General features: G+C 63.0%; 233 protein-coding genes, 2 tRNA genes and 3 pseudogenes (2 of these 238 running past the window's edge). 88 read left to right on the top strand and 150 right to left on the bottom strand.

The window, feature by feature from the left end:
* The 5 genes from HGQ17_RS04365 to HGQ17_RS04345 form a co-directional block, all read right to left on the bottom strand.
* Positions 1-21: the 5' portion of a LysR family transcriptional regulator gene (locus HGQ17_RS04365; protein ID WP_168886732.1), read on the bottom strand. The gene continues 879 nt to the left of window position 1, outside the view; only the first 21 of its 900 coding nucleotides appear in the window; it begins with the start codon at positions 19-21; its stop codon lies off the left edge, out of view.
* Between the two features lie 4 nt (positions 22-25).
* Positions 26-1282 carry an NAD(P)/FAD-dependent oxidoreductase gene (locus tag HGQ17_RS04360; RefSeq protein WP_168886731.1) on the bottom strand — a complete coding sequence of 419 codons (1257 nt, stop codon included), beginning with the start codon at positions 1280-1282 and terminating at the stop codon, positions 26-28.
* Between the two features lie 3 nt (positions 1283-1285).
* Complete coding sequence (locus HGQ17_RS04355) at positions 1286-1612, bottom strand: 2Fe-2S iron-sulfur cluster-binding protein (RefSeq protein ID WP_168886730.1); 327 nt, start codon at positions 1610-1612, stop codon at positions 1286-1288.
* A 31-nt stretch (positions 1613-1643) separates the two neighbouring features.
* Positions 1644-2876 (bottom strand): cytochrome P450, encoded by a 1233-nt coding sequence (locus tag HGQ17_RS04350; protein WP_168886729.1) that lies wholly within the window; start codon positions 2874-2876, stop codon positions 1644-1646.
* Between the two features lie 80 nt (positions 2877-2956).
* Positions 2957-3472 (bottom strand): gamma carbonic anhydrase family protein, encoded by a 516-nt coding sequence (locus HGQ17_RS04345; RefSeq protein ID WP_168886728.1) that lies wholly within the window; start codon positions 3470-3472, stop codon positions 2957-2959.
* 185 nt (positions 3473-3657) lie between these two features.
* Here HGQ17_RS04345 and HGQ17_RS04340 point away from each other — a divergent pair, with 185 nt between their 5' ends.
* Both HGQ17_RS04340 and HGQ17_RS04335 read left to right on the top strand, forming a co-directional pair.
* Positions 3658-4383, top strand: coding sequence for an SDR family NAD(P)-dependent oxidoreductase (locus HGQ17_RS04340; RefSeq protein ID WP_168886727.1), 726 nt, complete (start codon positions 3658-3660; stop codon positions 4381-4383).
* A 15-nt stretch (positions 4384-4398) separates the two neighbouring features.
* Complete coding sequence (locus HGQ17_RS04335; protein WP_168886726.1) at positions 4399-5286, top strand: NAD(P)-dependent oxidoreductase; 888 nt, start codon at positions 4399-4401, stop codon at positions 5284-5286.
* Here the strand turns inward: HGQ17_RS04335 and HGQ17_RS04330 are convergent.
* On the bottom strand, positions 5280-6191 hold the full coding sequence (locus tag HGQ17_RS04330; protein ID WP_168886725.1) for an NAD(P)-dependent oxidoreductase: 912 nt from the start codon (positions 6189-6191) through the stop codon (positions 5280-5282). The two genes, HGQ17_RS04335 and HGQ17_RS04330, sit on opposite strands and share 7 nt — an antisense overlap.
* A gap of 186 nt (positions 6192-6377) precedes the next feature.
* Between HGQ17_RS04330 and HGQ17_RS04325 the strand changes: the two genes are divergently transcribed.
* Genes HGQ17_RS04325 through HGQ17_RS04300 form a run of 6 tightly spaced genes read left to right on the top strand, consistent with a single transcriptional unit; the run spans position 6378 to position 11860 of the window.
* Complete coding sequence (locus tag HGQ17_RS04325; RefSeq protein ID WP_168886724.1) at positions 6378-8090, top strand: dihydroxy-acid dehydratase; 1713 nt, start codon at positions 6378-6380, stop codon at positions 8088-8090.
* A gap of 6 nt (positions 8091-8096) precedes the next feature.
* A complete protein-coding gene (locus tag HGQ17_RS04320; RefSeq protein ID WP_168886723.1) occupies positions 8097-8870 on the top strand; it encodes an amino acid ABC transporter ATP-binding protein in 774 nt (257 codons plus the stop codon).
* Positions 8870-9517 carry an amino acid ABC transporter permease gene (locus HGQ17_RS04315; protein WP_168886722.1) on the top strand — a complete coding sequence of 216 codons (648 nt, stop codon included), beginning with the start codon at positions 8870-8872 and terminating at the stop codon, positions 9515-9517. The genes HGQ17_RS04320 and HGQ17_RS04315 overlap by 1 nt, the downstream gene beginning before the upstream one ends.
* Positions 9517-10251, top strand: coding sequence for an amino acid ABC transporter permease (locus HGQ17_RS04310; RefSeq protein WP_168886721.1), 735 nt, complete (start codon positions 9517-9519; stop codon positions 10249-10251). The genes HGQ17_RS04315 and HGQ17_RS04310 overlap by 1 nt, the downstream gene beginning before the upstream one ends.
* Positions 10252-10280: 29 nt before the next feature.
* Positions 10281-11165, top strand: a complete 885-nt coding sequence (locus HGQ17_RS04305) for a substrate-binding periplasmic protein (RefSeq protein WP_168886720.1) — start codon at positions 10281-10283, stop codon at positions 11163-11165.
* Between the two features lie 5 nt (positions 11166-11170).
* A complete protein-coding gene (locus tag HGQ17_RS04300; protein WP_168886719.1) occupies positions 11171-11860 on the top strand; it encodes a GntR family transcriptional regulator in 690 nt (229 codons plus the stop codon).
* Positions 11861-11932: 72 nt separating this feature from the next.
* On the opposite strand, the gene HGQ17_RS04295 is transcribed toward HGQ17_RS04300, so the two are convergent.
* From HGQ17_RS04295 to hxlB, 3 genes are all read right to left on the bottom strand, one after another.
* Positions 11933-13303, bottom strand: coding sequence for an MFS transporter (locus HGQ17_RS04295; protein ID WP_168886718.1), 1371 nt, complete (start codon positions 13301-13303; stop codon positions 11933-11935).
* A gap of 201 nt (positions 13304-13504) precedes the next feature.
* Entirely contained in the window at positions 13505-14128 is a 624-nt protein-coding gene (gene hxlA, locus HGQ17_RS04290; protein WP_168886717.1) for a 3-hexulose-6-phosphate synthase, read from the bottom strand.
* A gap of 57 nt (positions 14129-14185) precedes the next feature.
* Positions 14186-14731, bottom strand: a complete 546-nt coding sequence (hxlB, locus tag HGQ17_RS04285; RefSeq protein WP_211090413.1) for a 6-phospho-3-hexuloisomerase — start codon at positions 14729-14731, stop codon at positions 14186-14188.
* A 144-nt stretch (positions 14732-14875) separates the two neighbouring features.
* Here hxlB and HGQ17_RS04280 point away from each other — a divergent pair, with 144 nt between their 5' ends.
* Together HGQ17_RS04280 and HGQ17_RS04275 are read left to right on the top strand one after the other, a co-directional pair.
* Positions 14876-15700 (top strand): LuxR C-terminal-related transcriptional regulator, encoded by an 825-nt coding sequence (locus HGQ17_RS04280; RefSeq protein ID WP_168886715.1) that lies wholly within the window; start codon positions 14876-14878, stop codon positions 15698-15700.
* Positions 15701-15713: 13 nt separating this feature from the next.
* The gene (locus HGQ17_RS04275) at positions 15714-17108 is read left to right on the top strand and encodes an FAD-binding oxidoreductase (protein WP_168886714.1); all 1395 of its coding nucleotides are present in this window, start codon (positions 15714-15716) and stop codon (positions 17106-17108) included.
* Here the strand turns inward: HGQ17_RS04275 and HGQ17_RS04270 are convergent.
* Positions 17083-18846: an FAD/NAD(P)-binding protein gene (locus HGQ17_RS04270; RefSeq protein WP_324615183.1), complete on the bottom strand. Its 1764-nt coding sequence runs from the start codon at positions 18844-18846 to the stop codon at positions 17083-17085. The two genes, HGQ17_RS04275 and HGQ17_RS04270, sit on opposite strands and share 26 nt — an antisense overlap.
* 151 nt (positions 18847-18997) lie before the next feature.
* Between HGQ17_RS04270 and HGQ17_RS04265 the strand changes: the two genes are divergently transcribed.
* The 3 genes from HGQ17_RS04265 (at position 18998) to HGQ17_RS04255 (ending at position 21386) form a co-directional block, all read left to right on the top strand.
* Positions 18998-19089, top strand: a tRNA-Ser gene (locus HGQ17_RS04265).
* Positions 19090-19505: 416 nt separating this feature from the next.
* Positions 19506-19832 (top strand): hypothetical protein, encoded by a 327-nt coding sequence (locus HGQ17_RS04260; protein ID WP_168886712.1) that lies wholly within the window; start codon positions 19506-19508, stop codon positions 19830-19832.
* Between the two features lie 213 nt (positions 19833-20045).
* Positions 20046-21386, top strand: coding sequence for an HNH endonuclease signature motif containing protein (locus HGQ17_RS04255; RefSeq protein ID WP_168886711.1), 1341 nt, complete (start codon positions 20046-20048; stop codon positions 21384-21386).
* A gap of 26 nt (positions 21387-21412) precedes the next feature.
* Here HGQ17_RS04255 and HGQ17_RS04250 read toward each other — a convergent pair whose 3' ends face one another.
* The gene (locus HGQ17_RS04250) at positions 21413-21892 is read right to left on the bottom strand and encodes an NUDIX domain-containing protein (protein WP_168886710.1); all 480 of its coding nucleotides are present in this window, start codon (positions 21890-21892) and stop codon (positions 21413-21415) included.
* A gap of 95 nt (positions 21893-21987) precedes the next feature.
* Between HGQ17_RS04250 and HGQ17_RS15480 the strand changes: the two genes are divergently transcribed.
* Positions 21988-24210, top strand: coding sequence for a DNA polymerase III subunit gamma and tau (locus tag HGQ17_RS15480; protein WP_168886709.1), 2223 nt, complete (start codon positions 21988-21990; stop codon positions 24208-24210).
* Positions 24211-24221: 11 nt separating this feature from the next.
* Complete coding sequence (recR, locus tag HGQ17_RS04240; RefSeq protein ID WP_168886708.1) at positions 24222-24818, top strand: recombination mediator RecR; 597 nt, start codon at positions 24222-24224, stop codon at positions 24816-24818.
* On the opposite strand, the gene HGQ17_RS04235 is transcribed toward recR, so the two are convergent.
* Positions 24807-25760: a phosphoglycerate dehydrogenase gene (locus tag HGQ17_RS04235; protein WP_168886707.1), complete on the bottom strand. Its 954-nt coding sequence runs from the start codon at positions 25758-25760 to the stop codon at positions 24807-24809. The genes recR and HGQ17_RS04235 overlap by 12 nt on opposite strands.
* A gap of 375 nt (positions 25761-26135) precedes the next feature.
* Here HGQ17_RS04235 and HGQ17_RS04230 point away from each other — a divergent pair, with 375 nt between their 5' ends.
* The 6 genes from HGQ17_RS04230 (at position 26136) to HGQ17_RS04205 (ending at position 32021) form a co-directional block, all read left to right on the top strand.
* Positions 26136-27062: a transporter substrate-binding domain-containing protein gene (locus HGQ17_RS04230; RefSeq protein ID WP_168886706.1), complete on the top strand. Its 927-nt coding sequence runs from the start codon at positions 26136-26138 to the stop codon at positions 27060-27062.
* 96 nt (positions 27063-27158) lie between these two features.
* Complete coding sequence (locus tag HGQ17_RS04225) at positions 27159-27974, top strand: amino acid ABC transporter permease (RefSeq protein WP_168886705.1); 816 nt, start codon at positions 27159-27161, stop codon at positions 27972-27974.
* A gap of 117 nt (positions 27975-28091) precedes the next feature.
* Entirely contained in the window at positions 28092-28700 is a 609-nt protein-coding gene (locus HGQ17_RS04220) for an amino acid ABC transporter permease (RefSeq protein ID WP_407670745.1), read from the top strand.
* The gene (gene ehuA, locus HGQ17_RS04215; RefSeq protein ID WP_168886704.1) at positions 28684-29520 is read left to right on the top strand and encodes an ectoine/hydroxyectoine ABC transporter ATP-binding protein EhuA; all 837 of its coding nucleotides are present in this window, start codon (positions 28684-28686) and stop codon (positions 29518-29520) included. The genes HGQ17_RS04220 and ehuA overlap by 17 nt, the downstream gene beginning before the upstream one ends.
* A gap of 111 nt (positions 29521-29631) precedes the next feature.
* On the top strand, positions 29632-30915 hold the full coding sequence (locus HGQ17_RS04210; RefSeq protein ID WP_168886703.1) for an aspartate kinase: 1284 nt from the start codon (positions 29632-29634) through the stop codon (positions 30913-30915).
* Positions 30916-31112: 197 nt separating this feature from the next.
* Positions 31113-32021 carry a 3-methyladenine DNA glycosylase gene (locus HGQ17_RS04205; RefSeq protein WP_324615177.1) on the top strand — a complete coding sequence of 303 codons (909 nt, stop codon included), beginning with the start codon at positions 31113-31115 and terminating at the stop codon, positions 32019-32021.
* Between the two features lie 415 nt (positions 32022-32436).
* On the opposite strand, the gene HGQ17_RS04200 is transcribed toward HGQ17_RS04205, so the two are convergent.
* Both HGQ17_RS04200 and HGQ17_RS04195 read right to left on the bottom strand, forming a co-directional pair.
* Positions 32437-33090, bottom strand: a complete 654-nt coding sequence (locus HGQ17_RS04200; RefSeq protein ID WP_168886702.1) for an NADPH-dependent F420 reductase — start codon at positions 33088-33090, stop codon at positions 32437-32439.
* Between the two features lie 313 nt (positions 33091-33403).
* Entirely contained in the window at positions 33404-33841 is a 438-nt protein-coding gene (locus tag HGQ17_RS04195) for a LysE family translocator (protein WP_168886701.1), read from the bottom strand.
* 147 nt (positions 33842-33988) lie between these two features.
* Here HGQ17_RS04195 and purS point away from each other — a divergent pair, with 147 nt between their 5' ends.
* Genes purS through purL form a run of 3 tightly spaced genes read left to right on the top strand, consistent with a single transcriptional unit; the run spans position 33989 to position 37386 of the window.
* Complete coding sequence (gene purS, locus HGQ17_RS04190) at positions 33989-34243, top strand: phosphoribosylformylglycinamidine synthase subunit PurS (RefSeq protein ID WP_168886700.1); 255 nt, start codon at positions 33989-33991, stop codon at positions 34241-34243.
* Positions 34244-34249: 6 nt separating this feature from the next.
* Positions 34250-35032 (top strand): phosphoribosylformylglycinamidine synthase subunit PurQ, encoded by a 783-nt coding sequence (gene purQ, locus HGQ17_RS04185; protein WP_168886699.1) that lies wholly within the window; start codon positions 34250-34252, stop codon positions 35030-35032.
* Positions 35029-37386: a phosphoribosylformylglycinamidine synthase subunit PurL gene (gene purL / locus HGQ17_RS04180; protein ID WP_168886698.1), complete on the top strand. Its 2358-nt coding sequence runs from the start codon at positions 35029-35031 to the stop codon at positions 37384-37386. Before purQ ends, purL begins: the two co-directional genes overlap by 4 nt.
* Here purL and HGQ17_RS04175 read toward each other — a convergent pair.
* A complete protein-coding gene (locus HGQ17_RS04175; RefSeq protein WP_168886697.1) occupies positions 37370-37933 on the bottom strand; it encodes a P-loop NTPase family protein in 564 nt (187 codons plus the stop codon). The genes purL and HGQ17_RS04175 overlap by 17 nt on opposite strands.
* A gap of 38 nt (positions 37934-37971) precedes the next feature.
* On the opposite strand from HGQ17_RS04175, the gene HGQ17_RS04170 reads away from it, so the two are divergent.
* Complete coding sequence (locus HGQ17_RS04170) at positions 37972-38520, top strand: DUF1697 domain-containing protein (RefSeq protein ID WP_168886696.1); 549 nt, start codon at positions 37972-37974, stop codon at positions 38518-38520.
* Positions 38521-38524: 4 nt separating this feature from the next.
* Here the strand turns inward: HGQ17_RS04170 and HGQ17_RS04165 are convergent, their stop codons facing one another.
* From HGQ17_RS04165 to HGQ17_RS04155, 3 genes are all read right to left on the bottom strand, one after another.
* Complete coding sequence (locus tag HGQ17_RS04165) at positions 38525-38917, bottom strand: type II toxin-antitoxin system VapC family toxin (protein ID WP_168886695.1); 393 nt, start codon at positions 38915-38917, stop codon at positions 38525-38527.
* Positions 38914-39159 (bottom strand): type II toxin-antitoxin system VapB family antitoxin, encoded by a 246-nt coding sequence (locus HGQ17_RS04160; protein WP_168886694.1) that lies wholly within the window; start codon positions 39157-39159, stop codon positions 38914-38916. The genes HGQ17_RS04165 and HGQ17_RS04160 overlap by 4 nt, the downstream gene beginning before the upstream one ends.
* 66 nt (positions 39160-39225) lie before the next feature.
* Complete coding sequence (locus tag HGQ17_RS04155; RefSeq protein WP_229503287.1) at positions 39226-39603, bottom strand: VOC family protein; 378 nt, start codon at positions 39601-39603, stop codon at positions 39226-39228.
* A 68-nt stretch (positions 39604-39671) separates the two neighbouring features.
* On the opposite strand from HGQ17_RS04155, the gene HGQ17_RS04150 reads away from it, so the two are divergent.
* Complete coding sequence (locus HGQ17_RS04150; protein WP_168886693.1) at positions 39672-41834, top strand: MMPL family transporter; 2163 nt, start codon at positions 39672-39674, stop codon at positions 41832-41834.
* Here the strand turns inward: HGQ17_RS04150 and HGQ17_RS04145 are convergent.
* Positions 41774-42979: a cysteine desulfurase-like protein gene (locus HGQ17_RS04145; protein ID WP_168886692.1), complete on the bottom strand. Its 1206-nt coding sequence runs from the start codon at positions 42977-42979 to the stop codon at positions 41774-41776. The genes HGQ17_RS04150 and HGQ17_RS04145 overlap by 61 nt on opposite strands.
* 157 nt (positions 42980-43136) lie before the next feature.
* On the opposite strand from HGQ17_RS04145, the gene HGQ17_RS04140 reads away from it, so the two are divergent.
* Positions 43137-43670, top strand: a complete 534-nt coding sequence (locus tag HGQ17_RS04140) for a dicarboxylate/amino acid:cation symporter (protein WP_168886691.1) — start codon at positions 43137-43139, stop codon at positions 43668-43670.
* Here the strand turns inward: HGQ17_RS04140 and HGQ17_RS04135 are convergent.
* A complete protein-coding gene (locus HGQ17_RS04135; protein WP_168886690.1) occupies positions 43663-44139 on the bottom strand; it encodes a flavodoxin domain-containing protein in 477 nt (158 codons plus the stop codon). The genes HGQ17_RS04140 and HGQ17_RS04135 overlap by 8 nt on opposite strands.
* 221 nt (positions 44140-44360) lie before the next feature.
* On the opposite strand from HGQ17_RS04135, the gene HGQ17_RS04130 reads away from it, so the two are divergent.
* The 5 genes from HGQ17_RS04130 to ctlX all read left to right on the top strand — a co-directional run bounded on the left by HGQ17_RS04130 (position 44361) and on the right by ctlX (position 48990).
* A complete protein-coding gene (locus HGQ17_RS04130; protein ID WP_168886689.1) occupies positions 44361-45269 on the top strand; it encodes an ABC transporter ATP-binding protein in 909 nt (302 codons plus the stop codon).
* Entirely contained in the window at positions 45266-46396 is a 1131-nt protein-coding gene (locus HGQ17_RS04125) for an ABC transporter permease (protein ID WP_168886688.1), read from the top strand. The genes HGQ17_RS04130 and HGQ17_RS04125 overlap by 4 nt, the downstream gene beginning before the upstream one ends.
* A gap of 28 nt (positions 46397-46424) precedes the next feature.
* Complete coding sequence (locus tag HGQ17_RS04120; protein ID WP_168886687.1) at positions 46425-46856, top strand: Lrp/AsnC family transcriptional regulator; 432 nt, start codon at positions 46425-46427, stop codon at positions 46854-46856.
* A gap of 148 nt (positions 46857-47004) precedes the next feature.
* Complete coding sequence (locus HGQ17_RS04115; RefSeq protein WP_168886686.1) at positions 47005-48033, top strand: ornithine cyclodeaminase; 1029 nt, start codon at positions 47005-47007, stop codon at positions 48031-48033.
* Between the two features lie 3 nt (positions 48034-48036).
* A complete protein-coding gene (gene ctlX / locus HGQ17_RS04110) occupies positions 48037-48990 on the top strand; it encodes a citrulline utilization hydrolase CtlX (protein ID WP_211090411.1) in 954 nt (317 codons plus the stop codon).
* Positions 48991-48994: 4 nt separating this feature from the next.
* On the opposite strand, the gene HGQ17_RS04105 is transcribed toward ctlX, so the two are convergent.
* The 7 genes from HGQ17_RS04105 to rpmB all read right to left on the bottom strand — a co-directional run bounded on the left by HGQ17_RS04105 (position 48995) and on the right by rpmB (position 54667).
* On the bottom strand, positions 48995-50941 hold the full coding sequence (locus tag HGQ17_RS04105) for an NHL domain-containing thioredoxin family protein (RefSeq protein WP_168886685.1): 1947 nt from the start codon (positions 50939-50941) through the stop codon (positions 48995-48997).
* A 16-nt stretch (positions 50942-50957) separates the two neighbouring features.
* On the bottom strand, positions 50958-53105 hold the full coding sequence (locus HGQ17_RS04100; RefSeq protein WP_168886684.1) for a cytochrome c oxidase assembly protein: 2148 nt from the start codon (positions 53103-53105) through the stop codon (positions 50958-50960).
* Positions 53083-53283, bottom strand: coding sequence for a hypothetical protein (locus tag HGQ17_RS04095; RefSeq protein WP_168886683.1), 201 nt, complete (start codon positions 53281-53283; stop codon positions 53083-53085). Before HGQ17_RS04095 ends, HGQ17_RS04100 begins: the two co-directional genes overlap by 23 nt.
* Before the next feature lie 122 nt (positions 53284-53405).
* Positions 53406-53690: an HU family DNA-binding protein gene (locus HGQ17_RS04090; protein ID WP_044493282.1), complete on the bottom strand. Its 285-nt coding sequence runs from the start codon at positions 53688-53690 to the stop codon at positions 53406-53408.
* Positions 53691-53955: 265 nt separating this feature from the next.
* On the bottom strand, positions 53956-54261 hold the full coding sequence (rpsN, locus tag HGQ17_RS04085; protein WP_168886682.1) for a 30S ribosomal protein S14: 306 nt from the start codon (positions 54259-54261) through the stop codon (positions 53956-53958).
* Between the two features lie 2 nt (positions 54262-54263).
* Positions 54264-54431, bottom strand: coding sequence for a 50S ribosomal protein L33 (gene rpmG, locus HGQ17_RS04080; RefSeq protein WP_022872124.1), 168 nt, complete (start codon positions 54429-54431; stop codon positions 54264-54266).
* A complete protein-coding gene (gene rpmB / locus HGQ17_RS04075) occupies positions 54431-54667 on the bottom strand; it encodes a 50S ribosomal protein L28 (protein WP_168886681.1) in 237 nt (78 codons plus the stop codon). Before rpmB ends, rpmG begins: the two co-directional genes overlap by 1 nt.
* A 315-nt stretch (positions 54668-54982) precedes the next feature.
* On the opposite strand from rpmB, the gene HGQ17_RS04070 reads away from it, so the two are divergent.
* Positions 54983-56212, top strand: coding sequence for an MFS transporter (locus tag HGQ17_RS04070; RefSeq protein ID WP_168886680.1), 1230 nt, complete (start codon positions 54983-54985; stop codon positions 56210-56212).
* Complete coding sequence (locus tag HGQ17_RS04065; RefSeq protein ID WP_168886679.1) at positions 56193-56390, top strand: hypothetical protein; 198 nt, start codon at positions 56193-56195, stop codon at positions 56388-56390. Before HGQ17_RS04070 ends, HGQ17_RS04065 begins: the two co-directional genes overlap by 20 nt.
* Here HGQ17_RS04065 and HGQ17_RS04060 read toward each other — a convergent pair.
* The 3 genes from HGQ17_RS04060 to HGQ17_RS04050 are packed head-to-tail and all read right to left on the bottom strand — an operon-like array spanning position 56378 to position 59905.
* A complete protein-coding gene (locus tag HGQ17_RS04060; protein ID WP_324615176.1) occupies positions 56378-57433 on the bottom strand; it encodes a YdcF family protein in 1056 nt (351 codons plus the stop codon). The genes HGQ17_RS04065 and HGQ17_RS04060 overlap by 13 nt on opposite strands.
* A gap of 18 nt (positions 57434-57451) precedes the next feature.
* Positions 57452-58864: an amidase gene (locus HGQ17_RS04055; RefSeq protein WP_168886678.1), complete on the bottom strand. Its 1413-nt coding sequence runs from the start codon at positions 58862-58864 to the stop codon at positions 57452-57454.
* Positions 58865-58915: 51 nt separating this feature from the next.
* Positions 58916-59905, bottom strand: coding sequence for a D-2-hydroxyacid dehydrogenase (locus tag HGQ17_RS04050; RefSeq protein WP_168886677.1), 990 nt, complete (start codon positions 59903-59905; stop codon positions 58916-58918).
* Between the two features lie 69 nt (positions 59906-59974).
* Here HGQ17_RS04050 and HGQ17_RS04045 point away from each other — a divergent pair, with 69 nt between their 5' ends.
* The 4 genes from HGQ17_RS04045 (at position 59975) to HGQ17_RS04030 (ending at position 64142) form a co-directional block, all read left to right on the top strand.
* Positions 59975-60658 (top strand): GntR family transcriptional regulator, encoded by a 684-nt coding sequence (locus HGQ17_RS04045; protein ID WP_168886676.1) that lies wholly within the window; start codon positions 59975-59977, stop codon positions 60656-60658.
* A gap of 118 nt (positions 60659-60776) precedes the next feature.
* Positions 60777-61514: a TetR/AcrR family transcriptional regulator gene (locus tag HGQ17_RS04040; RefSeq protein ID WP_168886675.1), complete on the top strand. Its 738-nt coding sequence runs from the start codon at positions 60777-60779 to the stop codon at positions 61512-61514.
* 17 nt (positions 61515-61531) lie between these two features.
* A complete protein-coding gene (locus HGQ17_RS04035) occupies positions 61532-62485 on the top strand; it encodes an ABC transporter ATP-binding protein (RefSeq protein WP_168886674.1) in 954 nt (317 codons plus the stop codon).
* Position 62486: 1 nt separating this feature from the next.
* Entirely contained in the window at positions 62487-64142 is a 1656-nt protein-coding gene (locus tag HGQ17_RS04030) for an ABC transporter permease (RefSeq protein WP_168886673.1), read from the top strand.
* Between the two features lie 69 nt (positions 64143-64211).
* On the opposite strand, the gene HGQ17_RS04025 is transcribed toward HGQ17_RS04030, so the two are convergent.
* Positions 64212-64415 (bottom strand): DoxX family protein, encoded by a 204-nt coding sequence (locus HGQ17_RS04025; RefSeq protein ID WP_229503308.1) that lies wholly within the window; start codon positions 64413-64415, stop codon positions 64212-64214.
* 47 nt (positions 64416-64462) lie between these two features.
* Here HGQ17_RS04025 and HGQ17_RS15475 point away from each other — a divergent pair, with 47 nt between their 5' ends.
* The 3 genes from HGQ17_RS15475 to HGQ17_RS04015 are packed head-to-tail and all read left to right on the top strand — an operon-like array spanning position 64463 to position 66600.
* Positions 64463-64585 (top strand): hypothetical protein, encoded by a 123-nt coding sequence (locus HGQ17_RS15475; RefSeq protein WP_267873136.1) that lies wholly within the window; start codon positions 64463-64465, stop codon positions 64583-64585.
* A 26-nt stretch (positions 64586-64611) separates the two neighbouring features.
* Complete coding sequence (locus HGQ17_RS04020) at positions 64612-65403, top strand: MOSC domain-containing protein (RefSeq protein WP_168886672.1); 792 nt, start codon at positions 64612-64614, stop codon at positions 65401-65403.
* 9 nt (positions 65404-65412) lie between these two features.
* Entirely contained in the window at positions 65413-66600 is a 1188-nt protein-coding gene (locus tag HGQ17_RS04015; RefSeq protein WP_211090410.1) for a GDSL-type esterase/lipase family protein, read from the top strand.
* Here the strand turns inward: HGQ17_RS04015 and HGQ17_RS04010 are convergent.
* Positions 66521-67078 (bottom strand): thioesterase family protein, encoded by a 558-nt coding sequence (locus tag HGQ17_RS04010; protein ID WP_168886671.1) that lies wholly within the window; start codon positions 67076-67078, stop codon positions 66521-66523. The genes HGQ17_RS04015 and HGQ17_RS04010 overlap by 80 nt on opposite strands.
* Before the next feature lie 74 nt (positions 67079-67152).
* Between HGQ17_RS04010 and HGQ17_RS04005 the strand changes: the two genes are divergently transcribed.
* Positions 67153-68247: a serine hydrolase domain-containing protein gene (locus HGQ17_RS04005; RefSeq protein ID WP_168886670.1), complete on the top strand. Its 1095-nt coding sequence runs from the start codon at positions 67153-67155 to the stop codon at positions 68245-68247.
* Between the two features lie 18 nt (positions 68248-68265).
* Positions 68266-68655, top strand: a pseudogene (locus HGQ17_RS04000) (SRPBCC family protein); the annotation flags it as partial.
* Between the two features lie 117 nt (positions 68656-68772).
* Here HGQ17_RS04000 and HGQ17_RS03995 read toward each other — a convergent pair.
* Positions 68773-69633 carry an ABC transporter permease gene (locus tag HGQ17_RS03995; RefSeq protein ID WP_168886669.1) on the bottom strand — a complete coding sequence of 287 codons (861 nt, stop codon included), beginning with the start codon at positions 69631-69633 and terminating at the stop codon, positions 68773-68775.
* Entirely contained in the window at positions 69630-70589 is a 960-nt protein-coding gene (locus HGQ17_RS03990) for an ATP-binding cassette domain-containing protein (protein ID WP_168886668.1), read from the bottom strand. The genes HGQ17_RS03995 and HGQ17_RS03990 overlap by 4 nt, the downstream gene beginning before the upstream one ends.
* Before the next feature lie 104 nt (positions 70590-70693).
* Here HGQ17_RS03990 and HGQ17_RS03985 point away from each other — a divergent pair, with 104 nt between their 5' ends.
* Positions 70694-71437, top strand: coding sequence for a TetR/AcrR family transcriptional regulator (locus HGQ17_RS03985; protein WP_168886667.1), 744 nt, complete (start codon positions 70694-70696; stop codon positions 71435-71437).
* Here HGQ17_RS03985 and HGQ17_RS03980 read toward each other — a convergent pair.
* The 7 genes from HGQ17_RS03980 to HGQ17_RS03950 form a co-directional block, all read right to left on the bottom strand.
* Entirely contained in the window at positions 71415-72032 is a 618-nt protein-coding gene (locus HGQ17_RS03980; RefSeq protein WP_324615175.1) for a DNA-3-methyladenine glycosylase I, read from the bottom strand. The two genes, HGQ17_RS03985 and HGQ17_RS03980, sit on opposite strands and share 23 nt — an antisense overlap.
* Positions 71996-72952 carry a DUF4031 domain-containing protein gene (locus HGQ17_RS03975; protein ID WP_168886666.1) on the bottom strand — a complete coding sequence of 319 codons (957 nt, stop codon included), beginning with the start codon at positions 72950-72952 and terminating at the stop codon, positions 71996-71998. The genes HGQ17_RS03980 and HGQ17_RS03975 overlap by 37 nt, the downstream gene beginning before the upstream one ends.
* Positions 72949-73983, bottom strand: coding sequence for a hemolysin family protein (locus HGQ17_RS03970; protein ID WP_168886665.1), 1035 nt, complete (start codon positions 73981-73983; stop codon positions 72949-72951). Before HGQ17_RS03970 ends, HGQ17_RS03975 begins: the two co-directional genes overlap by 4 nt.
* A complete protein-coding gene (locus HGQ17_RS03965) occupies positions 73980-75344 on the bottom strand; it encodes a hemolysin family protein (protein WP_168886664.1) in 1365 nt (454 codons plus the stop codon). The genes HGQ17_RS03970 and HGQ17_RS03965 overlap by 4 nt, the downstream gene beginning before the upstream one ends.
* A 302-nt stretch (positions 75345-75646) precedes the next feature.
* Positions 75647-76081, bottom strand: a complete 435-nt coding sequence (locus HGQ17_RS03960; RefSeq protein ID WP_168886663.1) for a VOC family protein — start codon at positions 76079-76081, stop codon at positions 75647-75649.
* 87 nt (positions 76082-76168) lie between these two features.
* A complete protein-coding gene (locus HGQ17_RS03955) occupies positions 76169-76516 on the bottom strand; it encodes a type II toxin-antitoxin system PemK/MazF family toxin (RefSeq protein ID WP_168886662.1) in 348 nt (115 codons plus the stop codon).
* Positions 76517-76519: 3 nt separating this feature from the next.
* On the bottom strand, positions 76520-76750 hold the full coding sequence (locus HGQ17_RS03950) for a CopG family ribbon-helix-helix protein (RefSeq protein ID WP_168886661.1): 231 nt from the start codon (positions 76748-76750) through the stop codon (positions 76520-76522).
* Between the two features lie 96 nt (positions 76751-76846).
* On the opposite strand from HGQ17_RS03950, the gene HGQ17_RS03945 reads away from it, so the two are divergent.
* From HGQ17_RS03945 to HGQ17_RS03920, 6 genes are all read left to right on the top strand, one after another.
* On the top strand, positions 76847-77269 hold the full coding sequence (locus tag HGQ17_RS03945; protein ID WP_168886660.1) for a helix-turn-helix domain-containing protein: 423 nt from the start codon (positions 76847-76849) through the stop codon (positions 77267-77269).
* Positions 77270-77273: 4 nt separating this feature from the next.
* On the top strand, positions 77274-77696 hold the full coding sequence (locus HGQ17_RS03940) for a VOC family protein (RefSeq protein WP_168886659.1): 423 nt from the start codon (positions 77274-77276) through the stop codon (positions 77694-77696).
* Positions 77697-77775: 79 nt separating this feature from the next.
* On the top strand, positions 77776-78444 hold the full coding sequence (locus tag HGQ17_RS03935) for an alpha/beta fold hydrolase (protein ID WP_211090409.1): 669 nt from the start codon (positions 77776-77778) through the stop codon (positions 78442-78444).
* Between the two features lie 12 nt (positions 78445-78456).
* Positions 78457-79020 carry a dihydrofolate reductase family protein gene (locus HGQ17_RS03930; RefSeq protein WP_168886658.1) on the top strand — a complete coding sequence of 188 codons (564 nt, stop codon included), beginning with the start codon at positions 78457-78459 and terminating at the stop codon, positions 79018-79020.
* A gap of 131 nt (positions 79021-79151) precedes the next feature.
* Positions 79152-79796 (top strand): NADPH-dependent FMN reductase, encoded by a 645-nt coding sequence (locus HGQ17_RS03925; RefSeq protein ID WP_168886657.1) that lies wholly within the window; start codon positions 79152-79154, stop codon positions 79794-79796.
* Between the two features lie 16 nt (positions 79797-79812).
* Positions 79813-80055: a MerR family DNA-binding protein gene (locus tag HGQ17_RS03920; RefSeq protein WP_168886656.1), complete on the top strand. Its 243-nt coding sequence runs from the start codon at positions 79813-79815 to the stop codon at positions 80053-80055.
* 8 nt (positions 80056-80063) lie between these two features.
* Here the strand turns inward: HGQ17_RS03920 and HGQ17_RS03915 are convergent, their stop codons facing one another.
* Positions 80064-80609 carry a Rossmann-fold NAD(P)-binding domain-containing protein gene (locus HGQ17_RS03915; protein WP_168886655.1) on the bottom strand — a complete coding sequence of 182 codons (546 nt, stop codon included), beginning with the start codon at positions 80607-80609 and terminating at the stop codon, positions 80064-80066.
* 104 nt (positions 80610-80713) lie between these two features.
* Here HGQ17_RS03915 and HGQ17_RS03910 point away from each other — a divergent pair, with 104 nt between their 5' ends.
* The gene (locus HGQ17_RS03910; RefSeq protein WP_168886654.1) at positions 80714-81448 is read left to right on the top strand and encodes an NAD(P)-dependent oxidoreductase; all 735 of its coding nucleotides are present in this window, start codon (positions 80714-80716) and stop codon (positions 81446-81448) included.
* Between the two features lie 98 nt (positions 81449-81546).
* On the opposite strand, the pseudogene HGQ17_RS03905 reads toward HGQ17_RS03910, so the two are convergent.
* Together HGQ17_RS03905 and HGQ17_RS03900 are read right to left on the bottom strand one after the other, a co-directional pair.
* Positions 81547-81784, bottom strand: a pseudogene (locus HGQ17_RS03905) (IS3 family transposase); the annotation flags it as partial.
* 90 nt (positions 81785-81874) lie between these two features.
* The gene (locus HGQ17_RS03900) at positions 81875-82150 is read right to left on the bottom strand and encodes a hypothetical protein (RefSeq protein WP_211090408.1); all 276 of its coding nucleotides are present in this window, start codon (positions 82148-82150) and stop codon (positions 81875-81877) included.
* Positions 82151-82281: 131 nt separating this feature from the next.
* Between HGQ17_RS03900 and HGQ17_RS03895 the strand changes: the two genes are divergently transcribed.
* Complete coding sequence (locus tag HGQ17_RS03895; RefSeq protein WP_168886653.1) at positions 82282-83829, top strand: MFS transporter; 1548 nt, start codon at positions 82282-82284, stop codon at positions 83827-83829.
* Here the strand turns inward: HGQ17_RS03895 and HGQ17_RS03890 are convergent.
* The gene (locus HGQ17_RS03890) at positions 83826-86861 is read right to left on the bottom strand and encodes an AfsR/SARP family transcriptional regulator (protein WP_168886652.1); all 3036 of its coding nucleotides are present in this window, start codon (positions 86859-86861) and stop codon (positions 83826-83828) included. The genes HGQ17_RS03895 and HGQ17_RS03890 overlap by 4 nt on opposite strands.
* A gap of 134 nt (positions 86862-86995) precedes the next feature.
* On the opposite strand from HGQ17_RS03890, the gene HGQ17_RS03885 reads away from it, so the two are divergent.
* Complete coding sequence (locus HGQ17_RS03885) at positions 86996-87997, top strand: aldo/keto reductase family protein (protein WP_168886651.1); 1002 nt, start codon at positions 86996-86998, stop codon at positions 87995-87997.
* A 43-nt stretch (positions 87998-88040) separates the two neighbouring features.
* Positions 88041-89138, top strand: a complete 1098-nt coding sequence (locus tag HGQ17_RS03880) for a hypothetical protein (protein ID WP_168886650.1) — start codon at positions 88041-88043, stop codon at positions 89136-89138.
* On the opposite strand, the gene HGQ17_RS03875 is transcribed toward HGQ17_RS03880, so the two are convergent.
* The 3 genes from HGQ17_RS03875 to HGQ17_RS03865 all read right to left on the bottom strand — a co-directional run bounded on the left by HGQ17_RS03875 (position 89135) and on the right by HGQ17_RS03865 (position 92099).
* On the bottom strand, positions 89135-89938 hold the full coding sequence (locus HGQ17_RS03875) for a winged helix-turn-helix transcriptional regulator (protein WP_168886649.1): 804 nt from the start codon (positions 89936-89938) through the stop codon (positions 89135-89137). The genes HGQ17_RS03880 and HGQ17_RS03875 overlap by 4 nt on opposite strands.
* A gap of 145 nt (positions 89939-90083) precedes the next feature.
* Entirely contained in the window at positions 90084-91187 is a 1104-nt protein-coding gene (locus tag HGQ17_RS03870; protein ID WP_168886648.1) for an enoyl-CoA hydratase/isomerase family protein, read from the bottom strand.
* Between the two features lie 66 nt (positions 91188-91253).
* Positions 91254-92099 (bottom strand): HpcH/HpaI aldolase/citrate lyase family protein, encoded by an 846-nt coding sequence (locus HGQ17_RS03865; protein ID WP_168886647.1) that lies wholly within the window; start codon positions 92097-92099, stop codon positions 91254-91256.
* Between the two features lie 364 nt (positions 92100-92463).
* Here HGQ17_RS03865 and HGQ17_RS03860 point away from each other — a divergent pair, with 364 nt between their 5' ends.
* Complete coding sequence (locus HGQ17_RS03860; protein WP_168886646.1) at positions 92464-93177, top strand: GerMN domain-containing protein; 714 nt, start codon at positions 92464-92466, stop codon at positions 93175-93177.
* A gap of 4 nt (positions 93178-93181) precedes the next feature.
* On the opposite strand, the gene HGQ17_RS03855 is transcribed toward HGQ17_RS03860, so the two are convergent.
* The 4 genes from HGQ17_RS03855 to HGQ17_RS03840 are packed head-to-tail and all read right to left on the bottom strand — an operon-like array spanning position 93182 to position 97929.
* On the bottom strand, positions 93182-94630 hold the full coding sequence (locus HGQ17_RS03855) for a dihydrolipoamide acetyltransferase family protein (protein ID WP_168886645.1): 1449 nt from the start codon (positions 94628-94630) through the stop codon (positions 93182-93184).
* A gap of 14 nt (positions 94631-94644) precedes the next feature.
* A complete protein-coding gene (locus HGQ17_RS03850) occupies positions 94645-95679 on the bottom strand; it encodes an alpha-ketoacid dehydrogenase subunit beta (protein WP_168886644.1) in 1035 nt (344 codons plus the stop codon).
* Entirely contained in the window at positions 95679-96809 is a 1131-nt protein-coding gene (locus tag HGQ17_RS03845; RefSeq protein WP_229503286.1) for a thiamine pyrophosphate-dependent enzyme, read from the bottom strand. The genes HGQ17_RS03850 and HGQ17_RS03845 overlap by 1 nt, the downstream gene beginning before the upstream one ends.
* Before the next feature lie 13 nt (positions 96810-96822).
* Complete coding sequence (locus tag HGQ17_RS03840; protein WP_168886642.1) at positions 96823-97929, bottom strand: histidinol-phosphate transaminase; 1107 nt, start codon at positions 97927-97929, stop codon at positions 96823-96825.
* A gap of 59 nt (positions 97930-97988) precedes the next feature.
* On the opposite strand from HGQ17_RS03840, the gene HGQ17_RS03835 reads away from it, so the two are divergent.
* Positions 97989-98378, top strand: coding sequence for a phage holin family protein (locus tag HGQ17_RS03835; RefSeq protein WP_324615173.1), 390 nt, complete (start codon positions 97989-97991; stop codon positions 98376-98378).
* An 18-nt stretch (positions 98379-98396) separates the two neighbouring features.
* Here HGQ17_RS03835 and HGQ17_RS03830 read toward each other — a convergent pair whose 3' ends face one another.
* Positions 98397-99884, bottom strand: coding sequence for an alpha/beta family hydrolase (locus HGQ17_RS03830; RefSeq protein WP_168886640.1), 1488 nt, complete (start codon positions 99882-99884; stop codon positions 98397-98399).
* 18 nt (positions 99885-99902) lie between these two features.
* Complete coding sequence (locus HGQ17_RS03825; protein ID WP_168886639.1) at positions 99903-100406, bottom strand: hypothetical protein; 504 nt, start codon at positions 100404-100406, stop codon at positions 99903-99905.
* Between the two features lie 156 nt (positions 100407-100562).
* Between HGQ17_RS03825 and purB the strand changes: the two genes are divergently transcribed.
* The 6 genes from purB to HGQ17_RS03795 all read left to right on the top strand — a co-directional run bounded on the left by purB (position 100563) and on the right by HGQ17_RS03795 (position 106356).
* Positions 100563-101990 carry an adenylosuccinate lyase gene (gene purB / locus HGQ17_RS03820; protein ID WP_211090407.1) on the top strand — a complete coding sequence of 476 codons (1428 nt, stop codon included), beginning with the start codon at positions 100563-100565 and terminating at the stop codon, positions 101988-101990.
* A gap of 78 nt (positions 101991-102068) precedes the next feature.
* Positions 102069-103019 carry a GIY-YIG nuclease family protein gene (locus HGQ17_RS03815; protein WP_168886638.1) on the top strand — a complete coding sequence of 317 codons (951 nt, stop codon included), beginning with the start codon at positions 102069-102071 and terminating at the stop codon, positions 103017-103019.
* Positions 103019-103810: a HipA family kinase gene (locus HGQ17_RS03810; RefSeq protein ID WP_168886637.1), complete on the top strand. Its 792-nt coding sequence runs from the start codon at positions 103019-103021 to the stop codon at positions 103808-103810. Before HGQ17_RS03815 ends, HGQ17_RS03810 begins: the two co-directional genes overlap by 1 nt.
* Positions 103811-103844: 34 nt before the next feature.
* Complete coding sequence (locus tag HGQ17_RS03805) at positions 103845-104135, top strand: hypothetical protein (RefSeq protein WP_168886636.1); 291 nt, start codon at positions 103845-103847, stop codon at positions 104133-104135.
* A 93-nt stretch (positions 104136-104228) separates the two neighbouring features.
* Positions 104229-104813 carry a sugar O-acetyltransferase gene (locus tag HGQ17_RS03800; protein WP_229503304.1) on the top strand — a complete coding sequence of 195 codons (585 nt, stop codon included), beginning with the start codon at positions 104229-104231 and terminating at the stop codon, positions 104811-104813.
* Between the two features lie 73 nt (positions 104814-104886).
* Positions 104887-106356 carry an outer membrane protein assembly factor BamB family protein gene (locus HGQ17_RS03795; protein ID WP_168886635.1) on the top strand — a complete coding sequence of 490 codons (1470 nt, stop codon included), beginning with the start codon at positions 104887-104889 and terminating at the stop codon, positions 106354-106356.
* Between the two features lie 243 nt (positions 106357-106599).
* Here the strand turns inward: HGQ17_RS03795 and HGQ17_RS15155 are convergent.
* The 3 genes and pseudogenes from HGQ17_RS15155 to HGQ17_RS03775 form a co-directional block, all read right to left on the bottom strand.
* A pseudogene (locus HGQ17_RS15155) lies at positions 106600-107100 on the bottom strand (Pr6Pr family membrane protein).
* 197 nt (positions 107101-107297) lie between these two features.
* Positions 107298-108152, bottom strand: a complete 855-nt coding sequence (locus HGQ17_RS03780; protein ID WP_168886632.1) for a SurA N-terminal domain-containing protein — start codon at positions 108150-108152, stop codon at positions 107298-107300.
* 72 nt (positions 108153-108224) lie between these two features.
* Positions 108225-109394, bottom strand: a complete 1170-nt coding sequence (locus tag HGQ17_RS03775; RefSeq protein ID WP_168886631.1) for a pyridoxal phosphate-dependent aminotransferase — start codon at positions 109392-109394, stop codon at positions 108225-108227.
* A gap of 51 nt (positions 109395-109445) precedes the next feature.
* Between HGQ17_RS03775 and modA the strand changes: the two genes are divergently transcribed.
* Together modA and HGQ17_RS03765 are read left to right on the top strand one after the other, a co-directional pair.
* Positions 109446-110198, top strand: coding sequence for a molybdate ABC transporter substrate-binding protein (modA, locus tag HGQ17_RS03770; RefSeq protein ID WP_168886630.1), 753 nt, complete (start codon positions 109446-109448; stop codon positions 110196-110198).
* Positions 110195-111004: an ABC transporter permease gene (locus HGQ17_RS03765; RefSeq protein ID WP_168886629.1), complete on the top strand. Its 810-nt coding sequence runs from the start codon at positions 110195-110197 to the stop codon at positions 111002-111004. The genes modA and HGQ17_RS03765 overlap by 4 nt, the downstream gene beginning before the upstream one ends.
* Before the next feature lie 7 nt (positions 111005-111011).
* Here HGQ17_RS03765 and HGQ17_RS03760 read toward each other — a convergent pair whose 3' ends face one another.
* Complete coding sequence (locus tag HGQ17_RS03760; RefSeq protein ID WP_168886628.1) at positions 111012-111281, bottom strand: hypothetical protein; 270 nt, start codon at positions 111279-111281, stop codon at positions 111012-111014.
* 15 nt (positions 111282-111296) lie between these two features.
* On the opposite strand from HGQ17_RS03760, the gene HGQ17_RS03755 reads away from it, so the two are divergent.
* Both HGQ17_RS03755 and HGQ17_RS03750 read left to right on the top strand, forming a co-directional pair.
* Positions 111297-111440, top strand: a complete 144-nt coding sequence (locus HGQ17_RS03755; RefSeq protein ID WP_168886627.1) for a hypothetical protein — start codon at positions 111297-111299, stop codon at positions 111438-111440.
* Between the two features lie 123 nt (positions 111441-111563).
* Positions 111564-111857, top strand: coding sequence for a hypothetical protein (locus tag HGQ17_RS03750; protein WP_211090406.1), 294 nt, complete (start codon positions 111564-111566; stop codon positions 111855-111857).
* A gap of 3 nt (positions 111858-111860) precedes the next feature.
* On the opposite strand, the gene HGQ17_RS03745 is transcribed toward HGQ17_RS03750, so the two are convergent.
* From HGQ17_RS03745 to HGQ17_RS03735, 3 genes are all read right to left on the bottom strand, one after another.
* Positions 111861-112277 (bottom strand): DUF3817 domain-containing protein, encoded by a 417-nt coding sequence (locus HGQ17_RS03745; RefSeq protein WP_211090405.1) that lies wholly within the window; start codon positions 112275-112277, stop codon positions 111861-111863.
* A 152-nt stretch (positions 112278-112429) separates the two neighbouring features.
* A complete protein-coding gene (gene rlmN, locus HGQ17_RS03740; RefSeq protein WP_168886625.1) occupies positions 112430-113764 on the bottom strand; it encodes a 23S rRNA (adenine(2503)-C(2))-methyltransferase RlmN in 1335 nt (444 codons plus the stop codon).
* Between the two features lie 60 nt (positions 113765-113824).
* Positions 113825-114682 carry an SDR family oxidoreductase gene (locus HGQ17_RS03735; protein ID WP_168886624.1) on the bottom strand — a complete coding sequence of 286 codons (858 nt, stop codon included), beginning with the start codon at positions 114680-114682 and terminating at the stop codon, positions 113825-113827.
* A 150-nt stretch (positions 114683-114832) separates the two neighbouring features.
* On the opposite strand from HGQ17_RS03735, the gene HGQ17_RS03730 reads away from it, so the two are divergent.
* The 4 genes from HGQ17_RS03730 to HGQ17_RS03715 are packed head-to-tail and all read left to right on the top strand — an operon-like array spanning position 114833 to position 119185.
* Positions 114833-116455, top strand: a complete 1623-nt coding sequence (locus tag HGQ17_RS03730; protein WP_168886623.1) for an acyl-CoA carboxylase subunit beta — start codon at positions 114833-114835, stop codon at positions 116453-116455.
* Entirely contained in the window at positions 116452-116685 is a 234-nt protein-coding gene (locus HGQ17_RS03725; protein WP_168886622.1) for a hypothetical protein, read from the top strand. Before HGQ17_RS03730 ends, HGQ17_RS03725 begins: the two co-directional genes overlap by 4 nt.
* A complete protein-coding gene (locus tag HGQ17_RS03720) occupies positions 116682-117383 on the top strand; it encodes a Maf family protein (RefSeq protein WP_168886621.1) in 702 nt (233 codons plus the stop codon). The genes HGQ17_RS03725 and HGQ17_RS03720 overlap by 4 nt, the downstream gene beginning before the upstream one ends.
* Positions 117384-117397: 14 nt before the next feature.
* Entirely contained in the window at positions 117398-119185 is a 1788-nt protein-coding gene (locus tag HGQ17_RS03715; RefSeq protein ID WP_168886620.1) for an acetyl/propionyl/methylcrotonyl-CoA carboxylase subunit alpha, read from the top strand.
* Between the two features lie 80 nt (positions 119186-119265).
* On the opposite strand, the gene HGQ17_RS03710 is transcribed toward HGQ17_RS03715, so the two are convergent.
* Positions 119266-120732, bottom strand: coding sequence for an MFS transporter (locus HGQ17_RS03710; protein ID WP_168886619.1), 1467 nt, complete (start codon positions 120730-120732; stop codon positions 119266-119268).
* Between the two features lie 150 nt (positions 120733-120882).
* Entirely contained in the window at positions 120883-121566 is a 684-nt protein-coding gene (locus HGQ17_RS03705; RefSeq protein WP_168886618.1) for a TVP38/TMEM64 family protein, read from the bottom strand.
* A 77-nt stretch (positions 121567-121643) separates the two neighbouring features.
* Here HGQ17_RS03705 and thpR point away from each other — a divergent pair, with 77 nt between their 5' ends.
* Positions 121644-122255 carry an RNA 2',3'-cyclic phosphodiesterase gene (gene thpR, locus HGQ17_RS03700; protein WP_168886617.1) on the top strand — a complete coding sequence of 204 codons (612 nt, stop codon included), beginning with the start codon at positions 121644-121646 and terminating at the stop codon, positions 122253-122255.
* 9 nt (positions 122256-122264) lie between these two features.
* Here the strand turns inward: thpR and HGQ17_RS03695 are convergent, their stop codons facing one another.
* The 4 genes from HGQ17_RS03695 to HGQ17_RS03680 all read right to left on the bottom strand — a co-directional run bounded on the left by HGQ17_RS03695 (position 122265) and on the right by HGQ17_RS03680 (position 126269).
* Positions 122265-123023, bottom strand: a complete 759-nt coding sequence (locus HGQ17_RS03695) for an iron ABC transporter ATP-binding protein (RefSeq protein WP_407670741.1) — start codon at positions 123021-123023, stop codon at positions 122265-122267.
* Positions 123020-124051 (bottom strand): iron chelate uptake ABC transporter family permease subunit, encoded by a 1032-nt coding sequence (locus HGQ17_RS03690; protein ID WP_168886616.1) that lies wholly within the window; start codon positions 124049-124051, stop codon positions 123020-123022. The genes HGQ17_RS03695 and HGQ17_RS03690 overlap by 4 nt, the downstream gene beginning before the upstream one ends.
* Entirely contained in the window at positions 124052-125095 is a 1044-nt protein-coding gene (locus HGQ17_RS03685) for an ABC transporter permease (RefSeq protein WP_168886615.1), read from the bottom strand. It lies immediately after the preceding gene.
* Between the two features lie 136 nt (positions 125096-125231).
* On the bottom strand, positions 125232-126269 hold the full coding sequence (locus tag HGQ17_RS03680) for a siderophore ABC transporter substrate-binding protein (RefSeq protein WP_168886614.1): 1038 nt from the start codon (positions 126267-126269) through the stop codon (positions 125232-125234).
* A gap of 152 nt (positions 126270-126421) precedes the next feature.
* Between HGQ17_RS03680 and HGQ17_RS03675 the strand changes: the two genes are divergently transcribed.
* Positions 126422-127735, top strand: a complete 1314-nt coding sequence (locus tag HGQ17_RS03675) for a class I SAM-dependent methyltransferase (protein ID WP_168886613.1) — start codon at positions 126422-126424, stop codon at positions 127733-127735.
* A gap of 12 nt (positions 127736-127747) precedes the next feature.
* Here the strand turns inward: HGQ17_RS03675 and HGQ17_RS15150 are convergent, their stop codons facing one another.
* Both HGQ17_RS15150 and HGQ17_RS03665 read right to left on the bottom strand, forming a co-directional pair.
* Positions 127748-128545 (bottom strand): copper resistance CopC family protein, encoded by a 798-nt coding sequence (locus HGQ17_RS15150; RefSeq protein WP_229503285.1) that lies wholly within the window; start codon positions 128543-128545, stop codon positions 127748-127750.
* A gap of 71 nt (positions 128546-128616) precedes the next feature.
* Entirely contained in the window at positions 128617-129255 is a 639-nt protein-coding gene (locus HGQ17_RS03665; protein WP_168886612.1) for a hypothetical protein, read from the bottom strand.
* 253 nt (positions 129256-129508) lie between these two features.
* On the opposite strand from HGQ17_RS03665, the gene HGQ17_RS03660 reads away from it, so the two are divergent.
* Complete coding sequence (locus HGQ17_RS03660) at positions 129509-130099, top strand: class I SAM-dependent methyltransferase (protein WP_324615180.1); 591 nt, start codon at positions 129509-129511, stop codon at positions 130097-130099.
* Here HGQ17_RS03660 and HGQ17_RS03655 read toward each other — a convergent pair.
* Entirely contained in the window at positions 130079-130696 is a 618-nt protein-coding gene (locus HGQ17_RS03655) for a biotin transporter BioY (protein ID WP_229503284.1), read from the bottom strand. The genes HGQ17_RS03660 and HGQ17_RS03655 overlap by 21 nt on opposite strands.
* Positions 130689-131759 carry a biotin synthase BioB gene (gene bioB, locus HGQ17_RS03650; RefSeq protein WP_168886609.1) on the bottom strand — a complete coding sequence of 357 codons (1071 nt, stop codon included), beginning with the start codon at positions 131757-131759 and terminating at the stop codon, positions 130689-130691. Before bioB ends, HGQ17_RS03655 begins: the two co-directional genes overlap by 8 nt.
* A 138-nt stretch (positions 131760-131897) precedes the next feature.
* On the opposite strand from bioB, the gene HGQ17_RS03645 reads away from it, so the two are divergent.
* Positions 131898-132413, top strand: coding sequence for a TetR/AcrR family transcriptional regulator (locus tag HGQ17_RS03645; RefSeq protein WP_168886608.1), 516 nt, complete (start codon positions 131898-131900; stop codon positions 132411-132413).
* 81 nt (positions 132414-132494) lie between these two features.
* Here HGQ17_RS03645 and HGQ17_RS03640 read toward each other — a convergent pair whose 3' ends face one another.
* Positions 132495-132878: a hypothetical protein gene (locus HGQ17_RS03640; RefSeq protein WP_168886482.1), complete on the bottom strand. Its 384-nt coding sequence runs from the start codon at positions 132876-132878 to the stop codon at positions 132495-132497.
* Between HGQ17_RS03640 and HGQ17_RS03635 the strand changes: the two genes are divergently transcribed.
* Positions 132879-133556 carry an AraC family transcriptional regulator gene (locus tag HGQ17_RS03635; protein ID WP_211090404.1) on the top strand — a complete coding sequence of 226 codons (678 nt, stop codon included), beginning with the start codon at positions 132879-132881 and terminating at the stop codon, positions 133554-133556.
* Between the two features lie 11 nt (positions 133557-133567).
* On the opposite strand, the gene HGQ17_RS03630 is transcribed toward HGQ17_RS03635, so the two are convergent.
* Positions 133568-135361: a glycoside hydrolase family 3 protein gene (locus HGQ17_RS03630; RefSeq protein ID WP_229503283.1), complete on the bottom strand. Its 1794-nt coding sequence runs from the start codon at positions 135359-135361 to the stop codon at positions 133568-133570.
* Positions 135362-135544: 183 nt separating this feature from the next.
* Here HGQ17_RS03630 and HGQ17_RS03625 point away from each other — a divergent pair, with 183 nt between their 5' ends.
* Complete coding sequence (locus tag HGQ17_RS03625; RefSeq protein ID WP_168886606.1) at positions 135545-136696, top strand: glutamate--cysteine ligase; 1152 nt, start codon at positions 135545-135547, stop codon at positions 136694-136696.
* Here HGQ17_RS03625 and tsaD read toward each other — a convergent pair.
* The 12 genes from tsaD to HGQ17_RS03565 all read right to left on the bottom strand — a co-directional run bounded on the left by tsaD (position 136686) and on the right by HGQ17_RS03565 (position 149088).
* The gene (gene tsaD, locus HGQ17_RS03620) at positions 136686-137843 is read right to left on the bottom strand and encodes a tRNA (adenosine(37)-N6)-threonylcarbamoyltransferase complex transferase subunit TsaD (protein WP_229503282.1); all 1158 of its coding nucleotides are present in this window, start codon (positions 137841-137843) and stop codon (positions 136686-136688) included. The genes HGQ17_RS03625 and tsaD overlap by 11 nt on opposite strands.
* A 23-nt stretch (positions 137844-137866) precedes the next feature.
* The gene (rimI, locus tag HGQ17_RS03615; RefSeq protein ID WP_168886604.1) at positions 137867-138385 is read right to left on the bottom strand and encodes a ribosomal protein S18-alanine N-acetyltransferase; all 519 of its coding nucleotides are present in this window, start codon (positions 138383-138385) and stop codon (positions 137867-137869) included.
* Between the two features lie 6 nt (positions 138386-138391).
* On the bottom strand, positions 138392-139084 hold the full coding sequence (gene tsaB / locus HGQ17_RS03610) for a tRNA (adenosine(37)-N6)-threonylcarbamoyltransferase complex dimerization subunit type 1 TsaB (protein WP_168886603.1): 693 nt from the start codon (positions 139082-139084) through the stop codon (positions 138392-138394).
* Positions 139085-139169: 85 nt separating this feature from the next.
* Positions 139170-140933, bottom strand: coding sequence for a phosphonate ABC transporter, permease protein PhnE (gene phnE, locus HGQ17_RS03605; RefSeq protein WP_211090403.1), 1764 nt, complete (start codon positions 140931-140933; stop codon positions 139170-139172).
* Positions 140930-141754: a phosphonate ABC transporter ATP-binding protein gene (gene phnC, locus HGQ17_RS03600; RefSeq protein ID WP_168886602.1), complete on the bottom strand. Its 825-nt coding sequence runs from the start codon at positions 141752-141754 to the stop codon at positions 140930-140932. The genes phnE and phnC overlap by 4 nt, the downstream gene beginning before the upstream one ends.
* The gene (locus HGQ17_RS03595) at positions 141754-142797 is read right to left on the bottom strand and encodes a phosphate/phosphite/phosphonate ABC transporter substrate-binding protein (protein WP_168886601.1); all 1044 of its coding nucleotides are present in this window, start codon (positions 142795-142797) and stop codon (positions 141754-141756) included. The genes phnC and HGQ17_RS03595 overlap by 1 nt, the downstream gene beginning before the upstream one ends.
* 129 nt (positions 142798-142926) lie before the next feature.
* Positions 142927-143571: a tRNA (adenosine(37)-N6)-threonylcarbamoyltransferase complex ATPase subunit type 1 TsaE gene (gene tsaE / locus HGQ17_RS03590; protein ID WP_168886600.1), complete on the bottom strand. Its 645-nt coding sequence runs from the start codon at positions 143569-143571 to the stop codon at positions 142927-142929.
* A complete protein-coding gene (alr, locus tag HGQ17_RS03585; RefSeq protein ID WP_229503281.1) occupies positions 143568-144716 on the bottom strand; it encodes an alanine racemase in 1149 nt (382 codons plus the stop codon). The genes tsaE and alr overlap by 4 nt, the downstream gene beginning before the upstream one ends.
* A gap of 32 nt (positions 144717-144748) precedes the next feature.
* The gene (locus HGQ17_RS03580) at positions 144749-146284 is read right to left on the bottom strand and encodes an NAD(P)H-hydrate dehydratase (RefSeq protein ID WP_168886598.1); all 1536 of its coding nucleotides are present in this window, start codon (positions 146282-146284) and stop codon (positions 144749-144751) included.
* 79 nt (positions 146285-146363) lie between these two features.
* Complete coding sequence (locus HGQ17_RS03575; RefSeq protein WP_168886597.1) at positions 146364-146714, bottom strand: holo-ACP synthase; 351 nt, start codon at positions 146712-146714, stop codon at positions 146364-146366.
* Between the two features lie 9 nt (positions 146715-146723).
* Positions 146724-148589, bottom strand: a complete 1866-nt coding sequence (gene glmS, locus HGQ17_RS03570) for a glutamine--fructose-6-phosphate transaminase (isomerizing) (protein ID WP_168886596.1) — start codon at positions 148587-148589, stop codon at positions 146724-146726.
* A 19-nt stretch (positions 148590-148608) separates the two neighbouring features.
* On the bottom strand, positions 148609-149088 hold the full coding sequence (locus HGQ17_RS03565; RefSeq protein WP_168886595.1) for an Lrp/AsnC family transcriptional regulator: 480 nt from the start codon (positions 149086-149088) through the stop codon (positions 148609-148611).
* A gap of 166 nt (positions 149089-149254) precedes the next feature.
* On the opposite strand from HGQ17_RS03565, the gene HGQ17_RS03560 reads away from it, so the two are divergent.
* From HGQ17_RS03560 to mscL, 3 genes are all read left to right on the top strand, one after another.
* A complete protein-coding gene (locus tag HGQ17_RS03560) occupies positions 149255-152779 on the top strand; it encodes an indolepyruvate ferredoxin oxidoreductase family protein (RefSeq protein ID WP_168886594.1) in 3525 nt (1174 codons plus the stop codon).
* Positions 152780-152854: 75 nt separating this feature from the next.
* Entirely contained in the window at positions 152855-153838 is a 984-nt protein-coding gene (gene coaA, locus HGQ17_RS03555; RefSeq protein WP_168886593.1) for a type I pantothenate kinase, read from the top strand.
* Positions 153839-153898: 60 nt separating this feature from the next.
* Positions 153899-154441: a large conductance mechanosensitive channel protein MscL gene (mscL, locus tag HGQ17_RS03550; RefSeq protein ID WP_168886592.1), complete on the top strand. Its 543-nt coding sequence runs from the start codon at positions 153899-153901 to the stop codon at positions 154439-154441.
* Positions 154442-154480: 39 nt separating this feature from the next.
* Here mscL and HGQ17_RS03545 read toward each other — a convergent pair whose 3' ends face one another.
* Entirely contained in the window at positions 154481-155845 is a 1365-nt protein-coding gene (locus HGQ17_RS03545; RefSeq protein ID WP_168886591.1) for a CapA family protein, read from the bottom strand.
* A 184-nt stretch (positions 155846-156029) separates the two neighbouring features.
* Between HGQ17_RS03545 and HGQ17_RS03540 the strand changes: the two genes are divergently transcribed.
* Positions 156030-156821 carry a M15 family metallopeptidase gene (locus HGQ17_RS03540; RefSeq protein WP_168886590.1) on the top strand — a complete coding sequence of 264 codons (792 nt, stop codon included), beginning with the start codon at positions 156030-156032 and terminating at the stop codon, positions 156819-156821.
* Positions 156822-156825: 4 nt separating this feature from the next.
* On the opposite strand, the gene glmM is transcribed toward HGQ17_RS03540, so the two are convergent.
* The 41 genes from glmM to HGQ17_RS03335 all read right to left on the bottom strand — a co-directional run bounded on the left by glmM (position 156826) and on the right by HGQ17_RS03335 (position 191742).
* Positions 156826-158178 carry a phosphoglucosamine mutase gene (glmM, locus tag HGQ17_RS03535; RefSeq protein ID WP_168886589.1) on the bottom strand — a complete coding sequence of 451 codons (1353 nt, stop codon included), beginning with the start codon at positions 158176-158178 and terminating at the stop codon, positions 156826-156828.
* A gap of 392 nt (positions 158179-158570) precedes the next feature.
* On the bottom strand, positions 158571-159068 hold the full coding sequence (gene rpsI, locus HGQ17_RS03530; protein WP_168886588.1) for a 30S ribosomal protein S9: 498 nt from the start codon (positions 159066-159068) through the stop codon (positions 158571-158573).
* 36 nt (positions 159069-159104) lie between these two features.
* The gene (gene rplM / locus HGQ17_RS03525; RefSeq protein ID WP_168886587.1) at positions 159105-159548 is read right to left on the bottom strand and encodes a 50S ribosomal protein L13; all 444 of its coding nucleotides are present in this window, start codon (positions 159546-159548) and stop codon (positions 159105-159107) included.
* 321 nt (positions 159549-159869) lie between these two features.
* Positions 159870-160760 carry a DNA-methyltransferase gene (locus tag HGQ17_RS03520; protein ID WP_168886586.1) on the bottom strand — a complete coding sequence of 297 codons (891 nt, stop codon included), beginning with the start codon at positions 160758-160760 and terminating at the stop codon, positions 159870-159872.
* The gene (gene truA, locus HGQ17_RS03515; RefSeq protein WP_168886585.1) at positions 160757-161605 is read right to left on the bottom strand and encodes a tRNA pseudouridine(38-40) synthase TruA; all 849 of its coding nucleotides are present in this window, start codon (positions 161603-161605) and stop codon (positions 160757-160759) included. The genes HGQ17_RS03520 and truA overlap by 4 nt, the downstream gene beginning before the upstream one ends.
* A gap of 248 nt (positions 161606-161853) precedes the next feature.
* Positions 161854-162447, bottom strand: a complete 594-nt coding sequence (gene rplQ / locus HGQ17_RS03510; RefSeq protein ID WP_168886584.1) for a 50S ribosomal protein L17 — start codon at positions 162445-162447, stop codon at positions 161854-161856.
* 68 nt (positions 162448-162515) lie between these two features.
* On the bottom strand, positions 162516-163529 hold the full coding sequence (locus HGQ17_RS03505; RefSeq protein WP_168886583.1) for a DNA-directed RNA polymerase subunit alpha: 1014 nt from the start codon (positions 163527-163529) through the stop codon (positions 162516-162518).
* A gap of 128 nt (positions 163530-163657) precedes the next feature.
* Positions 163658-164059 carry a 30S ribosomal protein S11 gene (gene rpsK, locus HGQ17_RS03500; protein ID WP_168886582.1) on the bottom strand — a complete coding sequence of 134 codons (402 nt, stop codon included), beginning with the start codon at positions 164057-164059 and terminating at the stop codon, positions 163658-163660.
* A gap of 12 nt (positions 164060-164071) precedes the next feature.
* Positions 164072-164440, bottom strand: coding sequence for a 30S ribosomal protein S13 (gene rpsM / locus HGQ17_RS03495; RefSeq protein ID WP_168886581.1), 369 nt, complete (start codon positions 164438-164440; stop codon positions 164072-164074).
* A 214-nt stretch (positions 164441-164654) separates the two neighbouring features.
* Complete coding sequence (rpmJ, locus tag HGQ17_RS03490) at positions 164655-164768, bottom strand: 50S ribosomal protein L36 (protein ID WP_044493916.1); 114 nt, start codon at positions 164766-164768, stop codon at positions 164655-164657.
* Between the two features lie 22 nt (positions 164769-164790).
* Positions 164791-165015, bottom strand: coding sequence for a translation initiation factor IF-1 (gene infA, locus HGQ17_RS03485; RefSeq protein WP_168886580.1), 225 nt, complete (start codon positions 165013-165015; stop codon positions 164791-164793).
* A gap of 205 nt (positions 165016-165220) precedes the next feature.
* Entirely contained in the window at positions 165221-166057 is an 837-nt protein-coding gene (gene map / locus HGQ17_RS03480; protein ID WP_211090402.1) for a type I methionyl aminopeptidase, read from the bottom strand.
* A gap of 15 nt (positions 166058-166072) precedes the next feature.
* A complete protein-coding gene (locus HGQ17_RS03475; RefSeq protein WP_168886578.1) occupies positions 166073-166642 on the bottom strand; it encodes an adenylate kinase in 570 nt (189 codons plus the stop codon).
* Entirely contained in the window at positions 166639-167946 is a 1308-nt protein-coding gene (gene secY, locus HGQ17_RS03470) for a preprotein translocase subunit SecY (protein ID WP_168886577.1), read from the bottom strand. The genes HGQ17_RS03475 and secY overlap by 4 nt, the downstream gene beginning before the upstream one ends.
* A 152-nt stretch (positions 167947-168098) precedes the next feature.
* Positions 168099-168593, bottom strand: coding sequence for a 50S ribosomal protein L15 (rplO, locus tag HGQ17_RS03465; protein WP_168886576.1), 495 nt, complete (start codon positions 168591-168593; stop codon positions 168099-168101).
* Positions 168593-168823 (bottom strand): 50S ribosomal protein L30, encoded by a 231-nt coding sequence (gene rpmD, locus HGQ17_RS03460; protein ID WP_168886575.1) that lies wholly within the window; start codon positions 168821-168823, stop codon positions 168593-168595. Before rpmD ends, rplO begins: the two co-directional genes overlap by 1 nt.
* A gap of 2 nt (positions 168824-168825) precedes the next feature.
* The gene (gene rpsE / locus HGQ17_RS03455; RefSeq protein ID WP_168886574.1) at positions 168826-169566 is read right to left on the bottom strand and encodes a 30S ribosomal protein S5; all 741 of its coding nucleotides are present in this window, start codon (positions 169564-169566) and stop codon (positions 168826-168828) included.
* Entirely contained in the window at positions 169563-169934 is a 372-nt protein-coding gene (gene rplR, locus HGQ17_RS03450) for a 50S ribosomal protein L18 (RefSeq protein WP_168886573.1), read from the bottom strand. The genes rpsE and rplR overlap by 4 nt, the downstream gene beginning before the upstream one ends.
* A gap of 3 nt (positions 169935-169937) precedes the next feature.
* A complete protein-coding gene (gene rplF, locus HGQ17_RS03445; RefSeq protein ID WP_168886572.1) occupies positions 169938-170474 on the bottom strand; it encodes a 50S ribosomal protein L6 in 537 nt (178 codons plus the stop codon).
* A gap of 22 nt (positions 170475-170496) precedes the next feature.
* Positions 170497-170895: a 30S ribosomal protein S8 gene (gene rpsH / locus HGQ17_RS03440; protein ID WP_168886571.1), complete on the bottom strand. Its 399-nt coding sequence runs from the start codon at positions 170893-170895 to the stop codon at positions 170497-170499.
* Positions 170896-170987: 92 nt separating this feature from the next.
* On the bottom strand, positions 170988-171557 hold the full coding sequence (rplE, locus tag HGQ17_RS03435; RefSeq protein WP_168886570.1) for a 50S ribosomal protein L5: 570 nt from the start codon (positions 171555-171557) through the stop codon (positions 170988-170990).
* On the bottom strand, positions 171554-171880 hold the full coding sequence (gene rplX / locus HGQ17_RS03430; protein ID WP_168886569.1) for a 50S ribosomal protein L24: 327 nt from the start codon (positions 171878-171880) through the stop codon (positions 171554-171556). Before rplX ends, rplE begins: the two co-directional genes overlap by 4 nt.
* 2 nt (positions 171881-171882) lie before the next feature.
* Positions 171883-172254, bottom strand: coding sequence for a 50S ribosomal protein L14 (rplN, locus tag HGQ17_RS03425; protein ID WP_168886568.1), 372 nt, complete (start codon positions 172252-172254; stop codon positions 171883-171885).
* Between the two features lie 286 nt (positions 172255-172540).
* Positions 172541-172843, bottom strand: a complete 303-nt coding sequence (gene rpsQ / locus HGQ17_RS03420; protein WP_168886567.1) for a 30S ribosomal protein S17 — start codon at positions 172841-172843, stop codon at positions 172541-172543.
* Positions 172840-173109 (bottom strand): 50S ribosomal protein L29, encoded by a 270-nt coding sequence (gene rpmC / locus HGQ17_RS15665; protein WP_168886566.1) that lies wholly within the window; start codon positions 173107-173109, stop codon positions 172840-172842. Before rpmC ends, rpsQ begins: the two co-directional genes overlap by 4 nt.
* Before the next feature lie 2 nt (positions 173110-173111).
* Positions 173112-173528, bottom strand: a complete 417-nt coding sequence (gene rplP / locus HGQ17_RS03410; RefSeq protein WP_168886565.1) for a 50S ribosomal protein L16 — start codon at positions 173526-173528, stop codon at positions 173112-173114.
* Complete coding sequence (gene rpsC, locus HGQ17_RS03405; protein WP_168886564.1) at positions 173528-174340, bottom strand: 30S ribosomal protein S3; 813 nt, start codon at positions 174338-174340, stop codon at positions 173528-173530. Before rpsC ends, rplP begins: the two co-directional genes overlap by 1 nt.
* The gene (rplV, locus tag HGQ17_RS03400; protein WP_168886563.1) at positions 174340-174705 is read right to left on the bottom strand and encodes a 50S ribosomal protein L22; all 366 of its coding nucleotides are present in this window, start codon (positions 174703-174705) and stop codon (positions 174340-174342) included. The genes rpsC and rplV overlap by 1 nt, the downstream gene beginning before the upstream one ends.
* A 57-nt stretch (positions 174706-174762) precedes the next feature.
* On the bottom strand, positions 174763-175044 hold the full coding sequence (rpsS, locus tag HGQ17_RS03395; RefSeq protein ID WP_168886562.1) for a 30S ribosomal protein S19: 282 nt from the start codon (positions 175042-175044) through the stop codon (positions 174763-174765).
* A 12-nt stretch (positions 175045-175056) separates the two neighbouring features.
* Positions 175057-175896 (bottom strand): 50S ribosomal protein L2, encoded by an 840-nt coding sequence (rplB, locus tag HGQ17_RS03390; protein WP_168886561.1) that lies wholly within the window; start codon positions 175894-175896, stop codon positions 175057-175059.
* Positions 175897-175933: 37 nt separating this feature from the next.
* Positions 175934-176242, bottom strand: coding sequence for a 50S ribosomal protein L23 (rplW, locus tag HGQ17_RS03385; protein WP_168886560.1), 309 nt, complete (start codon positions 176240-176242; stop codon positions 175934-175936).
* Positions 176239-176859 (bottom strand): 50S ribosomal protein L4, encoded by a 621-nt coding sequence (gene rplD / locus HGQ17_RS03380; RefSeq protein ID WP_168886559.1) that lies wholly within the window; start codon positions 176857-176859, stop codon positions 176239-176241. The genes rplW and rplD overlap by 4 nt, the downstream gene beginning before the upstream one ends.
* Positions 176860-176863: 4 nt before the next feature.
* Complete coding sequence (gene rplC / locus HGQ17_RS03375; protein ID WP_168886558.1) at positions 176864-177526, bottom strand: 50S ribosomal protein L3; 663 nt, start codon at positions 177524-177526, stop codon at positions 176864-176866.
* Between the two features lie 20 nt (positions 177527-177546).
* The gene (rpsJ, locus tag HGQ17_RS03370; protein WP_119902480.1) at positions 177547-177855 is read right to left on the bottom strand and encodes a 30S ribosomal protein S10; all 309 of its coding nucleotides are present in this window, start codon (positions 177853-177855) and stop codon (positions 177547-177549) included.
* Positions 177856-178224: 369 nt separating this feature from the next.
* Entirely contained in the window at positions 178225-179415 is a 1191-nt protein-coding gene (gene tuf, locus HGQ17_RS03365) for an elongation factor Tu (RefSeq protein WP_168886557.1), read from the bottom strand.
* 124 nt (positions 179416-179539) lie between these two features.
* Complete coding sequence (gene fusA / locus HGQ17_RS03360; protein WP_168886556.1) at positions 179540-181657, bottom strand: elongation factor G; 2118 nt, start codon at positions 181655-181657, stop codon at positions 179540-179542.
* Positions 181658-181699: 42 nt separating this feature from the next.
* Positions 181700-182170: a 30S ribosomal protein S7 gene (gene rpsG, locus HGQ17_RS03355; protein ID WP_168886555.1), complete on the bottom strand. Its 471-nt coding sequence runs from the start codon at positions 182168-182170 to the stop codon at positions 181700-181702.
* A complete protein-coding gene (gene rpsL, locus HGQ17_RS03350) occupies positions 182170-182544 on the bottom strand; it encodes a 30S ribosomal protein S12 (protein ID WP_168886554.1) in 375 nt (124 codons plus the stop codon). Before rpsL ends, rpsG begins: the two co-directional genes overlap by 1 nt.
* Before the next feature lie 384 nt (positions 182545-182928).
* On the bottom strand, positions 182929-186915 hold the full coding sequence (rpoC, locus tag HGQ17_RS03345) for a DNA-directed RNA polymerase subunit beta' (protein ID WP_168886553.1): 3987 nt from the start codon (positions 186913-186915) through the stop codon (positions 182929-182931).
* 64 nt (positions 186916-186979) lie between these two features.
* Positions 186980-190507, bottom strand: a complete 3528-nt coding sequence (rpoB, locus tag HGQ17_RS03340; RefSeq protein WP_168886552.1) for a DNA-directed RNA polymerase subunit beta — start codon at positions 190505-190507, stop codon at positions 186980-186982.
* A 335-nt stretch (positions 190508-190842) separates the two neighbouring features.
* On the bottom strand, positions 190843-191742 hold the full coding sequence (locus HGQ17_RS03335) for a LysR family transcriptional regulator (RefSeq protein WP_168886551.1): 900 nt from the start codon (positions 191740-191742) through the stop codon (positions 190843-190845).
* Between the two features lie 90 nt (positions 191743-191832).
* Here HGQ17_RS03335 and HGQ17_RS03330 point away from each other — a divergent pair, with 90 nt between their 5' ends.
* The 3 genes from HGQ17_RS03330 to HGQ17_RS03320 are packed head-to-tail and all read left to right on the top strand — an operon-like array spanning position 191833 to position 194893.
* Entirely contained in the window at positions 191833-193227 is a 1395-nt protein-coding gene (locus HGQ17_RS03330) for a CitMHS family transporter (protein ID WP_168886550.1), read from the top strand.
* A complete protein-coding gene (locus HGQ17_RS03325) occupies positions 193224-194585 on the top strand; it encodes an acyclic terpene utilization AtuA family protein (RefSeq protein WP_168886549.1) in 1362 nt (453 codons plus the stop codon). Before HGQ17_RS03330 ends, HGQ17_RS03325 begins: the two co-directional genes overlap by 4 nt.
* On the top strand, positions 194582-194893 hold the full coding sequence (locus tag HGQ17_RS03320) for an AtuA-related protein (protein WP_168886548.1): 312 nt from the start codon (positions 194582-194584) through the stop codon (positions 194891-194893). The genes HGQ17_RS03325 and HGQ17_RS03320 overlap by 4 nt, the downstream gene beginning before the upstream one ends.
* Positions 194894-194904: 11 nt before the next feature.
* Here the strand turns inward: HGQ17_RS03320 and HGQ17_RS03315 are convergent, their stop codons facing one another.
* From HGQ17_RS03315 to HGQ17_RS03265, 12 genes are all read right to left on the bottom strand, one after another.
* Positions 194905-195435 (bottom strand): hypothetical protein, encoded by a 531-nt coding sequence (locus HGQ17_RS03315; RefSeq protein WP_168886547.1) that lies wholly within the window; start codon positions 195433-195435, stop codon positions 194905-194907.
* Positions 195435-196775 carry a DUF58 domain-containing protein gene (locus HGQ17_RS03310; RefSeq protein ID WP_168886546.1) on the bottom strand — a complete coding sequence of 447 codons (1341 nt, stop codon included), beginning with the start codon at positions 196773-196775 and terminating at the stop codon, positions 195435-195437. The genes HGQ17_RS03315 and HGQ17_RS03310 overlap by 1 nt, the downstream gene beginning before the upstream one ends.
* Positions 196772-197899 (bottom strand): AAA family ATPase, encoded by a 1128-nt coding sequence (locus HGQ17_RS03305; RefSeq protein ID WP_324615170.1) that lies wholly within the window; start codon positions 197897-197899, stop codon positions 196772-196774. Before HGQ17_RS03305 ends, HGQ17_RS03310 begins: the two co-directional genes overlap by 4 nt.
* The gene (locus tag HGQ17_RS15140; protein ID WP_229503280.1) at positions 197896-198408 is read right to left on the bottom strand and encodes a hypothetical protein; all 513 of its coding nucleotides are present in this window, start codon (positions 198406-198408) and stop codon (positions 197896-197898) included. The genes HGQ17_RS03305 and HGQ17_RS15140 overlap by 4 nt, the downstream gene beginning before the upstream one ends.
* On the bottom strand, positions 198405-199148 hold the full coding sequence (locus HGQ17_RS03300) for a DUF4129 domain-containing protein (protein ID WP_168886544.1): 744 nt from the start codon (positions 199146-199148) through the stop codon (positions 198405-198407). Before HGQ17_RS03300 ends, HGQ17_RS15140 begins: the two co-directional genes overlap by 4 nt.
* 122 nt (positions 199149-199270) lie before the next feature.
* Positions 199271-201388, bottom strand: a complete 2118-nt coding sequence (locus HGQ17_RS03295) for an ABC transporter substrate-binding protein (RefSeq protein WP_168886543.1) — start codon at positions 201386-201388, stop codon at positions 199271-199273.
* 160 nt (positions 201389-201548) lie between these two features.
* Complete coding sequence (locus HGQ17_RS03290; RefSeq protein WP_168886542.1) at positions 201549-202802, bottom strand: MFS transporter; 1254 nt, start codon at positions 202800-202802, stop codon at positions 201549-201551.
* A gap of 41 nt (positions 202803-202843) precedes the next feature.
* Entirely contained in the window at positions 202844-204808 is a 1965-nt protein-coding gene (locus HGQ17_RS03285; protein WP_211090401.1) for an ABC transporter ATP-binding protein, read from the bottom strand.
* 55 nt (positions 204809-204863) lie between these two features.
* Positions 204864-206042: an ABC transporter permease gene (locus HGQ17_RS03280; RefSeq protein ID WP_168886541.1), complete on the bottom strand. Its 1179-nt coding sequence runs from the start codon at positions 206040-206042 to the stop codon at positions 204864-204866.
* Positions 206039-207043: an ABC transporter permease gene (locus tag HGQ17_RS03275; RefSeq protein ID WP_168886540.1), complete on the bottom strand. Its 1005-nt coding sequence runs from the start codon at positions 207041-207043 to the stop codon at positions 206039-206041. The genes HGQ17_RS03280 and HGQ17_RS03275 overlap by 4 nt, the downstream gene beginning before the upstream one ends.
* 7 nt (positions 207044-207050) lie before the next feature.
* Positions 207051-209174: an ABC transporter substrate-binding protein gene (locus tag HGQ17_RS03270; protein ID WP_168886539.1), complete on the bottom strand. Its 2124-nt coding sequence runs from the start codon at positions 209172-209174 to the stop codon at positions 207051-207053.
* 181 nt (positions 209175-209355) lie between these two features.
* Complete coding sequence (locus HGQ17_RS03265) at positions 209356-211002, bottom strand: HAD family hydrolase (RefSeq protein WP_168886538.1); 1647 nt, start codon at positions 211000-211002, stop codon at positions 209356-209358.
* A gap of 235 nt (positions 211003-211237) precedes the next feature.
* Between HGQ17_RS03265 and HGQ17_RS03260 the strand changes: the two genes are divergently transcribed.
* Positions 211238-212296, top strand: coding sequence for a LacI family DNA-binding transcriptional regulator (locus HGQ17_RS03260; protein WP_168886537.1), 1059 nt, complete (start codon positions 211238-211240; stop codon positions 212294-212296).
* 23 nt (positions 212297-212319) lie between these two features.
* Here HGQ17_RS03260 and HGQ17_RS03255 read toward each other — a convergent pair whose 3' ends face one another.
* Both HGQ17_RS03255 and HGQ17_RS03250 read right to left on the bottom strand, forming a co-directional pair.
* Positions 212320-213006 carry a LuxR C-terminal-related transcriptional regulator gene (locus HGQ17_RS03255; protein ID WP_168886536.1) on the bottom strand — a complete coding sequence of 229 codons (687 nt, stop codon included), beginning with the start codon at positions 213004-213006 and terminating at the stop codon, positions 212320-212322.
* 85 nt (positions 213007-213091) lie between these two features.
* The gene (locus tag HGQ17_RS03250) at positions 213092-214489 is read right to left on the bottom strand and encodes an ATP-binding protein (protein WP_168886535.1); all 1398 of its coding nucleotides are present in this window, start codon (positions 214487-214489) and stop codon (positions 213092-213094) included.
* Positions 214490-214616: 127 nt separating this feature from the next.
* Between HGQ17_RS03250 and HGQ17_RS03245 the strand changes: the two genes are divergently transcribed.
* Both HGQ17_RS03245 and HGQ17_RS03240 read left to right on the top strand, forming a co-directional pair.
* Entirely contained in the window at positions 214617-216092 is a 1476-nt protein-coding gene (locus HGQ17_RS03245; protein ID WP_168886534.1) for a PspC domain-containing protein, read from the top strand.
* Positions 216089-216490, top strand: a complete 402-nt coding sequence (locus tag HGQ17_RS03240) for a hypothetical protein (RefSeq protein ID WP_168886533.1) — start codon at positions 216089-216091, stop codon at positions 216488-216490. The genes HGQ17_RS03245 and HGQ17_RS03240 overlap by 4 nt, the downstream gene beginning before the upstream one ends.
* Before the next feature lie 176 nt (positions 216491-216666).
* On the opposite strand, the gene rplL is transcribed toward HGQ17_RS03240, so the two are convergent.
* The 3 genes from rplL to HGQ17_RS03225 all read right to left on the bottom strand — a co-directional run bounded on the left by rplL (position 216667) and on the right by HGQ17_RS03225 (position 218311).
* The gene (rplL, locus tag HGQ17_RS03235; RefSeq protein WP_168886532.1) at positions 216667-217056 is read right to left on the bottom strand and encodes a 50S ribosomal protein L7/L12; all 390 of its coding nucleotides are present in this window, start codon (positions 217054-217056) and stop codon (positions 216667-216669) included.
* A 98-nt stretch (positions 217057-217154) separates the two neighbouring features.
* Positions 217155-217676 (bottom strand): 50S ribosomal protein L10, encoded by a 522-nt coding sequence (gene rplJ / locus HGQ17_RS03230; RefSeq protein ID WP_168886531.1) that lies wholly within the window; start codon positions 217674-217676, stop codon positions 217155-217157.
* Positions 217677-217981: 305 nt separating this feature from the next.
* Positions 217982-218311: a hypothetical protein gene (locus HGQ17_RS03225; protein WP_168886530.1), complete on the bottom strand. Its 330-nt coding sequence runs from the start codon at positions 218309-218311 to the stop codon at positions 217982-217984.
* A 150-nt stretch (positions 218312-218461) separates the two neighbouring features.
* On the opposite strand from HGQ17_RS03225, the gene HGQ17_RS03220 reads away from it, so the two are divergent.
* Positions 218462-218623: a hypothetical protein gene (locus HGQ17_RS03220; protein WP_168886529.1), complete on the top strand. Its 162-nt coding sequence runs from the start codon at positions 218462-218464 to the stop codon at positions 218621-218623.
* Between the two features lie 231 nt (positions 218624-218854).
* Here HGQ17_RS03220 and rplA read toward each other — a convergent pair whose 3' ends face one another.
* From rplA to HGQ17_RS03190, 6 genes are all read right to left on the bottom strand, one after another.
* Complete coding sequence (rplA, locus tag HGQ17_RS03215) at positions 218855-219562, bottom strand: 50S ribosomal protein L1 (RefSeq protein WP_168886528.1); 708 nt, start codon at positions 219560-219562, stop codon at positions 218855-218857.
* 102 nt (positions 219563-219664) lie between these two features.
* Positions 219665-220093, bottom strand: a complete 429-nt coding sequence (gene rplK / locus HGQ17_RS03210; protein WP_168886527.1) for a 50S ribosomal protein L11 — start codon at positions 220091-220093, stop codon at positions 219665-219667.
* 152 nt (positions 220094-220245) lie between these two features.
* Positions 220246-220953, bottom strand: coding sequence for a transcription termination/antitermination protein NusG (gene nusG, locus HGQ17_RS03205; RefSeq protein ID WP_324615168.1), 708 nt, complete (start codon positions 220951-220953; stop codon positions 220246-220248).
* 56 nt (positions 220954-221009) lie between these two features.
* Positions 221010-221276 (bottom strand): preprotein translocase subunit SecE, encoded by a 267-nt coding sequence (gene secE, locus HGQ17_RS03200; RefSeq protein ID WP_407670739.1) that lies wholly within the window; start codon positions 221274-221276, stop codon positions 221010-221012.
* A 77-nt stretch (positions 221277-221353) separates the two neighbouring features.
* Positions 221354-221426: transfer RNA gene (locus tag HGQ17_RS03195), tRNA-Trp, on the bottom strand.
* Positions 221427-221493: 67 nt separating this feature from the next.
* Positions 221494-222054, bottom strand: coding sequence for an enterochelin esterase domain-containing protein (locus tag HGQ17_RS03190; RefSeq protein ID WP_168886525.1), 561 nt, complete (start codon positions 222052-222054; stop codon positions 221494-221496).
* A gap of 131 nt (positions 222055-222185) precedes the next feature.
* Here HGQ17_RS03190 and HGQ17_RS03185 point away from each other — a divergent pair, with 131 nt between their 5' ends.
* On the top strand, positions 222186-222867 hold the 5' portion of the coding sequence (locus tag HGQ17_RS03185; RefSeq protein ID WP_168886524.1) for a pyridoxal phosphate-dependent aminotransferase. 527 nt of this gene lie beyond the right edge of the window; 682 of the gene's 1209 nt are visible here — the first part of the coding sequence; its start codon is at positions 222186-222188; its stop codon lies beyond the right edge, outside the window.

Genomic DNA, 222867 nt, shown 5'->3' with positions numbered 1-222867 from the left:
CTGCCGAAGGGTGAAGGACACTGTCTTATCTTATGGATTTCGCGAGTTTGCGGAGGTCGGTCTCTGGGTCGCTGAGCTCTTCTCGGCTCAGCGATGAGGTATCGCCGACCAGGAGTTTGCGAGCGGCCATATGGTCCTTGGGCGCATTGATCGACTCCACAGCAGCCAGTGCCCCATCGCGGAAGCACAGGACGGAGAACTTGCCTGTCTCGGGGTCACCGCGCAGTACAGCCTCATCACCGGGGGCTGAGATACCGGCGATCTGAATGCGCACACCCCCCTGGTTGGACCAGAACCACGGCAGTTCCCGGTAGCCGGCGTCGTCGTCGTTTCCTTGGACCAGCAAGGCACCGAGGTAACGTGCCTGATCAGTGGCGTTCTGCACGGACTCCAGACGCGTGGGTCCACCGGTGAAGTGATTGGGGAAGGTCGTGCAGTCCCCGACAGCGTAAATATGGGGATCTGAGGTGCACAGCTGGGTATCGACGGCGATGCCATTGGAGATCTTCAGGCCGGCATTCTCTGCCAGCTCAGTATTGGGAACGACGCCGACGCCGATGAGCACCAGATCCGCTGGATACTGTTCTCCGGAGCTTCCCACCGCGGTGGTGACCTTGCCGTGCTGCCCCTGAAGGCTGGCGATCCCCTCCCCCAGTTTGAGGTTGATGCCGGTTTCGGTATGAGCTGCGGCCACATAATGGCTGGCGCTGGAGGTCAGTGCCCGTGCCATGGGCCGGTCGGCGAATTCCAGAACGGTGACCTCTTTGCCGAGCTTATTCGCGCAAGCGGCGACTTCGAGACCGATGAATCCGGCACCAACGATGACCACCCGCCAGGCTTCACTCAGGGCAGTGTGCAGGTTCTCGGCGTCGTCGAGGGTTCTGAGCCCATGGACCCCTTGAAGGTCCGCACCCTCGATGGGCAGGTCTCGGTTCCGGGCGCCGGTGGCCAAGACCAGGCGGTTATAGCTCAGCCTGCCGCCGTCGGAGAGTTTCAGCTCTTTGGCCTGCGGGTCGAGGTCGGTGACCTCCACACCAAGCAGGGCTTGGGTCTCGGCCTGGTCGAAGAAACCCTCCGGGCGCAGGGGCAGGGGGACGATGCTCGAACTGCCGGCCAGCTCCTTGGACAGTGGGGGCCTCTGGTAGGGCGTATGGGGTTCATCACCGACTACGGTGATCGGGCCGGTGAAGCCATTCTGCCGCAGGGAGTCGACCATCTGCACCCCGGCCTGGCCGGTGCCGATGATCACCACATGCTCATGTGGCTGCAGGGGTTGGGTCATCGCTCAGACCTGGCTTTCGGGCACATCGACCTCGATCTCCTCGAGGTCCTCTCCGATGGTGATCTGACAGCCCAGGCGGGAGCGGCGCTCATCGAACGGCGAGGCAACCTCTTCGAGCATCTCCTCCTCATCCTCGGACTTCTCCGGCAACTGGTCTAGGTAGTCCTCGCGGACGTAGACATGACAGGTGGCACACATGGCCTGGCCGCCGCATTCGCCCACGATGCCGGGGACGCCATTGCGCAGGGCGGTCTGCATGAGGGGGGCCGGTTCATCGAGTTCGATGGTCTGCTGGGAGCCCTGGGGCTGGTGGTAGGTGATGCGAGGCATCGGTTCTCCTTGGTTCTGCGAAAAGTAGGGATCAGTTGCACTGCCAGGTGACCGGCACGCTGAGCATGCCGCGGAAGACCCATCCACCAGCGCGGGGCTCGCGTTCGGGGTCCCGTGCCAATCCTGGCAGCTGGGCATCGATCTGGGGCAGCCCGACTCTGGCAACCTGAGCTCGGGCCACCCAGGCTCCGGCGCAGTAGTGGGTGCCTGCCCCGAAGCCCAGATGAGGCTTCTGCTCCCGGTTGATATCGAATTCCTCGGGATTCTCGAACTGGGCGGGGTCTCGGTTGGCAGCTCCGACGTTGACCCCGAGTTTTGCCCCAGCGGGCAGGCGGATCCCCTCAAGCACGGTCTCCTTGGTGGTCTGGCGAGAGTACATGCCGATCGGTGCCACCCAGCGCACGGATTCGTCGAAGGCTCGCTCCCAGCCTTTGGCGCCGGTCTGGCGGACCTGGGCTAGTTGGTCCGGTCGCTCCAGCAGCGCCCAAAGTGTGGTGCCCATGGCATCGCGGGGTTCGTTGAACCCACCTCCGATAGTCATCTTGATATTGGCTCGCACGGAGTGGATGGGCATCCCGGCGCTGATCATATGGGCCAGCAGGGTGTTTTCGTCCAGGCTCGGGATGACCTCGTCGATGGCGTCGTCGACCTCATCGAAAGCCTTCTTGCCGAGGTCCCAGATTTCGGGGTCATCGGCGTAGTTTCCGGTGGCGTTGATCATGTCCTGACTCCATCGGCGGATGTCCTGCCAGGTGGCGTTTTTGAATCCGATGATCTCCCGGAGGTTCTCTGCGGCATAGGGTTCGGCGAAGCCAGTGTGGAAATCGGCGCGCAGAACCTTCTGCCCATCAACAGTGTCTGGCTCGGCCTCCGCGATGAAGTCCTTGAGGTAACGCTCGTAATTGCACTGGAAGACTTCGTTCCACACAGTTTTTATGGCCTTAGGCTTCAGGACGCTACCGAGGGCTTTGCGTTCCTCGGCGTGCTCGGGGTCATCCTTGCGCAGCATGGAATGTCCCATGGCACGGATCATCAGGGAGCCTTCCTCATTGGCGGTGAAGGTTTCCGGGTCGTGGTCGATGGTGTGGATGGCGCTGAACCCGACCACCAGATAGCGGCCGATGGCCGGGACCCAGTGCACCGGGGCCGTTTCACGCAGCCGGCGGTAGATGGGGAAAGGGTCGTTGTAGAGGTCTGAGATGACGCCGTCGTCAGCTACTGGTGCCTCTACTGTGGGTTCCGCTTCGAGGGTTTCAGCATTCATACCCTCAGTATGATCCTGGTCACAAGCTCGGGTAAAGCGCCTATATTCGTCAAACTTCCTCGATTCAGTCGAAGAAGTGGCTATTCGGCGTCGATATGGGCCTCTTTGAGCTCGAGGTAGACCTCGGCGTTGCGCTGCAGGCCGGCGACTTCCTCCTCGGTGAGCTCCCGGCGCACTTTGGCCGGCACTCCGGCCACCAGCGAGCGCGGCGGAATTTCGGTGCCTTCGAGAACCAGCGCACCTGCTGCCACGAGACTCTCCTCCCCCACGGTGGCGCCGTTCATCACGGTCGCCGACATTCCGATCAGACAGTTATCGCCAATGCTGGCACCATGCACCACGGCTGAATGGCCGACCGAGACGCCTTTGCCCAGAGTGCAGGGGATCCCTGCGTCGGCATGGAGAACAGCGTTGTCCTGGAGGTTAGTTCCTTCGCCGACGGTGATGGTGTCGGAGTCACCGCGGACGGAGGCTCCATAGAAGACCGAGGCGTCGTCGTGGATGATCACATCACCGGTGACCGCTGCAGTGGGGGCCAGAAAGACCCGCTCCCCCACTTTCGGCGTCTTCCCTTTGACAGTGAGCACATGTGCCATGAGTTTCCTCCTTGGTTGGCCTTCGACATTCACATCCTAGGCGGAGCCCATCTCCCCATCCGGAAGTGTCACACATCGCTTCACTAGGTGATTGAGGTCACTTCACCTGTTATACAGTTCCTGAAGATACTGCGACTAGACCGCAATCAGGGAACTGCCCCGCGGAGAGAAGAGGCCTGTTCATCATGTCGGGAGACCCCGTAGCCATCATCACCGGAGCCACTGGTGGCATCGGGCAAGAGCTCTCCCGCACGTTGAGCGCACGGGGATACCGCTTGGTTCTGCATGGCTACCAGACCACTGAAATCGGACGGGCCCTAGCAGCTGAACTGGGCAACAGCGTCTATGTGGACTCCGATATTTCCGACCCACAGGGCGCAACTGAGATTGCCGAGCAGGCTGTTGAGAACTTCGGCCGCATCGATGTGGTGATCAATAACGCGGGCCTTGGCATTCCCCGGGATCACCGCGACCTGCAGGCCCTGGAGCCTGAATTCTTCAATCAGATACTCGGGGTGAATCTCGCGGGCCCCTGGCATCTGATCCGCGCCAGTGCCACCGAGCTCAAAAAGGCACGGGGCGCTGTAATCAACATGAGCTCCGTCGCGGCGACAACTGTCAGCGGCAGCTCCATTCCCTACGCCGTCAGTAAAGCGGGCCTAGAGCATCTAACCCGCATGCTGGCTGTGGCCATGGGACCAGAGGTCAGAGTCAATGCGGTGGCCCCCGGCCTTGTCGAAACTGAGCGCACCAAGGATTGGCACGAGATTCGTGCGGCCGTACAGGAGACCACCCCCCTGCGCCGATCGGGCACCCCCAGCGATGTCACCCAGGCCTGCCTCAACTTGTTGGAACACGACTTCATCACAGGGGCGATACTGCCCGTCGACGGCGGACAGCGACTGGTTTAGGAACAGGAGATGACGATGACAACTGTAGGGTTTATCGGCCTTGGCGCCATGGGCGCTCCCATGGCCCGACGAGCGTTGAAGGCTGGTTACCGACTGAAAGTCTGGAACCGCACACCGGCTCGCTCCGCCCCACTGGTGGAGGCAGGGGCCGAAGAGGCCGCTTCCCCGACGGAGCTGGCAGCCTCCTGCGATATTGTGCTCAGTTGCCTGCTCAACACCGAAGTTATTCGGAAGATGTACAGCGGCGAAGAGGGGCTCCTCGCTGCAGCGGCCGAGGGGACCATTCTGATTGAGCATGGCACCTTTGATCCTGAAGCTGCCGAAGAACTGGCCGCCGAGGCAGAGACCCACGGAGTGCATTTCGTAGATGCCCCGATCAGCGGGGGTGCAGTTGCTGCCGAATCCGGATCACTGGTCGTTATGGCTGGTGGACCCTCGGAGGCCGAGAGCGCTCTGCGTGAAGTTGCCGCAACCTATGCCTCAACTGTGGAATGGCTTGGCTCAGCCGGCAGCGGGTTGAGACTGAAATTGATCAACCAGATGCTGGTGAGTACTCATGTGGCAGTCGCTGCTGAGGCTGCCCAACTGATCCAGGCCCTCGGCATAGATCACGCTGCTGCCACTCGAGCCCTATCCAATGGCTGGGCCCAGAGCACCATGTTGGAACGTTGCCTGCCCATCGCCTTCACTGAGGATCTCAGCCAGGATTCTAATGCGCCCATCGGTGGTCTGAAAGAGGCGCAGAGGCTATTGATTCGTAGCTCAGATGCCACAGGCGTGAAGTTGGACGTCTTCAGGCAGGCTGCTGCCCAATTCACCGAGGCCCGCGATCGCGGCTGGAGTCCCCGGGACCTCGCGGCACTGGCCACCCTGAGCGACCAGTGGGCGAGGGGGACTCAGTAACCGGCTTCAGCGTCGACGACGCCAATAAGCTCCTCTACGGCGATGACACGGCGGAGGTTCTCGGACACCCGCTGGGCAAACAGGGGCTGGATCATTTCCAGGGTGTCAGCTGCATGTGGCGTGATGAGGGCTCGAGGCTCCTCCCACAGGGGATGGCCATCCGGCAGCGGCTCGGGGTCTGTGACATCCAGAGCTGCGCCAGCCAGCTGCTCTCGCTGGAGGGCATTGACCAGAGCCTCGGTGTCCACCAATCCACCGCGGCCGATGTTGACCAGGATTGCCTCATCGGGCAGGGCCTCAAGGGCAGCGGCATCGACCATATGGTGGGTATGCGGAGTCAGGGCAGCGGCCAAGACGAGGACATCCGTCTTGGGCAGGTGATCCCGCATCTCATCGAGGCTGATCGTGGCATCGGCGCTCGGCACCGGTTTCGGCAGTCGGCGCACCATCGTGACATGGGTGTCGAAACACTGCATAAGTCGAGCAGTCTCCAGCCCCACTCCACCTGCTCCGACCACCATGACGCGCAGCCCGTGCAGGGAAGTGCCAGTGGCAGGGGCCCAGCTGCGGGCACGCACACGGGTGGGCAGCTCCCGCAACAGCGCCAGGGTCAGAGCCAATGCATGCTCGGCAACCGGTGCGGCATAGGCCCCTTTAGCGCTTGTCCATGCCAGGTCGGGACGAGCGCGGAGCGAATCGTTGAACCTCTCAATACCAGCACTGGGCAACTGGGCCCATCGGATCGCCGGGTTCGAAGTCAGCACCTCCAACAGTTCCGCAGGGCTTCCCCCAACGCTGACCACCACGCCCTGGGCCCTGCTCGAGTCGGCAGTGATACTCCCACCTGCTGCAGCAATCCCCTGTTCCAGCTGGGGGTAGACACTGCCAATGACATAGACGTCCATATTTATCCTCTGACTCCTCAATCGAGTGTGATCCAGATCACCAAGATCATGTTAGTGTGGCTTACATCACTTCCATGCTTAGACTAGCGGCTCTCCTGATATATCACTCGAATACCTTTCGAGTACGCAATGAGATATTCAGCCTGAGCCCCCGGTCACAGCAACCGCATCACACTGAGGGGTTATATGTCGCAACGCGACGTCAGCAGTGCCGGAGGTCGGCTCTTCACCGCAGAAGGGCAGGATGGGCTGCTGCACCGGGCATTCCTCCGTGGCGGAGGATTCAGCTATGACGATGTCCGCCGCACTCCCGTTATCGGCATCGCCAACAGCACCTCGGATCTGAACCCCTGCAATAAGGGACTCTCCGACCTCATTGACCATGTCAAACGAGGCGTCCGGGACGCCGGTGGTCTCGCTCTTGAGTTCCCCACGATCTCGATCTCAGAGCCCTACACCCGGCCCACCTCCATGTATCTGCGGAACTTGATGTCCATGGATATTGAGGAAGCAGTGACCACCGCGCCCATTGATGGCGTGGTCTTAATGGGCGGCTGCGATAAGACAGTGCCGGCCCAGATCATGGGAGCGGTGAGCGCTAATAAGCCCTCCCTGATGGTTACAGCTGGCCCCAGGCCAGTCTCCTGCCACCGAGGACAGGAGCCCTTCACCGTTGACGATGCCTGGGACTTCTTCGACCGCCACCGGGCAGGCGAGGTAGATGACCAGGAATGGGAGGAATTCGAAGGGAACCTCAACACGGGGGTCGGCACTTGCAATGTCATGGGCACGGCCAGCTCCATGGCTGCCGTGGCTGAGGTTCTCGGCTTCGCCCTCCCTGGCAGTGCCTTAGCGGAGGCCGCGGCGCAGAAACGTCGCGATATCGCCTACCGAACCGGCTTTGAAGCCGTCCACGCTGTTCAGCGCAACCAGTCTCCCCAGGCGCTGATTTCCATGGCCTCGCTGGAGAACGCCTTCCGAACCGTCACGGCCCTGGGCGGCTCGACCAATACCGTGATCCATCTAGAGGCAATTGCCGGCCGGGCGGGCCTACAGATCGGGGTCGAGAATTTCCGTCGCTGGTCCGCGCAGACTCCGCATCTGGCTAATGTGCGCCCGGGTGGGGTGTGCACACTCCCAGAGTTGGATGCGGCCGGAGGGGTGGCCGCTGTGCTGCACCGTATCCAAGACCTCCTTCACTTGGAAACACTCACTGCCCAGGGCGGGACCTTAGGCGATGTACTTGCTGAGACACTTCCTGCTGCGAATCCGGCTATTGCCGAACGCGACCACCCTCTGAGCCCCCGGGGGCCGTTGGTCATGCTGCAGGGAAACCTGGCTCCCGGAGGCGCAGTTCTCAAGACTGCTGGAGTCGGCGATCCTACGCTGTTCAAACACCGCGGAAAAGCTGTGGTCTTCAACGGCTTGGAAGACCTCAATGCCCGCATTGATGACCCAGATCTCGAGGTGACCCCGGACAGCATCCTCGTGCTGCGGGGCCTCGGACCTGTAGGCGCCCCGGGTATGCCTGAGGTGGGGCATATTCCGATTCCCACCAAATTGCATAAACAGGGCGTCAGGGACATGGTCCGCATCTCTGATGCCCGGATGAGCGGCACCTCCACTGGAGCAGTGGTCCTCCACACCTCCCCCGAGGCTGCCGTCGGCGGCCCTTTGGCGTATCTGCGCGATGGCGATGAAATCACCCTCGACGCTGAGAACGGGCGCATTGACCACGGAGTCGACCCCGAGGAATTTGCCGCCCGCGCTCCCTACGCACCACCGCCGAAACCCATTCGGGGATTCGCGAAACTCCATGCCGAACATGTCCTGCAGGCCGAGCACGGCTGCGATTTCGATTTTCTCCGCCATGCCCTTCCAGTCGAAGACAGGAATTGATGTCCCATGACAGTCCCAACACATAGCGGTATCGCCCTCTCCGCTCGTGAGATCCACAAGAGCTTCGGCGGTAAGGAAGTTCTCAAAGGGATCAGTGCCGATGTGCATAAGGGCGAGCACATCGCCATCATCGGCCCCAGCGGCTCCGGGAAAAGCACATTCATTCGTTGCCTCAATCTCTTGGAGCTCCCCGACGCTGGAACCCTGGACCTACAGGGTGAGCGCGTTTTCGACGCCGACAGACGCACCTCCGCATCCTCTGTCAGGGCGCTGCGGCGCCGGGTGGGGATGGTCTTCCAGTCCTTCAACCTCTTCGCCACCCACACCGCGCTGGAGAATGTCGCCCTGGCCCAGAAACTCGTCCTCGGTCGCGACAAGAACGCCGCCAGGAAGCGCGCCGAGGAACAACTAGAGCGGGTCGGTCTGCAAGACCATATGCAGAAACATCCCAGTCAGCTCTCCGGCGGCCAGCAGCAACGGGTGGCCATTGCACGGTCCTTGGCGATGGACCCCGAAGTCATTCTCTTCGACGAACCCACCAGCGCCATCGACCCCGAAATGCGGGTGGAGGTGCTGAAGGTGATGAAGGAACTGGCTGAAGCGGGAATGACCATGCTGATGGTCACTCACGAGATTCAGTTCGCCCAGCAGGCGGCCGATCGAGTGATGTTCATCGCCGACGGTGAGGCCCTGGCCACCGGCACACCACAGGAGATGCTCGTTGATCCACCCCATGAGCGGATCCACCGCTTCGTCAAGGCAGTATCCGGGGTCGTCTGATGCTTGACTCAAGCTATGTCATCGAGGGGTTGATGATCACCCTGCAGATCTGGGTTGGGGCCTTTCTGCTCTCCGTCATCCTGGCCGTTCCGGTGGCCATCCTGCGGCGCTCAGACAACCTGCTGCTGCGCTTTATCGGAGGCATCTGGGCATGGATCGCCCGAGGGATTCCTCCTGTGGCCTGGCTGATCATCATCTATTTCGGCCTCTCCCTGGGGATCATCTCCGAGGTTCCGGTCTATGCAGCCATCGTCGGCCTGGGAGTCGTGAACTCCGCCTATATCGGAGACAGCATCCGCGCCGGCCTGGATGCAGTTCCCACCGGCCAGTGGGAAGGCGCCGCCTCCGTTGGCATGAACCTGCGTGACACTCTGTTCCGGGTGATCCTGCCTCAGGCATTACCTGTGATGCTAGCTTCCACCGCTGCCTACTCCATCACCCTGCTGAAGAACACCGCCATTGCCTCCATCATCGGGGCCAATGAAATGGTCTTCTACGCATATAACGCCTCACAGGTCGGCGTGAACCCCCTGGTGGCCTTCCTGACCATCGGCATCGTGTACCTTCTGTTCACTATTCCGGTGGGACTCTTTGCCCGCTGGCTGGACGCCCGAGTCATGCGCAGCACCACGGGGGTGGCCAGCTGATGGAGAACTACCTCGACCTCGCAGTGGACCTCCTGCCGGGACTGCGCACCAGTATCTACATGGCCCTAGCCTGTCTGGCGGTAGGCCTGCCCCTGGGCTTCCTGGCCGGTATGGCCTTGAACTCTCAACAGCGCTGGCTGCGCATCGTCGTCGTCATCTTTGTTGAGATCTTCCGCGGATTCCCCGCCCTGCTGACGCTTTACCTGGTCTATTTTGGCCTGACCAACTTCCTGGTCGTAGGCAGGTTCACCTCCGTGGTGATCGCCTTCGGACTGACCAGTGCTGCCTACGCTGCCGAGATTTTCAGGGCCGCAATCGCCTCTGTGCCCAAAGGCCAGCTGGAAGCGGCCCAGTCATTGGCATTCACCCGTGTACAGATCACCACCCGGGTGATCATTCCGCATGTGCTCAACGTGGTGGTCCCGCCGATTATCGGCATTGCCATCATCACCTTCCAGGGAACAGCCCTGGCCTATGCCATCGGCGCCAGGGAGCTGTTGGGCTCAGCCTATTCAATCGGCATGACCGATTTCCGAGTCCTGGAGCCCCTGATGGTCGCCGCGGCCCTCTACCTGGTGGTGACCTCGCTGCTGTCCTGGATGGAAATTCTGGCCGACCGGCGGGTTCAACGCATCACCGGCAAGGCCTCACGCCGCCGATCCGGCTCCGCCCGCAAACGCCTGAAGGGCAAGACCGATGACAAAACTTCCAAAAGCCCTGCACTCGCACGATAAGCACCAATCCTGATTCAAAGGAGAAAACAATGGATATCCGATCAAATTTCCGTAAGCGCGGAATCGCCACAATCGCCAGTCTTGGCGCTGCGGCACTGGTGATCACCAGCTGCGGTGGTGACAACGGCGCCGTCGAGGCCCCTGAGATCGACGAGGACTGCGAACCCCTCCACGAGTTCCCCACTCTTGAAGAGGGCGTCTTGGAAGTTGCGGCGATGAATGCCCCGCCGAAGTTCCACGCGCTCTCAGACAGCGGTCCCTTCGAGGGCATCGACGCGATCCTGATCACCGAGTTCGCGGCAGAGAACTGCCTGGAGGTGAACTTCAAACCCATGACCGGGGCTGCCGCCCAACTAGATCTCAGTGAAGGTAATTCGGATCTCTTCGGCGGCCTCATCCTCAAGACCGAGGAGCGCGGAGAGGTCTTCGGTCAGGCAGAGGGTTACATCATCTATGAGACAGTCGGCTTCACCTCCCATGTGGATGACTCTTTTGAATCAGTCGATGAGATGGAAGGCATCCGAGTGGGCACGCTCTCCGGCTCCACGTATGTGGAACCGCTGCGGGAGGCCTTCGGAGCAGACATGGTTGAGGAGTACCAGTCCGATACCAATGCCTTCGAAGATCTGCGAGCCGGCCGGATCGATGCCATCGGATGGCAGTCCATGCAGGGATTCAACTTCAGCGAACAGGACGAGGACTACGTCACCATAATTCCCGATGAAGACCCCGACCACCCCGAGCTGACGCAGCTCTTCGAGAACAACTGGCCCCACACCAAGGATGTTCCGGAACTCACTGAAGCCATTGATGACTACTATGAGCGCGCCCATGAGGATGGGACCATCGAAGAAGCTCTCGCCGAGAACGACATCGACGGCGAACTGGCTGACTTCTACCTGAATGGTCGGTGATCCCAGTGCCGGCTGAATCATCCGTGGACCCGCCCCACGGAGTCTCAGCTGAAGCGTTCTTACCGGTTTCGGCCACCCAACGCGTGCTGAGTCAGCTGCGACGGGAGGTCATCACCGCAGAACTGGAACCGGGTGGCGTTATCCGCGAGTCGGAGATCGCTGCCCGGTTCGGGGTGTCCAAGACCCCGGTCAGGGAGGCTCTGCAGACGCTGTTGATCGAAGATTTCGTCACGGTGTTTCCGCGCCGCGGTTATATGGTGCGACCGGTGGGGATCAACGATATTGGGCATATGATGGCGCTGCGCAGTTATATCGAACCCCAGCTGACCGGAATAGCCGCACTCGAGCGCAACCAACTGCTCATCGAAGATCTGGAGGCTGCCCTGCAACGTCAGCATGAGGCCACACATGATTTTCAGGAGCGCCTGGCCGGAGCCACTGAATTCCACTGGCTGATCGCCCGGGTCTCGAAGAACGACCGCGCTCTACGTCTGCTGCGCAACTACTTCGACGAGACCACGCGGTTGCACTATGTGTTCAAACCTGTCCGGGAGCATGTGGTCTCCCATGTCGAGTTGAATGCCCACCGGAAGATCCTCGATGCCATCATCGCCGGTGACCCTGACCGGGCCCGCCAGGGGATGCAGTCACATCTCAATGAGGCCAAAGAGACCCTGCTGCGTTCTTTCTACTGACAGAAATAACGACGGCGGCGGGAGCCTGCCTGCAAGAGGCGGCCCCCGCCGCCGTCGTTATTTCAGGCGCTTTTAGGCCATTTCTTTGACCTTGGGCTTCGAGAGCTCGGTGCGCTCAGAGTCGTCGTGCAGGTTGATGCCCTGCAGGTTCTTCGGAACCATCGACACGGCGATGAAGGAGATGATCGCCAGGCCGCCGATGTACACACCGATCAGCCAGGACTGACCCGTAGTGTCCAGGATGGCCTGGGCGATAGTTGCGGCGAAGGCACCACCGATGATCGAGCCCAGGGCGTAGCCGATGGAGACGCCGGAGAACCGGATGGAGACCGGGAACATCTCCGCGTACAGCGCCGACTGCGGACCATAGGAGGGACCCAGACCGATGGTGAGGATGAAGATCGCCAGGGCGAACAGCGGCAGCGAAGCTGTGTCGAGCATGAACCACATCGGCACTGCCCAGACGATGATGATCGCGTAACCGATCTGGAAGGTCCGCACACGTCCGATCCGGTCGGAGACCCAACCGCCGAACATGGTGAAGATGAACCAGCCGACACCGCCGATCAGCGAGGCGATCAGCGTCTCGGTGCGGGACATGCCCAGCTCCGCGGCACCGTAGGAGGCGAAGAAGGCGATCACGAGGTAACCGGCAGCGTTATTGGCCGCGAAGATCAGAGCTGCCAGGAAGGTGTACTTCTTATGCGTGGTGACCAGTTCCTTCAGCGGAGCCGAGGATTCCTTCTTCCGGTCCTTCATCTCGGTGAAGACCGGAGACTCCTCGACCTTCAGACGGATGAGGTAACCGACGACGATCAGCACGAAGGAGAACAGGAACGGCACACGCCAGCCCCACTCCAGGAACTGCTCCTCGGTGAGGATCGCGTTGAGACCGAACATGAACCCGGTGGCCAGCAGCATGCCCAGGGGCACACCGATCTGCGGGTACATACCGAACAGACCGCGCTTATGGCGGGGAGCATGCTCCACCGACAGCAGGGCAGCGCCGCCCCACTCACCACCAGCGGAGAGCCCCTGGAGGATGCGCAGGACGATCAGCAGGATCGGTGCGGCCAGGCCCCAGGTGGCGTAGGTGGGCAGCAGACCGATCAGCACTGTCGCACCACCCATACCCATCAGAGTGATGACTAGGACAAGTTTTCGGCCGAATTTATCGCCCAGGAAACCGGCAATGATCGCCCCGAGCGGACGGAACAGGAAGGAGATACCGATGGAGGCCCATGCCACGATCTGGGCCAGGGCAGCGTTCTCCTCCCCCAGGGGCTCGAAGTACAGCACTGCCAGGACGAACCCGGCAGCCTGGGCGTAGATGAAGAAGTCGTACCACTCGATAGTGGTTCCCACGAGGGTACCGGCGAGGACTTTCTTCTCCTCGCGGGTCAACTCATGGCCCTCTTTACTGAGGTAGGCCTGCTGGCTCATTGTGCCTCCATTGACACGTGGTATGGGATGCGAATCACAACTATGGGTGACTGGGCACACAAGAGTGTGTGACTCAGGCCACCGCATGAGGGACTGTAGCAGACTTACCGACCGATCGGTAGGTAACCCCATTCCGCAAGCACACAGGGGTTCTGGCCATGACCAGGGAGAAGCGCTTCGCTTCCGCGCCCCGGAGAGTTTTCAAGCGATGGCTTCACGCAACTTCTTGGCTGCGCTTCCAACATCGTTAGCGGAATAGATAAAGCCTCCGGCTACCGCAATCTGAGCCCCGGCATCCTTCACTGCACCAATTGAGGAATCCTTCACCCCACCCGCTACAGAGAACGGAACCTGGGCAGTTCTGCCCGCCTCCAGAAGGCCATCCAGGGAGTACCCCTCTTGAGCCTGCTCATCCAGACCGGCGTGCATCTCCACAAATTCTGCGCCGAGTTTCACCACCTCCCTTGCCCTAGCGGCCTTATCCCTCACACCGATGAGGTCGACCACAATCCCTTTGCTGTGAGCCCGGGCAGCTTGAACAGCACCAACGATGGTGGAGTCATCCGCGGTGCCCAGAATTGTCACTAAATCTGCACCTGCTTTGAATGCGATATCCGCCTCAAGCTCCCCAGCATCCATAGTTTTCATATCCGCAAAGACAGTTTTATCCGGATGAGCTTTCTTGACCGCGGTCACCGCGGAAAGCCCCGCACTTTTAATCAGCGGGGTACCGAGCTCAAGGATGTCTACATGCGGGGCAGCCTGACTTGCCCACTCCAGAGCCTGCTCGGTGGTCAAAGTGTCCATGGCAAATTGAATCTTCATTGTTGATGATTCCTTACGATCGATTCCTACTGGGGCTAGGGAAAACTCTGGGAAGTGTTACTCGATATTGGCGTGGCGAGGCCACAGCTCGTCGGCGCTGCGCCCGCTGCGCTGCCACAGGGCATGGAACAAGGCGTCCCCGGCAATCACCACGGCCTGCTCGAAGAGGCTGCCGGCATACTGGGCTGACGCAGCCCCAGAACGGTCCAGCTTCTCAGCCGCGGGGATCAGCACGGCGGCAGCAGCGAGCTCCCCCAAGGGAGAATGCTGCCGGGCTGTGAAACAGACGACAGTTGCCCCGGCACCCCGGGCTTGCTCCGCCGCACGGACCACACTCCCGGTCGTGCCGGAGCCAGAGGCGGTGAGGAGCACATCCCCTCCCCGAATGGCCGGTGTGGTGGTTTCCCCAACGACATAAGCCTCCTTTCCCAGGTGCATGAGCCGCATCGCTGTCATTTGGAGAGCTAAGCCCGAGCGCCCGGCGCCGAGCACGAAGATGCGTTCAGCACCGCCGATCATCTCGGCCATCTGCTCTAAAGCTTCTTGTTGGTCCTGACAGATAGTGGCCAGTGTTCGGGAGAGTTCGTCACGAATCTGGCTCAACGAGGAGTGGAAACTATGCTTTTCAATCACCCTTCGATCATCTTCCGCACAGTGATGCACGTCACTACCCGGAATGGGTAGGTGGGCTAGCCGTTCGTATAGGGCTATACCTTCGGGTAGTACTTTGCGGTTACTCTGACGACTATGACTCCCCCTGAGCCAGCTCCACAGGATGCGCGAATCCAGCTCTCAGCCCATGCTCGGGCGCTGTCCGAACAGTCAGACCGTTACGCGGTCACCCTGGAGTCCCTGCTTGCAACACTGCGCTCCAACCGTCTTGAGGACCGCGCGGCCCGGGAAACGGCCATTCACATTGCAGCTACCGCGTTAGTGCAACTGCGAACTGATTCCGATGAGCGCCGAGACGACCTCTTAGAGCCTGTGGTGGGGGCCTTCGCCCGGCTGAAGAACGACTTGAAACCCCTGGTGCGCTTTGGACAGCTCGAGGTTGAATTTGTCGAACCCCCCGAGAACGGCCGCGCACTGCCCGGTGATGTCGCCCAAGCTGCCCGCGCGATTGTGCGCAATGCAGTTCTCTCATTTACCAATACGGCTGAGGCTCAACGGGTACGGATTCATTGGGATTGCGATGGCCTCAATCTGCTGATCGGCATCCGCGACGACGGCAAGGGTGAGCTGCGCGCCCATGACGATACCCTCCGGCCGATTGCCGAACATGTATCCGCCTTAGGGGGAAAACTGGAGGTGGATTCCACCCCAGGATGGGGCACCGAACTGGGGATCACCATCCCGTTGGATCCACCCCCGACCCCTACGCCGCTGCATGAACTCACTAACCTCTCCGACCGCGAGAAGCAGGTACTCGACTGCCTAAGAGAGGGTCTGCGCAATGCCCAAATCGCCCAGCACCTCGACATCTCGGAACATACTGTGAAGTTCCATATCTCCAAGCTGCTGCGGAAAACGGGGACCACTAATCGTGCTCAACTGATCTCGCAGTTGCGGTGATAATTTGAAGTGGATGGCGACTTCTTCTGAAACCCCTGAAACCCGCGACGACGGCGTCGTACAAGCCCTGATCTCCGCCCTGGGAGACAAAGTTCTCACTGCGGCCGAGGACCTCGAGCCACTGTCCCATGACCGCTCCCACCACGGCTGGGAGCTGCCTCAGGCGGCGGTGAGGGCTACCAGCACCGAGGATGTCGCCACCGCGGTGCGCATCTGCCATGAGCATCAGACACCCGTGGTCCCCCGCGGCTCAGGCACGGGCCTGGAAGGCGGGGCCAACACCACCGCCGGGAGCATCTGCATCGATGTCTCCGGGATGCGCCAGGTGGTGGATATCGCCGCCGATGACATGTACGCCACTGCAGAGGCGGGGGTGCTGAAGTCCGAGCTCAACGCCGCAGTGGAGCCCCATGGTCTGCAGTTCGCCGCGGGGCCGGCCATCGATCCCAGCATCGGGGGTATGGCCTCAACTTCAGCCAGCGGCACCACCGCGGTCCGCTACGGGACATTGAAGGAGAACGTGCTGGCACTGACCGTGGTGCTGGCCGACGGCTCGGTGATCCGCACCGGTTCCACCACGAAGAAGACCTCAGCCGGCTATGACCTCACGCATCTTTTCGTGGGCTCCGAGGGAACCCTCGGGATCATCACCGAGGTCACTGTGAACCTGCACCCCCTTCCGGCCTGCACCGCAGTTGGTGTCTGGTCCCTACCCGACCTCGAAACCGCTGCCCAGCTGGTTGTTGCAGCCCTGCGCGCCTCACTGCCACTGACCCGCGTAGAACTTCTCGATGCGCCGACCATCCGCGCGCTGAAGGAGTACAACGGCTACACCGCCAAACCTGCCGACACCATCATCGTGGAGTTCACCGGTAACGAGGCGGAGACTCCGGTTCACTACGCGCAGTTCGCCCAGTTGGCGCGCAGTTTCAACGCTGAGGAGTTCAGCTCCACCACTGAACCGGAGGAAGTCCGGGGCACCTGGCAGGCCAGGGCGGACGTCCTGCCGGCCTCACAGCACCTGGTGCCGAATGCGAAGGTGCTGCCCACCGATGTCTGTGTGCCGATCTCGCGGCTGCCCGAGTGCATTCTGGAGACCAAGAAGGACCTCGAAACCACCGATCTCATCGCCCCCATCGCCGGCCACGTAGGTGATGGCAACTTCCACCTGGCCATCCTGCTGCCACCAGGTGATGAGCAGGCCTATGCCCAGGCCAAGCAGATCAATGAACGCCTGGTGGATCGCGCCCTGGCCATGGGCGGGACCTGCACCGGTGAGCACGGTGTGGGGGTCGGCAAAGTGGCTTCGATGGCCAAAGAGCACCGTTCAGCTGTCCCGGCGATGCTGGCGGTCAAGCAGGCCCTGGATCCGCTGGGGATCCTCAACCCCGGGAAGGTGCTCGGCTGAGAATATCGACGACGACGGCATCGGCATCTGCCAGGCTCCGCGCCGTCGTCGTGATCTGACCTCCGGCTTCAGCGGCGATGGCCGTTCCCCACTGGGCTGAGGAGAGCTGCAGTCCCAGCACGTAGATACCCTCGACGACGCTGTCCCTACTGGTCAGCAGACGGTGGGGGGAGTCAGTTACGGCGAAGCCCTTATGCACATGGCTCTCCCCGCCGGCTCGGAAAGTTGCTGGCCGGGCCGTTCCTGCCTCGAGGAGGCTGCGCACCAGTGGGGCGCTGGACTGGGTTATGCGATTCGGCGGCATCATGGCTTCGATCATGTACCGGGCGGTATAGCGGGCTCCGCTGACCGCCGAGGAGTCAGCGATGAAGAGCCCCTCGTCATGCTCAACACCGTAGACCGGGGACGGCCCCAGGAATTGGACGATCCCGGCCCGAGCGAGGGCGGCGAGCTCCTCGATGCGCTGCAGAGGCGGGCCACTGGTCAGTCCCTCCACGGTGGCTTCGAACCAGCCTTCAACGTCGCGCAGGAGGGATGTCTGGGTGATCCGGCGTTCGGTGACCAAGTGTTTGACCTTCAGCCGGGCGGCATGCAGGGCATTTACGGCCATCTTTTGGGGGTTCTGGGCCCCTTCTGCGGCAGTGGCCGCGTCCTCGGTTAGCCAGGTAGCCATGGCCTGCTGGTACTCCTGGGCGGAGCCGAAGAACTGGTGGTCGAAGGGCCTGGTGAATTCCTCCAGCTTGAACTCAGCCTGGGGGTCGCCGCCGATGCGCCGGTAGGTCTGCTGCATATCGGCCTCGATGAGCGGCCAGAGGTGGGCGGCGAAGTCCAACTGCTGATGTTCGCGGATGAGCTCCTCGATGACCTCATCGGTGAGTTGGGTGAGCTCGACACCTTCGGGCACGAAGCCCGGTGCCACCGTTTTCGCGCGGTAGGGGGTGCCTCGGCGGGATCCTGCGATGAGGATCGGCTCCTGGCCTGAGGGCTGGTAGTCCAACCGGTGGCCGGGATCCCCGGAGAGGTGTTGTTTGAAGCGCCCACCACGTCCGGCGGTGACCTCGATCATGAGGTCGAAGAAGTTCAGGCCCATGCCACGGACCAGGACGTTCTCACCGGCTTCGAACCGGTTGTAGTCCACATCTGTGGGGATGGCGGGCACCTGATAGTGCAGTCCGAGTTTCTGGGCCTGGCTGCTCAGCCGAGCGGCGGGGCCAGCAGGTTCTGCCGGGACATGCCCCAGGGCTAGAATGACGGCGTTGGCTTCGCGGGCCGGGCCTTGGGCCATGAGCAGGCCGTACCAGTTCTTCCCGGCGCTGATGGATGTGACTTCGTCAGGGATCTCTTCGACCGAGACCCCGTTGGCTCGCAGCCCGGAGACTGCTTCCTGATGGAGCCAGCGCAGATAGGCGCCGTAGTCAGCACGGCGGGGGAAGTCGCCGTCGTTATATGCGAGCCCCTGCTTTTTGGCCCACTGGAGAAAGCTCGTGGAGCAGGAGGATGGTGTGAGTTCCTCCTGGGTGGCACCGGCAGGTGCTGCTGTGGGGAAGCTTGCGGGGGTGTTCATGAGGTACCGCGGCGACTGCTCGGGATCCCAGATCTTGCCGGAGCCATGGCGCGCGGGGTCAATAACCAAGACTCGCAGTGGGGGAAGTTCTGACTGGGTACGAATTGCCTGCTGCTCCACATGGGCCAGGAGTCGTTCGAGAAAGGAAGTCCCCCTCGGACCCGCTCCAATCACTGCTATGACGTGCTCTTGATTACTCACCCCAGACACATTACCGGCCCGCCGAAGGTGATTCGCTTTGATCTGCGGGACTGTGACCGCTACCCTGGATAGGCGCGTTGCGGGCGGTTCCCGCCTGCAGGGTGCATCGGGTCTCTGATCCGATGGAGGCGTGCCGGAGCGGCCGAACGGACTTCACTGCTAATGAAGGATCCTCTTAACCGGGGATCGGGGGTTCAAATCCCCCCGCCTCCGCCAACAGGCCCCCACCTGACCTGGAGTTATTCCGGTCGAGTGGGGGCCTTTCTGTGCTCAGGCACCCCTAGGCTTCAGTGGTTATGGTCTATACATGGTTATTCGGGCGATTGTGTTGTGGATAGGACGGGCTTTGTTCCGGCGTTGGCGCCGCGGTCGCAGGGGCCGCCAACGGCGACGACGCCGACAACGAAGACACGGCCTCTGATGAGGAGGAGATCGAAGAAGCTGAAGACGCAGATGAGGAAGCCGAAGCAGCCGCTGCTGAGATCTCGGAAGATGATGTAGAGGAAGCTGACGAAGGAGATGCTTCCGGCGACGCCGGTACTCGCGATAATCCCCTGAGCCTGGGCGAGACCATCGTCGCCGAGGAATGGGAGCTCACCGTTAATGACGTTACTTTCGACGCCGATGATGCCGTGGCTGAGGCGAACGAGTTCAATGATGAGGCCGAAGAAGGCAACGCCTACATCCTGGTCAATGTCACAGCCACTTACACCGGAGAGGAATCCGAGATGCCTAGTCTCGGTACTGAGATCGCCTGGGTGACAGGCAGTGGTGAGACCATTCAGGCATTCGACAGCCTTGCAGTCGCTCCCGATGAGTTCGACGGACTCAATGAGCTCTACAACGGCGGCACCGAAGAGGGCAATATCGCCCTGGCTGTGCCGGAGGATTACGACGGTCTCGTACGGGTACGGCTGGGTATGTTCGATCGTGAAGAGGCATTCGTCTCCGCCGAATAGATTCCCACGACCCGACACTTTGCCTCGTCCGGAGTGCCCTGGCCCATTCTTGGGGCAGGGCACTCTTTGGTTTTCACTGCGAGTCCGAACCCTTGGAACATCGCCATGTCCGCACCCCTTCGTACAGTGGGTGTATGGAGATCAACAGCAGCCACTTAGACAGGTGCCACCTGGTATCTGGGCATGTCCGGTGCCAGGGGTAGCGTGGGTTTCATGAAGGATGAACAGCAGTTTCCTCGCCCGGAGATTCCGGAGCGTGCCTCTCACTTCATGTGTGAAGAGGGAATGGAAGCTGCCTGGGAATCCATCATTGATGCCAATCGCGCCACCGCCACCTCTATTGAGCATTTCCTCACCCATCGTGCGGCGCGGCAGAAAGCCGTCACTGGTGAGAGTCCCTTCATCCGAGCTGCTGATGCCCGGCAGGCCAACCGGCAGGCCGGAGTCCTGTTGGGGATGAGTGACCAGCAGGCCACCGCCGTACTCAATGACGCTGAATACGTGCGTGAGCACCTGCCGAAGTTCTGGAAAACCTTCCGCACCGGTGCCATCAACCTCACCACACTCCGCAAGGCCGCTGTAGAGACCAGCCCCATCATCCACCGCGAGGACCTGCTGGAGATCCTCGATGCCGAACTAGCCGAGATAGCTCCGGGGAAGACCCCATCCGAGTTGAAGAACTGGGTGATCCGCCGTATCCCCGAACTAGACGTGGAGCTGTTCAACGCAGCAGCCGAGGAAGCCAAGGAACACCGGTATGCCAGCTTCTACCACGGTGAAAACGGCATGAGCTTCTTGGAGCTCTACATCCCGACTGTTGAGGCTAAGGCGATCGAGAAGAAGGTCCACGCCGCAGCACGAGGAATGAACCGGGCACAACCAAAGGATTCCGACCAGCCGCTCATCGACGGATCTCATCCAGCCGCAGTGGGAGTGGACGAGAACACTCCGATCGACTTCGATGCCCGGCATCAGGACTACGACCCCGAGACCGCTGCTGCCGATGTGGATGATCGGACCATCCGTCAGCGGGAGGCAGACCTCCTCAGCGCCTGTCTGCGCGATGGCCATTGCTACAGCACACCCATCTCCGCCAAGATCTGCGTGATGGTCCCCGAAGAGACGCTGACCGGGGGATCAGACGAACCCGCCATCAGCTCCGACCGGGCCAGCGTCATCCCCGCCGCGGATATCCGGAAACTGGCTGCTGATCCCGAGGCGGAGCATGAGTGGTACACCGCTGGTACTCAAAAGAACAAGAAACAGGCAGACCGGGACATTCTCAGCGTGGTTTACAACGGCCGGTTCGCACCCGAACGACTACGGGATGCGATTATCTTCCGTGACGGGGTCTGCCAGGCACCAGGCTGCACCATCACAGCCGAACGCAGCGATCTCGATCATCAGATCCCCCACGAAAGAGCCGGACCCACCACCGGGGCCAACCTCTGGGCACTCTGTAGACGCCATCACCGACTCAAATCCCACGGATACCTACCCCCACCCAACGCCGACCTACCCTCAGACAGCCGCGCACACCGCAAAGCCGCCTGAGCAGATATCAGCCGGCACAGACGATCTCAGGACCAGCTGGTGAAACCGTAGGCCTCAATCGGTTTCAGTGTGCCCCTGAGCCATTGGTCCAGTACGTAGGACTCATGCGGAACGAGGGGCTGGGGTAGGGCCGCGGGTTCGGCCCAGATGAGGTCCACGGCCTTATCCGGCTCCTGGATCTGCGGTAGGCCCTGCCACTGTCTGACAGTAAAGAAGAAGTCCACGCGCTCATCGATGGCCTGTCCATTTCCGCGGGTGCGGTGCATAACGGTCAGGGGCTCGAGGTCCTCTTCGCTGATGACGACGCCTAACTCCTCCTGAGCCTCCCGGACTGCGGCTTGGCACACGGACTCATCCGCCTCGACATGTCCCGCGGCCCCGAAAGCCCAGTGCTCATCCATATACCCGGTTCCTCGCCGGAAGGTCAGCAGCACCCGGCCACTCTCATCAACCAGCAGCACATACGCTGCCGGAATAACCTGAAACCGATCTACCACCTGGCTCATCCTGTCAGCCTAATGGGGACGCCCTCCCTCGAGATCGTCTCCCCGTAAATCTTCTCGGTTCCGCCCGCGTCGGGTGACCGCGATAAGGTCTAAGGGTGAGCACCGCCCTGTACCGCCGCTACCGGCCAGATACCTTCGCCGATGTCATCGGCCAGGAGCATGTCACTACGCCGTTGATGACGGCTCTGAGCAAGGATGCCGTCTCACATGCTTACCTGTTCTCTGGGCCGCGCGGCTGCGGTAAGACCACCTCGGCACGGATCCTGGCCCGTTGCCTGAACTGCTCAGCCGGGCCGACCGGAACTCCCTGCGGCGAATGCGAATCCTGCCGGGATCTGGCCACCGGCGGCCCGGGCTCGCTGGATGTCATTGAGATCGACGCCGCCTCTCACGGTGGTGTCGACGACGCACGTGACCTGCGCGAACGGGCCACATTCGCTCCGGTACGGGACCGCTACAAGATCTTCATCATCGATGAGGCGCATATGGTCACCGCGGCCGGATTCAATGCGCTGCTGAAGATCGTCGAGGAGCCCCCGGCTCATATCAAGTTCATCTTCGCCACCACAGAGCCGGATAAGGTCATCGGCACCATCCGCTCGCGTACTCACCACTATCCCTTCCGGCTGGTTCCGCCTGAGCCCCTGTTGGACTACCTCGAGCGGCTATGCACTCAGGAGGGGGTCGCCACCGCTCCGGGTGTGCTGCAGCTGGTGCTGCGGGCTGGCGGCGGTTCGGTCCGAGACACTCTTTCGGTGCTGGATCAGCTGATTGCCGGTGCCGGCACCGAGGGCCTGGATTATGACCGGGCGGTCGCGCTGCTGGGCTTCACTCATGCCACCCTGCTGGATGAAGTCGTCGATGCGGTCTCCGCTCTCGACGGAGCCAAAGCCTTCCATGTGGTGGATCGGGTCGTGCAGTCCGGGCAGGATCCACGCCGGTTCGTTGAGGATCTCCTGGAACGACTGCGGGATCTCATCATTGTGAAGTCCACCCCCGAGAACCCGCAGGCAATCCTGCGCGGGGTCCCGGAGGACCAGATCCGGACCATGCAGAACCAGACTCAGCAGATTGGGTCTGCCGAGTTGTCCCGTGCTGCCGATATCACCGCCAATGCCCTGACTGAGATGGTCGGAGCCACCTCTCCCCGGCTGCACTTGGAACTGCTGATGGCTCGACTGCTGCTGCCTCATGCAGAACAGGGACAGGCCAGTCTCGCTGCCCGGCTGGAGCGGCTTGAGCGGCGCATGGACTTCACCGCAGGTGCAGGCAGCACTCCGGCTGATGAGGCACCCAGTGAGGTCACCTCCCAGCCGCCCGCACCGAAGCCTGCGGTCCAGCCTGCGCCGGAAAGCCAGCCCACACCCGAGCCTGATCCTGAGCCCGGTTGGGCAGCCCCCGGGGTCTCGGGACCTCCAGCGGCCAAACCGGAACCGGAGCCAGAGCCAACTCCCGAACCGGACCGGGCACCTCAGCAGCCGCAGCAACCCCAACAGCCTCATACTCAGCAACCCCAACCACCTCAGCCTGCGCCAGCAAAACCCGCGCCCTCGCAATCTCCCCCCGGCGGCGGGAACACCGCGCGTATGCAGCAGGCCTGGCCGGACATCGTCGAGGCGATGAAGACCCGCTCCCGCATGCTGTGGATGCTGGTCAAAGGCAATGTGCAGGTCTCCGGATTCGACGGACAGTCCCTTTCGCTGGCCTTCACCAATGAAGGTGCCCGCAATACCTTCACCAACCGTGGTGGGGAGCAGGCCCTCACCGAGGCCATCCAGGAGGTCGTCGGGATTCAGGTTCGGCTTGATCTCACTGGCCAGGGGCCGCCCCCAAAAGCTGAAGGCCGGGCTGAGCCTTCAGCTCCGGCCGAACCCCAGCAGCCGCAGCCTGAGCCTCCTCAAGAGTGGGGAAGCTGGGATTCTGAGCCCGAACCGGCCCCTGAGGAACCCACACCGGATTCTCCCTCGGAACCAGTGCGGAAGAAACCGCCGGAGAAACCAGTGGTGCCGGCCTTCGCCCGCCGTGGACCTGCTCAGCCTCCGGCTGCGCCGTCGTCGCCCTCCTCCCCCTCCCCCGCTGAGGCAGCGCGGGCAGCTATGCCCAGTTGGGATACCCCAGAGGAGCCCAATGAGGACTATGACGCCACACCTCCGCCGGATTGGGCGGAGCAGCCCCCGCCGGCTGATGAGATGGAGGACATTCCGAGCGACGACGACGCCGACCTCGAGCATTCAGGAGTCTTCGGCCGTCGCGCGATTGAGAAAATCCTCGATGGCGTGCTGATCGAAGAGCGGCGTCTGGACGATTCTGGGCCGTAAACTGGTCCATTGTGTATGAAGGCGCAGTCCAAGACCTGATCGACGAGCTCGGCAGGCTTCCCGGTATCGGCCCGAAGTCAGCTCAGCGTGTGGCCTTCCATATCCTGGAGGCCGACGCCGAGGATATGCGCCGGCTGGCTGATGCGATCCGCACGGTCAAGGACAAGGTCCAGTTCTGCGAGATCTGCTTCAACGTCTCCGAGGAGTCGAAGTGCCGGATCTGTCTGGACACTCGCAGGGATGCCTCGGTGATCTGCGTGGTCGAGGAGTCCAAGGACGTTATGGCCATCGAGCGCACCCGGTCGTTCCGGGGCCGGTATCACGTCCTCGGCGGGGCCATTAACCCCATCGCAGGCATTGGACCTGATCAGCTGCATATCCGGGAGCTGCTGAACCGACTTTCCGATGACGCGATCCAAGAGGTCATCATCGCCACCGACCCCAATCTGGAAGGTGAAGCCACCTCCACCTATCTGGTGCGGATGCTGGGGTCGATCGGCATCAAGATCACCCGCCTGGCCTCAGGCCTACCCGTGGGCGGGGATCTGGAATACGCCGATGACGTGACCCTGGGCCGGGCCTTCGAAGGCCGTACCTCACTCAGCTGAGGTCACCGGATACTCGGGGGTGCCGTTGAGGGATGCCAGGAGCTCGCGGGCGCCCTTTAAGCCCGCGGCGGCCCGCGCCTGAGCTGTCTGACCGGCAAGATGAGAATAGACGACGATGTTCTCGTGCGCTCTCAGTGGTGAATCCGCAGGCAGGGGCTCTTCGGAGGCGACATCGAGGGCTGCACCGCGGATCTGCCCCTGCTGAACTGCGTGGCTGAGGGCGTTTTCGTCAACGATTGGGCCCCGGGCGGTGTTGATCAGGATCGCTTGAGGTTTCATCAGCTGAAGCTGCTCCGCACCGATCATCCCGCGGGTACGTTCATTCAGGGCCGTGTGGATGGAGACGTAATCGGATGCAGCAAGCAGCGTGTTGAGGTCCGTGAACTCGACTCCATCCAGTGGCTCAGGCTCGAGGTTTCCTGTTGAGCAGAGGACCCGCATCCCAAATGCCCTGGCCAGTGGAACAACCGCTTTGGCGATCGCCCCATAGCCGATCAGACCCAGGGTGGCCCCGCGCAGCTCCTGTCCATCCTCCCGCGGCCAGCCGCCTGCTTGAACCCCGATGGCTGACTGCACCAGACGACGGGCCGCGGCGATGATGAGCCCGAGGGTGTACTCAGCTACCGCATTCGCGTTGACGCCCGGGAGGTTGCTGACGGTAATCCCATACCGAGCAGCTGCCTCGATATCCACTGAGTCATACCCCACCCCGGTGCGGACAATGGCCCGCAACTGCGGAGTCTGAGACAGTACCTCATCGGTAAGTGGGTCATTGGCGACCAAGGCGCCGATCACATCCTGCAGCGCCTCGATCAGTTCTTGTGCGGTGGCCCCTCCCATCGGCCGGTAGATGGGCTCATAACTCTGGTCACGTAGGAACTGGTCAACCTCATCCCCAGGTTTGAGATAGTCAGTCGTGATCAGAATTCTCTTGCCGCTCATGGGACCTCTTTCTTGACGTAGTGGCACCGTCTCCGGGAAGGATGCACGGCATATCCACGCATCCGAAGAAAAGTTTATCGACTTGTGATGCAGAGAAACTGCAGCTGAATTGTCAGAGATATCCAACCCCCCGAACTCCGTGGATATCCTGCGGATCCCCGCCCCTAGGTACTAAATTTCCCCAGAATTTCCTGAAGTCATCCCAGGGGTCGAATCTGCGTCTCCATCAGGAGATTCAGTTTGTAAATCCTGGCTTTATCCATAGCGTAGGGGTAGATACGCGTGCTTACCGGGCGTAAGATCATCGTCAGTCTTACCACCGGTAAAGGTATCCACTCGCATAACCGACCATGAGGAAACTGAGGTAAGTACCAGATGAGTTTCAAAACTTCCGCGCTGCGTGTCGGCGCACTCTCCAGTGCTGCTCTGCTGGCACTGACCGCCTGCGGCGGAGACAACGGTGACGACAACGGCGATGCGGTATCCGACGAGGATGCCAACGTCGAACAGGGTGAAGAACTCACCATTGAAGAGGGCGAGACCCTCACCGTGGCGATCGCTGGCGAGGAGCCCTACTCCTGGCTGGACGATGACGGTGAAGCCACCGGTGCAGCTCTTGCGCTGACGGAGGAGATCCTGGGCGAGCAGCTCGGCTACGACGTTGAAGCTGAACTCACCGACTGGGACAGCCTCATCCCCGGCCTGAACTCCGGCCAGTGGGACGTGGTGGCAGCAGGCATGTCCATTACTCCGGACCGCTGTGAGCAGGCCTCCTTCTCCGAGCCAGAGATCATGTACACCACCGCGTTCCTGGTCGAAGAGGGCAACCCCTATGATGTCCACGACTTCGAGGACCTCGCTGAGGCCCAGGAGGAACACGGCATCGAGGTTGTCACTCTGACTGCAGGCGTTGAGGCCGGATATGCCGAAGAGGTCGGCGTAGACGCTGAAGGTGTGGGTAGTGCCGAAGACGGTGTTGACTTCGTTGAAGGCGGACGCGCTGATGTGTTCGCTCTGACCGCGATCTCCCTGGAAGCTATGGCTGGCGAAATGGACGGCCTGGAGGTCACCGAGAACTTCGCCCATGAAGTCTCGGCCGGTTCCACTGTCTTCCGCTTTGCTGACGATGAGCTGCTCGGTGAGTACAACGATGTCCTGGCTGATCTGAAGGACAGCGGCGAGCTGCTCGACATCATCGGCGAGTACGGCTTCACCGACGAGGAGATTCCTCCGGCTGAGCTGACTACCGAAGAGCTCTGCGAGGGCGATATCGAGGCACTGAACGAGCAGTACCTCGACTGATCCCTTCATCGCGCTGACGAAGATGCGGCCGATCCCCACGGGGGTCGGCCGCTTCGTCCGCCAACACACTGAGGCTCAAGGAGCGGCAAAGAATCCATGGACTGGTTTGAGGACTGGCCACAGTACTTCGAGGCGTTGAACAACTTCTCGGAGCGTCTGATCGACGGCCTGCTGACCACAATTCAACTCACCCTGCTCGGCGGTGCTCTGGCCTTCGTCGTCGCAGTCGTCTTAGGCCTCATGGCCGGCTCACCCAGCCTGTGGGTTCGCGGGCCGGCCCGCGTAATCATTGAGTTCTTCCGCGGTATCTCCCTGCTGGTGCTGCTGTTCTGGATGGTCTACGTCCTGCCCCTATTCTGGATGGCCAATCCGGGACTGCCTGGCGAGGACTTCGTTCGCAATAACTTCCTGATCGGCATCACTGCCCTGGGTATCAACTACGGGGCCTACGGGGCCGAAGCAGTCCGAGCATCACTGACCACGGTTTCGAAAGGTCAGTGGGAGGCCACCACCGCCTTGTCCATGTCTTGGCCGCATAAGATGCGGCGCATCATCTTCCCCCAGGCCTGGGCGCTGATGATTCCTTCACTGACCAATCTGTGGGTCCATCTGCTCAAAGGCAGCGCCATCGTCTACATCCTGCCGGGAATCAATGACCTCACCTTTGAGCTGGATAATCTGCGCCGACCCACCGATATCTGGTTCTCCCACGCCTTTGTGGGATTGGTCAGCTACTTCATCCTCGCCCTGATTCTGACCCTGTTCATGCAGATTCTTGAGGCGCGAGCCAAGCACAAACTGGGCCGGGGCCCCTCCCTGAGAGAAATCCTCTCCCCCGATCCGAAGGCGGCACCACCAGATGCTGCCGTACCGGTTCAGCAGGATGCAGCACAGGCGAAGGAGGGGAAGTAAATGAGCAACATGACCTCGCCTCATCAGCTACTGGCTGGCGAAATTGATGCCCCCTCGGAGGAGCCGCCCGGAGCCACCTTCTGGGATTGGGAGTTCGCCTGGGAGATCCTGCCGGATATGCTCATGGCCTTCCTGCAGGTCACGCTCCTGGTGACAGTCATGGGCACGATCATCGCTGCAGTATTGGGTCTGATCATCGCCATCCTGATCATGGTCCTCCCCAAGCCCTTGGCCTGGATCGTCCGGTGGACCGCGAATTTCATCCGCATGACCCCGATCGTGGTGCAGCTGCTGCTGCTCTTCTGGGCCTTCCTGTGGATGGACGCAATCACCATCGGCGTCATCGTCTTCGGTGTCCACTACGCCACCTATATGTCTGAGGTCTACCGGGCGGGTATCGAATCCGTGCCCAAGGGCCAGTGGGAGGCCACCACCGCCCTGTCGATGTCGGCAGTGCGGACTTGGCGAAAGGTCGTCATCCCCCAGGCACTGCGTTCGACTATCCCGTCCCTGGGTAACTACGCGATCTCGATGTTCAAGGACACCCCTTTCCTCTATGCCATCGGTGCTGCGGAAATGGTGACCCTGGCAGTTTCCGATATCGGCGGAAACACCTTCCGGTACAACGAACCGGTCACCATCGCCGGGTTGATCTTCCTGGCCGCCAGCTACCCCACTGCCCTTCTGGTCAATCGATTGGAGAAGCGTCTTGCCTACGCCCACTGACCCCACTGTTCCAGCACCCAGGGAGGCCGCGCCGTCGTCGTCGGCTGAGACACCGGTCATCGAGTTCACCGATGTTGAGAAGCGCTTCGGTGACAATGTGGTGCTCAAGGACCTCAACTTCACGGTCAGCCGCGGTGAGCGCGTCACACTGATCGGCCCCTCAGGCTCCGGTAAGACCACGATTCTGCGCCTGGTGATGACCCTGGAGGAGCTCACCGGTGGGTATATCTTCATCGACGGCGAGCCGTTGACCCACGAGGAGCGCAATGGCAAACGTGTGCCGGTCTCCAAGAAGCGTCAGAAGGCGCTGCGCACCCGGATCGGCATGGTCTTCCAGCAGTTCAACCTCTTCCCCAATATGACCGTGCTGGAAAACATCATCGAGGCACCCATCCACGTGCTGGGTCGGCCGAAGAAGGACGCGATCGAACACGCCCACTCCCTGCTGGAACAGGTGGGCCTGCCGGATAAGGCCGATGCCCATCCCACCAGCCTCTCCGGTGGTCAGCAGCAGCGTGTGGCCATCGCCCGCGCGCTGGCTATGGATCCGGAGATCCTGCTGCTGGATGAGGTCACCTCTGCCCTGGACCCCGAGGTGGTCGGTGATGTGCTTAATATTCTGCGTGAGGTTGCTGACACAACGAATGTGACCATGCTGATCGTCACCCATGAGATGGGCTTCGCCCGCGATGTCAGCCATAAGGTCATGATGTTCGACGGCGGCCGCGTGGTCGAGGAGGGCCACCCGGATAAGATCTTCACCAATCCCGAGCATGAGCGGACCCAGAAGTTCCTCGGTGCTGTACTGGGTCATAACTGAGTGCAGCTCACAGTCTGAGACTGAGGATGGTACCCCGCGGCTGAATCCCCCACACCTAATAGACTGATACCAATATCCCCAACCTCTCACCGGGAGTGAGCAGATACCCCTATGAGCCTTATTGTCCAGAAGTACGGCGGATCCTCGGTTCAGGACGCCGAATCCATCAAACGTGTGGCTCGGCGGATCGTCGAGACGAAGAAGGCCGGCAACCAGGTTGTGGTTGTGGTCTCTGCGATGGGTGATACCACCGATGATCTCCTAGACCTCGCCGATGACATCACGGAGAACCCGCCTCTGCGGGAGATGGATATTCTCCTCTCCTCCGGCGAGCGCATGTCCATGGCCCTGTTGGCGATGGCCATCCATGAACACGGTGAGACTGCCCAGTCCTTCACCGGTTCCCAGGCCGGGATGATCACTGACGCCATCCACGGCAAGGCCCGAATTATCGAGGTCTCCCCCAAACGGGTGCAGGAAGCCCTCGACGACGGACACATCAGTATTGTGGCCGGGTTCCAGGGCATGAGCCGGGAATCCAAAGACATCACCACTATGGGCCGTGGCGGCTCCGACACCACCGCCGTGGCCCTGGCGGCTGCGCTGAATGCCGATGTCTGCGAGATCTACACCGATGTGGACGGGGTCTTCACCGCCGATCCGCGTGTGGTGAAGAATGCGCAGAAGATCGACACCATCTCCAGTGAGGACATGTTGGAGATGGCAGCGGCCGGCACCAAGGTGCTGCACCTGCGCAGTGTGGAATACGCCCGGCGGTTCGGCGTGAAGCTGCATGTTCGCTCCAGCTTCACCGATAAAGAAGGCACCTGGGTTATCCCCGAAGAGACCGATCAAGTCCCCATCAAGGAAGGCGATCCCTTGGAACAGCCCATCATCTCCGGCGTCGCCCACGACGCCTCTGAAGGCAAGCTCACCATCACCGGCGTCCCGGACGCCCCCGGGAAGGCCGCCGCGGTCTTCAACCCGATCGCTGAGGCCGGGATCAACATCGACATGATCGTCCAGGACATCTCGGTGGCCACCGGCAAGACCAATATCAGCTTCACCCTCTCTGGCTCCGATGGGGATAAGGCTCAGCGCCTGCTGTTGGAGCGGAAGGAAGAGATCGGTTTCGACAACCTGGACTTCGCCGAGCAGGTGGCCAAGGTCTCCCTGGTCGGCGGCGGTATGCGTAACCACCCCGGAGTCTCGGCCCGGTTCTTCTCCGCGCTCTCCGATGCCGGTATCAACATCATGCTGATCTCCACCTCGGAGATCCGCGTCTCGGTGATCACCGATATCGAGGATATGGATAAGGCCGTACAGGCCATCCACACCGCTTTCGACCTGGACTCCGATGAGGAGGCCAAGGTCTACGCCGGCACCGGCCGGTAAAACCGCACGTTAACGGCTTGTGGGCGACAGGTTTCCCGTTCGGGATCCTGTCGCCCACAAGTTTCAGGTGCGAGATACGATTCCCAGTGTAGCGATTCTCCAGGCCCAGTCCAGCCCTCTGCAGGTTTCCGTGTCGAATCTGGAAGAACGCTGAAAACTTTGCTGGGTCCTTTGACTCTCTGGTAGGGAGGAACACTGTGCCTGCCCTCTCCCCCACCGCGACGGTTATCCCCACCGAGGAGCACCGTGAGCGCGCCGCTGCCCACCATCAGAAGGTCCAGCGCTACACCGAAGACTTCCTGGCCCGCCGCCATGCCGGCAAGAAACATCCGGTGGAGGATTTCCTCTTCACCTACTACTCCTTCAAACCCGGCCAGCTCGCGCGCTGGCATCCCGGTGCGGGCCAGATATTGGAGGGCGCCGGCACCGGTGAGCAGGCCAGCTGGAAGTTCTACGCTACAGTTCCGGATGGCACCGATAGCGGCGGTGCCACTGTCGACGTCGCCGCCTTCTGCACCGAGCGGGCCTCCATCATCGACTTCGCCCAAAGGCTGCTCAGTCAGACCGCGGCACGGCCTGCCCAACTGGGCTGTTTCGGCCTGCATGAGTGGGCCATGGTCTACCGGTCTGCTCAGCACGGTCAGCGTCATGACCAGGTCTCCCTTCGGCTCGGCGCCGAGGGTACCGATGAGGTGGTGGAGTCACTGAATATCCGCTGCACCCACTTTGATGCCTTCCGCTTTTACACCCCTTCGGCCAAACCGTTGAATACCCTGCAGCCCAGCAGGGAAACCCAGATTCAGATGGAGCAGCCGGGCTGTCTGCACGCGAATATGGACCTTTATAAATGGGCCTATAAGCTCATCCCCGCCGTCAGCAGTGATCTTCTGCTGGACTGTTTCGACTTAGCCTGGCGAATCCGTGAGCTGGATATGCGCGCCTCTCCCTATGACCTGCAGGACTGGGGCTATGAGCCGGTGCGCATCGAGGAACCAGCAGGTCGCGCTGAATACACCCGGAGGCAGAAGGCCTTCTCCGAGGAGGCACAGGCGCTGCGCTCCCGAATTTTGAGTGTCGTTGAGAATCTGGAGGGTCAATCACTGTGAACCGCCCGAAGCTGCCGACTGCTGCCACCGCAATAGCCGGCACTGGCCTCTTAATGGCAACCACTGCCTGCAATGAACCCAGCGACGCCCTAGAGATTGAGGAGCGCTCGGAAAGTGCAACGAGGATGACGGCAGTGTGCGCATCACCCTGCGTGACCAGGCGGAGATCTATACACGAATCCTGGGGAACTCGAGCAATGGCAGGAGCATGAGGCCCCCGCGGGGGTTGATCAGTTCGAAGGCGCGGTCTATGCCGGCACCATCGAGCGCCCCAAGGAGATCGAGGTCACGGAGTTCACCATGGGTCTCTCCGGCTCACCTCAGGTCGTGATGGCCTTCCTCGATGACCGGGCGCAGAGCTCAAACGAGGACAGCCCCACGCTTTATCCGCCTGAGGAGATCGACGCCGAGTGAGTCAGACCTCAGCCAGCACGTTCTGGCACTGATCCAGCAGGGCGCGCATCTGCTCGGCACTGTGCCGGCCGTTGAAGATTTCGGTGCCGTTCTCGAAGGTCTTTCCGGCAGCCAGCGGCCCGGCATCCACTGCGTCATAGCCCAGGGTGTCCACAAATGCGGCCACCAGCTGTTTGGCATCCTCATGATCGGAGGCCACCGCCAGTGCACGGCGCTGGGGGTCGCCGGCGGGGTGGGAATCGACTTCGAGGTCGCCGTATCCGATGTGGTTCAGCGTCTTGACCAGCTCGACGTCACCGAGGAACTCATTGATGACCTCAGAGGTTGAGCTCCCGGTTTCAAACTCCTCCATGACTCCATCTACCGGAGCCCAGTAATTCATCGTGTCGATCACGGGGTGGCCCTGCAGCACGGAGGTGTCGATGCTGCGGTATTTATGCAGCGGCACCGCGAGGACGATGATGTCGGAGCCGCGCAGGTCTTCCTTGTTTACTGCCTGTGCCCCGGGCACGATGACCTCGGTGAGCAGTTTGATGTCCTCCGCCGGTTTACCGGTGGCGATCCGCACAGTGTGGCCTGCGCGCACGGCCTGACGGCCCACGGCGGTACCTACCCGCCCGGCCCCGAGAATGCCGATGTTCAGCTGCTGAGTCATGGACCCTCCCCTCCACGGAGTGCTTCAAATTTGAACAACCACGTACTCCAACAGCGAATACACCCACTCTCTTCCCGCCGGGGGCTGACTGTGCCCAACACCACCCAGAGACACAAAGGTGATTGCACCTTGTTACTAATTTCGAGAACATCCTGGCCGACTACATCGAGACTGCCGAGCGGGAGGAGAGGAGTGGGTTTCAGTCAATAATGGCATCCAGGTTGTCGAGAGGCACCTCGCACCTGACCGGCCACCTTCGTCTCGAACAGTTCGAATCTTCCGAACAGTTGCCGCGTTCACAACTATCTTGGAACTACGCAGCCTCTTGGACGGCGTCAGCCGCTACTCGAATCCCCAAGCCACCGAGGATAGGTCCCGTCAGAGCATCGAGGCTCCGGCGTACGCTACGCCTCTCCAACCAACGGGACACCCTACCCATCAGCAGAACTACGATGAGCAATAGCGCTGTTCCGATCACAGGCAGGGTCATGGCCCACAGCAGCAAATACCCCATCCCTGTATCCGCAGAGACGAACTGGGGCAGCAGCGCCAGATAGAACAATAGAATCTGCGGACTCGTCGCATTGGTGATGAACCCTTGGGCAAAGCCCCGCCGGACCAGCACCGCCTGCAGTGCGGAGGCAGAAAATACTCCTGAGGCAGAGGCAAGACCTCCGCGCCGCCCGCCGGTAACCACGTTCTTCAGCACCACCGCTGTGTCGGCTCCGGGTGTAAGAGCAATGACCAGCACTACCGCTAGAAACCTCAGATAGAGACCCCATTCCTTGGGCTGAGTCTGTCATATAAGCCATTAGGTGCGACCGGCGTCGTGAACTGTCTCATCCCCGGTAGACTGGTTCAGCAGTTTCGCGCCGCCTAGTTCATGCAGGAGACTTCTGTGCCTACGATCGTCGTCGAGGTCATGCCCAAGCCCGAGATCCTCGACCCGCAGGGCAAAGCCATCGCCAATGCACTCCCCCACCTCGGTTTCACTTCCTTCGCCGGAGTGCGCCAAGGCAAACGGTTCGAGCTGACAGTGGAGGGCGAGGTCACCGATGAGGTCCTCGAATCCGCCCGCACAGCAGCCGCTGAGATGCTCTCCAACCCGGTGATCGAAGACGTGGTCTCCGTCAGCGTCAAAGAGGACATCTAAGAAACGATGATCAGCGAGACTCCCCTCATCGGCGACTTCAACGTCTCACCCTCCGGGCCTCTCGACGGCGCCCGGATCGGCGTGATCACTTTCCCCGGCACCCTGGATGACCGCGATGCGGCCCGGGCAGTCCGGCTCGGCGGCGGAACTGCCGTCCCCCTCTGGCACGCTGACCAGTCCCTGCACGGTGTCGACGCCGTGATTCTGCCCGGCGGCTTCTCCTATGGCGACTACCTGCGGGCTGGGGCCATCGCCCGCTTCGCCCCCGTGATGGAAACTGTGGTGAAAGAGGCAGGCGCGAGCGCGACGTCGTCGTCCCCTCTGCCGGTGCTCGGTATCTGCAATGGCTTCCAGGTCCTCACCGAGGCCCACCTGCTGCCGGGATCCATGATCAAAAACGACCACCTGAAGTTCATCTGCAAGGACCAGGTGCTGCGGGTGGAGAACACCTCAACCCCCTGGACCTCCCAGTTCACTCCCGATGAGCTCATCGCCGTTCCGATGAAGAACCAGGACGGCCAATACGTGGTCTCCGCTGAAGAGCTGGAGCAGATCGAGGCCGAGGGCCGGGTCGTCTTCCGCTATATCGGCGAGAACCCCAATGGTTCCCGGAACAACATTGCTGGTGTCACCAATGAACGCGGCAATGTGGTGGGCCTGATGCCGCACCCCGAACATGCCGTGGAAGCCGGCTACGGCCCCGATGACACCACCGGAATGCGCGAAGGCACCGACGGGCTGACCATCTTCACCTCCGTGGTCTCGTCCCTGGCAGGAGGCAATAAGTGAGCGAACAGACGTTCAACATCGACACTGTGGCCAACGCCGCCACAACACCGGATACCGACCTGCCCTGGGCTGAGCTGGGTCTGAAGGAAGACGAGTACGACCGGATCGTTGAGATCCTGGGCCGACGCCCCACCGCCGCAGAGCTGGCCATGTACTCGGTGATGTGGTCCGAGCACTGCAGCTATAAGTCCTCCAAGGTCCACCTGCGCCAGTTCGGTGAGAAAGTCACCGAGGAGATGAAGAAGGACCTCATGGTCGGCATCGGCGAGAACGCCGGTGTCACCGACCTCGGCGAGGGCTGGGCCGTGACCTTCAAAATCGAGTCCCATAACCACCCCTCCTATGTGGAGCCCTACCAGGGTGCAGCCACCGGCATCGGCGGCATCGTGCGCGACATCATCTCCATGGGCGCCCGCCCAGTTGCGGTGATGGATCCCCTGCGTTTCGGCGATATCGACCACCCCGACACCAAGCGCGTGCTGCCCGGGGTTGTCTCCGGCATTGGCGGCTACGGCAACTCCTTAGGGCTTCCGAATATCGGCGGCGAGGTCGTCTTCGACTCCGTCTACCAGCAGAACCCCCTGGTCAATGCCCTGGCCGTGGGCGTGATGCGGCATGAGGACCTCCGGCTGGCCAATGCCTCCGGTGTGGGCAATAAGGTCGTGCTCTTCGGCGCACGCACCGGTGGCGACGGCATCGGTGGCGCCTCGGTGCTGGCCTCCGAATCCTTTGACGACTCCAAACCTTCCAAGCGCCCGGCCGTGCAGGTCGGTGACCCCTTCAGCGAGAAGGTGCTCATCGAATGCTGCCTGGAGCTGTTCCACAACGAACTGGTCGAGGGCATCCAGGACCTCGGTGCCGCCGGCATCAGCTGCGCCACCAGTGAGCTGGCCTCCAATGGTGAGGGCGGCATGCATGTGGAACTGACCAATGTACTGCTGCGCGATCCCACCCTGACCCCCGGCGAGATCCTGATGTCGGAGTCCCAGGAGCGGATGATGGCCGTGGTCACCCCGGAGAACGCCGAGGCCTTCGAGGCTGTAATGGGCAAATGGGGCGTGGAGTACTCCTGGCTCGGTGAGGTCACCGATACCGGACGGCTGATCATCGAATGGGACGGCGAGACCATCGTCGACGTCGACCCCCGCACCGTCGCCCATGACGGCCCGGTCTACGAGCGCCCTTACCACCGCCCCCAATGGCAGGACCAGGTGCAGGCTGATACCTTCAGCGCCTCGGAGGCCGGTCAGAACCTGCCCGCCACCGCAGAGGAACTGGGCGAGGCCGTCGTCGAGCTGATGAGCTCACCGAATATGGCCGATGTCTCCTGGATCACCGACCAGTACGACCGGTTCGTCGGCGGCAACACCGCCTTGAGCCAGCCCGACGACGCCGGTGTCATCCGCGTGGATGAGGAGACCGGACTCGGTGTCGGCCTGGCCACTGACTGCAACGGCCGCTACGCCTACCTCGATCCCTACACCGGCGCCCAGCTGGCCCTGGCCGAGGCCTACCGGAACGTGGCCACCTCAGGTGCTGTACCGATGGCTGTCTCCGACTGCCTGAACTTCGGCTCCCCCGAGGACCCCGAGATCATGTGGCAGTTCGCAGAGACCGTCCGCGGTCTCGCCGATGGCTGCCAGGAGCTGGGGATCCCGGTCACCGGCGGCAATGTCTCGCTGTACAACCAGACCGCTGGCCGGGCCATCCACCCCACCCCGGTGGTGGGCGTGATGGGTAAGTTCGACGACGTCGGACGTCGCACCCCCTCTGGGTTCCAGCGTTGGGCTGATGGTCAGGCGATCTACCTGCTCGGTGTCACCCGTGATGAACTCGACGGCTCCGAGTTCGCCCGCGGCCGTGGGCACCTCGGCGGAAAGCCCCCGCAGGTGGACCTCGCTGTCGAGCAGACCCTGGGTGAGATCCTGATCAACGCTTCCCGGGACGGCATGATCGACGCCGCCCATGACCTCTCCGAAGGTGGCCTGGCTGCCGCTCTGGCCGAGATGAGCCTGCGCTTTGGTGTGGGTTCCCGGACTGCACTGGATGAGCTGTGCGAACGCGATGGTGTGGATCCCTTCACCGCCCTGTTCAGCGAGTCCCAGGGCCGCGCCCTGGTGGCCCTGCCACGGTCTGAGGAACTGCGTTTCACCGATATGACCAGCGCCCGGGGCTTCCCCGCCCTGCGCCTGGGTGTTGTGGATGCCGAATCCGGCGGCATCGAGGTTGCTGGCCCCTTCGAGGGTGGCAGCTTCGGCATCAGCCTCGATGAGCTCAAGGAAGCCTGGAGCTCGGTGATCCCCAGCCGCTTCGGCGCGATCACCGAAGCTGAGATCGCTACCCGCGAGCAGTAACCGCCAGTTCCTGAAGCCACATTCGGGCGGCTTTGGGGCTGGACAGGCGCACCACTGTGAGGTTGGCGAACCGCTCCTCTAAGGTCGGCACCACCGGCTTCAGCGCATTGCGGGTATCCCAGCCCCACCGGATGATGTGCTCTTTGCGGGTGAAGATCGTCCACAGTGGGGGCTCGGTATTGCCGTTCCACAGTTCCTGCCGGCCGAACCTGCGGCGAAGAGTGCGCCGGATCAGCCGCTGCATCTTCACCGGGGTGGAGTAGTCCAACCACAGCAGCGTATCGGCGCGCTCGGTGATCATGGGCCGCACCTGTCGGTACTGCAGCTCAATGATCCAATGCTGCTGGGCGGTAAACTTGTCGACGTCGTCGATGAAACTCTCCCGCGGTGTCCAGTCCGGGCCCCAGTGCAGACTGTCGATCTCCACCTGCGGATAGCCGGTGAGCTCAGCCAACTGGGTGCACAGGGTGGTTTTTCCCGCACCGCTGGTCCCGGCTACGGCAATTCGTTGTGGGTTCCATGAGATCGGGTCATCAGCGCTGCGCACCCTTCCGATCCTATGTCCCGGAGGCTTAGCCTGTACCCGTGACCTCTTATTGTGCTCTGCTGCGCGGCATCTCACCGGGCAAACCGGGTAACGACAAACTCCGCGAAACCTTCACCGGCCTGGGATTCGAAGAGGTTTGCACGCTGCTCTCCAGCGGCAATGTCCTCTTCACCACCAGCTCGGCGAAACCGGCACGTGAGTTAGAGAACCGCATCCAGCAGGCTCTGCAGCAGCAGACCGGTATCGGCTGCGGCACCATTCTGCGCAGCCGGCAGGAACTTCAGGCGCTGGTGGAGCAGCAACCCTTCGGGGATCTCTCCCATGGCAAGACCAGCTACCTCACAGTCACCTTCCTCAAGGAACCCCAGGACCACTCAGGAACGCAGTTCCCCGCGGAGCCGCTGCCCCATGTACAGATTCTAAAGTACGACGACGCCGCCCGCGCCCTACTGGCAGTAGTCGACCAAACTCGGGGCAAGACCCCCGACTACATGTCCTGGTTGCAGCGCAACTACGGCAAGGAGATCACCACGCGCACCTGGAGGACAGTCACCAAGGTTCTGACCAAACTGCCGGATCCAAATTAGGCCATCAAACAGCTGGGCGGATATCTGTATGAGAGAAGTCCGTGCCTTTAAAGAGCAGAGTCTCCCCTTGCACCTTTGCAAGTGCGTAAGAGAAGGTGTCGCCGTAGTTCAGCTGCGCTCGGGTCCCCATTCCCTTGCCGAAGTCGCGGAAAGCGGCGCGAGCCACTAGGGCCTGTTCGGCATCGACCTCAATCAGCCCAATACCTAGGAGTTCGAGCAACTCGTCAAGCTGCCTGGAGAGTACTGGGTTGCCATGACGCTCAACCACGATCCCTAACTCGACGTAGGTAGCGACGGACATCTTCGGCGACGGCGACTGCAGGATAGCTTCTCTGAATTTTGCGCCCTCGGGCTCCTTATTGAGGATTGCGATGATCGCCGAGGTATCTACAATCACACTGGCAGCCCATCTTCGCCGTAGAGGTCCTCGGTGCTCAGCGGCCCGGGGCCCTTGGCTATAGCCACGCTCATCTCATCAATCAACGCATCGACCCGGGCAGCCCGTTCAGCATCATTCTGCAGGGATTCCAGGTACTGCTCAAGGGCCCGTTCCATGGCACCTGTCTGTGTGGTCCCACCTCGACGCGCGGCTTCCCGGGCTAAAGCATGAACTCGAGGATTCTTTATGTTCAGGCTCATAGGTGCACCTTTCTACCAACTACACCTATAATTCTACCCCTAGTTAGGCCGAAGCACAGCTACCGCTCACCAGCAGAGGCAGAACGGATGCCCTGAGGGGTCAGCGTAGACATTGAAGTTCTGCTCTCCCTCGGCCAACTGGATGATCTCAGCACCGAGGCCCAAGACTTTGGCGTGGGCGGCACGGATATCAGTGACCCAGAGGTCCATATGACTGCGTACCGGGTTATCCGGCCAGTTCACCGGCTTATGATCCGGGGCAAACTGGACTCCAACCGGGATGCTTCCATCAGAGCACCGGACCACCTGCCAGTGATGGTCACCTTCGGCCCGTCCGTTGAAAACCCCAGACCAGAAGTCGGCCTCGGCGTCGATATCGGCTGCGTCGAAGACAATGGTCTGTCGCGTTATCTCCATGGCTTCGAAACGTACAGTCTGTTTCATGGCTAGGGGAATCCCCTCATCAGCCCGGAACCGGCTAGTCTGGCTGTCTACAGCAAGGACACCCCTCAATGAACTCAACCAAGCAGGACACTCGCCGCCGAGTCCGCCGCGGACGGATCCTCATCCCAGCAGTTCTGGTTCTGCTCTGGCTGGCCTGGACCTCCTGGGGAGGCCAGACCTTCGGCAACCTCTCCGAGGTCACCACCAGTGATCAGGCCGCATTCCTGCCGGTGGAGGCTGAATCCACCCGTGCCATGGAACTGCAGGAACAGTTCACCGAGGAGGACGCGGTCCCGGCCACTATCGTTGCCGCAACCTCCGATGGCGAGGAACTTCCTTCAGCCGGAATGGCAGAGGCGGAGGAGCTCGCCGAGGAAGTCTCCGGACTCTCGGGGGTCGTTGAAGTCATCCCGCCGCAGCCTGCAGAGGACGGTGCAGCCCTCCAGATTCTGGTTCTCCTGGAGGAGGAGAGCACTGAGAACGGCGCCCTCGATGAGCTGCGCAGCCTGGTTGCTGAGAGCTTCGATGATCAGCAGTGGCTGGCCTATGTGACCGGACCGGCGGCCCTGTCGGGGGATTTCGCCGAAGCTTTCGCAGGGATCGACGGGGTCCTGTTGTTGGTCGCCGTCGTCGCGGTCTTCCTGATCCTGATCGCGGTCTACCGATCTGTGCTGCTGCCGGTGCTGGTTCTACTTTCGGCCATCGGCGCCCTGTGCGCGGCCATCACTGTCATCTGGGCCATGGCTCAGCAAGGCTGGATCGTGCTGGATGATCAGACCCAGGGCATTCTCTCCATTCTGGTCATCGGAGCGGCCACCGACTATTCACTGTTGTTGGTGGCCCGGTATCGCGAGGAACTGGCCCATACCCAGAGCCGTCACACAGCGCTGTTCACCGCAGTGCGCCGGTCTACCCCACCCATCCTCGCCTCCGGTGGCACCGTGGCCGCAGCCATGCTGTGTCTGCTGTTCTCCGATCTCAGCTCCAATCAGGCGCTGGGCCCGGTGGCCAGCACCGGCATCGTCTTCGCAATGTTGGCCACCCTGACCTTCCTGCCAGCGCTGCTGGCCCTGATCGGTCGCCCCGCCTTCTGGCCGAAGGTCCCCCAGGCCAATACCGATACCTCCAGCTCCCAGTTCCGGCTCTGGCGAGGTATCGCCGGGGTGGTCCGGCGCCGCCCCCGCCAGGTATGGCTGGTGGTCACCCTCCTGCTGCTGGTGGCCGCAGCCGGTGTCACGCAGCTGAAGGCCCATGGTGTCCCGCAGACCGATCTGGTTCTGGCCGAGACTGAGACTCAGTCCGGCCAGGCGTTGCTGGAAGAACACTTCGACGCCGGCACCGGTGCGCCCAGCAGTGTCTTCATCGAGGCTGAGGAGGCCTCCCAGGCGCTGGAGACGGTCAGTGGAACAGAGGGGGTGGCCAATGCTTATCTGGTCGATGAGAATAATGCCCCCGCCGCCGAGCCGCAGGATGCCCATCAGCTCGATGGGTGGATGCAGATCTCGGTGACCTTGGACCATGCCGGTGACTCCCTGGAGGCCGAGGAGACTGTTCGGGATCTGCGCGCCGAACTTGCCGATCTCAATGGGGAGACCCTGGTCGGAGGCACCACCGCCACCCAGTTGGACACCAATGACACCGCACAGCGGGATCTGATGGTGATCGTGCCCCTGGTACTGCTGGTGATCACTGCGATCCTGGTGATGCTGCTGCGATCGGTGGTGACACCGCTGATCCTGGTGGCCACCACGGTTCTGTCCTATCTGGCAGCCCTGGGCATCTCAGCGCTGGTTTTCAACCACCTCTTCGACTTCCCCGGGGCCGATCCCTCGGTGCCGCTCTATGGGTTCATGTTCCTGGTGGCCCTGGGCGTGGACTACAACATCTTCCTGATGACCCGGGCGAGAGAGGAGACCCCGAAACATGGGGCTACCGAGGGCACACTGCGCTCCCTGGTGGTCACCGGTGGGGTGATCACCTCAGCCGGTGTTGTGCTGGCTGCGACCTTCGCCGCCCTGGCGGTGCTGCCCATTATGTTCATGGTGCAGCTGGCCTTCCTGGTCGCCGTCGGCATCCTGATCGATACCTTCATCGTGCGCACACTGCAGGTTCCAGCCCTCTGTGCTGATATCGGCCAGAAGATCTGGTGGCCCTCCCGGATGAGCCGGGCTCAGGCCAGCGCTTCGGATAATGCCGAAAGCAGCCGGTCGACGTCCTCGTCGTTGGTATAGGGTGCCACCCCGATCCGCAGGCCACCCTCGTCCTCAACGTTGAGCCGTTGGAAGGATTCATAGGCGTAGAAGCTGCCTGCGGGCACATGCACGCCCTTCTCATACAGAGCCCGGGACACTTCAGCGCTGCTGCGCCCGGGGAAGGTCAGCAGCAAGGTGGGAGTACGCCGAGCGGCCCGTGAGTGGATGACGACTCTATCGCCGAAGTCGCGCCGGAGAGTGGATTCGATCCGTTCAGCCAGGGCCCGCTCATGCTCAGCGATCGCTGCATGGGAGGCCATAAGTCGCTCCCGACGGCTGCCCTGGGCACCTGCGGCATCGGCGATGAAATCCACTGCCGCGGTGGCTCCAGCCATGATCTCATAGGGTAGGGTGCCGAATTCGAATCGCTCCGGGACATCATTGGTCGAGGGCACCAGCTTATCCGGCTGGATACTCCCCAACAGTTCCGGGGCTGCGGCCAGCACCGCGCAGTGCGGGCCCAAAAATTTATACGGGGAGCAGACGTAGAAATCAGCGCCGAGCTCAGCCATATCCACCAGGTGGTGGGCGGTGTAGTGGACCCCGTCAACGTAGACCAGCGCGCCGTGCTGATGGGCCGCTGCGGCAAGGGAAGGAATATCAGGCATAGTGCCGATGAGGTTCGATGCGGCGGTCACCGCCAGCAGGCGGGTCCGCTCGGTGATGAGATCATCCAGCGCGGAGGTCTCCAGCTCCCCGGTATTGGGATCGAGGTCGATCCACTTCAGGGTCGCTCCACTGTGTTCTGCCGCCTGAACCCAGGGCCGAACATTGGAATCGTGATCCAGCCGGGTGACCACCACTTCATCCTCTGGCCCCCAGTTCTTGACCAGATGTCGGGAGAAGTCATAGGCCAGTTGAGTCGCGCTGCGGCCATAGACGACTCCGCGGGGGTCGGCACCGAGGAGATCGGCATAGGCGCTGCGGAAATCTGCGACAGCACCTTCGGCATTGCGCTCGGAAATTGACTGTACGCCCCGGTTGGACAGCGGCCCGGTCAGGGTCGAGGCGATCGCCTCACCGACAACACGTGGGGTCTGGGTGCCACCTGGGGCATCGAAGAAGGCGACCCCGGACTCCAGGGCGGGGAAATGACTGCGGAAACTCTCGACGTCGAAGCTCACCCTGCCATCGTAGCCCCGCGACAGTTAGCGGCTGAGCAAATGTTTCATCGGGGTAAAGAATGACCTCGAAGGTATGGCCTGAAAAGAATGTTCTGGATACGGTGGAGCACATTACTCGCACAACTGAACACACTTCGCGTGTGCCGTTAAAAAAGAGATGACGCCAGAGGAAACAGAGACAAAGAAGTCGCTGTGGCGCAGATACCTTGAAGTCTCGCTGATTTGGAAGATGGCCGTGGCCCTGGTCGTAGGGGTGGTCGCTGGTTTGATCTTCGGCGAGGACATTGCGGTGGTCCAGCCCCTGGGCGCGAATATGAATATGGACGGCACCGCGATCTATGTGGGGGCCGCCACGGTTTTCGTCGCCAATGTCGACGGCATGGAACTCTCCATGGCCCAGATCGCCACGATTGCCCTAGTGGGAGTGCTGGCCTCCATCGGCACTGCCGGTGTGCCAGGTGCCGGCATGATCATGGTGACCATGTCCGTCACCGCACTCGGACTTCCCATGGCTCCGGTCGCCCTGATCGCCGGAATTGATGCCCTACTGGATATGGGCCGGACTATGGTCAACGTAACCGGTGATCTCACCTGCACCCGAGTCGTCGCTAAGACAGAGCCCGGAATGCTCGACGACGGGGATTCCGACTCCGATTCACCGCCACCGGAGCGGCCAGCGGCGGTCAGCTGATGCCGTAGGCCAGCAGCCCGTGAGCCCAGTGCTCGATGGCGGGCCAGTCACGGAAGTCAGCGTCCTTGGGAGCCTTGGCGACCTTCAGCTGGAGCTTCTCGAGGAAGCTGAGCTTCTCAGCGTCCATGGCGCCGCGGAAATAGGCCAGCTCTCGGTGAGGGAAGCGGCGGAGTTCATCCACCAGCTTCTGATCCAGGCTGGGCCCACCGCCGACGGCGAAGAGGAACAGGGGTTTACCGCTGAGCTCAGTGCGGTGGCTCTCCAGGAACAGAGGCCCCTCGCCCAGCAGCTTCTGCCGGTAGACGGGCATTCCGACCACTACGTTGTCGGTCTCGTAGAGCCAGTCACCGGCTTCGTCGACTTCCTTGACGTGGGCCTTGACCCCGCGCGCCGAGAGAGTGGAGGCGATCCGCTCGCCGATTTCCCTGGTTGAACCGTGCTTACTCGCGACGACGACCATGGTGGTCATAGGTTCACACGCCTTTCGCCTGTGCCTTGGGTGTACATGACTATTGGTATGAGCCTATCGAATTGTGCCGCTGTTGGCGCACTGCCACAGGCACTCCTTAGGGATGACATACCGAATACACCCTGAGGATGATGTCATCGACTTTTCCATACCGGTAAAGTTTTCACGGATACAGAACAGAAGGCTGAAACAGCTTCCCTATACGGAGGGGCGACCACCACATGCTTCAACTGCACGACATCTGCCGGTCATTCTCCGGCAAGCAGGTATTGCACGATGTCTCATTCTCCGCCCGCCCCGGCCAGCTCACCGGCTTCGTCGGCGGTAACGGTGCCGGTAAGACAACCACCATGCGGATCATCCTCGGTGTTCTCGCCAGCGATTCCGGAACGATCACCCTCGATGGTTCCCCGCTGACCGCCACCTCCCGCTCCCGATTCGGCTACATGCCGGCAGAGCGCGGACTCTATCCGAAGATGAAGATCGCCGAACAGATCACCTATTTGGCCCGGCTGCACGGCTTCAGCAAGGAGGATGCCACCCAGCGGGCTGAGAACCTCCTGGTCAGCCTGGGGCTGAAGGATCGGCTGACGGATGCCCTGGAGACCCTCTCCACCGGTAACCAGCAGCGGGTGCAGATTGCTGCTGCCCTGGTCCATGAGCCGGACGTGCTGATTCTGGATGAGCCCTTCTCCGGTCTTGACCCCCATGCGGTGGATCAGGTGCTCCAGGTGCTCACTGAACGGGCCGATGCAGGTGCCACCGTACTGTTCAGCTCCCACCAGCTGGATGTGGTGGAACGGCTCTGCAATGAGCTGGTGATCATCGGTGACGGCAAGATTCTGGACGCCGGTGGACGCGAGGACCTCCGACGCCGTCACGGCTCCCTGCGCTATGAGCTCACCTCCGATGCGGATCTCAGCTGGGTGCAGACTCAGCCGGGTGTTCTGATCGATGAGATCACTCCCGAGCGGGTGCTCTTTCAGTCCGAGGAGTCCCAGGCCCATGCTGTGCTGACCGAGGCGGTCAAGCGCGGGACCGTGAAGAGCTTCTCTCCGATCCTGCCGAATCTCAGTGAGATTTTCCGTGAGTTCACCGCCGATAAGACTGATGAGGAGGCTGCCGCGTGAGCGTCGAGAGCCAGGAAACTAACGCCCCCCAATCGCCGCTGAGTACCACGGCAGCAGCCCGCCTCGTTGCCGGCCGGGAAATCCACACTCAGGTGAGGTCGAAGCCGTTTGTGATCTCCACTTTGGTTACGGTGGTGCTGATCATCGGCGGTTTCATCGCCCTGGGCTTCATGGGTGGTGATGACGAGGACGAGGTACCGGTGGCTGCCGTGGAACTGCCGGCTGAGCACCAGCAGATGCTGGAGGAGACCAACTTCGAGGTCACCCAGGCCGGATCGATGGATGAGGCTGAGCAGCTGCTTCAGGATGGCGATGTGGACGTCATCGCCGCTTTCGATGAAGAGTCCTATATCCAAATCCAGCTCATCGGTCTGGACGAGCTCCCGATGACCGAGGCGCAGAACCTCTCGGTGATGCCAACTATGGATGTCCTCGACGGCGACGCCGAGGACAGTGACATCCTGTACTTCGTCGCCATGGCATTCGGCCTGATCTATATGCTCGTGGCCATGGGGTCGGGCATGATCATCATGCAGAACACCATCCAGGAGAAGCAGAACCGGATTGTTGAGATCCTGCTCTCGGCCATTTCCGCCAAGGCGCTGCTGGCTGGGAAGATCCTCGGCAACTCCATCGTGGCCCTGGGGCAGTTCCTCACAATGGCAGTTGCTTCAGTGGTCGGCATGGCGGTCTCCGGCCAACTGGAATACCTGGAGATGCTCACCTGGCCCATGGCCTGGTTCCTGGTGTTCTTCATCCCCGGGTTCCTGCTGGTGGCCTCGGTCTTCGCAGCCACGGCCTCCCTGGTTTCTCGTCAGGAGGACTCCGGCTCAGTGATGACCCCGGCGATGATGCTGGTGATGGCCCCCTATATTGTGGCTCTCTTTGGCCTCAATAATGATCTCGTGATGACCGTAGCCTCCTATGTGCCCTTCACTTCGCCTGTGGCCATGTCGGTACGGCTCTTCGACGGCAGCACAGCCTGGTTCGAACCACTGCTGTCCATGGGAATCCTGGTGATAACCACCGTGCTGGTGATGGCTCTGGCCGCCCGGATCTACTCCGGTGCGCTGCTGCACACCGGTCAGCGGGTCAAGCTCAGCCAGGCCCTGAAGTCGGAGAACTGAGCCGACTAGCCCCGGCTAGCATGGGGTTATGGCTCGCATCACTGATCTGGATCGGCAGCTGATCGCTGCCCTGCGGAAGGACGGCAGGACTCCCATTGCGACCCTGGCCGAGCAGCTGGGGGTCTCGCGGACCACGGTCTCTGCACGCCTGGAGAAGCTCACCGCCTCCGGGGTGATCATGGGCTTCACCGTCAAGATCCGTAAGGATGCCGATACTGCTCAGGTGCGGGCGATCTCCTTCATCGAGGTGGCCGGCACCAGCACCGATCAGGCCATCGCCCAACTACGTGGATTCCCAGAACTGCATGCCCTGCACACCACCAACGGGGCCTGGGACCTCGTAGTGGAGATCGCCTGTGAGGACCTCCCGGCATTGGACCAGGTGCTGCGCAGAATCCGCAGCGTCAAAGGGGTTCTGAACTCCGAAACCTCGGTTCTGCTGAGCTCGGTCATCGCCTAGGTGCCCCTGAGGTTGCAGTTTGACCACAGGGGCACATCAAACTGTCAAGCTTCTGCGCAACATTGCACAGTTTTCCTCTTTTGCCTGATCACCGCTGTTTCTAGGCTGACTGCCAGATATCCAGCAGATACAGAGCAAAGGAGGCCCGATGACGCAGTTCGTCGATGTCGGCAGTATGGCCCAGTGGATTCAGCGCCGGGGCGTGGAGAACATCATGACCGGGATGGTCGACTACCTCGAGCAGGACTTCGCCCGGTGGGAACAGTTCGATAAGACACCGCGGGTGGCCAGCCACACTCCCTTCGGCGTCATCGAGCTGATGCCCACCTCGGACCACGAGACCTACTCCTTCAAATACGTCAACGGGCATCCCTTCAACCCGGCCCGTGGTTTCCAGACCGTCACCGCATTCGGAGTGCTGGCCGATGTCGACAACGGCTACCCCACCTTTCTGGCGGAGATGACCCTGCTGACTGCCCTGCGCACCGCAGCAACCTCCGCCCTGACCGCAAAGCACCTCGCCCGAGCTGATTCGACCACAATGGCGATGATCGGCGCCGGCTCCCAGGCCGAGTTCCAGGCCCTGGCCTTCCGGGCTGTACTGGGCATCGAGGAGCTGCGGGTCTTCGATGTGGACCCCAAAGCGGTCGAAAAACTACGCCGAAACCTGGAGCCACTGGGCTTCCGCATCCAGCAGGCCACGGATACCGCCGAGGCTGTGGCCGGTGCCGATATCATCACCACCTGCACTGCCGATAAGGCGCAGAACAAGGTGCTGGGCACCGAACATGTCTCCCCCGGGGTACATCTCAATGCCGTCGGTGGGGACTGCCCCGGTAAGACCGAGCTGGAGGCAGAGATCCTCAACCGCAGCCGGGTCTTCGTCGAATTCCCCGAACAGACCCGCATTGAGGGTGAGATCCAGCAGATGGCCCCTGACTTCCCGGTTGTCGAATTCTGGAAAGTGCTCACCGGCCAGGAGCAGGGACGGCAGTCGCCTGAGCAGATCACGCTCTTCGACTCCGTGGGATTTGCGATCGCCGATTTCTCCGCCCTGCGTTATCTGCGCGATGACACCGTCGGCAGCGATCTGCAGAGCTTCATCGACCTTATCGCTGATCCCGAAGATCCCAAGGATCTCTTCTCCCTGGTGACCGCTCCGGCTCCGGTGGCATAACCGATGACACTGACCCTGCCGAATCATCAACTGGCCACCGCCGCCCAGTCGGCCTCCCGGGTGGTGATGATCCGACCGCATCGGTTCTCCCCCAACCGGATGACCACTGCCGATAACGCCTTCCAATCCGCGGTGGACCATCAGCTTCCTGCCCAGCGGATCGCCGATGCCGCCCACCGTGAGGTCACCGGCCTGGCCCAGCAGTTGGAGTCCGCGGGGGTGGGTGTGGACCTCTTTGAGGATCACAGCACCTCCACTCCGGACAGTGTCTTCCCCAATAACTGGTTCACCACCCACAGTGATGGCCGCCTGGTGCTCTACCCCATGTACGCGCAGAACCGGCGTGGTGAGCGACGGGCCGACATCGTCGAGCATCTGAAGCGGCACTACCGAGTCTGGGAGGTCCGCGACTACTCCCCCGCCGAGGAGATCGGCGGGTACCTGGAGGGCACCGGGGCGATGGTGCTGGACCATCTCCAGCGCCGGGCCTACGCCTGCTATTCCAACCGGCTGACCCCGACCCTGTTCTTCCGGTGGTGCCGGGAGTTCGGCTATGAGCCGGTGCTCTTCCACGCCGCCGACAGCTCCGGCACCCCGGTGTATCACACCAATGTGCTGATGAGCGTGGGCACCTCAGTGGCGCTGGTCGGCGCTGAGCTGATCGCCGAGCACCACCGGCAGGATGTCCTGGATCAGCTGCAGGCAGGCGGCCGGGAGGTCATCGAGCTCACCGAGGATCAGATCCGCAAGTTTGCCGGAAACACCTTGGAGCTTGCCGGCTCCTCCGGACCGGTGATGGCGATGTCGACCACCTCCCTGGCCAGCCTGCGGAGTGAGCAGCGTGAGACCCTGCAGCGGCACTGTGAGATCCTCGCAGCCGAGGTTCCCACAATTGAAAGCGGCGGGGGCTCAGTGCGCTGCATGCTCGCAGGCATCCACCTGGAACCCAGTCTCTGAGCGGCTACTTCACGCCCCGGAGGTCCAGCTGCAGGGCTGTCTCCCCGCCCTCAGCCAGGACCACCGGGATACCCCAGTCCTGCTGGTAGAGGTGGCAGGCAGCATGCATAGGGATCTCCTCCCCCTCTGCACCGTCACAGGCGGCAGCCCGGGCGGTGATATGCAGAACCCCTTCGGTGATCTCGGGGTCCAGCTGAAGGGTTCGGTTCAGGCCCTCGGTGGTTCCAGCGCCCTCGGTGATCAGCTCCGGCGGGGTGGATGAGACCTGCAGCTGGGTGGGATCGCCCCAACGGTCGTCGAGTTTCTGACCGGTAGGCGCACTGAAGCTCACTGTCAGACCGAACTCGCCGGCAGTCACCGGAGTGCTGGGCCGCTGGGTCTGGGTGGCGCCCTCATCCACGGTGAGGTATTTCTCCGGAACGCTGATGCGCACCAGCTGGTGGGCGTTGGTCTCGACCACCAGCAGGGTCTTCCCATCGGCGTCGAGGAACACATCGGAGGGTTCCTTCAGTCCGCGGGCCACTGTGGAGACCGCTGCGGCCACAGTTGTGCCGTCGGCTGCGGTGTGCTCGCCTTTGTACCGGCGGATGGCCCCGTTATAGGTATCTGCCACCAGCACCGAGCCATCAGGCAGGGCGGTAACCCCCAGGGGGTGCTGCAGACGCGCCTGGCCGGGATCGCCGTCGCGGAAGCCGAAGTCGAAGAGGCCCTCACCGATCAGGGTCTGCACCTCAGGGGCGGAGGCGTTCTGCCCGGTGCGCAGCACGCGGAGGGCAGAGGTTTCGGAATCGGCGATCCAGATATCACCGGCGGCATCCTCGGCCAGCCCGGAGGACTGGGCGTACCAGGCCTCATCGGGTCCGCCGTCGGTCAGTCCCTCCAGACCGGTGCCGGAGTAGACGGCCAGCTCGCCGGTGGCGGGGTCGAAGCTGAAGACCTGGTGGGTTCCGGCCATAGCGATGACCACCGCACCAACAGTCTCGGACCAGAGCACATCCCAGGGTGAGGACAGGGAGACATTCAGCGGTTCGGTGCCGAGGCTGCCGACCACGGTCTCCGACCGGGTGCGTTCGGCATCCAACAGTCGCTGGATCCCGTTGCCGGCCAGGGTGGTGACCGCACCGGTGGTGGTGTTGATTCCGCGCAGCCGGTGGTTGACAGTATCGGCGACGACGACGTCGTAGCCGATCTTCTGGGCCAGCTCCTCGGGCAGGATCGTCACACCCTGGGGTTCGTTGAACTGGGCGGTGTCGGCATCGCCGTCGCGGTAGCCCTTCTCGCCGGTGCCCCAGCTGCGCAGCACGGTCTCGAGGTCCGCGCCCAGCTGCAGGATCCGGTGGTGTCCGGTATCGGCGACGAGGTAGCCCTCATCGGATCCGCCGAGTTCACGGGTGATCGGTACGGCCTTGCCGGGGAAACGCAGTGTGCGGCTGACCGGCTCCGGGGGAACATAGGGGCCATCGCCGCGGTTCAGGGTGCCTTTGGCCTCGTGTTCTGCCACCAGTTCCTCAACCAAGGAGGTCATACCGGCCACATGTCCCTCACCGGAGAGTGAGGCGGCGATGTACCCCTCGGGGTCGATGACCACCAGGGTCGGCCAGGCGCGGGCGGAGTAGGCCTGCCAGGTGACCAGTTCGGGGTCGTCGAGAACCGGGTGTTCGATCTCGTAGCGCTCCACTGCCGCGGCCAGGGCCTCGGGGTCAGCCTCATGCTCGAACTTCGGTGAGTGCACGCCCACGGTGACCAGGATGTCGTCGTACTTCTCCTCCAGGGGGCGAAGCTCGTCGAGCACATGTAGACAGTTGATGCAGCAGAAGGTCCAGAAGTCCAGGATCACGATCTTGCCGCGCAGATCCTCCAGGCTTACCTGCTTGCCGCCGGTGTTGAGCCAGCCGCGGCCGATGAGCTCGGAGGCCCGGACACGGCTCTGGCGCTGAATAGTCTCGGTCATACTCATTCCCAACAGGTCAGCGGGCGGATCTGTTCCGGTCCGCCATATCTTCGAACATTCGGTTATAGGCTTGCAGTTCGGCGTCCCCGGTCCGGTCGGCCTCACGGTCGATGCGTTTCATCTCGCGTTTGTCGTCTTTGGCCCACTGGATGCAGGCGATCACGCCCAGCACCACCGCGGGGACCTCGCCCAGGCCCCACATGAGTTCTCCACCGTTGCGCTGATCGTCGATGGCGGGGAACCACCCATGACCCATATTGCCGAACCAGTCAGGCTGGATGAGGGTCTCGGCTGACATCAGTGCCACCGCAAAGAACGCGTGGAAGACCATGGTGGCCAGCAGGATGATCACCCGCAGGAAATGCGGAGGTCGGGAGGGCAGGGGGTCGCGGCCGATGAGCACCAGGGCGAAGATATAGCCGGTAAGCAGGAAGTGCACCGTCATCAGGATGTGGCCCAGGTGGTATTCCAGGGCCCAGCCGAAGATCGGCGTGTAGTAGAAGAGCACGATGGAGCCGGCAAAGTTCACCGCGGCCACAATGGGGTTCGTCACGATCTTCGACCAGGTCGAATGCACCAGCCAGAGGATCCACTCGCGGGCTCCGCGGGTGCCGTCGCGGCGGATGGGCATCGCCCGCATGGCCAGGGTGACCGGGGAGCCCATGACCAGGAAGATCGGGGCAACCATGGTCAGGGTCATATGTTGGATCATGTGCCCGGAGAAGGTCACCATGCCATAGACTGCCGGCCCGCCGGAGGTGATCCACAGCAGGACCGCGAGCCCGAACAGCCAGGAGACTGCTCGCATCACGGGCCAGGCGATACCGCGGGAGCGGACTCGGATCATTGAGCGCAGGTACCAGATGGCGAGGAAGGCGATGACTGCGATCCAGAGCCAATCAGGACGCCAGAGGGTGAAGAAGTTGCCCAGGCTGGGCTCGGGCGGCAGGTCGTAGCCGGTCAGCTGCCGGGCGGGTGTTGCATCCGGGGGCAGTTCCTCGGGTACTGGTGGGGCGGTGCGGCCCAGCACTGAGCTGATGCCGATGACGGCTGCCATGATCGCGATCTCAACAATGATCAGCCGCCAGAGGAGATTTCCAACACTCGACGACGACGTCGAGGTCTTCTCTGCCGCGGTGGGTTCGGCTGCTGTGCCCAGTGCGGATCCGGACAGGCGTGGGATGAGCCAGCTGCGGTGGGCAAAGCCGATGGCGGCCAGGGCCAGGGTGGCCACCGTTTTGGCCACCAGCATGAGGCCGTAGTCGGTGCCGAGCAGTTGGTTGAGCCCGGCTACGCGCAGATCGGCGTTGATCACCCCGGATGCGGCTACGGTGACCAGGGCGAGTCCGGCCAGGACGGAGTATCGGCGCAGCAGGGTGCCCAGGATCTGCTCTCCGCCCTGATCGGCGGTGGACAGTGTGCGGGCGGTGCGGGCGATCTCGGGGCCGAGCAGGGCAAGGACTGTCAGTCCCCCGACCCAGACCACCACGCCCAGCAGATGCAGGCCCAGTGAGTTCACCGCGGCGGTGTGGTCGTCCCCGGAGGATGAGTGACCGACCATGGCCATGGGCACGATGGCGCAGAGCCCGAAGACGGCGAGGAAGCCGACACCTGCGGGATTGCGGATAGCGGCGATCAGCGTGGCGAAGATCCCGGCGATCAGCACGATGGCCAGCCAGGCTTGGCCGGTGGCGATGTTCAGGGCGTAGTCGAAGAAGCCCTCGGAGAAGGCCTGGTCGCTGGAGACCGGGAGGCCGGCCAGGGAGGAGAAGGTCAGCACTAGCACGGCGATGGCGGCCACGGTCCAGACCACGGAGGCAGCCATGGCGATCTGCAGTGACCGGGTGTAGAGCGGGTGTTCGGTGCGGCCGGCCTTCTCGTGTTTGGGCCGCTGCCGGGGGCCGGTGTAGCGGGGCAGAGCGATAGCGACCAGGATCGCTGCGGCCACGGCGGTCGCCATGGCGATGTGGTGGATATAGCGGGCTACCGGCAGTCCCCAGCGGGTGACTGCTCCGGGGTCGCTGATCTGGCCGACCTCGCCCATGCCGGTGGCGGCTCCGGCGATGATCAGTGCGATGAGGCCGGTGCACAGTGCGGCTGTAGTCAGCGGCAGGGGTGCGGACCAGGTCCGGCTGCGCGGCTCAGTGGGAGTTGTTGTTGTCATGGGGTTCGTCGTCGTCCCTGCGCCATTGCTCGGATTGTTTGAGCTTCTTCCACATCATCACCAGTGCCGAAACCACCACTAGGAAGGCCCCGGCCGCGAAGGCAATCGGGGCCCAGGTGGGGGTGTCGACCTCCAGCTCGGGCTGCGCCAGCAGGGAGTTGATCAGGAACCAGGACATAGTGAAGATTCTACGCGTTGTCTTCTACACGGTGTCGAAAAAGTGACGGCCCCGCTTCCCTCTGGACCGAGGTGGGCGGGGCCGTCAATTCAGCACGGCTGATATCAGCCGTGGATAGGGTCTTACTTGCCGGAGGCAGCAGCCTTCAGCTTGGAGCCGGCGGAGAGCTTCACGGAGTAGCCAGCGGGGATCTGAATGGTCTCGCCGGTCTGGGGGTTACGACCTGTGCGAGCAGCACGCTCAGTGCGCTCAACGGAGAGCCAGCCGGGGATGGAGACCTTCTCGCCCTTGGAGACCTGCTCGGTGAAGACCTCGAAGACGGCATCCAGCACGCCGTTGACGGCTGCCTGGGAGTTGCCGGACTTCTCTGCGACTGCTGCGACGAGTTCGCTGCGGTTCAGTGCCATGTGTTTGTCCTCCTGGACTGATTCATTGCTGTCCCATAGGGCCGAACTTCCGCGTCATTCCGCGGCTCGGCGGCTCATTTGGGCTTCCAGTCTGGCAACTTACCACGCAGTTGGGCCGATACCGGCATAAAACCGCCTATTTGGTGTGATTTCCCAGCTGTTTCAGCGCTCAGCGCACGCATTTGGGGCTCCCGCACCGGTGACTGCGCATACAAAACGGGCCCCACCCAAAGGTGAGGCCCGTTTCTAAGCGGTAGTTACCGGATTACCAAGAGGACTTGGTGATACCGGGCAGCTCGCCGCGGTGTGCCATGTCCCGGAAGCGGATACGGCTGATGCCGAACTTCTGGAAGGTACCGCGGGGACGGCCGTCGATGCTGTCGCGGTTGCGAACACGCACCGGGGATGCGTCGCGGGGCAGCTTCTGCAGGCCCACGCGTGCGGCCTCGCGCTCTTCGTCGCTGGCGTTGGGGTCAACGAGGGTCTTCTTCAGCTGGGCGCGCTTCTCGGCGTAACGCTCAACGATGACCTTGCGCTGCTCGTTCTTTGCGATCTTGGACTTCTTAGCCATGATCAGCGCTCCTCTCGGAAGTCGACGTGCTTGCGGACGACCGGGTCGTACTTCTTCAGCACGATGCGGTCGGGGTTGTTGCGGCGGTTCTTACGGGTCACGTAAGTGAAGCCCGTGCCAGCGGTCGACTTCAGCTTGATGATGGGACGTACGTCCTTATCTTTTGCCATTAGAGCTTCTCACCCCGCTTGATGAGATCCTGCACCACGGACTCGATGCCGCGGGCGTCAATGGTCTTGATGCCCTTTACCGAGAGGTTCAGGGTGACCTTACGGCCCAAGGAGGGGACGTAGTAGGTCTTCTTCTGGATGTTTGGGTCGAACCGGCGCTTGGTGCGGCGGTGCGAGTGGGAGATCTGGTTGCCGAACTGCGGCCCCACTCCCGTCACCTGGCAACGTGCTGCCATGATCACTCCTCGTTAGTTTCTTCAGTGTACGTAGATGCTGTTTTCGGGTCGGTCGGCTTGGGACCGACCTTCAATACGCGCACCGGTACGGAGGACGACCAGGCTGGGTGAGATCCAACCGAAGCTGCCTACGGACACGCGGGGACCGCGTGGACGGTGCAAAATTGTGAGCCTCTTGCTGTTTTCCGGCGCTGGATCCCTTGATCAGGACACAGCACAGCCGAGGCAGACAAAGATCTATCATACGCGGCAGTGCTGCTCAGTTGCAACGTCACACCAACCGCAACCGGGGCTCAATACTAGAGAATAAGAAGAATGCGCCCCACTCTGCCGACGATCCTCACTGGGCTGTGCATCACCCAGATCACAGCATGGGGCGTTCTCTACTACGCGTTCCCTGTTCTCTCTGCCCGTATCGCAGAGTCCACCGGTTGGTCGGTGGCGGCCACCACCGTGGGCTATTCGGCCGGACTGGTGGTCTCGGCACTCTTGGGGATCCCGGTGGGCAGAGTCTTGGACCGGCGGGGTCCGAGGCTGGTGATGACTGTCGGTTCGGTGGCCGGCGTCGTGGCTCTTCTGCTGATCGCCTGGGCGCCGAATTATTGGTTCTTCCTGCTGGGCTGGCTCTTGGCCGGGGTGGGGATGACCGGGACTCTCTATCCGCCGGCTTTTGCGGCAGTGACCCGCTGGTACGGTCCGCGACGGGTCTTCGCCCTGACGGTGATCACTTTGATCGGCGGATTGGCCAGTACTGTCTTTGCCCCGGTGACCGAGGCACTGGCTGAGGCATTCAGCTGGCGTGAGGTCTACGCAATTCTGGCAGTGGTCTTCGGGGCTATCACTCTGCCCCTGCATCTTGTGGTGCTACGCAGGCCCTGGCCGGTGCATAAGTCCGCCGGCCAGGAGGCTGATGCCCGGGCCGCGGAGCAGGAGACGGTCTATGCCCGGTCGGTGATGCGCTCAAGCCCGTATCTGTTTCTGACTATTGGGCTGACCCTGGGTTCTTTCGCGATGTTCGCCTCGATGATCAATCTGGTGCCGATGCTCACCGAGCGTGGGGTCTCCTCCACGCTGGCAGCCTGGGTGCTCGGTCTGGGCGGCCTGGGGCAGGTTCTGGGTCGACTCTTCTACTGGGCTATGGAGCGAGGGATGAGCGTCCGGACCCGGACTGTGCTGATCTACAGTCTCATTGCAGTCACTGCTGCGGCCCTGGCCCTGGACTCCACCAATGCGATCTGGTTGATCGCCATCTCCATGGGTGCTGGAGTAGGCCGCGGAATCTCCACCCTTTTGAAGGCCACTGCGGTGACTGATCGTTGGGGCACTCGGGCCTATGGTCGGCTCTCCGGGGTGTTCAATGCCCCGGTGATGTTGGCCATCGCGGTCTCCCCTGCTGCCGGCGCTTGGTTGGCGGAGCTGCTGGGCAGCTGGGAGGCCATGTATCTGTTGTTGGCGGCTGTCGGGATGCTCGGCGTCGTCGCACTGTTTTTCAGCATTCCGCAGCGACCTGCAGATGGGAGGGCCGATGGGCAGGATTTGGAATAACGATGCCACGTTCCAGAGGTGGAAGAAGATCACCGAGTGGCCGATGGTTGTGGTGGCCCTGATGATCTGTGGCCTGGGTCTGCTGGGTACTATCACCGCCACCTTGGCCAGCTGGTTCGTGGAGAAGGTGGAGGAGACCGCCGGGGAGAAGAAGAACGACGACGCTCAGGTGTCGTAGAGGACCCAGAGGCCGAAGATGCCCGCGGCCAGCAGCAGGAAGGGCGCGAAGAGCACTGCATGCAGGATTTTGTGGCCGACCATCACCGCAATGTACTCGCGGAGGAAAGCACTGGGCACATAGTAGAAGGCGGTCTTGGCGCCTACCGCCTCGGCGTCGAGCTTCAGTCGACGCGCCAGTAGGGCCGCCCGCAGAGCGTGGTAGTTATTGGTCACGATCACCGCCGGACCGGTCCGTTCAGTCTCCTGCTGCAGGGCAACTGAGAACTTCAGGTTCTGTTCTGTGTTGACCGCCTGCATCTCGGCAACTACATCTTCGGCGGGAATCCCCTGGGACTGCAGGTATTCGGCCATGGCCTCCCCCTCGGGCCGGGACTCATCGGGACCCTGCCCTCCAGAGGGGATCATCAGCGGCGCGGGGTGTCCAGCCTCGACTGTCTGCCGGTAAACCCCAATGGCTTTGTCCAACCGCGAGCGCAGCAGTGGGGGCACCTGTCCCTCGATGATCTGGGCCCCGAGGATGATGATCGCCTGAGGCACCTGTTTGGCCGCAGCCCGGCCGTAGACCCATGCGTAGACCAGGATCACGACGAAACATGCCGAGAGGTATCCCAGACCGAAGAACACCAGTACTGCCAGGGAGACCCCGACGGCAGTATCTGAGATGAACAGCCAGATAAAGACCACCGGCGCCAACAGCAGGGCCACTCCGACCACCAGCGAGAGGAGGTTAGCGGGGCTTCGGCCCTCGCGCCGGAGCATGGTGACCCCGTTGATCAGCAGAAACACCACCAGGGCAATGAACCCCACCGGCAGCACGACCAGCCCTGCCAGTACCGCCAATGCCAATGGTGAGGTATAGCCGGTCACCCAGGCGGTGGCCTCCACCTCCCCCAGCAGATGCCAGAGCAGTTCGACGACGCCGACCAGGCTGAAGGCCACACCGGCCAGCAGCAGGACCCCGTTGCGTAGCATGCGCCGGTCCTGGCGCTGGAAGAACCAGTACAGCCCCAGGCAGAGGGCACCGATGAGGAGTGAGATCACCCCTCCAGCCTATGCAGGTCAGGCGGACTTCGGCGGCACCGGCCGCGCGAAGGGCTCGCCCGATGCCTTCTCGTAGGCGCGGGCACCGCGCAGCACCAGGCGGTCCTGGGTGCGTGCTCCCACAAACTGCAGGCCCACCGGCAGGCCATCGGTCTTCGAGACACCGCAGGGCACAGAGGCCGCCGGCTGCTGGGTCATATTGAAGGGATAGGTATACGGAGTCCAGGAGGTCCAGATATCTCCGTCCCACCCCTCAGGGACCTGACGCTTGCAGTCGAAGGCTGTGATCGGCATGGTCGGGGTGACCAGCAGATCGTACTTCTCGTGGAAAGCACCCATGATCAGGCCCATATCCATCCGCACAGCGTTGGCGCTGAGATAGTCCAGGGCGGAGGCGTCCTGGTACTTCTCGATTCCTTTGCGCAGACCGGGGTCGATGTTCTCCAGGGCGTTGTCCCCGTAGGCTTCCAGAACTTTCGCGGCACCGGTGAACCACAGCACGTGAAAGGCCTCGATGGGATCACTGATCTGCGGGTCGACCTGTTCGACAATCGCCCCCTGGTCCTCGAGGACCTTCACGGCCTCATCGACCAGTCGCTGCACCTCGGGGTCGTTCTTACCGAAGCCCAGGTTCGGGGAGTAGGCGATCCGCAGCCCCTCGATACCGTCCTCGATCCCTTCAGTGAAAGAGCGCGTCTGGGTCGGCAGAGCCGACCAGTCGCGGGAGTCGAAGCCGGCGATGATATCCAGCAGCAGGGCAGTGTCCTTAACCGTGCGGGTCATCGGGCCACCATGGGCCAGGGTCCCGAAGGGTGAGGAGGGATAGAGGGGCACGGTGCCGTAGGTCGGCTTCAGCGCCACAGTCCCGGTGAAGGAGGCCGGGATACGCACCGAACCGCCGCCATCGGTACCCACTGACCAGGGGCCCATACCCGAGCCCACAGCAGCTGCAGCACCGCCGGAGGATCCCCCGGCATGGCGGCTGGAGTTCCAGGGATTGGTGGTCTCCCCATGGCGCAGGCAGTCGGTGACACCCTTCCAGGCGAACTCCGGAGTGGTGGTCTTCCCCAGGAAGACCGCACCGGTCTCGCGCAGCCGCGCCACCGCGGGGGCGTCATCGGGCCAGGGCCCGGTCTCCTCGATGAGCTTGCTGCCACGCAGGGTCGGCCAGTCCTTGGTCAGCAGGAGGTCTTTGATCGAGGTGGGCACACCGTCACCGGGGCCCAGGGTCTCGCCGTTCTTCCACCGTTTGGCGGATTCCTCCGCCATGGACAGAGCGACCTTCCGGTCCACCAGTACGAAGGCATTGAGGTCGCCGTCGCGCTGTTCAATCCGGTCCAGAGCGGCCTCGGTGGCATCCACCGGGGTGAAGCTGCCCTCCGAGTAGCCTTCCAGCAGCTCAACGGCTGTCAGTTCGGCGAGATCGGTCATATCCCCTCCTGTTTCTTCTTCAAACCGGTGAGCCGGCGTCGTCGTCGTTTCCTACTTTCCCGGCACGTAGCCGGCGGTCTTATCCACTACATTGCGCAGGGGCTCATCGGCCAGCCAGCGCTCGGCGTTGTCGAGGAACAGTTCGGCCAGCGCGTCCCGCCAGCCCTCGACGTCGCCGGACATATGGGATGCGATCATCACGTTCTCCAGCTCCCAGAGCTCGGAGGCCTGCGGCAGGGGTTCCTCGGCGAAGACATCCAGTGAGGCAAAGCCCAGGGGCCCCTCGCGCAGGGCCTCGATAAGCGCGGGTTCATCCACGCTGGGACCGCGGCCGATATTGACGAAGTGCGCACCGGGCTTCACAGCGTTGAGCACCTCTTCGCTGATCATGCCGGTGGTGGCTGGGGTCAGTGGTGCGGCGTTGACGATCACATCGAATGCGCCGGCGTGCTGAGCCAGGTCTTCGGAGAGCACGACGACGCCGAAGTCCTCATCCTGCTCGCGGGCCCGCCGTCCGGCTCCGGTCACCTCCAGTCCGGCGGCTTTGAGCACTCGGGCGATCTCCCGTCCGATCGCGCCTGTGCCGATGACCAGGGCCTTAGCCCCCTGGACGCGTTTGGTCTCCCGGTGTTTCCACTGTTTGGCGGTCTTGAGCCGGTAGTTGCCGGCAAAGTCCTTGGCCTCGGCGATGACCGCACCCAGAACCCATTCGGCGATGGGCCGGTCGAAGATTCCCTGGGCGTTGGTGACAGTGACCTCGGAGTCGCGCAGCTCGTCAAAGAGCAGCTTGTCCACACCGGCTGCGGCCACGTGGATCCACTGCAGCTCATCGGCGGCATGCCAGGCGTTTTTGACGGTATCGGAGAAGAAGTCCCACAGCAGCAGCCCCTGGGAGCCGGGGAGTTTCTCCGGCAGCTGCTCAGCGGTGGCCAGCCGGATCTCTGTCCGATCTTCGATCCGCTCGAGCCCAGGAGGGGTCGGACGCGGATTGTCCGGGTCGGAGGGAATGAGGACAGTAATGACCGGACGAGACTCTGACATGGGTGCTACATTAGAAACTCAATATGCAGATTGTCAACAATCCTGGCATCTACCGATCGGAGTTCCGAAATGTCCGCCGCTGAGCCGTTCAAACGGGTGCATCGCGAGTCCACCGCTGGGCTGATCACCCGGCAGCTTCGCGAAGGCATCATGTACGGCCATATCGCCCCTGGGTCCCAGCTCTCTGAGGCCGCCCTGGCCTCTCAGTTCGGCGTCAGCAGGGGCCCACTGCGCGAGGCGATGCAGCGGCTGGTGCAGGAGGGACTGGTGCGCGCCGAACCCAACCGCGGGCTCTTTGTTAAGGAGCTCGACGCTGAGGAGATCCGTGATCTCTACGTGGCCCGGATCGCGATCGAATCCGCGGCCGGGCGAGCCATCATCAAAAACGACGACGGCGAGGCGGTCGCCGCCCTGCGGGATGCCTATGACGCGATGCAGGCAGCGGCTGAGGCCGGGGATCTGGACAAACTCTCCGACGCCGACCTTCACTTCCACGAGATGCTGGTCGGCGCTGCCGGCAGCCCGCGCCTGCAGCGGATGCACGAGACTCTGATGGTCGAGACCCGGATGTGCCTCACCGCCCTGCAGGGTACCTATCAGGATCCCGAGGATCAGGTGGCCGAACACCGACGGATCGCCGAGGCCATTGCCGCCGGAGACGCCGCCGAGCTGGTGGAGGCCATTGAGTCCCATATGGAGGAAGCTTTGGACCGGCTGGTGCATGATGAAGCGGCTGTAGAGGGTTCTCACTGAACGCCGAGCGCCTCTTGTTCAGCACTCTTGTGGGCTGAACAGCCATTCAGCTACCGTCTTTCACATCAGGACTGAACACCAGTTCAGCCCCCGAATGATGTGAAGGGAGGTGGCGGTGATGGCCTATCAATACGGGGCCTCTAAGGCACGCGCGGGGCATAATCCCCTGGGCGCGGCAAGCACACATAACATCACCGGCACCGGCAATACCTCTCCTCCCGCACAGGAGGCATCAGCCAAGGAACGCATCCGGGATGCGGCAATCGAGCTCTTCGGTGAACTCGGTTTCAATGATGTGAGCCTGAAGACTATTGGCCGTCGGGCCGGAGTGTCGGCTCCTTTGGTGGTCCACCATTTCGGCTCCAAGACGGAACTGCGCAGGGCCTGCGACAGGTATGTCACTGAACGGTTTCATGCGGCGAAATTGGATGCGGTCCATCGCGAAGGCCATATGCCGCAGAACTACATCTTCCAGGTCATGCAGGAGTCCCGCCATCTGGTCCAATACATGGTCCGGGCCTTCACCGAAGGCGGGGAGGAAATCGACAATCTGTTGGATCAGCTTGTCGAAGATTCCCTGGTCTATACCGCCGAAGCTGAAGAACTGGGGCAGGTTCGCCCCAGTCAGAACAGGCGCCATCGTGCCGCTCTCCTGCTGCTGACAACTTTCGGCTCCATGATTCTGCATAAACAGATGAAACGCCTCCTGGGAGTCTCCCCAGTGGATGATCCCCCTGAGCAATGGGGCCCCTATATCGCCGCCGTCTCCGAGATCTATCTCAACGGCGTGCTCATTCCTGAGGCCTATCCGGACCTCGTGGACTTTGTTGAAGCTTTCTCCTCTCGAGAGGACTGAACACAGGAAGACACACTATGAACGAGAACTCTCCGGTCATCTATGCCGAAAACCTGGTCAAGGAATTCGGGCCCGTCCGAGCTCTGGATGACCTCAATCTGAATATCGCCCCCGGCGAGGTACACGGCTACCTGGGCCCCAATGGGGCTGGGAAGTCCACCACGATGCGTGTGCTGCTGGGCCTGCTGCGCCCGGATGCTGGGCGGATCCAGCTCTTCGGGCGCGATCCCTGGCGTGATGCGGTGACCCTGCACGAGCGCCTGGCCTATGTCCCCGGTGATGTGGAGTTGTGGCCGAATCTCACCGGCGGTGAGGTCATCGATATGTTCCTGCGTCTGCGCGGTTCCTATAACAAGGCCCGGCGCGATGAACTGATCGAACGGTTTGACCTCGATCCTCGGAAGAAGACCCGCACCTATTCCAAGGGGAACCGGCAGAAGGTCGCGTTGATCTCGGCCCTGGCCGCCGATGTCGACCTCCTGCTGTTGGATGAGCCCACAGCCGGCCTTGACCCCCTGATGGAGGCGGTTTTCCAGGAGGTCATCCACGAGGCCAAGGGGCAGGGACGCTCGGTACTGCTCTCCAGCCATATTCTGGCTCAGGTAGAGGCACTCTCGGATCGGATCTCGATCATTCGGGCCGGACATATTGTTGAGTCCGGGACCTTGTCGGAGTTGCGGCATATGACTCGTACGACCATCGAAGTGGAGACAACCCACTCGGCGGAGTCCCTAGCCAATCTGAGCTTTGTGCATGATTTCCGCACTGAGTCGGTGACTTCAGCCGGTGACCGCACAGTATTCGAGGTCGACGGCGATCATGTCCAGGAGGTCATGAACACCCTCACTCCTTTGGGGATCCGTTCGATCGTGGCCCACCCGCCGACTCTGGAGCAGCTGCTGATGCGCCACTACGGAGATGATCTCTCCGCCCGCGGGGTCAGCAATGGGACCACTAAGAAGGTGTCCTGAGATGAGCATGAAAGTAACTGAGGCACAGCATGCCCCAAGCCCCGCGGCAGGCCAGGCGACCCTATCCGGTACCGCCACCCTGCTGCGGTTCATGCTGCGTCGAGACCGAATCCGTACCAGCGCATGGGTTCTGGGTATCGGCCTTCTGGGCTTCTACTTCGCCAATGCCATCCAGCTCATCGCCGAGACCGAGGATGAACTGCGGGCAGTGACCGCTATGTTCGCCGATCCCATCGGGCGAATGATGACCGGACCCGGTTTCGGGATGGAGAACCCCACCCATGAGGCCCTGTTCTCCGCCGGCTATGTGCTCTACCTGTATATCCTCATTGCGCTGTTCAGTGTCTTCACTGTCATTCGGCATACCCGGGTGGAGGAGCAGACCGGCAGGGCGGAGCTGATTCGGGCAAACGTCGTCGGGCGTCATGCCACACTGACCGCGGCACTGATCCTGACCGTTGTGGCCAACCTCGTTGCTGCCGTGCTTATCTACGCAGCTGGCCTGGTTGGTGATTTCCCGGCCGAGGGCTCAGCCCTGGTGGCCATCGGTGGATTCGCCGTGGGTCTCTTCTTCGCAGGGACAGCTGCGGTGACGGCACAGCTCAGTGAGTCTTCCCGGGGTGCTTCAGGGATGGCTGGTGCAGTCATCGGCCTCGCATTCCTGATTCGGATGGGAGGCGACGCCGCCGAGGTCGGTGGCAATGCGCTGTCCTGGTTCTCTCCGCTGGCCTGGTCCCAGCAGACCGCCCCGTATGTTGAGGACCGTTGGTGGCCCCTGGTGCTGCCGGTGGCGTTCGCCGCGGTCTTGGTGTGGCTGGGCTATGCGCTGTCCACAAAGCGCGATGTCGGCGCCAGTCTCTTGCCGACCCGGTTGGGCAGGGCTTCGGCGAAGCCTTCTCTGGGCACTCCCCTGGGCTTGGCCACCCATACGCTGAAGGGCGGTCTGCGCGGTTGGGGCATTGCCCTGCTGCTGACCGGGTTGATGTTCGGCAGTTTCGCCCAGACCATGGTCGACGCTGCCGATGACCTCCCTGCGGAGATGGCGCAGATCATGCCCGGCGAGAACATGATGCTGGGTTACTTGGCCTATATGGCAGTGTTCATGGCGGTATTCATCGGTGCTGCTGGGGTCAGTGGACTGCAGCAGCTGCGCGGCGAGGAGAACCGCGGGCGGGCCGAATACGCGATGTCCGCTCCGGTGGGGCGTACCGCCTGGATGGGCGCACACCTGACTGTGCTGGTACTCGGAGTCCTGCTGATTCTGGTGCTGGTCGGCCTGGGGATGGGTCTTGGCGCGGTGGCCTCACTGGAGGAGGACGGCGGACAGTACTTCAGTGAACTGCTGCTGGCCGGAATCATGCAGGCCCCCGCTGTTCTGGCCCTGATCGGGATTGTCACATCCCTACTGGGCTGGTTGCCGAAGCTCGCCGGTGCCGTGGGCTGGGTCTTCGTCGGTTTCGGCGGTGTGATGTCCACCTTCGGTCAGTTGCTCGAACTTCCCGAGGCGGTATTGAACCTCAATATCTTCGGTCACCTCGCTGAGTATCCGGTGGAGGATATCGATTGGACTCCAGTTGGAGTGCTCATTGCCATCGGCGCTGTGGGTATCGCCATCGGACTGGTCGGCTTCAATCGCCGCGAGGTCAACCGGGTATAAAGCACCCCTGGTGAGTTTTTTGATGGGCTGGGCCTGCCGTTTCGGCACCCGGCCCATCAAACGCTCAGCTCACCCCAATGCCAGAAATGCCTCGGAACTGAAAGCCCGCCCCCAGGCGACAAACCCGGCCATGGCGATGAAGAACATATCCCCCAGCACACTGCCCCACTCCCGGCGAACCACCCGGACTGCCACGGCCCCGGTCATGAACATCATGAGCCCCAGCGCAGCCAAGGGCACTAACCAGATGGCAGTGTCGATCAGCGCAGGCAGAATTAAGCCAACTCCTGCAGCCAGCTTGATCAGCCCCAGGACTTTCAGTGCCCAGGTGCACCCACGGTGCCATCGAGCTGACCCTCACCGGACATCTGGGAAAACGCGAGGAGAACCGCACCCCCGGCCAGATCGTCGCCGACTACCTAAACCTCCTGAACCCCTCCTGAGCTCGCACTGTGGAAGGATGAGAGGCATGGCTGAGGTCTCTGCCCTATACCGTTATCCGGTCAAGGGGTTCACCCCGGAACCGCACCAAGAGCTGACTGTCCAGGCGGATGGTCGCATTACTGGCGACCGGGTGTTGGCCTTCCGGTTCGCCAGCGCCACTGAGCCGGAGGAGCGCGATGGCCTCGACTACTGGCCCAAGCGCCGTGGTCTTGCCCTGATGACGTTCCCCTCAATCGCTCGACTGCGCCTGCGGCTGGAAGATAACCAGCTGCAGATCCGCGATGCCGCCGGTGACTTCTCCATCACCGAGGAACTCGACGACGCCGGGCGCACCAGGATCTGCGAGGAAGTAACCTCCTGGCTGCGGACCACAGATGATGCCAAACAGCTCGACCGCGAGGACGTGCTTCCTCTGAAGTTGGTAGGCGATACCGAAACCTCACGGTTCCAGGACCGAGGACGCGGGTTCATCTCCCTCCATGGGGAGGCCTCGGCTGCTGATCTCGGGCGGGTGATCCCCGGCGCTGAGGATAACCGCCGATACCGGTCCAATATTGTGATCTCCGGAACCGGCCCCTGGGAGGAGCTGGACTGGCAGGGAAGACTGCGGATCGGCGAGGTTGAGTTCACCGTGGAGGCCCCGATTGTCCGCTGTCTGGCCACCCACGCCAATCCCGATACTGGGGACCGGGATGCTCCGGTGATGCCCACCCTGGTCAAGGAGTTCAATCAGAACGACCCCACCCTGGGCATTCTGCTGCTGCCCGATGGTGAGGGTGGACCGATTTGCGTCGGTGATCCTGTCCAACCGGTATGAGGTCATACTGTGCTGCGCACTGAGATCTCCGCCGAGATGGTCCATGGGGCTGTCGAATTGGAGCGGACTGCGCAGGGGCTGCTCCCCCACCGGTTGACATCGGCCTCACGGGCTCAGTTGGGCGGACCCGTGGAGCCCAAAGTCTTCAGCGATCCTTCCGGGGTGCGACTGCGTCTGCACACGGAGGCCACCGAGCTTCAGCTGATCGTCTGGCCGCAGCGGGAGGCCCCAGAGGCTCACGGGGCCGAAGGCGTCCCCTTTGTTTACGATATTTGGTGCGATAACACCCTGGTGGCTCAACAGGAGGTTGAGCTGGGAGAAGACGGCCGCGGCGTCGTCGTAGTTCCCCGGTTGCAAGCAGGGGCGAAGACCGTGGAGATCTGGCTGCCCTACCAGGAGTGGACAGTCCTCGGCGCGGTTCTCTCCGAGGCTCCGGTTCAGCCGGCTCCGGTCGACACTGGGGCAGTGCAGTGGGTGCACTACGGCTCCTCCATCAGCCATGGGTACGACGCCGTGGGCTCCAGTCACGCCTGGCCGGCTGTCGCTGCCCGGGGCGCGACTCACCAGGGCGTGGATGTGGCGCTGACGAACCTCGGGTTCGCCGGGAACGCCAAACTGGACCCCTTCGCTGCACGGACAATCCGTCAGCTGCCTGCCGATGTCATCTCCCTGAAGATCGGCATCAATGTGGTCAACGGGGATTCCCATACCCTTCGGGCCTTCACCCCCGCCCTGCATGGTTTCTTGGACACACTGCGCGAGGGTCGGCATGAGCAGACACCCATTGTGGTGATCTCACCGCTGTGGTGCGGGATCCACGAAACCACCCCCGGACCGGTGGAGTCCTATGAACAGCCCGATGACAGCGGGAGGCTGCGGAAGTACTTCCGCGCCACTGGCGATCCGCAGGACCCCAATCGGCCTACCCTTGAGCAGATCCGGGCAGAGGTGGAGCGGGTGGTTCGACTGCGAGCGCAGACTGATCCGCGCCTGCTCTTCCTCAACGGTTTGGAGCTCTATGGAGCCCAGGACGCTCAGCGCCTACCCCTGCCTGATCTGTTGCACCCCAGCCATGAGGCGCATCAACTGATCGGCAGTCGATTTGCTGCCGAGTTGGTCAGAATTTTCCGTGCGGAGCTGGCTTCCGGGAGGCCGGCAGGGCAAACTCGCGACGCCAGGCCTTCAGTTCCTCGCTGACCTCGAAGTTCTCCGGTGCGGGGTGGCCGTTCTCGGCGGCCATCTCCAGGATCTCCTCGATGGTGACGGGGCCGTTGTCACCCACCAGCCGGCCAGCAACATAGGCCCGCACATAGATCTCACCGTCGACCACTACCCGGTGCTCAATGTAGAAGCAGCGATCGTCGACGCCGATGAGCTTGGTGTAGATCTGGAATTTGGTCCAGAAGTTCACTGACTTCCGGAAGGTGATCTGCTCGGCCTGGACCACTGGGTGCCAGCCGCGTTTCCGCGCTCCAGCCCACAGCCCGGAGCGGACCATCATGTCGAAACGTCCCAGGTCGAACAGGGAGAAGTACTGCCCGTTGTTGATATGCATCAGGAAGTCCACATCAGTGGGCAGAGCCCGCAGGGTGATCTCCGTGGATTCCCAGGGCGAGGTGCGGGGCCGGCGTCGTGCTTTGAGCAGAATCAGCAGGGTACGGAAGATCACATGCATACCCTCAGGTTACTACGCAGTAAGTTCACCGGGAATTCATTGCTGAGCAGGCACTGAGGGGTAATGTTCATCACATGACCTCACCGCAGAAGCACTCCCCCGGATTACTGGCCGCTGAGGAGAACTCAGTGCCCCCGGAGGTGGATGCGAAGCTGCGCACTGTGCTTCGGCGTCTGGTCAAACGGGGTGCTGTCCAGCATGCCAGCCTCGCCCTGGCCAGTGGAGACGGCAGGCGTCACTGGGCTGCGGCAGTGGGACCGGCTGATGAGTCGGGAACAGCCATGCGACCACAGACTCCATTTTTCATCGCCTCAGTGACCAAACGATTCACCGCCGCCCTTCTGCTGCAGGCCGTCGAACGGCAGGAAGTGGACCTCAGCGCTCCCCTGACCCAGTACCTTCCGGTGGAGATCACCCAGGGCCTGCACACCTACCGAGGCAAGGACTACATCTCCCAGATCACCTTGGGCCATCTGGCCACCCATACCTCAGGGCTGCCAGATCATTTCGAGAAGCGCCAGGGCGCCAAGAGCCTCTATGACCATATGGCTGCCGGGGAGGATATCGGCTGGGACTTCACCCAGATGTTGGAGATCACCAGGGATCAGCAGAAACCGCATTTTGCCCCACAGGACCTCAGTACCAAGCGCCAGAAGGCCCGGTATTCCGATACTGGGTTCCAACTACTGATCCGCGTGCTGGAGACTGTCACCGCTGAGAGTTACGCCGATCTACTGACCCAGCGCATCACCGGACCACTGGGTCTGTGGAATACTCAGCGACCCGGCACACTGCGCAGTGCCCAGTTGAGCCGGAAGGGGAAGTGGATCCGGGTCCCGGAGCTGATCAGCTCCAGTAACGACCTCATAAGCACCCCCGGAGAACTCATCACGTTTCAGCGAGCACTGCTGAATGGAGAAATCTTCGACGACGCCGCTACCGCGGGCCTGCTGACCCGGCGCAGGAACCGGCTGCGGAACATTCCTATTCTCAGATATGGGCTGGGGACGATGTACTACCGCGGGCTGATCGGTCATTCGGGGGCCACTGGCACCTGGCTGTTCTACTCCCCTGAGCGGGATCTCCATCTGGCTGGCACGGTGGATCTCACCACCGGCCAGTCGCTGCCTTTCCGGCTGCTGCCAACTCTGCTGCGAGCCTGGGAGTGAGACCGCTGGGCCTCTACTATGGACCCCATGCCGCAGGTGACTGCTGAAGTCTGGGTCCCGGTGCCTCCGTCGGTGGCATTTGATGTCTCGCAGACCACCGGGGAACTTCGCCTGCGCTGGGACCCCTTTATCCGGCACCAGCATTTCTTGGATGAGGCGAAGCTCCCGGACAAAGGGATACGGACCTACACCAAAGCCCGGCTTGGTCCCAGGATGATCAGCGAGTACGTCTCCTACCGGCCGCCCACCTCAGTGGGCATGGTGATGAATCAGGGACCGTGGTTCTTCCGCAGTTTCGCCGGCGGCTGGCGGTTCAACCCCGAGGAGCGTGACGGCACTGCCGGGACCCTGGCACGGTGGAAGTACACCTTCACCACCCAGCCGGCCTGGTTGCGGCCCCTTGGTGACCGGCTGGGGAAGGTGATTCTGACCCGGGAGATCAATCAACGCATCTCTGCCTTCGCGAAGCCTGTCAGGACCCCGAGATCCTGGCCGCTGTGGGCTATTCGGCCTAGGCAGATACCCTTATCGGCTGAGCAGCCGGTACTGACGCACTGCCAGCGGCAGGAAGATCAGGATGATCACTGCCGGCCAGATGATCGCGGCGCCGATGGCATGCCCATCGATCCAGTAGGAAGGCTCCAGGGCTTGGATGCCGGGGGTCTCAAAGAGCTCACGGATTGCCGTAGCTGTTGAGGAGACTGGGTTCCATGCCGCGATGGCGCCCAGCCAGCCGGGCATCATCTCCGGTGGGGTGAATACCGAGGAGATGAACCCCAGGGGGAAGGCCACTGCAAAGAGCATGCCTGCGGTTTCGGTGTTCTTGATGCACAGTCCCAGATAGATTCCGACCAGGATCAGGGCCAGGCGCAGCCACAGCAGCAGCACGAAGGCCAGCAGTGTGGCGGTGAGGCTTCCGCCGGAACGCCAGCCGATCAGCAGTGCAACACCGGCGATGACCACCAGGTCAATGGCTGCGCGGATGACATCGGAGACGGCACGGCCGGTCACTGGGGCCGATGAGGACATCGGCATCGACCGAAACCGGTCCATGAAGCCTTTCTCCTTGTTGTGGGTGACCGCATAGGCGGTGTCCATGAAACCCAGGGCCATAGTCATGGCGAACATTCCGGGCATGGCGAAGTCCACGTATCCTTCACCGGCGCCCTGGCCGGTGACATCCATGGCGGAGCCGAAGACGTAGACGAACATCAGCACCATCACCACTGGAAAGCCGATCTGCCAGGCGAAGGTGGAGGGCTGACGCAGCAGGTGGGTGAACTCCTGGACCACAATGGTCCAGCAGTCACGGATGGACCAGATGAACCGGGATCCGCTGGTCTCGGGGGCGGTGCTGACCGCGGGTGCAGACTGGGTGGTGGTCATGAGGTCTCCTGGGGTGCAGTTTTGGCGGTCAGATGCAGGAAGGCTTCGTCCAGGGTGGGGCGGCGCAGCCCGATATCAGCGATCTCGATTCCCTCAGCACTGATCGCTGCGGCTGCCGAGGTCAGGGCCGAGACTCCATCGGTGACCAGCAGACTGAATTTTGTGCCCTGGTCCTCTTCGGCTGGCTCGGCTGAAAGTACCTGCTGCAGCAGAGCTTTAAGTCTCAACCCCTCGGCGGGATCGGCGACGGCGACTTCCAAGCGTTCCTGGCCGATGCGCTGTTTGAGTCCGGCAGGAGTGTCTTCGACGAAGTTCATACCGTGGTCGATGACGCTGATCCGGTCGCAGAGCTTATCCGCCTCGTCCAGGTAATGGGTGGTCAGCAGGACTGTGGTGCCTTCGGCGGCCAGGTTCTGCACCGCCTCCCAGACTTCGCGGCGACCAGCGGGGTCTAATCCCGTGGTGGGCTCATCGAGGTAGAGCACTTCGGGAGCAAGGATCATCGAGGCCGCAAGATCCAAGCGGCGCCGCATACCGCCGGAGAATTTCTTCGGCGTCCGACTGGCAGCCTCAGTGAGTCCGAAGACCTCCAGCAGTTGATCGGCCCGCTTTTGGGCTGCTGATTTGTCCAGCCGGAAGAGCCTGCCGAACATGGTCAGGTTCTGCCGGGCACTGAGGAGGTCATCGACTGCGGTCTGTTGGCCGGTCAGTCCGATTCTGCGCCGTACTTCCCGTGGCTGGGCGGCGACGTCATAGCCGGCGACCTCAGCCTGCCCGCCGTCGGGTGTGGTCAGGGTGGAGAGGATGCGCACTGTGGTGGTCTTACCAGCACCATTGGGCCCCAGCAGGCCATGCACGGTCCCGCGGGGCACCTGGAGGTCCACACCATCCAGGGCCCTCTTCTCCCCGTAGCGTTTGACCAGGCCACTGGCCTGGATCACGAATTCTGGAGGCATATCTCTCAACTTTCAGATTATGCGTACATAGTACGCTGTACGTTGCACGCAGAACTGTAGCGTACACTGTCCGCAATAAGCAAGTAATGTCATCAGGAGGTGCTGTGGCCGAGCAGAACCCGTTGGAGAAGAGCCTGCAACTGTTGTGGGAGGGACTGCCAGAACCGGAGAAGGGTCCCAAGCCGAAACTGACGCTGGAGCAGATCGTCGCAGCCGGTATTGAGCTGGCCGATAACGAGGGCATCGAGGCTCTGTCCATGCGGAAACTGGCTCAGCAGTTGGATGTGGGCACGATGTCGCTCTACCGTTACGTCCCCTCCAAGGACGATCTGCTCAACCTCATGCTCGACGCCGCCGTGACCCCCTCAGAGCGCCGGATGGCTGCTCCGGACCAGGGGTGGCGAGAATTCCTGCGGGTTGCTGCCTATGATGCCCGCCAGATGTACATGAGGCACCCCTGGATCCTGCAGACAAACTGGAGCCGCCCGGTGATCGGCCCCAACAGTATGCGGGATCTGGACCTCTTCCTCACCGGCACGAAGTCTCTGCCGATGACTGATCAGGAGAGAATGAACCTGGCCAGTGTCTTCGACGCCTTTGTCCTGGGTTGTGCCCGTCAGGAGCTGTTGTGGGTCACTGCCGCGGCCGAGTCAGAGATGACCGACGAGGAGTTCTGGACCTACCAGTTGCCCTGGCTGACAGGCGCTATGGAATCAGGGAATTACCCGGCGATGGCCGAACTGGCAGACGACACCTTCGACGGCGGCTGGGAAGAGACCTTTGAGCTGGGTCTACAACTGTTCTTGGACGGTATCCAGCGGCGGGTCAGCCAGATTCAGGACGGGTGAACTCCGCCCGTGCCCGATCCACCTCGGCCCAGGTGGGGCAGCCGGTGAGGTGGTCATTGAACAGTCCCATGGACTGCATAAAGGCAAAGACTGTGGTGGGCCCCAAGAATTTCCACCCTCGAGACTTGAGCTCCTTGGCCATAGCCTTCGAGGTCGGTGAGGTGGTCAGTGTCTGCGGGTCTCCCAGCTCACTGGGATCGGGCTCATAACTCCAGATGAAGGCTGCCAGCGAGCCCTCAGTCTCGCGCAGTTCCAGGGCACGCTGGGCATTGTTGATCACCGCCTCGATCTTGCTGCGGTTACGCACAATCCCCTGGTCCTGCAGCAGACGCTGGGTATCAGCGTCGCCGAATTCAGCGACCTTCTCCACCTCGAAGTTCGCGAAGGCAGTCCGGAAGTTCTCTCGCTTATTCAGGATGGTCCGCCAGCTGAGCCCCGATTGGAAGCTCTCCAGACAGAGCTTCTCGAACAACCGGCGGTCATCGGAGACCGGGAAACCCCATTCGGCGTCATGGTAGGCGGTCAGTTCAGGTGCCTGCTGTGCCCATTCGCAGCGCATCAGCGCCTCCCCGTCATCGTCAGTTCTTCCAGCCACGGCCTGCGCCCGGCCTGGAGGTCGGCCAGCTCAGTTTCCAGGTTCTGCCGGGCAACTTCCTCCCACCGAGCGTAGCCGGTGGCTGAGTGGAACAGTCGTGGCGCCTGCAGCAGCCTCTGCAGAACTTGGGACCGCCCGCGAGCGAAATCGTCATCGGGAACATGGGCGTAGTCGGCGCGGACCTGCCGGAGGTAGCGCTGATAGGCATGAGGGTCACGACCGAGGACTTCGAGATCGGCATCGACTAAAACTGCCCCGGTTTCGTCGTCGTTCTCTGGAATGTGGGTAGCTGTCAGACGCACCAGCCTGGCGATTTCGGCGACCTCTGGATCCGGCAGCATCCCGTCGAGCTCCTGCTCAGCCAGACAAGCGGAGTCCTCCTCGTCCTGACCTGCGGTGCCGGCGTAGACGGCATCGTGGTACCAACCGGCCAAAAGCACCGCGGCTTTCGACGGAGCCGCCAGCTCCCCTGCCCGGGTTAGGGTCCCGGTATTGCGGGTGACCGCGGCCAGGTGTGGCAGCCCGTGATAGTTCCGGTGGGGTTCGGCCCAGCGTGCCAGCAGCCCCTCCCCGATCTGCTGCCAGCGCTGAGCATCAAGGCCCTGCTGATGGCCCAGGCGCTGCCAGCTGCGCTGCAGATGGGGGCGGACTTTCTCCGGGCGTTCCCAGGTCTGGACGCGCAACCCCGAGGCCGTCAGGATCCGGACTAGCTCGTGACCACTGACCGGCTGGGCACCGAGGCTGACCAGCCGGTCGTGCTCATGGGCGGGGACATCGTAGTGGTCGAGGTCGAAGGCCCGGGGTGAGAGCTCTGCTGTCTCGGCGAAGGCATGCAGTTCCTCCAGCGAGGTATCCGAGATCAGATGGGAGAAGACGGTCCCGTGGGCGGGCCAGACTGGTGGGTCGATGAAGACGCTCACGAGCTGCTCCACTGATGTTCCACATTCGGCCAGACCCTGGTGAGGATGTCCTCCCAGGTGACTGCTCCGATGAGGCCCTCCTCGGCCTGGATGACGGCCAGCTGTTCGCCTTCCTGGCGCAGCCTCTGGAATGCCCGGTACACCGAGGTGCCAGCCGGCAGCAGCAGGGCCGGTCGGGCCAGCTCGGCTGCTGGGGATTCGGCCGCCACCGGAAGGGTGTCGCGGACGTGGACCACCTGGGGCGCGGTCTCCTCCGGCCCGGTGAGCAGCACCCGCATATGCCGTGCCTGCAGGGCTGCCTGCTGGACCTCCTTGACGGAGGCAGTGCGGGACGCCTCCGGGACGGCGGCGGCAGTACGGCCGGTGATCACATCATCGACGGTCAGAGTCTCCAGCTCCATAATGCTGGAGATCTGGGATCCTGATGCCTCATCGAGCACCCCGGACTGCGTGGAGTGTTCGACCAGCTGACGGATGGTGTCGGAGTCGTAGCCGCCAGCTGCTGCACGGTCCACCGGTTGCACACCGGTGGCGGACACCAGCCGGTTGGCGATCCCGTTGACCCACCACAGCAGGGGCCGGAAGATCCAGATGAATCCTCGCGAGGCCACAGCAACCAGTTTCGCGGAGCGTTCCGGCTGGGCGATAGCCCAGGATTTCGGCGCCATCTCACCGATGACCAGGTGCAGGAAAGTCATCACCAGCAGGGCGGTGACCAGCGCGACGGCATCGGCGGTCCATCCGGGCATTCCCCAGTCGGCAAGGATCGGGGCCAGTGCGTATTGCACCGCGGGTTTGGACACTGCACCCAGGGCGAAGGTACAGGCGGTGATACCCAGCTGGGCTCCGGCGAGCATCACGGTGAGCTCGTTGAGGCTGCGCAGGGCAGCCCGGGAGCTGCGGCTGGATTCGGCGGTTTCCTCCAGCCGGTGCCGTCGGGCAGCCAGCAGGGAGAACTCGATGATCACGAAGAACGCGGAGAGCGCGATGATCGCGATAGTAGCGATCACAGGGATGAGCCAGTCAGTCATCGGGCCTCCTCCTGCATCTCTTCGATCAGCCGCAGCTGAATGGAGGAGGGCACCCGGTGGGCGACCTCCAGGACGGTGAGGTCCAGCCAGCGCTGGGGCGGATCATCCTCCACGTAGTCGGCTGGGTCGGCCGGCAGTTCCACCCGGACCTCTTCACCGGGTTCGAGTAGGCGGCCCTCCTGGGCGATCAGCAGTCCGGAGAGTGTTTCGTAGTCCCCCTGCGGGACCTGGTGACCGATGGCGCGTTCGACCTCATCGAGGTGCACATCGCCGTCCATACGCCAGTTGTCCTCACCCTGGGCATCGATTCCGGAGTCCTCGTCGAGGTCATGCTCATCAGTGACCTCGCCGAGGATTTCCTCGGTGAGGTCTTCGAGGGTGACCACTCCGGTGAATCCGCCGTATTCATCGATCACGCAGGCCAGACGGGCCTCGTATTTGCGCAGTTCGCGCAGTACATCCGGTAAGGGCATCAGCCCGGGGACGATAACCGGTTGGCGCATCAATTCGGTGATCGGTGCGTCATCGGCGAGATCAGTGCCCAGGAGGTCCAGGAGTTCGGCCACGCCGACGGGTTCGTCGTCGTCGTTGATGACCGGGTATCGGCTGTGCTCAGCGGCCATGAGGTCACGGACCTCGGCCAGAGTGGTCTCCGGTCGGACGTATCCGGCACGGGAGCGCGGAATCATCGCGTGTTCGGCATCGTGGTCTGGGAAGTCCAGGATGCGGTCCAGGGTCAGGAACAGTTCCTGCGGAAGGTCCCCGGAGTCATGGGAGCTGGAGACGATCCGCTCGAGATCCTCCGCGGTGGCGGTGGAGTCGACGTCGTGGACTGGTTCGATCCGCAGCAGACGCAGCATGGCGTTGGCTGCGTGGTCGAAGATGGAGATCAGCCAGCCGAAGACTGCGAGGTAGATCTGGGTGGAGCGAGCCATGCCGCGGGCCAGCGGTGTGGGGTTGGCGATGGCGTAGTTCTTGGGGAACAGCTCACCGAAGATCATCTGCACCACAGTGGCGACGATCAGCGCCAGCACGGTGCCGACGGTGATGCTGACCCCTGCGGGCACGCCGGCAATGCCGAGGAGTTCACCCAGGGCGGTTCCGACTAAGGGTTCGGCCACGTAGCCGACTAAGAGGCCGGTGACGGTGATTCCCAGCTGTGCGCCGGAGAGCATGAAGGATGTTCGCTTGGTGACCGCCAGTGCCCGTTGGGCGGCTTTATCCCCGTTTTCTGCCAGGGCGCGGAGCTTATTGCGCTCCACTGACATGTATGCGAACTCTTGGGCGACGAAGTAACCGTTCGCCGCGATGATCAGAAGGATCAGAAGGCTGCCGAGCAGCAGTGATAGTGCGATGGTCACCGCAGCGTGCCCCCATTCGGGGTCTGCTTGCGATGGTCTGTATTCAAGGATGAGTCAGCGGTTCCGGAGCAACATCGTCGACGTCGTCGGACCGCGTGGTCTATGTCATCCACCTGGGGTCAGGCACCTCTTTCATTCATTAGGGGATCCTCGTGCCGTGAGGATGTATTACCGATTATAGGGCCAGAAACAGGGAATGCCCTTCAGGATTTGCCACCCTAAACTCGGGCCACTAGCCGGCAATTTCCACGACGACGACGCCGCGCGGTTCTCAGCTCAGCGCCGCCCTAGGCGCCACCGGATCAATCCAGGCAGAACTCGTTGCCTTCGATGTCTTGCATCACCTGGCAGGATTCGTTGACGCCGTCGGCCTTGAGTAGTTGGAGTCGGCGAGCGCCGAGGGCTTCTAGTCGGCGGGCTTCGGCTTCGAGGGCGGCGAGCTTTTTATCGCCGGTGAGCCCGGTGCCGGTGCGGATGTCGAGGTGGACGCGGTTCTTGGTGGCCTTTTTCTCGGGCACCCGCTGGAAGTACATGCGCGGCCCGACGCCGTCAGGATCTTGAGCTACCCAGGCGCTGCCTTGTTGCTCCGGCGACAGGGCCGCGTTAAACGCATCCCAGGAGTCGAAACCTTCGGGAACTGGCGGATCCTGGTAGCCCAATGCGGCTTGCCAGAATTTGGCGACAGCACGCGGATCCTCGCAGTCGAAAGTGATCTGCACCGTTTTTGCCTGTGACATGGGCTCAGGCTACAGCCGTACAGACCTGCTGACTAGAGCTGCTCTACGAGGTGCCGAAGGTCCACTTCGAGGCGGTCGCTGTGTCCCTCACAGACTGAGATGCAAGCGGATCGCATCGTCGATACGCCCCATAAGTCCATCCCCTACTGTTCCGAGATACGTGCCAAAACGGTCAACACTTACTGCTCGTATGTACTCCGCCTGCGCCTTGGAGTCTTTCGGCAATCCGGTATCGGCTTTCGGCAGCAAAACATGGAATGGCAGAACATGCTCAATATTGGAGGTAACGGGGAGAACAGTCAGGATTCCCCGCTGGTTGAGTGCGGCTCGGCTATTAGCGCCCTCATTCGTCACGATTATGGCGGGGCGGCGCTTATTCGCTTCTGACCCCCCGGCTGGCTCAAGATCGACTAGATAGATATCGCCTCGGCGCAACCCTCACCTCGACTCCTCGGTAATGCCGCCTCCCACGGTCGCAGCCCAGAACTCCGCATCACCCGACTCATCCCACTCTTTCCACGCCTGTTCATAGGCGTCGCCAAGCTGGAGCTCCCGGTAAATTTGCAGCGCCTTCGCGACGGCTGCCGAACGCGACGCCAAACCCTGCTGCTCCGCGATGTCATCAAGCAGTTGCACGGCATTTTCGGGAAGACTCACGCTGATCTTCATACCTTAATGCTACTAAGGTGCTACCCCGGTAGCAATGGACCACCTCACTGACCCACGCCCCTATCCTTACGACTGCGGGACTTCTAAGCTGAGCTTATGCAGGCTGAAAGTGAGACCCGCAGGCTGCTGCGGGCTCGGGATGCCATGGACAGGCGGTTCGCTGAACCGTTGAATGTGCCTGCCGTGGCGCAGGTGGCGTGGATGTCGCCGGCCCATTTCACCCGTCGGTTCCGAGCGGTATTCGGTCAGACTCCCCATCAGTATCTGTACCGGCGCAGAATTGAGCGCGCCCAGTGGTTGCTGCGCACCACCCCGATACCGGTGACAGAGATTGCTCGGGCAGTTGGTTATGAAAGCCTGGGCACCTTCACCCGCACTTTCCGCCGGCTGGTAGGCACGACGCCGACCCAGTTCCGAGATGAGGCACCGGCGCCTGGAGTCCCGAGCTGCTTTGCCAGGGCATGGCGGGAATCGAGCAGTTTTGGAGAAGCCGAACCTGCTGAGGCCTCCATAGGCTGAAGTCATGTTTACAGGAATCACTATTACCCCCATGTACGTCACCGATCAGGACCAGGCCCTGGAGTTCTACACAGAGAAACTGGGATTCGAGGTGGAGGCCGATGTCGATTTCGGCCCCATGCGCTGGTTGACCGTCTACCTTCGGCAGGATCCGGCCCGCCAGGTGCTGTTACAGCGCATCGGGGACACCACCCCGACGGCAGGCCCCGAGACGGCCGATATGCTGCGCGAACTGACCGAACGCGGCGGATCCAGCTGGATGATCCTCAGCACTGATGATTGCCGAACCACCCATCAGCAATTAGCTGAGCGCGGTGTGGAGATCGTTGAGGAGCCGACTGAGCGCCCCTATGGCGTTGATATGGCTATCCGGGACCCCTTCGGCAATCAGATCCGCATCACCGAACGCAATGATTGGACCGGCTGAGCAGAGTTGGTGAGCCGGCGATACCCAGGTTGGGTCTACCGGTCGGCCGTATGGCCCCGTAGCCTCCCCCACTTTGGGCGTGAATATCCCGCCGCTACTTGAGATCGGGGATGTCTACAGCCTCGATCTGCTGGGCGAACCGGGCATGAGCGTTCAAGAACATCCCATCGACGACGACGCCGAACAGGCCCGCTGGCTCCATCAGGTACTCAAACAACTCCCAGCAGACCAGATTCACCTCATGGGAGTCTCGATCGGCGGATGGACCGCGGCTAATCTCGCCCGGCATCAGCCGGAGACGATCCGCGCGCTGACCCTGGTGGACCCCGTCTTTGTCTTCGACAATATTCCGCCGAAAACTATCCTGCGATCGATTCCAACCTCGGTCCCGCTGATGCCGCAATCCTGGCGGGACAGCTTCAACTCCTATATCGCCAATGGGGCACCGGCCGGCGACTCCCCTGAGGCACGGATGTTGGAGGTCGGTCAGCGCACCTTCAAGCTGCGGCTTCCGGCTCCGCATCGGATCAGTGAGGCTCAACTGAGAGACCTGACCATGCCGGTGCTGGCCGTCATCGCTGAGCATTCGGTCATGTTGGACCCCCAGGCGGCCTCCGATGTCGCCGGTCGAGCCCTCCCCCAGGGGAGGGTGCGGATCTATCCCGGGGCATCACATGTGGTCAATGCTGGAGCGCCGGCGACAATCGCCGACGACGTCGGCAGCTTCCTGCGCCCTCTTATGTCCTGATTGGAGCTGTTCATGCGTGAACTCATCTACTACGTGGCCGTCAGTCTGGACGGGTATATCGCCGACCCGCAGGGCGGGTATGAGGCATTTCCCACCGAGGGTGACCATATGTCGGTGGTGATCGAGGAATTCGCCGATGCCCTGCCGACCCATGCGCATACAGCCCTGGGAACCACTCCTCCGCGGACTCGGTTAGACACTGTGGTGATGGGCTGGAATACCCTCACCCCTGCGCTGGAGGCCGGGATCACCAGCCCCTACTCTCATCTGCGGCAGATCGTGGCCAGCCGAAAACCGCGCAAGACACACTCAGACATCACTCTGACCTCGGAGCCGCTGAGGACCGTCCGGGAGCTGAAACAGGAAGATGGCTTGGATATCTGGCTCTGTGGTGGCGGTGAGTTGGCGGGATTGCTGCTGCCCGAGATCGACCGCTTGGTGCTCAAACGTAATCCGGTGGTCTTCGGTTCGGGTATCCCGCTGTTCGGCAACGCTGCATATACAGCTCGGCCGTTCACCCATATGGGCACGCGCACCTTCGCCTCCGGAGTCGCGGTGGAAGAGTACGCCTCTTGACTTCAGCATATGTTCAACCCTCAGCGTGGGGTGCAGCCACTGATGAGCGGAAGGTTCCCGGAGCATTCTCGGAACGCCGCGCTTCCACACTGGCAGTGCAAGGTTCACCACCCTGACTGGAGGAACAGATCATGACAACCCCCAAACCGAAACTTGCCATCATTATCGGCAGCATCCGTCCAGACCGATTCGGCCCGACCCCAGCTGCCTGGTTTGCGCAGGAGGCGGAGCGTCACGAGGCCTTCGACGTCGACCTCATCGATCTGGCTGAGTACGAACTGCCCATGGAGCTTGCTGGCAACGATCCCGACGCCGAATTACCCGACGACGTCGCCAAGCTCGGTAAGCGACTGTCCAAAGCAGACGCCTTCGTCCTGGTCACCCCGGTCTATAACCGGAGCTACTCCGCGGTTCTCAAAACCGCTATCGACTGGTTCTACGGCGAGTGGGCCCTACGGCCGATTTCCTTCATTTCCTATGGAGGCATCACCGGCGGACTCACCTCGATTGAGCACCTGCGCGGGGTTTTCCCTGAGTTTCCCGCGGTGACGGTGAAGAACTTCATCTCTTTGCCTGACTTCTGGAAGTTGTTCGACCACGATGGCAAACCCGTGAACAGTGAGGGCCTCCGTGTTCCTGCGGTGGCCGTACTCGATGAGCTGGTCTGGTGGGCTCCGATGCTGCGGGAGGCCCGAGCCAACCGACCCTACCCAGGGTTGGACTTCGCGCTGGCCGCCGACGATAAGCCGTCAACCCTTGAGCCGGCAACTGTCTGAGCGTAGCGTGAGCCTCATGTCACTGACTGCCCCCTGCCGCATTCACGTGGCCAAGTTGGCCCAGCGGGTGGGCCTGACAGTCCGGGAAATTGCCGAACTGTTCGGGGGCCTTCCTGCGGACCCGAAGCCGGAGGATTGGGCGAAGATGTCCGATCATCTGGTGCAGCAGGCTGAACAGCGGGTGGCTGATCTGAAACGACATCTGGCTGCCCTGGGGACTGAGGCCAAACTCTGTGAGCTCGGGGCCGAACTGCGCTGAGCTCTGGCTCAGGGCCGCTCTGACCAAGGCTCGAGTTGGCCGATGGTGATATCGGCATCCTGCTGGATTGCCGCGACCACGCCCTCGGATATCTCTTCATCTGTGAGCCACCGGGAACCCTTCTCGGTGCGCTGATACCCCAACAGCACCTCACGGTATTGGCAGTTGTCTGCAGTTTCAGGGCGAGCGCGGATAGCGGCGTCGTCGTTGGCACTGCCTTTGATGTGAATAAGGTGCCACTGCTGCGAAGTCTGTGAGAACTCCGAGACGATGGTCGGCAAAGCTTCAGGTGCGGTGCTGTGGATCCAGCTGAGGACCAGATCGACCGGACCATGCCGATTGACCGTGGAGCTCAGCAGTGACTTCAGAGCCTCCGTGTCGCGGTAATCCAACGGGTGGAAGCTGGCCCGCTCCCCTGGGTCGCCTTCCTGCAGTCGCTTGAGCCGGTGTTCACTCCGGCCAGTAACTGTGGTGTGACGGGCTCGCCGCATCACCCACTGGGTGGCACCAGAGAGCATCCCGGTTCCACCGAAGACCAACACATTTTCCAACATAATCAACCACCTTCTACACACTGTACGGCCCGATGCCCCTGTGGGCTTGCTCCGGATTTGCTCCGGCCCCAGAGGGCCTCGGCCCCCTGAGAGGGCGATTCGTTATGCATATCGTTGTTGTTGGCGCATTTGGAGGAACCGGCCGCCATGTGGCGCTGCAGGCAGCAGCCGCTGGCCACCGAGTGACCGCATTGGTGCGCAATCCCGCGAAGTACCAGCCCCCTGCTGGGGTTGAGGTGATCCAAGGCAATGTTGTCACTGACCCCCGGCTAGAAATCCCCGACGACGCCGATGCGGTGATCTCTGCCCTGGGGCGGGGTGATTCCCGCCAGGGTCCGGAATCCACCTGCCTTCTGGGGGTGGTGCACGTACTGGCAGCGATGTACCCCCGTGGTATCCGGCGACTGGTGGTGATCTCTGCTGCTCCTGTACTGAAGACCTGGGAGGGTGCGGGCTTCTTCGAAAAACGCCTGCTTGTGCCAATGGTGACGTACTGGGGCAAGCACATTTACCCGGATCTCCAACGTATGGAGACCTATCTCAAAGACCGGAGCGAGGACTGGGATTGGACCGTTGTCCGCCCCGGATATTTGGTGGATGCCGATGAGGTGGGCCCCTACCAGATGGCGTTGGACACCAACGTCTCAGGGCCGAGCCGGCGACCTGATCTGGCCGCTGGATTGCTGGAGGTTCTGGAGGATACCAGCACCTATCACCGGGCCTATGGGTTCGGTAGCAAGAGGGCTCAGACTATGGACGACGCCGCTTGGCATGGACCAAGATTGGTCCATGGTGCAGATCAGTTAGCGCACCGCAGCCAAGCGAGAACTGCTGGCTGATTTCTTTGATTCCCTCGATGACCGTCAACTCTCCACCCAGAGCCTCTGCTCTGCTTGGGGGGCTGATGCAGGAACGGGTGACAGGTGGGGTTTCTTGGTCAGGCCGCTAGAGTCAGGGCCTGGGTCAGCAGTTTCTCCTTGAATGCCACAGGGGTCAATGTCCCCCAGTTCCTTCTGCTTCCTCCTTCGGTGATAAGTCCTCTCGATCCACCGCACTATAGAGGTCCGAAGCTCCTGGCGGGTGGCCCAGGGCTTCGCGTCGAGGACGTTGTTCTGCAGCAGGCTGAAGAAGCTCTCCATCGCGGCATTGTCCCCAGCCGCGCCGACTCGCCCCACCCAGAGCGGCACGAGCCGCGATCAGCATCTCCGGACTTGTGGAGTAGGCGGCCACCACCGAGAGCACTCCAAACGCGGCGGCCCCAATCATCAGCAGCTTCCGGGGCCGATCCTGTCCCCCACCCGCCCGGCGGTGACTAAGAACCCTGCGATCAAGAAGCCATAGACATGGGTGATCCACAGGGTCTGTGTGGCGCTTGATTCCAGATCAGCGCTGAGCGTGGGCAATGCGAAGAACAGGGCGGTGAGGTCGGTGGACAGCGCCATCATCGGTAGGGCCAGCAGCACCAATCCGGCCCATTCCTTGGCCGTGGCTTTCGGCGGCACCTCCGGGGCTGCCGCTTGGGTTCTCTGCGGTATCTCCATGGCTTCCTCTCATCGGGGGCCTATATCCCGATAGTTCCCGCCATATGTTCCGGTTCTGCTCTGGCGATGTTCCGGCGGACGGCTTTGGGGCCCGGAACAGAACCGGAGTGCCCCGCACACACTCTGGGGTCATGACGACACACACAAAGAACGACGACGACGCCGTCGACCTGGCCCCACCGAAGGCCACCCTCAAACAGTGGATGGGACTGACCATCATGGTGGTCCCACTGTTCATGCTGGCCACGGATGTCACCGTGCTGTTCCTGGCGATGCCCTCGATCGCGGCCGACCTTCTGCCGGTGGGCTCCCAGCAGCTGTGGATCCTGCACATTGGGGAGTTCCTCAGCGCCGCGACAATGATCACTTTCGGACTATTGGCCGGCCGAATCGGAGCCCGCAAACTCCTGCTCGGTGCGGTAGCAGTCTATGGGGCAGCCTCGCTGATCGCTGCCTACGCGGTAAACGCCGAGATGCTCATCGGAGGCCGTGCCCTGCTGGGGATAGCCGCGGCTGCCTTCACACCGGCCGGGATGGTGCTAGTGCGAAGAGCATTCCGTGACCCCAAGCAGTACAGCATCGCGTTCGCCATTTTCATGGCCGCCTTCACCGGAGGAATGGCCGCTGGTCCCCCATTGGGTGGGTTCATCCTGGAGCACTTCTGGTGGGGTGCGGTCTTCCTCATCAATGTACCCATAGCCGCTATACTGCTGATCGGTGGCCCCTTCCTGCTGGAATGCAATCATGCTGACCGCAGCGTAAGGATTGATGGGCTTTCGGTGGTGCTTTCCATTGCGGCAATTCTGGCCCTGGTTTTCGGATTGCAGGAGCTCTCCGCCGCCGGGTTCACCTGGCTGCCGTTGGTCTCAACGGGTGTGGGATTGGGGCTCCTGTGGTTATTCCTGCACCGACAGAGCAAGACTGCCCACCCGCTGTTGGATCTGCAGCTATTCCGCATCCGGACGATCCGCATCATGCTGGTGGTGCTGTTCGTTGGGTCCTTCGCCATGGCTTTGCCAGACATGCTTCTTCCCCAGTATCTCCAGCTGGTCCGCGAACTCAGCCCCCTGGAGGCGGGCCTTGTGCTACTCGCCCCGGCACTGGGCAGCACCGTGGGCTCACTGCTCAGCCCACTACTGGCGGCAGTGAAGAACCGGGGCCTCGCTATCGCCATCCCGCTGTTCATCTCGGGCATAGCCATTGGCATGGTGGTACTGATGTTGGGCCAGGCCAGTCTGGTGAACCTGGTCATCGCCCTGACTGTGATGACCTTCGTAGGGTCCCCCTTCATGATCCTGGTCTCTCAACTGATGATCAGTGCGGCCCCGGAGGAGAAAACCGGTCCGGCGACCGCAGTACAGGATGTCACCGCGAGTTTGAGTATGGGGGCATCTATCGCCCTGCTGGGCGCCGGTGCTTTGGCTCTGTACCGCCGCATTCTGGACGACTGGGCTGGCGGCAATGTACCCGCTGAAGCCGTCGAGACCTCTGGTGAGAGTTTCGGCGCCTCCGCCGCGGTGCTCGCCGAGCTCCCTGCTGCCGAGGCCCAATCGCTTATCGAGGCGGTGGAAGGCGCCTTCACCCGCACACTGCAGGCCGGTTACGGATTATTCGCCATCGCCTCAATTGTCCTGGGCGTGGTCGTGATCTTCCTGCTACGCCGCAGTAAAACCAGTTAGGCCGAGGGGGCACCTACAGTCCGTAGTTCTTCAGGAATCTGCTCTGGGCTCAGGTACCGCTGCAGCAGGCGCACACTGCTGTCCCTATCCTCCGGGCTAAGCCCATCCAGTAACTGGTTGGACCGAGCCGCATCACCCCGCTTAGCGGCTAGGATCGCGGCAGTGGCATCATGCAGGGTCACGCAGTACACATAGGCCGCCCGGTGGGCTAACCGGAGGCTGCGGGCAAGCAGCTGCTCGGCGGCGTCGTCGTTGTCTTCTCGCAGTGCCAGTACGGCCTCCACAATCAGCCAGAACGACAACTCCCCGTCCAACTGCAGGTCGGCGCAGAGATCGATCACCTCATCGAGCAGACGACGTGCCTCGGCCCTGCGCCCGTGGGTCTCGGCCCAGAGGTGCTGTACCCCCAGCGCCTGGGTGAGCCCATAGGAATCGCCGTGATCACGCAGAATCTGTTCCACATCAAGAGCCCCGGGCAACCCCTGCGGCGGTTCAGCCCAGACCTCCAGCAGGAACCAATCCCGTTGGGTGCTGGCGAATGCGGCCGCGCGAAGATCCCCGGCCTGGATCAGATAGTCAATGGCCTCCCGGAACAATTCCAACCCCTGCTCCAGATGTGCGGCATCACCAAACATCACCGTGGCGCCGAACCATTGGACCTCCATTCGGGCCAGCTGGCTCTGCTCATCAGAACCGAAAGACTCAAGGGCTTCCAGCACTGGCTCGACCTTTAACCGCGTAGGTTGATCGGCCACGGTACGCGCCAACACAGTGACCTGGGCGTGTGCCCGCTTTTCCTCGGGGGACTCACTAGGGTTCGGGCAGGCTGCGGCGGCCGAGAGCTCCTCCAACAGCGCATCGGCCCGTCCGGTCATCCACCGGAACCAGAAGGTGGCCAACACGAGGCTCACCGCACTGGCCCCGTCCTGCCGACGCAGAGCCTCGGTGATGGCCAGAGCAATCTGCGGCCGGGCCTCATCAATGGTGACCACCCACTCCCGGGCCTGCGGGCCGAAGAGGTACAGCGAGGCGCAGTCGACCAGGTTGCGGTAGTAGTCGATGTGTTTGAGCGCCAGCGGATCCCGCTCGCCGGCGTCGTCGAGCTTTTCTGCGGCATAGGTGCCGACAGTCTCCAGTAACCGGTACCGGGTTTCACCCCCGACGGTGATTGTTGAAACCAGACTGCGTTCCACGAGGTTCGCCAAAACAGGCAACACACGACGACGCGACAGCAGCACCTGCCCATCGACAGAGATATTGAGCTCGCGCGCCTCTGGGCAGGACTCACCCCCGAGGGTCGGCCACTGGCCGGAATCGGCGCAGACCTGTTCGATCACATCCAATCGCCAGATCACTGGGTGCACCGCCAGGCGGCGCAACAACGCCTGCTCCTCGGCCTCAAGCAGGGACCAGCTCCAGTCCAGCATGCCGCGAAGGGTCTGTTGGCGCCGGGGTGCAGCCCGGCCTGGGCGGGCCAGCAGATCCAGCCGGTCGGTGATCCGATCCAGTAGATCAGGAACTGAAAGAACTGAGGTACGGGCAGCAGCCAGCTCCAATGCCAAGGGAAGGCCGTCTAGATGACGGCAGAGCTCAGAGGCTGCGGTCACTGTTTGCTCATCCCTGGCAATAGCGGAGTTCACCGCTTGGGCCCGGGTCAGGAAGAACTCAACCGCGGGGCTGGTCTCTCCGTTGACCTGCAGTTGGGGAACGACGAACCGCTGTTCCTCGGCCAGACCCATCGGTTCACGGCTGGTAGCCAGCACGCGAACCCCCTGGGCGCTGCGCAGCAGTTCGTCGGTGAAGGTGGCGACTTCATCAATGACATGCTCACAGTTATCCAGGACCAGAAGTGCCTCACGAGCCTGCAGGGCCGATTGGATACGTGAGGCGATCGAATCGTTGCTGGACAGGTGGGCAGTCAGCTGCAGGGTTTCGGCGGTAATCCGGTAGATCCGCTCAACCCGGCAGGCAATATAGTCATCAGGCCTGGGCTGTAATTCGCTGAGATCCAGAAACCAGACCTCTGTCTGAGTGTGCTCGGTGAATTCTGCCGCGGTCCGCACAGCCAACCGAGTCTTGCCGATACCTCCGATCCCCAGCAGGGTCACCAGGCGGTGATGGCTCAGCAGGTCCTGAATCTCGGCTAGCTCCTGCTCGCGACCGAAGAACGCCGAGGCATAGGAGGGCAGCCACCGCCCAGCACTGGTCACCCCATTGCCTTCTGGGGACACCTGGTCAGGTGAATGGGTCCCCGGGCCTGCTGGCGCTCGTGTCTCCACAACAGGTGCCAGCTCCGGGTCCTGTCGCAGGATTTTCAGGTGCAGGTCCTGTAATTCGGCACTGGGCTCCACCCCGAGTTCATCGGCTAGGTGAGCGCGCAGTCGTTCATAGGCGGCTAGAGCCTCAGGCTGCCGACGGCTGCGGTAATAGCCCAGCAGCAGCGGGGCGGCCAGGCCTTCCCGGGTGGGATGTTGCGCAAAATACGGGGCAGCTAGTGAAACTGCCTCCTCGGCCGCTCCGGTTTCGATCAGGGATTCGGCTGCGATTTCCACCGCGGTCAGTCGCTCCTGCTGCAGTTGGCTGACCTCGGGCATCAACCACAGCTCATCGGCGAACTCCGCATAGGCGGCCCCGCGCCAGAGCCCCAGTGCATCCTTCAGGTGTTCTGCGCGCTGGGCTCCCGAGAGCTGGGAGGCGGTCTGCACGGCCTCCCGGAACGCGGCGGCGTCGGATGCCCCTGCGCTCACCTGCAGGCTGTAACCCCCCGGTGAGCGGACCAGCATGTCCTTAGCCCCAGGTGCTGCCTGCTCCAGCAGGGACCTCAGTTGGGAGAGCTTGGCCTGCAGGACCCGTGAGGGGTTGCTGGGCAGGTCCTCACCCCAGACCCGGTCGATCAGGGTCTCGGCCGATATTGTCTCCCCGGCCGCGGCGATCAGGGCCGCCAGCAGGGCTCGGACTTTCCGCTCTGGGACGTCAACCACCTCGGCCTCGTCGTCTCGGAGCTGGATGGGCCCCAATACTTCGACCCTCATGATTGACTCGCTTTCCGGCCATGACGGGAGATCGACCTCACGGCCGATTCTATGGTCCCTGTCACCATCGGGCGATAGGGTGAAGGGTGAAGGGTGAAGGCACCCTGGACGATTCCGACAGGAAGTGAGCAGACGTGGAGTTTCGATACCTCGGCAATAGCGGTCTGAAGATCTCTGAGATCACCTATGGCAACTGGCTGACCCATGGTTCCCAGGTGGAGAACGACGTCGCCACCACCTGTGTGCATGCAGCACTGGATGCAGGGATCACCACTTTCGACACTGCTGACGTCTACGCCAATACGGTTGCCGAGCAGGTGCTCGGCGATGCTCTGGTCGGCCAGCGGCGCGAATCCCTGGAGATCTTCACCAAGGTCTACTTCCCCACCGGCCCCAAGGGCCCCAATGACACCGGGCTGTCTCGTAAGCACATCATGGAGTCCATCAATGGGTCGCTGAAGCGTCTGGGCACCGATTACGTGGACCTCTACCAGGCCCACCGCTATGACTACGAGACTCCCCTGGAAGAGACCATGCAGGCCTTCGCCGATGTGGTCCGCCAGGGTAAGGCACTGTATATCGGGGTCAGTGAGTGGACCGCCGATGAGCTGCGCGCCGGGGCCGCCCTGGCCAAGGAGCTGGGCATCCAGCTGATCTCCAACCAGCCGCAGTACAACATGCTCTGGCGGGTTATTGAACCCGAGGTGGTGCCGGCATCTGAGGAGCTGGGCATCAGCCAGATTGTCTGGTCCCCCATTGCTCAGGGTGCTCTGACCGGTAAGTACCTGCCCGGCCAGCCGCTGCCGGAGGGCTCCCGGGCAACTCATGAGGAGACATCTAAGTTCATCCAGCAGTACCTCACCGATGAGATTCTGCAGGCGGTGCAGAAGCTGAAACCGATTGCCGATGATTACGGGCTGACCCTGGCCCAGCTGGCGATTGCTTGGACCCTGCAGAATCCGAATGTGGCATCGGCCCTGGTCGGCGCTTCCCGGCCGGAGCAGATCGCGTCCAATGTGGCTGCCGCCGGTGTGACACTGGACTCCTCCACTATGGAATCCATCGATGCAGTGATCGGCCATCTGGCCCAGGATGACCCCGCTCTGACGAAGTCACCGCCGGAGCGACTGACCTAAAAACAGGGCGTGGCAACTTGCGCCAATGCCCTAGGCTGTTGGTGTGGTTTCGGGAACGGCCGAGCGAACCATCTCTTTTTCGCTGCGTACACTCACAGCCCTAGCACTTGCTGCCGGGCTGGTGTTCGCCTATGCCTCGGCAGCTTCTGCGAGCCAGACTCAAGAGCCTGAAGGCATCGAAGTACCTGAGTCCCCATCCCCCGCTGAGGAGACTGAGGAGGAGGAAGAGGGACGTGCCCCGACTCCCACTCAGGAACCGGATGAGGCGGAGGACGAGGACACCACATACACCCCGGATCCCGGCAGAAGCCCCACAGATGAAGATGCTGCGGGCGGGGACGAGACTCTGACCCATCATGTCGATTGCCAGAACCGCAGTGTGATGCCGGGCCAGACGGCCACCTCCACCTGCACGACCAGCATTGATGGTGCCTCGTTCAGCATGGGTGGTCCACCGCAGCTGGTGGGTGCCTCTGCGGATCTCTCCGGCAATCAGCTGATCTATACGGCTCCGGAAGAGGCCAATTCCCGGCCACAGGACACCCTGACAGTCAAGGCCAGGGATTCCGACGGCCAGGAGGCCACCACTCAGGTTGTCATCACTGTCGAGGCTGGCACTTCCCCGACGCCGTCACCGTCTCCAACTTCGGATGAGACAGCCACTGGCACTCCGACGGAGACTCCCACAGACCCCGAGACCGGCGAGTTCACCGCACCCGGGGCCCCGGAGACCACTCAGTCACCCAGCCCGGATTCCACTCCGGATGCAACAGAGGGCTCCTCTAACCCTGCCTCAAGCAGCAGTTCACTGAACCTGCCCTCTGGGATGCCCGGTATTCCCACGGACACATTCGCCCTGCCGCTGCCCCAGCTGCCGATGCCCGGTATGCCCGGGGCCGTCACCGCAGGTGAGCTCAGCGGCGATGGCGCTAATAATCCTGCAGGCGGCCCCGAGGGCTCCAGCCATAACTCCGCGCCCACTGCTGAGGACGTTGCCGAGCATGAGCAGCAGCCCGGCGAGGAGAGCGGACACCTTGCCCAGACCGGCGGCTCAACGGCAGCTGTCACCGCCAGCTTCCTGGGCCTGCTGACCATTGCATTGGGCTCCAGTGCAGTGATGATGTCCCGCCGCAGCAGCTAGCCTGCCGCAGAGGTTTCGGACTGCTCCGATTCCGTCTGCTCTTCTGCACCCTGGTCTGCCCCGGACTGCTCGGCTCCTCGAGCCGGGCGCAGCACATAGCCTGCTCCCCGGACAGTGTGGATCATCCGCGGCCAGTCAGCTTCGATCTTCTTGCGGACATAACTGATGTACAGCTGGACGATATTGGCCTGCCCGGCGAATTCATACTCCCAAACTTCTTGAAGGATCTGGGACTTCGGCAGGACGGTACGAGCATGGCGCATCAACAGCCGCAGCAGGCGGAACTCGGTATCCGAGAGGTCGATGTCCACTCCTGCTCGGGTTACGGTTCGGGTTGAGGTGTCCATCTCGAGGTCGCCGACGATCAGGCGTTCGCCGCTTCGCTGTTCGGGCAGCCGTCCGGTGAGGAAATGCAGACGGCGCAGGGACTCCTCTACGGCGATCCCGCCGGCCATATGGTCATCCCAGGCCCGGCAGAGGCTGAGGATGTCTTCCAGGGGCACATCGGCGTCGAACCATGCCAGCAGCGCAGTCTCCTCCTCCCCGGAGCGGATATCGTCGACTGCGTCTTCGAGTTGGGGAATCCGGCGGGCTAACCGTGCATCGACTACCAGGAGGTTCGGCGACTCATCGGCAGTGACCTGGCGGGCCTCAGTGATACTGGCCGCCTGCAGAACTTTCACATCCAGGCTGCGCAGCCGCTGGGTAAGTTCATTGGTTGCCGGGGAGGGTCCGGCAAGAATCATCACTGGGGAGGCAATGCGCAACTGCGGCGCAGTCTCCCCTGTGCCCTCCTCCATGCCATTCCTTTCGGGTTAATCGTGCTCGCCGGCGCCAGCAGTACAGCAGATGTCCAGATGATATACAGCCCACCAGGGTCTGGGCTTCAACGAAACTCGAAGGCTCAACTGCTGCTTGACTGCTGGGACGCGGCTTCGGCCCGCTCTACAGGGTGAGAACCCGTCCTGGCACCGGGGTGAAATAGTGGGCGATGAGCTCCTCATCGACCTGTTCCACCGAGGGCGGGTTCCACTGCGGGTTGCGGTCCTTGTCCACCACCTGGGCCCGGATGCCCTCACGGAAATCCTGGGAGCGCAGCGAGTGCATGGCGATGGTGTACTCCTGGCTGAGCGCACCGGCGAGGCTGAGTTCGGCGGCATTGCCGACGGCGCGGAAAACGACCTGGAGCATCGTGGGGGACTTCTTACGAAGCTCCTCGGCAGCGGCTACAGCCTCCGGGTACTGCTGACCGAGCTGGTCCAAGCGCTCCAGGATCTCACTGACCTCATCGGCTGCATATGCCTGGTCAATCCATTCCTGTGCTGACTGCAGGGCTGAGTCCCCCGGAGAGGTGCTGAACTTCGGCAGCACCTCTTCAACGGGCTGCGCGGTCAGCTCAGTCACCAACTCTTCCAGCCGTTCGGTGGGCACATGGGTATCGGCCAGTCCGGCATAGATGGCATCAGCCGCACTGAGATGGGCGCCGGTGAGCCCGGCATGAAGACCCAGTTTCCCCGGAGCCCGGGCCAGCAGCCAGCTGCCGCCGACATCTGGTGAGAAACCGATAGTTGTCTCGGGCATACCCACTCGGCTGCGTTCGGTGACGATCCGGTGCGAGCCATGGGCAGAGACCCCTACTCCCCCGCCGAGGACCACACCGTCCATCAGCGCGATATACGGCTTGGGGTACTCGGAGATCAGCAGGTTCATCGCGTACTCCACGGCCCAGAACGCTTCGGTCTCGAAGTCTGCTCGGTATCCGGGGGTGCCCTCGGGCAGCAGCGGCCCACCGTCCTGCCCCTGGTGTTCGACCATGTCCTGGTACACACCCACGATGTCCCCGCCTGCGCAGAGGCCACGTTCTCCGGCGCCGCGGATCAGCACCTGAGCCACCGCGTCGTCGTCGGCCCAGTCCTCGAGCTGGATGCGGATGGACTCACACATCAGCTGGGTCAGGGAGTTCAGCGCATTCGGACGGTTCAGGGTGATCAGGCCCAGATGGCCACGCACCTCAAAGGCGACATCTCCGGTATAGGTCTCTTTGCCCATCTGAACCTCCTCGTTCTGGCGCTGACCAGGATCACTTTTATGTGATCGAGGCTACAGGGTCAAGCACTAGGCATTCCACAGCCCGTAAGAGTCACCCAGGCTGGCGATCTTCTGGGCACGGGCCAGACGTGGCAGATAGGAACCGTCACCGATGGCGGCACCGGACTCGTGGGCCTCGATCACCTCACGGGCCCAGCTGAGCTCCTCCTCGGAGGGGCTCAGTCCTTGGTTGACCAGTTCCACCTGTGCCCGGTTGAGCGAGAGCTTGCCGGTCATACCCATCTCTGCGGTGACCCGGCAGGCTTCTGCGATGGCCTCCTCGCTGGCATTTGCCTCGGTGGGGCCGTCGATAGCACCGGGCAGGCCGCCGACGCGGGAGGCGATGACCAGGCGGGAGCGGGCATAGGCAAGAGCCATGGGATCGGCCGAGACACCCACATCCTTGCGGAAGTCATTGGTGCCGAAGGCCAGGCGGAAGGTTCCTGGTGCCGAGGCGATCTGGGTGGCGTTCTCCACGCCGAGCGCGGATTCGATCAGGGCGATCACCGGTGTACCGGCGCGCAGACGCATCGCGGTGTAGGTGACCTGGTCCGGACGCTCAGTCTCGGCCAGCATGACTCCGCGCAGACCCTCGGCTCCGGCCAGGGCTGCCACGTCATCCTCCCAATGGGGGCTGGTGGTCGGACTGATCCGCACCCAGGCGGTCATACCGCCGTTGAGCGCCTCCATAACGGACTGGCGGGCTGTTGCCTTGGCGTCGTCGGGCACGGAGGCTTCGAGGTCGAAGATGACCGAGTCTGCCTCACTGGCTAAGCCAGGGGCGTAATCCTCCTGCCGGGCAGCATTGATCAGCAGCCAGGATCGGGACAGTTTGGCGGGAAGAGCGGCCGCGCGGCGGTTCCGGATAGGCATAGTCCCAGCCTATCGCCAGCGGAGAGTTTGCACTGCCAGGCAGCGCCGGTTCAGCGTCTTGACACAGCGGGTTGAATCGTCGCACCATAGCTATACGTTGGTTGTACAGATTTGAAACATCAATCTGTGCAGCCGGATGGAATGGCCCGCTGTCCATTCCAGACATCTCCATAGATGAGACATCAGAGTTTCCGTTCCCTCTGTATGTCATCGGATATGAAGTGAGAAGCATAGGGCCGGGTGCGAATCATCCCACCCCCTCCGTGCAGCACCCAGGCCGCTTCTCAGCAGATGGCCGGGAGACCGCCCCCGTTCACGGTCTCCCGGCCATCATTCATTTAAGAATCCGCGTTATCCTGATCCAATGATTTTTCTGCGTCGTCGGAGCCTTCGGCTCCCGGCATTGACCATCAGCGTAGGCCTGCTGCTGACCGGCTGCACCTCTGACCCTGAGGATGAAGAGGATCAGGACAACGGTGCCGAAAGTGCTGAGGAACAACAGCTGGCTGAGAACCCGATTCCAGAGCCGGAGTACGACGACGATGACAGTGTCCGGCTGCCGGTGGCGCTGATCAGCCCGGCAGGAGTCGATGCGACCGCTCCCATCGATGAGGAGGGCAACGTCCAGGAGCAGCCCCCGGCTGAGCCTGGCGGCCTGGAACCGCATCGGACTGAGCGTGCCCGCTCTGAACTCTTCGGCTGCGATAACCGGGTCTCTGTGGTCCAGACGGTCCCTGTGGTCACCGAGGACCCCGCTCATGATGCCATCGAGTATCTGGCGAACCTGGAGAGCTATGAGCTGGGCCGGCCGGCCTTCGCCAATGCTCTGGGGGTCGCCAGCGGTATTGAGGTGGATTCGGTGGACTACGCCAATGACGTGGTGACGGTAAACCTCAATGGGCAGCCCCAAGCGCGCAACTACTGTGAATCCTGGCAGGCGCTGAAGCAGATCGAGATCACCGCCCGCTCAGCCACCGGCGCCGGTGCGGCCGAGATTCTGGTCGACGGCACTCCGCTGGCCGAGCTGTGGGGGCTGACTGAGGATGTGCCGCTGGAACTGATGGAGATCCAGCGCTGAGGCTTCAGTCCAGCAGCAGGCCGGGCTGTTCCAGCACGGCTGCGATATCTGAAACGAATGCTCCTGCGAGATCACCATCGATCAGCCGGTGGTCGAAGGAACCGCCGACGACCATCACACCCCGTGGGACGACCTGACCGTCGACCACCCAGGGCTTCTTCCGCACCGCACCCAGAGCGATGATCGCAGCCTGCCCCGGGGGCAGGATGGGTGTGCCGAAGTCCAGGCCCAGGGGGCCGATATTGGTGATCGAGATGGTCCCGCCCTGCATTTCACCCGGAGTGGTTCGGCCTTCCCGGGCATCGTCGGTCAGCTGCGTAATGGCCGCGGCAAGGCCCTGGGTGCTGTAGGTATGGGCTTCATGGACCACCGGGACCACCAGTCCCCGCGGGGTAGCGGCGGCGATGCCGAGGTTCACGTAGTTCCGCAGCGTGTAATGCGTGTCATGCCAGGTGGCGTTGACCTGAGGGTTCCGCCGGGCGGCCCAGATGATGGCCTTGGCGGCGAAGAGCATCGGAGAAACGCTCAACCCCTGATAGGCCGGGTCGTTCTTCAGCGCCTGCCGCAGTTCCATGGTGCGGGTGATGTCCACCTCTTTGAACACCGAGACATGCGGGATATTGCTGGCCGAGGCGGAGACGTTCAGGGCGGTGGCCTTACGTACCCCGCGGACCTGGACGTTCTCTTCCCGGGGGCCGTCATAGAGCAGTCCCACATCTCCTGGTGACTGCTGCCGGCCAGGCACTGGCACTCCGCCCTTGGGCTGTTTGCCCGATTCGCGCAGGGCCTTCTTCTCCCGGGCCTGACGTTCGACGTCGTCGCGGGTGATCTGACCGTTTCGTCCGGAGCCGACCAGCTCCCAGACTGCTACTCCGAGCCGCTTGGCCAGGGCACGCACTGGTGGAGATGCTTTGGCGACGATATCGGCGATATCCCCGGTGTGGAATCCGGTACGGGCTGCCGGAGTCTCCTCGGGGAGGTGCACCGTCTCCACCAGATCGGGGACTGTGTGGCGGGTCCGCGGCCGGGCTTTGGCGGTATCAGCTTTGGGGCCTGATCCGACTAGCGCTTGGTTCTGGTCCTCGCTGGTCTGGGCGGCTCGAGCTGTGCCGTTCTTCTCAGCACCGGTCTTCTTCTCGCCGGATTTCTTCTCGGAGGCTTCCTGCTTCTTGCCCCGCTGGGGTTTTTCCTCGGCCTGCTCGGCGTCGTCGTCATCTGCTCCGGAGATCCGGATCAGTGGCTGACCAACTTCGATGGTCTCGCCCTCCTCGGCCACCAGTTCACCGACGGTGCCGGCATAGGGAATGGGCAGCTCAACCAGTGATTTGGCGGTTTCGATCTCGCAGACGATGTCATTGACCTCGACAATGTCCCCGACGGCGACCCGCCAGGAGACAATTTCCGCCTCGGTGAGGCCTTCGCCCACATCGGGCAGGTTGAAGGTCTGGCTCATCGGGTCAGGACTCCTTAGACGCTGGCGCGCTGGTAGGCGAAGCTGCGCTCGACTGCTTCCAGCATACGGTCAATATCGGGCAGGTAGCGGTGCTCCTGGGCCGAGGGCGGATAGGGCATATGGAACCCGCCCACGCGCAGCACCGGGGCCTGCAGCCGGGGATATGCCCGCTCTGTCACCCGGGCGGCGATCTCAGCTCCGAAGCCGCCGAAGGTCGGTGCCTCATGGGCGACGACGAGGTGCTGGGTCTTAGCTGCCGAGCGGGCGATGGTCTCATCATCCAGTGGGCTGATCGAGCGCACATCGATGACCTCGAGGCTACGACCGTTCTCAGCGGCGACCTCGGCGGCCGCCAGTGCCACCGGCACCAGGGGGCCGTAGGTGGCGATAGTGGCGTCAGTGCCTTCGCGCAGCACCTGGGCGGTGAAGGCATCGGGGGCGGGATTGGCGGTGTCCACCTCGCCTTTGAGCCAGTAGCGGCGTTTGGGTTCCAGGATGATCACAGGGTCGTCGCTGACGATGGCCTGGCGGGTCATCCAATAGGCGTCATGCGGGTTCGAGGGGGTGATGATCCGCAGGCCGGCAGTGTGGGCGAAGAGCGCCTCGGGTGATTCGGAGTGGTGCTCAATGGATCCGATATGCCCGCCATAGGGGATCCGGATGGTCACTGGTACGGTGACTGCGCCATCGGTGCGGTTGTGGATCTTGGCCAGCTGGGTGGTGATCTGGTTGTAGCTGGGGAAGACGAAGCCGTCGAACTGGATCTCTGCCACCGGCCGGTAGCCGCGCATGGCCATCCCGATACTGGTGCCGATGATCCCGGATTCGGCCAATGGGGAGTCGATGACCCGGTCGGTGCCGAATTCCGACTGCAGCCCGTCGGTGACTCGGAAGACTCCGCCGAGGGCTCCGATGTCCTCACCGATCAGCAGGGTTTTGGCATCTGCGGCCAGTTCATCGCGCAGGGCAGCGTTGATGGCTTTGGCCAGCGGCATGGTGGTGACAGTGGAGCTGTCCTGTGCTGGGGCCGTGGTGGTCTCTGCGGTCATCAGGAGGTCTCCTCCTCGGCGAAGCCGGCCTCGTAGTCCTTCAGCCAGGCCTTCTCCGCCTGAACCTGTCGGTGGGGTTCGGTGTAGACGGTGTCGAAGACCCGCTCGATATCGATGGGTTCCATGGTCTGGACGGCCTCACGCAATTCGGCGGCCAGTTCGGCAGCTTCCTGCTCGACCTGCTCGAAGAACTCCTCGGTGGCTTTGGATTCGTTCTCCAGCCAAGTCTTGTACCGGGTCAGGGGGTCACGGTCTGCCCAGTGCTCGACCTCCTCGGAGGGTCGGTATTTGGTGGGGTCATCGGCGGTGGTATGCGCACCCATCCGGTAGGTGACCGATTCGATGAGCTTGGGACCCTGACCATTGCGCAGCTGTTCGGCTGTATGTTTGGCCACCGCGTAGCTGGCCAGTACGTCATTGCCGTCGACCCGCAGTCCTTCGAATCCGTAGCCGGTGGCTCGGTTGGCCAGCGGTGACGGGGACTGGGTGGAGGTCGGCACCGAGATGGCCCAGTGGTTGTTTTGGATGAAGTAGAGCATCGGCAGCTGATAGCTGGCGGCGAAGACCATGGATTCGTGGACATCGCCCTGGCTGGAGGCGCCATCGCCCAGGCAGGCCAGAACGATCTCATCGGCTGCCTTGTCCCGGGGCAGGTTGCCCGAGCGCAGATCCTGGTTGATACCCATTGCCCAGCCGGCTGCGTGCAGGGTCTGGGAGGCCAGAACGATGGCGTAGTTGTTGAAGTTATAGGCGTTGGGGTCCCAGCCGGTGTGCCGGACGGCACGGAAGGTGGCCATCAGTTCCTCGGCGCTGATGCCCCGGTAGAGGGCCATGGCGTGTTCCCGGTAGGTGGGGAAGACCCGGTCGGTGGGTTTCAGGGCGGCGATGGTGCCCACCTGCGCTGCTTCCTGTCCCTGTGCCGGTGCCCAGAGGGCAAGCTGCCCCTGCCGCTGCAGACTGGTGGCCTCGGCATCGAACCGGCGCTCCAAGGCCATATGTCGATAGAGATCACGCAGCGCGGCGTCGTCGAGCTGTTCGATATAGGTGCTGTAGACCGGATGGTGGCTCAGCTTCCCATCCGCATCGAGCAGCTGAATAGGTGCCGGTTGCTCTGCATGCGCCTCTGCCATGGCCCTCATTCTGTCAGTCGGTCCCGGGTGTGCTCCTGTAGGTTCTGCACAACTGGATGAAACGGTCGTTGGCCTCCGGTTCACCGATAGTAACTCGGACGCCTTCACCGGCGAAGGCCCGCACGGCCAGGGCCTGTTCGCCTGCCAGCTGGGCGAAGTCCAGTGATTCAGCCCCCAGCGGAAGCCAGACGAAGTTCCCTTCGGTGGTGGGGATCTGCCAGCCGGCCTCAGCCAGGGCCGCAGCTACCCGTTGTCGCTCTTCCACAATTTCCTCGACCCGCTGGTGGACCTCGTGGAGGTTCTGCAGGGAGGCCACGGCTGCTGCTTCGGCCACGGCGCTGACGCCGAAGGGCACCGCTGCTTTGCGCAGATGTTCGGTGATTGCTGCCTGGGAGATGGAGTAGCCCACGCGCAGACCGGCCAGACCGTGGGCTTTGGAGAAGGTCCGCAGCAGCACCACATTGGGGTACTTGCGGTAGAGGGCCAGACCGTCCACGGGATCCTCACTGCGGACGAATTCCAGATATGCCTCATCGACGACGACGACGATATCGGAGGGCACCTTGGTCAGGAACTCCTCGACAGCCTGGTGCCGCAGGGCGGGGCCGGTGGGGTTGTTGGGGGTGCACAGCATGATCACCCGGGTGCGCTCGGTGATGGCCTGAGCCATTGCCTCGAGGTCGTGCTCCCCTGTCTCAGTGACGGCGACGGTGACGTCTTTGGCACCGGCGGTACGCACCACAATCGGGTATGCCTCGAAGGATCGCCAAGGGTAGATGACCTCATCGGCTGTGCCATCTGCGCTGGTTCCGGCGAAGGTGTTGATGATCTGGGTCAGGGCACCGAGGCTGCCGGTTCCGGTAACGATGTCCTCCACCGGCACCTGCAGGTGCCGGGCCAGTTCGGCCCGCAGGACCTCGGCCCCGGGGTTGGGGTACCGGTGCAGGGCCTGTGCTTCGGCGGCTGCTGCGGCGGCTGCAGGCACTGGACCCAGGGGGTTCTCATTGGAGGAGAGCTTATAGGGGGTCAGTCCCTCGGCGGGCACCGGGGGCTTTCCAGCCGCATAGGTCGGCAACGCTGCGATGGCCTCCCTGGGCCGGATGGGGGATGTGCTGTTCATTGAGAGGTCCTCATTGTCCTTAAATGTTTTGTCCAGCTCTGCGTGAGATGATCACACTTGTGAGAATCCTACTTGCGATAGCTCTCAATGCCCTCGCTCTGGCCGCCGCTACTCTGCTGCCGGGCCTGTCCATCTCAGGTTTCAGTCAGGAGCCTGGCGCGGTGATCCTCGCCTACCTCTTTGTGGGCGCAGTCTTCGGTGTCATCAATGTGACCCTGAAGCCGATCATCCAGATCCTGTCCTTACCGATCACATGCCTGACCCTGGGTCTTTTCGCCATCGTGATCAATGCAGCGATGCTGTCTCTGACCAGCTGGTTGGTCTCTCCCTTCCCCGGGGTGGAGTTTGAGATCCGTCAGTTCTTCTTCGACGCGATTCTGGGGGCGATCATCATCTCGATTGTCTCGGGACTGCTGAACCGGTTCGTCATCGGGGCCGCCCGGGCCTGATCCGGCTCCGCTTCCGCTCTAGTCCGTGTTGGTGACATAGGAGTTGCGGTTGAGGTTCAGCGCCCCATCCCTGAGGGCCTCCTGAAGGTGGTCGAGACTGCTGAAATCCTCCAGAGTTCTGTCGTCACCGGCCCCGGGATTAGTCTCCCAGCTGCTGTCGAAGACATAGGTCTCCACCTCCCCCTGGTAGAAGATGCGAAATTCATCGAGGTGGTTGACCTCCTGGATGTCCAACCAATCCTCCTCATGCTCTTCCATCTGACGGATCCCTTCGATGTTGTGCTCCCAGTCATGGGCTGAACCGGAGATGTTCTGCACTGGGTTCTCGGGGTCTTGGTGGTTGAGTTCGATCAGGATCCGGTCCGAGGAGAGCTGCGGGCGGTCCCCCGTGAGGTGGACCACCGGGTCTCGGGCGTCTTCAAAATGGGTGACCTTTGTCCCGGTCTCGATCTGCTCGTTCTTCAGCGGGCTGCCGATCGTGGTGACAGTCCGGATGTTGTATTTGCTGCCGAAGTCTTTGTTCTTGGCGATATTGGCCGCATGCATCCCACCCATACTGAACCCGGTCAGATGCACGATGGCGCCCTCCGGGACCTCTGCGGCCTCCATCGCATCACTGACCGCTTGGGTCATGTGCTCGGAGTCGTTGGTGAAGGCATCGACCACACTGGCGGGGCTGCGGCCGTGTTCGAGGTTGACCCCGTCGAATTCCACCCCAGGCAGATGCACCATATAGACAGGATCGTGGAACTCGGAGGTGGCCTTCGATACGGAGATATCGCCGTGATCTGCAGCTTCGGTCATATGGTCGAAGTATCCGCTCAGGCTCCCGTCGGCGTCATGGGTGAAGGTATGGGCGGGGTCGGGGTCAATGACCTGGTGGTTACTGCGCATGAGGTCCCCGGTGAACCCGAAGTCGTTCTCGATGGCCGCCACAGTGGAGGCGATGGTGGCGATCTGGGGGTATTTGCTGAAGAACAGGTTGATCGCCTCCCCGCCTCCGAGCACGCCCATGGTGACCATCCAGTCGTAGGCGTAGCTGCGGTCGCCCTGGGGGTGGATGAAGTTCTCAACCACTGAGTCGAGCTCTCCCCCACGCAGCAGCATCTGCCAGATTCGCAGGATCCTGGCCTCGGCGCCCCGGTAGCCCTGGTGGGCAGAGTCCACCCCGGATACTGACTGCTGAAGGAGGAACTCTTTGGCTCTGATTCCGCCGATCAGAGCGCCCACACGGACGTGGAAACCGGGGATCCGCCAGTGCAGATGCCCGATCAGAGAGGCATCGAATTCCCCATATATCCCGGTGAGCTCAGTGCGCATGTCTGTGTATAGGTCAGCTGCGGCCTGGATATGTTGGAAGGCATCGATCAGCGACTGCCATTCGAAGTTGATCCAGGTGGGCCCGCCGAAGGTGCGGACTTCGAAATCCAGGGGCGCCGGGGCAGTAGGCTTGGCGGTGTCATCGCCGAGTCCCGGTATGGAACCTTCGTAGATATCCAGTGGCATCGTGATCTCCTCCCTCAATCACCACGGGCTCATAGCCTGTTTGCTCAGACGGATGATGAGGTCCCCGTCCAACATGCTGATGTATTCGGCACCATTGCCCTCCAGCGCCTGCTCTATGCGGCGAAATCCGTGATCGAGCCCCAGCTCCACCATTCGTTCCTGAGGCATAGTCGCCCCACCGCTGAAGATGGAGATCAGCCAGCTGCCGACACTGCGGGCCCGTGCAGCATTGGCTCGGAGGCCATCGGCGATCTGTTGGGCGTCTGAGGCCAGGCCGACCGATTCGGTCTGGATCAGCACTCCCACCGGCCGCAGCAGCTCAACGAGGTCCCGAAACGCGGTGGCCGCAGGCGAGGTCCAGTCCGTGCCCTGCGCCTTGTCCAAATACGCTTTGAACTGCTCGCCTTTCTGCGCGATGTTGACCAACCGCTGTGAGGCTCTGTCATAGCCCTGGGCGGCGGCCTCAAGTTCAGCCGGCAGTCCCACAGTGGCCTTCCAGAGGGCCTCGGGGTCGAAAATCATGGTTCTCCTCACCGGTGGCATCAGTGGTGTTTTCTGAGATTAGGCAGCCCCGGCGTCGTCGTCGGTTCTCTGCCGTGGTGGTGTGGAGGAGGCGGCGCGTCGCAATATCTAGGGCTGGAAGTGGGGAAAACACCGGTGATGCGAGAGAATCTGACTATGACCAACCACTCCCCCGAGAACCACGATCGCGTCAATCTCTCCGCTGCTGAGCCGGCAATCGCCCTCGGCGCCTTGGACGGCCGGTACCGTTCGACCATTGCCCCGCTGGTCGATCACCTCTCCGAGGCGGCGCTAAACCGCAATCGGATCCATGTGGAGGTGGAGTGGTTCATTCATCTGTGCCAGTCCCAGGTGCTGCCCGGGCTGCCGGAGCTCAGCGATGAGCAGGTGGCGGGTCTGCGCGGGATTGTGGAGAGTTTCGGTTCGGAGGAGATCGCGGAGCTGGGTGCCATCGAGGCCGAGACCGTACATGACGTCAAGGCCGTGGAGTACTTCATTGTCCGGCGGCTGGAGGGCTTGGGGCTGGCCGAGCTGGCTCCGCTGGTGCATTTTGCCTGCACCTCCGAGGACATCAATAACCTCGCCTATGCGGTGGGCATCCGCGACGCCGTCCAGCAGGTATGGCTGCCGGCAGCTGAGCAGATGCTGCAGAGGCTGCAGGGCCTGGCTGCTGAGGCGGCGGAGACTCCGATGCTGTCCCGGACCCATGGCCAGCCGGCGACGCCCACCACCCTGGGCAAGGAGATCGCGGTATTCGTCCATCGGCTCTCCCGGCAGGTGTCCCGCGTGCAGGCCCAGGAGTTCCTGGGCAAGATCAATGGGGCCACCGGCACCTATGCCGCGCACCGGTGTGCCGCCCCGGATGCTGATTGGCCGGTGATCGCCCGCGAGTTCGTGGAGAAGCTGGGTCTGACGTTCAACCCGCTGACCACCCAGATCGAGTCCCATGACTTCCAGGCTGAGCTGTATGCGGATATCGCCCGATTCAACCGGATCCTGCATGGGCTGTGCGTGGATATCTGGAGCTATATCTCTATTGGGTTCTTCAAGCAGATCCCGGTGGCCGGGGCGACTGGTTCCTCGACCATGCCGCATAAGGTCAACCCCATCCGGTTTGAGAATGCCGAGGCGAATCTGGAGATCTCCAACGCTCTGCTGGATACTCTCGGGGCGACCCTGGTGGAGTCCCGCTGGCAGCGCGACCTGACTGATTCCTCGGGCCAGCGGAATATCGGCACCGCCCTGGGGCATTCGGTGCTGGCCCTGTCGAATGTGACCAAGGGGTTGAAGCAGCTGGATGTGGCCGCTGATGTGATTGCTGCTGATCTCGATGCCAACTGGGAGGTCCTCGGTGAGGCGATCCAGACGGTGATGCGTGCTGAGGCTATTGCCGGTGTTGAGGGGATGGAGAACTCCTATGAGCGGCTGAAGGAGTTGACCCGCGGCCGTCGTGTGGATGCTGAGAAGCTCAAGGAGTTTGTCTCGGGTCTCGGCCTAAGCCCTGCGGCTGAGGAGCGGTTGAAGAACCTCACCCCGGATACCTACACCGGCCTCGCCTCCGAACTGGCCAAACAGTTCAGCTGACGACGACGCCCACGGACCATGTCCTTACCCAGAGGTAAGGTGAATTCCAGCATCCGATTACCGGACTGAGGGGGTCACATGGCAGGAAAACAAGTACGGCTGTTTCTCGTCGACGGAACTGCCGGTGGACTAATGACCGCCGAGATTATGAATTGGACTGGTCATCTCCTCATGGGGAAACGCGCAGAGTTATCCCGAATCAAACGGCGCCCTGAGGCGCGACGGACCGGGGTTTATATCCTGCTGGGCGAGCACCCTAAGACTGGTGGAAAGCTCGCATACATCGGACAGAGCGATGACGTTGCAAAACGGCTTGCGAACCATGACGCTAAGAAGGATTTCTGGACCGACGTCGCAATTATCACCTCGAAAGACACCAACCTCACAAGCGCTCACGTTCGGTTTATCGAGTCTCAGTTAATTCAACTTGCGCAAACCATCGGAAGAATCCCACTAGAGAACGGCAACAGTCCTTCCGGTGGCGCTGACCTTCCTGAAGCCGACGAGTCTGACATGAACTACTTCATAGAACAGGTCAAGATAGTTCTTCCTGTTCTTGGCGTAGATATCTTCCGCGGCAGGACCACTCAAGGACCTCGCACTTCGGAGTCAGCTCTCAGGCCCATTGAGGTCGTTCCTGATTCGCCCGTTTTCCATTTGGACCGCCCCAAACTTGGAGTCCAGGCAAAAGCCCAGGTCATCGACGGCGAATTCACGATGCTCAGAGGTTCCCGAATCCGGTCGACGATGCGCCAACAACGCGAAAAGCTCAGTCCAAGTACGCAAAGCGCGTTCGACCTGCGGCAAGCAACGCTGAAACAACTTAACGAGGACGGATCACTATCCCCAGCGGGAGAACTCGGAGAACTTACCCGAGATGTCGTATTCACCTCGCCTTCGGCGGCTGGTGCAACTGCCCTTGGACAAGCTTCCCTCAATGGGCGCACTGACTGGACATCATCTGACGGTAAAACGTTTGACCACTGGGAAAACCCACCTGATTCAGATCCCCTGAGTACGGTGCGATAATGACTTCGCCCCACGAAAGGCAATGGTGGTCGGGGAGAATTACCCAACAAGCCCTGCCTGCAACGAGCCCTCGCGTCACCTCGATTGTGCACCAGAGTGCCTCCGGCAGCTGTGCCTTTCTAGCTGAGGCCACCGACGGCCATCATTACTGGGTCAAGGCTCGGGGGAACCCACAGGGTGATCAGACCCTCCTCACGGAATATGTCTGCTCAAAAGTAGGACAGCTCATCAGTGCGGAAGTCGTTTCTTCCAGGCTTGTACAACTTCCAGAAGAATTCGATAACAGGAACTTCCAGGATCCCCAAGGGCACTTAATGCGCAGCGGACCAGCCTACGGGAGCCTGCACATCCGTTATGCCTGGGAAGGCTATGAAAGCTTTCGCGAAGCTGCGCCAAGGGAGACACTGCCTGGACTATTCGCCATGTGGGACCTCTTGCTGGGCAACGATGAACAGTGGTTGTGGGCGCCGTTCGACCAACGCACAGTCCTCAGTTTCGACCACAGCTTGTGGCTAGACCGTGGAGAGTCAGATTGGGACTCCCACATTTTGAAGCGCCTAGTCGATCAACCATGGCCGATGGATCCTCAACCTGATTATCTCCACCCAGAGAGCGCCCAGCCCATCGCGGACAACCTATGGCACCTAGGCAGTGGACAGATCCTCGACCTCCTCTGTTCCGTGCCGCTAGAGTGGAATGTGATGGTGGAGGAGCTTGAGACGCTTGGTTGGTTCCTCTACCGAAGGAAAGATGGGACCGCACGCCGTTTGGAGGAGCTCGCTGATGGTTGACCTCCCATTAGAACGCGTATGGCCTCTTTATGTTGTGCCTGATATAACATCAGGACAGCAACTCCCCATTGGGCAGATCTCTTTCGACGGCCAGTGGCGACTTGACCACCAGAGCCTCGATACCGTCCAGGAACTAGACGATGACAAGGCTCTTCTCACTGTGATCGAACGAGCCCTGCATGATCTTGCCGATGAAATCGATGCCGCCAATGGACGCGAGAACCGGGCTACTCCCCTTTCCGTCGCACGCCTAGAACGCCGCCGGGCCCTCCACAACAACCACCTCCGCATCGGTCCTTCCCAGCAGTCTCACCTAGCGGCCTGAATGTCACTTTTGCACGTGCAATCTGGCATCAAGATCACTGGATAGAGACCGCACCACATTCGGTTGCAGAAAGGCGAGCTTGAAGTGTCGGATCTGAGGGACCTGGAATTCGCACCAGATGGGCGGAGCAACTGGGAGCGGATGCTGGCCGGGGACTGGTATCAGGCCGATGATGAGCATGGGCGTCGTAACCAGGCGGCACAGGAGCTGGCTGGACAGTTCAACATACTCAGCCAACAGGGCCAGGCGCAGCAGGCTGCGGCCATACTCCCCCAGCTGATCGGTGAGCTCGGCCAGGAGGTTGAGATCCGGCCACCGCTGACCGTCGACTACGGCGCACATCTACGCATCGGAGACCGGACATTCATCAACGCTGGCCTGGTCGCCCTGGACGTCGCGCCGATCACCATCGGGGCCGACTGCCAGCTGGGCCCTAATGTTCAGCTGCTGACCCCCATCCACCCCCTGGAACCAGGACCCCGGCGGGAGAAATGGGAAGCTGCCCGGGCTATCACTCTCCAGGACAATGTGTGGTTAGGAGGCGGCGTCGTCGTCTGTCCTGGGGTCACTATTGGTGAGAATTCAGTGATCGGTGCGGGGTCTGTAGTGACCCGGGACATCCCTGCCAATGTGCTGGCGGTGGGTAATCCGGCACGGGTAATCAGAGAGCTGGGCTGAGGCTCGGGGCGTGGCCTGCGCTCCCGTGTAAAGTGAGGCGGCGCATCAACCAGCACTTTGGAGTCGATAGAGCATGTCTGAATCCGTCACCGCAGAGAACACCCCGTCTAAGGGGCCGTCCAAGAAGCTCATCATTTCGCTGAGCATCGGCGCCGCAGTCCTAATCGCTGCCGTAGTCGCAGCGATCCTGATCTTCGGCAGGTCCGGCGGAGACGATGACGAAGGGCTCGCCCTGATTGAAGACCTCGACGAGGCCCCCGAAGTGGCCTGGACCTATCAAGGGGACACAGACGAGGGCGTCTGGTCATTCGTGATGCTGCCCGTGGTCGATGACGACAAGGCACTTCTCAACGCCTACTACGACGACTCCGCACTTCTGGAAAGCCCCACCCTGCCCCTCTTGGACCTCAAGAGCGGGGAACCCATCTGGGAGGTTGATGCTGAGGTTCTTCCTGAGGTCACCGCCGAGGACACTGTCCCCGTCCGCGGCCAGTACTTCGAGGACAATGACTTCATTCTCGTCTCACCCTGGGACAGTCTGGACTCCACGACCCCCATCGCACTTCTTGACCCCGCAGATGGATCCGTGCTGTCCACAGCGACCCTGGAGGGTGAACTGACCGGGGCTTTTGAACACGATGGCGATGCAATCCTGACTCTGGCGGGAGACCCCTCGGGCATCGATCGGCTCGAGCGGGTGGATGCGGAGAATTTCGAGGAGGTTCAGTGGAGTGCCGAGCTGCCCGATTCCGATGTCTTCGGCGATGGGATCATTGAAGGTGGCCAGGGACTCGGCGGCGGCCAGGAGTACTATGCGTTCTCCTGGCAGGGCAGCGCCTCGCCAATCGCCTACTACGTGGACCTGGACTCCGGCGAGGTCCACAGCGCCGAAGAGTTCCATCCCCTGCTCGGTGAGCTGGAGGAGCCCGCCGATGAGGAGACCTCTTACGATGCCGCGGCTGGCACTGTTTTCCGTTACCAAGCGACCGAGGAGGGCGCCGAGGTCATGGCCCTGGATGACAACCAGGGCGAACTGTGGGACGAACCATTGCCGGTAGACCCCGAACTCCAGCACATCGCATCGGCGCTCAAGGAGGAAGCAGCGCTGTTCCGCCTCCCCGACGGGAGCCTGGACCGTGTCGACCCCGAGACCGGGGAATCGATGTGGGATGCGCCAATCGATGCTGGCGAGAGCTCTCAGGTCACCATCGCCGCCTCAAGCGACCTTGAACGCACCATTGTGCGCGGCGATGACAGCATTCTGATCCTTGATACAGATACCGGGGAGACTGTGTGCGAGATTCCCCGCGTTGAACCAGAAGACGGCGGCTACAGCTCCGGCGGTCAGACCTTCCGTGGTCAGGACAATATCTACCACGACGACGACCAGGGAACTCTCACAGCCTACGATGAACAGGGCGAGGAGCTCTGGCAGTACGAGTACCAGGATTCTGACAACGGCGGTTACTCACGCATCCAGCAGGTCGGCGATCGCCTGGCGGTCTTCAGCCCCGAGGAGAAAACCCTCCAGCTGCTGGAGTAGGCACCCCTACGGTGAGGTTGAGCCCTACACCTTGGCCTCGATCTTCAGCGCGGCCACCAGGTCCCGGTAGAGCTCCCTGCTCTGCAGCAGTTCCTGGTGGGTACCGCTCTTTGGGGTAGGGCTTAGGCATGATGACAATCCTTCCAGGCCCGGGATAGCCGAGCCCGATCAGTTGTCACCCATCCCTGCATCAGCCCCCCGTCCAAACTCAACGCCGTGATCGCACGGTCCTAGCCGTACCCATCAGGACCCTCCCAATTTCCTGTCCACCAGCCACAGCGCGGTGGCGATCCCCAGGAATGCCACCAGGATGGAGCCGATATAGACAGCCACGCCCGCATAGCCCATCCCGGGCACATCGAGGATGTTGTAGGGATACCAGTCCAGTCCCGGGCCTCGGATCAAGGTCACCGCCAGCTAGGCCAGCGGGATCACCATGGACCCGAAAACCACCGCGGGACTGAGCCTCCCATGGGGCCCAATGATCAGCCACACCAGCGGTGCCGCAATGGGCACGATGACGTGTAAGACCAGATCGTTGAACAGCCAGACGCCTTCCAGCTGGTCCTCCGTGCGCAGCAGGATGTTGAACACCAGTCCGGTAATGATCACCTGCACCACACCGGCCAGCCGCACACAGTGGAAGATCCGAGACTCCCGCTGCGGGTTCAGGGCAAGCACGCCTGAGGTGATGAACACCAGCAGGCCCGATAGGAAGGTGAAATAGGCAGGCTGGTTGAGCATATGCTGCCAGCCCGCGGAGAACCCTCCGGCATACCCCACCCCGGCTGGCAGTTGGGATCCATTGGTCCAACCGAGGTAGAGCGAGGTGGCCAGGCCTGCTGCGCACAGCAGGGCGATAACACTGTGAACCGCTCTCGCTGGGATCGAATACTGCCAGCTCAGCGGCCTGTGTTGAGTTCTCACATGGGCATTATGCCTCAGATGTGAACTTCAACATCAGCCTCTCCGCGCAGCTGCTCCATATGGGCGGTAATGGCCTCGTTCTGCTTCTGTTCGGTCAGCTGTTCCTCCAGCTGGGGCCGCATCTCTTCAAGATCGGGGACCTCGGGAGCTTCGGCATCTTCCTCGCCTTCCCCCTCGGCCTCCTGCATCTCCTGCATGGCCTCCTGCTCAGCGATCTGCTGCTCGTAGGTCTCCTCGATCTCCTCATCAGTGGGCTCTTCGACGTCGAGCCCTTCAGCCAAGGCGTCGATCCGCACCTGCTGGGCAACATCCTCGCGAAGCTGCTCCTCGCTGGCGCCCTGCTCCTCGGCCATATCCATCAGCTCGTCAACGGATTCCATCTGATTCATCTCCGCCAGCTCGTCCAGCTCAGCGTCAATATCTTCCTCAGATGCCTCAATACCCTCGGCCTCAGCCTCCTGGTTGAGCAGTTCCACACCGATCATGCCGTCGAGGGTCTGCTCCTGAAGCTCTTCCTCATCAACCTCTTCGCCGGTCATCTGAGCCTGCATGGCCATCTCCATGAACTGAGACTCATAGGCGGTGGCGAACTCCTCTCCGGTGATCTCTTCGCCATTGACCTCGGCGACGACGTCGGGCACGTCCTCCAGATCGGGTTCAGGCATATCCTGCATGGGGTCTTCCATCTCCCCCTCACCCTCAGGTGCGGCCTCGCCCTCCTCGGCGCCCTCTGGCACCTCGGCTTCCTGGGCGTTGGCTTCCTCATCCGAGGTCTCTGCATCATCTGCCTGCTCATCGCAGGCAGCCAGACCGAACAGCAGCGCGGCTGCGGCCACAGATGTCACCAGTTTCTTCTGGGTGTTATGCATGCCCTGTACCTCCTTATTGCGGGCGGGCCCGCAGGTTAACAGGTCAGGCACAACAGCCTTACCAGGCTCTGTTCAGCCGTGGAACAGGCGGATACGCTCCAGCCCTCCACGGACGGCATCCGAGCCCGGGGCCAGGGAGAGACGAATCCACTCGTGACCGTTGACCGGGTCGAAATCACTACCGGGCACGACGGCGACTCCGGCCTCATGCAGCAGTGCCTTGGCATAGCTTGTGGCATCCCCATGACGCTTCAGATGGTCCCCGAGATGGGCGTAGACGTAGAAGGCACCATCGGCAGGTGCGGCATTGCCCCAGCCCAGCTCCTCCAGGGAGTTCAGCACCAGTTCCCGGGCTGCGGCGTAGTCGGCCAGCTGCTCTTCGGCGAAGGCCATGGACTCCGCGCTGAAGGCTTTCACTGCGGCGATCTGTGAACCGTGGGGTGGGCATAGGGCCACGTTGCCGGCCAGGCGCGCCACCGGGTCCACGAGGTATTCGGGCAGCACTGTCCAGCCCAGGCGCCAGCCGGGCATCCCCCAGTACTTGGAGAAGGAGGAGATGATCACCGCCTGCTCGTCCACCTCGGCAGCACTGACCCCGGGCTGTTCGAAAGTGATGCCGTGGTAGATCTCGTCACTGATCAGTTGGACCTCATTGCTCCGGCACCACTGGGCCAGTTCGGTGAGCTGCTGGCGGCTGACCATCGTTCCGGTGGGGTTGGCCGGGGAGGCAACCATCAGTCCCTTCAGGGGGCCATTGGCTGCGACCTCTGCCTCCAGTTGCTCGGCAGTGGGCTGGAACCTGACCTCAGGTCCACAGTCGAGTTCGACCACCTCTATTCCGAGGCTGGTGAGGATATTGCGGTAGGCGGGGTATCCGGGCCGGGCAAGGGCTACCCGGTCCCCTGGGTCGAAGGCGGCCAGGAAGCTGAGCACGAAGGCTCCCGAGGAGCCGGTGGTGACTGCGATCCGCTCCACCGGGATGTCGACGTCGTGCCAATTGCTGTAGTGCTCGGCCAGGGCCTGGCGCAGTGGGGCGATGCCGAAGGACGGCGAGTAGTTCAGCACGGTGTTCTGTCCGTGCACCTCCGCGGCGGCCGCATTGACCGCCGGTGGAGCGCCGGAGCCGGGTTCCCCGGCGGTCAGGGAGATGATGTCCCGGCCTGCTGCGCGAAGCTTCTCGATCTCGGCCAGGATGCTCATCACTTCGAATCCGGGCACATCTGAACGCCGTGAGGGTTTCATGGCTCCAGCCTATCGGCGTCAATTGGGAGACACGCCTTAAGCTTGGGGACAATGCGACGCTCCTCTGCCCTGATCAGCACAATCTGCGCCCCAGCGCTGGTGTTGGGGTGTGCAGATGACGACGACGCCGAACTTCAGGTTTTCGCCGCTGCGAGCCTGCACAGTGTCTTGGCGGAGATCGCCGAGATCTACACCGAGGAGACTGGCACTGAGGTGCAGATCAATGCTGCCGGCTCCTCAACTCTGGTGGAGCAGCTCAGCCACGGGGCCGCTGCCGATGTATTGGCCACTGCTGATGAGACCACTATGGAACAGGCGGTGGAGTCCGGGCTGACCAGCGGTGACCCTGAAGTCTTTGCTGCCAATCATCTGGTGCTGATCACTCCGCCCGGCAATCCAGCCGAGGTCCAGGGGCTCTCCGACCTGCAAGATTCGGCGGTGGACACTGTGGTCTGTACTCCTCAGGTGCCCTGTGGTGCTGCCACTGCGCGGTTGGCAGACAGCGCCGAGGTCGGTATCCAGGCGGTATCCGAAGAAACCTCTGTCACCGATGTTCTGGGCCGGGTGCGCAGTCAGGAGGCTGATGCGGGACTGGTCTATGCCACAGATGCCCTCCAGGCCGTCGGGGAGGTGGAGGCCCTGGAGTTACCGGGTGCAGCCGAGGATCCCAATTACTATCCGGTGGCCCTGCTTGAGGGGGCGTCCTCTGCTGAGGCCGGCATGGAGTTCATCGATTTCCTGCTCACCAATGAGCAGGCGCAGCAGATCCTGCAGGAGGCTGGGTTCACCGAGGTGGACCGATGAGGAGTTCCTGGACTCGCCCACCCGGTTGGGTTCTGCTCCCGGCACTGCTGGGGGCTGCTGTGGTGCTGCTGCCGGTTATCGGGATGCTCAGCCGTTTGGATTGGGCGGCAATTCCGGAATTATTGACCTCGGAGTCCTCCCTGGCGGCCCTGCGGCTGTCCCTGTGGGCCTCCGCTGCTGCCACAGTGCTCTGCCTGCTCCTGGGGGTTCCTCTGGCCCTGCTGCTGGCCGCAGCTGCCGCCAACCCCAACCGTTTTCGGGCTGCGGGCCTACTGCGCTCCCTAGTTCTCTTACCGCTGGTCCTACCTCCGGTGGTCGGAGGCTTAGCCCTGCTCTACACCTTCGGCAGTCAGGGCCTGCTCTCGGGGGCTCTGGAATTCTTCGGGATCCGGATCGCCTATACCTCGGTGGCGGTGGTGTTAGCGATGACCTTTGTCTCCATGCCGTTCTTGGTGATCAGTGTCGAGACGGCCCTGCGGGGTCTGGACCGCCATCTTCTCGAGGCGGCCACCGTCGATGGTGCCTCCCGCACTCAGGTGCTGCGGTATATGGTGCTGCCCCTGCTGAGCCCCGCCCTGATCTCTGGGGCGGTCTTGGCCTTCGCCCGCAGCCTCGGGGAGTTCGGAGCCACCCTTGCCTTCGCCGGAAGCATGCAGGGGGTGACCCGGACCCTGCCATTGGAGATCTATCTGCAGCGGGAGACCGACCCCGATGCCGCTATGGCTCTGTCGCTGCTGCTGATTATGGTGGCGGTCCTGGTGATCTCACTGGCCTACAGCCGCAGCCGGTCTACCTGGCAGCAGTAGTTGGTCATCAGAGGCAGAGGCCAACCTCGCTGACTCCGCGCAGACACAGCTGAGTGCTTTCGACCTGGGCGAGCTCATAGCCGTCTGCAGCCTCTTCCACTGTGACGAAGAGCCGCTGCCCGCCCACGGAGTCATCCATCATGCCCAGCACATCCAAACGGTAGAACTCCTCCTCGTAGTCCTCGGGCGTGCTGATCAGGGTCCAGTCCGGTCCCATGGATTCGCCTTCGTCATCGGTCATCTGGGAGTCCTCACCCAGCGGCACAACGGAATCCACTCAGGGAGCAGACAGATGATCAGCACTAAGACTTCACGAATCGACCGGGCGGCGGAGCATCTGATCGAAAGCCGCGCCGATGCTCAGTGGGATGAACGCGAACGCGCCGTCTACACCGAGGCGGCGACCTTCGGACTGATTCTCGGCATGATCATTTGATGGGCCCTGGCCGCCTTGTTGGCGACATTAGGACAGGCTTTCGCCTCGGCCGTCCTTCTCTTTGGTGCGGGAATCACCTTAGCGCTGGCCCTCTGGTATGCCTCCCGGCGAGGCGTCCCGGGTGTGGAGCTCTACGCCGGGCAGTCAGCGGCACGAAATCTGACCGTCACTGCAGTACTGCTCACCTTGGCGCTGGCCTGGTTCTATGCCTTCATGCATGCCGTACTGAATGGGCGCGGACTCCTGCAGGTGGAAATCGTCAACGATCTTCCGGAGGCAGGCGGGGCCTCACCGGTCTTCCTGTGGACAGCCACCGGAGCGCTGGCAGTGGTCAGCGCAGCCACCCTGCTGAGCCTTATCTGGTGGGGACGGCGGCAGAGGCGACGAGCCGAGGCCGAGCTGGAAGAAGCGGACTGATCCTTATTTAGCGGGTGCCGCTGCCGGTCGCGATGGCTTGAGCTTTCCGGTGCGGGAGTACCAGATCTCCAGGGGGATGGTGGTCAGTGGGGGCACAGCCGCGGCCAGGGCGATGAGGTATTCGCGGATCCGCCAGCGGAAGGTCCAGCCGGCAACGACAACGACCCCGCAGAAGACGATGAAGGCGATACCGTGCAGCATGCCCCAGAGCGGGACGGGGTCATCGGCCTCACTGACGCCGACGATATAGCGCATCCACATTCCGTAGAGCAGCCCGGTCCAGGTGATGGCCTCGGTGATGGCCACTACGTGGAAGGCGATCCGCATGAACTTCTGCCAGCCGGTGTTACCGCGGGCGGGTTTACGCCCCGGCGCATTCTGAGCGGCTTGCTCGGCATCGGTGACGGTCTTCTCGGTCATTCGTTTCCTCTCAACACATGGGTCCCTACGCACCCCGGCACAGTTTTCCCAGAGATATTGCGATCTCCCCATGACTTTTCGCGGGGATCATGCAATAACGCTGGGAAGAACTCGGACTCCGTGGTTGCTGGGTTCGCAGCCAGTCCGGTGGCTCAGTCTTCGGCGGCAGCCAGCTGGCCGCAGGCCCCATCGATCTCTTTGCCGCGGGTATCCCGCAGCGTGGTCGGCACCCCGGCGTCATTGAGCCGGTCGATGAACTCCTGCATCACCGCAGGCTCGGAGGACGTCCAGACCGAGTTCGGCGTGGGGTTCAGCGGAATCGGGTTCACATGCACCCAGCCGCGGCCGCGGGCATTGAGCTTCTCGGCCAGCAGGTCTGCCCGCCAGGGATGATCGTTCATGTCTTTGATCAGCGCGTACTCGATGCTGACCCGCCGCCCGGTGGTCTCGTAGTAGTAGCGGGCGGCGTCGATGGCCTCATCGGCCTTCCACCGTGAGTTGACCGGGATGAGCTCATCGCGCAGTTCGTCATCGGGGGCATGCAGGCTCAATGCGAAAGTGATCGGCAGGTTCTCATCAGCCAGCTTCTTGATCGCCGGCACCAGGCCCACTGTGGAGACGGTGATTCCGCGGGCGGACATGCCCAGTCCCTCAGGTGCCGGGTCGATCATCCGGCGCACCGCGTTCATCACGCGCTTGTAGTTCGCCAGGGGCTCACCCATCCCCATGAAGACGATATTGCCGACCCTCTGGGGACCTGCCTTCTCACCGGAGACAGATGACGACGACGCCTGACCTTGCTTGACTGCCGAGATCTCGGAGTCTGCGTAGTCCGTCTCTTCGCCGAGCCCTGCGTGATCGGCTTCCTCGGCGATTTCCTCGGCCGAGGGGGTATCGAGCTCGCCGGCGGCGATCACCCGGTTGGCCTGCACAATCTGGTCCACGATCTCGGCGGTGGACATATTGCGGGTCAGCCCGTTCTGGCCAGTGGCGCAGAAGGGGCAGTTCATACCGCAGCCGCATTGGCTGGAGATGCACAGGGTGATGCGATTCTTGTATCGCATCAGCACTGACTCCACCAGGGCTCCGTCGAAGAGCCGCCAGAGGAATTTGATGGTTGCGCCGTCGTCGGTCTTCAGCCGCCGGACCTCCGTCAGCAGCGGGGGCAGGAACTCCTCCACCAGCTTCTCCCGATCGGCTGCCGGCAGATCAGTCATCTGCGCGGGATCCGAGGTGTAGTGCTGGAAGTAGTGCACTGAGAGCTGCTTGGCCCGGAAACCGGGCAGCCCGGCCTCCTTGGCCTTGGCGATGCGCTCATCGAGGGTGAGATCGGCCAGATGTGTCGGTGGCTGCTTGACCCGTTTGGACTGGGCGAACTGCAGCTTAGGCCGACCCTCGGCATCGACAGCCTGGGTCCAGCCCTCGGTGCGTGGCTTGACCTGAGGGCGGGATGAGGGCGAGGACGAGGCGGCAGTGTTCTCAGACATCGGCACTATTGTCCCACGTCTAGCAATGCCCCTGCCGATCGCCCGGGGTCTGTGCTCGGCTCAGAGGAAGATATCGGGGATCAGTTCGGCACCGGGTTCCACTGCGTAGTCGCTGAAATCGGTGACACCGGCCTCTGTGAGCACCTGCTCGTCAGTGAGGAAGCCTCCACTGCCCAGCCGAGCCGTACCGCTGATCAGGGCATAGGCGGCGTCGGCGACGATCTGGGGTTTCCGCGCCCCGCGGGCCAGCTTCTCACCACCGGGGATATTGCGCAGGGCGGCGGTCTCGATCAGGGTCACCGGCCACAGGGAGTTGACCTCGACTCCGGCATCAGCCATTTCTGCGGCCAGTCCGATAGTGGTCATCGACATCGCGTACTTACTCATGGTGTAACCGAGATGTTTGGCGAACCATTTGGGGTCGAGGTTGACCGGCGGGGACAGTGTCACAACCTTCGGCGTCCACCCCTGCTGCTGGGCGCTGGCCCGCAGATGCGGAATGGCCGCTGCCGAGAGCGCGAAGGAGCCACGGGCGTTGATGTCCTGCATGAGGTCATAGCGCTTCATATCCTGCTGCTCGGCAGGGCTGAGATCGATGGCCGAGGCGTTGTTGACCACCACATCGATACCGCCGAACCGCTCCACGGCGGCTTCAACGGCAGCGGCGACGTCGTCGTCGTTGCGGATATCGCCCACTACGGCCAGACCGGCCCCACCTGCGGCTTCAATGTCTTCAACGGCAGTATGCACTGTCCCGGGCAGGCTCGGATGCGGCTGATCAGTCTTGGCGATCAGCACCACATTCGCCCCGGCCTCGCCCAGCCGCACGGCGATGGAATGCCCGATCCCACGGGAGCCGCCGGAGATCAGAACGGTCTTACCGGTCAGGGTCGCAGCAGTGGATGAGTTCTCAGTCATACACCTACCCTACTGGCCAGTAGCTAGATTGCGACAGAACACCCCCTAGGTTTGTAGGTTTTCTACACCGAAGCATCCCTTTTGCCTGATTAGACTGGCCCCCAGTTTGTGGATTCTGTACAGGACAACGGCAAAGGCTTCTCATCACCAATGACCTCGAGCAATAACGATGCTGCGCCATCGGAGAGTTCCTACCCCTCCCTGAAGACCACCGAGGGAAAACTGGCCGAATTCCGGCGCCGCCGCGATCAGACCCTGGCGCCGGCCGGTGAAGAAGCAATCGCCAAGCAGCACAATCGGGGCAAGCACACAGCCCGGGAGCGGATCGAGATGCTCCTGGATGAGGACTCCTTTGTGGAGTTCGATGCCCTGGCGGTTCACCGCACCCATGCCTTCGGGATGGAGAAGAAGAAGCTGCTCGGTGATGGCTTGGTCTCCGGCTACGGCACTATCGACGGTCGCCTGGTGGCCGTCTATGCTCAGGACTTCACGGTCTTCGGCGGTTCCCTCTCCGCGGTCAACGGCGAGAAGATCGTCAAGGTCCAGGAGTTCGCCGCCCGTAACGGCTGCCCGGTGATCGGCATCAACGACGGTGGCGGGGCCCGCATCCAGGAGGGTGTGGCCTCACTAGCGATGTTCGCCGATATCTTCCGCAATAACGTACATGCCTCAGGAGTGGTCCCGCAGATCACCCTGATCATGGGCCCGGCAGCCGGCGGTGCCGCCTACTCCCCCGCCCTGACCGACTTCGTGATCATGGTCGATAAGACCAGCCATATGTTCATCACCGGCCCCGATGTCATCAAATCGGTCACCGGCGAGGATGTGCAGATGGAGGAACTCGGTGGGGCCCGGACCCATAACACCACCACCGGTACTGCCACCTATATGGCCGCCGATGAGCAGGACGCCATCGAGTTCGCCAAGGAGCTGCTGGAGTTCCTGCCGCTGAACAACCTGGCTGAGGCTCCGGTGGAACCGGCCGAGGAGCGCCCCAAGATCGAGGCCGAGGATGAGGCGCTGAACCAGCTGATCCCGGATTCGGCCTCAGCCCCCTATGACATGACCGAGCTGGTCGAACAGCTCCTCGACGACGGCTACTTCCTGCAGCTGCAGGCGATGTACGCCCCGAATGTGATCATCGGCTTCGGCCGGGTCGAGGGCCGCAGCGTGGGCGTGGTGGCCAATCAGCCCAGCCAGTTCGCTGGCACCCTGGATATCGCCGCCAGTGAGAAGGCAGCCCGCTTCGTCCGCTTCTGCGATGCCTTCAATATCCCGATCATCACCCTGGTGGATGTCCCCGGCTTCCTGCCCGGCACCGACCAGGAATGGGGTGGGATCATCCGCCGCGGGGCCAAACTGCTCTACGCCTACGCCGAGGCCACGGTCCCGAAGATCACTGTGATCACCCGCAAGGCCTTCGGTGGTGCCTATATTGTGATGGGCTCCAAGAAGCTCGGCGCCGATATCAACCTCGCCTGGCCCACCGCGCAGATCGGCGTGATGGGCGCCCAGGGTGCGGTCAATATTCTCTACCGCCGTGATCTGGCGTCAGTGGAGAAGGAAGGCGGCGACGTCGAGGCCAAGCGCCAGGAGCTCATCGATGACTATGAGGACGCCCTGCTCAACCCCTACCAGGCGGCTGAGCTGGGGTATATCGATGCGGTGATCGAACCGGCTGAGACTCGGTGGCAGATCTCCAAGGCCCTGCGCGCGACCTATCACAAGCGTGAGTCCCTGCCAGCGAAGAAGCACGGAAACATCCCGCTATGAGCCATGACCTGCAAATCCGCGGCCCGGAGCTGAGCCCCGAGGAGACCGCTGCGGTAGTGGCGGTACTGGGCCGACTGGCTGCTACGGAGCCGGTGCACACCGATGCCGGAGGCACCGGACCACTGAACCGAGCGCTGCAGCGCAAACACCGGTTGGACAATGACCAGCACGGACTCTGGGGCCGTCCCGGGTCCTCATCCTGGAACCAAGCCAGTGGAGGTCGACTATGAGCAGCAAGGAATCCACACCGCGGCTGATCCTGGCCTCGAAATCACCCAGCCGCCGCAAAATCCTCGAACAGGCCGGAATCACCTTCGACGTGGTGGTCTCCGATGTCGATGAGACTGCTGTGGTGGAGCAGGCCGGTGAGCTCAGCCCCGCTGAGACCGCCCAACTGCTGGCCCGCACCAAAGCTGAGGCAGTGGCTGCACTGCCGGAATCCCGCGGCGCGGTGGTCCTGGGCTGCGACTCGGTCTTCGAACTCGAGGGCCAGGCCTATGGCAAGCCCTATGAAGTCGAGACCGCGGTGGCCCGCTGGCAGCAGATGCGGGGCAAGACCGGAACTCTGCACACCGGTCACTGGCTGGTAGATGCCGCCTCGGCCATCGGCACCGTCAAGCACTCCTGGCTGGGCATGGGTGCCATTGCCTCCGGTCAGTTGGGAGTGCCGGAGAATACTTTGAACTCAGCCGGGGAGACAGTCTCCTCCCAGGTGAGCTTCGGTGAGCCCACTGATGAGCAGATCCGCGCCTATGCCGAATCCGGTGAGCCGCTGCACTGCGCGGGGGCCTTCACCCTGGAAGGTCGGGCAGGGGTATTCATCAACGAGATCGCCGGGGACCCCAATGCAGTCATCGGGCTGTCCCCTGCGGCTGTGACCCGACTGCTGGCAGAGCTGAACATCGACGTGATTGAACTGTGGAAGTAAGGACAAAACTAAGCATGACCACCGAGTTTTCGAAGGTGCTGATCGCCAACCGCGGGGAGATCGCGGTTCGGGTCATCCGGGCTGCCCGGGATGAGGGCCTGTCCACTGTGGCGGTCTACGCCGAGCCTGACCGTGAGTCGGTCCATGTTCGGCTCGCCGATGAGGCCTATGCCCTGGGCGGGGAGACCGCAGCTGATTCCTATCTGGTGATCGACAAGATCCTGGAGGCCGCCTCGGCCACCGGGGCTGATGCCATTCACCCCGGATACGGCTTCCTCTCCGAGAACGCGGAGTTCGCCCGGGCTGTCTTCGACGCCGGTCTGGTCTGGATCGGCCCCCCGCCGAAGGCCATCGAGACCCTGGGTGACAAGGTCTCGGCCCGGCAGCTGGCCGAACGGGTCGGCGCTCCCCTGGCCCCCGGGACTAAGGCTCCGGTCAGCTCAGCCAAAGAGGTGCTGCGCTTCGCGGAGAAGCAGGGGCTGCCGATCGCCATCAAGGCCGCCCATGGTGGTGGCGGCCGCGGCATCAAGGTGGTCCGTGAGCATGATGAGATCGTCGAGCTCTATGAATCCGCCGTCCGGGAGGCCACGGCCGCCTTCGGCCGCGGTGAGTGCTTCATCGAGAAGTTCCTCGACACTCCCCGTCATGTGGAGACCCAGTGCCTGGCAGATGCCCATGGCCACGTCGTCGTCGTCTCTACCCGCGACTGCTCCCTGCAGCGCCGCAACCAGAAACTGGTCGAGGAGGCACCTGCCCCCTTCCTGACCCGCCAGCAGACCCGTCAGCTCTACCGGGCTTCGAAGGCCATCCTGAAGGAGGCCGGTTACACCGGTGCCGGTACCTGTGAGTTCCTCATCGGCGCCGATGGCACCATCAGCTTCCTGGAGGTCAACACTCGTCTGCAGGTTGAGCATCCGGTCACCGAGGAAGTCACCGGTATCGACCTGGTCCGCGAGCAGTTCCGGATCGCCCGCGGTGAGAAACTCGGCTATGACGACCCCCAGGTACGCGGTCACAGCCTGGAGTTCCGCATCAATGGTGAGGATCCGGGCCGGAACTTCATGCCGGCCCCTGGTCGTCTGGACCGTTTCGACACCCCCAGTGGTCCCGGTGTGCGGGTGGACTCTGGTGTCCGTGCCGGCGAGAGCATCTCCGGTGCTTTCGACTCCATGGTGGCCAAGCTCATCGTCACCGGCGCTGACCGCCGAGAGGCCCTGCAGCGGGCATCCCGCGCCCTGGCCGAGATGCAGGTTGAGGGAATGCCCACTGTGCTGCCCTTCCACCGCAAAGTGGTCACCGATTCGGCCTTCGCCCCTGAGCTGGAGGATCCACGGGCCAATAAGTTCTCAGTCCACACCCGGTGGATCGAGACCGAATTCGTCAATGACATCGCCCCGTTCAACGCATTGGCCGCCCAGCCTGCGGCTGCCGAGGACACCGGGCGCGAGGACGTCGTCGTCGAGGTCAATGGCAAGCGGGTCACGGTCAATGTGCCCAGCTCGCTCTCGGCTGGCAAGCTCACCGGCAATGGTCAGGCAGCCACCAAGAAGAAGCGGCGCAAGCGCACCACTGCAGCCGCGGCGGTCTCCGGTGATGCGCTGACCTCCCCGATGCAGGGCACTGTGGTGAAGGTGGCTGTCAAGGATGGCGCCAAGGTTGCCGAGGGTGATCTCGTGGTGGTTCTGGAGGCGATGAAGATGGAACAGCCCATCACCGCGCATAAGGCCGGTAAGGTCAAGGGCCTCAAGGTGGAGCCCGGCACCAGCGTCAAAGCGGGGCAGGCTCTGGCCAATATCGAATAAGGGCTTACCCCTACCCCAATGCAGAAAGCGGTGGCACCCTTCAGTGGGTGCCACCGCTTTCTGCTGTCTGCGAGGGAGGATTAGGCGGTCTTGTCCTCGTAGAGGGACTTCTTGGAGGTCTCCGGGGAGAGGATGAGGCTGATCATGGTCAGCACTGCCAGGAACACCAGGTAGCCGCCCACGGCCCAGACTCCGTAGGTCTGCACCAGCCAGACCGCCACGAAGGGGGTCAGGGCTGCACCGAGGATGGAGGAGACGTTGTAGGCGACACCGGATCCGGTGTACCGGGTGTTGGTGGGGAACAGCTCGGGCAGGTAGGCCGACATCGGCCCGAAGGTCAGACCCATGAGGCTCATACCCACGCAGAGGAAGAGCAGCATCTGCCAGACGTTCATATCCTCACCGGAGCCGATGCTCTCGGCATTGAGCCAGTAACCGAAGCTCAGGCCGAAGAGGATGATGCCGCCGGTGACGGCCATCAGCATGCGGCGGCGGCCGAATTTATCGGCCAGTCGCCCGGCAATGGGCACGAAGATCGCGAAGAAGACGATGGCGACCACCTGCAGGACCAGGAAGTTCATGTAGTTATAGCCCAGTCCGCCGGTGCCGTCCTCCCCTGGTGCAGCGATCGCATAGGAGAGGATCCAGGTGGTCATGAGGTAGAACAGGCCGTAGGTGGCCAGCATGATGAAGGTACCGAGGATGATCTCCCACCAGTTCTTCTTGAAGACCTCACCGACGGGCACCTTGGACTGCGCCTTGTTCTCCAGGGCCTTGGCGAAGACCGGGGTCTCCTCGATCCGCAGGCGGACATAGAGCCCGACGGCGACCATCACGATGGACAGCAGGAAGGGAATGCGCCAGCCCCAGACCAGGAAGGGATCTGCCAGTGCGGCGTCGATATCGTCAGCGGCCAGCTCGCGGATGGCGATGGAGTCGTAGCTGTAGATCCAGGCTAGGATCAGGAAGAGGCCGTTGGCGAGGATGAAGCCGAAGGGTGCACCCAGCTGGGGCCACATGGCCGCCTGGGCGCGTTTGCCGGGCCGGGCGGTTTCGGAGGCCAGCAGGGCGGCACCGGACCACTCGCCGCCGAGGCCGAGGCCCTGGCAGAAGCGGAAGATGGTCAGCATGATCGGCGCCCAGAGACCGATGGTGTAGATCGTGGGCAGCAGACCGATCAGGAAGGTTGCTATACCCATGGTGAGCAGCGCGCCCACCAGGGTGGCTTTTCGTCCGATAATGTCGCCGAAGTGGCCGAAGATCACCGCGCCCAGGGGGCGGGCGACGAAGGCTGCACCGAAGGTGGCCATCGAGGCCAGCAGTGCTGCGCCGTCGTCCTCTGCGATGAAGAATAGGATCGGGAAGACCGATACCGCCGCAGTGGCGTAGATATAGAAGTCGTAGAACTCAATGGTGGTCCCGATCAGCGAGGCGATGATGATGCGTCGTCGCGGAACCGTGAGGTTCTTATCTGCAATATCGTCGTTCTTATTGGGATCATCGGGATCAGGCTGGCTGCCCGGGGCCGAATCAAGTGTTGTTGTCATAAGTTATCTCGGTATCTCTTTGTGCGAGGAAGCGGACAGAATAATGCCCCGCGCCGTACAGCACGGAGCACAGGCACCCGCTTGCGAGGTGTGATTTATGTTACACAGCATTAACTGAATGCTCAATACGTTTTTATCGAACGCTCAATCCTATCGCCGCCGGGCTGTTCTCCACCGGCGGTACGCAATAATCATGAGACAGATAACGACAGCCCAGGCGATGAGCACCTGGGCACCGGCGATAATGCCGGGTTCTGCGATGAAATTCCCGACCGCGACCAGGGAGACCTGACCGGGGATGATCGACATCAGACTCGCCGGTACATAGACGCTGCTGCGCACCCCGAGGACCCCGGAGCCGTAGTTGACCGGCCAATAAGGCACCCCCGGCATCAGCCGGAGGATGCAGACTGCCTCGAAGCCTGCCCTGGTGAGATGTTCTTCCACCCGCTCGCGATGCCGGCCCAGCAGCCGCAGGACAGTTTTCTTACCCAGCCCGCGGGCCAGCCAATAGGCTCCCCAGGCTCCGAGGAACACTCCGGCCACGGCGAGCACACTGCCGATGACCACCCCAAAGAGAAAGCCTCCGGCCACGGCCACAATGGTCACCGGGATCGGTGTGATGGCCACGATGGCGCAGAGGATCACGAAGACGATCCAGCCAGCCCAGCCGAGATCGGCGATCATGGCCTGCAGCTCCCGCACCGGGGGCAGGTCCACGTTGAAGACCACCCAGGCCATGCCGAGAATCGCCGCGATGAGTGCGGCATTTCGCAGGCCGGTCTGCCAGGGGGACTCCCCGGAGGCAGGTGGGTTCTCGGCGTCGTCGTTCATCAATCGCCAGCCTACTTGGCGCAGCTGATCAGCTGGCCGCGGGAAGGCTGTGGGCCGGGCACCTGTTGACTAGGGGTATGCGGCTGTTTGTGGGGTTTTTCCTGCCCGAGCATGTCAACGCTCATTTGGCCATGGCTCTCGAGGCCGTCGGCGGTGGTCATAACCCAGGTGCGGGTCGGCCCGCGCTACGGTGGGTCCAGCCGAAACAGCGGCATATCACCCTGGGGTTCTACGGTGAGGTTTCCGCTGGCGCCGTGGATGAGCTAACCTCTCAGCTCGAATCGGAACTCGCCTCTGTGGAACCGCTGGACCTTCGGCTTCGCGGCGCCGGGGTCTTCTCCGGGCGTACTCTGTGGGCCGGGGTTCAGGAGCAGTCCGCGGCAGTGCATTCCAATGGTTCAAGCCCGTTGATCGATCTCATGCGGCAGGTCGATGAGATAGGTGCGGGCTACGCTCGCAATGCGGATCTGCCCGGTGCCCGGGAGCGTCGTCGTGCTCATCTGACCCTTGCCCGGGCCCGTGACCGAAGAAAAGCTGCCGCGCAGATTCGGTCCCATGCTGAAGCATTGGCTGTCTATGAGGGCCCGCGGTGGAAAGTCGGGACGGCATATCTGGTCGCCTCGGAGCTCGGAGCAGGAAAATCCGGCGCCCCGTTCTACAGCACGGTGGCTGAGCTTCCCCTGGGGTGAGCGGAGTGCTCAGTAGTAGACAGCCAGGGGCCCCTTGGGGCCGTCGATGACGTTGACCTCGGTGTTGAAGATCTCGGTGAGGACCTCGTTCTGCATGATCTCGGCCGGGGTGCCGTGTTTGACGACTTTGCCGTCCTTCATCGCCAGGATCTTATCCGAGTAGTGAGCGGCGAAGTTGATGTCATGCAGCACGATCACAATGGTCCGGCCCAGCTCATCTGCGGCCCGGCGCAGCTGTTTCATCATCTGCACCGCATGCTGCATATCCAGGTTGTTCAGCGGCTCATCCAGTAGCACGTAGTCGGTGTTCTGCGCCAGCACCATGGCTACATAGGCCCGCTGCCGTTGACCGCCGGAGAGCTGGTCGAGGTACCGGTTCTCCAGATCGGTGAGGTTCAGGAAGTCGATGGCCTCGGAGATGTACTTCTCATCCCCAATGGTCAGCCGACCCCGAGAGTGCGGGAACCGGCCAAAGCCCACCAGCTGGCGAACGGTGAGCCGGGTGACGAAGTGGTTTTCCTGGCGCAGCACCGAGAGGATCTTGGCAATCGCCTTCGAGGGGGAGTTGACCACGTCCTGGCCAGCCACGGTGATGGTTCCGGTGTCGATATCCAGCAGCCGGCCGATCATGGTCAGGATGGTGGATTTTCCGGCACCATTAGGCCCCACCAGAGCGGTGACGCCACCGGACTGGATCTCGGTGGTCACCGGTCCGATCTGGACCTTATCTGAGTAGTCCTTCTGGACATCGGTGAGGGTGATGCTCACAGGCGCCCCTTTCTGAGCAGAACGATCAGGAAGACCAGCCCGCCGATGAGTTCGACGATCACGGTCACTGCCCCGCCGGCGTCCCAGATATGGCGGAGCACAAAATAGCTGGCGGTCAGGATGGTGTAGCCGAAGAGCACCGCCATCGGGAACAGCAGCCGGTGGGAGTAGGTGTCGCCGAATTGGTAGGCCAGGGTGGCGGCGAGGAAGCCCAGGAACATCATCGGCCCCACCAGGGCGGTGGCGGTGGCCACCAGCAGTGAGACTAGGGCCATGATGATGATCAGCTCCCGCTTATATGCCACCCCCAGGTTCTGGGCGGTGGTCCGGCCCAGGGCGATGACATTGAGCGTATTGGCCCTGAACCACAGCAGCGCGACGACGACCAGCACGATCGGGATCGCATAGGGCAGGTAGTCGGCCCGGGCATTGGAGATATTGCCGAAGAGCCGTGCGGTGAGCACATCGAATTCGCTGGGGGTCAGCATGCGCTGCATGAAGTTCGACAGAGATCCCAGCACTCCCCCGATGACCACACCGACCAGCAGCATGATGTGAATATTGGAGAACCGGCCGCTCAGCAGCCAGGTGTAGAGGATCGTGGCCAAGACGACCATTGCCGCCATCTGCAGCAGGAAGGGCCCGACGCCGACTAGGGCGGTGGCTCCGCCGACCCCCAGCAGGAAGACCGCAGTGGTCTGGATGACGGTGTAGAGCGAGCCGAAGCCCATGATCCCGGGGGTGAGGATCCGGTTGTTGACCGCGGTCTGGAAGGCCACTGTGGCCACTGCATGACAGACGGCGACGACGGCGATGGTGATCAGCGAATCGCGCCGCATTCCCACGATCAGCCACCAGGGGCGGGAGCCTGTTTCTGCGGGGTTGTCCCAGGTCATCACCCCGAAGGTCAGCCCTACGGCCAGGGCACCCAGGATGGTCATGATCAGCACATACCGGCGCATATGCTTCCGGTCGGTGATGGGCCCGGAGTGCCGTTGCTGCTGGGTGGTGTCTGCAGTTTTGAACATTTAGGTGACCAGCCCTCCCTTGCGCCGCTGCCGCAGCAGCAGTCCGAGGAAGACCACACCGCCGACCAGGCCGAGCACCATACCCACCGGGATTTCGAAGGGCGCGATGATCACCCGCCCGATGAGGTCACAGATGGTGACGGTGCAGATGCCCACCAGCACCACCCAGGGCAGGTTGGTGCGCAGGTCATCCCCGCGGAAGAGAGCCACGATATTGGGCACTACCAGTCCCAGGAAGGGCAGGGTGCCGACCACGGTGGCGGTGACACCGGTGGCCACCGCGACCATGGCGGTGCCCATGAACAGCACCAGGGCGTAGTTCAGGCCCACATTGGTGGCCATATCCCGGCCGAGGCCTGCCACAGTGAACTGGTCTGCGGTGATGAACACCAGAATCGTGACGATCAGCACGATCCACAGCAGTTCGTAACGGCCCTGGATGACTCCGGTGAAGGAACCCTGGAACCAGATGCCCAGGGTCTGCAGCCGGTCGGTGACCAGGGCGAGGTAAGTGGTGAAGGAGCTGACCACGGCCCCGAGCATGATGCCGATGATCGGGACGATAAGGCTGGATTTCAGTGAGACTTTGCGCAGAAAGGCGAAGAAGACCATAGTCCCGATGAAGGACATGATCACAGCACCGATCATCCGCTCGAAGAGGCTGGCATAGGGGAAGAGCCACATCACCAGGATGAGTCCGAGTCCGGCCCATTCAGTGGTGCCCATCGTGGAGGGTTCCACAAACCGGTTTTGGGTCAGCAGCTGCATGATGACCCCACACATGGCCATGGCGGCCCCGGCGAGGATGAGCGCAACAGTACGCGGGACCCGGGTGATGCTGAACATCCAGAAGTTCTCCCAGTCTTCACCGCCGAAGACGTCGAACTGTCCGGTGATCAGGGAGAGGGCCACCAGAGCGAGGGTCACCAAGATGGCCACCAGGAAGGCCGGGGTCCAGAGCCTGCGATGGCGGCGGGTCCGTGGGTCCTCCACGAGGATGTCGCGGCTGGTCTGCGAGACATCCTGCCGCAGGGTGGTGGTCATGGGGGCTCTTCTCAGGTGGCGTAAGCGAAAGGGCTCAGTGACTTATTCCGGTAGCCAATGCTAAGGGAGATGGGCAAGGAGACCAATTCTCTTTGCCCATCTCCCTTAGCTGTGCTGGCGTGGAGACCTCGGCTGTTTACTCAGCGGCCTCCAGGGCGTCGGCGAAGTCGTTGAGGAATTCGGTGTAGGCCTGGATGTCCTCGGTGATGTACATGTTCTGCGGCATGTAGACGATCTGGTCGTTCTCGATGGCCGAGGTCTCCTGCAGTGCCGGGGAGTCGGCGATGAGCTCATCGGCTGCGGTGTACTCGGGGTCATCGGGAGTCATACCGTCGCGGTCCAGGACGATGATCCAGTCCGGGTTGGAGTTTGCGATGGCCTCCACGGAGATGTCGTCACCCTCGTGGTCGCTGGACTGGTCCTCAACCTCCAGGGCCGGCTGCAGGTTGAACTCCTGGAAGATCGGGGCGACCCCGCGGCCTTCCTGGGGTCCGGCGTAGTTGATGTCCCCGCCGGAGGTCAGCAGACCCATGACAGTGTCCTCACCGTTATAGGCGGCAGCGACTCGGTCGGCGGCTTCGTTGAACTCGGCAATGAGTTCCTCTGCCTGGTCCTCGGACTGGAAGATGATGCCGAGGTTCTCCACCTGGTTGCGGAGTCCGTCGAAGAAGGTGGCCGGGTCGGTCAGCTCTTCGTCGAATTCGAGGATGACGCCGTCTTCGGGCATGAGGCCGGCCATCTCCTCGTAGTACTGGGAGTAGCGCTGACCGGTGATGACCAGGTCAGGCTCGGCTGCGGCGAGAACCTCGAGGTTGGGCTCGCGGTGGTTGCCGGTGTCGAGGATATCCTCATCCTCGGCGTAGGTCTCGTGGACATGAGGTTGCATCAGGGAGCGGGCTGCCACGCTGAGCTCTACATCGAAGTCCTCCAGGGTCCGGAAGGTCCGGTTGTCGAATGCGCCAATGGATTCGACTTCCTCGAGGTTGATCTCGTGGCTTCCGTGATCGTCCTCGATGGTGATGGTGCCTTCTCCGGCTGCTTCGGATCCGCCGTTGTCGGCGTCGTCGCCGTTATCCCCATTGCAGGCGGTCAGGGCCAGTGCGCCGATGGCTGCCACGGAGAGGAACCGGAACACGTGCGGCTTCTGTGCCGCAGGTGTGGTGTCGAGTGTCATTGAAGGGATACCTTCCTCATGGTTATTGAACTTAGCCTGTCCTAAGCTCATAAGAAGTTACCTTGTTCTCTAATCCGCTGCAAGATTCTGCGGCTCTGTGACAGAACTGTTGCGGTACGCGCCGGCGGAACTAACAGAGTTACTGTGAGGGTGTGGCTGATGACGTTTCTTCGCTGACCCCTGTGCTAACTGCTGAGGCCTGGGAACTGCTGAACTCCCTGCCGGATTACGAGCAGAACGACGCCGATGGGCTGAACACCTCATTGCGTAAGCAGGGCTGGCCGGCTGAGACGGTGGCTGCGGTGTTGACTCAGCTTCGGCTGCGCCGGGATGCCAAGGCGAAGTTCGGTTCCTTTGCCCAGCGGATGTTGCTGACTGAGACCGGATTGCAGCAGGCGACGCGGATTCCGGTGGCCATTCGTCATGCTCGCCGTTTCCGGCAGGCCGGGGTCGAGCATGTTGCAGATCTGGGCTGCGGGATCGGGGCAGATTCTCTGGCCTTGGCTTCAGCGGGTCTGCAAGTGGTGGCAGTGGAGGCCGATGAGTCCACCTCGGCTGCGGCGACGATCAACCTTATGGCCTTCCCCGAGGCTCAGGTGCGGCATACCACCGCCGAGGACTTTGCCACCGAGCATGGTCTTCTTCCACCTTCTGATCCTCCCTCCGGCTGGGGGCTCTGGCTAGATCCGGCAAGGCGCAATGATCGTAGCCGGATCTGGGACCCCGAGGAGTTCTCACCTCCGCTGAGTTTCGTCACCGAGCTGACCTCCACCGGGATCCCCTTGGGAGTGAAGCTTGGCCCGGGGATCCCCCATGACCTCATCCCGGCTGACTGTGAGGCGGAATGGGTCAGTATCGACGGCGAATTGGTCGAGGTGGTCCTGTGGTTCAACGCCTTGGCCCGCCATGACGCCGAGGGTCGGTTGATCCGCCGGGCAGCCACAGTGCTGACATCCGTGCCGGAGGAAGAGCCCTTGGAGGATGGCGCCACTGAGGGGATTCTGCCCCGAATCGCGACTGCGGAATTGGTGTCGGCCGAGGACTTTGGCCAGGGACTGTCTGCAGAGCCGGTGGGTCGCAGTGGCCTTGAGGGTGTGCTCTGGGAGCCGGATCCCGCGGTGATTCGAGCTGGTCTGGTCGCCGAGCTCTGTGAGCAGTTGGGTGGGCGGATGCTCGATGAGCATATTGCCTACTTCAGCACTGACTCTGAGATCGATACCCCCTTCGCGCGCGGCTATCGAGTGATGGAGGTTTTGGACTTCAACGTCAAGGGGTTGAAGCGGTGGTGCGCTGAGCAGGAGGTGACCAGCGTGGAGATTAAAAAGCGTGGGGTCGACGTCGTTCCTGAGCAGCTGCGCAAACAGCTGCTGCCGAAAAAGCCCAGGGGCCCGAAGAGGCATCTCACCCTTGTCATCACTCGTCTTGGTGATGATCGGGTGGCCGCCGTGGTCGAACCCCTGGGCTGAATCAGTAGGAGGTCAGTCCTGCTGGGCTGAGTTGCGGCGCTTGGCCGCATAACCGACTGCACCGGCCAGGGCCAGGATGCCCAGTGCCAGCAGAGACCAGGTCAGGATCCCGGACCAGCCGCCGTTGTCCTCCTCGGCTTGGTCCTGATCGTCTGCCTCAGCAAGGGTTGCGCCATTCTCCTCACCCTCATCCGGGACAGGGGCCGTGGAGTCGGCTTCCGGGGTTGAGAACTCAGTGGGCGCGGAGGTAGTTCCGTTCTCCTCCCCCTCGAGGTCCTCGGGGTCAGCCAACTCGGCCTCATCGCCCTCGGCGGCGTCTACCTCGAAGCTGTAGCTGAGCTCCTCATCGTGACCATCGGAGTAGACCACGCGGTAGTGAACCTCATATTCCCCGTCGGGCAGCTGCTGGGGGATATCTGTGCTCATGGTCGAGNGACCATCGGAGTAGACCACGCGGTAGTGAACCTCATATTCCCCGTCGGGCAGCTGCTGGGGGATATCTGTGCTCATGGTCGAGCCCTCGACCTCGGCGGGCTCCTCGGAGGCCCAGTCATAGTCGTCGGAGTCCAGGACCAGGATCTCCTTGGTGATGCCGGCTCCGGGGGTCAGTCCTGATCCGGAGAACTCCAGGACGACTTCACCGGGGGCTTCGTCGAGGACTTCACCCTCCTCCGGATTGGCGTTGATGAGGGTGTCGTGGGCGTGGGCAGGGGCGATGGTCAGGGCCCCGAGGCTCAAGGTAGCCGCGGTGATGCCTGCGCCGATGCGGATGACCGGCTTGGCAGAGGTGGGTTCAGTTGTCTTATGCATGGGTATGCGGTCCTTCGTTCGTGATGTGAAGTGAGTGGATCACCGGGCCTGGAGCCGGTGACGGGGGATAGTTACTTCACATCAACGGGCGGTCCGCGCAGGGTCCTGGGACCGGAGCCGGCCCAGAGGTCGCCGTCGTTCTCTGGGGTCTGCGAGGTCAGGCAGATCCGGCGGGCATCCGGGATCGGCTGAGGTGGCTGCCAGCCGAGGTCCACCGGGGTGATGCTCAGCTGGTCGAGGATGGCTGCCAGCAGGGTTTCCCCGCGGCGCAGCAGGAAATAGGCCAGGGCTGCGGCAAGGAGGTGGGCAGCAATCATGGTGCTGTCGGTCTGGGCGCTGAGGCTGTGCGAGGAGTCTGCACCGACTGGTGAGCTGGGCACCCCGGGGGCCGCACTGTGCTGGTGGTGCAGCCCTGGGTTCAGGCCAGAGGGTTGAGCCCGGGAAGCCGGAAAGAGGGAGAAGAGGATATGCAGCACGGCCTGGTTGGTAAGAATCGCCCCCGCCAGGCGCCGCCGGCTCAGGGCAACGCCGGATAGCTGCACGCAGACCGGGATGCTGATGGCCAGGGAGAGGATCAGCACCACCAGATGGGGGCTGTGATGCCCGGCCAGGGTATGGGCCGCTGCCGCGGATCCGGTGGCCACCAGGGCAGCCAGCGCCCCACGCAGGAGCTTGGCGGGGCCGGTCACCCGGTGCTGGTCTGTGGCCACAGAGGAATTCTACAACTCGTAGAACCTATTCTTCGGTGGATTCATCCGGCTGGGTGTGGAATCGGGCACCTGTTTCATTGAAGATGCTGATGATCTCCGCATCCTCCGGCCCCAGCGCAGTGATGGCATGCGGGGTCCAGGTGTCGAATTCTGCGGCCTCCGGGGAATGTTCCGCTGTCCATCAGCTCCGGAACGATGGCCGGGGCCATGGCCAATATGGCGATGGTCACCCAGGAGTTCGACCTTGCCACAGGTGGTGATTCCCGGTGACCGGGAGATTCCGGCCAACCCCTATGTGCCCCAGCTGGCGGCCACCGTGGAGCCGGGAACTGCCCTGGAGGTCGGCTGCGGGACAGGCAATGAGGCGATCGCCCTGGCTGAGGCCGGTTGGGAGGTCACCGCTGTGGAGACTTCCGCCGAGGCACTGACCCGGGCGAAGCACCGGGCACAGGGGGTGGGCCCTGAGATCTCCTGGGTCCACGCCGATGCCATCACCTGGGAGCCCTCGCACGGTTATGACCTCGTCACCTGTTCCTATGTACATACCCTCCTGCCGCAGCCACAGCTGCTGAGCCGGTTGGCCGGATGGGTGAACCCCGGCGGGCGGCTGCTGATGGTCGCCCATGCCCCCGGAGACGGCCAGGACCACCACCATGGCAGCGATGGGCATGACCATGGCCACCCTCCGGAGGCCGCCCGTGATGCCGTGGAACCCCTGGTCTCAGCCCTGGATCCTCGTCGGTGGAAGGTCACCGGTCAGGAGCAGTCCCGCCGGGTGAGCTTTGGCAATGGCCGTGAGCGCAGGCTCCAGGATGTGGTGGTCTCAGCTCTGCGGCGCCCTTAGCCGCCCCCGCCGTCGGGCGTATGTGAAGGGCCGCGGGTACCCCTTGGCAAGGGTGTGGGTCACCAGGACCGCAAAGACGCCTTTGGCGATATCCCCGGGGATGAATACCAGGGCAGTCATCGCCGCCTCCTGCAGGGTGATGCCGAGGTTCCAGGCCATCACCGGCAGCCCCAGGCTGTACATGGCCGGGAAACTCCCGACGACGACGCCTAGGCCGGTGCGCCACCAGCGCAGTGGCCAGCTGTACTGGACGATGAGCCCGGTGAAGAAAGCCACCAGAATATAGGCGATGACGAATCCACCGGTGGGCCCAGCGTAGGCGCCCAGCCCCCCGGAGCCCTGGGCCAGCACCGGCATTCCGGCTACTGCCATGAGATTCAGCAGCACCATCGCCCCTGCTCCTCGCCAGGGTCCGAGGATCGCTCCGCTGAGGACCACCCCCAGGGTGCCCAAGGTGATGGGCACCGGCCCGATGGGGACAATCAGTTGGCCCAGCACAGCCACCAGTGCTGCGAAGACTGCCATCTGGGTGATCGCTTGCAGGGCTGAGCTGACACCCTGGGGTGCCGCTGCGGTCTGCTGTGTGGTTTCAGGCATTGGGGACCTCCTGGGTTCCGGCCCCGCGCCGGCGCAGTGCTGGGTTGAGGCTCGGTGCTGAAGAACTGGTGACTGCGCCGTCGTCATCTGTTCCCAGGACGGTGAGGCCGGCATCGCGGATCATCTCCAGATCTGCCTCGGCGGCCTGGCCCTCCGAGGTGAGGTAGTCACCGAGGAAGAGGGAGTTGGCCACCTGCAGTGCCACCGGCTGCAGGCTGCGCAGATGCATTTCCCGTCCTCCGGCTATCCGCAGTTCCTTATCCGGGCAGGCCAGTCGCACCAGAGCGAGGATTCGCAGGCAGTGCAGGGGTGTGAGCTCCCATGTTCCCTCCAGGGGTGTGCCGTCGAAGGGCATCAGGAAGTTCACCGGGATGGATTCCGATTCCATCTCCCGCAGTGCCAGCACGGCCTCGACCATCTGTTCATCGGTCTCGCCCATCCCGGCGATCAGTCCCGAACAGGGCGAGAGTCCAGCGCCGGTGGCCTGGTCAATGGTCTCGATGCGGTCGTCATAGGTATGGGTGGAGCAGATCTGCGGATACATGGAGCGAGCGGTGTTGATGTTGTGATTGTACGCATCCACTCCGGCCTCCCGGAGCTTGGCCGCCTGGCCCTCCTTCAGGAGCCCGAGACAGGCGCAGACCTCAACCTGCGGGTTCTGCTCCTTGACCTCTTGGACGATTTCGCCGACTCGGTCAACATCGCGGTCTGTGGGCCCGGTTCCGGAGGCGACCAGGCAGACCCTGCTGGCTCCGCCGCGGATACCGAATCCGGCTTGTCGGGCGGCTTCGGCGGGTTTGAGCCAGGTGTATTTGAGGATCTGGGCATCGGTGCCCAGGCGCTGCGAGCAGTAGGTGCAGTCCTCAGGACACAGCCCGGTCTTCAGGCTCACCAGGTAGTTGACCTTCACTGTGGCTCCGAAGTGCTGGCGCCGCAGCCGCCCCGCCTCTGCCACCAGGGTGAATGTCTCAGCATCGGGTGTGGTCAGCACCTGCAGTGCCTCTGCTTCGGTGATGCGGTGACCTGTGGAAATGCGGTCCACTAGGGCGGCGGGCGATGTCATCAGTGACCTTTCTGCCTGGGTACGGGGGGCATCAGCGAATTGAAAACGACACTTTTGAACATCGTTCAAAACGCGACCTGATCAGTGTATCCACAGAATGACCAGATTTTGAACATCGTTCAATGATTAGGTGGAGGGGTGAGTCTTTCCAGAGAAGCCATCCTCAGCACCGCTCAGCGCCTGCTGACCGATTATGGGCTGCAGGATCTGACTATGCGGCGGTTGGCCTCTGAACTCAATGTCCGCGCCGGGGCGCTGTACTACCACGTACCCAATAAGCAAGAACTGCTGCTGCAGGTGGCCCGCCGCATTATGGCGCCACTGAACCGCCCAGGGGAACCACCCCGGGAGATCCTGCTGTCGCTGCGCACACGTGCCCTGGAATTCCGCGATGCCGCCGATCTCATGCTCATCGCCTACGCCATGGATACCCAGCTACCCCCGGTTCCGGCCCTGCGTGAGGCCATGGCAGAGAACGCTCCGGCGGCCGAGGTCGACCACCAGGTGGCTGCCCTGATGCAGTTCACCCTGGGCAGTTTCGCCGTGGAGCAGAACCGCAGCTACCTGGGCAGCTCACAGACAACCGACGACGACGCCCTCGCTACCTTCACCCTCGGTCTGGACCGCCTGCTTCCCGGTGCCGCACCGGACTAGGCAGCCCGCTGGGTCGCGGTCTGCGGGGTGGCCGCCCGTGGGTCCATGGGGACAACTGGGGGGTGCCGGTGATGGGGTCCGCTACCACCTATGCCCCATCACCGCAATGCGCTCGGGCCGCTCCTCCAACTCAATCTCCCCGTGTATGGTATCGATGCTCAGGGGGTAGTCAACATTGCCCTCAGCCTCCGGAACTAGGCTCTGCCCTCCGGGGTTCTCGCCGTCGTCGTCGGCGTTCTCCTCTGCATCGGCGCAGGCGGTCAGGAGCAGGGCGGTACCCAGCAGGGCGGCGAGTCCGGTGTGTTCGCTCTTCCCGCAAGGCGGTGAACAGATTCCGACAACTGCCCCATCCCGGAAGGATCTCCCGAGGTGACCGTTCCGACAGCCGAGCCAGCCCCGAGTCTTGAACGCAGTGTGTGGATCCCTTCGGCCACCCTGAGCGAGCGGGTTGAGGAGGATATCCATGTGCTGCTCTGGCAGGTGCGCGGCTGCACGGATCTCACCCTGACCAGTCCGGATGAGTCGCCGGCTCACAGCCGGGAGGTCACCGCCGGTACGGCTATCTGGATTCCGGCCGGTGTCCGGCACCGGTTCACCGTGCGGCAGGATTCGGTGGCCGTACCGCTGTTCTTCGGCAGAGAGGAGTTGGCCACGACCCTGCGCCGCCCCACGGTGGTGGAGGTCGGCCAGGATCTGCATGCCCTGCTGCTGGCGCATATGGTCTCCTCCAGCAGTCAGATCCGGCCTTCTGCCAATATCGCCCGGCAGGTTCTGGCCCTGTTGGAGTCCAGTCCGATGGTCTCTGAGCAGCTGCCTATGCCCAGGAGCCTGCCCGCGCGTGAGGTGGCCCAGTCGCTGCGGTTCAACCCGGGGGATTCGCGCAGTGTTGCCGAGCTTGCGGCCTCAGTGCATACCTCGGAGCGCACCCTAGAGCGGGTGTTTGCCGCCGAGACCTCCCTGACGCTGCGGCAGTGGCGGATCCGCAATCGGATGGAGGCTGCTGCCACGTTGCTGCGCACCGAGACTGCCGTGGGTGCGGTGGCTCATCGGGTCGGCTACAGCCACGTCAATGCCTTCCGGCGGACCTTCAAGGAGCATTTCGGGATCACCGCCACCCAGTACGCCAAACAGTTCAGCGGCTAGGCCACTGCGGCTCAGTTTTGACAGGCCGAATGTCCCACCGGGTGTTCGCCGACCTCCACCGGCAGGGTTCCAGGTGCCTCGGCCCCGGTCAGCACTGCTATCAGTGCTTCGAAGGATTCGGGGCTGCGCCCATTGAGGGCGATCTTGGTCTCTGCGTTTGATTCGGCCAGTGCCTCGGGACGGTCGACGGTGACCACCACATCGCCGCTGCTGGGGGTGGTGCCGCCGAGCAGGGTGACGGTAGTGCCCCAGCCGGTCTCCAGCCCGGCCTCCTGTGCGGCGGCGGCCAGGCGGTCGCGGTCCTGCTGGGTGCCGCCCTGGATCTGGATGCCGCCCTCAGTCAGCTCGGCCTCGCATTGGCCCTCCACCAGGGTGACCATCTGGGAGGTCAGAGCGGTCGGCATCTGCTCGGCGATCTCCTGGCTCTGGTCTTCGAGCAGCGGATGCTCCGGTGCCACTCCGGGACCCGCGCTGAGCTCACCGGCGGCCAGTTCCTGCTGCCAGAGCACCAGGGCGACCACTCGCTCGGCGGCTTCATCCAGTCGCTGCTGCTCCAGTTCCCCGGAGTCCACCGCAGAGAGGATTGCCGAATGCGCACCGGGGGCAGATTCTGGCATCAGGATGAGATCGGCCCCGGCGGCCAGGGCATCGACCACGGCCTGGTCTCCGCCGTAGGTCTGGGCGATGGCGGCCATATTCATCGCATCGGTGACCACCACACCCTCATGCCCCATATCGCGGATCTCGCCATAGGCGGCAGCAGATAACGACGACGGCACCCCCTCCTCCAGGGCGGGGACATCGATATGGCCCATCATGACCATCGGGACCCCGGCCTCGATGGACTCCGCGAAGGGCACCCAATCGCGTTCTCGCAGCTGTTCCAGGCTCTGTTCCTGGACCGGCAGGGTGTAGTGGGAGTCCTCGGATACTGAGCCGTGGCCGGGGAAATGTTTGACCGATCCAGCCACCCCGCCCTCGGCCAGTCCGCGGATGCTCTCAACGGCCAGCTCACTGACCGCCTGGGGATCGCTGCCGAAGGACCGGGAGCCGATAGTGGGGTCAGCGGCACCATGGGTGACATCAGCATTGGGGGCGAAGCTGACGGTGAATCCCAGCTCATGGAGATCCTGAGCCATGAGTCGGTGGCCCTGCCAGGTCAGCGTACTGCTGGGCAGGATCAGTTCCTCATCCTCCTGCTCCGCCTCGGTTTCCTCCGCACTGTGATGGGCGGCCCCATAGCCCATGGGAGTTGGCCATTCGGCCACCGGATTTCCTACCCGGGTGACCAATCCGCCCTCCTGGTCCACGGAGATGATCGGTGGCACGGCCCGGTCCTCACCGCCTGCTGCGGCCAGCAGTCCGGTCTGCTCAGCCAGGGCCTGGGTGTCCACGGAGTGTTCGCCGCCGGGAATGTTGTGCCCCATCAGGATCATCCCGGCCAAGTCCAGCTCTTCGATCTGTTCGGCGGCAGCAGCGGCCTCGGTGCCCTGGTACTCGCCGATGATCACCTGTCCGGCCTTCTGCTCGGGGCCCATCTCTGCGACCAGCTCGGCGGCCTGCTCGCGGTGCTCCTCACCCGGGCCGGCCAGGGCGGCATCCCATTGGTCGATCTCCTCCTGGGCGGCCTCCAGCTGCTGCTGGTGCTCCTGTTCGGCCTCCTCCTCAGGGCTGAGCTCATCGACTCCGTCCTGACCGGGGTCGGGGGAGCCGGCGTCGTCCTCGGCGCAGGAGACCAGAAGGACGGAGGTGATAAGCGCCAGCGCGCCGGCACGGCGCAGTGTGGAGGCCCGGAGGTTATGCATGCGGACCACCCTAAATCACCGGCCCGCCGCCCACCGGCTCACCCCACTGACCAGGACCGATAAGCTGAGTTTCTCAACAGTTGATATCAAGGCGATCCGCAGCATCCGTCCAGGTCAGTCCCGCTAAAGTTAGAGCGAGCTTGACTCAACGTTGCACCGATCTTGACTGTGAAGGAGACCTCCATGGGACTGTCGTTCGCCGAATCTGAGCGCTCCACTCTCGGTATCGAATGGGAGCTGGCACTGGTCGACCGGCAGACCGGTGACCTCCGCAGTGTTGCCGAGCGGATTCTGGAGGCAACCCGTGCTGAGCGCCCCGAGCTCAGCGGCGAGGATGAGCACCCCTATGTGAAGCAGGAACTGCTACTGAACACCGTGGAGCTGGTCACCGATGTCTGTGGTGAGGTCTCCGAGGGCGTGGACCAGCTGCGGGAGACTGCCCGCAATGTGATGAAGCACTGTGAGCCCCTGGATGTGGACCTCTACTGCCAGGGCAGTCACCCCTTCGCTCCCCCGACCAAACAGCCGGTCACCGATAAGGAGCGCTATAACGAGCTGATCCGGCGCACCCAGTGGTGGGGCCGGCAGATGGTCATCTACGGCATCCACGTCCATGTCGGACTCACCGATGTGAAATACGCGATGCCTGTGGTCAACGCCCTGTGCAACTACAACGCGCATTTCCAGGCGCTCTCGGCCTCCTCCCCCTACTGGTCGGGTGAGGACACCGGTTACGCCTCCCAGCGGGCACTGATGTTCCAGCAGCTGCCCACCGCGGGGATGAGCTACCAGTTCGAGGAGTGGTCCGGCTATGAGCGTGCGGTGGCCGATCTTGAGCACACCGGAGTGATCAATGACGTCACCGAGGTGCGCTGGGATGTCCGCGCGGTACCCCGTCTGGGCACCGTGGAGCTGCGCATCTGCGATGGGGTGGCCACCCTCGAGGAGATCGGCGCAATCACCGCGCTGACCCAGTGCCTGGTGGAGGACACCGTTCGGCACCTCGATAACGGCGGCAAGGTCACCTCCATGCCGAACTGGTACGTCAAGGAGAATAAGTGGCGTGCGGCCCGCTATGGCCTGGATGCGATCATCATTCTCAATGAGAATGGTGACGAGGAACTGGTCACCGATGCCATGGCCCGGGAGCTGGAGCGGCTGGAACCCATTGCCAAGGATCTGGGCTGCGAACGGGAGCTGCGCTACCTGGAGACCATGATGGACAAAGGTGCCGGCTACCAGCGCCAGCGCAAGGTCGCTGAGACCCACGACGGCGATCTGCGTCAGGTGGTGCTGGACTCCGCGGCGATGACCCGGTTGAGCATCAACGGGTGATGCAGTGCACCGGCAGGCTGGAATCAGCCGGTATCGCATAGGAGGATGCCGGCTTTCCAGCCGCCACCAGCTCAGCCCCCAGGGCGGCCACCATGGCCCCATTGTCGGTGCACAGCGGGATCGGTGGCACGGTAAGGCTGATCCCGGCCTGCTGGCAGCGTTCGGCAAGCAGTCCGCGCAGCCGTGAGTTGGCGGCCACTCCCCCGCCCAGCAGCAGGCTGGTGATGCCATGCTCTTGGCAGGCACGGACCGCCTTACTGGTGAGCACATCCACCACTGCCTCCTGGAAGCTGGCGGCGATATCGGCTGTGGGGACCGGCTGCCCGGCCTTCTCGAACTGTTCCACGGCACGGCCGACGGCTGTTTTCAGCCCGGAGAAGGACCAGTTGTGCCGGTGTTTGCCAGGCTCCTCAGCGGTACCTTCGAATTTCGGCATGGTCAGGCCGCGGGGGAACCGGAACGCGGTGGGGTCGCCCTCTTTGGCGGCAGCATCGATTTTGGGCCCACCGGGATAGCCCAGGCTCAGCAGCCGGGCGGTTTTGTCATAGGCCTCGCCGGCGGCGTCGTCGATTGTGGATCCCAAAAGTTCGACATCCTCACTGAGGGATCCCACGCGCAGGATTTCGGTATGTCCGCCGGAGACCAGCAGCGCCCCGGTATTCGGTGGGAGGTCCCGGACCCCGTTCGAGGCACCCCTGGAGTCGGCGTCGTTATCGCTATGAGGTCGGGAGGCGCCATTCTGTGGGTCTTCCAACAGTCCGACGGCGACATGGGCGACGAGGTGGTTGATTCCGTAGAGCGGCTTGCCGGTGGCCAGGGCGAGGCCCTTGGCTGCCGAGAGGCCCACCATCAGGGCCCCGGCCAGTCCAGGGCCAGCGGTCACCGCGATGGCGTCGACATCCTCCAGGCGGACCCCGGCAGTGTCCAGGGCTCGGCGGAGGGTCGGGGTGAAGGCCTCCACATGGGCGCGGGCGGCGATCTCCGGGATGACCCCGCCGAAGCGGATATGTTCGGCCATGGAGGAGGCCACTTCATTGGCCAGCAGTTGGCGTCCTCGCACAATTCCGACACCTGTCTCATCGCAGGAGGTCTCGATGCCAAGAACCAGTGGCGCCGGGTTCTGACTGGGCTCAGGTGCGGATGTCATCGTCAAAATTTTATCGCTCATCATCACTCCGGCCGGCCCGGCAGTGGGACTGATGGGCGGGGTTCACGCAGGCGTTTGCGCATGATCAGGGCATCCCCGCCATCGGGGTAATAGCCGATCCGCTGGTGGATCTTTACGAATCCGTGCCGAATATAGAGCCGCTGGGCCCCGGGGTTATCTGCGCGGACCTCCAGCAGGAGGTCTTCAGCGCCGCGGTCGGTGGATTCCTGTTCGATCAGCTTCAACATTCGGCTGCCCAGTCCCTGGCCCTGGGCCTGTGGGGAGACGGCCAGGGTCTGTACATCGGCCAGGGGCAGTACGCACATCATCCCGGCATAGCCGATGATCGCCTGGGCCTGGTCCTCGACGACCCAGTATTTGCGGGTGGCCTCGGTGGGAGCCGCTGCGGGTTCGGCCTGGGCCAGTTCCTCGTGGAAGAACTGTTCGGGCCAGGCGTCATGGGGGAAGAGTTCCTGCTCCAGCCGCAGCACCGCAGGCACATCGGCGGGGGTCATTACCCGGATGGTGGGTCCCTCAGTCATCGGGACTCAGGTTCCTGATTTCTTCATCTGGGCGGGGACTTTGGCATCGGATTCACGCAGATACAGCGGCCGCGGTTCGCACAGGACCCCATTGAGTTCCCCGGCCAGAGCGCCCTGGGCCAGCCTGCCCAGCTCAGCCGCATGCGGGGTCCAGCTGGAGGGGTCCTCACCGGGCAGCTCAACTACCTGCAACTGCTCCGGGTAGAGGCCGACGCCGGCGCCGACTGCCGGCAGCTGGGGCAGCTCGGCGGCGGGCCCCACGAAGGGTCCCTGAATCAAACGGGAGCCGTCCTCATCGTGTTCATAGGCGGCCCAGTAGACCTCGCGGCGTCGAGCATCAGTGGCCACTAGGAACTCGCCTTCAACTCCAGCATCCACGGCCCGCAGGGCAAGGGAGTCGAGACTGCAGATCCCGTGCAGGGGCTTACCCCAGCCTTCGGCCAGAGCATGTCCCAGCGCCAGACCAACTCGCAGTCCGGTGAAGGGTCCGGGCCCCACACCGACGACGACGCCGCTGATCTGCTCGCCGGTGGCGCCTACCTCCCCGAGCACTTCTTGGACGGCCGGGGCCAGTACCTCGGCATGGGTATTGGGGGCATCTGTGCTCCACTGGGCCAGGATCTGACCGAGATCATCGGTGTCTTTGTGACTGATCAGTGCAGTGGAGGCGCCGGCGGAGGTGTCGAGGGCTAAGAGCACCCCCCTATGGTATCGCCGCACTGGTGCCGGCCCAGAAGGGGCCAGACCAGTGCGGCGATGAGGTATTGGGGTGCTGTGACCGGGATCAGCGCAGCAGTCGGCGCATCAGAATGGAGATGAACTCCAGGATCAGCACGACCACGAAGATCATCAGCAGGATGTAGGTGACCACCTCGAAGGAGAGCACCCGGTTGGCGTTGAGGAGGTAGTAGCCCACGCCTCCGGCGCCGACGATGCCCAGTAGGGTCGCGGCCCGGATATTGACATCCAGCTGATAGAAGAGGTGTGCCACTGAGGCCGGTGCTGCTTGCCGCACTGTCGCAGCCATGAAGACCTGAAACCGCCCGGCACCTCCGGTGGAGATCGCCTGCTGGACCCGCACATCAGTCTCCTCGATGGAGTCGGCCACCAGTTTGGAGAGCAGACCCATCGCGCCCAGGGCAAGGGCCAGAGTTCCGGCCACCTGTCCCATACCCATGATCACGATCAGGATGATCGCCAGGATCAGCTCGGGGATTCCGCGGGTGACCACAATGAGATTGCGGAAGATCTGCGCCACCCAGGGATTGGGCGCCACGTTTCGAGCCGCCATGGCTCCCACGGGCAGGGCAAGGATCGCTCCCAACAGGGTCGCAGCCAGACCCATCTGGACAGTGGTCAGCAGGGCAGCCCAGAGAGTCTCCGGGATATCCCCGTCATCCGGTGGCCAGAACTGCCCGGCCACATCCGGGATGGAAGCGAAGCCCTCGAAGAACCGCACCCAGTCGATCTCGGCGTACCAGGCGGAGACCACGATCAGCGCCAGGAACAGGCCCATAGCGGCAACCCGGCTGATCCGTCCGAGGTTCCAGGGCGGTGTGGTGCGGTCGCCCAGCCGACTTGTGTCCGAGACCTTCACAGTGGACTCTGTGACCCCATTGGTGCGGTACCGGTCGCGGACCTTGTGGTAAGCCCAGATGAAGCCGTACCGGCTGGGTTCGGAGCGTCCCAGCAGCTTCATCCGCAGGAACCCGGAGAGGATTTCCGCGGCAATGCAGATACCGAGGATGATCAGCGCCAGCGGGATGGCCCGATGGTAGGAGCCCACCCCCAGGGCTTGGCTGAGATCCGCGCCGAGACCTGGCAGGCCGATCCAGCCCAGGATCACCGAGGCCCGGAGGTTGATGTCGAAGCGGTGTAGGCCGTGGGCGACGATCGCAGGCATAATCCCGGGGATGGTGGCCCCGAAGATCTGCCGGGAACGCGGGCTTCCGCCCGACTCCAGTGCGCGCCGAGGGCCGTCGTCGTGGTCTTCAATGGCGTCGGCGTAGAACTTCCCGAGCATGCCGATGGAGTTCAGCCCCAGGGCGAGAATCCCAGCCACTGCCCCACCGCCGAAGAGGCGGATGAAGACGATGGCCATGATCAGCTCGGGGATGGCGCGCATGACAACCACGAAGGTCCGCGCCAGGGCCCGGGTGGCCCGCGATGGTGAGGTGTTGAACGCCGCAGCAAGGCCCAGGATCACCGAGATGATGGCGCCCAGCAGGGTCGCCAGCAGCACAATGGCCAGGGTCATGGCAGTCGATTCCATGAGATCCGGCAATTCCGGCCACTCCAGGGTGCCCACACGGTCCTGGAAGAAGACGACGGCGTTCTCGAATCCGACGATCAGTGAGGCGATATTGATCCGCAGCTCGATCATCGACCAGATGCCACCGGCGATGAACGCCGCCATAATCGAAAAGCCCAGCAGCGCCCGGGACGAGGGGCCCCGCAGCGTGCGGGTATCGCTCAGCGCCGGGCGGGTGGTGCTCCCCCGTGGTGCGGATGTCTCAGCCGTGGTGCGTTCCCGAACGGCAGTGGTCATCGGAGGTTCGCTCCCCCACTGGCAGCCAGCTGCTCCTCCTGACCCCCGGCGCGCTCGGCGGCTGCTGCCTCGGAGGCCCATTGGGCCGAGTAGATGCGCATCGCGTCATCGGAGCTGACATCGGCAGCAAGTTCATCCATGACCTTCACACCCTGGCGCAGTCCGATGATCCGGTCGCCCCAATGCCGGGCCAGCTCCACCTGGTGGAGGCTGCAGATCACAGTGAGATCGTCCTCGCGGGCGATCTGGGCGATGAGGCTCATCACCTGGTTGGAGGACTCCGGGTCCAGGGAGGCCACCGGCTCATCGGCCAGCAGGATCTTGGGCTGCTGGACCAGAGCGCGGGCCACTGCCACACGCTGCTGCTGACCTCCGGAGAGGGTATCTGCCCGCTGGAACCGCTGATCGGCCAGACCGACCCTATCCAGTTGTTCCAGGGCCCGCTGCCGGACGGCCTTGGGGTAGCTGAAGAGCCCCATCCGAGGGCCCCGCAGACTGCCCAGTGCCCCGGTGCAGACGTTCTCCAAGGTGGACATGGAGCCCACCAGATGGAACTGCTGGAAGACCATGCCGACCTCTCGACGCAGGTGTCGCAGCTGGGTCTTCCGGGCGGTGCCCACCTCCGTGCCCAGTACGGTGACTGAGCCGGAGGTGGGCTTATGCAGGCCGTTGATCAACCGCAGCAGGGTGGATTTACCTGAGCCGGACAGACCCAGCAGAACGGTGAAGGTTCCGGGGTCGATCTCCAGGTTGATATCCCGTGCGGCGACGGTATCTGCGGAGAACCTCTTAGTGACGTTCTCTAGTGAAATTGCAGACATCAGTCGCAGGCTTCCGCCTCGGTGATCTCGCAGACCTCGCGGATACCGTCGTAGATGTCATCCTCCACGGGGGTGTACTCGTAGGACTCCTCCGGCAGGGAGCAGTCGTCAGCGGAGTCGCAGTAGCCGGCCTCGACCAGGGCGTCAACGTTGATCAGCCCCTCGTCGAACATCCCGCGCAGCTCTTCCTGAGTCTCCTCATCCAGAGTGTCGGTGTTCATGAAGATCGGGGAGGCCGGAATCAGCGGGGATTCCCAGACGATCTTGTAGTCGTCCTCGCTCAGCTCACCACGGTTGGGCATGAGCACCTCGACCATGGAGTCATAGGCGAAGGCCAGTTCACACTGTCCGTCCAGCAGGGCCAGGATGGCACCGTCATGGGAGCCGGGGTACTGGGGATCAACGTCCTCTTCAGGATCCAGGCCGGCTTCCATCATGCCGGCAGAGGGGTAGAGGAATCCGGAGGTGGAGCCCTGCTCCACGTAGCAGACGCTTTCGCCTTCGACGTCCTCGAGGGAGTCGATATCGGAGTCGGCACGGACCAGCGCGTAGGAGACGTATCCGGCCTCTTCGCCCTCTTCCTCGATACGGCCGCCGAGCACGTCAACGCCGGCGCCGGCGTCACCGGCACGCACGTAGGTGAAGGGGGAACCGATGCCCATATCGGCCTGGCCGGAGACCATGGCCTCGATCACTGCGTTGTAGTCGGTGGAGTGGTTGAACTCCACGGGACGGCCGGTCTCGCCGCCGATGACCTCCATGAGCAGTTCGAAGCCGGCCTCGAGCTGGGTGGCTTCCTCAGCGGGGACGCCGACTATCCGGATGGGCTCGCCTTCGCCCTCGACGGTGCCTTCGGGATCGCCGTCAACGGCATCTTCGCCGTTGGTGTCTTCGCCGCTGGCCTCATCGGCGCCATCGGATCCTGCACCATTGCCGTCGTCAGCAGCTTCGCCGCAAGCAGACAGTGCGAAGATTCCGGCGACTGCAGCGACGCCGAGCTTGCTGAACAGTTTCTTACGCAGGGGTTCAGTCTCAGTGGACATAGGGTGTGCTCTCCTCAGTGTGGTGCCCTGAAAACGGTGCGGATTCTGGCGCGGCGTTGCCGCACACGTCACCACTCAACCGAGGCAGTGTGAACCTTCGGTACTGATGAGTTGAAGGGAGGGTTAACCCTAGGCGAAGCTTATTTGGGGATCGCTCTCCCACCTGGGGCCATAGCCTCGCAGGACTGCCAGCCGGGGCGTTCCGAGGATGTCCTCCTCGGATTCGCTGAAGTCGGTTTGGATCTCGGCCCCGGTGGAGGGGCGGGATACACCCATGGGGGTTTCGGCGTCGTCGTCGCCTTGGGTTTCTGGATTTTCCAGTTCCGGGGTCTGCAGTTCGAGGTCCAGCCAGGAGCCTCCGGTGCCCAAGAGCGCCTCCTCAACCAACGCCCGACCCCATTCGATAACGACCACGGATTCGGCCAGATGGGCTGCCAGGTCCAGGGATTCCAGGCCCTCAGCATCGGTGCGGTAGGTGTCCACATGCACGAGGTCGGGGCTGGTGTCTTCGCGGTTGCGGTGGATGCGGGAGAGCACGAATGTCGGGGAGCTGACCTGGCCTTCGACGCCGAGGGCTTTACCGAGGGCCTTGGTGAAGGTGGTCTTACCGGCCCCGAGTCCACCGGTGAGTACCAGGAGGTCCCCGGGCTGCAGCTGAGCGGCCAGCTGCTGGGCGTAGGCCTCGGTGGCTTCGAGGTCGGCCAGCTCTGTGCTGTGCTGCCAGTTCTGCCCGGGCAGTGGTGCCGCAGGCTGGGCATCCGGTGCTGGGCTCATTGATCCCCCTGCTCCTGCTGTGCTGCGGGCGGGTTGATGACCTCGCGTGGGACCCGGGCTCCGATCCGGGTGATGATCTCGTAGTTGATCGTCTGGGCGGCCGTACCCCATTCGGCGGCTTCGATTCCGGAGTCACCGCCGAAGAGGGTGACCTCGTCGCCCACTTCGACCTCGGTCTCGGCGCCGAGGTCGACGACGAACTGGTCCATGGCGACCCGGCCCACCGAGTGGTAGCGCTGACCGCGGATCAGCACGGGACCGCCGACGGCGATGCGCGGCACACCATCGGCGTAGCCCAGTGGGATCAGGCCCAGGGTGGTGGGGGCATCGACCCGGTGGGTCAGCCCGTAGCTGATGCCCTGGCCGGCGGGGACTTTTTTGACGTTGGCAACCCGGCTGCGCAGTTCCATGGCCGGCTGGAGGCCCAGGGATTCCGCGGTGCGGTCGGCGAAGGGGCTCTGCCCGTAGATCCCGACGCCGACCCGGACCATATCGAAGTGGGCATCGGGGCGGGAGAGGGCGGCCGGAGTATTGGCGGCATGGCGCAGATCGGGGACCACACCGGCGGCTTCGGCGGTCTCCAGGGCCTGTCGGAAGGCGGCGAGCTGCTCGTCGGTCTCCTTGCGGTCAGGCTCATCGGCCACAGCGAGGTGGGTGAAGATGCCCTCAATGCTGATCAGTCCCTGGTCCTGGTATTCGGCGGCATTGCCGACCACAGTGGGCCAATCAGCGAGGGTGCAGCCATTGCGCCCGAGTCCGGTGTCGAGCTTGAGGTGGACCCGGGCTGGCTGATGCAGCTCGCCTGCGGCCTGGGCGATCAGGGGCAGTTCCCAGCCGGAGGATCCGAGATCGATATGGGCCTCGATGGCGGCCGCAAATTCGCTCTCCGGGGTGTGCAGCCAGGCCAGCAGCGGAGCTTCGATTCCGGCTTCGCGCAGCTGAAGGGATTCGGAGATATGGGCGGTGCCCAACCAGCCGGCACCGCCTGCGAGCGCGGCTTCTGCGGCGGTGATCAGCCCGTGTCCGTATCCATCGGCTTTGACGGCGGCCATGACCTTCGCGGGGCGCACGAAATCGCCGATAGTGCGAACGTTATGGCTGATCGCGGCAGCATCGATCACCGCTGCCCGCTCCGGAAAAGTCATGGGCTCCACATTACCGGTCGAGCTCATGGGGCTCAGACATGTGGGATCGCCTCGATGAGGCCCGAGGCACTGAATCTGCCCCTGCCGTCGGGGTCGATATGGCCTGCTGCCGCGGTGTGAATACTGGCCCCGGCAGCCGCTACCTGCAGCCAGCTCCGCGACCGCGCTGCCACCGCGCCCAGGATTCCGGAGAGCACATCCCCACTGCCGGCGGTTGCCAACCCTGGGGCCCCGCCGGCGTCGAAGTCTCCGGCCCGGTGCAGCAGCACATCACCATCCGGGGAGGCGATGACGGTGGTGGCCCCTTTGAGCAGGACGCTGCAGTCCAGTCGCCCGGCGATCCTGCGGGCTGCCTCCACGGGATCGACCCGCGGTGAATCAGTCTGCAGCAGGGTGGTCAGCACGCGGTCTCGCAGGGTCTTAGCGATCTGCCGGGCCTCCCCCAGATGCGGGGTGATCAGAACGTTTTTGTTCAGCCCATCGCGGCGGCGCAGCTGGTTGCGGATCAGGCCCAACCCGGAGGCGTCCAGGACACAGGCTGTGCCGGTCTCCAAACACTGCTCCAGAACTCCCTCGGCCTCCGCCAGCCGGGTCTCCCCTGCGCCTATCCCTGGTCCGATGACGACGGCGGCAGCCTTCTCCACTGCCGGCACTGATTGGCCCGCGGGGGTGGAGACAACCTCCGGCCACCGGCTGAGCACCTGGTGGCTAACCGAGGCCGGTGCCTGCAGGGTCACCATGCCGGCGCCGGTGCGCAGGGCCGCTGCCACGGTCAGCTGGGCCGCACCGGGGTACTGCTTGGAGCCTGCCAGGACATGGACTACCCCGCGGGAGTATTTGTGGTCATCAACCCTGGGTGGGTTTCCCACAGTCCAGGTCGCCGCTGCCGCCCGGCCTGCTCCCGGGGCGCTGCCTGTGACCATGTGGACCGGAGTTTTGGGCAGATGCGGCCCCAAGCCGATGTCTACAGTGTGCAGATTGCCGCTGAGCGTGCCGCCTCGTCCTGCCAGCAGGCCCTGTTTCAGCCCGCCGAAGGTCACCGTGTGATCAGCCGGTATCACTGCCTCACCGGCGGCTCCGGTATCGGCGTTGATCCCTGAGGGCAGGTCGCAGGCGATGACCGCGGCGTCGTCCAGGGCCCCTGCCAGCCCGGGGATCTCGGGTCGGGTGAATTCGCCGGTGAATCCTGTGCCCAGCATCGAGTCGATGAGCACCTGGGTACCGGCGGGGATGCTGCTGGTGATCCGGCCGCCGGCTGCCTGGAAGGCTTCCAGTGCCTGGGGGTGCGCTCTCTGCCGAGTCAGGACAGCGTGCACCTGTGCTCCGCGGCGGACGAGGAATGCCAGGGCATAGAGCCCGTCGCCGCCGTTATTGCCGGAGCCGATCAGTCCGGTGACTTTGGCCCCGTAGACGGGCCCGTCCAGCACTGCCACCGTGTGCTGGGCCAGGCCATAGGCGGCCCGGCGCATCAGGGTGGGGCCTTCCCCGGCGTCCAGGAGTGGCTTCTCGGCGTCCCGGATCTGCTCACCGGTGTAGACCCTCATCAGCTCAATCTGCTGTCTGCGCATGGTCCGTTCCTCCTGCGCACCACACTACTAAGGGCCTGTTGCTGGGACTACCGTCCGGGCCGCTGATTCCACTGGGCCATCACCCTTCGGCGATGACCATGGCGGTTGCGATATCCCCGTCATGGGACAGTGAGAGATGCCAGGTGCGGATCCCGCGTGCGGCCGCGGCCTCAGCCACAGTCCCGCTGACTTCGATATGCGGGTTGCCGGAGGGTTCGCAGACCACCTCGCAGTCCTGGAAGTTCATCCCAGCTGGCGCCCCCAGGGCCTTGGCCACAGCCTCCTTGGCGGCGAAGCGTGCGGCCAAGGATCGCAGCTTCAGCTCACGCTCGGCGGGTGTGAACAGCCGCTTGGTGAGTCCCGGGGTGCGCTCGAGCTGCTGGGCGAACCGTGGCACATCCACCACGTCCACCCCGATGCCGATGATCACTGGCCCGCACTACTCCACGGTGACGGATTTCGCGAGGTTCCGCGGCTGGTCGACGTCGTAGCCTTTCTCACTGGCCAGGGCGCAGGCGAAGATCTGCAGCGGCACAGTGGCCAGCAGCGGCATCAGCAGCGGCTGGGTCTCGGGCACGAAGAAGACCGTGGAGGAGAACTCGGTCACGGAGTCGTCACCCTCTTCTGCCACGGTGATCGCATTGGCTCCGCGGGCGCGGACCTCCTGAATATTGGAGACCACCTTCCCGTGCAGGGAGTCCCGACCACGTGGAGAGGGCACGACGACGAAGACCGGCTGACCGTCCTCGATCAGTGCGATGGGGCCGTGCTTGAGCTCACCGGCGGCGAAGCCCTCAGCGTGGATATAGGCCAGCTCCTTGAGCTTCAGGGCACCCTCCATGGCCACTGGGTAGCCCACATGCCGGCCCAGGAACAGCACACTGGGGGAATCGGCCATGGCCCGGGCGAGGTCCTTGATCTGATCGGCGTTGTCCAGGATCTGCTGGATCTTGCCGGGGATCTTATGCAGATCGGCCAGGATGTCCTGGATCTCTCCGGTGAACATCTGACCGCGCAGCTGGGCGAGGTAGAGCCCCAGGAGGTAGGCGGCGGTGATCTGGGCCAGGAATGCCTTGGTGGAGGCCACCGCGATCTCGGGTCCGGCGTGGGTGTAGAGCACGGCATCGGATTCCCGGGGGATGGTGGAGCCGTTGGTGTTGCAGATAGCCAGGGTGCGAGCGCCCTGTTCCTTGGCGTAGCGGACCGCCATCAGGGTGTCCATAGTCTCACCGGACTGGGAGACCGAGACGATCAGGGTGTTCTCATCGATGATGGGATCCCGGTAGCGGAATTCATGGGCCAGTTCCACCTCCACCGGGATACGGGTCCAGTGCTCGATGGCGTATTTGGCCACCATGCCGGCATAGGCGGCGGTGCCGCAGGCCAGCACAATGATCTTCGCGATGCCCTTGAGCTCTTCGGCGTCGATGCGCAGTTCATCGAGGATCAGCCGGCCGGAGGCATCAGTGCGGCCCAGCAGGGTGTCCTCCACGGCCTTGGGCTGGTCGTTGATCTCCTTCTCCATGAAGGTGTCATAGCCGTCCTTCTCGGCGGCTGCGGCGTCCCAGTCCACGTGGAAGCGTTTGCCCTCGGCCGGGGAGCCGTCGAAGTTGATGATCGCCACGTCATCGGTGGTGATGGTGACGATCTGATCCTGTTCCAGCTCCACGGCCTCGCGGGTGAAGTCGATGAACCCGGAGACATCGGAGCCCAGGAAGTTCTCGTCCTCGCCGAGGCCGACCACCAGGGGTGAGTTCCGGCGGGCGGCGACCACCCGGTCGGGCTGATCGGCGTGGACGGCCAGCAGGGTGAAGGCTCCTTCGAGCTCGTTGACCGCCTGGCGCATTGCCTCGGTGAGGTCACCGGTCTGCTGGAAGGCCTGGCCGATGAGCTTGGCTGCGACCTCGGTATCGGTCTGGGAGTCGAAGCTCTCATCGGCGGCGTCGAGTTTCTGCTTCAGCGGGGCGAAGTTCTCGATGATCCCGTTGTGGATCACTGCGAGTTTGCCCTCATCTCCGTAATGCGGGTGAGCGTTTTGGTCAGTGGGGCCGCCGTGGGTTGCCCAGCGGGTGTGACCGATTCCCACCGATGCCGGGGTCAGTGGCTGCGCCTCGATCTCGGCGATGAGGTTAGCCAGCTTCCCGGACTTCTTCCGGGCCTGAATCTGTCCGTCAGCCACAGTGGCCACACCGGCAGAGTCATAGCCCCGATACTCCAAACGCCGCAGCCCCTCCATGAGCACATCAAGTGCCTGGTGCTCACTGATCTTCTGGGGCACACCGATATAGCCAACGATTCCACACATGCCCCATAGGGTACCGTGCTTAGCCGGACTCTCCGCGAAGGGAGCGCAGCAGAGGGTGCACCCGGGGCGGGATCCTCTGGCGCAGCACAGTTTCGGTCTGCGTTCGGCGAACACCGGGGATGCTCAGAATGCGCTGAATGATCTCTTCGAGGTACTGCGGACCCCGGGAGACGACAGTGCAGAGGATGTCGCTGTCACCAGTGGTGGAATCGGCCTCGGTTACCTCAGGGATGGCCCGTAGGCCTTCGGTGACCTCGTCCAGCACGCCCTGGGCGAGGCTGAGCCGGACAAAGGCTTTGGAGTCATAGCCCAGCCGGGCGGGTTCGATCACCGGCTGCCAGCCGCCGAAGACCCCCATTCGGGTCAGCTTCTCCAGCCGGGCCTGGACTGTGCCGCGGGCGACCTGGAGCTGACGTGCGTATTCGCGGACACCGGCCCGGGGTTGTTCCAGGCACAGCAGCAGGATCCGCAGGTCGAGGTCGTCGGCATGCTGTGGCATATCTGGAGGCTCCTTGTGATGCTCATCACAGTGTTCAATTTATTCGGTGACCCACGGCTTTCACTGGGCCATTGGTACAGAGCAGAAGGCCAACTATTGAATGCTCGGCCACCAATCCCTCACGATAGTGCACAACTAGACGAACCCTGTGACGTAAGGCACATATATGACACTGGAAATGCAGCACACCTCCACTCCCGCACAGAGCCCCACTGCCGCCCAGGGCCCCTCTCCCCTGCAGGCGCGGTACTCGGGCACCTCCGGACTGGTGCAGCTCACCGGTATCCAGGCCCTGACCCGTCTGCCGATCGATCAGCATCGGCGCGACCGCGCAGCAGGCCTGAATGTTGCCACCTATATCTCCGGCTATGAGGGATCCCCGCTGGCCGGCTACGACCTCGAACTGGGGCGGCAGGGCTCACTGCTGCAGGAGAACGACATCCACTTCCAGCCCGGCCTCAATGAGGAGGCCGCCGCCACTGCCCTGCAGGGCACCCAGCTGGTGCAGACTCTCGAAGGCGCCAACCGCGATGGCGTCCTGGGCATCTGGTATGGCAAGGCCCCAGGACTCGACCGCGCCTGTGACGCCCTGCGGCACGGCAATATGATGGGCGCCCATCCCCAGGGTGGTGCGCTGGTTCTGGTCGGTGATGACCCGGCAGCGAAATCCTCCTCCGTGCCCTGTGCCTCGGAGCTTGCCCTGGCCGATATGGGCATGCCGGTCCTCTACCCCGCTGATAGTCAGGATGTTCTGGAACTGGGCCTGCACGCCGTCGAGCTCTCCCGTGCCTCTGGGCTCTGGGTGGGCCTGAAGATTGTCACAGCGGTAGCCGATGGTTCCTCCACTGTGGACCTGCAGTCCCTGACCGAGCTGCCATCCCCGCAGGTGCCCCAGGGGGCCAAGAAACATATCCCAACCGGTCGGCTGCTGCAGCCGACCCTGGGCCCGCTGGAACGGGATCTGGTGACCACTCGCTGGCGGATCGCCCGCGAATACGCCGCCGCCAATGGGCTGAACCAGATCGTCGGCGCCGGCTCCAAAGACACACTGGGGATTGTGGCCTCCGGCCGCACCTGGCATGAGCTGCTGGCCACTCTGGGCCGCCACGGTCTGGACACCTCCGATCTGGCCAACTCCCCGGTGCGGCTGCTCAAAGTCGGGATGCCCTGGCCGATGGAGCCGGGGATCGTCGAGGAGTTCGCCGAAGGCCTGGACGAGATCCTGGTGGTGGAGGAAAAACGCTCCTTCATGGAATCGGCTATCCGCGATGTGCTCTATGGAACCGAGGCTGCCCCGCGGATCACCGGCAAGAAGGACGACGCCGGGGGCGACCTCATTCCCGGATACGGAGAGTTGGACACCGATCAGCTCATCCGCCCGGTGGCCCGCCGACTGAAGGCCCACGGTCTACCCACCGCCGAGGATGATCTCGCCAGTGCTCCCAATGGTCGCCGGATGCTGCCGGTGGTCACCAGCGCCAAACGCGCCCCCTATTTCTGCTCCGGCTGTCCGCATAACAGCTCCACTAAACCCGGTGAGGAGGATTCCCTCATCGGTGCTGGTATCGGCTGTCACGCCATGGTGCTGCTGATGGATGAAGATCAGGTCGGCACCGTCACCGGTCTGTGTCAGATGGGTGGTGAGGGGCTGCAGTGGCTGGGCATGTCCGAGTTCATCGACCGGGACCACTTCGTGCAGAACATCGGTGACGGCACCTTCGACCACTCCGGTTCCCTGGCGGTGCGGGCGGCTGTCTCCGCCGGGGTGAATATGACCTATAAATTGCTCTACAACAATGCGGTGGCCATGACCGGTGGCCAGCAGGCAGTCGGTGAGATGACCGTGGAGCAGATTGTCGATGTGCTCAAGGCCGAAGGGGTAGCCCGGATCATTGTGACCACCGAGGAGCTGAAGCGCTATAAGAAGATCAAACTGCCCCGGGATGTCCAGGTCTGGCACCGCGACCGGATGGATGAGGCGCAGAAGACCCTGGCGCAGACCCCCGGGGTGACCGTGCTGATCCATGATCAGGAATGTGCCACTGAGCTGCGACGCAAACGCAAACGCGGCCTAGCCGAGACTCCCACTCAGCGGATCTTCATCAATGAGCGCATCTGTGAGGGCTGCGGGGACTGCGGAGTGAAGTCCAACTGTCTCTCGGTCCAGCCGGTGGAGACTGAGCTGGGGCGTAAGACCCAGATTCATCAGTCCTCCTGCAATCTGGACTACAGCTGCCTCAAGGGCGACTGCCCCGCGTTCCTGACTGTGGAGCCCTCCGGGGCGGGTATCGATAAGGACCCGCAGCTGCTGGCCGAGAACGATCTCCCCGAACCGCCTCAGCGGAACGACGCCGATGAGTTCGGTGTCCGCCTGGCCGGTGTGGGCGGAACCGGTGTAGTGACCATCTCCCAGATCCTGGCCACCGCCGGACTCCTGGCCGGCTGGCATGCCCGTTCCCTGGACCAGACTGGACTGGCACAGAAGGGTGGCGCGGTGGTCTCCGATGTGCGGTTCACCCGCAGCCGGGAAGCGACCTCCAATAAATTGGCCGCCGGGGAATGCGATGCCTATCTGGGCTGCGACATCCTGGTCGCCGCCGATGAGCCGACCCTGCAGGCGGTCTCCCCGGAGCGGACCTTCGCTGTGCTGAACACCGCCAAGGTGCCCACCGGCCATATGGTCTCCGATACCAGTAAGACCTTCCCTGACCCGGTGGCCCTCGGTGAGCAGGTGGCCTCCCGGGCCAAGCCCGGGGCTGCGATCCTCGATGCCCGCCAGCTGGTTCTGGATCTCTTCGGCAATGACCAGTACGCCAATACTTTCATCGTCGGTGTGGCCTTCCAGGCGGGGGCGCTGCCGATCCCGGCCTCCGCCATCGAGGAGGCTATCCGGCTCAATGGGGCCGCGGTGGAGAAGAACCTGCAGGCCTTCCGCCGGGGACGCCAGTTCATCGCTGACCCGCAGGCCCTGGATGCCGCCGCTGATGAGCAGCGCACCGGTGGCACTGTGACTGACCCATGGGCCGCTGAGCCCGGGGAGACCGAGCTGGAACGGCTGCTGCGGACCCGCTCAGCCGATCTCGTGGAATATCAGGATGAGGACTATGCCCGGGGTTACCGCCAGATGATCGAACGGGTAGCCGCCCGGGAGGATGAGGTGCTTCCCGGCAGCACCCTGCTGGCTGAGACCGCCGCCCGCTACCTCTACAAGCTGATGGCCTATAAGGACGAATACGAGGTTGCCCGTCTGGCCCTGGACGAGCAGGTCTCCGAGCAGATGAGCCAACAGTTCGGCGAGGGCGCAACGGCGGCCTGGAACCTCCACCCGCCCTTCCTGCGTGCCCTGGGGATGGACCGGAAGCTGAAATTCGGCCCCTGGTTCCGCCCCGGGTTCAAGGCCCTGCAGCGGATGAAGAAACTGCGCGGCACTCGGCTGGATCCCTTCGGTAAGGCGGAGGTGCGCGTGGTCGAACGTGAGCTGATCACCGAGTACCGGCAGCTGATCAATCATCTGCTGGACCACCTCACCGGCGAGAATCACACCGAGGCCGTGGCCCTGCTGGGGTTGCCGGATATGGTGCGCGGCTATGAGGATGTGAAGCTGAAGAACGTGACCGCCTACCGGACACAGCTGGCCCAGTTGCGAGAAGAGTTCGACGCAAAAACGGCGACGACGCCGAGCCCCGCCTGATAGCTGTAGGGTGTCTGTGTGCCGACTGAGTTTCACAGCACCCACACGTCTCCAATACCGGTGCCCCCGGAGATCATGGGAACCGCCCCGTGGGCAGGCTCACCGCCTGTCCCTGGTGAAGCCGCATCCTATTCACCGTTCGTGGAATTGGACCGACATGCCTGGGCACGGCTGGCCGATACGATCGAACAGCCCCTGAACCAGGAGGATGTCGACCGGCTGCGCGGAATCGGAGAGCATCTCTCCCTGGATGAGGTCGCCCAGGTCTACCTCCCGCTGTCCCGCCTGTTGAACATCTACGTGGAGAACGCCGCCCGACTGCGTGCGGCCACCAATGACTTCCTGGGTGAAATCACTCGACGCACCCCCTTCGTCATCGGAGTCGCCGGTTCGGTGGCTGTGGGTAAGTCCACCACTGCCCGCGTGCTGCAGGAGATGCTGCGCCGCTGGCCCTCCACACCGCGGGTGGAACTGGTGACCACCGATGGGTTCCTCTACCCCAATGAGGAGCTCAAGCGCCGCGGGCTGATGGAACGCAAGGGCTTCCCGGAGGCCTATGACCGCCGGGCCCTGCTGCGGATGGTCGCCGAGGTGAAATCTGGCAAACCTGAGGTGACCGCACCGAAGTACTCCCACCTGAAATACGACATCATCCCCGACGAGCGTGTGGTGGTCCGCCGTCCCGATGTGCTGATCGTCGAGGGGCTCAACGTCCTGCAGCCTGCCCGGGTCCGCGCCGATGGAACCACCGGTCTGGCCCTGAGCGACTTCTTTGACTTCTCCATCTATGTCGATGCCAGCCCCAAACATATTCAGCAGTGGTATGTGGACCGGTTCATGCGCTGGCGCTACGGTGCCTTCGCGAATCCCGAAAGCTATTTCCACCAGTACAGCTCGCTGACCGATGACGAGGCCCTGGCCCGGGCCACCGATATCTGGCAACGGATCAACGGGCCGAACCTTAAAGAGAACATTCAGCCGACCCGCTCACGCGCCCGGCTGGTGATGTCCAAGAGCGAGGACCATTCCGTCTCGCGAGTGCTGCTGCGCAAGGTCTGACAAAACACCAATATTCACCCAGGCCTACCCTGATGAACAGTACCGGCATAAACTGGCCACATGTTTAAGGGATTCTTTAAATTCATTCAGCAGGGAAATGTAGTCGATCTCGCTGTTGCCGTGGTGCTGGGCGCAGCCTTCGGCGCAGTCGTCAACGCGCTGGTTGATAACGTCCTGATGCGCCTGGTGGCTCAGGTCTTCACCGATGAACCCGATTTCGACAATCTCTGGGCAGTGACCCTCCCCGGTGCTGAGGGCCCGCCGATGCAATTCGGTGTGCTGGCCACCGAGGTGGTCAACTTCCTGATCATCGCCGCTGCGATCTACTTCGTCGTCGTGCTGCCGATGACCAAGATGATTGAGGCCCGTAATAAGGCTCTGGGCGGTCCCGAGGAGGAGGAAGACGAGAACATCACCCTCCTGAAGGAGATCCGCGACCAGCTCAAGACCCAGACCGAGGTCGTCAACCCCGCGGCCTTCGCTGCCGCAGTGGAGGCGGAGCGGAAGCTCGAGGAGGAGAAGACCCAGGCCGAGGCTGAGGAAGCCGCCCGCTCCAAGACCGCTCTCGGCAAGGCCAAGAACATCCTCTGGGGCAAGGACTGAGCTGTTCCCCTAACGTCGCGTCGTCGCTTCGCTCGCCGCTCAGGAATCCCCTCGGGGGTGGACTTCGGGGTCGTCTCCGGTAGGGGTCGGGGGCTGATCCCGGAGGTGGTCGGGGTCCATCACCCCAGCGACCAGCTCCCAGCGTTCCTCGACGGTGGCCTCATCCAGGCTGACCACGCCATCGGGGATCTCCTCACGCAGAGGGCTCAGTGGCCATATCCCATAGAATTCCTCATCATCCCGGCTCTGGTTCTCCCGGTCCACGGTCACCGGTGACCAGTCCATACCGGTGACCCGCGGCTCCTCGCCCTCAGGCGCCTCCACCTGGGCGTAGACCAGCGTCCCGGTGGCGGCCTCGGGCACACAGCAGTGCTCGTCCTGGTTGTGCAGGAAGTTCCCCATCGACCAGACCACCCACATCCCCTCTCCGGCGGGACCGCCCTCGAGCTCCTCGATCGGCTGTGGGGTATGGGAGTGGTTGCCGTAGACCGCATCGATCTCCCCGCCTGCGGCCAGCTGCTCTCCGTATTCGCGCTGCTGGGCGGTGGGTTCATCGACATACTCGGTCCCCCAGTGCACGGAGGCGACGACGACGTCGGCTCCCTGCTGTCGGGCCTCCGCTGCCGCCTCGGTCAGCTCCTCAGCGCTGAGGTCGGTGACCCGCCAGGATTCGTCATCGGGGATGGGATAGGCGTGGTTATGCAGCATGGTGGTGGACAGATGGGCCACGGTGATCTCCCGGTCTGCCCGTTCCAGGGTGTAGAACTGGGCGGCCTGGGCCTCCTGCTCACTGCGGGCGGTGCCCACATGGCCCATCCCCTGGTCCTCGAACATCTCCATAGTGTGCTCCAGGCCGGCGATATCCCGGTCCATGGAGTGGTTATTGGCTGTGTTGCAGCCGTGGAAACCGGTCTCGGACAGGGCCGGAACCAGTTCCTCGGGGGCACCGAAGGTGGGGTAGCCCTCGGGTTCGACCCCAGGTGGGGTCAGGGGGACCTCCATACTGCAGAGGGCCAGATCAGCGCCGCTGACCCATTCCTCAACCTCCGCCAGCAGGGGCCTGAACTCGTAGCCCTGGGATCCCTCGGGGTCACCGGCCAGTTCGGCGGCGGCGTCGATGACATTGTCATGGGGCAGCACATCCCCGGTGGAGACGATGGTGAACTCCACATCCCCGGACTCCTCCGGGGTATCCTCCGTGGTCTCCTGGTTGTCCTCCTGCTGCCCCGGGTCAGCATCGGTCCCTTCGGCAGGAGGTGATGTTGTGGCGGGGGACCCCGACTGCTGGTCTGAGTCGCCGTCGTTCTCGGCATCCCAGGTGGCGCAGGAGGTGGCCAGCAGAAGGGCCAGCGGCAGGGCATAACGAAGGTGGCGCCCAGAGCTAGGGCGGGGCAGAGTTCTCATCCCAGCTGAGCCTACCCCGTCGTCGACCTCATTCCGCCCGGTTATGCAGGACCGTGTTCGCAGTGCAGGAGCCTATTCGGTGCTGCAGAGTGAACAGGCGCCTGCGGAATCTGCATTGTGCCCCTGCCGGTAACCTGGGGCTATGCGAATGAGGGTGGGGACGCGATATTGCATACCGACTGCGATGGGAATGCTGCTGCTGGCAGGCTGCGCCGAGGGTGACACCCAGGACCCCGGGGGTCAGGCTGACTCCCCCGCTGAGGATGAGACCACTGCGGAGGACTCCACTGAGCAGGCCGATACAGAGGTAACTGAGGACTCTGAGGAGCCGAAGAGCACGGCCGAGCAGAGCCCCGAGTCTGAGGCTGAGCCGGCCAGTGAGGCCTCCTGGGATCCGGAGTCCATCCATGTGCTGGTCAACCGCGCCAATCCTCTAGACCCCATCGACTTTGTACCCAGTGACCTCGCCGTCGCCGATGCGCCCAATGAGTTCGGAGATCCTGAGCTTCGTGAGGAACCTGCTGAGACCCTGGAAGAGCTATTCGCCGCCGCTGAGGCTGATGGGATCCAACTATGGGTCACCACTGCCTACCGGGACTTCGAGTTCCAGCAGGCGCTCTATGACCAGTATGTCGCCGATCAGGGCGAGGAGGCCGCTGATCGGTTCAGTGCCCGCCCAGGGTACTCCGAGCATCAGACTGGCCTCGCTGTGGATGTGGCCGACCTCGAGGACCGGGACTGTTATCTGCGGGCCTGTTTCGGCGAGACTGAGGCCGGCCAATGGGTGGCGGAGAACGCACCCGAGTTCGGCTTCATCATCCGCTACCCCGAGGGCGCAGAAGAGATCGTGGGCTTCCAGTACGAGCCCTGGCACCTACGCTATGTGGGTGTCGAGACCGCCGTAGAGGTCACCGAGCAGGGCCTGACCCTGGAGGAGTACTGGGATCAGCCCCCGGCCCCGGATTACCTGGACTGAGGGATCACAGGGCCAGTTCGGCCTTGACGACATCCGCCAGGGCATGGGACTCCGATTCGGCCAGTTCCGCGGTGGTGGCCTCGACCATCACCCGTACCACCGGTTCAGTGCCTGAGGGGCGCAGCAGTACGCGTCCGGAGTCGCCCAGGCGCAGTTCGGCATCAGCCACTGCATCCTGGACTGCCTGGTGGGTCTTCACCTTGGCTTTGTCCACGCCTTTGACGTTGATCAGTACCTGGGGCAGGCGGGTCATGGCGGCATCGGCCAGTTCGCGCAGGCTCTTTCCGGTTGCTGCTACCCGGGCTGCCAGCTGCAGACCGGTGAGCACGCCATCGCCGGTGGTGGCGTAGTCGGCGAAGATCACGTGTCCGGACTGTTCCCCGCCCAGGGAGTAGCCGCCGGCGCGCATTCCTTCGAGCACATACCGGTCCCCCACTGCTGTTTCCACCAGGGAGATACCGGCGGCTTCCATACCCAGTTTCAGTCCCAGATTGGACATCACCGTCACGACCAGGGTGTTATCGGTCAGCTGCCCGGAATCCCGCAGGGCCACGGCCAGGATGCCCATGATCTGGTCGCCGTCGACGACGGCTCCGGTATGGTCCACCGCCAGGCAGCGGTCGGCGTCGCCATCGTGGGCGATACCGAAGTCTGCCCCGTGGGCCACCACAGCCTCCTGGAGGTTCTCCAGGTGGGTGGAGCCATAGTCCTGGTTGATATTGAGTCCATCGGGGTCGGCGCCGATGACCACCACATCGGCGCCAGCGGTGGCGAATGCCTCCGGGGAGCAGCCGCTTGCAGCACCGTGAGCGCAGTCGATGACGATCTTGAGGCCTTTGAGGGTGACCTCGCCCAGGGACTGCAGGAGGTGGACCACATAGCGGTCTTCAGCGTCTGAGAAGCGTTTGACCCGCCCCACCTGCTCACCCAGGGGCATCAGCGGGGCCTGGCCCATCTGGGCCTCGATCTCGTCCTCGACGGCGTCGTCGAGCTTATGTCCGCCCCGGCCGAGGAATTTGATCCCGTTGTCGGGGGCCGGATTGTGGCTGGCTGAGATCATGACCCCGAAGTCGGCGTCGAAGTCGGCCACGAGGAATGCTGCTGCGGGAGTGGGCAGTACTCCGGCGTCCATGACATCCACACCTGAGGAGGCGAGTCCGGCCTCCACTGCGGCAGAGAGAAATTCTCCGGAGACTCGGGGGTCCCGGGCGACGACGGCAACCGGCCTGCGGTTCTCAGGGGTACGCCGATGTCCCAGCACCACCGCGGCGGCCTGGGAGAGACGAAGAGCCAGGTCAGCGGTCAGCAGCCCATTGGCCTGACCACGTACTCCATCAGTTCCGAACAATCTGGTCATATTGGATGTGAGTCTAACGCTCCCAGATGAAAAATCCCCGCCAGGAGGACCTGACGGGGATTTTCGGTATCAAGCTGTGATCAACACCTCGGGCGGGGTGGTTCCACCGCAATAACCGTTCCTTGTCTGTGATTCCGGCCCTGTGCGAGACAGTGCCTATGTAGTTAGAGGTCCTTTGTGGACCGCCCTCACTGTAGAACGGGTTCGGAGCCCAAATAGGTAATGTTCTTAAAAAGAGACGGAAATGTCACCATTCTGAGACCTCCGTCTAGACACGAAAAGGCCCGCATCCTGTCAGCACAATGGCTGTGGATACGGGCCTTCTCAGCGGCTGGTCGACCAGCCTGATGGCTTCGGGGCGCCTGCCGAGCAGGGCGCCGGGAATGCCTAAATTAACGCTTGGAGTACTGCGGAGCCTTACGGGCCTTCTTAAGGCCGGCCTTCTTGCGCTCCACGGCACGGGCGTCGCGGGTCAGGAAGCCTGCCTTCTTCAGTGCCGGGCGGTTGTGCTCACGGTCGATGCCGTTGAGGGCACGGGAGATGCCCAGGCGCAGGGCACCGGCCTGGCCGGAAGGTCCGCCGCCGTCGATCAGTGCGACGACGTCGTAGCTTTCCTGCAGGCCCAGCAGGGTGAAGGGGTCGTTGACCTCCTGCTGGTGCAGCTTATTGGGGAAGTAGTCCTCCAGGCTGCGGCCGTTGATGGTCCACTTGCCGGTACCGGGGATCAGGCGGACGCGGGCGCGGGCGCGCTTGCGACGGCCGATGGCAGCACCGGGAACGGTCAGCGGGGCACGCTCTGCAGCGGGCTCCTCAGTGGTGGTCGGGGCAGATTCCGAGGTGTAGCTGGACAGCTCCTCGGTTTCAGTAAGCTCTTCAGTGTTCTGAGCCACGGTTCTCCTAATTAAGTCTCTAGAGTCGGGCCCGGATTACTGGGCGACCTGGCTGATCTCAAACGGCTTGGGCTGCTGGGCAGCGTGCGGGTGCTCGCTGCCTGCGTAGACGCGCAGCTTCTTCAGCTGAGCGCGGCCGAGCTTGGTGTGCGGAATCATGCCCTTGACGGCCTCTTCCACAGCTCGGGTGGGGTGACGCTGGATCATCTGCTCGAAGCTGATGGACTTCAGCCCGCCCGGGAAGCCGGAGTGACGGTGGTAGGTCTTCTTGGCTGCCTTGTCACCGGTGACGGCGACTTTCTCAGCGTTGATGATGATCACGAAGTCGCCCATGTCCTGGTGAGGAGCAAAGGTCGGCTTGTGCTTGCCGCGCAGCAGGGTGGCGGCGTGGGAGGCGAGACGGCCCAGGACCACGTCAGTGGCATCGATGATGTGCCACTGCGGGTCGGCGTCGCCTGCTTTAGGAGTGTACGTACGCACGGTGGTTTTGCCTTACGGTCGGTCTTCTACGGTTCAGCACTGTGCTGCCACGTGTGAGATGCGCGGCGGCATCAAGCGCTGATGCACTTGGTCTCAGATGCGGCAGCGGATTGCTGCTGCATCCTTCGGGTCGCGGTGGCTGTGATGCCCTCGCTTGTTTCAGTGCGCTGCTCGTTCCCCGGGTGAGGGCCGGAGAGATTCGAGGCCCGTGTTGTCCCTTACCGCATTCGTGGAGGCTTGAAGGCCATGCAACTGAGCCGCCTCGACACGAATCCAGGCAGGACTGGACACGCACAACAACGTTCTACTATACCGGGTTGTTCATGATAGGGCCAACTGGCCGTTGGGGCGTAGGAACTGCGGGGGCGTCGTCGTGGTCGCAAAGCGTTTCTGCATGGTCTTCAGCGCCTCCGGATTCTGGTCGATGAGTAGGTACCGGCGCCCTGTCTCGGCTGCGGCAGCCCCCAGCGTTCCGGAGCCGGCGAAGAAGTCCAGCACCCAGTCCCCCTCGGCCGAGGATGCCTGCACAATCCGGCGGATGACCCCTAGGGGCTTCTGGGTGGGGTAGCCGGTCTTCTCCCGGGAGGTGGGGCCGACAATCGTGTGCCACCAGACGTCCGTGGGCAGTTTGCCGCGGGCGACTTTCTCCGGGGTGACCAGCCCGGGGGCCATATAGGGCTCCCGATCGACCTCGGCGTTGTTGAACCGGTAATTATCGGGGTTCTTCACATAGACCAGGATGGTGTCGTGCTTGGGCGGCCAGCGCTTATTGGTGCGGGCCCCGTAGTCATAGGCCCAGATGATCTCGTTGAGGAAGCAGTCCCGGCCGAAGAGCGCATCGAGCAGGACTTTGGCGTAGTGGACCTCCCGGTAGTCCAGGTGGAGGTAGAGGGTGCCCTCCTCGGTCAGCAGCCGCCAGGCCTCCTCCAGCCGGGGCTCCAGGAACCCCCAGTAGTCGGCGAAGGCGTCGTCATAGGAGCTCAGGGTGCCTTTGATGGTCTCATAGGTGTGGCCTTTGAAGCCCACCCTGCTGGCCCCCTCGGTACGGACCGTGCGCACAGTCTGGCGGGTCATCGTCCGTCCGGTGTTGAACGGGGGGTCGATGTAGATCAGCTGGAAGCTGTTGCTGGGCAGCTTTTCGAGCACAGGCAGATTGTCCCCATGGATCACGGTGTTCGGGGCATCTGGGCTCCACAGGGGCTGCTGACTCACTCGTTCAGCTTATCCGCTCGCCGCGCTCGGGTTTGGGCTGCGCGGTCCGCCAGGAGGTCATCGGCGGGGTAGTCCACCGATTCCAGCACCAGTCCCTGGGGCGGGGCCAGGCGGACCCGCTCATTCCATTCGGGATCCTGCAGCAGTTCAAACAGCCAGCCGGGGGCGCGCCGGCCCTCCCCCACACTGATCGCCGCGCCGATCAGGGCTCGGACCATATGGTGGCAGAAGGCATCAGCGGTCAGCCGCGCGGTGATCACCTCATCCTCACCTCGGGTGATGCTGAAACTCAGCAGGTCCCGAATGGTCGTGGAGTGCTCCCTGGGACGGCAGAAGCCGCCGAAGTCATGCAGCCCCAGAACACTGGTGGCCTCAGCGTCCATCAGTTTGGCATCGAGACCGCTGCGCAGCCAGGCGGTATCGAACCGACGCAGCGGATCCCAGAGTTCCCGCCGGTCGGCAATTCGGTAGGTGTAGGTGCGGCTCAGGGCCGAGAACCGTGCATCGAATTCTGCTGGCACCTCACGGGCTGAATAGACGACGACGCCGCCCTCCTGCCTGCCGAGGACACCATTGAGTCTGCGTGTCATCGCCTCTGCGGGCTGAATCTCCCGGCCGCGGGCGAGATTCTCGAACTCCTCAGCCTCGAGGTCGAGGTGGACCACCTGGCCGCGGGCGTGCACCCCGGCATCGGTACGGCCGGCCACGGTGACCGGGACCTCCCGCCGGATGATGGTGGCCAATGCCTCGCGGAGCACACCTTCGACAGTTTGCAGTCCCGGCTGGTGGGCCCATCCCTTATAGGCATTGCCGTCATAGGCCAGGTCGAGGCGGATTCTGGGCATGCTCCAACCCTATCGATACCGAATATGAAACGTTCAGGGAGTCAGGCCGCCGCCGGCCTATTCACCCACTCCCCCGCCGTTTCACCGCCCTCCACACAGATCCCCCAAATGAAACGTTCGGGGAGTCAGCTATGGCCTGATAGGAGAACTGACTCCCTTTCCGTCTCAGCGCAGAAACCATTGTGGTTAAACGGATGATCCCCCGACCGCAATGCGATCGGGGGATCATCAACGAAGACGAGAGGAAACTACTTCTCTTCGGACTCCTCAGACTCCTCGGACGCCTCTTCCTCCGCAGCCTCGGGGGTCTCCTCAGCCTCAGTGGCCTCGGCGGTCTCCTCAGCAGCAGCCTCGGTCTCTTCAGCCTCGACCTCAGTGGTCTCCTCGGCCTCAACCTCAGCCGGCTCCACCGGTGCTGCGGCGGCAGTTGCAGCCTCAGCGTCCTGGACGACCTTCTGCTTCGGGGAGACGGGCTCCATGACCAGCTCGATAACAGCCATCGGGGCGTTGTCGCCCTTACGGTTGCCGATCTTGGTGATCCGGGTGTAGCCACCCTCACGCTCGGCCATAGCCGGTGCGATCACGGTGAACAGCTCGTGCACAACAGCCTGGTTGGTGGCGTTGTTGGCGCTGATCTTGGCGACCACCTCACGGCGAGCAGCGAGGTCACCGCGCTTGGCTTTGGTGATCAGCTTCTCGGCGTAGGGGCGCAGCCGCTTGGCCTTGGTCAGTGTGGTGGTGATCGAGCGGTGCTCGAACAGGCTGGCCGAGAGGTTGGCCAGCATCTGCTTCTCATGCGCCGGGCTGCCGCCCAGGCGCTTTCCCTTAGTTGGGGTAGGCATGTCTGTTACTCCTTGGAATGGCGCTCACCAATCTGGTCGGCGAGCACGAATGACTTCAGGTCAGGCGCTCAGTTGGAGAACTGGGCGTCCTCGTCGTACTCGTCCTCTTCAGCGGCGAAGCGGGCAGCCGTCGGGTCAAAGCCCTCCGGGGAGTCCTTCAGCTGGAGGTTGTACTCGACCAGCTTCTCCTTGACCTCGTCGATGGACTTGGCACCGAAGTTGCGGATGTCCATGAGATCGGCCTCGGAGCGGGCGGTGAGCTCACCGATGGTGTGGATACCTTCACGCTTGAGGCAGTTGTAGGAGCGCACGGTGAGCTCCAGATCCTCAATCGGCAGGGCCATATCGGCGGCAAGTGCTGCATCGGTCGGGGAAGGTCCGATCTCGATGCCCTCAGCGGAGAAGTTCAGCTCCTTGGCCAGGCCGAAGAGCTCCACCAGGGTGGAACCGGCCGAGGCCAGAGCATCCCGCGGGGACAGCGAGGGCTTGGTCTCCACATCGATGGTCAGCTTGTCGAAGTCGGTGCGCTGCTCAACACGAGTGGCCTCGACCTTGAAGCTGACCTTCAGCACCGGGGAGTAGATGGAGTCCACGGGGATCCGGCCGATCTCCGCGTCCTCAACCTTGTTCATGGCTGCCGAGACGTAGCCGCGGCCACGCTCGATGGTCAGCTCCAGATCCAGCTTGCCGTCCTCGTTGAAGGTCAGCAGCTCCAGCTCCGGGTTGTGGAACTCGACACCGGCCGGCGGAGTGATATCCGCGGCGGTCACCGGGCCGGGGCCCTCCTTGCGGAGGTAAGCCACAACCGGCTCGTCGTGCTCGGAGGAGATGGAGAGCTTCTTGATGTTGAGCACCAGCTCGGTGACGTCTTCCTTAGCACCGGGGATGGTGGTGAACTCGTGCTGGATGCCGTCGATCCGGATGCTGGTCACAGCAGCACCGGGGATGGAGGACAGCAGGGTCCGGCGCAGCGAGTTGCCCAGAGTGTAGCCGAAGCCGGGCTCCAGGGGCTCGATGGTGAAGCGGGAACGGTTCTCGTCAACGACTTCTTCAGTCAGCGTGGGGCGCTGTGCAATGAGCACTGGTGATTCCTTTCAGAGTGCATCCGCTATATGACGCATTCTTTTTTCAGTGGTCTTTCCGACGACGCCGGCACCATAGGTGTGGTGCCGTGCGCCGCCGGGATTCAGGGCTGGGGTAAGAAGCCGCGTCAGACGCGACGGCGCTTCGGGGGACGGCAGCCGTTGTGTGCCGAGGGGGTCACGTCCTGGATGGAGCCGACCTCGAGGCCAGCTGCCTGCAGGGAGCGGATAGCGGTCTCACGTCCGGAGCCGGGGCCCTTGACGAAGACATCGACCTTCTTCATCCCGTGCTCCTGTGCACGCTTGGCGGCCTGCTCGGCTGCCATCTGCGCGGCGAAGGGAGTCGACTTACGGGAGCCCTTGAAGCCAACCTCACCGGAGGAGGCCCAGGAGACCACGGCACCGGTGGTGTCGGTGATCGAGACGATGGTGTTGTTGAAGGTCGACTTGATGTGAGCCTGACCCTGGGTAATGTTCTTTGATGCGCGGCGGCGGGGCTTGCGCGCCGCAGTACGAGTCTTTGGGGGCATTGGTACTCCTGACTACTTCTTCTTGCCTGCGACGGTCTTCTTCGGGCCCTTGCGGGTACGCGCATTGGTCTTAGTGCGCTGACCGCGGACGGGCAGGCCGCGGCGGTGACGCAGCCCCTGGTAGGAGCCGATCTCGACCTTGCGGCGGATGTCGGCGGAAACCTCACGGCGGAGGTCGCCCTCGACGGTGAAGTTGCCTTCGATGTAGTCGCGCAGGGAGACCAGCTGCTCGTCAGTCAGGTCCTTCACGCGGGTGTTGGGGTCAACACCGGTGGCCTCAACGGCCTGCTCAGCGCGGGTGCGGCCCACGCCGTAGATGTAGGTGAGTGCGATCACCGTGCGCTTGGCATCGGGGATGTCCACTCCAGCCAGACGTGCCATGTGGCAGTCCTCCTTGTGTCCTTCCGAAGGTCTTCGACAGTGCGGCCCCTACGGGACTTGTGATCCTGGCACCGGAGGAGGTGCCATCGTCGGGTCTCCGGCCTTCGGCAACCGGAGGTATGCTCGCCAGCTCATTCGCGAGCTGCACTGCCTTGTCTGTATTGAGCTGTTAGCTTTGCCAGGCACGTCTCCGCCCTCATTGGGGCGGAAGCGTTCAGCCCTGGCGCTGCTTGTGGCGCGGGTTCTTGCAGATCACTCGGACCACACCACCGCGGCGGATGGTCTTGCAGTCGGAGCAGATCGGCTTGACGCTCGGCTGAACCTTCATGGCGGTTCTCCTTAGTCTGCTTTTACTTGTAGCGGTAAACGATGCGGCCGCGGGAGAGGTCATAGGGACTCATCTCCACTACGACCCGGTCCTCCGGGAGGATGCGGATGTAGTGCTGGCGCATCTTGCCGGAGATCGTGGCCAGGACAACGTGATCGTTGCTGTCCAGCTTCACCCGGAACTGCGCATTCGGCAGGGCTTCGGTGACCTGACCCTCGACTTCAATTACGCCTTCTTTTTTCCCCATACTCTCCACACACCGATCGCGACCCCCTTGTGATATCCGAGCCGACGGCACAAAATGACGACGACGCCGAAAAATCAGGGGGTCTGGGTTTCTGCTTCAGTAAGTCTCATGTGGGCACACTGGACCACAGAGACAACCAACAGATAATCGTACCCGAGTCAAGCGCAACGCGCTAGTCGGCGTTCGTCCCGGCGGCGGGCTCCCCCTATGCAGGGATGGGGACTGGGGTGATGCCGAGGGGTTCGAGCTCGGAGGCTCCCCCATCTTCGGCGGTGAGCACCCAGATGCCGTCGCGGTGGCGGCAGACCGAATGCTCCCACTGGCTGGCGCGGGAACCATCAGTGGTTACGATCGTCCAGTCGTCGTCGAGGACATCGGTCTCGATGCTGCCGCGGACCAGCATGGGCTCAATGGCCAATGCCATACCCGGCTTGATCTTCGCCCCCGGCATCCGGGTGGCGTAGTTGAAGACATCAGGTGCCATATGCATGGCCGAGCCGATGCCGTGACCGGTGTAATCCTCCAAGATGCCCAGGCGCTTACCCTTCTGTGCCTGGACGAACTTCTGGATCGCCACACCGATCTCATTGGTATGCCTTGCGGTGGCGAAGGCGGCAATACCCTGCCACAGAGCCGCACGGGTGATCTCGGAGAGCCGCTCGTCCTCGGGATCGGCGGTCCCCTCCTGGCTGGATCCCAGGATCACAGTCCGTGCGGAGTCAGAGTGCCAACCGTCGATGATGCAGCCGCCGTCGATCTTGAGCACATCCCCGGTCTCCAGCACCCGGTCCCCGGGGATACCGTGGACGACCTCCTCATTGACCGAGGCGCAGATGTATCCGGGGAAGCCGTGGTAGTTCAGGAAGTTGGGCTTGGCCCCACGGGCGGTGATGTATTCGGCGAAGACATCGTTGAGCTCCCCTGTGGTGACACCTGGGGCTGCGGCAGCGATCGTCGCATCCAGGGCACCGCAGAGGATTGAACCGGCGGCGTCCATTGACGCCAGCTGCTCATTGGTCTTCAGCTCGACCCGACGGCCCATCAGCACTATGGCAGATCAGCCCTTCAGTGTGTCCATGATGCGGGCGTTGACATCATCTACCGAGCCGAGGCCGTCGACCTGCTTGAGCACACCGCGCTTGGCGTACTCGTCGATCATCGGGCGGGTCTCAGTCTCGAAGAGCTCCAGGCGGCGGCGGATGACGTTCTCATCGGCGTCGTCGTCGCGGCCTTCGGTCTCAGCGCGCTTCTTGATCCGCTGGGTCAGCTCCTCAGTGTCAGCCGTCAGCTCCAGCACGACGTCGAGGTCGACACCGAGACGGCTGAGCATCTCATCCAGGGTGGCCTGCTGAGTGCGGTTACGGGGGTAGCCGTCGAGCAGGAAGCCCTCGGCGGCGTCGTCCCAGCTGAGCCGGTCCTCAACCAGACGGTTGGTCAGGGAGTCGGGAACCAGATCGCCGGCATCAACGTAGTTCTTGGCCTCTTTGCCAAGTTCGGTCTCGCCCTTGATGTTGGCCCGGAAGATATCACCGGTGGAGATGGCGACGATGCCCAGCTTCTCGGAGATCAGCTTGGCCTGGGTTCCCTTGCCGGAGCCCTGGGGGCCGACAATCAGCATTCGCGTCATCGCAGCAGTCCTTCGTAGTTGTGTTGTTCCATCTGAGCGTTGATCTGCTTGACGGTGGTCAGACCCACGCCAACCATAATCAGAATTGAGGTTCCGCCGAACGGGAAGTTCTGGTCAGCGCCGATGAGCACAAAGGCGATCAGCGGGATCAGCGCGATGAAGCCCAGATACAGCGCACCTGGGAAGGTGATGCGGCTGATGACGTAGGCGAGGTAGCCCTCTGTGGGCTTGCCGGCGCGGATGCCGGGGATGAAGCCACCGTATTTACGCATGTTCTCGGCCACCTCATTGGGGTTGAAGGTGATCGAGACGTAGAAGTAGGTGAACCCGACGGTCATCAGGAAGAAGGTGGCCATATAGACCGGGTGGGCGCCGTCGAAGTACTGGCTGAGGAATACGAAGATTCCGGAGGGCTCCTCGCCGGGGGCCGGCTGGTTGAACTGCATGGCCACCGAGGGCAGCATCAGCACCGAGGAGGAGAAGATCACCGGGATAACACCGGCCATATTCACCTTGATCGGGATGTAGGTGCTGGTTCCACCGACAGTGCGGCGGCCGACCTGCTTCTTGGCGTACTGCACAGGTACTCGGCGCTGGGACTGCTCGACGAAGACGATGGCAGCGACCAGGATCATACCGATCACACAGACGGCGGTGAAGACTCGCCAGTCCTGCTCGGTCCAGATCTGGTGCATGGAGCCGGGGAAGCCGGCGGCGATGGCGACGAAGATCAGGATGGACATGCCGTTGCCGACACCGCGTTCGGTGATCTGCTCGCCGAGCCACATGATCATGGCAACACCGGTGGTCATCACCAGGATCATCAGCAGGATGACCGGCATGGAGTCATTGGGGATGATCTGGCCGGGCTCACAGCCGAGCAGGGCACCGGAGCGGGCCATGGTCACCAGAACGGTCGCGTTCAGGGTGGCCAGTGCCAGGGTGAGGTACCGGGTGTACTGGGTGAGTTTGGCCTGGCCCTGTGCACCTTCGCGCTGCAGCGATTCGAAGCGCGGGATAACCACACGCAGCAGCTGCACGATAATAGCGGCGGTGATGTAGGGCATGATGCCTAGGGCAAAGACGGAGACCTGCAGCATGGCGCCGCCGGAGAACATGTTGACGAACGCGTAGAGTCCGCCCTCGGTGTTCCCCAGGGCAAGGCACTCTTGGACCCCGGTGTAGTTGACTCCCGGGGCAGGGATAAACGCACCGATCCGGTAGATCGTGATGATCCCGAGCGTAAACAGGATCTTCATGCGCAGATCGGGTGAAGCAAACACCCTAGCAATTGCGCTGAACAAGCGTCCTCCTCATTTGGGCACGGCGGGCGAGCGGGCCGACCACATAATCTCAGTCATCCTAACCTGGACCAGCGCCGAGGCAAGAATCCTACAAAATGAGTTCAGCCCCCGCCCAAAGAGAGCGGGGGCTGAACACTAGTTCATATGGAGTTTCACTCCGCGGCGGGAGCGGCCTTCAGGGGCAGCTTCTCCACGGAACCGCCGGCTGCGGTGATCTTCTCCTCGGCGGATGCGGAGAAGGCGTGAGCCTTCACCTGCACTGCCACGGAGATCTCACCGGAGCCGAGAACCTTCACCGGCTGGCCCTTGCGAGCAACACCCTTGGCGATGAGGTCATCTGCAGTGACCTCGCCGCCGGAGGGGAAGAGCTCGGACAGCTTGTTCAGGTTCACCGGGGAGTACTCCACGCGGAAGGGGTTCTTGAACCCGCGCAGCTTCGGGAGGCGCATGTGCAGCGGCAGCTGCCCGCCCTCGAAGCCGGGGCGCACCTGGTAGCGAGCCTTGGTTCCCTTGGTGCCTCGACCTGCAGTCTTACCCTTGGAGGCCTCACCGCGACCCACGCGCTGGCGGGCCTTCCGGGAGCCGGGGGCAGGCTTGAGGTCGTGCAGCTTCAGGACCTCGGACTCAGCAGGAGTGTTCTCTGCCATCACTTGGCCTCCTCAACTTTCACGAGATGCTTGACAGTGTTCAGCATGCCCACGGTCACAGCGTCAGCTTCGCGGACCACAGTGTGGCCGATCCGCTTCAGGCCCAGGGACCGCACGGTCTCGCGGTGGTTGGGCTTGGCGCCGATGGTGGACTTGATCTGAGTGATCTCCAGCTTGGCGTCGGAGACCTTCAGATCCTTCGCAGTGCTGTAGTGGATGGTGGTAGCCATTGCTATGCACCTGCCTTCTGTGCTTTAGCCTCGCGGTCGGCAGCCATGGTCCGCAGCATCGGTGCGGGAGCAACCTCGTCGAGGGCCTTGCCACGGCGGGCAGCGACAGCCTCAGGCTCTTCGAGCTGCTTGAGGGCGTCGATGGTGCCGTGAACGATGTTGATGGCGTTGACCGAGCCCATGGACTTGGTCAGCACATCGTGAATACCGGCGCACTCCAGCACGGCACGCACCGGACCACCGGCGATCACACCGGTACCGGCGGATGCCGGTCGCAGCAGCACAACACCGGCAGCATCCTCGCCCTTGACCAGGTGCGGGATGGTGGAGCCGACGCGGGGGACGCGGAAGAAGTTCTTCTTAGCTTCCTCGACACCCTTCTGGATGGCGGCGGGGACCTCTTTGGCCTTGCCGTAGCCGACACCGACAGTGCCGTCGCCGTCGCCGACGACGACCAGTGCGGTGAAGCTGAACCGACGGCCACCCTTGACGACCTTGGAGACGCGGTTGATGGTCACAACGCGCTCGAGGAACTTATCCCGATCGTCGTCGCGTCCGCCGCGTCCGCGGCCCTCGCCACGGCCCCGTCCACGTCCGCGGCCTTCGCCACGTCCGCCACGGTCACCGCGGTTGTCTTTGTTCTGCTCGCCGGCGGACTGCGTCTGCTCGGCAGCCTCAGCGGCGTTGTTCTCGGTGGACTCAGTCACTGAGGGGTCCTTCTGGTTGGTTGCGTTCTCGCTCACAGCTTCAGACCGCCTTCCCGGGCACCGTCGGCGACGGCGGCCACGCGGCCGTGGTACTTATTGCCGCCGCGGTCGAAGACCACAGCTTCAATGCCGGCTGCCTTGGCGCGCTCAGCGATCAGCTCGCCGATCTTCTTAGCCTTGGCGGTCTTGTCGCCGTCGAAGCTGCGCAGGTCAGCTTCCATAGTGGTTGCCGAAACAACGGTCTTGCCCTCGAGGTCGTTGACGACCTGGGCGACCATGTGACGGGAGGAGCGGTTGACCACCAGGCGCGGACGCTCAGCGGTGCCGTGAACCTTCTTACGCAGGCGCAGGTGGCGCCGGCCGCGGGCAGCGGACTTGGACTTGCCCTTGATACCGATAGCCATGGTTTACTTACCTGCCTTTCCGGCCTTGCGGCGAATCTGCTCGCCTTCGTAGCGCACGCCCTTGCCCTTATACGGGTCAGGCTTGCGCAGCTTGCGGATATTTGCGGCGACCTCGCCGACCTGCTGCTTGTCGATGCCGGAGACGGCCAGCTTATTGGCACCCTCCACGGAGAAGGTGATGCCCTCAGGGGCCTCCACCGGAACCGGGTGGGAGTAGCCGAGTGCGAACTCGAGGTCCTTGCCCTTGGCCTGGACGCGGTAACCGGTACCGACGATCTCCAGCTTCTTGGTGAAGCCTTCGGTGACGCCGATGATCATGTTGTCGATCAGGCTGCGGGTCAGACCGTGCAGGGAGCGGAACTCGCGCTCATCGTTGGGACGGGTCACCGTAAGGGTGCCGTCCTCAATCTCCACGGTGATGCCCTCTGCGATAGTGCGGGAGAGCTCGCCCTTGGAGCCTTTGACGCTGATCTCGCGGCCGTCGATGTTGACTTCGACGCCGGAGGGGATGGTGATCGGAAGACGACCGATGCGTGACATAGTGCTTCAGACTCCTTCCGGGTTACCAGACGTAGGCGAGGACTTCCCCACCCACACCCTTCTTGCCTGCCTGCCGGTCGGTGAGCAGACCGGAGGAAGTGGACAGGATAGCGATGCCCAGGCCGCCCAGTACGTGGGGCAGGTTGTTGGACTTCGCGTAGACGCGCAGACCGGGCTTGGAGATGCGCTTGAGGCCAGCGATGGACCGCTCGCGGTTGGGGCCGAACTTGAGGTCGATGACCAGGGTCTTGCCGACCTCAGCCTCTTCCTCGCGGTAGTCGGTGATGTAGCCCTCAGCCTTGAGAATGTCGGCGATCCGGACCTTCAGCTTGGAGCTGGGCATGGAGACCTGGTCGTGGAAAGCCGAGTTGGCGTTGCGCAGACGGGTAAGCATGTCTGCGACGGGGTCAGTCATTGTCATATCAGGCGTTACGCCCTTCCTCGCGGTGGTTTCCGCGCTCCGGAACTCCCCAGCGTTCTGAGGCTCTGGTGCGCGGACCTCCCACGTAGTACTTACTGTTCGGTCTTGAACGGGAAGCCCAGTGCGCGCAGCAGCGCCCGGCCTTCGTCGTCGGTGGTTGCGGTGGTCACCACAGTGATGTCCATACCGCGCGGACGATCGATCTTGTCCTGGTTGATCTCGTGGAACACCGACTGCTCAGTGAGCCCGAAGGTGTAGTTGCCGTTGCCGTCGAACTGCCGGTCGCTGAGGCCGCGGAAGTCGCGGATACGAGGCAGCGCGAAGGTCACGAGGCGGTCCAGGAACTCCCACATGCGGTCGCCACGCAGGGTGGTGTGCGCACCGATGGGCTGGCCCTCACGCAGCTTGAACTGTGCGATGGACTTCTTGGCCCGGGTGACCTTGGGCTTCTGACCGGTGATGTTGGTGAGGTCCTCCACAGCGCCCTGGATGAGCTTGGAGTCGCGAGCTGCCTCGCCGACACCCATGTTCACCACGACCTTGACCAGGCCGGGGACCTGCATCACGTTGCCGTAGTTGAACTCGTTCTGCAGGGACTCACGGATCTCTTCGCGGTACTTGGTCTTCAGGCGGGGAGTGATCTTGGTGGCAGTCTCGGTCATGACAGCTCCTTCCCGGAGGCCTTGGCGTAACGGACCTTCTTCAGCTCGCCGTCGACCTCTTCGAACCGGTAACCCACGCGGGTGGGCTTCTCGGTCTCGGGGTCGATCACAGCCACATTGGAGATGTGGATGGGAGCCTCGGACTCAACGATGCCGCCTTCGGTCTGACCGAACTGGCCGGCACGCAGGTGCTTCTTGACCCGGTTGATACCTTCGACGATCACGCGGTCCTTCTTGGGCAGGACCTGCAGAACCTTGCCCTGCTTGCCCTTGTCCTTACCGGTGAGCACCTGGACCAGGTCGTCTTTTTTGATCTTTGCCATGGTTACAGCACCTCCGGAGCCAGGGAGACGATCTTCATGAACTTCTTATCGCGAAGCTCACGGCCGACGGGTCCGAAGATACGGGTACCGCGCGGCTCAGGGGTGTCGCCCTTGAGGATCACGGCAGCGTTCTCATCGAAGCTGATGTAGGAGCCGTCGTTGCGGCGGGTCTTCTTCTTGGAACGGACGACGACGGCCTTGACCACATCGCCCTTCTTCACGTTACCGCCGGGGATAGCGTCCTTGACGGTGGCGACGAATGTATCGCCGATACCTGCATAGCGGCGTCCGGATCCACCGAGCACGCGAATGACAAGGATCTCCTTGGCACCGGTGTTATCGGCGATCTTCAGCCGCGATTCCTGCTGAATCACTTATTTTCTCCTGTCTCACTGGTTCTCACCGGTTCCCGGCGAGCCTTGTGGAACGTTCAATCGAAAGGAACTCCCCCACCGCTTTCCCACACGGTTTCTCCTCGTGGAGGATGTTGTGAACCGGATGGCCGAGGCGGCCTTGGGGGACGCGCGCTGTCCGCGGCGGCTCTTGAGCCAACGCACACGGGCGCACAGCCTCAATATCATACCCTAAAACGCACAAGAGCCCCAACTCGCCGAAGCGGGCTGGGGCTCTTGCTGCTCTGGGCCTTGCGGGAGAGGAGGTTTACTTGGCCTTCTCGATGACCCGCACCAGGCGCCAGCGCTTGGTCTTGGACAGCGGACGAGTCTCGGAGATCAGCACGGTGTCACCGATGCCGGCCTCGCCGTTCTCGTCATGAGCCTTGAACTTGGAGTGCCGCTTCATGACCTTCCCGTACAGGGAGTGCTTCTTGCGGTCCTCGACCTCCACCACGATGGTCTTCTCCATTTTGTCGGAGACGACGACGCCGCGCAGGTTCTTGCGGTAGTTACGGTCAGCGCTGGTGTGGTCCTTATTGCGCTGTGGGGTTTCAGCGGTCTCGCTCATGCGGACTCCTCCTCGGTCTCTTCTGCCTCAGCCGGGGCGTCCACGGCTTCACGGATGCCGAGCTCACGCTCACGCAGCACCGTGTAGATCCGGGCGATGTCACGCTTGACTGCCTTGATCCGGGCGGAGTTCTCCAGCTGCCCGGTGGCGGCCTGGAAACGGAGGTTGAACAGCTCCTCCTTGGCTCCGCGCAGCTTCTCGCTGAGCTCGGCCTCATCCATCACCGCGAGCTTGTCGATGGTCAAGTCTTTGGATCCGACTGCCATGATCACTCACCACTCTCTCGGCTGATCACGCGTGCCTTCATGGGCAGCTTGTGGATTGCCAGACGGAGGGCCTCTTTGGCGACCTCATCGCTGACACCGGACAGCTCGAACATCACGCGTCCGGGCTTAACGTTGGCGACCCACCATTCGGGTGAACCCTTACCGGAGCCCATACGGACTTCGGCAGGTTTCTTGGTCAGCGGGTGGTCGGGGTAGATATTGATCCACACCTTGCCACCACGCTTGATGTGACGGGTCATGGCGATACGTGCCGACTCGATCTGGCGGTTGGTCACGTATGCAGGGGCCAGGGCCTGGATGCCGTACTCGCCGAAGGCCAGTTCGGTGCCACCCTTTGCCCGGCCGCCGCGCTTGGGCTTATGCGGCTTGCGGTACTTGACGCGCTTGGGCATCAACATCAGTTCTGCCCTCCTTCAGCAGAAGCGGCGGGTGCGGTCTCGGCTGCTGCAGGTGCAGCTGCCTCGCCACGACCCCGGCCGGCACCACGACGACGGCGCTCACCGCCGCGGCCACCCCGGTCGCCCCGGCCGCGGCCGGAGGGCTGGGAGGCCTGCTGTGCAGCAAGTTCCTTCGCGGTGAGGTCGCCCTTGTAGACCCAGACCTTCACGCCGATGCGGCCGAAGGTGGTCTTGGCCTCGTGCTTACCGAAGTCGATATTTGCACGCAGGGTGTGCAGGGGCACCCGGCCTTCACGGTAGAACTCGGAACGGGACATCTCGGCACCGCCCAGACGACCGGAGCACTGGATACGAATACCCTTGGCGCCGGCGCGCATTGCGGAGGAGATGGCCTTCTTCATGGCGCGGCGGAAAGCCACGCGGGCGGCGAGCTGCTCGGCGACACCCTGGGCGACCAGCTGTGCATCGGTCTCGGGGTTCTTGACCTCGAGGATGTTCAGCTGGATCTGCTTACCTGTGAGCTTTTCCAGTTCGCTGCGGATGCGGTCTGCTTCGGCACCGCGGCGGCCGATGACGATGCCCGGCCGGGCGGTGTGGATGTCCACGCGGACCCGGTCACGGGTGCGCTCAATCTCGACCTTGGAGATACCGGCGCGCTCGACGCTCTTCTCCAGCAGTTCGCGGATCTGGACATCCTCTTTCACGAAGTCCTTGTAGCGCTGACCCGGCTTGGATGAGTCGGCGTACCAGTGGGAGACGTGGTCAGTGGTGATGCCCAGACGGAAACCATTGGGGTTGATCTTCTGTCCCACTACTGATCTCCACCTTTCTCTTCTGTGCCGACCACGATGGTCACGTGGCTGGTGCGCTTGTTGATGCGGAAGGCGCGCCCCTGAGCACGGGGGCGGAACCGCTTCATGGTGGGGCCTTCGTCGACGCGTGCTTCGGTGATGACGTAGTCGTCCTCATTGAAGGCGACACCGGCCTTGTCGGCGTGCTGGCGGGCGTTGGCCATGGCGGATGCGACCACCTTGTAGACCGGCTCCGAGGCGCCCTGGGGGGCGAACTTCAGAATTGCCAGTGCCTCATTGGCCTGCTTGCCGCGGACAAGGTCGACGACGCGCCGGGCCTTCATAGGCGTCACACGCACATAGCGCGCAATTGCCTTGGCTTCCATTGCTTTCCTTCTCTCGTCTTTTCGAAGAAGTTCAAACGGTCACTGTTCCCGAAGGGATCAGCGGCGCTTGCCCTTCTTGTCGTCCTTCACGTGTCCGCGGAACGCCCGAGTCGGAGCGAATTCGCCGAGCTTGTGCCCGACCATGGACTCGGTGATGAACACGGGGATGTGCTTGCGTCCGTCGTGCACGGCGATGGTGTGGCCGAGCATGTCCGGGATGATCATGGAACGGCGGGACCAGGTCTTGATGACATTCTTGGTGCCCTTTTCGTTCTCAGCGGCGACCTTCAGGTACAGGTGCTGATCAACGAAGGGGCCCTTCTTCAGGCTGCGTGGCATGTTTCCAGGCTCCTATCGCTTGTTCTTCTTGGTGCGGCGACGGCGCACGATGAGCTTGTCGCTTTCCTTATTCGGGCGCCGGGTGCGGCCCTCGGGCTTGCCGTTGGGGTTGACCGGGTGGCGTCCACCGGAGGTCTTGCCCTCACCACCACCGTGGGGGTGGTCGACCGGGTTCATGACAACACCACGGACTGTCGGGCGAACGCCCTTCCAGCGCATGCGGCCTGCCTTGCCCCAGCTGATGTTGGACTGCTCGGCGTTGCCCACCTGGCCGACGGTGGCGCGGCAGCGCACGTCGACGTTGCGGACCTCGCCGGAGGGCAGTCGCAGCTGGGCGTATTTGCCCTCACGGGCGACCAGCTGGATGGATGCACCTGCGGACCGGCCGAGCTTGGCACCGCCGCCGGGGCGCAGCTCCACAGCGTGGATGACAGTACCCAGGGGGATGTTGCGCAGCGGCAGGTTGTTGCCGGGCTTGATGTCTGCATTCGGACCGGACTCGATGGCGTCGCCCTGCTTCAGCTTGGCCGGAGCCAGGATGTAGCGCTTGGTGCCGTCAACGTAGTGCAGCAGAGCGATGCGGGCGGTGCGGTTGGGGTCGTATTCGATGTGAGCGACCTTGGCCGGCACGCCGTCCTTGTCGGAGCGGCGGAAGTCGATCAGACGGTACTGGCGCTTGTGGCCACCGCCCTTGTGCCGGGTAGTGATCTTGCCCGAGCTGTTACGACCACCGGTCTTGGACAGCGGCTTGAGCAGGGACTTCTCCGGGGTGTCCCGGGTGACCTCTGCGAAGTCGGCCACCGAGGAGCCACGCTGGCCCGGGGTGGTCGGCTTGAGATTACGGATTGCCATGTTCTTTCTCTTCCTCGATCAAGTGGGTCCGGCTGCGTCAAGCAGCGGTCCCTCCGAAGATGTCGATTGCGTAGCCCTCTTTGAGGGTCACGATTGCCCGCTTGGTGTCGTTGCGCTTACCCCAGCCGTAGCGGGTGCGGCGGCGCTTGCCCTCGCGGTTGTTGGTGTTGACCTTCTCGACCTTGACGCCGAAGATCTTCTCCACGGCGTATTTGATCTCGGGCTTGGAGGCCCCGGTCGCGACGAGGAAGGTGTACTTGCCCTCGTCGATGTTGTTGTAGGACTTCTCAGAGATCACCGGAGCGATGATGACATCGCGGGGATCCTTCTCAGTCAGGACGCTCACTTGGCCTCCTCCTTCTTGCCCTGGGCGTGTGCCAGGAAGGCATCGTAGCCGGCCTGGGTGAACACAACGTCATCGGAGACGAGAACGTCGTAGGTGTTCAGCTGGTCAGCGTAGAGCGCGTGGACATCGGGCAGGTTGCGCACCGAAAGTGCGGCTGCGTCGTCGTTGCGGTCCAGAACGATCAGCCAGTTGCGGTTGGCACCGCCGATGGAAGCCAGGGCTTCCTTGGCTGCCTTAGTGGAGGGGGTCTCCCCCACCAGGGTGTCCACCACGTGGATGCGTCCGTTGCGGGCCCGGTCGGAGAGGGCACCGCGCAGGGCGGCGGCCTTCATCTTCTTGGGAGTCCGCTGGGCGTAGCTGCGGGGCTGGGGTCCGTGGACTACACCGCCGCCGACCATGTGGGGGGCGATCATGGAGCCCTGACGAGCCCGGCCGGTGCCCTTCTGCCGGAACGGCTTGGCAGTGGTGCCGGAGCGCTCGGAGCGGGTCTTGGTTTTGTGCGTGCCGGAGCGGGCAGCTGCCTGCTGGGCGACGACGACCTGGTGGATCAGCGCGTTGTTGGTTTCGACGTCGAAGATCTCAGCGGGGAGATCGACGCTTACCTTAGTGGTTGCCATGGGGTCATGCTCCCTTCACAGCCGTGCGGACGAGGATCACGCCGCCCTTGGGGCCGGGGACAGCGCCCTTGATGAGCAGCAGGTTCTTCTCGGCGTCCACGGCGTGGAGTGTGAGGTTGTGCGTGGTGTGGCGGACGTTGCCCATCCGGCCGGCCATGCGGAGTCCCTTGAAGACGCGGCCGGGAGTGGCAGCACCACCGATGGCACCGGGCTTGCGGTGGTTCTTGTGCTGACCGTGGGAGGCTCCGACACCGGCGAAGCCGTGACGCTTCATAACGCCGGCGAAGCCCTTACCCTTGGTCTTGCCGATGACGTCGACCTTCTGGCCGGACTCGAAAGCCTCGACGGACAGGTCCTGGCCGAGCTCGTACTCGGCGGCGTCGGAGGTGCGGATTTCGACCAGGTGGCGGCGGGGAGTGACCCCGGCCTTGGCGAAGTGGCCGGCCAGCGGCTGGGTCACCTTGCGGGGATCGATGGCGCCGAAGCCAATCTGCACGGCGGAGTAGCCGTCAGTCTCTTCGTTGCGGATCTGGGTGACCACGTTGGAGTCGGCCTGGATGACGGTGACGGGGATGAAGTTGTTGTTCTCATCCCAGACCTGGGTCATGCCGAGCTTCGTGCCCAGCAGTCCCTTAACAGGCAGTTCAGTGCGGGAAATGTTGGTCATAGTTCTCTCAGCACCCCCTTCTAAAGCTTGATCTCGATGTTGACGTCTGCGGGCAGGTCGAGACGCATCAGGGAGTCGACTGCCTTGGGAGTCGGGTCCACGATGTCGATCAGACGCTTATGAGTGCGCATCTCGAAGTGCTCGCGAGAGTCCTTGTACTTATGCGGTGAACGGATAACGGTGTACACGTTCTTCTCAGTCGGCAGCGGCACGGGGCCGACGACTGTGGCGCCTGCGCGCGTGACCGTGTCGACGATCTTCCGGGCCGAGGTGTCGATGACCTCGTGGTCATACGACTTCAGCCGGATGCGGATTTTCTGTCCCGCCATGGCGTTGAGCCTCTTTCTGACTTGGCTTCCAATACGTCTGGGTTTCGGCGCAGGCCATACGCAAAGGGACGCATTAGTCCTCAGAAAGAAGAGCTGTCAAACACCTTCTGCTGTTATGGCCTGACCGAACAGCGTGAATCCGGGATGATCCGGGGTGTTCCCGCTGCTGGCGTCCGGTCCCCGCGGTCGGGCGTGTCGCTTTGATGCTCAGAATTCTGGGCACAGCAACACCCGTGGGGACCGGGTAGATTTTTCGTCATACGCGTCAGGCATCAGCCCGTACGCAACTTATCTATCATGACACACGAAAACCCCCAGCGCAAATGCTGGGGGTTTTCGTAGGCCTAGAGGCTGGCTAAGGCATCAAGATTACTCGATGATCTTGGTGACCTTGCCGGAGCCCACGGTGCGGCCACCCTCACGGATGGCGAAGCCGAGGCCGTCCTCCATAGCGATGGGCTGGATGAGCTCAACGGTCATCTCGGTGTTGTCACCGGGCATAACCATCTCAGTGCCCTCGGGCAGCTCGATAACACCGGTCACGTCAGTAGTCCGGAAGTAGAACTGCGGACGGTAGTTGGTGTAGAAGGGGTTGTGACGGCCACCCTCATCCTTGGACAGGATGTAGACGTTGGCCTCGAACTTGGTGTGCGGGGTGATGGAGCCGGGAGCGGCAACAACCTGACCGCGCTCGACGTCGTCACGCTTCAGACCGCGAAGCAGCAGACCGCAGTTCTCGCCGGCCCATGCCTCGTCGAGCTGCTTGTGGAACATCTCGATACCGGTGACGGTGGTCTTCTGCTTGTCGCGGATACCGAGGATCTCGACCTCGGAGTTGATGGACAGGGTGCCGCGCTCGGCGCGACCGGTGACCACAGTACCGCGACCGGTGATGGTGAAGACGTCCTCGATGGGCATGAGGAAGGGCTTGTCCTTGTCACGCTCCGGCTCGGGGATGTACTCGTCAACAGCCTCCATGAGGTCTTCAACGGTCTTGACCCACTCGGCGTCGCCCTCGAGAGCCTTCAGGCCGGAGGTGCGGATAACCGGAGCCTCGTCGCCGTCGAACTCCTGCTCGGACAGCAGCTCGCGGACCTCCATCTCGACGAGGTCGAGGAGCTCCTCGTCCTCAACCATGTCGGACTTGTTGAGGGCAACCAGCAGCTGAGGCACGCCAACCTGGCGGGCCAGCAGCACGTGCTCACGAGTCTGGGCCATCGGACCGTCAGTTGCGGCCACAACGAGGATGGCGCCGTCCATCTGAGCAGCACCGGTGATCATGTTCTTGACGTAGTCGGCGTGACCGGGGGCGTCAACGTGTGCGTAGTGACGCTTCTCGGTCTGGTACTCAACGTGGGAAACGTTGATGGTAATGCCGCGCTCGCGCTCCTCGGGAGCGTTGTCAATGCCGGCGAAGTCCTTGGCCTCGTTGAGGTCGGGGTACTTGTCGGCGAGCACCTTGGAGATAGCAGCAGTCAGCGTGGTCTTGCCGTGGTCAACGTGACCGATGGTGCCGATGTTGAGGTGAGGCTTGTTCCGCTCGAACTTTGCCTTGGCCACTGGTTCCTCCTATAGAACGTGGTTTTTCAGTAAGACTTACTTCAGGCAGGGGGTGTCCCAGGCTGAAACTCTCGCAAGTCTACTAATTTCGGTGGTTTTGGGGAAATTTAGTTGATGCGCCGAATTACTCGCCGCGGTTCTTTTCAATGATTTCGTCAGCCACTGCCTTTGGCGCCTCTGCGTAGGAGTCAAAGGTCATGGTGAAGACTGCGCGACCCTGGGTGCGGGAGCGCAGCTCACCGATGTAGCCGAACATCTCCGACAGCGGCACAGTGGCCTTGACGACCTTGACTCCTGCGGCGTCTTCCATGGACTGGATCTGGCCGCGGCGGGAGTTGAGGTCACCGATGACATCGCCCATGTACTCCTCGGGAGTACGGACTTCCACTGCCATGGTGGGCTCGAGCAGCACCGGCTTGGCGCGCTTGACGCCCTCCTTGAAGGCCTGGGAGCCGGCGAGCTTGAACGCCATCTCGGAGGAGTCGACGTCGTGGTACTGACCGTCCTTCAGGGTGGCCTTGACGCCAACCATCGGGTAGCCAGCCAGAACGCCGAGCTGCATGGCGTCCTGGATACCGGCGTCAACACTGGGGATGTACTCGCGCGGGATACGACCGCCGGTGACGGCGTTCTCGAACTCGTACATCTCGTCCCCATCGGTCTCCAGGGGCTCGAAGTCGAGGATGACCTTTGCGAACTGACCGGAACCACCGGTCTGCTTCTTGTGGGTGTACTCGACGCTCTCTGCCTTCTGGCGGATGGTTTCGCGGTATGCCACCTGGGGCTTACCGACGTTTGCCTCCACCTTGAACTCGCGCTTCATGCGGTCCACGAAGACATCGAGGTGGAGCTCGCCCATACCGCCGATGACGGTCTGGCCGGTCTCCTCGTCCAGGGACACGGTGAAGGTCGGGTCCTCGGCCACCAGCTTCTGGATGGCGGTGGAGAGCTTCTCCTGGTCGCCCTTGGACTTCGGCTCGATAGCCACGTTGATCACGGGCTCCGGGAAGCTCATGGACTCCAGAACAATCGGGTCATCCGGGTTGGAGAGGGTGTCACCGGTGGTGACGTCCTTCAGACCGATGACCGCGTAGATGTGGCCGGCCTGAACCTCTTCAACCGGGTTCTCCTTATTGGCGTGCATCTGGAAGAGCTTCCCGATGCGCTCCTTCTTGTTCTTGGTGGTGTTCAGGATCTGGGTACCCGAGGACAGCTTGCCGGAGTAGACCCGGATGAAGGTCAGCTGACCGAAGAACGGGTGGGAGGCGATCTTGAAGACCAGTGCGGAGAAGGGATCTTCCTTGGAGGGCTTACGGGTGAGGACCTTCTCCTCATCGCCCATTGCGTGGCCTTCCATGGAGGAGATGTCTGCCGGGGAGGGCAGGTAGTCCACGACGGCGTCGAGCATCGGCTGCACACCGCGGTTCTTGAACGCGGAGCCGCAGAAGACGGGGTATGCCTCACCGGCGACGGTGAGCTTACGGATACCGTCCTTGAGCTCGTCGATGGTGAGCTCTTCACCCTCGAGGTACTTCTCCATGAGCGCCTCGTCGGCCTCGGCAACGGCCTCGATGAGCTCGTTGCGGTACTCCTCGGCACGCTCCTTGAGGTCCTCGGGGATCTCCTGGGTCTCGTACTCAGCGCCCATGGTTACATCGCCCTTGGCGTCGCCGGGCCAGACCAGAGCCTTCATCTGCAGGAGGTCGACAACACCGACGAAGTCGTTCTCTGCACCGATGGGCAGCTGCATCACCAGCGGCTTGGCGCCGAGGCGGTCCTTGATGGTGTCCAGGGTGAAGTAGTAGTCAGCACCGAGCTTGTCCATCTTGTTGACGAAGCAGATACGCGGCACGTTGTATTTATCGGCCTGGCGCCAGACAGTCTCGGACTGCGGCTCCACACCCTCCTTGGCGTCGAAGACTGCCACTGCGCCGTCGAGCACGCGCAGCGAACGCTCCACCTCAACGGTGAAGTCGACGTGACCGGGGGTGTCGATGATGTTGATCTGGTTGTTCTCCCAGAAGCAGGTCACTGCGGCGGAGGTGATGGTGATGCCGCGTTCCTTCTCCTGCTCCATCCAGTCGGTGGTGGATGCACCGTCGTGGGTCTCACCGATCTTGTGGTTCAGGCCGGTGTAGAACAGGATACGTTCGGTGGTGGTGGTCTTACCGGCGTCGATGTGAGCCATGATGCCGATATTGCGGACCTTCTTCAGGTCAGTGAGCACCTCTTGTTGTGCCACAGTGTTTCCCCTTAGTGGTTTAGCTTCTGGGTGTTCCTGGGTTTACCAGCGGTAATGAGCGAAGGCCTTGTTGGCCTCTGCCATCTTGTGGGTGTCTTCGCGGCGCTTCACAGCGGCGCCCAGACCGTTGGATGCGTCGAGGATCTCGTTCATCAGACGCTCGGTCATGGTCTTCTCGCGGCGGTCCTGGGCGTAGCCGACCAGCCAGCGCAGGGCCAGTGCGGTTGCACGGCCAGGCTTGACCTCCACGGGCACCTGGTAGGTAGCACCGCCGACGCGGCGGGAGCGGACCTCCAGTGCGGGGCGAACGTTATCCATGGCTGTCTTGAGGACATCCACGGGGTTCTCGCTGGTCTTGGTGGCAACACCGTCGAGGGCACCGTAGACGATGCGTTCTGCGGTGGACTTCTTGCCGTCGCGCAGGACCTTGTTGATCAGCTGGGTGACCAGCGGGGATCCGTGAACGGGGTCCTGGACGAGGGGGCGCTTCGGAGCGGGTCCTTTACGAGGCATTACTTCTTCTCCTTCTTGGCGCCGTAGCGGCTGCGGGCCTGGCCACGACCCTTGACACCCTGGGTGTCGAGGGCGCCGCGGACGATCTTGTAGCGAACACCGGGGAGGTCCTTCACACGACCACCGCGAACGAGCACGATGGAGTGCTCCTGCAGGTTGTGTCCCTCACCGGGGATGTAAGCGGTCACTTCCACACCGCCGCCGAGGCGGACACGGGCCACCTTGCGGAGTGCGGAGTTCGGCTTCTTGGGGGTGGTGGTGTACACACGAGTGCAGACACCACGGCGCATCGGGGAGCCCTGAAGGGCCGGGGTAGCGTTCTTGGCGGGCTTGGGGTTCCGCCCCTTGCGCACCAGCTGCTGAATAGTAGGCACTATGCAATCTCCGTTGTTGTCAGGTCTTTGTGGCCGTCTTCGGCCGGGGCACGTCTCTGCGCGGGGGAAAGCTCCACGTCGTCTTCAGGCCCGAGACCTCTAAACGCGGCTGAGCATGAAAATGGGTGGCATTTGTTGCGCACCTTCCCCGCAACCCGGACCGAGTCCTACTGCCACACAGAAACAATCGAGTTAACAATACCAGTATTCCGCGCATCCCGCTAACTAGCGGGCTACCACTCCCCCACCAGTAACGCAGAAGGCCCGGGAGGCTCTCCATGAGGAGTCCTGCCCGGGCCTTTCTGGATATTTGGTTTTCGTAGGGTTTTGATCTTTTCCTAGGTCTATAGGCCTACGATTTCAGCAAAACCCTACGAAAACTTGTCACCGAAAGTCGACGTCGGTGCTGTAGTCCTCCAGCGGGATGGCGTGGAACTCGCTGTCCCCCTCAGCTCCGGCGTAGTCGAAGCTGGAGCCGTAGAGGCTCGGACCGGTGAACAGGTTGGCCTTGGCCTCCTCAGTGGGGTCCACCTGGGTCTGGGTGTAGCGGTCCAGGCCGGTGCCGGCGGGGATCAGCTTACCGATGATCACGTTCTCCTTCAGGCCCAGCAGCGGATCGGACTTGCCTTCCATTGCTGCCTGGGTGAGCACCCGGGTGGTCTCCTGGAAGGAGGCCGCGGAGAGCCAGGAGTCGGTGGCCAGCGAAGCCTTGGTGATACCCATGAGCTCGTCACGGCCGGAGGCCGGGCGCTGACCCTGCTCGAAGGCTGCCTTATTGGCCTGCTGGAAGCGGAACCGGTCGGCCAGCTCGCCGGGCAGGAGGTTGGTCTCGCCCGACTCGATGACGGTGATCCGGCGCAGCATCTGCCGCACGATGACCTCCACGTGCTTGTCGTGGATGCCCACACCCTGGGACTGGTAGACCTCCTGGACCTCTGCGACCAGGAACTTCTGGGCAGCCCGGGGGCCGAGCACACGCAGGACCTGCTTGGGGTCAACGTGACCGCGGACCAGCTGAGTGCCGACCTCCACGTGGGCGGTGCCGGAGTTGTCGGCACCGAGGTCGATCAGCAGACGGGAGCTACGCAGCACCGGGTAGACCTGCTCCTCGGAGCCGTCGTCCGGAACCAGCACCAGCCGGGCCTGCTTCTCGTCCTCCTCGTAGCGGACCCGTCCGGAGGACTCGGCGATCGGCGCGACACCCTTAGGTGTACGTGCCTCGAAGAGCTCCTGGATACGGGGCAGACCCTGGGTGATGTCGTCTGCGGAGGCGACACCACCGGAGTGGAAGGTACGCATGGTCAGCTGGGTACCGGGCTCACCGATGGACTGTGCGGCGATAATGCCGACTGCCTCACCGACGTCGACCCGGTGGCCGGCTGCCATGGAGCGTCCGTAGCAGGCGGCACAGGTGCCGACCGGGGACTCACAGGTCAGCACGGAGCGGACCTTGATGGTCTTCACACCGGCTTCGAAGAGCTTCTCGATCAGCACATCGCCGACCTCGGTGCCTGCCTCGGCCAGGACCTCACCGTTGGCATCTGCCACGGTTTCGGCCAGGGTCCGGGAGTAGGCGGAGGTTTCGACCATCTTGTGCAGCTCGAACTCCTCGCCGTCGGCGAGCTCCTCGCTGATGTACTTCCGGCCGGACTTCACCAGCACGCCGTCGGGGCGCAGAACATCTGCGTGGGCGTAGTTCTTCGGCTGGGCGATCGGCACGGAGAGGCCGCGGCTGGTGCCACAGTCCTCATCGCGGACGATGACGTCCTGGGAGACGTCGACCAGACGTCGGGTGAGATAACCGGAGTTAGCGGTCTTCAGCGCGGTATCGGCCAGACCCTTACGGGCACCGTGGGTCGCGATGAAGTACTCCAGAACGGTCAGGCCCTCACGGTAGGAGGACTTGATCGGCCGCGGGATGATGTCACCCTTGGGGTTTGTCACCAGGCCACGGATACCTGCGATCTGACGAATCTGGTTCCAGTTACCACGTGCTCCGGAGGTGACCGTGCGGTTGATGTTGTTCAGGGAGTCCATCCCCTCCATCATCGCCTGCTCGATCTCGGAAGTGGCCTTGCCCCAGATCTCCTGCAGCTCCTGGGTACGGTTCTCCTTGCCGATGAAGCCGAGTCCGAACTCTTCCTCGACCTTGGCGACCTGAGCCTCGTACTTCTCCATGATGGCGGCCTTGTCGAAGTCGGAGGTGATATCCGAAATCGCCACGGTCACACCGGAACGGGTAGACCAGTAGAAGCCGGCGTCCTTGAGGTTGTCCAGGGTCTGTGCAACCTGCACGGTGGAGTACCGCTCGGAGATGTCGTTGATCAGCGAGCCCAAGGCCTTCTTATCGGCGACCTTGTCCTGCCAGGGGTAGTCGGTAGGCAGCAGCTCGTTGAACAGCACCTTGCCGAGAGTGGTCTCGATGAGGGCAAGCTGGCCCTCTTCCCAACCCTCGGGAGCGGGCACCTGCTTGGAGGGCGTGAAGCCTTCCACGGCGATCTTCACCGGAGCGTTCAGGTGCAGCTGCTTGAGGTCGAAGGCCATCTGAGCCTCACCCACGGAGGAGAAGACCCGGCCTGCGCCTGTCTCGTCCTCGCGGACGGTGGTCAGGTGGTGCAGACCGATGATCATGTCCTGTGCGGGCAGGGCCACCGGGCGACCGTCGGAGGGCTTGAGGATGTTGTTCGAGGACAGCATCAGGATGCGGGCCTCGGCCTGAGCCTCCGGTCCCAGCGGCAGGTGCACTGCCATCTGGTCACCGTCGAAGTCGGCGTTGAACGCAGCACAGACCAGCGGGTGCAGCTGCAGGGCCTTACCCTCAACCAGCTGCGGCTCGAAGGCCTGGATACCCAGACGGTGCAGGGTAGGTGCACGGTTCAGCAGCACCGGGTGCTCGGTGATGACCTCTTCAAGCACATCCCAGACCTGAGCGCGCTGGCGCTCGACCATCCGCTTGGCGGACTTGATGTTCTGGGCGTGGTTGAGGTCCACCAGCCGCTTCATCACGAAGGGCTTGAACAGCTCCAGTGCCATTTGCTTGGGCAGACCGCACTCGTGCAGCTTCAGCTGCGGGCCAACGACGATAACCGAACGGCCGGAGTAGTCAACACGCTTACCGAGCAGGTTCTGACGGAAACGACCCTGCTTACCCTTCAGCATGTCCGAGAGCGACTTCAGCGGGCGGTTGCCGGGTCCGGTGACCGGGCGGCCGCGACGGCCGTTGTCGAACAGGGAGTCCACCGACTCCTGCAGCATCCGCTTCTCGTTGTTGATGATGATCTCGGGTGCACCGAGGTCCAGCAGACGCTTCAGGCGGTTGTTGCGGTTGATCACACGACGGTAGAGGTCGTTGAGGTCAGAGGTCGCGAAGCGGCCACCGTCCAGCTGAACCATCGGGCGGATCTCCGGCGGGATCACCGGAACGGCCTCGAGGACCATACCGGTGGGCGAGTTGCCGTTGACCAGGAAGGCGTTGAGCACCTTCAGGCGCTTCAGGGCACGGGTCTTGCGCTGGCCCTTGCCGGTGGCAATAGTCTCGCGCAGGTTCTCGGCCTCTGCCTCCATATCGAAGGTGGCCAGGCGCTTCTGGATGGCCTCGGCACCCATGAAGCCCTCGAAGTACTGACCGTACTTGGCCCGCATCTCGCGGAAGAGGGTCTCGTCACCTTCGAGGTCGCCGACCTTGATGTTCTTGAAGCGGTCCCAGACGTTCTGGATCTGCTCGATCTCAGAGTCTGCGCGCTTGCGCAGCTGGGCCATCTGCTTCTCTTTGGTCTCGCGGAACTTCTTCTTCTCCGCGGCCTTGGCGCCCTCGGACTCCAGCTCAGCCAGACCGTCCTCGAGCTCCTTGGAGATCGCGGCGATATCGGCGTCCCGCTGGGAGGTGAGGTGGTTGACCTCCTGGTCGACCTCGGCCTGCAGGTTGGGCAGGTCCTCGTGACGACGGTCGTCGTCGACCCTGGTGATCATGTAGGCGGCGAAGTAGATGACCTTCTCGAGGTCCTTCGGCGCCAGGTCCAGGAGGTAGCCCAGGCGGGAGGGCACGCCCTTGAAGTACCAGATGTGAGTCACGGGGGCGGCCAGCTCGATGTGGCCCATCCGCTCACGGCGGACCTTCGAGCGGGTGACCTCCACGCCGCAGCGCTCACATTTGATGCCCTTGAAGCGCACGCGCTTGTACTTACCGCAGTAGCACTCCCAGTCCCGGGAAGGTCCGAAGATCTTCTCGCAGAACAGGCCGTCCTTCTCCGGCTTCAGGGTGCGGTAGTTGATGGTCTCGGGCTTCTTGACCTCGCCGTAGGTCCACCGCATGATGTCGTCGGTGGTGGCCAGCCCGATGCGCATTGTGTCGAATGAGGATTCAGTGGACATAGTCCGGTATCTCTCTTTTCTTCTCTAAAAATTCGTCAAGCGTTGTGGTCGAGCAGAAGCCTGATCAGACTTCCTCGACTGAGCTGGGCTCGGCGCGGGAGAGGTCGATTCCGAGTTCCTCAGCGGCAGAGAAGCCGGAGTCGTCGGAGTCGGCGTCGCGCATCTGGAATGCGTCTCCGTGCTCGTTGAGCACCTCGACGTTCAGGCACAGCGACTGCATCTCCTTGATCAGCACCTTGAAGGACTCCGGAACACCGGGCTCCGGGATGTCCTCGCCCTTGACGATGGCCTCGTAGACCTTCACGCGGCCGTGGATGTCATCGGACTTGATGGTCAGCAGCTCCTGCAGGGTGTAGGCGGAGCCGTAGGCCTCCAGGGCCCACACCTCCATCTCACCGAAGCGCTGGCCGCCGAACTGGGCCTTTCCGCCCAGCGGCTGCTGGGTGATCATCGAGTAGGGACCGGTGGAGCGGGCGTGGATCTTGTCGTCCACCAGGTGGTGGAGTTTCAGGATGTACATGTAGCCCACGGAGACCGGGTCCGGGAACGGTTCGCCGGAGCGACCGTCGAGCAGCTGGGCCTTACCGTTGGAGCCGATCAGCTGTTCGCCGTCGCGGCCGGGGTTGGTGGACTCCAGCAGGCCGGTGAGCTCATCGGTCTCAGCACCGTCGAAGACCGGGGTGGCCACCTTGGTGGGGCCGGTCTCGCGCGGCAGGTTCGGCAGGTTCTTCAGCCATTCGGGCTCGCCTTCGATCTTCCAACCATTGGCAGCGGCCCAGCCGAGGTGCAGCTCCATAACCTGACCGATGTTCATACGACCGGGCACACCCATGGGGTTGAGCACGACGTCGACGGGGGTGCCGTCGGGCAGGAAGGGCATATCCTCCACGGGCAGGATCTTGGAGATAACACCCTTGTTGCCGTGGCGGCCGGCGAGCTTGTCACCGTCGGTGATCTTACGCTTCTGGGCCACGTAGACCCGGACCACCTGGTTCACGCCCGGGGGCAGCTCGTGGTCCTCGGTCTCGGCGTCGAGGATGCGGACACCGATGACGGTTCCGGCCTCGCCGTGGGGCACCTTCAGGGAGGTGTCGCGGACCTCGCGGGACTTCTCACCGAAGATGGCCCGCAGCAGGCGCTCCTCGGGGGTCAGCTCGGTCTCACCCTTGGGGGTGACACGGCCGACGAGGATATCGCCGGACTCCACCTCGGCACCGACGTGGATGATGCCGCGCTCGTCGAGAGCCGAGAGCATCTCCTCGGAGACGTTGGGGATATCGCGGGTGATCTCCTCGGCACCGAGCTTGGTGTCGCGAGCGTCAACCTCGTGCTCCTCGATGTGGATGGAGGTGAGCACATCGTCCTGCACCAGGCGCTGGGACAGGATGATGGCGTCCTCGAAGTTGTGACCCTCCCAGGACATGAAGGCCACCAGGAGGTTCTTGCCCAGTGCCAGCTCGCCGGCCTCAGTGGAGGGGCCGTCAGCGATGATGGACTGGTACTCGACCCGGTCGCCCTCGGAGACACGCACCTGCTGGTTGTAGGCGTTGCCCTGGTTGGAGCGCTGGAACTTCATGATCGGGTAGTGGGTGTAGGAGCCGTCGTCGTTCTGGACGGTGACCAGATCGGCGGCAACCTTGGTGACCACACCGGCCTTGGTGGCGGTGACGGAGTCGCCGGCGTCGACGGCGATGAACTTCTCCATACCGGTTCCCACCAGCGGGGACTCGGGCTCCAGCAGCGGCACTGCCTGGCGCTGCATGTTCGCGCCCATGAGTGCACGGTTGGCGTCGTCGTGCTCCAGGAATGGAATCAGGGCGGTTGCCGCGGAGACCATCTGGCGCGGGGAGACGTCCATGAAGTCGATATCGCCCGGGGAGACCAGCAGGGGCTCGCCCTGCTCGCCGCCGGAAGCCTCGGAACGACCACGGCAGAGGACCTTGTCCTCGGAGAAGGTGCCGTCCTCCTCCAGCGGAGCGTTGGCCTGTGCAATGTTGGCCAGCAGCTCGTCGTCGGCGGTGAGGTAGGCGATCTCATCGGTGACCTTGCCGTCGACAACCTTGCGGTAGGGGGTCTCGATGAAGCCGAAGTTGTTGATCCGGCCGTAGGTAGCCAGCGAGCCGATCAGACCGATGTTGGGACCTTCAGGGGTCTCAATCGGGCACATACGGCCGTAGTGCGAGGGGTGCACGTCGCGGACTTCCATACCGGCGCGGTCGCGGGAGAGACCGCCGGGGCCCAGTGCGGAGAGGCGCCGCTTATGGGTCAGTCCGGCCAGCGGGTTGTTCTGGTCCATGAACTGGGACAGCTGGGAGGTTCCGAAGAACTCCTTGATGCTGGCCACCACGGGGCGGATGTTGATCAGGGTCTGCGGGGTGATGGCCTCAACGTCCTGGGTGGTCATGCGCTCACGCACAACGCGCTCCATGCGGGACAGACCGGTGCGGACCTGGTTCTCGATCAGCTCGCCGACGGCACGGATACGGCGGTTGCCGAAGTGGTCGATGTCATCGACGGCCACGTAGATTTCGGTCTCTTCGCCGTCGCGGATGCCCTTGATGGTCCGCTGACCTGCGTGCAGTGCGCACAGGTAGTGGATCATCGCGGTGATGTCCTCTTCGGTGAGCACGGAGGCATCGGCGTCGGTGAAGTCCTTGTCCACGCCCAGCTTGCGGTTGAGCTTGTAGCGGCCGACCTTGGCGAGGTCGTAGCGCTTGGGGGTGAAGTAGAGGCCCTCGAGCAGACCGCGGGCGGCCTCGACTGTCGGGGGCTCGCCCGGACGCAGCTTGCGGTAGATGTCCAGCAGCGCCTCGTCCTGGGTCTCGAAGGTGTCCTTCTCGATGGTGGCGCGGATCGAGTCGTAGTGACCGAATTCCTCGAGAATCCGGGACTCGGACCAGCCGATGGCCTTCAGCAGAGCGGTGACCGGCTGCTTACGCTTACGGTCCAGGCGTACGCCTACCTGGTCGCGCTTATCGATCTCCAGCTCGAACCATGCACCGCGGGAGGGGATGACCTTGGCGGTGTAGATGTCCTTATCGGTGGTCTTGTCCTGAGAGCGCTCGAAGTAGGCGCCCGGGGAGCGGACCAGCTGGGAGACCACAACGCGCTCGGTGCCGTTGATGATGAAAGTGCCGCGGTCGGTCATGAGCGGGAAGTCGCCCATAAACACGGTCTGCTGCTTGATCTCACCGGTGTTGTGGTTCATGAACTCGGCCTTGACGTAGAGCGGGGCCGAGTAGGTGGTGTCGTGATCCTTGCACTCATCCACCGTGTACTTGGGGTCAGCGAACTCCGGATCGGAGAAGCTCAGGGACATAGTGCCCTGGAAGTCCTCGATCGGGGACATCTCCTCGAAGATGTCAGCCAGACCGGAGGTGTCGGAGACGCCCTTGATGCCCTTTTCCTTGGCCTCGGCCACACGGGCGGCCCAGGCTTCGTTGCCGACCAGGCGGTCGAAGGACTCGATCTGCAGAGCCAGCAGCTCCGGGACATCGAGGGGTTCGTGGATCTTTGCGAATGAGAGACGGCCGGCGTATTCAGCGGTGCGGGCCGATGCAGCGGTTTGGATTGAGGTGCTCGAGGCGACCAAGAGGGATCCTTCCACAGACCTTTTATCGTTATGCGTACGGGATCGCTTCCATGTAGAGGCATGCCAACCGCTATTTGAAGGCACAGAAAGATACGGGAAACGCGAAGTTTTAGGATACACAGAAAATTCGGGCGCACGCAAGTGCATGCCCCGTGAGGGCCCGGCGAAAGGCCGGGGCCGACTTTAGGTGCGAAGCTCGACGAAGCCTTGCCGAGCGAGAGCTGAGCGGGGTTTCCCCGCCAGCGGGACCGGCCCAGCCGGGCTAAAGCCTAGCAGAGAGCACGACGACGCCTGCAAGACTCCTTCTGCGCGTGTCAGATATCGCGATCTCTAGGCTAGTCAGCGCCTCTGCGCCGCAGGGAGAGGATGAACCTCTCGGCGGCCGCCGAGATCCCCTCCCCCTTACGCCGGACGATGCAGATTTCCCGTTCCACAGTCGGGCGCAGGGGGATGAACCGCAGCTGGGCGAATTCCATCAGCGGGCGGACCAGGCCAGGGATTGCGGTCACTCCGAGCCCGGAGGCCACGAGACCGGCCACAGCACCCACATTGGAACCGACCATTGTGGAGCTGGGCACGACCCCGGCAGCTTCCAGTGCAGTTTCCACTGGGCGGGAGATGCTGCTGAACGGCGAGAAGGTTATGAAGGGCTCCCCCTCCAAGGCACCCCAGGTCAGTTCCTGGGCTTCGCTGAGCCGATGACCTCTGGGCAGAGCGCAGTAGAACTGGTCGGCTCCGATTCGCTCATAGTGCAGGTCGTCATCGCGACTGCTCAGGGCGGTGATTCCGAAGTCCACCTCACCGGCGCGCACCTGCTCGAGCACCTGGGCCTTCAGCGCGTCCAGGACCTCCACACGGACTCCGGGAAAGTCCCGGGAGAAATCCCGGATGAAGCCGGGCAGGTAGCTTGCTGCAATCGATGGCAGACAGCCGATGGTGATGGACCCCTTCTCCCCTGCTGCCTGTTGATAGAGCTGCTCCATGCCCTGGTCGAATGCCACGAGCACACTGCGCATCTGGGCCACCAGCACTCTTCCGGCAGCAGTGGACTCCACGCGACGGGTAGTCCGGCGAAAGAGCTGGGTGGCCAGGGCGCGCTCGAGGTCGGCGATCTTTCGGCTCAGCGAGGACTGCGAAAGCCCCATCTCTCGGGCTGCCTCGGTGAAGCTGCCGGTACTGCCCAAGGCCACTGCGGCACGGAGGTGCCCCACCTGGATCTGATCATTTATGCGCACTGTGCATGACTCTATCCTCAATTGCCTATTGTGCCTATAAGTGACACAGGACACACTCGAGGAGGTTTACTCGGATAAAGGAGGCTTCTCGTGCTCGCAATCGTCGGGTTCTTCGTCATTGCGCTGATCTTGGCATTACTGCTGACCCAAAGGGTCCATGCCATCATCGCGCTGGCAGGCATCCCCCTGGTCGGTGCCCTGATCGCCGGGTATTCCCTGGAGGAGGTCTCCGGTTTCGCCACCACCGGCATCGGTGGGGTGGTCGGCGTCGTCGCCATGTTCGTCTTTGCCATCATCTTCTTCGGCGTGCTCCGAGATGCCGGAATGTTTGACCCCGTGGTGGACCGGATTCTGCGGTTCGCCGGGGATAAGCCGGCCACCATCACCCTGGCAACGACCCTGTTGGCGCTGGTGACCCATCTCGACGGCGCCGGAGCCTCCACTTTTCTGATCACTATTCCGGCCATGCTGCCGCTCTATGAGCGGATGGGGATGAGCCGATTGGTTTTGGCCACCTGTGTGGCCCTGGGTGCGGGTGTGATGAATGTTCTGCCCTGGGGTGGCCCGACTGTCCGCGCCGCTGCCACCGCGGAGATTCCGGCAAATGAGCTCTGGGTTCCACTGATTCCTGCCCAGGCGGTGGGTATTGTGCTGGCTCTGGCGATCGCCTACTACCTAGGAGTCCGGGAGAAGAAACGCCTGGCCCGGGTGGCCGCCGGGGATAAGAAGGCCGAAGTGCCAGAGTCCACAGCCCGGGTCCCGCAGGATGAGTCCTCCGAAGCACCCACTGCCTCCGGGGCGGAGACCGAATCCGGCACAGTGCAGGTCGATGCTCCCGAGACTGATGAGAGCCTGAAGCGGCCCAAGCTGCTGATCGTGAACTTCCTGCTGACCGTCGTAGTCGTCGGCGCCCTGATCGCCGGAGTGGTGGATCCTGCGGTCTGCTTCATCGTCGGTGCCATCCTCGCCCTGGTCATCAACTACCCGGGGATGAAGCAGCAGACTCAACGGATCAACGCCCATGCCCCCGGCGCAGTGCTGATGGCCAGCACCCTGCTGGCGGCGGGCGTACTGCTGGGTGTTCTCTCCGAATCCGGGATGGTCGAGGCCATGGCTGAATCCGGAGCGTCGCTGCTTCCGGAGCCATTGGCCCCTGCACTTCCGGTTATCGCCGGGCTGCTGGGCGTACCGTTGAGCCTCGCCTTCGGCCCCGATGCCTATTACTTCGGGGTCATGCCTGTGCTGATGGGCGTGGGATCCGAGTTCGGCGTTGACGGCACCCATATCGCCCAGGCCTCGATTCTGGGGCAGGAAACCGTTGGCTTCCCCATCAGCCCGATGACCGGCGCCTTCTTCCTGTTGGTGGGCCTGGCGAAAGTCGATATCGGCCGGCATATCCGGCACTCTTTCCTCTGGCTGTGGCTGATCAGTGTGGTCATGGTCGTCGTCGCACTGATTATTGGGGTGATTCCTGGATGGGCATGAGTGACCGAAGCATCCGGCTGGGCGCCGGGGCAGGTTTTGCCGGAGACCGGATCGATCCGGCAGTGGAACTGGCTGAGCACGCGAATCTCGACTATCTGATCTTCGAAAGCCTCGGTGAGCGCACTGTCGCGGCCGGCCAGCTCCGGCGTCTGCAGGACTCCACCCAGGGCTACGACCCGCTGCTGGTCCCACGTATCACTGAGGTGATCAGACCTGCCTTGGCTTCCGGCACCACGGTGATCACCAACGGCGGCAGTGCCAACCCCCTGGCCGGAGCCCGGGCCGTGGCTGCGGCCCTGGAACAGATAGAGCTGCCGCGTGCGGTACGGATAGCGGTGGTCACCGGCGACGACGTCGCAGAAGCGGTACGCAGCTATGACCCCTTGATCTGGGAGACGCGTCAGCCGGTCTCGGAGTATCCCAGCGAACTGACTTCTGCCAATGCCTATCTGGGCATCGAGGCGATCCTGCCAGCGCTGGCGGAGAATCCTGATGTGGTGATCACCGGGCGGGTGGCCGATCCCTCGCTGTATCTGGCGCCTATGGTGCATGAATTCGGCTGGCCCAGCGATGATTATGAGCTGCTGGGGCGCGGCACCTGCCTGGGGCACTTACTAGAATGTGCCGGGCAGATCACCGGCGGTTATTTCGCCGATCCCGGCACTAAGCCCGTTCCTGACCTGGATCGACTCGGCTTCCCATTTGCTGATGTTGCAGCGGATGGATCCGCGGTGATCAGCAAATTGGCGCAGGCCGGTGGACTGGTCGATGAGCGCACCTGCCGTGAACAGCTGCTCTATGAGGTGCATAATCCGTATGCCTATCTCACTCCGGATGTCACCGCTGACTTCTCCGGGGTCAGCTTTGCTGAAGTGGGCCCGGATGAGGTGGCCGTCAGCGGGGCTACTGGCACCGAGCGACCCCTGGAGTTGAAAGTGAGTCTGGGCTTTGTCGGCGGGTACACCGGTGAGGGGCAGATCTCCTATGCCGGTCCCCGGGCCGAGGACCGGGCGCGGCTGGCCGCCGACATCGTCGTGGCTCGGCTGATGCGGGTCCATGGCATAGCTCAGGAGGACCTCACGGTGGAACTCATCGGAACCGGGGCCAGTTTCCGGGGTTCGCCGGGCAGCCACAGCGGCACCCACATTCCCGAGGTCCGGCTGCGAGTGTCAGGGACCTTCGACACCCAGCAGCTGGCCAAGGCGGTGGGCTGGGAGGTCGAATCTCTGTACACGAATGGGCCAGCCGGTGGCGGAGGTGCCCGGACCGGCAGCTCCGAGGTGGTTTCGATCAGATCGGCCTCGATTCCTAGGGAAGCGGTGAACCACGCGGTGGAGGTTCTGGAGGTGCCGGCATGATCGTCGATGATCTCGCAGATGTGCGTACCGGTGATAAGGGTGATGACCTCATGATCGCCGTGCTGCCCCGCTCAGCCCGGGCCTACGAGCAGTTGAGCAGTACCTTGGGTGCTGCCGAGGTGGCCGAACGCTACGGCTTGGTGCCTTCCGATGTCAGCCGGGTGCTGCTTCCGGCGAGCCAGTCCATGGTGTTCCACCTCAGGGGCCTGTTGGCCGGCGGAGTGACGGGAAGCAACTACCTCGACGGCCACGGCAAGACCATGGGGTATCACTTGCTGAGCCTGCCCATTGAGGGTCCGGGCAGCTGATACCGGGGAATTCAGGCTGTGGTTGTCCGGTTCACCCAGCGTTCGTAGCCCAGGACGGCGGCGGCGATCAGGACGGTGGCCAGCATCAGTGCCACCACTCCCCCGGGGACAGTTGTGCCGGTGAAGACCCGCACTGCCATCCAGACCAGGGTGGTGATGCCTAGGACTGCTGCACAGCGGCCGGCGTAACGCACCCAGAGCCCGCTGGGCGGGCTGGCGGCCAGCGGCACCGCCGAGGCCAGGGCCGCGCTGGTGTGGATGATCAGCAGCAGTGCCGCCGCCAGGAGGGATCCTGCTGTGGCAAGGTCGTCATTGACCACTGTCCAGACCACCACGGCGTAGACCATCAGCACCGGGGTCCACGGAGCCTGGGGGAAGATCATCGTCAGCACCCCGAGCCCCAGGGGCAGCAGCACGGTCCAGAAGTTGAAGGCCCCCTGCTCTGCTGTCCAGTTGAGCAGGATGGACAGTCCCACGGTGCTGAACAGGATGGCTGCACGCAGCAGCGCCTGTTCAATGGAGAGGTAGCGCAGTTCGCTCATCACATCGCTCCTGCCCGGCCCCGGCGGGCCAATTGGCGCAGGATCAGATCCAGGCTTCCGGGGCCTCGCCATGGGACCACGGCCGCCCCCGCCTGCTGTACCCGGCGGATCTCCCGGTCTCGCTCCAGCATGCGCAGCCGCCAGGCCAGTTGTTCATGCTCGGGCTGGCCCCGGTAGTCGGGGGCACTGTCACCGAGCACATCGATGGCCACCACAGTGATCCCGCTGTGCGCCAAGGCGGCGGCCCGGCTGAACATCGCCTCGGAGACCAATGAGGAGACGATGACGACCAGGGTGCCCGGGGTGATGCCCAACCGCACCCTTTCGGGGTCGATTTTGCGTTCCGGGGAGGGCACGGCGGTGGCCAGCACATCGAGCAGCCGCCGGAAATGCTTTCCCCCGGTGCCCGGGGACAGCCGAACCGGCAGTGCCCCGGAGATGACCTGCAGACTCACCCGGTCGCCCTGGGCGGTGAAGTGCTCCCCGATGGCGGCCGCCGAGCGCACCGCCCGGTCCAGGGTGGATGCCTTGCCTCCGTAGCCCTCGGATCCGCCGAGGTCATTCTGGGCGTCCACGATCAGCGCCACATGGGTGTCCTGATCGGCATAGGAGGAGGTCACATGCAGTTCCCCGGTTCTGGTGGAGCGGGGCCAGTTGATGCGTTTGAGCCGGTCGCCCCATTGGAAGGGGCGGATGCTGTTGAACTCACTGCCCTGCCCGGCCCGGGCGGAGCGGTGATGCCCCACCAGCCCCCGCGGATGCGGGGCCGGTGCCCCGTTGTCGAAGACCTCTGCCGCCGGCACCATCCGGCGTGTGCCGCTGGCCAGCGGAAGTGGACCCCAGGAGTAGGCACCCCAGGCCCCGACGACGCCGACCAGGGCCGTGCCGTAGCTGCGGTTTCCCCAGCGTTCGGGATCAGCCCCGATGGTCAGCTGACTGGCCTCCTGTTCCCCTGAGGGATCAAGAAGCTCGACGACGGCGCCGTGTTCTGGGCGCCTGCGGATCCAGGCGGTGGCGGCTAGTGAGGCGGCTACCAGTTCTGCTCCCTGTACTCCCTCAGTGCTGATCACCACGGCATTGGACTGGCCCTCCGGTACGGTCCCCCTGGCCACCTGGGCCTCTGCGCTGGGGCTGCCGGTGGGGCGCAGCGCAATACTCCAGATCACAATGATCACCAGCGGGGCGATGACCACCAGGGCATCCGGGCGCCCACCGATGACACCGATGAGCACACCCACAGCTGCCACCAGCACCGCGGAGAGATGCGCCCGGGTGAACAGCCAGCGGCCGCTGCGTCGTCGTTGTCCGGGCTCCGGTTGGGGAGCGCTGGAGTAGGTCATTGGGCAGGCCCCGCCGGCGGCTGGGATCCGTTCTGCTGGGCAGGCGCTGCCGCCTGTGGGGGCATTCCCTGCTGCGCGGGCGCCTGGTGGTAGCCGGCGGCTGCACCCTGAGGTACTGCCGCTGCGTTGTGGGGTGCTGGGGCGGCCTGCCGGGCAGCAGGTACCGGCACATCGTTGAGCACCTGCTGGACGACCTGGTCAGGCCGGGCCTGGGACATCCACAGTTCCGGCTTCAGCACGATCCGGTGGTCCAGCACCGCATGGGCGACTGCTTTGACATCCTCGGGGACGATATAGCTGCGCCCGTTGATCACTGCATAGGCCCGAGCCACCAGCACCAGGGCCAGGGAACCGCGCGGGGAGGCTCCGACCTGCACTGAGCTGGACCGGCGGGTGGCGGCGGCGATCCGCACACAGTATTCGGAGATCTCCTCCTCCACCGGAATGGCTTCTACGGCTCGCTGCATGGCGGCCAGTCCGGCGGCGTCGGTGACCGGCTGCAGGGTCTGCTCCTCACGCTGCCGGCCGAGCCTGCGGCGCAGCACCTCCTGCTCCTCGGCCTGTTCGGGGTAGCCGAAGGACAGCCGTAGCAGGAAGCGGTCCAGCTGTGCCTCCGGCAGGGGGTAGGTTCCTTCGTATTCCACGGGGTTCGCGGTGGCCAGCACGTGGAAGGGCCGTTCCAGCTGGAAGGTCTCCCCTTCGACGGTGACCTGTTTCTCGGCCATGGCCTCCAGCAGGGCTGACTGGGTCTTCGGCGGGGTGCGGTTGATCTCATCGGCCAGCAGCAGCCCGGTGAACAGCGGCCCCTGGCGGAATTGGAACTTCCCGTTCCCCTGGTCGTAGACATAGGCGCCGGTGAGGTCGGCTGGCAGGAGGTCCGGGGTGAACTGGGCCCGGGCGAAGTCCAGCCCCAGGGCCTGGGCGAAGGATCGGGCGGCCAGGGTCTTGCCGAGCCCAGGGAGATCCTCGAGCAGGATATGACCTCCGGCCAGGATTCCGGCCAGGGTCAGGGTCAGGGGTTCGCGTTTGCCGACCACGGCCTGACCGACCTGGTCGATGACGGCTGCTGCCCGTCGGCTGACTTCTTCTGGGGTGATCTCTGGTGGGTTCTCCGGGGTGCTCACAGTTCCTCGATTCTGTTGATCACAGCGTTCAGGGTCTTGGCTGATACCCGGGGTTCGGGTCGCGAGGTCAGGTAACCGGCGACTTCTGGGCCCAGGTATTGGTGGAAGGCCTGCGGATTTCGCTGGAGGTCCACTCCCCTGGCCTCCAGTTTCTCCACGGCCAGGGTGTTGAGCAGATCGTGCAGTTCCGCACTCGAGGGCCGGGTGCTGCCCTTGGGTGGGTCCACGGCGTCGTGGACGGTATGCCGCAGCCTGCGCAGGCGGGGATCGGTGGCACCGAAGACGGGGCTGGGGGTGGCCGGGGCCGCAGAGAACCATCCGATATGGGTGCTGAAGTCCTCAAAACGAACCAGTTGCCCGATGATGGCGATCATCGCCAGTGCGGCGAGGATGCTGATCAGCAGCCCCAGCTGCCAGGGGTTGGCCACCAGGCCCTGGCTCCAGAGGAAGATAAAAAGCCCGATGCCGCCCAGCAGACCCAGCACAGCGCGTCCGATGATGGATTTCATGTGCGCCTCCTGCGTTCCTCGGCGGCTGCTGCGCGTTCGGCGTCCACGGCGGCTTTATGCGCAAGGATTGCCGAATGCACTCGCTGCAGGGCGTTGACCGCGCGGTGGCGGTCATCGGCAGAGAGCTCTTCCCGGGAGAACCGGGCTGTCCGGTAGAGCTCGGCCAGTTCGTGGATGGTTGCGGAGTCCACTTCCCAGCGGCTGAGTACCCGTTGGGTGAATTCCTCGGAGGTCTCGGAGCCCTTACGCTGCAGGCCAGCTGCTTCGGCGGCATCCTCCAGGGCGACCCAACAGGCGACGACGGCGTTGCGGGCAGTGCCGGTGGCCGAGGCCTGTTCGATCGCGGCTTCCTCAGTTGCCTTGGCTGCTGCTTCGAGATCCTCGATCTCCACCGGTTCCGGCCGGCTGGTGTCCCGGTTCCGCAGCCAGCTGGTGATGAGGTAGGCCAATGCGCCGATGAGACCGATCGCGCCCAGTATCAGCAGTACCCGCAGCACGGGGTCCAGCCAGGAGAGGTCCATCGGTTCCCGGTCCTCGATCTCCTCCTCAGGCTCGAGGCATTCAATGGGGACGGTGGGATCATCCGGATCAGGATCCGGCGGGCAGGTGACGGTCTCTTGGGGCTCCGGGGTTTCCGGTTCCGGCGGTTCAGGTTCCCAGTCGAGATTGAAGCCGGGAAGTTCGCCGTCGTACCGGTCGATATCGGTGCTGGCTGCCCAGACGAACACGAGCAGCGCCAAGGCCGACAGTACTATCGCCCAGCGTGCTCGTGTCCCGTTCATCGGCTCCAAACTATCGAAGAAACTTGCCGTAAAGCTGGGTGGGGCTGGGAGTTTCCTAGATGTTTGGTGTGGAGTTTGTCTCAGTCATCTGTGGGCAGATCGCGTTCTGCGTCCTGCTCCGCATCCTCCTGAACCTGGTCGGCCTCCTCGACAATCTGGTCCTCGGGGGTCTCCCACCACCAGGACTCCGGATGTGCCGGCCCGGGGTTCATGAAGGGGCTGGCCTCATAGGTGATATGTGGGGCGTTGCGGAGGTCGTTGTGGACCACACCGGCCCGGTTGGGGCTGGTGGAGACCCCGATTGCCCAGAAGGTGTCGGCGGAGAGTTCGAGGACCTCGTCGAAGAGTTCGGCCTGACGTTCGGCATCGGGTTCCATCATGATCTCGTCGTAGAGCTCCCACTGCTGGTGCACTGGGTGGTCTTCGGGAGGTTCGATACCGGATTCTCCGTCGGTGTAGTACCACTCGGCCCATAGTGGGGCGAAGCTTGCTTCGCCCTCGTCAGTGGGCATGTACCAGTAGGGGCGCAGGATGGCATCGAGCAGTCCCGCTGAACCGTCGCGCATCTGGGCGTCGTAGTTATTGGCCTGGCGCAGCTCATTGCGCAGGTCCCGGTCCATAGTGTTGATCTCCATGGTCACCCCGACCTCCTCCCAGTACCCCTGGACTAGTTGGAGGAGGTCCACATGTTCAACGGAGCGGTCGCTGGCCACATCCATGGCGAAGGTGAAGGGTTCACCGTCGGGGCCCAGGCGCATGCCGTTCTCATCGGTTTCAGGCAGCACCTCGTCGAGCATCTCATTGGCGAGGTCGACGTCGTAGTCCAGGTATTGGGTGGCCAGGCGCTCGTTGTAGTACGGGGAGTCTTCCTGTGGGGCCACCTGGGCGGGTTCACCTTGGCCGAAGTAGATCAGTTCAATGAGCTCTTCGCGGTCCAGGGCGTGGCTGAGGCCGGCTTTGAAGTTGTGGTCGGAGAAGATCTCCGCCATGTCCTCGTCCTCGTGGTGGTGGTTGAACATCAGCACTGCGGTGTTCATATCGGTGGAGCGGATGTCCAGCAGGGAGAAGTTGTGCTCCTCCATGGATTCGGCCAGCAGGGGCCGGAAGTCGTGGTCGATATGCCGTTCCTGGTGGGCAATGTGTCCGCCGGCGGCACGGAAGGCCACCGATTCCTGACCTTCGATGAAGTCGAAGACCATCCGGTCGACATAGGGCAGCTGGTTGCCCTCTTCGTCGACCTTCCAGTAGTAGGGGTTACGCACTGCGGTGGCCCGGGTGCCCTCATAGGCGGGGGTCTCGATGATCCAGGCGTTGATCACCGGCAGCTCGGAGTTGATCCAGCGGGCGTCGTGTTCGGCTCCGAGGGTGGTGTTGCCCTTGGCGTTGAACAGTTCGGCCCAGTTGTCGTAGCCCTCTTCTTCGGCCAGCTGGTCGGCATCGGGGTTGTAGTCGATGTGGTACTGCTCAAGGTAGTGCCGGGGGAAGCGGTGGAAGTCCACATCCTCGCGTCCGCGGGCGAGGTCCAGCAGGAAGAGTCCGTTGGGTACGGAGAACTCCAGTTCCACGGTGTAGTCGTCGAGGGCGGTGATCTCGGGGAAGTTGCCCTCGGCGTCGACCAGGATGTCATTGGGTGCTGGTTCGATCTCCTCATTGGCGCGCACGTCCTCGTAGCCGAAGACGAGGTCATCGGCGGTGAAGGGTTCGCCATCGGACCAGCGGATGCCCTCTTCGAGGTGGAAGGTGAAGGTGGTTCCGTCCTCGCTGACCTCCCAGTCCTGGGCCACCCCGGGCTGGAGCTCATCGGTCCAGTCGGCATCCCAACGCACCAGGGGTTCGTAGCCGACGTAGCTGCGCAGGAACCGGTCATCATCGGCCCCACCCATGGCGAAGGCCATCTCGCCGCCGTATTGGCCGGGGCCGTCGGCGCCGATGATGGTGACGGCCTCTTCGGGAAGGCGTTCCTCCAGTGGGGGCAGTTCCCCTGATTCGACCTGTTCTTCCAGGTCGGGGGCCTGACCCGCGGGGGCGGTGCGCTCATCGCTGATGGCTGGGGCACCGGTCTCCAGGCCGGTGTCGATCTGGTCTCCGTTGCTGCCTGGCTGGTCCCCGGCGGCCTGCGGGCTGGATCCGCCTCCGCAGGCTGTCAACGCCAATGCGGCCACGGTGAACACTGTGGTGCTGCGCGCTGCATTTCGCATAGCTGTCCCTCTCACAGGTGAGTCTCACTCGAGTGATATCCCAAGTGGTTATCCAGGCTCACCGTAGAAACCAGCAGTTATCGGTGGGTGAACTCTGGTGTGACAGCCGTATAAGTTTCAGCCGATTTCTGCTGGACCGTTCCAGAACGACGACGACGCCTCAACTGCGGCGGCGGTGGTTGGCGTGGTCGGAGTACTGGGGCAGCCACCGGCAGAGTGCTGCCGATGCAGCCGGACCCAGTGCCGCGGCAATCCAGAGGCCGACTGCCAGGGAGCCGGCGGCCGCGGCGGTGGCCAGCAGCAGGGGGCCCGCCGCACTTCCGGTATTGGACAACAGCCGCCAGGCACTCAAGAACTGGGGCCGGGCATAGGAAGGTGCGACGTCGGCAGCGATGGTCATCATGATCCCTGCGCCCATCCCGTTGACCAGTCCCAGGAAGACCCCCGCAGCACCCAGTGTCAGAGCTGAACCCGTCAGGGGCACCAGGGCCATGGCGATGCCCAGTCCGGTCAGTGAAGGCACCGCCACCCAGAGCCGACCCATCCGGTCCATGACCTTCCCAGCGGGGTAGAACAGCAGCATGTCGATTCCATTGGTGATCCCGTAGATCAGCGCGATCATCGCCGGATCCAGGCCGATGGCCTCACCCCACAGGGGAATGATGTGCCGTTTGGCCCCGCGCAGCATCCCCACCAGGGCCACGGCCACTCCCAGTGTCCCCAGGACCCGGCGGTGGTCTCGGATCACATGAAAAACCCTGGTCGAGGGTTTCTTACCTACGGCCCCCTGGGCGTCCTCGGGCTGTTGCTCCTCAGTCTGAGCCAGCCCCGCTGTGATCGCCGCGGAGGTTGCTGTGACCACGGCAATCAGAAACACCCAGCGCAGATCCCCGCTCCAGGCCACCGCCGCACCCAGGAAGGGACCGATGAAGCGGCCGATCCGGTTCACCCCCGCCAGGGTGGAGAGCACCCGTGCCCGATGTTCAGCCGGGGTCACCGCTGCCAGATAGGAATGCCTCGCCAGCTGAAAGACCGTCCCGGCAGCACCGACCAGGAAGATCGAAACCGCCAGGGTCATCAGGGAGGGAAGCAGGGCTGCGGCAGCGAAGCTCACCGCCGCTGCCCCGCCGGCGATCATCATCGAGCGGCGCTCGCCGATCCGGGCCACGAGGACACCTGCCGGTAGGGAGGCCAGCATCTGCCCGATCTGGGCGGCGGCGACAATCACTGCGGCCAGCGCCAGAGTGGCCCCTCGTTCCACGGAGAAGGAGGCCAGGATCGGCAGTACCGCACCCATCCCCATGGCGTAGAGGAAGGCCGGCAGCATCGCCCCGAGCACCACTGCCCGGATAGGGAACAGTCGTTGACCTGTGGGGGCTGTACGGCGGTGCTGAGTCCTGCCTGAATCCGCCATTATCCGCCTCCTGGGTCCCAGCTTAGGCCGTGCCCATCAATCTAGCGCTGGACTCCCATGAGGTTGAGCTCCTCGGCGAAGTGACAGGCAGAGCGCCGTCCGGTGGGATTGCCCTCGGCATCTTGGACCTCCCGCAGCTCGGGGGCCTCCAGGGCACAGATCTCCTGGGCGAACCGGCAGCGGTTCCGGAAGGGGCATCCCTCGGGCTTCTCGGTGGGATCGGGCAGTTCCCCGGAGATCTCGATGCGCTCGCGGGCCCGCTGCCGGACCGGATCGGCGATCGGCACCGCAGAGAGCAGCGTCTCGGTATAGGGGTGTTTGGGGTCGGCGAAGAGCGCCTCCGTGGGTGCGGTCTCCACCATCCTGCCGAGGTACATCACCGCCACGCGGTCAGCCAGATGCTCCACGGTGGACATGTCATGGGAGATGAAGAGGTAGCTCAGCCCGCGGGAGTCCTGCAGCTCCCCCAGCAGATCCAGGATCTGCGAGCGCACCGAGACATCCAGCGCTGAGACTGCCTCATCGGCCAGCAACACGGCTGGATCCGTGGCAATGGCCCGGGCGATGCCGATGCGCTGGCGCTGCCCACCGGAGAAGGCATGGGGGTATCGGTCCAGATGCTCTGGCTCCAATCCCACCAGTTCCAGCAGTTCCACCAGCCGTTCACGGGCCACGGGGCCATCCCCGCGCAGCGGCTCGGCCAGAATGTCGTGGACAGTCATCCGCGGGTTCAGGGAGCCGAAGGGGTCCTGGAAGACCATCCGCATCCGCTGCCGGTAGCCGCGCAGCTCAGCCTCCGGGGCGGTGGCGACATCCTGACCCGCCCTATCCTGCTGGTTCTGCTCATTGCCCAACCGGTGGGTGATGCTTCCGGCACTGGGTTTCTCCACCCGCAGCAGACATTTGGCCAGGGTGGACTTCCCACAGCCTGACTCCCCCACCAGCCCCAGGGTCTCCCCGGGCAGGATCTCCAGATCCACACCGTCTACCGCATGCAGATGCCGGCGTCGTCGTCCCAATACCCCGGATTTCAGGGTGAAGGTCTTGGTCAGTCCCTTGACCTCCACCAGGGGTTTGGTCTTCTCGGCCGGCCCATGGCCCTGGCTGTCCTGATCGATGAGAGCCGACGACGACGCCTCGGCCCGCCGGCCCTCGCGAAGTTTGGGGGTGGCCTCCAGCAGCATCCGGGTGTATTCATGCTGGGGTGCGGCGAAGAGGCTGTGCACTGGCTGGCGTTCAACGATCTCCCCGCGGCGCATCACCGAGACCTCATCGGCCATATCGGCGACCACACCGAGATCATGGGTGATGAACAGAATCGCCATATCCCGCTCGGCCTGGATCCGCCGCAGCAGTCGCAGGATCTGGGCCTGGGTGGTGACATCCAGGGCGGTTGTGGGCTCATCGGCGATCAGCAGCCGGGGCTGACCGGCCAGGGCGATGGCGATCATCGCTCGCTGGCGCATACCCCCGGAAAGTTCAAAGGGATAGGCCTTCGCCCGCAGCTCGGGGCGGGGAATGCGGACCTCCTTGAGCGCCTCCACCGCGGCCTCCCAGGCGGCAGGTTTGGACAGGCCCCGGTGCAGCCGCATGGCCTCGGCAATCTGGAAACCGATGGTGTGCATCGGTGAAAGCGAGCGCGCCGGCTCCTGGAAGATCATTCCGATCTCCCCGCCGCGGATATGCCGCATCTGTTTGCCCCGGGCCTTCAGCTGGGCCAGATCCAGCTCTTGTCCGGACTCCAGCCGGTAGCGGATCTGCCCATCAGTAATCCGTCCGGGTGGGTCCAGCAGCCCCAGGGCGGCCCGGGCGGTCTGCGATTTCCCGGAACCGGATTCACCCACCAGGCAGTGCACCTCATTGGGCCGGATGCTGAGGTCGATACCGTCCACCGCGGTGACTAGCCGCTCATCGGTGGGGAACTCCACCCGCAGTCCGCTGACCTGCAGAAGGGGCGCCGGCTCGGGCCCCGCCGTCGTCATCGTGCGTTCTTCAACAACAGTCATCTACGTTCGCTCGCTTCCCGCCGCATCCTGCGGCTGCGTCGGGTCCCCTGCTCGCTCATCTTGTTGCACCTCCGTAGGGGTCGGCGGCGTCTCGGAGTCCGTCGCCGAGGAAGTTCAGGGCCAGGGTCGCGATGACCACTGCCGTCGAGGGCACGATCAGCAGCCAGGGCGCGGTGATCACACTGCGGATGTTCTGCGCCTCCTGCAGCAGCACACCCCAGGAGACCACCGGGGGCTGCAGACCCAGCCCCAGGAAACTCAGCGAGGTCTCGGCCAGGATCATCGCCGGCACCGCCAGGGTCACCGAGGCGATGATGTGGCTGGTCAGCCCGGGCAGGATATGTCTTCGGATCACCCTGACCCGGCTGGCGCCGTCGAGTCTGGCGGCGACCACATAGTCCTCACTGCGCAGGGTCAGCACCCTGCCGCGGACTTCTCGGGCCAGGGATGTCCAGCCGATCAGGGACAGCAGCACGGTGATCGCGAAGTAGATGGTCAACGGGCCCCACTCCCGGGGGATGGCTGCGGCCAGGGCCATCCACAGCGGGATCGATGGGATGGACATGAACAGCTCGGTGATGCGTTGGATCACCGTATCCACCACCCCGCGGAAGAACCCGGCCGCAGCACCTAAGGCGATCCCTATGACCAGAGAGAGCACGACGCCGATCAGCCCGATGGACATCGAGACTTGGGTTCCGTAGATGACCCGGGAGAAGATATCGCGGCCATTGGAGTCGCTGCCCATCAGGAAGAAGGGAGCATCGGGGTCAGCGGGGGCAAAGAGTTTCCGGTCGGTGGTGAACAGGCCCAGGAACTCATAGTCATGTCCGCTGTTGACGAAGAACTCGATGCGGTGGAGCTCATCGGGGTCCTCGGTGTAGTACCGGTTCCAGGAGACCTCGTCGATCTCCTGGGTGTAGCCGTGGACATAGAGCCCGAAGCCGCGGCCGTCCCCGGGATCGGTCAGGGTCATCGACTGCGGTGGCAGCAGGGGGTAGTCGGCATTGTAGTCCCCTGCGGGCCGGGGTGCGATGAGATCAGCGAAGATCGCGATGAGATAGACCCCGATGACGATCCACAGTGAGACCAGGGCCAGCTTATGGCGTTTGAAGCGCCGCCAAGTCAGTGAGACCGAGGAGCGCTGAGCCGAGGCCTCATCCACTGCGGCATCGGTTTCCGGGGTGTTCCTGCTGCGGTGCTTCCGACCGATCAGGGGCAGTTTGGAAATCACTGGGCGGCTCCTGAGTGTTGGCGTCGGACCCGGGGATCCGCCCAGGCGAGGATCAGATCCGAGATCACTGTGCCGACCACGGTGAGCACTCCCAGGATCAGCAGGAAGCTGCCGGCCAGATACATGTCCTGGTTCCGCAGTGCTCCCAGCAGCACCGGTCCCGTGGTGGGCAGGGAGAGCACCGAGGAGACGATGACCTCCCCGGAGATCACTGAGGGGATGGCGTAGCCGATGGTGGAGATGAACGGGTTCATCGCTGCCCGGACCGGATAGCGCATCAGCAGCACGTTCTCCTTCTGGCCGCGGGCCCGGGCGGCGACCACATAGGGCTGGACCAGCTCATCGGAGAGATTGGCCCGGGTGATGCGGATCAGCCCGGCGGTGCCGGCGGTGGCGATGATCAGTGCCGGGATCGCGAGGTTCTGCAGCAGATCCATGACCCTTGCCACTGACCAGTCGGCCTCCACATACTCCGGGGAGAAGAGTCCCCCTACGGTCATGCCGAAGTGGGCGAAGGCGATGTACATGAACACTAGGGCCAGCACAAAGTTCGGTACTGAGAGGCCGATGAACCCCAGGAAGGTGAAGAAGTAGTCGCCGATGGAGTAGCGCTTCACCGCAGTGTAGATACCGATGGCGAAGGCGATGATCCAGGTCAGGAACATGGATCCGCCGGCCAGCAGCAGGGTGAAGGGCAGGTACTCCATGATCACCTCGGTGGCTGGGCGGTTCCACCGGAAGGAGTAGCCGAAGTCGCCCTGGGTGATGATCCCGGACATCCACGCCCAGTATTGGGCGTACCAGGGTTGGTCCAGGGCGTAGCGTTCGCGCAGGACCTCGATCTGGGCTGCTGAGAGCCGGCGTCCGTCCTCCTCTGCCTGGGCCATCAGCACCGAGACGAAGTCCCCGGGCGGGGCCTGGATGATGAAGAAGCAGACGATGGAGATCAGCCAGATGGTCAGCAGCGACCAGCCGAGTCTGCGTAGGGTGTACTGGATCATCTAGAGGCTAGTCCTCCGGCAGTTCTTCGCCTTCGTACTGGTCGATGTCCTGCTGGGTGGAGTCCTCGTCGTCGGCCACCGCGCCCTCGGGGTCCTCCCACCACCAGACGGCGGGGTAGGCGGGTCCGGGGTTCTGGAAGGCTGAGGCCTCGTAGAGGGTGTCGGGGGCGTTCATGAGGCCTTCGGCCTTGACCCCGGCACGGTTGGGGCTGGTGGAGACGCCGATGGCCCAGAAGGTTTCGGCGGAGATGTCCAGGATCTCCTCGAAGAGTTCGGCCTGCCGTTCGGGATCGGCCTCGACCAGGATCTCGTCGTAGAGTTCCCACTGTTCCCAAACCGGGTGGTCCTCCGGGGGCTCGATTCCGTCCTCGGCGTCCTCCCAGTACTCGCCCCACAGGGGCGCGAAGGTGGAGCTGGTGCCCTCGGGCATGTACCAGCGCGGCCGCAGGATGGCGTCCTGCAGGCCGGCTGAACCGTCGCGGACGATCACATCGAAGTCTCCGGAGTCGCGGCGCTCATTGCGCAGGTCGCGGTCCATGGAGTTGATCTCCATGGTGATGCCTACCTCGTCCCAGTACTGCTGGACGAACTGCATGGCATCGACATGTTCCACCGAACGGTCGGTGGCCACATCCACGCTGAAGGTGAAGGGTTCCCCGTCGGGGCCGAGCCGGTTGCCCTCGGAGTCGGTCTCGGGCAGTACCTCGTCGAGGTACTCATTGGCGAGGTCGACGTCGTAGTCCAGGTACTGGTTGGCCAGTTCCTCGTGGTGGTAGGCCGATTCCTCGCGGGGGCTGACCTGGGAGGGCTCGCCTTGGCCGAAGTAGATCAGTTCGATGATCTCCTCGCGGTTCAGCGCGTGGGAGAGGCCTGCTTTGAAGTTCACATCGTTGAAGACTTCGCGGAGGTTGTCATCCTCGTGGTGGTGGTTGAACCCGAAGACGATGGTGTTCATATCGGTGGAGATGACATCGACCAGGGTGTAGCCGTGTTCCTCCTGGGATTCGGCCAGCAGGGGCCGGAAGTCGTGGTCGAAGTGCCGCTCCTGGTAGGAGATATTGCCGCCGGCGGCACGGAAGGCGATGACTTCCTGGGAGTCGAAGACGTCGAAGACCAGCCGGTCGGTATAGGGCAGCTGGTTGCCGTCTTCGTCGACCTTCCAGTAGTAGGGGTTGCGGGTCAGGGTGATCCGGTTGCCCTCATAGGCCGGGGTTTCGATGATGTAGGGGTTCAGCTGGGGCAGATCGGGGTTCATCCACCGGGAGTCGAAGCCGGTGCCGAGGGTCACCCATCCCTTGGAGGTGAACATATCGGCCCAGTCCTCGTACCCCTCCTCTTCGGCGAGCTGCTCGGCATCGGGGTTGTAGTCGATGTGGTACTGCTCGAGGTAGTGCCGGGGGAATCGGTGGAATTTGCCGTCCTCCTCGGCCCGGGCGAGGTTCATCAGGAACAGCCCGTGGGGGACCTCGAACTGCAGCTCGATGGTGTAGTCGTCGATGACGTTGAGTTCGGGGAAGTTGCCCTCGGGGTCGGTGAGGTAGTCGGTGGGTCCGCCGGGGGTCAGTTCCTCATTGGAGAGCACATCCTCATAGGCGAAGACGATGTCATCAGTGGTGAAGGGTTCGCCGTCGGACCAGCGGATGCCTTCTTCGAGGTGGAAAGTGAAGCTGGTGGCGTCCTCGGAGACCTCCCAGTCATGGGCGACACCGGGGGTGAGTTCATCGGACCAGTCGGCATCCCAGCGGACCAGGGGTTCATAGGCGGCGTAGCGGCGGATGGTGGAGTCGTCGTCGTTGCCGTTCATGGCCAGCTGCAGTTCCCCGCCGTACTGGCCGACCCCGTCCTTACCGATGATGGTCACGGCTTCGGCAGGCATCCGCTCTTCCAGCGGGGGCAGTTCCCCGGCCTCGACCTGCTCCTCCAGTTCTGGGGCCTGGCCGGCCGGTGCGGTGCGTTCCTCGCTGAGCGCGGGTGCCCCGGTGGTCATGCCGGTGTCCACAGCATCTGCGGTGCTGGCCTGTGCGGTCTCGGAGTCTGGGGCGCTGCCGCCTGAGCAGGCGGTCAGTGCCAATGCGGCGATGCTCAGTGCCGCAGTCGCCCGGGCGGGTGTGGTCTTGGCTGCGTATCGCATGGGTGTGATGCCTCTTCTGTGTGCTCGGGGTGTGGGTCGGTCTGCCGGGATGAACCCGCTGGTGGACCGTTCCATCTGCGAGGTTATGGACGGGGAGTGATCGTTGAGTGAACTGCAGGAAGCCTCTGAGGGAAGATTGGCCGGTTTTTGACTGGAACGGTCCAGCACCGGCCGAATCGGGTCAGATCAGCAGGTCCGGGATCTGACCTGGGGTTTCGACCACATCGGTGATCCAGCCCTGGTTCTGACCGTGGCGGATCTCCTCATCGGTGCCGGATCCACCCCGGGTGATGATCCGCCGGCCGATGCCCAGTTGGGCGGCACCGAAGGCATCGTTGAAGGGTTTATCCCCGATCATCACGGCCTCCTCGGGTGCTGCACCGGCCATGGCCAGGGCGTATTCGAAGATCTGCGGGTGGGGTTTCTTCAGCCCGTATTCATCGGAGCAGACCCAGCCGGCAATATGCTCGCCGAGCCCGTAGCCGCGGATGATGCTGCGCACCCCAGTGCCGCAGATGGTGTTCGAGACCACGACGACGCGGCGGCCAGTTTCACTGCAGTGTTCCAGCAGTTGCCGGATCCCTTCGCGCTCGGTTTTCTCTGATTTGGCGTGGTAGAGGGCCAGCTGGAGCTGGTCTGCTTCGGCCAGCAGGGCTTGGCGCTGCTGTTCGGTGATCTCCGCGGCGGCGGTGAACTCCCCCCAATACTGCCGAGCGGTGATCTCCCGGTAGGCCTCGTTCTCGTCCACCTCGGTTTTGTGCTGTTTGTACTGCTCATGGGCGGCGAGGATGATCTCCAGACCACGGCCTGCTGTGACCGGGCAGCCGGCTTTGGTCAGCACGGTCTCCAGCTGCTGGCCGGCTGCGGCGAAGGGCTGTGCCGGTTTGGTGCTGTGGGAGACCACTCCCCCGTGGTCGAGCAGGATGACCTTATTGCGCAGCCCGGAGGGCAGGTGGACCCTGACCCCCTGGCCGGTGCCGGCGGAGGTGGTTCCATTGCTCTGCGGCTGGCCGGGGGCGCCGTCGTCGGTCTTTTCGGTGACCTCTTGGAGCAGGGTCAGCAGCTCAGCGGGGTCCTCCACCACGGCTTCTGGCTCATCATTGATGGGGAAGGGTGGTTCGTGGGTGTGCTGGGAACGGGTGAGCACTACCGCTCCGACCTCGGAGCGGCGGCCGGCCACCAGATCGCGGTCCATCGTGTCACCGACGTACCAGCAGTCAGCCAGGTCCACACCCAGGGCGGCGGCGGCCCGGCCGAGCATCTGGGGGTGGGGTTTACGGATTCCGGCCTCATCGGAGTAGATCTGGACCCCGAAGGCGTCATGGATACCCAGTTCGGTGAGGATCCGGCGGTGGGCCCGTCCGGAGTGGGCATTGGAGACCACCCCGAGGGCGATGCCGTGGGCCTGGGCGTAGTCGATGAGCTCGCGGGCCCCGGGGCGAATGTTGTGGTCGGTCAGGGCGGTGGACATCTCATCGAGCAGCTCGGCGCCGTCGGTGGTGAGCATCAGCCGCGCCGGTTCGGGGAGGTCACCGAAGTAGAACTCCCCGAGGATCTCCTCCACAGTCAGCTCCCGGGGCAGGCGGCGGCGGGAGGAGGCGTGCTTCCAGTGCTTGAGGGCAGTGGCCCCTGCGGCCAGGCAGCCTTCCAGGACCTCGGCGTCGATCTCGATTCCGGCATTCTGCAGGCGGGCCTGCAGCTTCGCGGCGAACTCCGCCCTCCCCTCGGGACGCTTCTGGGTGAGGATGATGACCCCACCGAAATCCAGCAGGAGGCCTTTCGGTGCCCGGTCCAAACCGGTGGTGGCGGTGGCAATTGTTGCGGGCACAGCGGATGTCATAGGGGCCTTTCAGCTGGAACGGTTTACTTCAATCAATACAGCCGAAAGTACGAACAGCCGGTGACACGTTGGAGGCCGCGAGGTAAACAGTTGTGGAACGTTCCACAACAATGTGCTGGAACGCACCAGTTAGGCCGTTTTCTGCCATCTTCGCCGCATAATCTGTGCTTTGCGCACTCCATGATCACTCACCTTTTATGAGCACGGATAGGACTTCACGGCGATGACCCACTCCCCTGCTGGCACCGAGACCCTGCTGCCGGGACGGGGCCGGCGTGCAGGCCGGAAACCGACGATTCACGATGTCGCTGAGGCCGCGGGGGTCTCCAAATCTGCTGTCTCGCTGGCCATCCGGAATCAGCGTGGGGTCTCCGAGGCGACCCGGGAGCATATCCTCAATATCGCCCAGGAGCTGGGATACCGCTCGAATGTCTGGGCTCGTTCCCTGGTGCAGGGACGCACCGGGCTGATCGGGATTCTGCTGCAGGATCTGGGCAACAGCTACCACCGGGATGTCACCGCCGGGGTGGAGGACGCCGCGGTGGAGAACGATCTGCGCCTGGTGATCGGTCATGGCCGCAGGGACGCCAAACGGCTGCAGGCGGAGTTGGATTCGCTGCTGGCCCTGGGGGTTGAGGGCGTTGTGATCGTCTCCTCCTGGGTGCCGCCGCAGTATTTGGAGAAGATCGGCAAACGGGTGCCGGTTGTCGTCGTCGGGCGTCTTCCGGAGCCGGTCTCAGGGATCGATACCGTAGCCAACCGGGATGAGATCGGGGCACGCCAGGCGGTGGAGCATCTCATTGAGCTGGGGCATACCCGGATTGCGCATCTGACCGGCTCTGCCCGGCCTGCGGCAATGCACCGGCGCGGGGCCTTCAGTGAGCTGATGCGCAGGCTGCTGCCCGGGGTGGATCCGCAGGTGGAGGGGCCCGAACAGTTGGAGGCCGCGATCCGTTATCTGGTCTTCCAGATTCAGGAGGAGAAGGGTGCGCCGACTGCGGTATTCACCCAGAACGACCGGGTGGCCGCGGATCTGGTGGGCGCGAGCCTGGATGCGGGGCTGCGGCTGCCGGAGCAGCTGAGCATTGTCGGCTATGACAATTCAAGTGTCTGCCGGATGCTGCGGCCTCAGCTGACCAGTGTGGATCAGCCGCGGTCGCGGATGGGGCAGATGGCCCTGGAGATGCTCAGCGAGCGCATCACCGGCCGCACTGAGGATAAGCATGTGACCATCGCCCCGAATCTGGTGGTGCGGGAATCCACTGCCCCGCCGCGCAGCTGAGGCGCCCGCTCCCGCCGGTGGGGTCAGACGATGCGGCGCTGTTCGGCCCAGCGGGTCAGTTCGTGGCGGCTGGAGAGCTGAAGTTTGCGCAACACCTTGGAGACATGTGTCTCCACAGTCTTGATGGAGAGGAACAGTTCGGAGGCGATCTCCCGGTAGGTATAGCCACGGGCGATCAGCCGCATCACCTCCACCTCACGTGCGGAGAGCCGGTCGAGTTCCTCATCGCGGACCTCCTCGGCCAGCCCCGAGGTGCCGAAGGCATCGAGGACGAAACCGGCCAGCCGTGGTGAGAAGACGGCGTCGCCGGCTGCCACAGCATCGATGGCGCTGACCAGCTCCTCAGTGCTGATGGTTTTGGTGACATAGCCACGAGCCCCGGAGCGGATCACCGAGACCACATCGGTGGCGTCATCGGAGACGCTGATGGCCAGGAACCGGACCTCCTCCAGGAGGTCGCGGCAGAGTTTGACCACCTCAGCACCGCCGCCTCCGGTGCCGCCGGGTAAGTGGACATCCAGCAGCACAACCTCAGGTTTGGTCTTCCGGATGACCTCGGCGGCCTCATCTACTGTGGCGGCCTCGCCGATGACCTCTACACAGTCGCCGAGCTCGGCCTTGAGTCCGGAACGGAAGATGCCGTGGTCATCGACGATCACCACTCGGCGCGGACTGCGCTGCTGGGCCCCGGAGGCCTGGGCTTCGCTCATGCTTCTGATCTCCTTCACGTGGCTCCCCAGTGATTTTGCCGTTTCCTGGCGAAATATCACGGGGAAGACGAAATATGGCTGGGAATTATGGGCTCTGGTGTGGAGATGGGGCGGATTTCGCTCCGGGAGTCTCCTGGGTAGAGGGTCCTTCCACCGGGAGGAAGAGTTGGACCTCTGTGCCGTTGGTGTTGGAGCGGATGCGAGCACTGCCGCCGGCTCGCTGCATTCTGCCGATAATGGATTCGCGCAGTCCCATCCGGTCCTCGGCGATGCCGTCGAGGTCGAATCCGGGGCCGCGGTCGCGGATGAAGACGGCATCCTCGGCGGCGGTGGATTCGATGTAGACCGAGGTGGGTCCGGCGTGCTTGATGGCGTTGAGAATGGCTTCGCGGGCTGCGGCCACCAGGGGCTGGTGGTCAGTGCCGCGGGACTCCCCCACGGCGACGACCTCCACCGGCACTGAGTGCATCTCCTCCAGTTCGGCGGCCACCGCCATGATTTGGTCTTTCAGGGTCCCACTGGCCGCGGCGTTCTGCCGGTAGAGCCAGGAGCGCAGCTGCCGCTCCTGGCTGCGGGCTAGGCGTTCCACGGCGGCGGGATCGTTCTTCTGCTTCTGGATCATCGCCAGGGTCTGCAGCACGGAGTCATGCAGATGGGCGGCGATATCGGCACGTTCTGCCTCTGCGGCGGCACGGGCCCGCTCGGTCTGGGAGGTGCGGTAGAGCTTGATCACCCAGGGGGCCAGCACCAGGGCCAGTCCGGCGATGAGCATCGCGGCCACGATGATTCCGGTGATCAGCTCACCGGTGCCGACCATTCCGCCGGCGACGATCAGCATCGCTGAGAGCACCAGGGCGGCCCCGAAGCCCACCTGCCAGAGGGCATTCCTGCGGGCGGCAGTCCCAGGGGGCTGGCCGCGGTCAGTATGGCTGCGGTCGGGGTGGGTCTTATCGATCTGGGACCAGGCCAGGATGATGCCGCCGAGGATGATCGCCGGAACGACGACGACTCGCCAGTTGACGCCCAGACCCACCAGCTGACCGAACATCAGTGCACCGACACCCAGGAGAAGGAAGCCGACCAGGACCTCCGGGGAGGAGGTCAGCGAGTCCAGTCCACGCTGTACTCGCCCTGCAGCGGCGCTTGTTGCGGCTTCGGGGTTCTCACTCTCAGCGGAAGTGCCGTGGTGGGCGGTGCTCTCTGGTTCTTGGACTGCCGGGCCGCTGAGTCCGCGGCGGGCGGCATCGGGGACCGGTTCCTGTTCTGAGGGGACGAAGACCCAGAGCCAGCAGTACAGCAGCAGGCCCGCCCCACCGGTGATGGTCAGCACGATAAAGGCCACCCGCACCAGAGGAACCGGGAAGCCCAGGTGCCGAGCCACCCCGAGGCTCACCCCGGCGATGGGGGTGCCGGGCGCGCGGCGCAGCGGCGGCCGGTCAGGGCCTGGCCGGCTGCGCTGCCCGGTCGGGGTACTGGTCTCCATAGCCTCCATAGTGCCACGCCCTGACCCCGGCTCAGCAGGGGCTTCGGGTCTTTCAGGGCCAGACTCAGGGTCGGATCAGGGCATCCCCGCATAGCGGTGGGGAACCTGCGCGGAGGACGATAGAGGCATGAGCAATGCAGATCAGAACCAGTCTGGTGCCGGAGAGCCCCGGGAAGCTGGTCAACAGATTTTCGATTGGGTGCGCTCCACCGGGATCTACCGGCCCGACGGCGCCTGGGCCGGTGGCGTCTTTGCCGCGGCGGCCGCCAAGCTGGGCTGGGACGCGGTCCTGGTCCGCGGACTGGGTGTGGTGGCCTTCCTGCCGTTCTTCTCCCCGATGGCCCTGTTCTATGGTGTGGCCTGGCTGTTCCTGCCGGATCCCCGAGGGAGGATTCACGCCCAGCAGGCACTGCGCGGAGAGTACACCAGTGGCTTCTGGGGTGCTGCGGCGCTGAGCTTCATCGGTGCGGTCAATGTCTTCACTCCGAATATCGCCGGACCCTTCGCTGTGTTGCTGAACCTGGCGATTATCGGTGTCGCAGCCTGGGCGCTGTGGCTGCTGGTCTGCAACTATCGTCAGAACCAACAGCAGGGCGGTACGCGCTCTAACCACTCCCCCTCCGGGGGCACCTCGGCAGCCGGTAGCTCAGAAGAGGACTCCCAGAAGGATTCCGATTCCTCCAAGGGACAGCGGGATCGCGGTGTTCCCGCCTGGTACCCCAAAGAGGGCCCACCCCCACGGCCGGCTCCGGAGTCTGCTGCCACGGCGCAGGCACCCTCCACCGGCTATGCCGCAGGGAGTGACCACACTAGGCCCATGCCCGAGGGCGGGCTGAAGACCCATGAGGAGCCGAAGAAGCAGAAGCCCAAGGAGGATTCGCGGGCACGTGAGGAGCGGCGTCGTCGTCGGATGGTCAGCTTCGGTTTGCTACTGCTGGCGGTTCCGCTGATCGCTGGTGCAGTGTGGTTTGCCGCAGCCAATGGTCTGGCTGTCCAGACCGCAGTGCTGCTCGGTCTTGCCGCAGTGGTGACCCTATTGAGTCTGATGCACCTGTTCTCGGCCCTTCGTGGGAAGAAGGGGCGGGGCGGGCTGCTGGCCTTGTTCACCGTGTTGATGATGCTGGTCTTTGCCTCCCCCATGCAGAACTGGCAGAACAGCTCCCATCATGTCTTCGGCAACTACACCACGGACTCCCCCACGGTGAACAATGCGTTCGCGAACACCACAGTGGATCTGCGCGACCTTGAATTCAGTGAGAGTGACGCACTGGATTTCAGTGATGCCAATGTGCAGATGCCCCATGAGACCGGTAATTATGCAGCGATCGCGGAGGTCAACAACGCCTTCGGCAACACCACGGTGATCGTCCCTGATGGGGTCTATATCGATATCGACCCCAATGTCTTCCTGGCGAATGTGAATATCCGAACCCAGGACTGGTGGGACAGTGATTCGGGCATCAGCAGCAACTCCCGTGGCGGCGGCCCCGAAGAGGCGGTGGGCGCAGTTCAGCTGAACTTTGCCAATGCCTTCGGCAATATCACCATCTACGACGCGACAACCTATGCAGAAGAGCATGCAGACGAGGAGGCCCCCCGATGAGCCGGAAGAATCAGCACAACTATGTGCCGGAGCCTGAGGATGTCGATGCCCTTCTGGCCGAATCCCTGAAGGCCCAGAGTGAACGCGACTTCACCTGGAAGGAACCGGAGCGTAAACCCCGGTGGTGGGAACGGGCAGAGGTTCAGGAAACCACTGGCGGGCTGCAGACTCGCTCCGGCACTGGTGCCGAGGTGACCAGCTCAGCTCGCAGTGACCAGGGCGTGCGGATCGGCTCGGCGATCTTTGCCCTGGTGTGCTTGGTGTTGGCTGCCTGGGTGGTGGCCTCAGTGGTCTTCAATCTCTCGGTCAACCCGCTGATCGTCGGTCTTGTGGTCTGCTCACTGGCGGGTCTAGCCCTGATCACTGCCGGACTGCGACGACCCGGAGCCCGGATCTGAACCTGCTGGGATCAGTTGCGCTCCAGGAGGACATAGAGTTCCTCCCTGTTCCCTGTGAGCATGTCGCGGTCAGAGCCGCCGCTTAACGTAGAAAACCCCCGGGACCACTGTGGTGATCTCCGGGGGTTCTCTGTTCAGCTATATGAAGCTGTGAAGTGCGGCTTAGGCCGCAATCATCACTTGAGGGTGACGGAAGCGCCAGCGCCCTCCAGGGCCTCCTTGGCCTTCTCGGCAGCTTCCTTGTCCACGCCCTCGAGGACGGCCTTGGGAGCGCCGTCGACGAGCTCCTTGGCCTCCTTCAGGCCGAGAGAAGTCAGACCGCGGACCTCCTTGATGACGCCGATCTTCTTGTCGCCGGCAGCCTCCAGGATGACGTCGAACTCGGTCTGCTCCTCAGCAGCAGCGCCGGCGTCGCCGCCGCCTGCAGCGGGGGCAGCAGCCACAGCAGCCGGAGCGGCAGCGGTGACGTCGAAGGTCTCCTCGAACAGCTTCACGAACTCGGAGAGCTCGATGAGGCTCATCTCTTTGAACTGCTCGATCAGTTCGTCGTTGCTCAGCTTAGCCATGAGATTGGCTCCTTAATATCTTGCTTGATGCGGATCTTGTCTTGTGTTGTCAGTGGTGGACGCTTATTCCGAGGCGTCCGCCGGAGTCCCGGTCAGGCTCAGGCTGCTTCTTCCTGCTTGGCCCGCAGTGCCTCAGCCGTGCGAACGGCCTTGGACAGCGGAGCCTGGAAGACGGCAGCAGCCTTGGACTGAGCACCGATGAAGGCGCCAGCCAGCTTGCCGAGCAGAACCTCACGGGATTCAAGATCCGCGAGCTTCTTGACCTCGCTCTCGTCGAGGGGCTTGCCATCCATGTAGCCGCCCTTGACGATGAGCTGAGGGTTGTCCTTGGCAAAGTCACGCAGAGCCTTTGCAACGTCAACGGGGTCGCCGTGGACGAATGCGATCGCAGAGGGGCCCTCCATCTTGCCTTCGAAGGCATCGATGCCGGCTTCCTTGGCCGCGATCTCGGTCAGCGTGTTCTTCACCACGGCGTAGTTCGCGTTCTCCCGCACCGAACGCCGCAGAGTCTGCAGCTGCCCGACGGAGAGGCCGCGGTATTCCGTGAGCACAGCAGCACTGGACTCATTGAAAAGCTCTTTGAGCTCTTCAACGGCAGCTGCCTTCTCAGGGTTCGCCATGGCACTCCTTCCGATGTGTTACGACCGCCTTGCGGGCAAAAAAAATGCCCTGCTGCACAGGCAGACAGGGCACAACGGAAGAACATAGGAAACACCATCAATGGTGGTCATAGTGTTCAGTTGGCTTAATCTCACCTGCGCAGGACGATCCCTGTGGGATCTTTATAACCGGGAAACCCGGCGACCGGCGGTCTTTGGTCAATTGAATACTTTACATGCACATCGGCGGCGGCACCAAATCGACCCCGTAGGGGCCAACTGGTACCGCCGCCGTTGTGTCTTACGGCTTCAGAAACCGATCAGGCTCAGGCTTCCTCAGCCCCGCGGTGACCGATGCGGTTCTTGTAGCCAAGTGCTGCCAGGCCACCACCGATCAGCAGAAGCAGACCGGAAGCCAGACCCGCATCACGGGCAGTCATACCGGTAGCAGCCAGCTCATCCCCCTGGGGGCCCTTGGCATCAGCGCCAGGTCCGGGAGCTGGACCTGGGTCGGTGTCACCGACTGGACCGGGGTCAACCGGTTCAGTGACGGTCAGCGCGGCCTCGCCGGTAACACCGGAGTCCTGGCCGACTGCGGTCAGCGTGTAATCACCGGGCTCGGTGTCCTCCGGGACGGTGACAACGGCGGTGAGCACGCCCTCTTCGTCAGTGGTGAAGCTGCCCAGCTCCGGGTTCAGGCTGATCTCAACCTCTTCCTCAGCGCCGAAGCCCTCACCGTAGACGGTGACCTCATCGCCAGCAGCGACTGAGTCAGCGTCAAGGCTCAGCTGGACGATATCGGACTCATGATCTTCCGCGGAGTCGTCATCGGGAATGTAGTCCTCGTCATCGTCATCCCCGGGGTCGACGTCGTCGTCATCCTCGTCGTCGTCACCGGGATCGACATCGTCATCGGAGGTGCTGTGCCCTCAGAGCGTGTTCACAACCTCAAGGGGAACTACAGCTAGTTCATCTTTGAAAGACCAGATCCATCCGTTTTGAAAGCCGCGTCACACTCGTGACATTCCATGAGGCGTGTTCGGAGTGCCTGATCAGTTGCTGTTACTGGGCACTTAGCGGGTGTTCAGGCAGTGTCCACAGTAGCCCCTAAAGCTTCCGGATATAGCAAAAGGCCCGGCTCCCCTGTTTGGGAACCGGGCCTCTGCTCAGAGACTTTGGCTTGCGCCGTCGTCCTTCAATCAGCCGTCGACGACGACCTTGGTGACGTTGGGGTCAACCGGCACACCGGGACCGAAGGTGGTGGAGACGGTGGCCTTCTGAATGTAGCGGCCCTTGGAAGCGCTGGGCTTCAGGCGCAGGACCTCTTCCAGAGCGGCTGCGTAGTTCTCAGCCAGCTGCTTCTGATCGAAGCTGGTCTTACCGATGATGAAGTGCAGGTTGGAGTGCTTGTCGACGCGGAAGTCGATCTTTCCGCCCTTGATCTCACCAACAGCCTTTGCGACATCGGGGGTCACAGTGCCGGTCTTGGGGTTCGGCATCAGGTTACGGGGACCCAGGACCTTGCCGAGGCGGCCGACCTTACCCATCATGTCGGGGGAAGCCACGGCGGCATCGAAGTCGGTCCAGCCCTCGGCGACCTTGGCGATCAGCTCGTCGCCGCCGACGTGGTCAGCACCGGCCTCTTCGGCCTTGGCCACGTTATCACCCTGGGTGAAGACGACCACGCGGGCAGTCTTACCGGTGCCGTGGGGCAGGTTCACGGTGCCGCGGACCATCTGGTCAGCCTTGCGGGGGTCAACTGAGAGCCGCAGGGCCACCTCGACGGTGGCGTCGGTCTTGGAGGGGTTGGTCTCCTTGGCCAGGGCGACTGCCTCGGCCGGGGAGTACAGGTTGTCAGCGTCGATCTTCTCGACTGCTGCCCTATATGCTTTGCTGCGCTTTGCCATCTGCGTTTTCTCCTTAGCAGTTGTGGTACGTGGGCCGCGCTCGACCCTTCCCACCGGCCCGGCCTAGCCGGACCTTCTGGATGTTTCTGTAGTGGTCGAGTCTTACTCGACGGTGATGCCCATGGAACGGGCGGTGCCGGCGACGATCTTGGAGGCTGCCTCCAGATCGTTGGCGTTGAGATCTTCCATCTTGGTCTGGGCGATCTCCTCGACCTGAGCCTGAGTCAGCTTGCCGACCTTGTCAGTGTGCGGAACGCCGGAGCCCTTCTTCACACCCGCAGCCTTCTTGATCAGCTCAGCGGCCGGCGGAGTCTTGGTGATGAAGGTGAAGGAGCGGTCTTCGTAGACCGTGATCTCCACAGGCACAACATTGCCGCGCTGGTTCTCAGTCGCAGCGTTGTAGGCCTTGCAGAACTCCATGATGTTCACGCCGTGCTGACCGAGAGCAGGACCGATCGGCGGTGCCGGGTTAGCGGCACCTGCCTGGATCTGCAGCTTGATCAGGCCGGCGACTTTCTTCTTCGGGGCCATCTCTTTCCTTTTCTGTCTTGCGGTTCCTCAAGCCTCAGGAGCGAGGCTTCAGGGGTGAGCGGACCTGGCCGGGCCGCTCGTGCCGTCGTCGTTCCCTCAAAGCACTAGAGCACGACGACGAAGTCTTCAGTATGTGTCCGAACTTCGGAAGATCAGTAGATCTTCTCGACCTGGTTGAAGTTCAGGGTCACCGGGGTCTCACGCTCGAAGATGGAGACCAGCACGACCAGCTGGCGGGAATCTGCGTGGATCTCGGAGATTGTGGCCGGCAGGGTGGCGAAGGGACCGTCGGTAACGGTGACGGATTCGCCGACCTCAAAGTCGACCTTGACATCGTCTGCCGGTGCAGCAGCTGCCGGGGCGTCCTCGCCTTCGACAACTTCGACCTTCTTCTCACCGGGCTTGCCCAGGCGGTGCTCGGCGAGCATATTGAACACCTCGTCGGTGCTCAGCGGCTGGGGGTCGTGAGCGTTGCCCACGAAGCCGGTCACACCGGGGGTGTGGCGCACTACGTTCCAGGACTCATCGGTGAGCTCCATGCGGACCAGGACGTAACCGGGGATACGAACCCGGTTGACGACCTTGCGCTGGGTGTTCTTGATCTCGACGACCTCTTCGATCGGAACATCGATCTCGTAGATCTCGTCCTCAATATCCTGGGTCTGGATACGAGTCTCAAGATTGGTCTTGACACGCTTCTCGTAGCCGGCGTAGGTGTGCACGACGTACCAGTCACCGAGGTCGCGGCGGAGCTTGGACTTCAGCTCCTCGGCACGCTCCTCGTAGGACTTCTCCTCCTCAGCAGCATCCTGGGCAGCCTCAGCTGCTTCGTTCTGCTGCGTCAGTTCCTGGTCAGACACGTTTCTCCTACTTATCAGGTGATGCATGGGCCGCCGGCTGCGGCTTCAGCGGTCAGTTATTCGGGCCCGGCTCCGCCGCCGAAGATCAGATCTGCGGCGTTGCTGAAGATCCAGTCGAGCCCTGAGACGATACCGATCACGATCAGCACGAAGAACAGGACGACCAAGGTGTAGTTCAACAGTTCCCGCCGGGTGGGAACGATGACCTTCCTCAGCTCATCGAACACCTGCTTGAGGAACAGCCAGATCCTGGCAAAGGGGTTCTTCGGGCGCGAACCGCCGCCAGATGATCCGTCGGCGTCGGTCACTGGTGTCTGGGACACGAAGACTCCATCTGCTCAGCTTGCGTTTTCCACAAGAGTGTTCAGCGTTAGGAGGCGCCGCCGAAGCGGCGTCCTAGCAGGGCAGACAGGACTCGAACCTGCAACCTACGGTTTTGGAGACCGTTGCGCTACCAATTGCGCCACTGCCCTATGGACGCGATCCGTGGTTGCACGATGGCACGCCCAGTAGAGGTGTTCTAGACACCGGCCATTCAGTCTACGCCGCCAGGGGCCGGGATGCCAATTCTCCGGACTCCGGGAGGGCTTCGACCAGGGAAAGACGGCGACCCTGGGGGTCCTGGCAGCCCATTCGATTGCGCGGATCTGTCTGCGAACGGTCGATCAGAGAATCCAGCGGACAGTCGGCGTCCACGCGCCAGGGAACACAGAACCCAGCGCATTCGTAGAAGCTGTAACCAGCCCGCCATCCACGGGGAACCTGGTAGCTCATCGCGAAGATCCCATCGCCGAGGTATTCCATCTCCGAGCGGCTGGGCTGGGTGGCATCGGTGAGGCAGTCGATGTAAAGCAGAACAGTGTGGACCCCCGGTGCCTTGCGCAGGAAAGTCACGACGACGGCGTCGGACCCCTCTACGTCCTGCTGGATGATCGGCCAGTGGTGGGCACGCCAGTGCAGCGGCAGTTTCGGCACCGGAACTCGCCGGGGCTGACTGTTGGGAGCAGGCCCCTGCCCAGGGTTCACACCGACACCGGATCCCGGATAGGACACCCCAGCACCTCCTGAACCATCCAGACCGGCCTCACTCAAATAGTTCATAGCTCTATTATCTTATCCCAGTACCCCGTGGTCAGCGCAATCCCCTCTCCCCCAGCGGAAACTGCCGGACCCCGATAGGCTGGAGACAACCACATTTTCACTGCGCCAGCGCCAGAAAGGACGCCGTCACTATGCCGCTCCCCTCCCGCAGGATCTCCACACGCATCGGGTCGATCGCAGAATCCGCCACGATGAAGGTGGATGCCAAGGCGAAGGCCCTCAAGGCCGCCGGGGAGGGTGTGATCGGCTACGGCTCGGGCGAACCGGATTTCCCGACCCCGGATCATATTGTCGAGGCTGCTGTCGAAGCGGCCAGGGATCCCAAGAACCACAAGTACACCCCGGCCGCCGGCCTGCCCGAGCTGCGCGAAGCGATCGCCGAGAAGACCACCCGCGACTCCAATTACGCAGTCGAGGCCTCCCAGGTGCTGGTCACCAATGGTGGCAAGCAGGCGGTCTATGCCGCACTGGCCACCCTGGTGGATCCCGGCGATGAGGTCATCGTGCCGGCTCCTTACTGGACCACCTACCCTGAGGCCATCAAACTTGCCGGCGGGTCCATGGTGGATGTCTTCGCCGGCCCCGACCAGGACTTCAAGGTCACCTTGGAGCAGTTGGAGGCAGCGGTCACCGACCGCACCAAGGCGATGCTGTTCGTCTCCCCCTCCAACCCCACCGGTTCTGTGTACTCCCCCGAGGAGACCCGAGCCATCGGCCAGTGGGCAGCGGAGAAGGGCATCTGGGTCATCACTGATGAGATCTACGAGAACCTGACCTACGACGGCGTGCCCTTCACCTCCATCGCATCCCTGC

The organism is Nesterenkonia sedimenti (assembly GCF_012641515.1).
In the GTDB taxonomy this organism is placed as follows: Bacteria; Actinomycetota; Actinomycetes; order Actinomycetales; family Micrococcaceae; genus Nesterenkonia; species Nesterenkonia sedimenti.
The sequence above is the reverse complement of the archived record's forward strand: the minus strand, read 5'-3'. Positions and strand labels throughout refer to the sequence as shown.

What these genes read in the sequence shown, in the direction of transcription:
- HGQ17_RS04360 (WP_168886731.1), bottom strand. Translation starts at nt 1,282, where the DNA reads ATGACCCAACCCCTGCAGCCACATGAGCATGTGGTGATCATCGGCACC.
- HGQ17_RS04355 (WP_168886730.1), bottom strand. Translation starts at nt 1,612, where the DNA reads ATGCCTCGCATCACCTACCACCAGCCCCAGGGCTCCCAGCAGACCATC.
- HGQ17_RS04350 (WP_168886729.1), bottom strand. Translation starts at nt 2,876, where the DNA reads ATGAATGCTGAAACCCTCGAAGCGGAACCCACAGTAGAGGCACCAGTA.
- HGQ17_RS04345 (WP_168886728.1), bottom strand. Translation starts at nt 3,472, where the DNA reads ATGGCACATGTGCTCACTGTCAAAGGGAAGACGCCGAAAGTGGGGGAG.
- HGQ17_RS04340 (WP_168886727.1), top strand. Translation starts at nt 3,658, where the DNA reads ATGTCGGGAGACCCCGTAGCCATCATCACCGGAGCCACTGGTGGCATC.
- HGQ17_RS04335 (WP_168886726.1), top strand. Translation starts at nt 4,399, where the DNA reads ATGACAACTGTAGGGTTTATCGGCCTTGGCGCCATGGGCGCTCCCATG.
- HGQ17_RS04330 (WP_168886725.1), bottom strand. Translation starts at nt 6,191, where the DNA reads ATGGACGTCTATGTCATTGGCAGTGTCTACCCCCAGCTGGAACAGGGG.
- HGQ17_RS04325 (WP_168886724.1), top strand. Translation starts at nt 6,378, where the DNA reads ATGTCGCAACGCGACGTCAGCAGTGCCGGAGGTCGGCTCTTCACCGCA.
- HGQ17_RS04320 (WP_168886723.1), top strand. Translation starts at nt 8,097, where the DNA reads ATGACAGTCCCAACACATAGCGGTATCGCCCTCTCCGCTCGTGAGATC.
- HGQ17_RS04315 (WP_168886722.1), top strand. Translation starts at nt 8,870, where the DNA reads ATGCTTGACTCAAGCTATGTCATCGAGGGGTTGATGATCACCCTGCAG.
- HGQ17_RS04310 (WP_168886721.1), top strand. Translation starts at nt 9,517, where the DNA reads ATGGAGAACTACCTCGACCTCGCAGTGGACCTCCTGCCGGGACTGCGC.
- HGQ17_RS04305 (WP_168886720.1), top strand. Translation starts at nt 10,281, where the DNA reads ATGGATATCCGATCAAATTTCCGTAAGCGCGGAATCGCCACAATCGCC.
- HGQ17_RS04295 (WP_168886718.1), bottom strand. Translation starts at nt 13,303, where the DNA reads ATGAGCCAGCAGGCCTACCTCAGTAAAGAGGGCCATGAGTTGACCCGC.
- hxlA (WP_168886717.1), bottom strand. Translation starts at nt 14,128, where the DNA reads ATGAAGATTCAATTTGCCATGGACACTTTGACCACCGAGCAGGCTCTG.
- HGQ17_RS04280 (WP_168886715.1), top strand. Translation starts at nt 14,876, where the DNA reads ATGACTCCCCCTGAGCCAGCTCCACAGGATGCGCGAATCCAGCTCTCA.
- HGQ17_RS04275 (WP_168886714.1), top strand. Translation starts at nt 15,714, where the DNA reads ATGGCGACTTCTTCTGAAACCCCTGAAACCCGCGACGACGGCGTCGTA.
- HGQ17_RS04255 (WP_168886711.1), top strand. Translation starts at nt 20,046, where the DNA reads ATGAAGGATGAACAGCAGTTTCCTCGCCCGGAGATTCCGGAGCGTGCC.
- HGQ17_RS04250 (WP_168886710.1), bottom strand. Translation starts at nt 21,892, where the DNA reads ATGAGCCAGGTGGTAGATCGGTTTCAGGTTATTCCGGCAGCGTATGTG.
- HGQ17_RS04235 (WP_168886707.1), bottom strand. Translation starts at nt 25,760, where the DNA reads ATGAGCGGCAAGAGAATTCTGATCACGACTGACTATCTCAAACCTGGG.
- HGQ17_RS04230 (WP_168886706.1), top strand. Translation starts at nt 26,136, where the DNA reads ATGAGTTTCAAAACTTCCGCGCTGCGTGTCGGCGCACTCTCCAGTGCT.
- HGQ17_RS04225 (WP_168886705.1), top strand. Translation starts at nt 27,159, where the DNA reads ATGGACTGGTTTGAGGACTGGCCACAGTACTTCGAGGCGTTGAACAAC.
- HGQ17_RS04220 (WP_407670745.1), top strand. Translation starts at nt 28,092, where the DNA reads ATGCTCATGGCCTTCCTGCAGGTCACGCTCCTGGTGACAGTCATGGGC.
- HGQ17_RS04210 (WP_168886703.1), top strand. Translation starts at nt 29,632, where the DNA reads ATGAGCCTTATTGTCCAGAAGTACGGCGGATCCTCGGTTCAGGACGCC.
- HGQ17_RS04200 (WP_168886702.1), bottom strand. Translation starts at nt 33,090, where the DNA reads ATGACTCAGCAGCTGAACATCGGCATTCTCGGGGCCGGGCGGGTAGGT.
- purQ (WP_168886699.1), top strand. Translation starts at nt 34,250, where the DNA reads ATGATCAGCGAGACTCCCCTCATCGGCGACTTCAACGTCTCACCCTCC.
- HGQ17_RS04160 (WP_168886694.1), bottom strand. Translation starts at nt 39,159, where the DNA reads ATGAGCCTGAACATAAAGAATCCTCGAGTTCATGCTTTAGCCCGGGAA.
- HGQ17_RS04155 (WP_229503287.1), bottom strand. Translation starts at nt 39,603, where the DNA reads ATGAAACAGACTGTACGTTTCGAAGCCATGGAGATAACGCGACAGACC.
- HGQ17_RS04150 (WP_168886693.1), top strand. Translation starts at nt 39,672, where the DNA reads ATGAACTCAACCAAGCAGGACACTCGCCGCCGAGTCCGCCGCGGACGG.
- HGQ17_RS04140 (WP_168886691.1), top strand. Translation starts at nt 43,137, where the DNA reads ATGACGCCAGAGGAAACAGAGACAAAGAAGTCGCTGTGGCGCAGATAC.
- HGQ17_RS04135 (WP_168886690.1), bottom strand. Translation starts at nt 44,139, where the DNA reads ATGACCACCATGGTCGTCGTCGCGAGTAAGCACGGTTCAACCAGGGAA.
- HGQ17_RS04130 (WP_168886689.1), top strand. Translation starts at nt 44,361, where the DNA reads ATGCTTCAACTGCACGACATCTGCCGGTCATTCTCCGGCAAGCAGGTA.
- HGQ17_RS04120 (WP_168886687.1), top strand. Translation starts at nt 46,425, where the DNA reads ATGGCTCGCATCACTGATCTGGATCGGCAGCTGATCGCTGCCCTGCGG.
- HGQ17_RS04115 (WP_168886686.1), top strand. Translation starts at nt 47,005, where the DNA reads ATGACGCAGTTCGTCGATGTCGGCAGTATGGCCCAGTGGATTCAGCGC.
- ctlX (WP_211090411.1), top strand. Translation starts at nt 48,037, where the DNA reads ATGACACTGACCCTGCCGAATCATCAACTGGCCACCGCCGCCCAGTCG.
- HGQ17_RS04105 (WP_168886685.1), bottom strand. Translation starts at nt 50,941, where the DNA reads ATGACCGAGACTATTCAGCGCCAGAGCCGTGTCCGGGCCTCCGAGCTC.
- HGQ17_RS04100 (WP_168886684.1), bottom strand. Translation starts at nt 53,105, where the DNA reads ATGACAACAACAACTCCCACTGAGCCGCGCAGCCGGACCTGGTCCGCA.
- HGQ17_RS04095 (WP_168886683.1), bottom strand. Translation starts at nt 53,283, where the DNA reads ATGTCCTGGTTCCTGATCAACTCCCTGCTGGCGCAGCCCGAGCTGGAG.
- HGQ17_RS04090 (WP_044493282.1), bottom strand. Translation starts at nt 53,690, where the DNA reads ATGGCACTGAACCGCAGCGAACTCGTCGCAGCAGTCGCAGAGAAGTCC.
- rpsN (WP_168886682.1), bottom strand. Translation starts at nt 54,261, where the DNA reads ATGGCTAAGAAGTCCAAGATCGCAAAGAACGAGCAGCGCAAGGTCATC.
- rpmG (WP_022872124.1), bottom strand. Translation starts at nt 54,431, where the DNA reads ATGGCAAAAGATAAGGACGTACGTCCCATCATCAAGCTGAAGTCGACC.
- rpmB (WP_168886681.1), bottom strand. Translation starts at nt 54,667, where the DNA reads ATGGCAGCACGTTGCCAGGTGACGGGAGTGGGGCCGCAGTTCGGCAAC.
- HGQ17_RS04070 (WP_168886680.1), top strand. Translation starts at nt 54,983, where the DNA reads ATGCGCCCCACTCTGCCGACGATCCTCACTGGGCTGTGCATCACCCAG.
- HGQ17_RS04065 (WP_168886679.1), top strand. Translation starts at nt 56,193, where the DNA reads ATGGGCAGGATTTGGAATAACGATGCCACGTTCCAGAGGTGGAAGAAG.
- HGQ17_RS04055 (WP_168886678.1), bottom strand. Translation starts at nt 58,864, where the DNA reads ATGACCGATCTCGCCGAACTGACAGCCGTTGAGCTGCTGGAAGGCTAC.
- HGQ17_RS04050 (WP_168886677.1), bottom strand. Translation starts at nt 59,905, where the DNA reads ATGTCAGAGTCTCGTCCGGTCATTACTGTCCTCATTCCCTCCGACCCG.
- HGQ17_RS04045 (WP_168886676.1), top strand. Translation starts at nt 59,975, where the DNA reads ATGTCCGCCGCTGAGCCGTTCAAACGGGTGCATCGCGAGTCCACCGCT.
- HGQ17_RS04040 (WP_168886675.1), top strand. Translation starts at nt 60,777, where the DNA reads ATGGCCTATCAATACGGGGCCTCTAAGGCACGCGCGGGGCATAATCCC.
- HGQ17_RS04035 (WP_168886674.1), top strand. Translation starts at nt 61,532, where the DNA reads ATGAACGAGAACTCTCCGGTCATCTATGCCGAAAACCTGGTCAAGGAA.
- HGQ17_RS04030 (WP_168886673.1), top strand. Translation starts at nt 62,487, where the DNA reads ATGAGCATGAAAGTAACTGAGGCACAGCATGCCCCAAGCCCCGCGGCA.
- HGQ17_RS04020 (WP_168886672.1), top strand. Translation starts at nt 64,612, where the DNA reads ATGGCTGAGGTCTCTGCCCTATACCGTTATCCGGTCAAGGGGTTCACC.
- HGQ17_RS04010 (WP_168886671.1), bottom strand. Translation starts at nt 67,078, where the DNA reads ATGCATGTGATCTTCCGTACCCTGCTGATTCTGCTCAAAGCACGACGC.
- HGQ17_RS04005 (WP_168886670.1), top strand. Translation starts at nt 67,153, where the DNA reads ATGACCTCACCGCAGAAGCACTCCCCCGGATTACTGGCCGCTGAGGAG.
- HGQ17_RS03995 (WP_168886669.1), bottom strand. Translation starts at nt 69,633, where the DNA reads ATGACCACCACCCAGTCTGCACCCGCGGTCAGCACCGCCCCCGAGACC.
- HGQ17_RS03990 (WP_168886668.1), bottom strand. Translation starts at nt 70,589, where the DNA reads ATGCCTCCAGAATTCGTGATCCAGGCCAGTGGCCTGGTCAAACGCTAC.
- HGQ17_RS03970 (WP_168886665.1), bottom strand. Translation starts at nt 73,983, where the DNA reads ATGACTGACTGGCTCATCCCTGTGATCGCTACTATCGCGATCATCGCG.
- HGQ17_RS03960 (WP_168886663.1), bottom strand. Translation starts at nt 76,081, where the DNA reads ATGTCACAGGCAAAAACGGTGCAGATCACTTTCGACTGCGAGGATCCG.
- HGQ17_RS03950 (WP_168886661.1), bottom strand. Translation starts at nt 76,750, where the DNA reads ATGAAGATCAGCGTGAGTCTTCCCGAAAATGCCGTGCAACTGCTTGAT.
- HGQ17_RS03945 (WP_168886660.1), top strand. Translation starts at nt 76,847, where the DNA reads ATGCAGGCTGAAAGTGAGACCCGCAGGCTGCTGCGGGCTCGGGATGCC.
- HGQ17_RS03940 (WP_168886659.1), top strand. Translation starts at nt 77,274, where the DNA reads ATGTTTACAGGAATCACTATTACCCCCATGTACGTCACCGATCAGGAC.
- HGQ17_RS03930 (WP_168886658.1), top strand. Translation starts at nt 78,457, where the DNA reads ATGCGTGAACTCATCTACTACGTGGCCGTCAGTCTGGACGGGTATATC.
- HGQ17_RS03925 (WP_168886657.1), top strand. Translation starts at nt 79,152, where the DNA reads ATGACAACCCCCAAACCGAAACTTGCCATCATTATCGGCAGCATCCGT.
- HGQ17_RS03920 (WP_168886656.1), top strand. Translation starts at nt 79,813, where the DNA reads ATGTCACTGACTGCCCCCTGCCGCATTCACGTGGCCAAGTTGGCCCAG.
- HGQ17_RS03915 (WP_168886655.1), bottom strand. Translation starts at nt 80,609, where the DNA reads ATGTTGGAAAATGTGTTGGTCTTCGGTGGAACCGGGATGCTCTCTGGT.
- HGQ17_RS03910 (WP_168886654.1), top strand. Translation starts at nt 80,714, where the DNA reads ATGCATATCGTTGTTGTTGGCGCATTTGGAGGAACCGGCCGCCATGTG.
- HGQ17_RS03900 (WP_211090408.1), bottom strand. Translation starts at nt 82,150, where the DNA reads ATGGAGATACCGCAGAGAACCCAAGCGGCAGCCCCGGAGGTGCCGCCG.
- HGQ17_RS03895 (WP_168886653.1), top strand. Translation starts at nt 82,282, where the DNA reads ATGACGACACACACAAAGAACGACGACGACGCCGTCGACCTGGCCCCA.
- HGQ17_RS03890 (WP_168886652.1), bottom strand. Translation starts at nt 86,861, where the DNA reads ATGAGGGTCGAAGTATTGGGGCCCATCCAGCTCCGAGACGACGAGGCC.
- HGQ17_RS03875 (WP_168886649.1), bottom strand. Translation starts at nt 89,938, where the DNA reads ATGGAGGAGGGCACAGGGGAGACTGCGCCGCAGTTGCGCATTGCCTCC.
- HGQ17_RS03870 (WP_168886648.1), bottom strand. Translation starts at nt 91,187, where the DNA reads ATGGGCAAAGAGACCTATACCGGAGATGTCGCCTTTGAGGTGCGTGGC.
- HGQ17_RS03865 (WP_168886647.1), bottom strand. Translation starts at nt 92,099, where the DNA reads ATGCCTATCCGGAACCGCCGCGCGGCCGCTCTTCCCGCCAAACTGTCC.
- HGQ17_RS03860 (WP_168886646.1), top strand. Translation starts at nt 92,464, where the DNA reads ATGATTTTTCTGCGTCGTCGGAGCCTTCGGCTCCCGGCATTGACCATC.
- HGQ17_RS03855 (WP_168886645.1), bottom strand. Translation starts at nt 94,630, where the DNA reads ATGAGCCAGACCTTCAACCTGCCCGATGTGGGCGAAGGCCTCACCGAG.
- HGQ17_RS03850 (WP_168886644.1), bottom strand. Translation starts at nt 95,679, where the DNA reads ATGACCGCAGAGACCACCACGGCCCCAGCACAGGACAGCTCCACTGTC.
- HGQ17_RS03845 (WP_229503286.1), bottom strand. Translation starts at nt 96,809, where the DNA reads ATGGCAGAGGCGCATGCAGAGCAACCGGCACCTATTCAGCTGCTCGAT.
- HGQ17_RS03840 (WP_168886642.1), bottom strand. Translation starts at nt 97,929, where the DNA reads ATGAACAGCACATCCCCCATCCGGCCCAGGGAGGCCATCGCAGCGTTG.
- HGQ17_RS03830 (WP_168886640.1), bottom strand. Translation starts at nt 99,884, where the DNA reads ATGCCACTGGATATCTACGAAGGTTCCATACCGGGACTCGGCGATGAC.
- HGQ17_RS03825 (WP_168886639.1), bottom strand. Translation starts at nt 100,406, where the DNA reads ATGATTTTCGACCCCGAGGCCCTCTGGAAGGCCACTGTGGGACTGCCG.
- purB (WP_211090407.1), top strand. Translation starts at nt 100,563, where the DNA reads ATGACCAACCACTCCCCCGAGAACCACGATCGCGTCAATCTCTCCGCT.
- HGQ17_RS03815 (WP_168886638.1), top strand. Translation starts at nt 102,069, where the DNA reads ATGGCAGGAAAACAAGTACGGCTGTTTCTCGTCGACGGAACTGCCGGT.
- HGQ17_RS03810 (WP_168886637.1), top strand. Translation starts at nt 103,019, where the DNA reads ATGACTTCGCCCCACGAAAGGCAATGGTGGTCGGGGAGAATTACCCAA.
- HGQ17_RS03795 (WP_168886635.1), top strand. Translation starts at nt 104,887, where the DNA reads ATGTCTGAATCCGTCACCGCAGAGAACACCCCGTCTAAGGGGCCGTCC.
- HGQ17_RS03780 (WP_168886632.1), bottom strand. Translation starts at nt 108,152, where the DNA reads ATGCATAACACCCAGAAGAAACTGGTGACATCTGTGGCCGCAGCCGCG.
- HGQ17_RS03775 (WP_168886631.1), bottom strand. Translation starts at nt 109,394, where the DNA reads ATGAAACCCTCACGGCGTTCAGATGTGCCCGGATTCGAAGTGATGAGC.
- modA (WP_168886630.1), top strand. Translation starts at nt 109,446, where the DNA reads ATGCGACGCTCCTCTGCCCTGATCAGCACAATCTGCGCCCCAGCGCTG.
- HGQ17_RS03765 (WP_168886629.1), top strand. Translation starts at nt 110,195, where the DNA reads ATGAGGAGTTCCTGGACTCGCCCACCCGGTTGGGTTCTGCTCCCGGCA.
- HGQ17_RS03755 (WP_168886627.1), top strand. Translation starts at nt 111,297, where the DNA reads ATGATCAGCACTAAGACTTCACGAATCGACCGGGCGGCGGAGCATCTG.
- HGQ17_RS03745 (WP_211090405.1), bottom strand. Translation starts at nt 112,277, where the DNA reads ATGACCGAGAAGACCGTCACCGATGCCGAGCAAGCCGCTCAGAATGCG.
- rlmN (WP_168886625.1), bottom strand. Translation starts at nt 113,764, where the DNA reads ATGTCTGAGAACACTGCCGCCTCGTCCTCGCCCTCATCCCGCCCTCAG.
- HGQ17_RS03735 (WP_168886624.1), bottom strand. Translation starts at nt 114,682, where the DNA reads ATGACTGAGAACTCATCCACTGCTGCGACCCTGACCGGTAAGACCGTT.
- HGQ17_RS03730 (WP_168886623.1), top strand. Translation starts at nt 114,833, where the DNA reads ATGACCTCGAGCAATAACGATGCTGCGCCATCGGAGAGTTCCTACCCC.
- HGQ17_RS03725 (WP_168886622.1), top strand. Translation starts at nt 116,452, where the DNA reads ATGAGCCATGACCTGCAAATCCGCGGCCCGGAGCTGAGCCCCGAGGAG.
- HGQ17_RS03720 (WP_168886621.1), top strand. Translation starts at nt 116,682, where the DNA reads ATGAGCAGCAAGGAATCCACACCGCGGCTGATCCTGGCCTCGAAATCA.
- HGQ17_RS03715 (WP_168886620.1), top strand. Translation starts at nt 117,398, where the DNA reads ATGACCACCGAGTTTTCGAAGGTGCTGATCGCCAACCGCGGGGAGATC.
- HGQ17_RS03710 (WP_168886619.1), bottom strand. Translation starts at nt 120,732, where the DNA reads ATGACAACAACACTTGATTCGGCCCCGGGCAGCCAGCCTGATCCCGAT.
- HGQ17_RS03705 (WP_168886618.1), bottom strand. Translation starts at nt 121,566, where the DNA reads ATGAACGACGACGCCGAGAACCCACCTGCCTCCGGGGAGTCCCCCTGG.
- thpR (WP_168886617.1), top strand. Translation starts at nt 121,644, where the DNA reads ATGCGGCTGTTTGTGGGGTTTTTCCTGCCCGAGCATGTCAACGCTCAT.
- HGQ17_RS03690 (WP_168886616.1), bottom strand. Translation starts at nt 124,051, where the DNA reads ATGTTCAAAACTGCAGACACCACCCAGCAGCAACGGCACTCCGGGCCC.
- HGQ17_RS03685 (WP_168886615.1), bottom strand. Translation starts at nt 125,095, where the DNA reads ATGACCACCACCCTGCGGCAGGATGTCTCGCAGACCAGCCGCGACATC.
- HGQ17_RS03680 (WP_168886614.1), bottom strand. Translation starts at nt 126,269, where the DNA reads ATGACACTCGACACCACACCTGCGGCACAGAAGCCGCACGTGTTCCGG.
- HGQ17_RS03655 (WP_229503284.1), bottom strand. Translation starts at nt 130,696, where the DNA reads ATGCCTGAAACCACACAGCAGACCGCAGCGGCACCCCAGGGTGTCAGC.
- bioB (WP_168886609.1), bottom strand. Translation starts at nt 131,759, where the DNA reads ATGACATCGCCCGCCGCCCTAGTGGACCGCATTTCCACAGGTCACCGC.
- HGQ17_RS03640 (WP_168886482.1), bottom strand. Translation starts at nt 132,878, where the DNA reads ATGGATATCCTCCTCAACCCGCTCGCTCAGGGTGGCCGAAGGGATCCA.
- HGQ17_RS03630 (WP_229503283.1), bottom strand. Translation starts at nt 135,361, where the DNA reads ATGCATAACCTCCGGGCCTCCACACTGCGCCGTGCCGGCGCGCTGGCG.
- HGQ17_RS03625 (WP_168886606.1), top strand. Translation starts at nt 135,545, where the DNA reads ATGGGACTGTCGTTCGCCGAATCTGAGCGCTCCACTCTCGGTATCGAA.
- tsaD (WP_229503282.1), bottom strand. Translation starts at nt 137,843, where the DNA reads ATGACATCCGCACCTGAGCCCAGTCAGAACCCGGCGCCACTGGTTCTT.
- rimI (WP_168886604.1), bottom strand. Translation starts at nt 138,385, where the DNA reads ATGACTGAGGGACCCACCATCCGGGTAATGACCCCCGCCGATGTGCCT.
- phnE (WP_211090403.1), bottom strand. Translation starts at nt 140,933, where the DNA reads ATGACCACTGCCGTTCGGGAACGCACCACGGCTGAGACATCCGCACCA.
- phnC (WP_168886602.1), bottom strand. Translation starts at nt 141,754, where the DNA reads ATGTCTGCAATTTCACTAGAGAACGTCACTAAGAGGTTCTCCGCAGAT.
- HGQ17_RS03595 (WP_168886601.1), bottom strand. Translation starts at nt 142,797, where the DNA reads ATGTCCACTGAGACTGAACCCCTGCGTAAGAAACTGTTCAGCAAGCTC.
- tsaE (WP_168886600.1), bottom strand. Translation starts at nt 143,571, where the DNA reads ATGAGCCCAGCACCGGATGCCCAGCCTGCGGCACCACTGCCCGGGCAG.
- alr (WP_229503281.1), bottom strand. Translation starts at nt 144,716, where the DNA reads ATGACTTTTCCGGAGCGGGCAGCGGTGATCGATGCTGCCGCGATCAGC.
- HGQ17_RS03580 (WP_168886598.1), bottom strand. Translation starts at nt 146,284, where the DNA reads ATGCGCAGACAGCAGATTGAGCTGATGAGGGTCTACACCGGTGAGCAG.
- glmS (WP_168886596.1), bottom strand. Translation starts at nt 148,589, where the DNA reads ATGTGTGGAATCGTTGGCTATATCGGTGTGCCCCAGAAGATCAGTGAG.
- HGQ17_RS03565 (WP_168886595.1), bottom strand. Translation starts at nt 149,088, where the DNA reads ATGCCACAGCATGCCGACGACCTCGACCTGCGGATCCTGCTGCTGTGC.
- HGQ17_RS03560 (WP_168886594.1), top strand. Translation starts at nt 149,255, where the DNA reads ATGACACTGGAAATGCAGCACACCTCCACTCCCGCACAGAGCCCCACT.
- coaA (WP_168886593.1), top strand. Translation starts at nt 152,855, where the DNA reads ATGGGAACCGCCCCGTGGGCAGGCTCACCGCCTGTCCCTGGTGAAGCC.
- mscL (WP_168886592.1), top strand. Translation starts at nt 153,899, where the DNA reads ATGTTTAAGGGATTCTTTAAATTCATTCAGCAGGGAAATGTAGTCGAT.
- HGQ17_RS03545 (WP_168886591.1), bottom strand. Translation starts at nt 155,845, where the DNA reads ATGAGAACTCTGCCCCGCCCTAGCTCTGGGCGCCACCTTCGTTATGCC.
- HGQ17_RS03540 (WP_168886590.1), top strand. Translation starts at nt 156,030, where the DNA reads ATGGGAATGCTGCTGCTGGCAGGCTGCGCCGAGGGTGACACCCAGGAC.
- glmM (WP_168886589.1), bottom strand. Translation starts at nt 158,178, where the DNA reads ATGACCAGATTGTTCGGAACTGATGGAGTACGTGGTCAGGCCAATGGG.
- truA (WP_168886585.1), bottom strand. Translation starts at nt 161,605, where the DNA reads ATGCCCAGAATCCGCCTCGACCTGGCCTATGACGGCAATGCCTATAAG.
- rplQ (WP_168886584.1), bottom strand. Translation starts at nt 162,447, where the DNA reads ATGCCTACCCCAACTAAGGGAAAGCGCCTGGGCGGCAGCCCGGCGCAT.
- rpsK (WP_168886582.1), bottom strand. Translation starts at nt 164,059, where the DNA reads ATGCCCCCAAAGACTCGTACTGCGGCGCGCAAGCCCCGCCGCCGCGCA.
- rpsM (WP_168886581.1), bottom strand. Translation starts at nt 164,440, where the DNA reads ATGGCACGTCTGGCTGGAGTGGACATCCCCGATGCCAAGCGCACGGTG.
- rpmJ (WP_044493916.1), bottom strand. Translation starts at nt 164,768, where the DNA reads ATGAAGGTTCAGCCGAGCGTCAAGCCGATCTGCTCCGACTGCAAGACC.
- infA (WP_168886580.1), bottom strand. Translation starts at nt 165,015, where the DNA reads ATGGGGAAAAAAGAAGGCGTAATTGAAGTCGAGGGTCAGGTCACCGAA.
- map (WP_211090402.1), bottom strand. Translation starts at nt 166,057, where the DNA reads ATGGGCCGTCGGGTCGAGCTGAAGACCAATGAGCAGCTGGCGTCAATG.
- HGQ17_RS03475 (WP_168886578.1), bottom strand. Translation starts at nt 166,642, where the DNA reads ATGACGCGAATGCTGATTGTCGGCCCCCAGGGCTCCGGCAAGGGAACC.
- rplO (WP_168886576.1), bottom strand. Translation starts at nt 168,593, where the DNA reads ATGGCAGAGAACACTCCTGCTGAGTCCGAGGTCCTGAAGCTGCACGAC.
- rpmD (WP_168886575.1), bottom strand. Translation starts at nt 168,823, where the DNA reads ATGGCTACCACCATCCACTACAGCACTGCGAAGGATCTGAAGGTCTCC.
- rplR (WP_168886573.1), bottom strand. Translation starts at nt 169,934, where the DNA reads ATGGCTATCGGTATCAAGGGCAAGTCCAAGTCCGCTGCCCGCGGCCGG.
- rplF (WP_168886572.1), bottom strand. Translation starts at nt 170,474, where the DNA reads ATGTCACGCATCGGTCGTCTTCCGATCACCATCCCCTCCGGCGTCGAA.
- rpsH (WP_168886571.1), bottom strand. Translation starts at nt 170,895, where the DNA reads ATGACAATGACTGACCCCGTCGCAGACATGCTTACCCGTCTGCGCAAC.
- rplE (WP_168886570.1), bottom strand. Translation starts at nt 171,557, where the DNA reads ATGACCGAGACTGCCACCAAGATCACTCCCCGCCTGAAGACCAAGTAC.
- rplX (WP_168886569.1), bottom strand. Translation starts at nt 171,880, where the DNA reads ATGGCAAAGATCAAAAAAGACGACCTGGTCCAGGTGCTCACCGGTAAG.
- rpsQ (WP_168886567.1), bottom strand. Translation starts at nt 172,843, where the DNA reads ATGAGCGAGACCGCTGAAACCCCACAGCGCAATAAGGACCACACCAGC.
- rpmC (WP_168886566.1), bottom strand. Translation starts at nt 173,109, where the DNA reads ATGGCAGTCGGATCCAAAGACTTGACCATCGACAAGCTCGCGGTGATG.
- rplP (WP_168886565.1), bottom strand. Translation starts at nt 173,528, where the DNA reads ATGTTGATGCCCAAGCGCGTCAAGTACCGCAAGCCGCATAAGCCCAAG.
- rplV (WP_168886563.1), bottom strand. Translation starts at nt 174,705, where the DNA reads ATGGAAGCCAAGGCAATTGCGCGCTATGTGCGTGTGACGCCTATGAAG.
- rpsS (WP_168886562.1), bottom strand. Translation starts at nt 175,044, where the DNA reads ATGCCACGCAGCCTGAAGAAGGGCCCCTTCGTTGATCAGCACCTGTAC.
- rplB (WP_168886561.1), bottom strand. Translation starts at nt 175,896, where the DNA reads ATGGCAATCCGTAATCTCAAGCCGACCACCCCGGGCCAGCGTGGCTCC.
- rplD (WP_168886559.1), bottom strand. Translation starts at nt 176,859, where the DNA reads ATGGCAACCACTAAGGTAAGCGTCGATCTCCCCGCTGAGATCTTCGAC.
- rplC (WP_168886558.1), bottom strand. Translation starts at nt 177,526, where the DNA reads ATGACCAACATTTCCCGCACTGAACTGCCTGTTAAGGGACTGCTGGGC.
- rpsJ (WP_119902480.1), bottom strand. Translation starts at nt 177,855, where the DNA reads ATGGCGGGACAGAAAATCCGCATCCGGCTGAAGTCGTATGACCACGAG.
- rpsG (WP_168886555.1), bottom strand. Translation starts at nt 182,170, where the DNA reads ATGCCTCGTAAAGGACCCGCTCCGAAGCGCCCCCTCGTCCAGGACCCC.
- rpoC (WP_168886553.1), bottom strand. Translation starts at nt 186,915, where the DNA reads ATGTCCACTGAATCCTCATTCGACACAATGCGCATCGGGCTGGCCACC.
- HGQ17_RS03325 (WP_168886549.1), top strand. Translation starts at nt 193,224, where the DNA reads ATGAGTGACCGAAGCATCCGGCTGGGCGCCGGGGCAGGTTTTGCCGGA.
- HGQ17_RS03320 (WP_168886548.1), top strand. Translation starts at nt 194,582, where the DNA reads ATGATCGTCGATGATCTCGCAGATGTGCGTACCGGTGATAAGGGTGAT.
- HGQ17_RS03315 (WP_168886547.1), bottom strand. Translation starts at nt 195,435, where the DNA reads ATGAGCGAACTGCGCTACCTCTCCATTGAACAGGCGCTGCTGCGTGCA.
- HGQ17_RS03310 (WP_168886546.1), bottom strand. Translation starts at nt 196,775, where the DNA reads ATGACCTACTCCAGCGCTCCCCAACCGGAGCCCGGACAACGACGACGC.
- HGQ17_RS15140 (WP_229503280.1), bottom strand. Translation starts at nt 198,408, where the DNA reads ATGAAATCCATCATCGGACGCGCTGTGCTGGGTCTGCTGGGCGGCATC.
- HGQ17_RS03295 (WP_168886543.1), bottom strand. Translation starts at nt 201,388, where the DNA reads ATGCGAAATGCAGCGCGCAGCACCACAGTGTTCACCGTGGCCGCATTG.
- HGQ17_RS03290 (WP_168886542.1), bottom strand. Translation starts at nt 202,802, where the DNA reads ATGGCGGATTCAGGCAGGACTCAGCACCGCCGTACAGCCCCCACAGGT.
- HGQ17_RS03285 (WP_211090401.1), bottom strand. Translation starts at nt 204,808, where the DNA reads ATGACTGTTGTTGAAGAACGCACGATGACGACGGCGGGGCCCGAGCCG.
- HGQ17_RS03275 (WP_168886540.1), bottom strand. Translation starts at nt 207,043, where the DNA reads ATGATCCAGTACACCCTACGCAGACTCGGCTGGTCGCTGCTGACCATC.
- HGQ17_RS03270 (WP_168886539.1), bottom strand. Translation starts at nt 209,174, where the DNA reads ATGCGATACGCAGCCAAGACCACACCCGCCCGGGCGACTGCGGCACTG.
- HGQ17_RS03260 (WP_168886537.1), top strand. Translation starts at nt 211,238, where the DNA reads ATGACCCACTCCCCTGCTGGCACCGAGACCCTGCTGCCGGGACGGGGC.
- HGQ17_RS03255 (WP_168886536.1), bottom strand. Translation starts at nt 213,006, where the DNA reads ATGAGCGAAGCCCAGGCCTCCGGGGCCCAGCAGCGCAGTCCGCGCCGA.
- HGQ17_RS03250 (WP_168886535.1), bottom strand. Translation starts at nt 214,489, where the DNA reads ATGGAGACCAGTACCCCGACCGGGCAGCGCAGCCGGCCAGGCCCTGAC.
- HGQ17_RS03245 (WP_168886534.1), top strand. Translation starts at nt 214,617, where the DNA reads ATGAGCAATGCAGATCAGAACCAGTCTGGTGCCGGAGAGCCCCGGGAA.
- HGQ17_RS03240 (WP_168886533.1), top strand. Translation starts at nt 216,089, where the DNA reads ATGAGCCGGAAGAATCAGCACAACTATGTGCCGGAGCCTGAGGATGTC.
- rplL (WP_168886532.1), bottom strand. Translation starts at nt 217,056, where the DNA reads ATGGCTAAGCTGAGCAACGACGAACTGATCGAGCAGTTCAAAGAGATG.
- rplJ (WP_168886531.1), bottom strand. Translation starts at nt 217,676, where the DNA reads ATGGCGAACCCTGAGAAGGCAGCTGCCGTTGAAGAGCTCAAAGAGCTT.
- HGQ17_RS03220 (WP_168886529.1), top strand. Translation starts at nt 218,462, where the DNA reads ATGATCTTCCGCGGAGTCGTCATCGGGAATGTAGTCCTCGTCATCGTC.
- rplA (WP_168886528.1), bottom strand. Translation starts at nt 219,562, where the DNA reads ATGGCAAAGCGCAGCAAAGCATATAGGGCAGCAGTCGAGAAGATCGAC.
- rplK (WP_168886527.1), bottom strand. Translation starts at nt 220,093, where the DNA reads ATGGCCCCGAAGAAGAAAGTCGCCGGCCTGATCAAGCTGCAGATCCAG.
- HGQ17_RS03190 (WP_168886525.1), bottom strand. Translation starts at nt 222,054, where the DNA reads ATGAACTATTTGAGTGAGGCCGGTCTGGATGGTTCAGGAGGTGCTGGG.